Origin of the sequence: Massilia sp. GCM10023247 (genome assembly GCF_042653325.1) — a bacterium.
Classification (GTDB): Bacteria; Pseudomonadota; Gammaproteobacteria; order Burkholderiales; family Burkholderiaceae_D; genus Telluria.
Genome location: NZ_JBHSIB010000007.1, coordinates 229,208 through 456,937, shown reverse-complemented (window position 1 = coordinate 456,937; position 227,730 = coordinate 229,208). Strand labels below are relative to the sequence as shown.

The 227,730-nt window shown below is 64.7% G+C and carries 207 protein-coding genes and 1 tRNA gene (1 of these 208 running past the window's edge); 100 read left to right on the top strand and 108 right to left on the bottom strand.

The features are described from left to right. The 3 genes in view from ACFPAH_RS05730 to ACFPAH_RS05720 are tightly spaced (at most 13 nt apart) and all read left to right on the top strand, a layout consistent with a single transcriptional unit that may run on beyond the window. Positions 1-832, top strand: partial view of an ABC transporter permease subunit gene (locus ACFPAH_RS05730; RefSeq protein ID WP_379741979.1) — the 3' portion only. The gene continues 380 nt to the left of window position 1, outside the view; only the last 832 of its 1,212 coding nucleotides appear in the window; its start codon lies beyond the left edge, outside the window; the stop codon is at positions 830-832. 13 nt (positions 833-845) lie between these two features. Then, positions 846-1,616, top strand: coding sequence for an ABC transporter ATP-binding protein (locus tag ACFPAH_RS05725; RefSeq protein ID WP_379741977.1), 771 nt, complete (start codon positions 846-848; stop codon positions 1,614-1,616). After that, a complete protein-coding gene (locus ACFPAH_RS05720; RefSeq protein WP_379741974.1) occupies positions 1,616-2,338 on the top strand; it encodes an ABC transporter ATP-binding protein in 723 nt (240 codons plus the stop codon). The genes ACFPAH_RS05725 and ACFPAH_RS05720 overlap by 1 nt, the downstream gene beginning before the upstream one ends. A gap of 90 nt (positions 2,339-2,428) precedes the next feature. Here the strand turns inward: ACFPAH_RS05720 and phaP are convergent, their stop codons facing one another. Then, complete coding sequence (gene phaP, locus ACFPAH_RS05715) at positions 2,429-3,013, bottom strand: TIGR01841 family phasin (protein ID WP_379741971.1); 585 nt, start codon at positions 3,011-3,013, stop codon at positions 2,429-2,431. A 380-nt stretch (positions 3,014-3,393) separates the two neighbouring features. Here phaP and ACFPAH_RS05710 point away from each other — a divergent pair, with 380 nt between their 5' ends. From ACFPAH_RS05710 to ACFPAH_RS05700, 3 genes are all read left to right on the top strand, one after another. Continuing rightward, positions 3,394-4,251 carry a DMT family transporter gene (locus ACFPAH_RS05710; protein WP_379741968.1) on the top strand — a complete coding sequence of 286 codons (858 nt, stop codon included), beginning with the start codon at positions 3,394-3,396 and terminating at the stop codon, positions 4,249-4,251. Further along, positions 4,248-4,943: a nitroreductase gene (locus tag ACFPAH_RS05705; RefSeq protein ID WP_379741965.1), complete on the top strand. Its 696-nt coding sequence runs from the start codon at positions 4,248-4,250 to the stop codon at positions 4,941-4,943. The genes ACFPAH_RS05710 and ACFPAH_RS05705 overlap by 4 nt, the downstream gene beginning before the upstream one ends. 176 nt (positions 4,944-5,119) lie before the next feature. Then, positions 5,120-6,328 (top strand): serine hydrolase, encoded by a 1,209-nt coding sequence (locus tag ACFPAH_RS05700; protein ID WP_379741962.1) that lies wholly within the window; start codon positions 5,120-5,122, stop codon positions 6,326-6,328. A gap of 67 nt (positions 6,329-6,395) precedes the next feature. On the opposite strand, the gene ACFPAH_RS05695 is transcribed toward ACFPAH_RS05700, so the two are convergent. Then, positions 6,396-7,178 (bottom strand): IclR family transcriptional regulator, encoded by a 783-nt coding sequence (locus ACFPAH_RS05695; RefSeq protein WP_379741959.1) that lies wholly within the window; start codon positions 7,176-7,178, stop codon positions 6,396-6,398. A 154-nt stretch (positions 7,179-7,332) separates the two neighbouring features. On the opposite strand from ACFPAH_RS05695, the gene ACFPAH_RS05690 reads away from it, so the two are divergent. The 7 genes from ACFPAH_RS05690 (at position 7,333) to ACFPAH_RS05660 (ending at position 13,427) form a co-directional block, all read left to right on the top strand. Then, positions 7,333-7,719 (top strand): diacylglycerol kinase, encoded by a 387-nt coding sequence (locus ACFPAH_RS05690; protein WP_379741956.1) that lies wholly within the window; start codon positions 7,333-7,335, stop codon positions 7,717-7,719. A gap of 99 nt (positions 7,720-7,818) precedes the next feature. Continuing rightward, entirely contained in the window at positions 7,819-8,457 is a 639-nt protein-coding gene (locus ACFPAH_RS05685; protein WP_379741953.1) for a peroxiredoxin, read from the top strand. 329 nt (positions 8,458-8,786) lie between these two features. Continuing rightward, positions 8,787-9,560: a sulfite exporter TauE/SafE family protein gene (locus ACFPAH_RS05680; protein WP_379741949.1), complete on the top strand. Its 774-nt coding sequence runs from the start codon at positions 8,787-8,789 to the stop codon at positions 9,558-9,560. Positions 9,561-9,683: 123 nt separating this feature from the next. Continuing rightward, entirely contained in the window at positions 9,684-10,523 is an 840-nt protein-coding gene (cysT, locus tag ACFPAH_RS05675) for a sulfate ABC transporter permease subunit CysT (RefSeq protein ID WP_379741946.1), read from the top strand. After that, on the top strand, positions 10,520-11,428 hold the full coding sequence (gene cysW, locus ACFPAH_RS05670) for a sulfate ABC transporter permease subunit CysW (protein ID WP_379741943.1): 909 nt from the start codon (positions 10,520-10,522) through the stop codon (positions 11,426-11,428). Before cysT ends, cysW begins: the two co-directional genes overlap by 4 nt. After that, positions 11,425-12,498 carry a sulfate/molybdate ABC transporter ATP-binding protein gene (locus tag ACFPAH_RS05665; RefSeq protein ID WP_379741940.1) on the top strand — a complete coding sequence of 358 codons (1,074 nt, stop codon included), beginning with the start codon at positions 11,425-11,427 and terminating at the stop codon, positions 12,496-12,498. The genes cysW and ACFPAH_RS05665 overlap by 4 nt, the downstream gene beginning before the upstream one ends. After that, positions 12,495-13,427: a CysB family HTH-type transcriptional regulator gene (locus tag ACFPAH_RS05660; RefSeq protein WP_379741937.1), complete on the top strand. Its 933-nt coding sequence runs from the start codon at positions 12,495-12,497 to the stop codon at positions 13,425-13,427. The genes ACFPAH_RS05665 and ACFPAH_RS05660 overlap by 4 nt, the downstream gene beginning before the upstream one ends. A 146-nt stretch (positions 13,428-13,573) precedes the next feature. Here the strand turns inward: ACFPAH_RS05660 and ACFPAH_RS05655 are convergent, their stop codons facing one another. The 5 genes from ACFPAH_RS05655 to ACFPAH_RS05635 all read right to left on the bottom strand — a co-directional run bounded on the left by ACFPAH_RS05655 (position 13,574) and on the right by ACFPAH_RS05635 (position 17,888). Then, positions 13,574-14,620: an aldo/keto reductase gene (locus ACFPAH_RS05655; protein ID WP_379741934.1), complete on the bottom strand. Its 1,047-nt coding sequence runs from the start codon at positions 14,618-14,620 to the stop codon at positions 13,574-13,576. A 9-nt stretch (positions 14,621-14,629) separates the two neighbouring features. Then, positions 14,630-15,667 (bottom strand): quinone-dependent dihydroorotate dehydrogenase, encoded by a 1,038-nt coding sequence (locus tag ACFPAH_RS05650; protein WP_379741931.1) that lies wholly within the window; start codon positions 15,665-15,667, stop codon positions 14,630-14,632. 59 nt (positions 15,668-15,726) lie between these two features. Further along, positions 15,727-16,455, bottom strand: a complete 729-nt coding sequence (locus ACFPAH_RS05645) for an arginyltransferase (RefSeq protein WP_379741928.1) — start codon at positions 16,453-16,455, stop codon at positions 15,727-15,729. A gap of 92 nt (positions 16,456-16,547) precedes the next feature. Further along, positions 16,548-17,270 (bottom strand): leucyl/phenylalanyl-tRNA--protein transferase, encoded by a 723-nt coding sequence (gene aat, locus ACFPAH_RS05640; protein ID WP_379741925.1) that lies wholly within the window; start codon positions 17,268-17,270, stop codon positions 16,548-16,550. 15 nt (positions 17,271-17,285) lie between these two features. After that, positions 17,286-17,888: an NUDIX hydrolase gene (locus tag ACFPAH_RS05635; RefSeq protein WP_379741921.1), complete on the bottom strand. Its 603-nt coding sequence runs from the start codon at positions 17,886-17,888 to the stop codon at positions 17,286-17,288. A gap of 173 nt (positions 17,889-18,061) precedes the next feature. Between ACFPAH_RS05635 and ACFPAH_RS05630 the strand changes: the two genes are divergently transcribed. Continuing rightward, positions 18,062-18,138, top strand: a tRNA-Met gene (locus ACFPAH_RS05630). Between the two features lie 183 nt (positions 18,139-18,321). Further along, positions 18,322-18,735, top strand: a complete 414-nt coding sequence (locus ACFPAH_RS05625) for a T6SS immunity protein Tdi1 domain-containing protein (RefSeq protein WP_379741918.1) — start codon at positions 18,322-18,324, stop codon at positions 18,733-18,735. Positions 18,736-18,751: 16 nt separating this feature from the next. Here ACFPAH_RS05625 and ACFPAH_RS05620 read toward each other — a convergent pair whose 3' ends face one another. The 17 genes from ACFPAH_RS05620 to ACFPAH_RS05540 form a co-directional block, all read right to left on the bottom strand. Further along, positions 18,752-19,651 carry a DNA-3-methyladenine glycosylase family protein gene (locus ACFPAH_RS05620; RefSeq protein ID WP_379741915.1) on the bottom strand — a complete coding sequence of 300 codons (900 nt, stop codon included), beginning with the start codon at positions 19,649-19,651 and terminating at the stop codon, positions 18,752-18,754. A 7-nt stretch (positions 19,652-19,658) separates the two neighbouring features. Next, positions 19,659-20,552 (bottom strand): DMT family transporter, encoded by an 894-nt coding sequence (locus ACFPAH_RS05615; protein WP_379741912.1) that lies wholly within the window; start codon positions 20,550-20,552, stop codon positions 19,659-19,661. A gap of 109 nt (positions 20,553-20,661) precedes the next feature. Further along, positions 20,662-21,672 (bottom strand): XdhC family protein, encoded by a 1,011-nt coding sequence (locus ACFPAH_RS05610; RefSeq protein ID WP_379741909.1) that lies wholly within the window; start codon positions 21,670-21,672, stop codon positions 20,662-20,664. A gap of 264 nt (positions 21,673-21,936) precedes the next feature. Then, entirely contained in the window at positions 21,937-23,022 is a 1,086-nt protein-coding gene (locus tag ACFPAH_RS05605) for a M48 family metalloprotease (RefSeq protein ID WP_379741906.1), read from the bottom strand. Between the two features lie 12 nt (positions 23,023-23,034). Then, positions 23,035-23,484: a dUTP diphosphatase gene (gene dut, locus ACFPAH_RS05600; protein WP_379741903.1), complete on the bottom strand. Its 450-nt coding sequence runs from the start codon at positions 23,482-23,484 to the stop codon at positions 23,035-23,037. A 16-nt stretch (positions 23,485-23,500) separates the two neighbouring features. Continuing rightward, positions 23,501-24,721 (bottom strand): bifunctional phosphopantothenoylcysteine decarboxylase/phosphopantothenate--cysteine ligase CoaBC, encoded by a 1,221-nt coding sequence (coaBC, locus tag ACFPAH_RS05595; RefSeq protein WP_379742976.1) that lies wholly within the window; start codon positions 24,719-24,721, stop codon positions 23,501-23,503. Between the two features lie 25 nt (positions 24,722-24,746). Continuing rightward, positions 24,747-25,265, bottom strand: coding sequence for a signal peptidase II (gene lspA / locus ACFPAH_RS05590; RefSeq protein WP_379741899.1), 519 nt, complete (start codon positions 25,263-25,265; stop codon positions 24,747-24,749). An 86-nt stretch (positions 25,266-25,351) separates the two neighbouring features. Continuing rightward, positions 25,352-28,249, bottom strand: a complete 2,898-nt coding sequence (gene ileS, locus ACFPAH_RS05585) for an isoleucine--tRNA ligase (protein ID WP_379741896.1) — start codon at positions 28,247-28,249, stop codon at positions 25,352-25,354. A 79-nt stretch (positions 28,250-28,328) separates the two neighbouring features. Further along, a complete protein-coding gene (locus tag ACFPAH_RS05580; protein ID WP_379741893.1) occupies positions 28,329-29,324 on the bottom strand; it encodes a bifunctional riboflavin kinase/FAD synthetase in 996 nt (331 codons plus the stop codon). 203 nt (positions 29,325-29,527) lie between these two features. After that, on the bottom strand, positions 29,528-30,754 hold the full coding sequence (locus ACFPAH_RS05575; protein ID WP_379741891.1) for a tetratricopeptide repeat protein: 1,227 nt from the start codon (positions 30,752-30,754) through the stop codon (positions 29,528-29,530). Positions 30,755-30,822: 68 nt separating this feature from the next. Then, positions 30,823-31,248: an ExbD/TolR family protein gene (locus ACFPAH_RS05570; RefSeq protein WP_379742973.1), complete on the bottom strand. Its 426-nt coding sequence runs from the start codon at positions 31,246-31,248 to the stop codon at positions 30,823-30,825. Positions 31,249-31,316: 68 nt separating this feature from the next. Then, the gene (locus tag ACFPAH_RS05565) at positions 31,317-31,745 is read right to left on the bottom strand and encodes an ExbD/TolR family protein (RefSeq protein ID WP_379741888.1); all 429 of its coding nucleotides are present in this window, start codon (positions 31,743-31,745) and stop codon (positions 31,317-31,319) included. Positions 31,746-31,748: 3 nt separating this feature from the next. Further along, the gene (locus tag ACFPAH_RS05560; protein ID WP_379741885.1) at positions 31,749-32,678 is read right to left on the bottom strand and encodes a MotA/TolQ/ExbB proton channel family protein; all 930 of its coding nucleotides are present in this window, start codon (positions 32,676-32,678) and stop codon (positions 31,749-31,751) included. Positions 32,679-32,761: 83 nt separating this feature from the next. Continuing rightward, complete coding sequence (locus ACFPAH_RS05555; protein WP_379741882.1) at positions 32,762-33,424, bottom strand: energy transducer TonB; 663 nt, start codon at positions 33,422-33,424, stop codon at positions 32,762-32,764. Between the two features lie 732 nt (positions 33,425-34,156). Next, positions 34,157-35,683, bottom strand: coding sequence for a SpoVR family protein (locus ACFPAH_RS05550; RefSeq protein ID WP_379741879.1), 1,527 nt, complete (start codon positions 35,681-35,683; stop codon positions 34,157-34,159). A gap of 70 nt (positions 35,684-35,753) precedes the next feature. Continuing rightward, positions 35,754-37,025, bottom strand: a complete 1,272-nt coding sequence (locus ACFPAH_RS05545; RefSeq protein WP_379741876.1) for a YeaH/YhbH family protein — start codon at positions 37,023-37,025, stop codon at positions 35,754-35,756. A 188-nt stretch (positions 37,026-37,213) separates the two neighbouring features. After that, the gene (locus tag ACFPAH_RS05540; protein ID WP_379741873.1) at positions 37,214-39,136 is read right to left on the bottom strand and encodes a PrkA family serine protein kinase; all 1,923 of its coding nucleotides are present in this window, start codon (positions 39,134-39,136) and stop codon (positions 37,214-37,216) included. A 550-nt stretch (positions 39,137-39,686) separates the two neighbouring features. Between ACFPAH_RS05540 and ACFPAH_RS05535 the strand changes: the two genes are divergently transcribed. Genes ACFPAH_RS05535 through ACFPAH_RS05520 form a run of 4 tightly spaced genes read left to right on the top strand, consistent with a single transcriptional unit; the run spans position 39,687 to position 45,026 of the window. After that, a complete protein-coding gene (locus ACFPAH_RS05535) occupies positions 39,687-40,697 on the top strand; it encodes an adenosine deaminase (protein ID WP_379741870.1) in 1,011 nt (336 codons plus the stop codon). 16 nt (positions 40,698-40,713) lie between these two features. Then, positions 40,714-43,248: an ABC transporter permease gene (locus tag ACFPAH_RS05530; RefSeq protein WP_379741867.1), complete on the top strand. Its 2,535-nt coding sequence runs from the start codon at positions 40,714-40,716 to the stop codon at positions 43,246-43,248. 56 nt (positions 43,249-43,304) lie between these two features. Beyond that, entirely contained in the window at positions 43,305-43,694 is a 390-nt protein-coding gene (locus ACFPAH_RS05525; protein WP_379741864.1) for a group II truncated hemoglobin, read from the top strand. A 12-nt stretch (positions 43,695-43,706) separates the two neighbouring features. Next, a complete protein-coding gene (locus ACFPAH_RS05520; protein ID WP_379741861.1) occupies positions 43,707-45,026 on the top strand; it encodes a DNA recombination protein RmuC in 1,320 nt (439 codons plus the stop codon). A 78-nt stretch (positions 45,027-45,104) separates the two neighbouring features. On the opposite strand, the gene ACFPAH_RS05515 is transcribed toward ACFPAH_RS05520, so the two are convergent. From ACFPAH_RS05515 to ACFPAH_RS05495, 5 genes are all read right to left on the bottom strand, one after another. Then, positions 45,105-45,641, bottom strand: a complete 537-nt coding sequence (locus ACFPAH_RS05515) for an REP-associated tyrosine transposase (RefSeq protein WP_379741859.1) — start codon at positions 45,639-45,641, stop codon at positions 45,105-45,107. A gap of 130 nt (positions 45,642-45,771) precedes the next feature. Continuing rightward, positions 45,772-47,649: a gephyrin-like molybdotransferase Glp gene (gene glp, locus ACFPAH_RS05510; RefSeq protein WP_379741856.1), complete on the bottom strand. Its 1,878-nt coding sequence runs from the start codon at positions 47,647-47,649 to the stop codon at positions 45,772-45,774. 6 nt (positions 47,650-47,655) lie between these two features. Next, complete coding sequence (gene moaA / locus ACFPAH_RS05505) at positions 47,656-48,765, bottom strand: GTP 3',8-cyclase MoaA (RefSeq protein WP_379741853.1); 1,110 nt, start codon at positions 48,763-48,765, stop codon at positions 47,656-47,658. Continuing rightward, positions 48,758-50,098, bottom strand: a complete 1,341-nt coding sequence (gene chrA / locus ACFPAH_RS05500; protein WP_379741850.1) for a chromate efflux transporter — start codon at positions 50,096-50,098, stop codon at positions 48,758-48,760. Before chrA ends, moaA begins: the two co-directional genes overlap by 8 nt. A gap of 82 nt (positions 50,099-50,180) precedes the next feature. Next, positions 50,181-53,375: an Rne/Rng family ribonuclease gene (locus tag ACFPAH_RS05495; protein ID WP_379741847.1), complete on the bottom strand. Its 3,195-nt coding sequence runs from the start codon at positions 53,373-53,375 to the stop codon at positions 50,181-50,183. 680 nt (positions 53,376-54,055) lie between these two features. Here ACFPAH_RS05495 and ACFPAH_RS05490 point away from each other — a divergent pair. The 4 genes from ACFPAH_RS05490 to ACFPAH_RS05475 all read left to right on the top strand — a co-directional run bounded on the left by ACFPAH_RS05490 (position 54,056) and on the right by ACFPAH_RS05475 (position 57,292). After that, a complete protein-coding gene (locus tag ACFPAH_RS05490; RefSeq protein ID WP_379741844.1) occupies positions 54,056-55,036 on the top strand; it encodes an RluA family pseudouridine synthase in 981 nt (326 codons plus the stop codon). A 175-nt stretch (positions 55,037-55,211) separates the two neighbouring features. Next, a complete protein-coding gene (locus ACFPAH_RS05485) occupies positions 55,212-55,871 on the top strand; it encodes an HAD-IIIA family hydrolase (protein ID WP_379741840.1) in 660 nt (219 codons plus the stop codon). Between the two features lie 12 nt (positions 55,872-55,883). Continuing rightward, positions 55,884-56,249, top strand: coding sequence for a Rieske (2Fe-2S) protein (locus ACFPAH_RS05480; RefSeq protein WP_379741836.1), 366 nt, complete (start codon positions 55,884-55,886; stop codon positions 56,247-56,249). 50 nt (positions 56,250-56,299) lie between these two features. Next, on the top strand, positions 56,300-57,292 hold the full coding sequence (locus tag ACFPAH_RS05475; RefSeq protein WP_379741833.1) for a S49 family peptidase: 993 nt from the start codon (positions 56,300-56,302) through the stop codon (positions 57,290-57,292). Positions 57,293-57,725: 433 nt separating this feature from the next. Here ACFPAH_RS05475 and ACFPAH_RS05470 read toward each other — a convergent pair whose 3' ends face one another. Then, positions 57,726-58,025, bottom strand: a complete 300-nt coding sequence (locus ACFPAH_RS05470) for a hypothetical protein (RefSeq protein WP_379741830.1) — start codon at positions 58,023-58,025, stop codon at positions 57,726-57,728. A 203-nt stretch (positions 58,026-58,228) separates the two neighbouring features. Here ACFPAH_RS05470 and ACFPAH_RS05465 point away from each other — a divergent pair, with 203 nt between their 5' ends. The 3 genes from ACFPAH_RS05465 (at position 58,229) to ACFPAH_RS05455 (ending at position 61,346) form a co-directional block, all read left to right on the top strand. Beyond that, the gene (locus tag ACFPAH_RS05465) at positions 58,229-58,945 is read left to right on the top strand and encodes a pseudouridine synthase (RefSeq protein ID WP_379741827.1); all 717 of its coding nucleotides are present in this window, start codon (positions 58,229-58,231) and stop codon (positions 58,943-58,945) included. Between the two features lie 165 nt (positions 58,946-59,110). Next, positions 59,111-60,151 carry a phospholipase A gene (locus tag ACFPAH_RS05460; RefSeq protein WP_379741824.1) on the top strand — a complete coding sequence of 347 codons (1,041 nt, stop codon included), beginning with the start codon at positions 59,111-59,113 and terminating at the stop codon, positions 60,149-60,151. Between the two features lie 214 nt (positions 60,152-60,365). Beyond that, positions 60,366-61,346 carry a fumarylacetoacetate hydrolase family protein gene (locus ACFPAH_RS05455; RefSeq protein WP_379741821.1) on the top strand — a complete coding sequence of 327 codons (981 nt, stop codon included), beginning with the start codon at positions 60,366-60,368 and terminating at the stop codon, positions 61,344-61,346. On the opposite strand, the gene ACFPAH_RS05450 is transcribed toward ACFPAH_RS05455, so the two are convergent. Next, positions 61,343-62,557, bottom strand: coding sequence for a hypothetical protein (locus ACFPAH_RS05450; RefSeq protein WP_379741819.1), 1,215 nt, complete (start codon positions 62,555-62,557; stop codon positions 61,343-61,345). The genes ACFPAH_RS05455 and ACFPAH_RS05450 overlap by 4 nt on opposite strands. A 375-nt stretch (positions 62,558-62,932) precedes the next feature. Between ACFPAH_RS05450 and ACFPAH_RS05445 the strand changes: the two genes are divergently transcribed. The 15 genes from ACFPAH_RS05445 (at position 62,933) to ACFPAH_RS05375 (ending at position 81,555) form a co-directional block, all read left to right on the top strand. Continuing rightward, on the top strand, positions 62,933-65,416 hold the full coding sequence (locus ACFPAH_RS05445; RefSeq protein WP_379741816.1) for a polysaccharide biosynthesis/export family protein: 2,484 nt from the start codon (positions 62,933-62,935) through the stop codon (positions 65,414-65,416). A gap of 67 nt (positions 65,417-65,483) precedes the next feature. Beyond that, on the top strand, positions 65,484-66,713 hold the full coding sequence (locus ACFPAH_RS05440; RefSeq protein ID WP_379741813.1) for a GumC family protein: 1,230 nt from the start codon (positions 65,484-65,486) through the stop codon (positions 66,711-66,713). Between the two features lie 154 nt (positions 66,714-66,867). Beyond that, positions 66,868-68,022: a DegT/DnrJ/EryC1/StrS family aminotransferase gene (locus ACFPAH_RS05435; RefSeq protein WP_379741811.1), complete on the top strand. Its 1,155-nt coding sequence runs from the start codon at positions 66,868-66,870 to the stop codon at positions 68,020-68,022. Between the two features lie 4 nt (positions 68,023-68,026). Beyond that, positions 68,027-69,568, top strand: coding sequence for an oligosaccharide flippase family protein (locus ACFPAH_RS05430; protein WP_379741808.1), 1,542 nt, complete (start codon positions 68,027-68,029; stop codon positions 69,566-69,568). A 2-nt stretch (positions 69,569-69,570) separates the two neighbouring features. Further along, on the top strand, positions 69,571-70,452 hold the full coding sequence (locus tag ACFPAH_RS05425) for a glycosyltransferase (RefSeq protein ID WP_379741805.1): 882 nt from the start codon (positions 69,571-69,573) through the stop codon (positions 70,450-70,452). Between the two features lie 8 nt (positions 70,453-70,460). Beyond that, positions 70,461-71,708, top strand: coding sequence for a hypothetical protein (locus ACFPAH_RS05420; RefSeq protein WP_379741802.1), 1,248 nt, complete (start codon positions 70,461-70,463; stop codon positions 71,706-71,708). Further along, positions 71,705-72,910 carry a glycosyltransferase gene (locus ACFPAH_RS05415; RefSeq protein ID WP_379741799.1) on the top strand — a complete coding sequence of 402 codons (1,206 nt, stop codon included), beginning with the start codon at positions 71,705-71,707 and terminating at the stop codon, positions 72,908-72,910. Before ACFPAH_RS05420 ends, ACFPAH_RS05415 begins: the two co-directional genes overlap by 4 nt. Beyond that, entirely contained in the window at positions 72,903-73,943 is a 1,041-nt protein-coding gene (locus tag ACFPAH_RS05410; protein WP_379741796.1) for a polysaccharide biosynthesis protein, read from the top strand. Before ACFPAH_RS05415 ends, ACFPAH_RS05410 begins: the two co-directional genes overlap by 8 nt. 5 nt (positions 73,944-73,948) lie before the next feature. Then, positions 73,949-75,067: a UDP-2-acetamido-2,6-beta-L-arabino-hexul-4-ose reductase gene (gene wbjC / locus ACFPAH_RS05405; protein WP_379741793.1), complete on the top strand. Its 1,119-nt coding sequence runs from the start codon at positions 73,949-73,951 to the stop codon at positions 75,065-75,067. Beyond that, complete coding sequence (gene wecB, locus ACFPAH_RS05400; protein ID WP_379741790.1) at positions 75,064-76,200, top strand: non-hydrolyzing UDP-N-acetylglucosamine 2-epimerase; 1,137 nt, start codon at positions 75,064-75,066, stop codon at positions 76,198-76,200. Before wbjC ends, wecB begins: the two co-directional genes overlap by 4 nt. 72 nt (positions 76,201-76,272) lie before the next feature. Next, positions 76,273-77,331 (top strand): dTDP-glucose 4,6-dehydratase, encoded by a 1,059-nt coding sequence (rfbB, locus tag ACFPAH_RS05395; RefSeq protein ID WP_379741787.1) that lies wholly within the window; start codon positions 76,273-76,275, stop codon positions 77,329-77,331. A 111-nt stretch (positions 77,332-77,442) separates the two neighbouring features. Then, on the top strand, positions 77,443-78,345 hold the full coding sequence (gene rfbA, locus ACFPAH_RS05390) for a glucose-1-phosphate thymidylyltransferase RfbA (protein WP_379741784.1): 903 nt from the start codon (positions 77,443-77,445) through the stop codon (positions 78,343-78,345). A 77-nt stretch (positions 78,346-78,422) separates the two neighbouring features. After that, positions 78,423-79,628 carry a glycosyltransferase family 4 protein gene (locus ACFPAH_RS05385; protein ID WP_379741781.1) on the top strand — a complete coding sequence of 402 codons (1,206 nt, stop codon included), beginning with the start codon at positions 78,423-78,425 and terminating at the stop codon, positions 79,626-79,628. Between the two features lie 7 nt (positions 79,629-79,635). Beyond that, on the top strand, positions 79,636-80,232 hold the full coding sequence (locus tag ACFPAH_RS05380) for a sugar transferase (protein WP_379741777.1): 597 nt from the start codon (positions 79,636-79,638) through the stop codon (positions 80,230-80,232). A gap of 90 nt (positions 80,233-80,322) precedes the next feature. After that, positions 80,323-81,555, top strand: a complete 1,233-nt coding sequence (locus tag ACFPAH_RS05375) for a DegT/DnrJ/EryC1/StrS family aminotransferase (RefSeq protein WP_379741774.1) — start codon at positions 80,323-80,325, stop codon at positions 81,553-81,555. Positions 81,556-81,690: 135 nt separating this feature from the next. Here the strand turns inward: ACFPAH_RS05375 and ACFPAH_RS05370 are convergent, their stop codons facing one another. The 7 genes from ACFPAH_RS05370 to ACFPAH_RS05340 form a co-directional block, all read right to left on the bottom strand. After that, positions 81,691-82,449, bottom strand: coding sequence for an SDR family NAD(P)-dependent oxidoreductase (locus ACFPAH_RS05370; RefSeq protein WP_379741771.1), 759 nt, complete (start codon positions 82,447-82,449; stop codon positions 81,691-81,693). A gap of 15 nt (positions 82,450-82,464) precedes the next feature. Then, positions 82,465-83,127, bottom strand: a complete 663-nt coding sequence (locus tag ACFPAH_RS05365) for an acetyltransferase (protein WP_379741768.1) — start codon at positions 83,125-83,127, stop codon at positions 82,465-82,467. Positions 83,128-83,188: 61 nt separating this feature from the next. Then, the gene (locus ACFPAH_RS05360) at positions 83,189-84,427 is read right to left on the bottom strand and encodes an acyl-CoA reductase (RefSeq protein WP_379741765.1); all 1,239 of its coding nucleotides are present in this window, start codon (positions 84,425-84,427) and stop codon (positions 83,189-83,191) included. Continuing rightward, positions 84,424-85,548 carry an acyl-protein synthetase gene (locus ACFPAH_RS05355; protein ID WP_379741762.1) on the bottom strand — a complete coding sequence of 375 codons (1,125 nt, stop codon included), beginning with the start codon at positions 85,546-85,548 and terminating at the stop codon, positions 84,424-84,426. The genes ACFPAH_RS05360 and ACFPAH_RS05355 overlap by 4 nt, the downstream gene beginning before the upstream one ends. After that, entirely contained in the window at positions 85,545-86,918 is a 1,374-nt protein-coding gene (locus ACFPAH_RS05350) for an AMP-binding protein (RefSeq protein ID WP_379741759.1), read from the bottom strand. Before ACFPAH_RS05350 ends, ACFPAH_RS05355 begins: the two co-directional genes overlap by 4 nt. An 18-nt stretch (positions 86,919-86,936) precedes the next feature. After that, positions 86,937-87,161, bottom strand: coding sequence for an acyl carrier protein (locus ACFPAH_RS05345; RefSeq protein WP_379741757.1), 225 nt, complete (start codon positions 87,159-87,161; stop codon positions 86,937-86,939). A 499-nt stretch (positions 87,162-87,660) separates the two neighbouring features. Further along, positions 87,661-89,601 carry a polysaccharide biosynthesis protein gene (locus ACFPAH_RS05340; protein ID WP_379741754.1) on the bottom strand — a complete coding sequence of 647 codons (1,941 nt, stop codon included), beginning with the start codon at positions 89,599-89,601 and terminating at the stop codon, positions 87,661-87,663. Between the two features lie 453 nt (positions 89,602-90,054). Here ACFPAH_RS05340 and ACFPAH_RS05335 point away from each other — a divergent pair, with 453 nt between their 5' ends. Next, entirely contained in the window at positions 90,055-92,904 is a 2,850-nt protein-coding gene (locus ACFPAH_RS05335) for a YjbH domain-containing protein (RefSeq protein WP_379741751.1), read from the top strand. A gap of 311 nt (positions 92,905-93,215) precedes the next feature. On the opposite strand, the gene ACFPAH_RS05330 is transcribed toward ACFPAH_RS05335, so the two are convergent. Together ACFPAH_RS05330 and ACFPAH_RS05325 are read right to left on the bottom strand one after the other, a co-directional pair. After that, positions 93,216-93,491, bottom strand: a complete 276-nt coding sequence (locus tag ACFPAH_RS05330; RefSeq protein WP_379741748.1) for a hypothetical protein — start codon at positions 93,489-93,491, stop codon at positions 93,216-93,218. A 20-nt stretch (positions 93,492-93,511) separates the two neighbouring features. Further along, on the bottom strand, positions 93,512-93,718 hold the full coding sequence (locus tag ACFPAH_RS05325) for a hypothetical protein (RefSeq protein ID WP_379741746.1): 207 nt from the start codon (positions 93,716-93,718) through the stop codon (positions 93,512-93,514). A gap of 710 nt (positions 93,719-94,428) precedes the next feature. On the opposite strand from ACFPAH_RS05325, the gene ACFPAH_RS05320 reads away from it, so the two are divergent. The 15 genes from ACFPAH_RS05320 to ACFPAH_RS05250 all read left to right on the top strand — a co-directional run bounded on the left by ACFPAH_RS05320 (position 94,429) and on the right by ACFPAH_RS05250 (position 109,794). Beyond that, on the top strand, positions 94,429-95,565 hold the full coding sequence (locus ACFPAH_RS05320; RefSeq protein ID WP_379741743.1) for an MraY family glycosyltransferase: 1,137 nt from the start codon (positions 94,429-94,431) through the stop codon (positions 95,563-95,565). 236 nt (positions 95,566-95,801) lie between these two features. After that, positions 95,802-96,980 (top strand): flagellar biosynthesis protein FlhB, encoded by a 1,179-nt coding sequence (flhB, locus tag ACFPAH_RS05315; protein WP_379741740.1) that lies wholly within the window; start codon positions 95,802-95,804, stop codon positions 96,978-96,980. Next, positions 96,977-99,085 (top strand): flagellar biosynthesis protein FlhA, encoded by a 2,109-nt coding sequence (flhA, locus tag ACFPAH_RS05310; protein WP_379741737.1) that lies wholly within the window; start codon positions 96,977-96,979, stop codon positions 99,083-99,085. Before flhB ends, flhA begins: the two co-directional genes overlap by 4 nt. Before the next feature lie 100 nt (positions 99,086-99,185). Then, positions 99,186-100,244, top strand: a complete 1,059-nt coding sequence (gene rfbB, locus ACFPAH_RS05305; protein WP_379741734.1) for a dTDP-glucose 4,6-dehydratase — start codon at positions 99,186-99,188, stop codon at positions 100,242-100,244. Beyond that, positions 100,241-101,143: a dTDP-4-dehydrorhamnose reductase gene (gene rfbD, locus ACFPAH_RS05300; protein ID WP_379741731.1), complete on the top strand. Its 903-nt coding sequence runs from the start codon at positions 100,241-100,243 to the stop codon at positions 101,141-101,143. Before rfbB (ACFPAH_RS05305) ends, rfbD begins: the two co-directional genes overlap by 4 nt. After that, positions 101,131-102,009, top strand: a complete 879-nt coding sequence (gene rfbA, locus ACFPAH_RS05295) for a glucose-1-phosphate thymidylyltransferase RfbA (RefSeq protein WP_379741728.1) — start codon at positions 101,131-101,133, stop codon at positions 102,007-102,009. The genes rfbD and rfbA (ACFPAH_RS05295) overlap by 13 nt, the downstream gene beginning before the upstream one ends. 7 nt (positions 102,010-102,016) lie before the next feature. Continuing rightward, positions 102,017-102,568 carry a dTDP-4-dehydrorhamnose 3,5-epimerase gene (rfbC, locus tag ACFPAH_RS05290; protein ID WP_379741725.1) on the top strand — a complete coding sequence of 184 codons (552 nt, stop codon included), beginning with the start codon at positions 102,017-102,019 and terminating at the stop codon, positions 102,566-102,568. A gap of 176 nt (positions 102,569-102,744) precedes the next feature. Then, the gene (locus tag ACFPAH_RS05285) at positions 102,745-103,404 is read left to right on the top strand and encodes a SatD family protein (RefSeq protein WP_379741722.1); all 660 of its coding nucleotides are present in this window, start codon (positions 102,745-102,747) and stop codon (positions 103,402-103,404) included. Continuing rightward, the gene (locus ACFPAH_RS05280; RefSeq protein WP_379741719.1) at positions 103,405-103,752 is read left to right on the top strand and encodes a hypothetical protein; all 348 of its coding nucleotides are present in this window, start codon (positions 103,405-103,407) and stop codon (positions 103,750-103,752) included. A gap of 927 nt (positions 103,753-104,679) precedes the next feature. Then, complete coding sequence (gene flhF / locus ACFPAH_RS05275) at positions 104,680-106,092, top strand: flagellar biosynthesis protein FlhF (protein WP_379741715.1); 1,413 nt, start codon at positions 104,680-104,682, stop codon at positions 106,090-106,092. Then, positions 106,085-106,942: a MinD/ParA family ATP-binding protein gene (locus tag ACFPAH_RS05270; protein ID WP_379741712.1), complete on the top strand. Its 858-nt coding sequence runs from the start codon at positions 106,085-106,087 to the stop codon at positions 106,940-106,942. Before flhF ends, ACFPAH_RS05270 begins: the two co-directional genes overlap by 8 nt. Positions 106,943-106,957: 15 nt before the next feature. After that, a complete protein-coding gene (locus ACFPAH_RS05265; RefSeq protein WP_379741709.1) occupies positions 106,958-107,686 on the top strand; it encodes an RNA polymerase sigma factor FliA in 729 nt (242 codons plus the stop codon). Continuing rightward, on the top strand, positions 107,668-108,411 hold the full coding sequence (locus ACFPAH_RS05260; protein WP_379741706.1) for a flagellar motor protein: 744 nt from the start codon (positions 107,668-107,670) through the stop codon (positions 108,409-108,411). The genes ACFPAH_RS05265 and ACFPAH_RS05260 overlap by 19 nt, the downstream gene beginning before the upstream one ends. A 22-nt stretch (positions 108,412-108,433) precedes the next feature. Next, complete coding sequence (motD, locus tag ACFPAH_RS05255) at positions 108,434-109,171, top strand: flagellar motor protein MotD (RefSeq protein ID WP_379741702.1); 738 nt, start codon at positions 108,434-108,436, stop codon at positions 109,169-109,171. A gap of 179 nt (positions 109,172-109,350) precedes the next feature. After that, a complete protein-coding gene (locus ACFPAH_RS05250; protein WP_379741699.1) occupies positions 109,351-109,794 on the top strand; it encodes a hypothetical protein in 444 nt (147 codons plus the stop codon). A gap of 16 nt (positions 109,795-109,810) precedes the next feature. Here ACFPAH_RS05250 and ACFPAH_RS05245 read toward each other — a convergent pair whose 3' ends face one another. From ACFPAH_RS05245 to flgA, 5 genes are all read right to left on the bottom strand, one after another. Continuing rightward, the gene (locus tag ACFPAH_RS05245; protein WP_379741696.1) at positions 109,811-110,893 is read right to left on the bottom strand and encodes a M35 family metallo-endopeptidase; all 1,083 of its coding nucleotides are present in this window, start codon (positions 110,891-110,893) and stop codon (positions 109,811-109,813) included. Positions 110,894-111,128: 235 nt separating this feature from the next. Beyond that, positions 111,129-112,160 carry a M35 family metallo-endopeptidase gene (locus ACFPAH_RS05240; protein ID WP_379741693.1) on the bottom strand — a complete coding sequence of 344 codons (1,032 nt, stop codon included), beginning with the start codon at positions 112,158-112,160 and terminating at the stop codon, positions 111,129-111,131. Between the two features lie 150 nt (positions 112,161-112,310). Then, complete coding sequence (locus ACFPAH_RS05235) at positions 112,311-112,775, bottom strand: flagella synthesis protein FlgN (RefSeq protein WP_379741690.1); 465 nt, start codon at positions 112,773-112,775, stop codon at positions 112,311-112,313. A 6-nt stretch (positions 112,776-112,781) separates the two neighbouring features. Next, on the bottom strand, positions 112,782-113,081 hold the full coding sequence (gene flgM / locus ACFPAH_RS05230) for a flagellar biosynthesis anti-sigma factor FlgM (RefSeq protein ID WP_379741687.1): 300 nt from the start codon (positions 113,079-113,081) through the stop codon (positions 112,782-112,784). Between the two features lie 286 nt (positions 113,082-113,367). Further along, a complete protein-coding gene (gene flgA / locus ACFPAH_RS05225; RefSeq protein WP_379741684.1) occupies positions 113,368-114,060 on the bottom strand; it encodes a flagellar basal body P-ring formation chaperone FlgA in 693 nt (230 codons plus the stop codon). Between the two features lie 158 nt (positions 114,061-114,218). On the opposite strand from flgA, the gene flgB reads away from it, so the two are divergent. The 15 genes from flgB to ACFPAH_RS05150 all read left to right on the top strand — a co-directional run bounded on the left by flgB (position 114,219) and on the right by ACFPAH_RS05150 (position 129,035). Continuing rightward, positions 114,219-114,635, top strand: coding sequence for a flagellar basal body rod protein FlgB (gene flgB, locus ACFPAH_RS05220; protein WP_379741681.1), 417 nt, complete (start codon positions 114,219-114,221; stop codon positions 114,633-114,635). 17 nt (positions 114,636-114,652) lie between these two features. Further along, positions 114,653-115,054, top strand: a complete 402-nt coding sequence (gene flgC / locus ACFPAH_RS05215; RefSeq protein WP_379741678.1) for a flagellar basal body rod protein FlgC — start codon at positions 114,653-114,655, stop codon at positions 115,052-115,054. 19 nt (positions 115,055-115,073) lie between these two features. Beyond that, complete coding sequence (locus tag ACFPAH_RS05210; RefSeq protein ID WP_379741675.1) at positions 115,074-115,763, top strand: flagellar hook assembly protein FlgD; 690 nt, start codon at positions 115,074-115,076, stop codon at positions 115,761-115,763. A 31-nt stretch (positions 115,764-115,794) separates the two neighbouring features. Continuing rightward, a complete protein-coding gene (locus tag ACFPAH_RS05205; RefSeq protein ID WP_379741673.1) occupies positions 115,795-117,330 on the top strand; it encodes a flagellar hook protein FlgE in 1,536 nt (511 codons plus the stop codon). Between the two features lie 49 nt (positions 117,331-117,379). Continuing rightward, positions 117,380-118,120: a flagellar basal-body rod protein FlgF gene (gene flgF, locus ACFPAH_RS05200; RefSeq protein WP_379741670.1), complete on the top strand. Its 741-nt coding sequence runs from the start codon at positions 117,380-117,382 to the stop codon at positions 118,118-118,120. A gap of 64 nt (positions 118,121-118,184) precedes the next feature. Then, positions 118,185-118,967, top strand: a complete 783-nt coding sequence (gene flgG / locus ACFPAH_RS05195) for a flagellar basal-body rod protein FlgG (RefSeq protein WP_379741667.1) — start codon at positions 118,185-118,187, stop codon at positions 118,965-118,967. Between the two features lie 9 nt (positions 118,968-118,976). Further along, on the top strand, positions 118,977-119,627 hold the full coding sequence (locus ACFPAH_RS05190; protein WP_379741664.1) for a flagellar basal body L-ring protein FlgH: 651 nt from the start codon (positions 118,977-118,979) through the stop codon (positions 119,625-119,627). A 39-nt stretch (positions 119,628-119,666) separates the two neighbouring features. Beyond that, entirely contained in the window at positions 119,667-120,776 is a 1,110-nt protein-coding gene (locus tag ACFPAH_RS05185; RefSeq protein ID WP_379741661.1) for a flagellar basal body P-ring protein FlgI, read from the top strand. A 10-nt stretch (positions 120,777-120,786) separates the two neighbouring features. Beyond that, positions 120,787-121,707 (top strand): flagellar assembly peptidoglycan hydrolase FlgJ, encoded by a 921-nt coding sequence (flgJ, locus tag ACFPAH_RS05180; RefSeq protein WP_379741658.1) that lies wholly within the window; start codon positions 120,787-120,789, stop codon positions 121,705-121,707. A gap of 83 nt (positions 121,708-121,790) precedes the next feature. After that, entirely contained in the window at positions 121,791-123,749 is a 1,959-nt protein-coding gene (gene flgK / locus ACFPAH_RS05175; protein WP_379741655.1) for a flagellar hook-associated protein FlgK, read from the top strand. Between the two features lie 34 nt (positions 123,750-123,783). Continuing rightward, the gene (gene flgL, locus ACFPAH_RS05170; RefSeq protein WP_379741653.1) at positions 123,784-125,001 is read left to right on the top strand and encodes a flagellar hook-associated protein FlgL; all 1,218 of its coding nucleotides are present in this window, start codon (positions 123,784-123,786) and stop codon (positions 124,999-125,001) included. Between the two features lie 91 nt (positions 125,002-125,092). After that, entirely contained in the window at positions 125,093-126,145 is a 1,053-nt protein-coding gene (locus ACFPAH_RS05165; protein ID WP_379741650.1) for a type 1 glutamine amidotransferase domain-containing protein, read from the top strand. A gap of 14 nt (positions 126,146-126,159) precedes the next feature. Beyond that, the gene (locus ACFPAH_RS05160) at positions 126,160-126,834 is read left to right on the top strand and encodes a response regulator transcription factor (RefSeq protein ID WP_379742970.1); all 675 of its coding nucleotides are present in this window, start codon (positions 126,160-126,162) and stop codon (positions 126,832-126,834) included. Continuing rightward, complete coding sequence (locus ACFPAH_RS05155) at positions 126,831-128,111, top strand: sensor histidine kinase (protein ID WP_379741647.1); 1,281 nt, start codon at positions 126,831-126,833, stop codon at positions 128,109-128,111. The genes ACFPAH_RS05160 and ACFPAH_RS05155 overlap by 4 nt, the downstream gene beginning before the upstream one ends. 213 nt (positions 128,112-128,324) lie before the next feature. Then, positions 128,325-129,035 (top strand): hypothetical protein, encoded by a 711-nt coding sequence (locus tag ACFPAH_RS05150; RefSeq protein ID WP_379741644.1) that lies wholly within the window; start codon positions 128,325-128,327, stop codon positions 129,033-129,035. Between the two features lie 13 nt (positions 129,036-129,048). Here ACFPAH_RS05150 and ACFPAH_RS05145 read toward each other — a convergent pair whose 3' ends face one another. Then, the gene (locus ACFPAH_RS05145) at positions 129,049-129,420 is read right to left on the bottom strand and encodes a MerR family transcriptional regulator (protein ID WP_379741641.1); all 372 of its coding nucleotides are present in this window, start codon (positions 129,418-129,420) and stop codon (positions 129,049-129,051) included. Positions 129,421-129,497: 77 nt separating this feature from the next. Between ACFPAH_RS05145 and ACFPAH_RS05140 the strand changes: the two genes are divergently transcribed. Further along, positions 129,498-129,941: a hypothetical protein gene (locus ACFPAH_RS05140; RefSeq protein ID WP_379741638.1), complete on the top strand. Its 444-nt coding sequence runs from the start codon at positions 129,498-129,500 to the stop codon at positions 129,939-129,941. Between the two features lie 3 nt (positions 129,942-129,944). On the opposite strand, the gene ACFPAH_RS05135 is transcribed toward ACFPAH_RS05140, so the two are convergent. The 19 genes from ACFPAH_RS05135 to fliF form a co-directional block, all read right to left on the bottom strand. Beyond that, on the bottom strand, positions 129,945-130,205 hold the full coding sequence (locus tag ACFPAH_RS05135) for a DUF504 domain-containing protein (protein WP_379741635.1): 261 nt from the start codon (positions 130,203-130,205) through the stop codon (positions 129,945-129,947). Further along, positions 130,202-130,765: a hypothetical protein gene (locus ACFPAH_RS05130; protein ID WP_379741632.1), complete on the bottom strand. Its 564-nt coding sequence runs from the start codon at positions 130,763-130,765 to the stop codon at positions 130,202-130,204. The genes ACFPAH_RS05135 and ACFPAH_RS05130 overlap by 4 nt, the downstream gene beginning before the upstream one ends. A gap of 45 nt (positions 130,766-130,810) precedes the next feature. Beyond that, positions 130,811-134,632: an AMP-binding protein gene (locus ACFPAH_RS05125; RefSeq protein ID WP_379741629.1), complete on the bottom strand. Its 3,822-nt coding sequence runs from the start codon at positions 134,630-134,632 to the stop codon at positions 130,811-130,813. 49 nt (positions 134,633-134,681) lie between these two features. Further along, on the bottom strand, positions 134,682-136,085 hold the full coding sequence (locus ACFPAH_RS05120; RefSeq protein ID WP_379741626.1) for an aminotransferase class I/II-fold pyridoxal phosphate-dependent enzyme: 1,404 nt from the start codon (positions 136,083-136,085) through the stop codon (positions 134,682-134,684). 15 nt (positions 136,086-136,100) lie between these two features. After that, a complete protein-coding gene (locus ACFPAH_RS05115) occupies positions 136,101-138,614 on the bottom strand; it encodes an EAL domain-containing protein (protein WP_379741623.1) in 2,514 nt (837 codons plus the stop codon). Positions 138,615-138,877: 263 nt separating this feature from the next. Further along, positions 138,878-141,271, bottom strand: a complete 2,394-nt coding sequence (locus tag ACFPAH_RS05110; RefSeq protein ID WP_379741620.1) for an EAL and GGDEF domain-containing protein — start codon at positions 141,269-141,271, stop codon at positions 138,878-138,880. Between the two features lie 99 nt (positions 141,272-141,370). Continuing rightward, complete coding sequence (gene fliR / locus ACFPAH_RS05105) at positions 141,371-142,210, bottom strand: flagellar biosynthetic protein FliR (protein ID WP_379741617.1); 840 nt, start codon at positions 142,208-142,210, stop codon at positions 141,371-141,373. A 27-nt stretch (positions 142,211-142,237) separates the two neighbouring features. Beyond that, positions 142,238-142,507: a flagellar biosynthesis protein FliQ gene (gene fliQ / locus ACFPAH_RS05100; protein WP_379741614.1), complete on the bottom strand. Its 270-nt coding sequence runs from the start codon at positions 142,505-142,507 to the stop codon at positions 142,238-142,240. An 8-nt stretch (positions 142,508-142,515) separates the two neighbouring features. Then, positions 142,516-143,265, bottom strand: a complete 750-nt coding sequence (fliP, locus tag ACFPAH_RS05095) for a flagellar type III secretion system pore protein FliP (RefSeq protein WP_379741610.1) — start codon at positions 143,263-143,265, stop codon at positions 142,516-142,518. A 40-nt stretch (positions 143,266-143,305) separates the two neighbouring features. Next, positions 143,306-144,025, bottom strand: coding sequence for a flagellar biosynthetic protein FliO (gene fliO, locus ACFPAH_RS05090; RefSeq protein ID WP_379741607.1), 720 nt, complete (start codon positions 144,023-144,025; stop codon positions 143,306-143,308). Between the two features lie 68 nt (positions 144,026-144,093). Further along, positions 144,094-144,513 carry a flagellar motor switch protein FliN gene (gene fliN, locus ACFPAH_RS05085; RefSeq protein WP_379741604.1) on the bottom strand — a complete coding sequence of 140 codons (420 nt, stop codon included), beginning with the start codon at positions 144,511-144,513 and terminating at the stop codon, positions 144,094-144,096. Positions 144,514-144,528: 15 nt separating this feature from the next. Then, positions 144,529-145,509: a flagellar motor switch protein FliM gene (gene fliM / locus ACFPAH_RS05080; RefSeq protein WP_379741601.1), complete on the bottom strand. Its 981-nt coding sequence runs from the start codon at positions 145,507-145,509 to the stop codon at positions 144,529-144,531. Between the two features lie 20 nt (positions 145,510-145,529). Next, positions 145,530-146,039, bottom strand: a complete 510-nt coding sequence (gene fliL, locus ACFPAH_RS05075; RefSeq protein WP_379741598.1) for a flagellar basal body-associated protein FliL — start codon at positions 146,037-146,039, stop codon at positions 145,530-145,532. A gap of 266 nt (positions 146,040-146,305) precedes the next feature. Continuing rightward, positions 146,306-147,571 carry a flagellar hook-length control protein FliK gene (locus tag ACFPAH_RS05070; protein WP_379741595.1) on the bottom strand — a complete coding sequence of 422 codons (1,266 nt, stop codon included), beginning with the start codon at positions 147,569-147,571 and terminating at the stop codon, positions 146,306-146,308. Between the two features lie 37 nt (positions 147,572-147,608). Beyond that, complete coding sequence (fliJ, locus tag ACFPAH_RS05065; RefSeq protein WP_379741592.1) at positions 147,609-148,046, bottom strand: flagellar export protein FliJ; 438 nt, start codon at positions 148,044-148,046, stop codon at positions 147,609-147,611. Between the two features lie 36 nt (positions 148,047-148,082). Further along, positions 148,083-149,399 carry a flagellar protein export ATPase FliI gene (fliI, locus tag ACFPAH_RS05060; RefSeq protein WP_379742967.1) on the bottom strand — a complete coding sequence of 439 codons (1,317 nt, stop codon included), beginning with the start codon at positions 149,397-149,399 and terminating at the stop codon, positions 148,083-148,085. A 92-nt stretch (positions 149,400-149,491) separates the two neighbouring features. Next, positions 149,492-150,223 carry a flagellar assembly protein FliH gene (locus ACFPAH_RS05055; protein WP_379741589.1) on the bottom strand — a complete coding sequence of 244 codons (732 nt, stop codon included), beginning with the start codon at positions 150,221-150,223 and terminating at the stop codon, positions 149,492-149,494. Positions 150,224-150,233: 10 nt separating this feature from the next. Then, positions 150,234-151,238, bottom strand: a complete 1,005-nt coding sequence (gene fliG / locus ACFPAH_RS05050) for a flagellar motor switch protein FliG (RefSeq protein ID WP_379741586.1) — start codon at positions 151,236-151,238, stop codon at positions 150,234-150,236. Further along, positions 151,235-152,917, bottom strand: coding sequence for a flagellar basal-body MS-ring/collar protein FliF (gene fliF / locus ACFPAH_RS05045; protein WP_379741583.1), 1,683 nt, complete (start codon positions 152,915-152,917; stop codon positions 151,235-151,237). Before fliF ends, fliG begins: the two co-directional genes overlap by 4 nt. Before the next feature lie 346 nt (positions 152,918-153,263). Between fliF and fliE the strand changes: the two genes are divergently transcribed. Continuing rightward, the gene (fliE, locus tag ACFPAH_RS05040; protein WP_379741580.1) at positions 153,264-153,626 is read left to right on the top strand and encodes a flagellar hook-basal body complex protein FliE; all 363 of its coding nucleotides are present in this window, start codon (positions 153,264-153,266) and stop codon (positions 153,624-153,626) included. A 121-nt stretch (positions 153,627-153,747) separates the two neighbouring features. Here the strand turns inward: fliE and ACFPAH_RS05035 are convergent, their stop codons facing one another. From ACFPAH_RS05035 to ACFPAH_RS04965, 15 genes are all read right to left on the bottom strand, one after another. After that, positions 153,748-154,482, bottom strand: coding sequence for a flagellar brake protein (locus ACFPAH_RS05035; RefSeq protein WP_379741577.1), 735 nt, complete (start codon positions 154,480-154,482; stop codon positions 153,748-153,750). 7 nt (positions 154,483-154,489) lie between these two features. After that, positions 154,490-154,864, bottom strand: coding sequence for an EscU/YscU/HrcU family type III secretion system export apparatus switch protein (locus ACFPAH_RS05030; RefSeq protein WP_379741574.1), 375 nt, complete (start codon positions 154,862-154,864; stop codon positions 154,490-154,492). Further along, complete coding sequence (locus ACFPAH_RS05025; RefSeq protein WP_379741571.1) at positions 154,861-155,889, bottom strand: flagellar hook-length control protein FliK; 1,029 nt, start codon at positions 155,887-155,889, stop codon at positions 154,861-154,863. The genes ACFPAH_RS05030 and ACFPAH_RS05025 overlap by 4 nt, the downstream gene beginning before the upstream one ends. Before the next feature lie 47 nt (positions 155,890-155,936). Then, positions 155,937-156,266 carry a flagellar protein FliT gene (locus ACFPAH_RS05020; RefSeq protein ID WP_379741568.1) on the bottom strand — a complete coding sequence of 110 codons (330 nt, stop codon included), beginning with the start codon at positions 156,264-156,266 and terminating at the stop codon, positions 155,937-155,939. Further along, positions 156,266-156,706, bottom strand: a complete 441-nt coding sequence (gene fliS, locus ACFPAH_RS05015) for a flagellar export chaperone FliS (RefSeq protein ID WP_379741565.1) — start codon at positions 156,704-156,706, stop codon at positions 156,266-156,268. The genes ACFPAH_RS05020 and fliS overlap by 1 nt, the downstream gene beginning before the upstream one ends. 285 nt (positions 156,707-156,991) lie before the next feature. After that, positions 156,992-157,381: a hypothetical protein gene (locus ACFPAH_RS05010; RefSeq protein ID WP_379741562.1), complete on the bottom strand. Its 390-nt coding sequence runs from the start codon at positions 157,379-157,381 to the stop codon at positions 156,992-156,994. Next, entirely contained in the window at positions 157,360-159,291 is a 1,932-nt protein-coding gene (locus ACFPAH_RS05005) for a putative bifunctional diguanylate cyclase/phosphodiesterase (RefSeq protein WP_379741559.1), read from the bottom strand. Before ACFPAH_RS05005 ends, ACFPAH_RS05010 begins: the two co-directional genes overlap by 22 nt. Before the next feature lie 258 nt (positions 159,292-159,549). Next, a complete protein-coding gene (fliD, locus tag ACFPAH_RS05000; RefSeq protein ID WP_379741556.1) occupies positions 159,550-161,559 on the bottom strand; it encodes a flagellar filament capping protein FliD in 2,010 nt (669 codons plus the stop codon). A 91-nt stretch (positions 161,560-161,650) separates the two neighbouring features. After that, the gene (locus ACFPAH_RS04995) at positions 161,651-162,016 is read right to left on the bottom strand and encodes a flagellar protein FlaG (protein WP_379741553.1); all 366 of its coding nucleotides are present in this window, start codon (positions 162,014-162,016) and stop codon (positions 161,651-161,653) included. Between the two features lie 72 nt (positions 162,017-162,088). Next, positions 162,089-162,940, bottom strand: coding sequence for a flagellin domain-containing protein (locus ACFPAH_RS04990; protein ID WP_379741550.1), 852 nt, complete (start codon positions 162,938-162,940; stop codon positions 162,089-162,091). 333 nt (positions 162,941-163,273) lie between these two features. Further along, complete coding sequence (gene fliB / locus ACFPAH_RS04985; protein ID WP_379741547.1) at positions 163,274-164,512, bottom strand: flagellin lysine-N-methylase; 1,239 nt, start codon at positions 164,510-164,512, stop codon at positions 163,274-163,276. 172 nt (positions 164,513-164,684) lie between these two features. Continuing rightward, positions 164,685-166,253 carry a GGDEF domain-containing protein gene (locus ACFPAH_RS04980; protein ID WP_379741544.1) on the bottom strand — a complete coding sequence of 523 codons (1,569 nt, stop codon included), beginning with the start codon at positions 166,251-166,253 and terminating at the stop codon, positions 164,685-164,687. A 127-nt stretch (positions 166,254-166,380) separates the two neighbouring features. Beyond that, positions 166,381-167,028, bottom strand: coding sequence for a response regulator (locus ACFPAH_RS04975; RefSeq protein ID WP_379741541.1), 648 nt, complete (start codon positions 167,026-167,028; stop codon positions 166,381-166,383). 2 nt (positions 167,029-167,030) lie between these two features. Next, complete coding sequence (locus ACFPAH_RS04970; protein WP_379741538.1) at positions 167,031-168,506, bottom strand: sensor histidine kinase; 1,476 nt, start codon at positions 168,504-168,506, stop codon at positions 167,031-167,033. Beyond that, on the bottom strand, positions 168,503-169,117 hold the full coding sequence (locus tag ACFPAH_RS04965; RefSeq protein ID WP_379741536.1) for a hypothetical protein: 615 nt from the start codon (positions 169,115-169,117) through the stop codon (positions 168,503-168,505). Before ACFPAH_RS04965 ends, ACFPAH_RS04970 begins: the two co-directional genes overlap by 4 nt. Before the next feature lie 63 nt (positions 169,118-169,180). Between ACFPAH_RS04965 and greB the strand changes: the two genes are divergently transcribed. Next, on the top strand, positions 169,181-169,747 hold the full coding sequence (greB, locus tag ACFPAH_RS04960) for a transcription elongation factor GreB (protein ID WP_379741533.1): 567 nt from the start codon (positions 169,181-169,183) through the stop codon (positions 169,745-169,747). An 18-nt stretch (positions 169,748-169,765) separates the two neighbouring features. On the opposite strand, the gene ACFPAH_RS04955 is transcribed toward greB, so the two are convergent. Both ACFPAH_RS04955 and ACFPAH_RS04950 read right to left on the bottom strand, forming a co-directional pair. Then, positions 169,766-169,951 carry a hypothetical protein gene (locus ACFPAH_RS04955; protein WP_379741531.1) on the bottom strand — a complete coding sequence of 62 codons (186 nt, stop codon included), beginning with the start codon at positions 169,949-169,951 and terminating at the stop codon, positions 169,766-169,768. A gap of 40 nt (positions 169,952-169,991) precedes the next feature. Then, positions 169,992-170,504: a hypothetical protein gene (locus tag ACFPAH_RS04950; protein WP_379741528.1), complete on the bottom strand. Its 513-nt coding sequence runs from the start codon at positions 170,502-170,504 to the stop codon at positions 169,992-169,994. A 198-nt stretch (positions 170,505-170,702) separates the two neighbouring features. On the opposite strand from ACFPAH_RS04950, the gene ACFPAH_RS04945 reads away from it, so the two are divergent. The 5 genes from ACFPAH_RS04945 to ACFPAH_RS04925 all read left to right on the top strand — a co-directional run bounded on the left by ACFPAH_RS04945 (position 170,703) and on the right by ACFPAH_RS04925 (position 177,071). Next, on the top strand, positions 170,703-171,329 hold the full coding sequence (locus ACFPAH_RS04945) for a biliverdin-producing heme oxygenase (RefSeq protein ID WP_379741525.1): 627 nt from the start codon (positions 170,703-170,705) through the stop codon (positions 171,327-171,329). A gap of 167 nt (positions 171,330-171,496) precedes the next feature. Beyond that, entirely contained in the window at positions 171,497-174,295 is a 2,799-nt protein-coding gene (locus ACFPAH_RS04940; RefSeq protein ID WP_379741522.1) for a type VI secretion system Vgr family protein, read from the top strand. Between the two features lie 15 nt (positions 174,296-174,310). Beyond that, positions 174,311-175,795, top strand: coding sequence for a hypothetical protein (locus ACFPAH_RS04935; protein WP_379741519.1), 1,485 nt, complete (start codon positions 174,311-174,313; stop codon positions 175,793-175,795). Between the two features lie 140 nt (positions 175,796-175,935). Further along, positions 175,936-176,424 (top strand): hypothetical protein, encoded by a 489-nt coding sequence (locus ACFPAH_RS04930; protein ID WP_379741516.1) that lies wholly within the window; start codon positions 175,936-175,938, stop codon positions 176,422-176,424. Positions 176,425-176,576: 152 nt separating this feature from the next. After that, the gene (locus tag ACFPAH_RS04925) at positions 176,577-177,071 is read left to right on the top strand and encodes a hypothetical protein (protein WP_379741513.1); all 495 of its coding nucleotides are present in this window, start codon (positions 176,577-176,579) and stop codon (positions 177,069-177,071) included. A 53-nt stretch (positions 177,072-177,124) separates the two neighbouring features. On the opposite strand, the gene ACFPAH_RS04920 is transcribed toward ACFPAH_RS04925, so the two are convergent. Next, positions 177,125-177,277 (bottom strand): ACT domain-containing protein, encoded by a 153-nt coding sequence (locus tag ACFPAH_RS04920; RefSeq protein ID WP_379742964.1) that lies wholly within the window; start codon positions 177,275-177,277, stop codon positions 177,125-177,127. A gap of 144 nt (positions 177,278-177,421) precedes the next feature. On the opposite strand from ACFPAH_RS04920, the gene ACFPAH_RS04915 reads away from it, so the two are divergent. Continuing rightward, positions 177,422-177,874, top strand: a complete 453-nt coding sequence (locus ACFPAH_RS04915; RefSeq protein WP_379741510.1) for a hypothetical protein — start codon at positions 177,422-177,424, stop codon at positions 177,872-177,874. A 43-nt stretch (positions 177,875-177,917) separates the two neighbouring features. Here the strand turns inward: ACFPAH_RS04915 and ACFPAH_RS04910 are convergent, their stop codons facing one another. From ACFPAH_RS04910 to ACFPAH_RS04895, 4 genes are all read right to left on the bottom strand, one after another. Further along, positions 177,918-180,161, bottom strand: a complete 2,244-nt coding sequence (locus ACFPAH_RS04910; protein WP_379741507.1) for a RelA/SpoT family protein — start codon at positions 180,159-180,161, stop codon at positions 177,918-177,920. Positions 180,162-180,234: 73 nt separating this feature from the next. After that, positions 180,235-180,438 carry a DNA-directed RNA polymerase subunit omega gene (gene rpoZ, locus ACFPAH_RS04905; RefSeq protein ID WP_005665923.1) on the bottom strand — a complete coding sequence of 68 codons (204 nt, stop codon included), beginning with the start codon at positions 180,436-180,438 and terminating at the stop codon, positions 180,235-180,237. Positions 180,439-180,587: 149 nt separating this feature from the next. Continuing rightward, positions 180,588-181,232 carry a guanylate kinase gene (gmk, locus tag ACFPAH_RS04900; protein WP_379741504.1) on the bottom strand — a complete coding sequence of 215 codons (645 nt, stop codon included), beginning with the start codon at positions 181,230-181,232 and terminating at the stop codon, positions 180,588-180,590. Between the two features lie 188 nt (positions 181,233-181,420). Further along, on the bottom strand, positions 181,421-182,308 hold the full coding sequence (locus ACFPAH_RS04895; protein ID WP_379741501.1) for a YicC/YloC family endoribonuclease: 888 nt from the start codon (positions 182,306-182,308) through the stop codon (positions 181,421-181,423). 145 nt (positions 182,309-182,453) lie between these two features. On the opposite strand from ACFPAH_RS04895, the gene ACFPAH_RS04890 reads away from it, so the two are divergent. The 7 genes from ACFPAH_RS04890 to hemW all read left to right on the top strand — a co-directional run bounded on the left by ACFPAH_RS04890 (position 182,454) and on the right by hemW (position 190,180). Beyond that, a complete protein-coding gene (locus tag ACFPAH_RS04890; protein ID WP_379741498.1) occupies positions 182,454-183,464 on the top strand; it encodes a serine/threonine-protein kinase in 1,011 nt (336 codons plus the stop codon). A 9-nt stretch (positions 183,465-183,473) separates the two neighbouring features. Beyond that, complete coding sequence (locus tag ACFPAH_RS04885) at positions 183,474-184,400, top strand: PP2C family protein-serine/threonine phosphatase (RefSeq protein ID WP_379741495.1); 927 nt, start codon at positions 183,474-183,476, stop codon at positions 184,398-184,400. A 25-nt stretch (positions 184,401-184,425) separates the two neighbouring features. Then, positions 184,426-185,157, top strand: coding sequence for a ribonuclease PH (rph, locus tag ACFPAH_RS04880; RefSeq protein ID WP_379741492.1), 732 nt, complete (start codon positions 184,426-184,428; stop codon positions 185,155-185,157). A 185-nt stretch (positions 185,158-185,342) separates the two neighbouring features. After that, positions 185,343-186,257, top strand: coding sequence for a LysR family transcriptional regulator (locus ACFPAH_RS04875; protein ID WP_379741489.1), 915 nt, complete (start codon positions 185,343-185,345; stop codon positions 186,255-186,257). 269 nt (positions 186,258-186,526) lie between these two features. Then, positions 186,527-188,248: an amidohydrolase gene (locus tag ACFPAH_RS04870; protein ID WP_379741486.1), complete on the top strand. Its 1,722-nt coding sequence runs from the start codon at positions 186,527-186,529 to the stop codon at positions 188,246-188,248. A gap of 115 nt (positions 188,249-188,363) precedes the next feature. Beyond that, positions 188,364-188,948 (top strand): RdgB/HAM1 family non-canonical purine NTP pyrophosphatase, encoded by a 585-nt coding sequence (gene rdgB, locus ACFPAH_RS04865; protein ID WP_379741483.1) that lies wholly within the window; start codon positions 188,364-188,366, stop codon positions 188,946-188,948. Further along, the gene (hemW, locus tag ACFPAH_RS04860; protein ID WP_379741480.1) at positions 188,945-190,180 is read left to right on the top strand and encodes a radical SAM family heme chaperone HemW; all 1,236 of its coding nucleotides are present in this window, start codon (positions 188,945-188,947) and stop codon (positions 190,178-190,180) included. Before rdgB ends, hemW begins: the two co-directional genes overlap by 4 nt. 66 nt (positions 190,181-190,246) lie before the next feature. On the opposite strand, the gene ACFPAH_RS04855 is transcribed toward hemW, so the two are convergent. The 5 genes from ACFPAH_RS04855 to ACFPAH_RS04835 form a co-directional block, all read right to left on the bottom strand. Further along, positions 190,247-191,230, bottom strand: coding sequence for a M28 family peptidase (locus ACFPAH_RS04855; RefSeq protein WP_379741477.1), 984 nt, complete (start codon positions 191,228-191,230; stop codon positions 190,247-190,249). Between the two features lie 214 nt (positions 191,231-191,444). Further along, positions 191,445-193,067, bottom strand: a complete 1,623-nt coding sequence (locus tag ACFPAH_RS04850; RefSeq protein ID WP_379741474.1) for a S8 family serine peptidase — start codon at positions 193,065-193,067, stop codon at positions 191,445-191,447. 319 nt (positions 193,068-193,386) lie between these two features. Then, on the bottom strand, positions 193,387-194,823 hold the full coding sequence (locus tag ACFPAH_RS04845) for an efflux transporter outer membrane subunit (protein WP_379741471.1): 1,437 nt from the start codon (positions 194,821-194,823) through the stop codon (positions 193,387-193,389). Continuing rightward, on the bottom strand, positions 194,820-197,978 hold the full coding sequence (locus ACFPAH_RS04840; RefSeq protein WP_379741468.1) for an efflux RND transporter permease subunit: 3,159 nt from the start codon (positions 197,976-197,978) through the stop codon (positions 194,820-194,822). Before ACFPAH_RS04840 ends, ACFPAH_RS04845 begins: the two co-directional genes overlap by 4 nt. Positions 197,979-198,008: 30 nt before the next feature. Then, the gene (locus tag ACFPAH_RS04835; protein WP_379741465.1) at positions 198,009-199,340 is read right to left on the bottom strand and encodes an efflux RND transporter periplasmic adaptor subunit; all 1,332 of its coding nucleotides are present in this window, start codon (positions 199,338-199,340) and stop codon (positions 198,009-198,011) included. A gap of 152 nt (positions 199,341-199,492) precedes the next feature. On the opposite strand from ACFPAH_RS04835, the gene ACFPAH_RS04830 reads away from it, so the two are divergent. Next, on the top strand, positions 199,493-200,110 hold the full coding sequence (locus tag ACFPAH_RS04830; RefSeq protein WP_379741463.1) for a TetR family transcriptional regulator: 618 nt from the start codon (positions 199,493-199,495) through the stop codon (positions 200,108-200,110). 76 nt (positions 200,111-200,186) lie between these two features. Here ACFPAH_RS04830 and ACFPAH_RS04825 read toward each other — a convergent pair whose 3' ends face one another. The 4 genes from ACFPAH_RS04825 to ACFPAH_RS04810 all read right to left on the bottom strand — a co-directional run bounded on the left by ACFPAH_RS04825 (position 200,187) and on the right by ACFPAH_RS04810 (position 203,831). Then, complete coding sequence (locus ACFPAH_RS04825) at positions 200,187-200,336, bottom strand: hypothetical protein (protein WP_379741460.1); 150 nt, start codon at positions 200,334-200,336, stop codon at positions 200,187-200,189. 208 nt (positions 200,337-200,544) lie between these two features. Further along, entirely contained in the window at positions 200,545-201,981 is a 1,437-nt protein-coding gene (locus ACFPAH_RS04820) for a tyrosinase family protein (protein ID WP_379741457.1), read from the bottom strand. Between the two features lie 296 nt (positions 201,982-202,277). Next, on the bottom strand, positions 202,278-203,222 hold the full coding sequence (tal, locus tag ACFPAH_RS04815) for a transaldolase (protein ID WP_379741454.1): 945 nt from the start codon (positions 203,220-203,222) through the stop codon (positions 202,278-202,280). Positions 203,223-203,333: 111 nt separating this feature from the next. After that, complete coding sequence (locus ACFPAH_RS04810; RefSeq protein ID WP_379741451.1) at positions 203,334-203,831, bottom strand: GAF domain-containing protein; 498 nt, start codon at positions 203,829-203,831, stop codon at positions 203,334-203,336. A gap of 336 nt (positions 203,832-204,167) precedes the next feature. Here ACFPAH_RS04810 and ACFPAH_RS04805 point away from each other — a divergent pair, with 336 nt between their 5' ends. Then, a complete protein-coding gene (locus tag ACFPAH_RS04805; RefSeq protein WP_379741449.1) occupies positions 204,168-204,443 on the top strand; it encodes a hypothetical protein in 276 nt (91 codons plus the stop codon). A 183-nt stretch (positions 204,444-204,626) separates the two neighbouring features. Here the strand turns inward: ACFPAH_RS04805 and ACFPAH_RS04800 are convergent, their stop codons facing one another. The 6 genes from ACFPAH_RS04800 to pgi form a co-directional block, all read right to left on the bottom strand. Then, positions 204,627-205,016 (bottom strand): ASCH domain-containing protein, encoded by a 390-nt coding sequence (locus ACFPAH_RS04800; RefSeq protein ID WP_379741446.1) that lies wholly within the window; start codon positions 205,014-205,016, stop codon positions 204,627-204,629. Continuing rightward, the gene (locus ACFPAH_RS04795) at positions 205,013-207,205 is read right to left on the bottom strand and encodes a hybrid sensor histidine kinase/response regulator (RefSeq protein WP_379741443.1); all 2,193 of its coding nucleotides are present in this window, start codon (positions 207,203-207,205) and stop codon (positions 205,013-205,015) included. The genes ACFPAH_RS04800 and ACFPAH_RS04795 overlap by 4 nt, the downstream gene beginning before the upstream one ends. Before the next feature lie 90 nt (positions 207,206-207,295). Next, positions 207,296-208,150: an SIS domain-containing protein gene (locus ACFPAH_RS04790; RefSeq protein ID WP_379741440.1), complete on the bottom strand. Its 855-nt coding sequence runs from the start codon at positions 208,148-208,150 to the stop codon at positions 207,296-207,298. Between the two features lie 119 nt (positions 208,151-208,269). Further along, entirely contained in the window at positions 208,270-209,745 is a 1,476-nt protein-coding gene (gene zwf, locus ACFPAH_RS04785; protein WP_379741437.1) for a glucose-6-phosphate dehydrogenase, read from the bottom strand. Between the two features lie 305 nt (positions 209,746-210,050). Continuing rightward, the gene (locus ACFPAH_RS04780; protein WP_379741433.1) at positions 210,051-210,968 is read right to left on the bottom strand and encodes an SMP-30/gluconolactonase/LRE family protein; all 918 of its coding nucleotides are present in this window, start codon (positions 210,966-210,968) and stop codon (positions 210,051-210,053) included. A 14-nt stretch (positions 210,969-210,982) separates the two neighbouring features. Then, positions 210,983-212,638 carry a glucose-6-phosphate isomerase gene (gene pgi, locus ACFPAH_RS04775; RefSeq protein ID WP_379741431.1) on the bottom strand — a complete coding sequence of 552 codons (1,656 nt, stop codon included), beginning with the start codon at positions 212,636-212,638 and terminating at the stop codon, positions 210,983-210,985. Positions 212,639-212,940: 302 nt separating this feature from the next. Here pgi and edd point away from each other — a divergent pair, with 302 nt between their 5' ends. The 7 genes from edd (at position 212,941) to ACFPAH_RS04740 (ending at position 219,223) form a co-directional block, all read left to right on the top strand. After that, positions 212,941-214,860: a phosphogluconate dehydratase gene (gene edd / locus ACFPAH_RS04770; protein ID WP_379741428.1), complete on the top strand. Its 1,920-nt coding sequence runs from the start codon at positions 212,941-212,943 to the stop codon at positions 214,858-214,860. Positions 214,861-214,879: 19 nt separating this feature from the next. Then, positions 214,880-215,506: a bifunctional 4-hydroxy-2-oxoglutarate aldolase/2-dehydro-3-deoxy-phosphogluconate aldolase gene (eda, locus tag ACFPAH_RS04765; RefSeq protein ID WP_379742961.1), complete on the top strand. Its 627-nt coding sequence runs from the start codon at positions 214,880-214,882 to the stop codon at positions 215,504-215,506. A 269-nt stretch (positions 215,507-215,775) separates the two neighbouring features. Further along, entirely contained in the window at positions 215,776-216,375 is a 600-nt protein-coding gene (locus ACFPAH_RS04760) for a hypothetical protein (protein ID WP_379741425.1), read from the top strand. A 178-nt stretch (positions 216,376-216,553) separates the two neighbouring features. After that, positions 216,554-217,204, top strand: coding sequence for a YceI family protein (locus ACFPAH_RS04755; protein WP_379741422.1), 651 nt, complete (start codon positions 216,554-216,556; stop codon positions 217,202-217,204). A 72-nt stretch (positions 217,205-217,276) separates the two neighbouring features. Beyond that, positions 217,277-217,891 (top strand): SRPBCC family protein, encoded by a 615-nt coding sequence (locus ACFPAH_RS04750; RefSeq protein ID WP_379741419.1) that lies wholly within the window; start codon positions 217,277-217,279, stop codon positions 217,889-217,891. Positions 217,892-217,980: 89 nt separating this feature from the next. Further along, positions 217,981-218,547, top strand: coding sequence for a Rhs element Vgr protein (locus ACFPAH_RS04745; protein WP_379741416.1), 567 nt, complete (start codon positions 217,981-217,983; stop codon positions 218,545-218,547). Between the two features lie 157 nt (positions 218,548-218,704). Then, on the top strand, positions 218,705-219,223 hold the full coding sequence (locus tag ACFPAH_RS04740) for a hypothetical protein (protein ID WP_379741413.1): 519 nt from the start codon (positions 218,705-218,707) through the stop codon (positions 219,221-219,223). Between the two features lie 157 nt (positions 219,224-219,380). Here the strand turns inward: ACFPAH_RS04740 and ACFPAH_RS04735 are convergent, their stop codons facing one another. The 4 genes from ACFPAH_RS04735 to ACFPAH_RS04720 form a co-directional block, all read right to left on the bottom strand. Further along, positions 219,381-220,520 carry an acyltransferase family protein gene (locus tag ACFPAH_RS04735; RefSeq protein WP_379741410.1) on the bottom strand — a complete coding sequence of 380 codons (1,140 nt, stop codon included), beginning with the start codon at positions 220,518-220,520 and terminating at the stop codon, positions 219,381-219,383. Further along, on the bottom strand, positions 220,517-221,671 hold the full coding sequence (gene ampC, locus ACFPAH_RS04730; RefSeq protein ID WP_379741407.1) for a class C beta-lactamase: 1,155 nt from the start codon (positions 221,669-221,671) through the stop codon (positions 220,517-220,519). The genes ACFPAH_RS04735 and ampC overlap by 4 nt, the downstream gene beginning before the upstream one ends. A gap of 86 nt (positions 221,672-221,757) precedes the next feature. Continuing rightward, entirely contained in the window at positions 221,758-222,513 is a 756-nt protein-coding gene (locus ACFPAH_RS04725) for a LytR/AlgR family response regulator transcription factor (RefSeq protein WP_379741404.1), read from the bottom strand. A gap of 4 nt (positions 222,514-222,517) precedes the next feature. After that, complete coding sequence (locus tag ACFPAH_RS04720; RefSeq protein WP_379741401.1) at positions 222,518-223,648, bottom strand: sensor histidine kinase; 1,131 nt, start codon at positions 223,646-223,648, stop codon at positions 222,518-222,520. A gap of 148 nt (positions 223,649-223,796) precedes the next feature. On the opposite strand from ACFPAH_RS04720, the gene ACFPAH_RS04715 reads away from it, so the two are divergent. From ACFPAH_RS04715 to ACFPAH_RS04705, 3 genes are read left to right on the top strand one after another with little or no spacing between them, the layout of a single operon-like run. Next, on the top strand, positions 223,797-224,693 hold the full coding sequence (locus tag ACFPAH_RS04715) for an alpha/beta hydrolase (protein WP_379741398.1): 897 nt from the start codon (positions 223,797-223,799) through the stop codon (positions 224,691-224,693). Between the two features lie 59 nt (positions 224,694-224,752). After that, positions 224,753-225,430: a ribose-5-phosphate isomerase RpiA gene (gene rpiA, locus ACFPAH_RS04710; RefSeq protein WP_379741395.1), complete on the top strand. Its 678-nt coding sequence runs from the start codon at positions 224,753-224,755 to the stop codon at positions 225,428-225,430. 13 nt (positions 225,431-225,443) lie between these two features. Then, complete coding sequence (locus tag ACFPAH_RS04705) at positions 225,444-225,770, top strand: hypothetical protein (RefSeq protein WP_379741392.1); 327 nt, start codon at positions 225,444-225,446, stop codon at positions 225,768-225,770. 40 nt (positions 225,771-225,810) lie between these two features. Here ACFPAH_RS04705 and ACFPAH_RS04700 read toward each other — a convergent pair whose 3' ends face one another. Both ACFPAH_RS04700 and arfB read right to left on the bottom strand, forming a co-directional pair. Continuing rightward, positions 225,811-226,980 (bottom strand): DUF2325 domain-containing protein, encoded by a 1,170-nt coding sequence (locus ACFPAH_RS04700; RefSeq protein WP_379741389.1) that lies wholly within the window; start codon positions 226,978-226,980, stop codon positions 225,811-225,813. A 176-nt stretch (positions 226,981-227,156) separates the two neighbouring features. Beyond that, a complete protein-coding gene (gene arfB, locus ACFPAH_RS04695; RefSeq protein WP_379741386.1) occupies positions 227,157-227,555 on the bottom strand; it encodes an alternative ribosome rescue aminoacyl-tRNA hydrolase ArfB in 399 nt (132 codons plus the stop codon). Positions 227,556-227,730: the final 175 nt, after the last annotated feature.

The following is a 227,730-nucleotide window of genomic DNA, read 5'->3' as shown; positions in this document are numbered from 1 at the left end:
GATCGTGCCGCTGGCCGCGCTGGTGGCCGCCATGTTCGGGGCCCTGCTGGGCGCGCCGACGCTGAAACTGCGCGGCGACTATCTCGCCATCGTGACCCTCGGCTTCGGCGAGATCATCCGCATCTTCATGAATAACCTGAACGACCCGATCAACGTCACCAACGGGCCGCAGGGGATCAACATGATCGATCCGATCCGCATCTTCGGCGTCTCGCTGGCGGGCGAGGCCGGCACGCAATCGACGGTCTATATCGGCGGCTATGGCATGCCCTCGGTGAACGCGTACTACTTCCTGTTCCTGTTCCTGTGCATCGGCACCATCTTCATCACCAGCCGCCTCCAGCATTCGCGCCTGGGCCGGGCCTGGGTCGCGATCCGCGAAGACGAGATCGCGGCGAAAGCGATGGGCATCAACACCCGCAACGTCAAGCTGCTGGCGTTCTCGATGGGCGCGTCCTTCGGCGGCGTGGCCGGCGCCATGTTCGCCGCCTTCCAGGGTTTCGTGTCGCCCGAATCGTTCTCGCTGACCGAATCGATCGCCGTGCTGGCGATGGTCGTGCTGGGCGGTATCGGCCACATCCCGGGCGTGGTGCTGGGCGGCGTGCTGCTGGCGGCCCTGCCGGAAGTGCTGCGCCATGTGGTCGAGCCGACGCAGATGGCGCTGTTCGGCAAGGTCGTGATCGAAGCGGAAGTGCTGCGCCAGCTGCTGTACGGCCTGGCGCTGGTGCTGATCATGCTGGTGCGCCCGGCCGGTGTCTGGCCCTCGCCGAACCGCGAAGAGCGGCCGAACGCGGCCCTGGCGCGCGACGAAGAAAAGGAGGCGGCTGCCTGAGGCGCCGACATCCATGAGCGAACCATTATTGTTGAACGTTTCCGGCGTGAATAAACGCTTCGGCGGCCTGCAGGCGCTGACCGACGTCGGCCTCCAGATCCGGCGCGGCCAGGTGTATGGCCTGATCGGCCCGAACGGCGCCGGCAAGACCACTTTCTTTAACGTCATCACGGGCCTGTACCAGCCCGACAGCGGCGTGTTCGAGCTGGCCGGCAAGGCCTATTCGCCCTCGGCTCCGCATGCGGTGGCGAAAGCGGGGATTGCCCGCACCTTCCAGAACATCCGCCTGTTCGGCGAGATGACGGCGCTGGAAAACGTGATGGTCGGGCGCCACGTGCGCACGAAGCAAGGCGTGTTCGGCGCCATCTTCCGCCACAAGGCGGCGCGCGAGGAAGAAGCGGCGATCCGGCGCCGCGCCCACGAACTGCTGGACTTTGTCGGCATCGGCCAGTTCGCCAACCGCACCGCGAAATTCCTGTCCTATGGCGACCAGCGGCGCCTGGAAATCGCGCGGGCGCTGGCCACCGATCCGCAACTGCTGGCCCTGGACGAGCCGGCGGCCGGCATGAACGCCACCGAAAAACTGGCCCTGCGCGAGCTGCTGGTCAACATCAAGAACGAAGGCAAGACGGTGCTCCTGATCGAACACGACGTGAAACTGATGATGGGCCTGTGCGACCGCATCACCGTGCTCGAGTACGGCAAACGCATCGCCGAAGGGCAGCCGGCCGAGATCCAGAAAGACCCGGCGGTGATTGCCGCCTACCTCGGAGGCGCCCACTGATGAGCGACAGCATCCTCAACATCGCGGGGCTGAAGGTGTCCTACGGCGGCATCAAGGCCGTCAAGGGCCTCGACCTCGAAGTAAAGCGGGGCGAACTGGTCACCCTGATCGGCGCCAACGGCGCCGGCAAGACGACGACCCTGAAGGCGATCACGGGCACGCTGCCCGCCTGCAAGGTGGAAGGCACGATTTCCTACCTCGGCCAGCCCTTGCAGGGCCGCCAGTCGCACCAGCTGGTGCGCCAGAAACTGGCGATGGTGCCGGAAGGGCGGGGCGTGTTCACCCGCATGAGCATCCACGAGAACCTGTTGATGGGCGCCTACACGCGCACTGACAAGGCGGCCATCGAGCAAGATATCGACAAATGGTTCACCGTATTCCCGCGCCTGAAAGAGCGCTCGGCCCAGCTGGCCGGCACCCTGTCCGGCGGCGAGCAGCAGATGCTGGCCATGGCGCGCGCCCTGATGTGCCACCCGACCTTGCTGCTGCTCGATGAGCCTTCGATGGGCCTGGCGCCGATCATGGTGGAAAAAATCTTCGACGTGATCCGCGACGTATCGAAGCAGGGCATCACGATCCTGCTGGTCGAGCAGAACGCGCGCCTGGCGCTGCAGGCCGCGCACCGCGCGTATGTGATGGATTCCGGCGTGGTCACGATGACCGGCGACGCGCGCGCGATGCTCGACGACCCGCGGGTGCAGGCGGCGTATCTGGGCGAGTAAGCGTCCACGCATACGACAACGGGGCCGCCTGAAGATCAGGCGGCCCCGTTGTTCTACAGCCCGCCGAAGCGGGCGGTATCAAGATAAAACTTAAGCGGCAGCGGCCGAAGCGGCGTTGGCGGCAGCGGTCGGCGCCTTGGCGGCAGCCTGGGTGAACTGCGAGACGGCGGCGTTCACGTTGCTTTCGATTTGCTCGACAGCCTGCTTGGTGGTCTTGCTGAACTGCTCGTAGCCGGCGTTGGCGTTGCTGATCGCGGTCTTGACGGCGGCCACGAAGGTTTCCGAACCGGCAGGGGCGTTCTTGCTCACTTCGTCGACCAGGGCGATGACCTTGCGGTTCGCTTCGACGATCTGGCCTTCGGCTGCTTTCGAGAACTCGGCGCCGGTGCCGGTGGCAATCGCTGCCAGCTGGCGGTTGTAGGCGACGGCTTTCTCGGCGGCAGGCTGGGCTTGCGAAGCCGACACCTGGAAGAATTCTTGCGGGTCCTTGGCCGACAGCAGCTGGCGCGCGGTGGCCGAGCTGTTTTCCAGGGCGGCGCGTGCGGTGGCGATGTTCAGCTCGACCAGCTTTTCGACGCTTTCGAAGGTCTTCGCGGTCAGCGAGGACATCAGGGCGAACTGGCTTTCCAGGTTGGTTTTGGTGGCATTCGAGAACTGCTCTGGGATTGCAAACATGAGGATCTCCAAACAAACGTTATAGGAAGGTATGCTGCTTGAACCGGTGCTGCTGGCTCGCTTGGACCGGTGCCCTCGAAAAGCATTGTGCACCGCAACAGAGCGAAGTTTTGCCCATTTCGGCGAGCGAGTCAAGCGAATTTGGTGCATTGCACCATACCTGTCCCATCTGTTGTTTCGTTGCATCGGAAGAAATACTGAACGGCAACAAATGGCAGCCGGACCAACCGTCCGCCAGCGCCGGGCAGCGCACCCGGCAGGCGCGCCGGGTCGTGTTAAACTTGCTATTGCGCTTTTTGCCATACGCTATCCTGCACGGCGCGCGACCCCACACCATGGCCGACACGACCGTTATTACAGGAAGCACACCTCGCTGGCTGATGCCGGTTTTTTTCGTTTTCTTGTGGAGCACGGGCTTTGTCGTCGCCAAGTTCGGCCTGCCTTACGCGCCGCCGCTGACCTTCCTGCTGCTGCGCTGTACCTGCGTGCTGCTGGTGCTGCTGCCGCTGCTGCTGTTGTGGCGCGCGCCCTGGCCGCACGGGCGCGTGCTGCATATCGCGGTTGCCGGCCTGCTGCTGCAGGCGGGTTATCTCGGCGGCGTGTGGAGCGCGATCAAGATCGGCATGCCGGCCGGCCTGTCGGCGCTGATCGTCGGCATGCAGCCGATCCTGACGGCGGTGGCCGCGCCCCTGGTCGGCGAGCGCGTGCGCCCGCGCCAGTGGCTCGGCCTGGTATTGGGCCTGGGCGGGGTCGGGCTGGTGGTGGCGTCCAAGATGCAGCTGGACGGCCTGTCGCTGGCGGCGATCCTGTATTGCGTGCTGGCGCTGCTGTCGATCACGGCCGGCACGCTCTACCAGAAGCGGTATTGCCCCAGTTTCGACCTGCGCACCGGCACCGCGATCCAGTTTGCCGTCTCGGTGGCGGCCCTGCTGCCGTTCGCGATCCTGCTTGAACAGTTCGATTTGTCCTTGTCTAAAGTGGAGTGGAGCGCCAACTTCGTCGGCGCCTTGCTGTGGTCGGTATTTGCGCTGTCGATCGGCGCGATCTTCCTGCTGTTCCGGCTCATCAGCCGGGGCGCGGCCCTCGAGGTCACGAGCCTGCTCTACCTGACCCCGCCGACGACCGCCATCATGGCCTGGCTGCTGTTCGGCGAAACGCTCGGCCCGCTGGCTCTGCTCGGCATGGTCGTCGCCGTCGCCGGAGTTGCCTTTGTAGTCAAGAAACAGGAGAAGTCATGATTTCAAATCCCCAACAAGAAGCGGTCGATGCGGCCATCACTTCGCGCCGCTCGATCCGTGCCTTCCTCGACCAACCCGTCGAGCGCGCCGACATCGAACGCATCCTCGAGGTGGCGGCGCGCGCGCCGTCCGGCACCAATACCCAGCCCTGGAAGGTGTATGTGCTCACTGGCGCGGCCCGCAGCAGGCTGTCGGACGCGATCCTGGCCGTGCACCTCGATCCCGAGCAGTCGCGCCAGCACACCGAGGAATATCAATACTATCCGCGCGAATGGGTCTCGCCCTTCGTCGACCGCCGGCGCAAGGTCGGCTGGGACCTGTACAGCCTGCTCGGCCTGACGCGCGACAACAAGGAGGGGATGGCCGCCCAGCACGCCCGCAACTTCCGCTTTTTCGACGCCCCGGTTGGCCTCATCTTCACCATCGACCGTGTGATGGAGCAGGGCTCCTGGCTCGACTATGGCATGTTCTTGCAGAACATCATGGTGGCGGCGCGCGGACGCGGGCTCGACACCTGTCCGCAGGCCGCCTTTACCCAATACCACCGGATCATCGCGCAACAACTCGACTTGCCCGCCAGCGAAACCGTGGTCTGCGGCATGGCGTTGGGCTGGGCCGATCCGGAAAAAATCGAGAATACGCTCGTCACTGAGCGCGAACCGCTGGCCTCGTTTGTGCGCTTTGCGGAGTGAGTTGTTGTGCGACGAAGACAAGCGCGCAGGATGCGCACGCTTGATGCCCGCATGCGCGCCGCATATCGTTGTATTGGGGCAAACTAGCGAGGTGAATGCTCAATTCGCTTGCAGTTGAGTCAGGCTTGAATACACTGGGGCAGTGCCTCATCAGTTCCGTGTGAAGGGAAGTTGAAATGTTGAAGTTCCTGTTGGCCGCCCTGGTATCGCTGCTGCTTGTCGCCGAGCCCGTTTCGGCGGCGGGCGCCGGCGCCGGCGCAGGTGCGGGTGCGGGCGCCGAGAAGACCAGTGCCAAGCGTACGGCCGCCAAGAAAAAGGTCGTGAAGAAGAGTGGGGCCAAGCGCCAGGGCAAGCGCAGGGAGACGGCGCAGGCCGCCGACAAGCGCCAGCGCATGGTGCGCCGTGTCGAGACCGTGCGCGGCAAGCGCCGCGTCACCTACCACCCGGCACGCCGCGCCGCGCCGGCGCTCGCCGCCGTCCCGGCCATGCGCACCGTCGGCGACATCGCCGGCCTGCACAAGACCCAGGATCCGCTGTCGCTGCGTTCGAGCGTGGCGCTGGTGCTCGACCAGAACAGTTCCGAAGTGCTGTTCGAAAAAAATGCCAACGTCGCGCTGCCGATCGCTTCGATCACCAAGCTGATGACCGGGCTGATCGTGGTCGAAGCGAACCAGAACCTGAACGAAGTCCTCACCATCACCAACGACGACGTCGACCGCCAGAAATACAGCAGTTCGCGCCTGCCGGTCGGCGCGCGCATGACCCGCAACCACCTGCTGCACATTGCGCTGATGAGCTCGGAAAACCGGGCGGCCTCTGCCCTTGGACGCAACTACCCGGGCGGCATCAACGGTTTCGTCGCCGCGATGAATGCCAAGGCGCGCGAACTGGGCATGAACGACACCCATTACGTCGACTCCAGCGGCCTGTCGAGCGGTAACGTGTCGAGCGCGCGCGACCTGGCCAGGCTGGTCGCCTACGCGCACCGGCAACCGCTGCTGCGCCAGTACTCGACCGACCCGAACTGGGTGGTCGAGGACAGGGGCCGTCCGATGCGCTACAACAATACGAACTACCTGGTGGCGCTGCCTGACTGGAACATCGGCCTGCAAAAGACCGGTTTCATCAACGAAGCGGGGCGCTGCCTCGTGATGCAGGCGATGATCCAGGGACGCAACGTGATCATGGTCTTCCTCGATTCGAAGGGCAAGATGTCGCGTACCGCGGACGCCGGCCGCATGCGGCGCTGGCTCGAGGCGCTCACGCCGGACGCGATCACGCCGGCAGCCGCCGGCAGCACGGCAACGACTGCCGCGGCCGCCTCGGCCGCCGCGGATGCGGCGCATGCCGTGTTCCGGCCGGTGTCGACGCCCTCGGTACACTGAGCGGCGAACCACGAACGACAACGGCGCCCGCGGGCGCCGTTGTCGTTTTACCGATTACACGAGGTATTTATATCGCGACGGGACGAAACCCGAGCGTCGCCGAAATCTGTGCCGCGGTCTGCACCAGGTCGTCGAGCCACTCCTCCTGCAGGCGGTCGGCCGGCGCCGAGATCGACAAGCCGGCCACCAGTTTGCCGCTGTCGTCATGGATACCGGCGGCCATGCAGCGCACGCCCAGTTCCAGCTCCTCGTTGTCGCGCGCATAGCCGCGCGCGCGCACCAGGCTCAGCTCGCGTTCGAGCTTGACCAGGTCGGTGATCGAATTCTTGTTGTGGCCCGCCAGACCGGTGCGGGTGGCGTAGGCGCGGATCGCCTTGGGCTCGTCCACCGACAGGAACAGTTTGCCGGTCGAGGTCAGGTGCAGCGGGCCGCGCCCGCCGATCGCACGCACCACCTGCATGCCGGAGCGTTCGGAAAACGCCCGGTCGATGTAGACGATCTCGTCGCCCTGGCGCACGGACAGGTTGACGGTCTGCTGGGTTTTCTTGTGGAGGCTGCGCATGTAGTCGAGCGCCGCTTCGCGCACCGACAGCCGGCTCTTGACGACATTGCCCAGTTCAAGGAGGCGCATGCCGAGCCGGTAGGTGCCGGGCTCGACGCGGTCGACGAAGCGGGTTGCGACCATGTCGTTCAGGATGCGGTGGGCGGTCGAGGGATGCAGGCCTGAGACTTTCGACAATTCCTTCAGGCTGACCGGGTCGGGATAGGCGGCCAGCGCATCGAGCAGCGCGACCATACGCTCAATCACCTGGATCGATGTCTTGGGCGGTTCAAGTGTTTCGATTTTCATGATGTGGTTGGTGCAGTGCAGTATCGGTCCTACTTTATACCATAATGCGAAACACGACCAAGCATTCCGTGGCAGTGGGCTCAGCAAGAAACTGTTTTCTGGCGCTGCGGGGAACAGGCATAATGACCGTTCTGCATGTCTTCACGGAAATATAATGGAACAACCGACCAGCGAGTTCAAGAGTAAAGCGGGCTTCAAGCGCATCCTGAACGCCTCTAGCTACGCGATCCAGGGCCTGGCCACTGCGTGGCGCATCGAACATTCGTTCCGCCAGGAGTTGCTGGTCGTGGCGCTCGGCGTCATTTTTGCGTTCGTGCTGCCGGTGTCCGGCTTCGAGAAACTGGTGCTGGTCGGCGTCCTGTTCCTGGTGCTGATCGTTGAGCTCATCAATTCGGCGATCGAGGCAGTGGTCGACCGGATTTCGCTGGAACGCCATCCGCTCTCGAAGAACGCCAAGGACTTCGGCAGCGCCGCCGTCGGGCTGACGATCCTGCTGGCGGCCCTGACCTGGGGCACGGTGCTGTATAGCCGCTTTATGTGACAACACAGCAAGCTTGTCTAAAATGCCGCACAATGGCCGGATGGCCCGTGCGGCGTCATGGTGACGCCGTGTTTCCCGGCCAGCTTCCTGGAGATGACCATGACCTTACGCCTGGGCGACACCGCCCCTGATTTCGAGCAGGATTCCAGCATCGGCCGCATTCGTTTCCACGAGTGGGCAGGCGATTCCTGGGTAGTGCTGTTCTCGCATCCGGCCGACTTCACGCCGGTATGCACGACCGAACTGGGCCTGACGGCCAAACTGAAACCCGAGTTCGACAAGCGCAACGTGAAGGCGATCGCGCTTTCCGTCGACCCGGCCGAGCAGCACCGCGAATGGATCCGCGACATCGAGGAAACCCAGCAGACGGTGGTCGGCTTCCCGATCATCGCCGACGCCGATAAATCGGTCTCCACCATGTACGACATGATCCACCCGGAAATGTCGGCAACGGCAACGGTGCGTTCGCTGTTCGTGATCGACCCGAACAAGAAGATCCGCCTGATCATCACCTACCCGATGAGCACCGGCCGCAACTTCGACGAAGTGCTGCGCGTGATCGACGCGCTGCAACTGACCGACGGCTATACGGTTGCCACGCCCGGCAACTGGAAGGATGGCGACGACGTGATCATCCCGCTGACCGTGCAGGATCCGGCCGTGCTGGCCGAAAAATATCCGAAAGGATTTACGGCACCGAAGCCCTACCTGCGTTTGACGCCGCAGCCGAACAAGTAACAGGAATCGTTCCGGCGGGTGCTACCGGGCTCTGCCGGAGGGACGTAGGGTGGGCGGCTCCGCGGTGCAGTTTGCTCCGACTCACCGGGTGCGCCGCCCACGCGTTCAGCCAGCAGATGCGAAGCCGCACTGCGGTTTTCTACTGTTCGTTGAACGCGTGGGCGGCGTACACGCTGCCTGGTCGCGGTAACCCGGGTATAGCCGCCCACCCTACGGCCACGCATTGCCGCGCCGACACCGCATCACCATTGCACGCATAAGTAAATAAGAAACCCATCGTTTGTCCCACGGCTGACCCGGCTTACTCTTGGGATCACTGAGGGACAAGCATGCTAATGACATATATCACCGCCGGCTTCGGGGTCGGGCTTCTGGTCGGGATGACGGGCGTGGGCGGCGGCTCGCTGATGACGCCGCTGCTGACCCTGCTGTTCGGCGTGTCGCCGTCCGTCGCGGTCGGCACCGACCTGGCCTTCGCCTCGATCACCAAGGGCGCCGGCACCATCACCCACCGTTTCAACAACACCGTCGACTGGGCCATCGTGCGCCGCCTGTGCATCGGTGCGCTGCCGGCCGCGCTCGTGGCGACGCTGGCGCTCAAGCACTTCGGTGCGCTCGACGCCCAGATCGGCCAGGTCATCCGCTATTCGATCGCCGGTTCGGTCATGCTGACCGTCGTGGCCCTGCTGTTTCGCAAGCGCATGCTGGCCTGGATCCAGGCCAAGCCGGGCCGCCAGCTGCAGGGCAGGGCGCTCGCCAACGCCACCATTTTCTCGGGCGCCGTGCTCGGCGTGCTGGTCACCGTCTCCTCGATCGGCGCCGGCGCCATCGGCGCAACCTTGCTGGTGATGTTGTACCCGAAGCTGACGCCGGCGCAAGTGGCCGGCACCGACATCGCCTATGCCGTGCCGCTGACCGCGATTGCCGCGCTGGGCCACTGGTGGCTCGGCTCGATCGACTGGATGCTGCTCGCGACCCTGCTGCTCGGCTCGGTGCCCGGCATTACCCTCGGTTCAATGATGGCGCGCAAGGTGCCGGAACGCTTCCTGCGCGGCCTGCTCGCGGTGACGCTGACCAGCGTGGCTGCCAAACTGGTGCTGTGATGGAGGCGTTCTGGCCACGCTAATAGCGGAATTCATCTATGCAAATAAAGATAACTTCGTTTGGTTTATGAGAAGTAAGTGAGATTATTAGGCTCCATTAGAAGAATTTGTAATAAGGACGCCATGAAACTACAGAAGCGCGCACCAGGCCGGGTCATCCCCGGCTTCGGCCTGTCGCTCGGGTTCACGATCTTTTACCTGGCGCTGATCGTGCTCATCCCCCTGTCGGCCGTCTTCCTCAAGACCTTCACCATGAGCTGGGAAGCGTTCTGGGCGGCCGTCAGCTCCGAGCGTGTGGTCGCTTCCTACAAGCTCACCTTCGGCGCCTCGCTGATCGGCGCCAGCCTCAACGTCGTGTTCGGCGGCATCGTGGCCTGGGTGCTGGTGCGCTACCGCTTCCCGGGCAAGCGTTTCATCGACGCGCTGGTCGACCTGCCGTTCGCGCTGCCCACTGCCGTGGCCGGCATTACGCTCACCGCCCTGTACTCGCACAACGGCTGGATCGGCCAGTACCTCCAAAGCCTGGGCATCAAGGTCGCCTTCACGCCGCTGGGCATCGTGGTGGCGCTGACCTTCATCGGCCTGCCTTTCGTCGTGCGCACGGTGCAGCCGGTGCTCGAGGAAGCCGAGCGCGAGCTCGAGGAAGCCGCCGCCAGCCTTGGCGCCAGCCCCTTGCAGACGTTCTTCCGCGTGATCCTGCCGACCATCGTGCCGGCCCTGCTGACCGGCTTCGCGCTGGCCTTCGCCCGCGCCACCGGCGAGTACGGCTCGGTCATCTTCATCGCCGGCAACCTGCCGATGGTGTCCGAAATCACGCCGCTTCTCATCATCACGAAACTGGAGCAGTACGACTATGCCGGCGCCACCGCGATTGCCGTGGTGATGCTGATCTTCTCGTTCATCCTGCTGTTGGCGATTAATCTGTTGCAGGCCTGGGCCCGCAGAAGGGCAGGCAAGAAATGAGTGCAGTCTTGGATAAACCGTTGGTCGCCGCGCCGCGCGCGCTGCGCCCCATGAAAACCAATGCCTTCGAGCCGAACTGGGTGCGCTGGACCCTGGTCGCCGTCGCGCTGACCTTCCTGGCCCTGTTCCTGTTCGTGCCGCTGGTCGCGGTGTTCGCCGAAGCGCTCAAGCGCGGCTGGGACACCTATGTCGAATCGATCCTCGACCCGGATGCGCTGTCGGCCATCAAGCTGACCCTGATCGCGGCCGGCATCTCGGTGCCGCTCAACCTCGTGTTCGGGGTGGCCGCCGCCTGGGCCATCACCAAGTTCGATTTCCGGGGCAAAAGCGTGCTGCTGACCCTGATCGACCTGCCGTTCTCGGTGTCGCCCGTGATCGCCGGCCTGATCTACGTGCTGCTGTTCGGCGCCCAGGGCTGGTTCGGCGAGTGGCTGATGGCGCACGACATCAAGATCCTGTTCGCGGTGCCCGGCATCGTGCTGGCGACCGTCTTCATCACCTTCCCGTTCGTGGCGCGCGAACTGATCCCGCTCATGCAGCAGCAGGGCACGGAAGAGGAAGAGGCGGCGCTGGTGCTCGGCGCATCCGGCTGGCAGACCTTCTGGCGCGTCACGCTCCCGAACATCAAATGGGGCCTGCTGTACGGCGTCATCCTGTGCAATGCGCGGGCGATGGGCGAGTTCGGCGCGGTGTCGGTCGTCTCCGGCCACATCCGCGGCGAGACCAACACCATGCCGCTGCAGGTGGAAATCCTCTACAACGAATACAACTTCACGGCCGCGTTCGCGATCGCATCCCTGCTGGCGCTGCTGGCGCTGGTGACGCTGGCCATCAAGTCCTTTATCGAATGGCGCCTGCACCTATCCATGGCTGCGGACGCCGGCACCACGGAGCGCGCGCAATGACGATCGAAGTCCAACACATCCGCAAGCAGTTCGGCCAGTTCACGGCGCTCGACGACGTCTCGCTGCAGTTCCCCGACGGCCAGCTGACCGCGCTGCTCGGGCCTTCGGGCTGCGGCAAGACCACGCTGCTGCGCATCATCGCCGGCCTCGAACATCCGGATGCGGGCGCCGTGCTGCTCGACGGCCAGGACGCCTCGAACAGCCATGTGCGCGAGCGCCAGGTCGGCTTCGTGTTCCAGCACTACGCGCTGTTCAAGCACATGACCGTGTTCGAGAACGTCGCGTTCGGCCTGCGCGTGCGCCCGCGCCGCGAGCGTCCGAGCGAGCAGCAGATCCGCGACAAGGTCAAGCAACTGCTCGAACTGGTCCAGCTCGACTGGATCGCCGACCGCTATCCGCCCCAGCTCTCCGGCGGCCAGCGCCAGCGCATCGCGCTGGCGCGCGCCCTGGCGGTGGAGCCGCGGGTGCTGTTGTTGGATGAGCCGTTCGGCGCGCTCGATGCCAAGGTGCGCAAGGAATTGCGCCGCTGGCTGCGCCGCCTGCACGACGACCTGCACGTGACCTCGATTTTCGTGACCCACGACCAGGAAGAAGCGCTGGAAGTGGCCGACCAGGTGGTGGTCATGAACAAGGGCCGCGTCGAACAGCTCGGCACCCCGGAAAGCGTGTACAACGCGCCCGCTTCTCCCTTCGTCTACAGTTTTCTCGGCAACGTCAACCTGTTCCATGGCCGCGTGCATGACGGCGTGCTGGCCAGCGGCGACGCGCTGTTCGACGCGCCCGGCCACGGCAGCGTACAGAACGCCGACGGCATCGGCTACGTGCGCCCGCACGACCTCGATGTCGAACGCTACGCGGCCGGGCAGCAGGGCATCGCCGTCAAGCTGCGCCGCGCGCATGCGATCGGCCCGCTGGCCCAGCTCGACCTCGAGCGTCTCGACAACGCCCAGCTGATCGAGGCGGTGATCCCGAACGAGCGCTTCTCGCACCTCGGCCTGAAAGAGGGGGAGACCCTGCTGGTGCGCCCGCGCCAGATCCAGGTGTTCGTCGACGAGGGCGGCGGCATATGAACTTCCAGCAGCTGCGCTCGGTGCGCGAAGCGGCGCGCCGCAACTTCAACCTCACCGACGTGGCTGCGGCCCTGTTCACCTCGCAGCCGGGCGTGTCGCGCCAGATCCGCGAACTCGAGGACGAACTGGGCGTCATCATCTTCGAGCGCAACGGCAAGCGCCTGACCGGATTGACCCAGCCCGGCAAGGGCATCCTGAAAATCGTCGAACGGCTGCTGGTGGAAGCGGAAAACCTGGCGCAAGCGAGCCAGGAATACGCGGGCCAGGACCGCGGCATGCTCACGGTCGCCGTCACCCACACCCAGGCGCGCTATGCGCTGCCGCAGGTGGTGCAGTCGTTCCGCGCCGCCTTCCCGAGCGTGCGCATCGCCTTGCAGCAGAGCTCCCCGGAACACATCGCCGAATACGTGCTGTCGGGCCGCGCCGACATCGGCATCGCCACCGAAGGCCTGAGCGCCTTTCCCGACCTGGTCTCCTTTCCCTGCTACCGCTGGAGCCACGTGGTGGTGGCGCCGGAACGGCATCCGCTGTTGAACGGCGCGCCCCTGCGCCTGGAAGACCTGGCCGCCCATCCCCTGATCACCTACGACCTCGGCTTTACGGGCCGCAGCCATATCGACGACGCGTTCACGGCGGCGGGTCTCGCGCCCGACATCGTGCTGACCGCGATGGACTCGGACGTGATCAAGCAGTACGTATCGCTGGGAATGGGTGTCGGCATCATCGCCTCGATGGCCTTCGACCACGGGCGCGACAAGGGGCTGCGCGCGGTCGAGGCTTCGCACCTGTTCGCGCCCAACGTGACGCGCCTGGCCGTGCGGCGCGGCGCCTACCTGCGCGCCTACGCCTACCACTTCATCGAGCGCTTCGCGCCGGGGTTTACGCGCGCCGATATCGAACGCAGCCTGCAGGCGGAAGCGGGGCATTGATCGGGTGCCGGCGTGATCGCGAATGATCAGCCGTTAGCGATCAACGCGTGGACGGGAAACCCGTCCACCCTACGGTGATCGGAGCTCGTAGGGTGGGCGGCTTTGCCGTCCACGCGTTCAAATCACTCCCGAGCAACGGCGATGCTTTACTGGCCGGGATTGGTGATGCGCGCATGAATCCCATCAATCGCCGCAACGACCTCATCCGGCAACGCGATATCGAAGGCGTCGATGTTCTCCTTCAACTGCTCGAGCGTGGTCGCCCCGATGATGGTCGCGCCCACGAACCAGCGCGAATAACACCAGGCCAGCGCCATCTGCGCCGGCGTCAGCCCGTGCGAACGCGCCAGCGCCGCATACTCGCGCGTCGCCGCCAGCACTTCCGGGCGCACGTATCTCGGGCTCCAGCCGGCCGGGAAGATCGTCAGCCGGCCATGCGCCTTCGGGTTGTCGAGGTATTTGCTTGTGAGCTGCCCAAAGGCGAGCGGGCTGTAGGCCAGCAGGCTGACTTCGCTGCGGTAGCAGGTTTCGTCGAGCAGCGCCGTCTCGAAAGCGCGCGCCGTCAGGTTGTATAGATTCTGGATCGTCGCGATGCGCGGCAGGCCGCGCGTTTCGGCCAGCTTGACGTACTCGCACACGCCCCAGCTGCTTTCGTTCGACACGCCGATATGGCGGATCTTGCCCGCCTGGACCAGTTCGCCCAGCGCGCCCAGGGTTTCCTCGATCGGCACGCTGGCACGCTCGCGCGCCGGGTCGAAGGCGTTGGCGCCGAAGATCGGCAGGTTGCGGCTCGGCCAGTGGACCTGGTACAGGTCGATGTAGTCGGTCTGCAGGCGGCGCAGGCTGTCCTCGACCGCCGCGCGCACGTTGGCCGCGTCCAGGTCGTGCCCGGCGCCGCGGATCCAGTCCATGTTCGGGTTCGGGCCGGCAATCTTCGAGGCGATGACGAGCTCGTCGCGGCGCCCGCGCCCCTTCAGCCAGCTGCCGATGAAGCGCTCGGTCGAGCCCTGGGTCTCGGCGCGGCCCATCACCGGGTACATCTCGGCCGTGTCGATGAAATTGATGCCGCGCTCGACCGCGTAGTCGAGCTGGCGGTGGGCGTCGCCTTCGCTATTCTGCTCGCCGAAGGTCATCGTCCCCAGGCAGACCTTCGATACCTGCAGGTCGCTGCGTCCCAGCCGTGTGCGCTCCATGACCGCCCCTCAGTGCTTGAGCGCGGCGGCGCACTCGCGCACCAGCGACGGGCCGCGGTAGATCAGGCCGCTGTAGAGCTGCACCAGCTGGGCGCCGCAGGCGATCTTTTCGCGGGCGTCGGCGCCGGACAGGATGCCGCCCACGCCGATGATCGGCAGCGCATCGCCGAGCTCTTTTTTCAGCGCGCGGATCACGATGTTCGACAGGTCGAACACGGGCGCGCCGGACACGCCTCCGGTTTCCCTGCCGTGGCGGTGGCGTTCGACGTCGCGGCGGTTGAGGGTGGTGTTGGTGGCGATCACGCCGTCGATCTTGTGGCGCATCAGCGCGCCGGCGATGTCCTTGATCTGCTCGGCGTCGATGTCGGGTGCGATCTTCAGCGTGAGCGGCACATAACGGCCGTGCTCGTCCGCCAGGCGGGTCTGCTCGGCCTTCAGTTGCGACAGCAGGGCGTCGAGTTCCGAGGCGCCCTGCAGCTGGCGCAGGTTCTTGGTGTTCGGCGACGAGATGTTGACCGTCACGTAGCTGGCGTAGGGATAGACCCTGCGCAGGCAATGGAGGTAGTCGTCGGCGGCGCGCTCGATCGGGGTATCGGCGTTCTTGCCGATGTTCAGGCCAAGCACGCCCTGTTTTTCCTGGTAGAAGCGCGAGGCCTGGACATTCGCCACGAAGGCGTCGACGCCGCCGTTATTGAAACCCATGCGGTTGATGATGCCTTGCGCGGCGGGAATGCGGAACATGCGCGGCTTCGGGTTGCCTGCCTGGGCGCGCGGGGTGACGGTGCCGATCTCGATCGAACCGAAGCCGAGGGCGGCGAGGCCGTCGATGTAGGCGCCGTCCTTGTCGAGTCCGGCAGCCAGGCCGACCGGGTTCGGGAAGGTGATGCCCATCACCACGCGCGGATCGGGCGCAGGCTTCTGGAAGATGCTGGTCATGCCCTTCTCGGCGGCGCGGCGCAGGGCGGGCAGGGTCAGGTTATGGGCCGTTTCGGCAGGCAGCGTGAACAGCAGCGGACGGGCAAGGGTGTAGAGGAGTTTGTCGGACATGGAGCGCTCGTGAATAGGGTCGCGCCAATTGTACCGTGAGCCGGGTCCCCGAACCCCGCCTAACGGTTCAGGATGCCCCAGACGCCATTGATCCTCGCCTCGAGCGGCCGGAAATTGATTTTATAGGCCATCTTCGGACTCTGTTCGATCCAGTAGCCGAGGTAGACGAAGGACAGCCCCAGTTCGCGCGCCTGCTCGACCTGCCACATCACGTTGTAGGTGCCAAAGGAGGCACCGGCGACGTCGGGATCGAAGAAGGTGTACACCGACGACAGGCCGTCGGAGAGCACGTCGATGATCGACACCATGCGGAGCAGGCCGTCCGGCTCGCGGAACTCGACCAGGCGCGTGTTGACCCGGCTTTGCAGCAGGAACTGGGCGTACTGGTCGCGGCTGTCCTGGTCCATGCCGCCGCCGACGTGGCGCGTGGTCTGGTAGCGCAGGTAGAGCGCGTAGTGCTCGTCCGAGAACGACAGGTTGGCGACCATGGCGGAGAGGTCGCCGTGGCGCTTCCAGGCACGGCGCTGGGTGCGGTTCGGCGTGAATTCCGCACAGCGCACCCGTACCGGGATGCAGGCCTGGCAACCGTCGCAATACGGACGATACGTAAAGATGCCGCTGCGGCGGAAACCGTTCTTGACGAGCTCGGAATACACGTCGGCGTTGATCAGGTGCGAAGGCGTGGCGACCTGCGAGCGGGCCTGGCGTGCGTCGAGGTAGCTGCACGGATAGGGCGCGGTCGTGTAGAACTGCAGCGTGGAGAAGGGCAGGTCATTAAGGTGCGTCATGCAGGACTCTCGACTCTCGGACTGGACTCTCGGACAGGACTCTCGGGACGGCGTGATGGACCTATTCTAACGAAAGCGCGGCGCGCGCACCGTTAGCCAGCCAACGGTGCGACCACCTGCCAGGACGCGATCGCCGGTTCGCGGATGGCTGCGCGCAGGTGCTTCAGGAACAGGCTGCGCGGGATCGGCGCCGCGCCCAGCGAGGCCAGGTGGCCGGTCTCCTGCTGGCAGTCGACCATCTGCACGCCCTGCGCGCGCAGGAAAGCGACCAGGTAGGCCAGCGCCACCTTGGAAGCATCGGAAACCCGCGCGAACATCGACTCGCCATAGAACATGCGGCCGATGCACACCCCATAGGCGCCGCCGACCAGCTCGCCGTCGAGCCAGACTTCGGACGAGTGGGCGTAGCCCATCGCATGCAGGCTGGTGTAGCCGTCGATGATTTCCTCGGAAATCCAGGTGCCCGGCCCATCCCTGCGGGGCGCGGCGCAGGCGCGCATCACGGCCTCGAAGGCGCTGTCGAAACGCACTTGCCAGCGCCCGCCGCTGGTGCGGCTGCGTTCGACGCGGCGCAGGGTCTTGCGCAGGCTGTCGCTGATCTTGAACTCACTCGTGTAGAGCACCATGCGCGGGTCGGTGCTCCACCAGAGGATGGGCTGGCCCTCGGAAAACCAGGGAAAAATGCCGTTCTGGTAGGCCAGTAGCAGGCGCTGCGGCGACAGGTCGGCGCCGGCCGCGAGCAGGCCCGGGGCGTCGATCGTCAGCGCCTGGGATACGTCGGGGAACGGCGTATGGGCATCGAGCCAGGGAATCATGGGCGTGTCGCAGGATCAGTCGGGTTCGCGTGGGGCAATCATCGGCCGGACGATGTCGTGGCAGTGCACGCCGTAGCCTTGCCTGTTCTGGCTCTCGCGGATTTTGACGCGGTCGGCAAAGAACAGTTCCAGCGTGGTGCGGATCGTCGGGAAGGCGAGGTCGTCCCAGGGAATGTCCTGCTCGGAAAACAGCTGGACCTCGAGGCTTTCCTCGCCCGGCGCGAAATCGAGGTCGACCAGGCGCGCCAGGTAGAACATGTGCACCTGGTGGACGTGGGCGACATTGAGCAGCGAGAACAGGTTGCCGATCTCGATATTCGCGCCGGCTTCCTCTTCGGTCTCGCGGATCGCCGCTTCGCTGGTCGTTTCGCCGTTTTCCATGAAGCCGGCCGGCAGCGTCCAGTAGCCGTAACGCGGCTCGATGGCGCGCCGGCACAGCAGCACCTGCAGCGTGCCGTCGTGCTCGAGGTCGGGCTGCCATACGGGAATGGAACCAATCACCATCTTCGGATTCTGGTAATGAATCGTGCCGCATTGAATGCACACATGGCGCGGCCGGTTGTCGCCGTCGGGAATGGCCAACGCGACCGCATGGCCGCACTCGGAACAGAATTTCATAGGGAATGGCGAAAATGAACGTGTGCCTACTTTACACCTGATTCGTCCGGCTGTGATGCCGCGCCGCCCCGGCAGGCGTGTTGCGCGCGCGTGATTCGCTACTGCGATCGCGGCTTGCCGGAGCATTGGGTTTGCCTAAATGGCGCAAGGCGCGTATAATTCATTCCATCAGACGCGGGGTGGAGCAGTCTGGCAGCTCGTCGGGCTCATAACCCGAAGGTCACAGGTTCAAATCCTGTCCCCGCAACCAAATTCAGAAGCCGTTGATCCGAAAGGGTCAGCGGCTTTTTCGTTCGCGCCCGATTCTTATCGACGCAGGTCAAGCCGCGCGCGCTTTCACCGCACCTGCCGGGCTCGGCACTGTCCAACAAACGACAGGCGAGGCCGGGAAGCCTTCCCAGGCACGCCAACGGTGCAAAGACTTGGTGCGAACATGATTACTGTTGAAGAAATCAACGAAGCCTGGGGTTGGGTCGGCTTGGCGGCGGTCGAAATAGTGGGCGTCAACGCTTTCGGCAATGTGATCATCCGCGATGCGGACGGCAGTTTCTGGCGGCTGCGGCCGCAAGACCTCTGCTGCGAACCGGTTGCCGAAGACCGCGCCGCGCTCGACGCCCTCTCCTATAACCAGGACTTCCTCAACGACTGGTACATGCCTGAACTGGTCGACCTGGCCGAGTCCACGCTCGGCCCCCTTTCCGAGGGGCGCAGGTATTGCCTCAAGATTCCCAGCGCCCTCGGCGGGCATTACGGCCGCGAAAACCTGGCGACCGTGCCATTGTCCGAACTGATCCGGTTTTCGGGGGAGGGTGCGCAGCAGTTCCAGGGTTTGCCGCGCTGGTGTTGACGGGCGCTGGTCGTTCTTAACCAGGCGCTTGCGCCAAGCTGGCCCACAGGTAAGCCGCGGCCATCGTCCGGTGCGGGCGATACGCGGCGAGCCATTGCTCGGCGCCGGCGATGTCCGGCTTCTCCGTGCCGAGCAGCCGGCCGATGGCGGTGCGGACCGCGACGTCGCCATGCAGCGAGCAATCGGCGTAGCCATAGCCGCGCAGCAGGGTGTAGTTGACGGTCCACGGGCCGATGCCCTTGACCGCGAGCAGGGCGGCGCCGGCCTGCGCAGGATCGGCGTGGACGTCGAGCGGCAGCTCTCCGCCGGCGGCGAGATGGGCCACGCGCAGCAGGGTCTCGGCCTTGGCGCGCGAAAACTTGCGCGTCGTGAAGGCCTCGAGGTCGAGGCGGGCCACGTCCGCCGCTTCCGGATAGCAGCGCAGGCCGCTGGCGTGCACGCGTCCCGCCTGTTCGATGAAGGTGCGGCGCAGGCTGATCGCGAAGGGCAGGTTGATCTGCTGGCCGATGATGGCCCAGGTCAGGGCTTCGAAGACGCTGGCGGACTGCACGATGCGCAAGCCCGGCTGGCGCTCGATCAGCGGGCCCATCAGCGGATCGCCCTGCACGGCGCGGGCAAACGGCGCCGGGTCGATGCGCAGCGCCAGCGTGCTGCGCAGGGCTTCCAGCGCGAGCGCCCGTGCCGGTTCGTCCAGCGCGCCCTCGGCCTCGATGCGGCAGCGTGCCTCGTTCGGCGTCAGCGTGATGTCGAGCAGTGCCGGCACGCCGTGCAGCATGACGGCCTTGCGGATGCAGGGATATCCATCCTGTTCGCCTACCTGCTCGGCGACGCCTTCGACATCGCGTGCGTGGAAAGCGAGCACATCGGCCGTGCGGTAGCCCTCCGGCAGTGCCAGCGTCAGCGCATGCGTGCTCATTTCCTGCTCATTTTCCCGATGCGGCCGCCGCGGCGCGCCCGAAGCGCGGCACGAAGCCCGTCACGAGGGCGGTGCCGACGAGCACGATGCCGGAGCCTGCCAGCGTGTGCCATCCCACCGTTTCGCCGAGGAAGAGGGCGCCCCACAGGATGCCGAACACGGGATTGAGGAAGGTCACGGTCAGGGCCGAGGTCGGACCGACCTCGTCGATCAGGCGGAAATAGATCAGGTAGGCGATCCCGCTGCACAGCACCCCGAGCGCGAGCACGGCCGCCCACACGCCGGGCGTCGGGCTGGCCGGCGCCGGGAAGAAGGGCAAGGCAGGCAGCACGAACAGGGTGGCTGCCCACATCGTGCCGTGCGCATTGGCGAAGGGCTCGACGCTTTTCGCCGACTTGGCGTAGATGCTGGCGATGCCGTAGCACAGGGCAGCGGCGAGCGCGGCCGCAATCGCCAGGCCGGCGCCGGGCAGCGTCGACACATCGTCGAAACCGACCAGCAGTGCGACGCCCGCCGTTCCCAGCAGCAGGCCGAGGCCGGCGCGCGCCGTGATCGCCTGGCGCGCCCACAGGGCGCCCAGCAGCGCGCCCCACATCGGGGCGGTGGCGTTCAGCACCGACAGTACCGAAGCGGTCAGCGTGCGTGCGCCATACGCAAACAACAGGAAGGGTAGCGCCGAGTTGAAGAAGCCCAGCATCAGGTAATGCTTCCAGTTGGCGCGCAGGTCGAGGCGCTTTTTCAACACCAGCCCCACCGCGGCCAGGAACAGCGCGGCGAACAGCACGCGGTACTCGATGAGGACGGCAGGACCGAGCACGGGCGCACTGATGCGCATGAAGAGGAAGGAGCCGCCCCAGATGGCGGCAAGCAGCAGGAGGCGCAGGAAATTCGCTGTGTTCATGGATTAAGACAGTGGGTAAGGAGGCAGGGTGGCGGCAAGCGCCGTGCCGCGCATCCCGTTTTTTGCTCGGGAGCGCGTTTTCAGCTGGGTTGCCAGCCGAATTCGCAGCTTAACGCGCACAAATTTCGCCGCTGGCCGGCTGCGGCGCGGCGGCGTGCGGTACCAGCAGTGCGGGCGGCACGCCGTTCTTGGCCGCCGTCATCTGGGCCAGGATGGCGATACCGATTTCGGACGGGGTCTTGCTGCCGATATACAGGCCGATCGGCCCATGCAGGCGGTCGAGCTGGGCTTCGCTCAGGTCGAACAGTTTCAGGCGTTCGCGACGCTTTGCATTGTTCAGGCGCGAGCCGATCGCGCCGACATAGAAGGCCTCGGACTTGAGCGCTTCCATCAAGGCCAGGTCGTCGAGCTTGGGGTCGTGGGTCAGCGCGACGACGGCGCTGCGGGCGTCGAGCCTGGCCTCGATCACCAGGTCGTCGGGCATCGTGTGGACCAGCTCGACGCCGGGCAGGTTCCAGTCGGCACGGTATTCCTCGCGCGGATCGCACACCAGCACGCGGTAATCCATGGCGCTGGCGACCTGTGCCAGGAAGCGCGACAGCGGCCCGGCGCCGATGATGAACAGGCGCCAGCGCGGCCCGTGAACGGTGCGCAAGGTGCCGTTTTCCAGGCGCAGGACCGCGCCCGCTGCCGCCGGCGCCAGGCTGACGGCGCCGCTGGACAGGTCCAGGCGCCGCTCGACCAGTTCGCCCGCCTCCAGCCGCGCCAGCAGTTCGCGCAGGCCGCTGCCGGCGTGCAGCGGCTCGATGGCCAGCTCGATGGTGCCGCCGCAGGGCAGGCCGAAGCGATGGGCCTCGTCGGCGCTGATGCCGTAGCTGAGCACCCGTGGCCGCGCCTCGGCACCTATCCCTTTGGCGCGCGCGTTCTCGATCAGGTCGTCCTCGATGCAGCCGCCCGACACCGACCCCACCACGCGCCCGTCGCCGCGCACCGCGAGCGTGGCCCCGATCGGGCGCGGGCTCGAGCCCCAGGTCTTGACGACCGTGACAAGTTCACAGCGGTGGCCGGCATCGAGCCAGGCGGCGGCGGTTTTCAACACTTCGAGGTCGAGGCTGTCCATGGGGGAGCGTGGGGGGGGAGGGATGACAATGATACAAAAAAAGCGGGAGGGGCGTTGGCGGCGGGAATTTGCATACGCGGCACCCGTGGCGTATGCAGGATTCCGTTGGGTGGGCGGCTCGTCATTCAGGCCCCCGGCCTGAATGACCACACGCGTTCACCGAACAGGGCTGCACCCTCGTCGCTTTCCACGGTGCCGTGACGCACCCACTGTTGAACGCGTGGACGGCAGAGCCGTCCACCCTACGTCGGTTGCAAGGCAGCTTTACGGCACCAGCGGCTTTTTCGCGTCCTGCTTCGCCTTCACATCCGCCACCGCCAGCTCGATCGCCGTCAGGCGCGCCGCGATCGACGGGTGGTTGGCGGTATGGCCGTTGGCCACCGAGACCGGCGTGGCCGCCGTGAAGCGCTTCCAGAACCGGGCGACGCCGTCGATGTCGTAGTCGGCGCGCGCCAGCAGGAACACGGCGAGGCGGTCGGCCGCGGCATCCAGGTTGGATGGCATGGCCTTGATGCCGGCGCTGCCGTTGAGCATCGACAGGTCCGGGTTGACACGCAGCAGCAGGCTTTCGATCACGCTGTCGAGCGTGGCCGAATTGCGCTGGGCCTTCGGATGCTCGAGGATGTTGTGCGCCATCGTGCGCGCGATGACATAGGCCAGCTCGGTGTCGCTGTGGGTGGCGCCGATCATGCCGCGCGTGACCATGATGCGCGAACCGTCGGCGTAGGCGTTCAGGTTGTCGGCATTGCCCAGTTCGATGGCGAAAGCGCAGGCGCGCGTGACCGGGATGGACAGGTCGCGCGCGCGGCCCTCGCGCTCGATCGTGAGCGGCAGCGTCGGCGAGGCGGCCATCAGGGGACCGAACACGCCGCCCAGCTTGCTGGTGGCGCCGGGACCGGTCGGCAGCGGCTTGCCGCCGGCCGCGACCAGGTCGTCGCCCAGGCGCAGCCCGGCTTTCGCCGCACCGCTGCCGGCCAGCACGCTCGTGACCTGCAGCCGCTCGTCCATGCCGAAGGCGACCTGCGCCGCCTCGCTGTAGACGCCCGGGTAGGAGTAACGGTTCTTTGCCGTGAAGCCGAGCAGGTTGCGCGCCTGCTTCTTGCACAGTTCGGCGTTGTCGATCAGCAGCGGCGAGGCGACGCGGTACAGGCGGTCTTGCAGCCTGGCCATTGTGGTGAGTGTCTCGGCCGCCGCGGCAACCTGCGGCGTCACTTGCACGCCTTGCGGCGTCTGGGGCGCGGCGCCCGGCATGCCGGGCTGGCGGATGGGGCCCTGCGTACCGCAGGCGGACAGGAATACTGCAATGGCGACGCCCAGCGCGGCTGGGCGTAGGCGGGCAAAACGGGTCATGTTCTTCCTCTGTTATTGTTTTCCGGTGCTGCCGAACCCTCCGATTCCGCGTTCGCTCGACGCGAATTCCTCGACGATATTGAAGCCAACCTGCAGCACGGGCACGATCACCAGCTGCGCCAGCCGGTCGAGCGGCTGCAGGGTGAAGGCGGCGTGGCCGCGGTTCCAGGTCGATACCATCAGTTGGCCCTGGTAATCGGAGTCGATCAAGCCTACCAGATTGCCGAGAACGATGCCGTTCTTATGGCCGAGTCCACTGCGCGGCAGGATCATGGCCGCGTAGCCGGGATCGGCCACATGGATGGCCAGGCCGGTCGGCACCAGCACGGTCTGTCCCGGTTCCAGGGTGAGCGGCGCTTCGATGCAGGCGCGCAGGTCGAGTCCGGCGCTGCCGGGTGTGGCATAGGCCGGCAGCAACTCCTTCATGCGCGGGTCGAGGATTTTGAGGTCGATTACTTTCATATGCTTTCTTGATGAATCAGGTGAGTAGCGAACGCTGCTCGAGGCGCTTGCCGATTTCGGACACCAGCTGGCGCGCCAGCGTCAGTTTGTCGGCCTGCGGCAGCACGGTGTGGCCGTGTTCGTCGAACAGGACGATGGAGTTCGTATCCTGCCCGAAAGTGTGGTGGCCGATATTGCCAACGAGCAACGGAATGCCCTTGCGCTCGCGCTTGGCCGCGCCGTACTCGACCAGGTTTTCCGACTCGGCGGCAAAGCCGACGCAGTAGGGCCAGCCCGACAGCGAAACGGTGCCGGCGACGCTGGCGAGGATGTCGGGGTTCTGCACGAATTCGAGCTGGGGCGCGCCGCCGCCGTCCTGCTTTTTCAGCTTCTGGTCGCTGGCATTCGCCACGCGCCAGTCGGCCACCGCCGCCACCCCGATAAACACGTGCTGGCCCTCGACCCCGGCCATGACCGCGTCATGCATTTGCGCGGCCGACAGCACGTCGATGCGGCGCACGCCGTGCGGGGTCGGCAGGGCGGTCGGGCCGGACACCAGCGTGACCTCGGCGCCGGCTTCGCGCGCGGCGCGCGCGATCGCATAGCCCATCTTGCCCGAGGACAGGTTCGTGATGCCGCGCACCGGGTCGATCGCTTCGAAGGTCGGGCCGGCCGTGATCAGCACGCGTTTCCCAAGCAGCACCTTGTGCTGGAAGGAGGCGACCAGTTCCTCGAGCAGTTGCTCGGGCTCGAGCATGCGCCCGAGGCCGGTTTCTCCGCAGGCCTGTTCGCCGGCGGCCGGGCCGAAGATGGCGATGCCGTCCGCGCGCAGGGTCGCCACGTTGCGCTGGGTCGCCGGGTTCTGCCACATCTCGACGTTCATCGCCGGCGCGACCAGCAGCGGCACGCCGTGCGGGCGCGCCAGGCACAGGGTCGAGAGCAGGTCGTCGCAGGCGCCGTGCGCGAGCTTACGGATGAAGTCGGCCGAACAGGGCGCCACCAGCACGGCGTCGGCGCCGCGCGTGAGGTCGATGTGGGCCATGTTGTTGGGCATGCGCGGGTCCCATTGATCCAGCCAGACGGTGTTGCCGGACAGCGCCTGCATGGTCACCGGGCCGATGAAATGGGTGGCGGCCTCGGTCATCACCACGTGTACCTTGGCGCCCTGCTTGACCAGGGCGCGGCACAGTTCGGCCGCCTTGTAGCAGGCCACGCCGCCGGACAGGCCGAGGACGATCTTTTTACCCTTCAGGTCCATGCTCATGTGCGCCTCCCGTGCGGGCTCAGGTTTTGTTCACGCGACGCAGTTCGTCCCAGATGAACAGGACGGCGCCGATCGAAATGCCGATGTCGGCCACGTTAAAGGCCGGGAAATGGCCCCAGCCGCGCCAGTAGAAATCGAGGAAGTCGATCACGTGGCCGTAGGCGACGCGGTCGATCACGTTGCCGATGGCGCCGCCCAGGATCAGCGCGAGCGCCCAGCAGAACAGGCGCTGGCCGGCGTGGCGCTTGAGCAGATACAGGATGAAGCCGATGGCGACCACGGCGATGGCGGTGAAGAACCAGCGCTGCCAGCCGCCCTGGTTGCCGAGGAAGGAAAAGGCCGCGCCCGGGTTATACACCAGCACCAGGTTGAAGAACTCCGTCACCGGCCGGGTTTCGCCGTAGGTAAACAGTTTTTCGACCGTGATCTTGGTCAGCTGGTCGATCAGCACGATGATGAAGGCGATGCCCAGCCAGGGGCCCATGCCGGCGCCGGATTTGCTCATGGTGGAAATGCTCGATTTTTTCTTGGTTGCCATTGGATTCGGTCGTAGATAAGGAAAACCGCCATGCCGCATCGAAGCGGCATGGCGGCTGGCTGCTCAGTCGTGCTGCACGCGGCGCGTCAGGCGAAGCGGCGGGCTTCGCCGGCGCCGAACAGGTTGCTCACGCAGCGGCCGCACAGGCCGGGATGCTCGTGCTTGTGGCCGACGTCGCGCCGGTAGTGCCAGCAGCGCTCGCACTTCGGCGCTTCCGATGGCGTGACTTGCACCGCCTCGTCCGCCTCGTTGGCGGCCTGCTCGACGCTCGCCTGCGAGGTGATGAAGACGAACTTCAGGTCGTCGTCGAGGCTGGCCAGCAGCGCGTGCTTGTCGCCCGCGGCGCGGATGGTCAGCTCGGCCTGCAGCGAGGAACCGATCGCGCCCGAGGCACGCACTTCTTCGAGCTGCTTGGTGACATCGGCGCGCACTTCGCGCAGCGCGGCGTACTTGGCCAGCAGGGCTGGCGCATCCGGCAGTTCCGGGAAGGTCCACAGGGTCTGCGTGAAGATCGTTTCGTCGCTTTGCGCATAGGCTTCCTGGCCGGCGAACACGGCCCAGGCTTCCTCGGCGGTGAAGGAGAGCACCGGCGCCATCACGCGCAGCAGGGAATGGGCGATATGCCACAGCGCGGTCTGCGCCGAGCGGCGTGCGACGGAATCGACGCCGCAGGTGTACAGGCGGTCCTTCAGGATGTCGAGGTAGAAGCCGCCCAGGTCTTCCGAGCAATAGTTCTGCAGGCGCGCGACCACCGGGTGGAATTCGTAGCGCTCGAAGTGCGCGGCCACGTCCTTTTGCAGCTCGGCCATCGCGGCGATCGCATAGCGGTCGATCTCGAACAGCTCGGCCACCGGGACGGCGTGCCTGGACGGGTCGAAGTCGGAGGTGTTCGCCAGCAGGAAGCGCAGCGTGTTGCGGATCCGGCGATACGATTCGGTCACGCGTTTCAGGATCTCTTCGCCGATCGACAGCTCGCCCGTGTAGTCGGTCGAGGCCACCCACAGGCGCAGGATGTCGGCGCCGAGGGTATCCGAGATCTTCTGCGGCGCCATCGTGTTGCCGAGCGACTTGCTCATCTTCTTGCCGTTCTCGTCGACCGTGAAGCCGTGGGTCAGCAGCGCCTTGTAGGGCGGCACGCCGTTCAGCATCGACGAGGTCAGCAGCGAAGAGTGGAACCAGCCGCGGTGCTGGTCCGAGCCTTCCAGGTAGAGGTCGGCAGGGAACTGCAATTGCTGGGCGTGCGAGCCGCGCAGCACGGTCTGGTGCGTGGCTCCGGAATCGAACCAGACGTCGAGCGTGTCCTTGTTCTTCTCGTACACATCGGCGTCGTCGCCGAGCAGGGTGCGCGGGTCGAGCGCCTGCCAGGCGTCGATGCCGCCTTGCTCGATCAGTTTCGCTACCTGCTCCAGCAGTTCCGGGGTACGCGGGTGCAGCTCGCCCGTTTCCTTGTGGATGAAGAAGGCCATCGGCACGCCCCACTGGCGCTGGCGCGACAGGGTCCAGTCCGGACGGTTCTCGATCATGCCGTGCAGGCGCGCCTGGCCCCAGTCCGGGAAGAATTCGGTCTGGTCGATGCCGGCCAGCGCGGTTTCGCGCAGGGTCGGGCCGCCGTCCTTGGGCGTGAGGTCCATGCCGGCGAACCACTGGGAAGTCGCGCGGTAGACGATCGGGGTCTTGTGGCGCCAGCAGTGCATGTAGCTGTGGTCGAACATCTTGAGTTCGAACAGGGCGCCGGCTTCGGTCAGGGCCGAGCAGATCGGCTTCGAGGCTTCCCAGATCGTCATGCCGCCGAACAGCGGCAGGGTGCTGGCGAAGCGGCCATCGCCCATCACGGGTTTCAGGATCTCGTCATCCTTCATGCCATGCGCCTTGCATGACTGGAAGTCTTCCTGGCCGTAGGCCGGGGCCGAGTGGACCACGCCGGTACCGCTCTCGGTCGTCACGTAGTCCGCCAGGTAGACCGGAGAAGTGCGGTCGTAGAACGAGTCGGCGGCAAACAACGGGTGCTTGAAGCGCAGGCCTTCGAGCTTGGCACCAACGGTGGTGGCGATCGTTTTACCCTCGAGCTTGTAGCGGGCCAGTACCGATTCCGCCAGGTCCTGGGCCAGGATCAGCAGCAATGGCTGGCCGTCGCGTTCGGTTTGCACCAGCGAATAGACCACTTCCGGATGGACGTTCAGCGCCTGGTTCGACGGGATGGTCCACGGGGTCGTGGTCCAGATCACGATGAAACCATTCATGGTCGGCAGCGATGGCAGGCCAAAGGCGGCGGCGAGCTTCTCGCCTTCCGCGAACGGGAAGCCGACGTCGATCGCCGGGTCGCGCTTGTCCTGGTACTCGACTTCCGCTTCGGCCAGGGCCGAGCCGCAATCGAAGCACCAGTTGACCGGTTTCAGGCCCCGGTAGACATAGCCCTTCTCGAGCAGCTTGCCCAGCGCCCGCAGTTCGTCGGCCTCGTTACCGTAGGCCATCGTCATGTAGGGGTTGTCCCATTCGCCGAGCACGCCCAGGCGGATGAAGCCGGCGCGCTGGCGGTCGATCTGCTCGAGCGCGTAGGCACGGGCTTTTTGCAGCACTTCCGCGGTGGGCAGGTTCTTGCCGTACAGTTTTTCGATCTGGATTTCGATCGGCATGCCGTGGCAGTCCCAGCCCGGCACGTAGGGCGCGTCGAAGCCGGCCATGGTGCGCGACTTGACGACCATGTCCTTCAGGATCTTGTTAACGGCGTGGCCGAGGTGGATGTCACCGTTCGCATACGGAGGACCGTCGTGCAGGATGAATTTCGGGCGGCCGGCGGCAGCCTTGCGGATGCGCTCGTAGACCTTCTTGTCCTGCCATTGCTTGACCCAGCCCGGCTCGCGCTTGGCGAGGTCGCCGCGCATCGGGAAGGGGGTATCGGTCATGTTGACCGGGTATTTGCTCTCAGGCTTCTTGCCGCCCTTGGGGGCCGGCGCGTTCTGGACAGGTTTGCTGTTTTCGGACATAAGTTTGATCGATGAGGGATATTCGGGAGGCGGCTCGATGGCGTATCGAGGCCGCCGCGCAGGAACGGCAGGTCCTGCGTCAAATTCGGTCGGTGGCGGTCAGGGCCCCGGCGCGCGTGGCAGGCACTACCCGGTCGCGCTGCGCGAACCAGGCGCGCGCCTGGCTGGCATCGCGCTCGATCGCCACGGTGAGGGTCTCGAGGTCGACGTATTTTTCTTCGTCGCGCAGCTTTTCCAGGAACTCGACGCGGACCAGCTTGCCGTAGCAGGGACGGTCGTAGTCGAAAATATGCACTTCCAGCAGCATGCGGCCGGCGTCTTCCACGGTCGGGCGCACCCCGAGGCTGGCAACGGCCGGCAGCGGGATCTCGGACAAGCCATGCACCTGGACCACGAAGATCCCCTGCAGCGCCGGGCGGTGCACGACGCGCAGGTTGAGGGTCGGGAAACCGAGCGTGCGGCCAAGCTTCTGGCCGTGGATCACGTGGCCCGAGATCGCATATGGGTGGCCGAGCAGGGCGCCGGTGGCCTGCAGGTCGCCGGCGGCCAGCGCGGCGCGCACGGCCGACGAGGAAATGCGCTGGTCGCCCTGGCGCACGGTGGGCAGGGTCTCGACCTGGAAGCCGTGACGGCGGCCCGCTTCTTCCAGCATCGCGACGTTGCCGGCGCGCTTGGCGCCGAAGCAGAAATCGTCGCCGACCATCAGCCATTTGACGTGCAGGCCGTCGACCAGCACGCGCTCGATGAAGTCCTGCGGCGTGATCGAGGCGAAGTGCTCGTTGAAGTGTTCGACGATGACGCGGTCGATGCCGGCTTCAAGCAGGTCGCCGAGCTTGTCGCGCAGGTTGGCGATGCGTGCCGGTGCGCGGCTCAGGTCGCCGCTACGCTGGGCAAAGTACTCGCGCGGATGCGGTTCGAAGGTCATCACCGCCGCTTCCAGGCCCAGTTCGTCGCTTGCCGCCCGCACGCGCGCCAGCAACGCCTGATGTCCGCGATGGACACCGTCGAAGTTGCCGATCGTAAGCGCGCACGGTGCCCGCGCCGCGTCGTTGGGAAGTCCGCGAAATACCTTCATTGGTGGTTCCAGAATGCCCGGCGGGTGGATCGCGCAGCGCGCGGCCCTGCCATGCCTCGGGGCGAAACCCTGATTATACGGTAAAGGCTTGTTGCAATGCGGAGAGAGAAGGGCAGCGCCCTCGGTGACGCAGGGTTCGTGGCCGTAAAAAAAACGCCACCTGCGAACAGGTGGCGTTTCGATGGCCGTGCCAGTGCGAAGAATCAGGCCAGTGGCTTGTTGATCGCCATGATCCAGTAGCGAGCCAGCTCGGCGGTGCCTTCCTTGCCGGCGACGCCCTTCAGGGTGCTGATCGCCTGCTGCTTCTTGCCGGCTGCGGCATAGGCTTCGCCCAGGCGCAGCTTGGCTTCGTCAGGGTAGCGCAGGCCGCCGGCCTTGATGGCCGATTCCATCATCTTCAGGCCCTTGTCGGTCTGTCCTGCCTGAACCAGGCTGTAGCCCAGGGCGACCAGGCCGTCGTTGTCCTTGGCGGCCGTGTATTCGGCTTCCGTGGCAGCGGCGTCCTTCTGGCGGTCGGCCAGGCTCTTTTCAGCCAGGTCCTTCAGGCGCTGGTGACGCGCGGCGTCGGGGCCGGTGCCGAGGGCGCCGGCCTTGTAGCCCTTGTCGATGATCCTCAGGGCTTCCGCAGGCGCGCGTGCCTGCAGCACCAGCTGCGCCATTTCCATGTATTCGCTCGGCTTCTTCAGCAAGCCATTGGCGAGCTTGAGGCGGTAGACGTCGACCGACAGGCGGCTCGAGAAGCCAGGCTTGGCCTGGACGCGGTTCAGCAGGTCGTTCCAGTACTGGGCTTTCGGATAGTTCGCCGCCAGCTTTTCGATGGTGTTGACATAGCCGACCTTGTCGCCCTTCTTGAGCTGGATGTTGGCCAGCATGCCGAGCATGTCTTCGTTCATGCGGCCCGCCTTCTCGGCGTTGCGCAGCTCGGCTTCCAGGGCAGTGATGTTGCCCTGCTTGTAATAGTTCTGCAGCAGGTAGGCGCGCAGCTTCGGATCGTCGCCGTTCTTGAGCTGGCGCTGGATGGCTTCGTTCGCCTTGTTCAGTTCGCCGGCACGCATGTAGATGCCGATCAGGCCTTCCGAAAACTGGTTGCGCTCGCTGGCCGACAGCTTGCCCGAGGCAATCAGGGCCTCGAAGGCGTTCGCGGCCGTGCCGTAGTCGCCGGCCGACGAGGCTGCCGAGGCGCGCACGCGCTCGATCAGGTAGCTCTCCTGTGCGGTCTTGCCGGGGACTTTGTCCGCTTCGCGCAGTTTTGCCAGGGCGTCCTTGTGCTTGCCCTGTTTCATCAATGCCTGGGCTGCCTGCAGTGGCTTGCCGATCTCGGCGCGTACCGCTTGCGCATGGGCAGGGGCCAGGCCGACGATCGGCGCAGCTGCGGTGAAGCCGAGGGCGGCCATTGCGAGGCCGAGGTGTGCGAGTCGGAATTTGATCATCGTGGAAAATCCTCTTTGAAAATGGACACGGCAGGGAAACCCTGCCGTGTTGGTCAAACTTGGTGCGATTACTGGAACTGCTCGTTACCGACCATGCCAATCTTCGTGACGCCGAGACGCTGTGCGGTTGCCATGACACCGGCAACGACTTTGTACTCGACCAGCTTGTTCGGACGCAGGTGCACTTCCGGCTGGTTTGGCTGGGAAGCCACTTCATTCATCTTCGCTTCCAGCGTCGCGCGATCCGGAACCGCCATGCCATCCCAGAGGATGGTACCGTCGAAGTCGACGTCGACGGTGACGACGCGCGGCTCTTCGGTTTTTGGTGGTGGGGTACCGACCGGCATGTTCAGATTGACCGAGTGGTCTTGCTTCGGAATCGTGATAATCAACATGATGATCAAGACCAACAGAACGTCGATCAGGGGCGTCATGTTCATTTCCATCATCGGTTCCGGTTCAGCGGACTTGGCCGAACCTACATTCATACCCATGGTGTTTCCTTTCAAATGACTGGGTGCAAGGTGCGGCGCCGGATCTGCATCCGGCACCGCGACCGACATTACATCTTGTCAGGTGGTTCGATAATGAAACCGACCTTTTGCACACCAGCACGTTGTGCCGTGTAGATCACCCGACCGATCGACTCGTAACGGGTGGCCTGGTCGCCACGCACTTTCACTGCAGGTTGCGGCACCTTTACCGACTGCTCCGCGAAGAACTTGAACAGCTCGTCCGTGTTCGCGATGCGTCGCTGGTTCCAGAACATCTCGCCGTCTTTGTTGACGGTGATGTTGATGTCTTCCGGCGAAGGCTTGGTAACCTGGTTCGTTTCCGCTGGCAGATTCACCTTTTGCAGTTGCAGAACCACTGGGCTGGTGATCAGAAAGATGATCAGGAGAACCAACATGATGTCGACGAGCGGCGTCGTGTTGATCTCTGACATCACGGCATCATCATCTCCGCTTTCGGAGCCGACACTCATTGACATGATTTATCCAATCTTTTTAGCCGACGATGCAGCGCGTGCAGCTTCCGAGGTGTTCATTGCGCCCGAGATCAGGACCGAGTGAACGTCGGCGCTGAACGAACGGATGTCTTCCATGGCCGACTTGTTGCGGCGAACCAGCCAGTTGTAACCCAGAACTGCAGGAACTGCAACGAACAGACCGAAGGCGGTCATGATCAGTGCTTCACCCACTGGGCCTGCGACTTTGTCGATCGACGCGTTACCCGACATGCCGATGGCGGTCAGTGCGTTGTAGATGCCCCAGACGGTACCGAACAGACCGATGAACGGCGAGGTCGAACCAACGGTTGCCAGGAACGACAGGCCATCTTGCAGGCGCGACTGAACCTTTTCCACCGAACGCTGGATCTGCATGGTGACCCAGGTCGACAGGTCGATCTGCTCGAGCAGGGCGCCGTCGTGGTGCTGGGTTGCCTTGGTGCCGGTTTCAGCGATGAAGCGGAATGGCGAACCTTCTTTCAGCGTTGCCGAGCCGGCAGCGATCGAGTTGGCTTTCCAGAACTTGGCCTGGGTTTCCTTCGACTGGCGCATGATCTTGGCCTGGTCGATCAGTTTGGTGATGATGATGTACCACGAGCCCATCGACATCAGCGACAGGATGATGATGGTGCCCTTGTTGACGAAGTCGCCTTCTTCCCACATTGCCTGGAAGCCGTACGGGTTGTGCACTTCTTCGGTTTGCTCGGCAGCGGCGGCCGGAGCGGCTGCGCCTTCTGCTGCAGGTGCTGCTGCGTCAGCGGCCGGAGCTGCTGCTGCGTCTGCCGGTGCGCCAGCGGCCGGAGCGGTTGCTGCCGGTGCGTCGGCGAAGGCCGGTGCCGAAACCAGGGCCGATGCCGCCGTAACCGAGAACAGGACTGCCGCCAGTACAGCGGACAAACGGGTATTCTTAAACATGCTTCCTCCAAAAATATAAAAATAGACTGTTCGCTGATCTAAAGACAACGAAAATCAGTTTGTGAGACGATCTTCTGTCTCGGTTATTGGTCCAGCGACCAGACGTACTGTACTGACACCCAAGCCTGTTCAGGCTGACCATTGTTCATCGCCGGTTTGAAGCGGCACTTGCCGATTGCAGACTGCGCTGCGCGGTCCAGGTCACGCGATCCACTCGATTTCGCGATCTTGGAGTCGACCATGCGGCCATCGACACCGATCAGGAAGGAAATGGTGCTGGTACCTTCTTCTTCGTTACGCTGCGAGGACTTCGGATATTCCGGTTTCGCACAGGTGCTGAAGTCTGCTACTGCCGCGGTACGCGTCGGACCTGCTGGCGCCGGGGCGGCGGCCGGTGGTGCCGGCGGTGCCGGAGGAGCCAGGTTGGTGGTCGGCGGCGGCGTATTCGTCGCTGCCGAGATCACGTTCTGCGGCGGCGGAGGCTGCTGCACCTGCACCTCGACCGGCGGGATGAACGGAGGCGGCGGGGCCTTCATTTCCGGCGGCGGGGGCGGAGGAGGAGTCTCCGGTGGTGGCGGCGGCTTCACCTCTTCGATCAACTTCGTTTCCACTGCTTCCTGCACCTTCGTGATCACTTTTGTGCCGAGCCCGTTCAACACTGCCCAGCCGACCAAGACGTGCAACAGGACCACAATGGTGATACCAGTGAGATTCTTCCCCGGTTCCTTCTCATGTGAAAAATTCATGCCTGCTTTCTCCAATACCAACTCTTTTTGTTGCTACTAAACCCACAAAACACGACGAAATGACAAGGCCGCATCCGGGACATCGGCGAATTATACCTACGAATTCTTTTTTGCACAGGTATTTTTGAGGGCCTAAAAGGGGCGTAAATGCCTGTAAAAACAGGCCTTGTTGCTCATCCGGGCGCACTCCCGTTGTGCAAAAAAGCGCAGCACATCGGTGACTAAAATTACAACATTTCCGCTTGTTACTTACGTACTGTAGAAGATCAGGAAACAATGGCGGTTTCGCCGAATATTGCATGCCCGATTTGCCGCGAAGCAAATATCATATAGTGCAATGTCCGGCTTTTTGCAAACTATAGCCAGTTTCGCTAAAGATGAGCGTTCGGCAGCTAACAGATGCAGAGGGAGAGTAGTGTGTCGGGTATGCCTGAAAGTCATATCAAGACAAAGACTTGATATGGCTCAGTCAAAAGTTGTCAATACGAAAGGAAATGGGAGCGGATGGGGGTATTTAGTGGCGCCGTCTCGCGTCCCGCGGCGGCCGCCCGTGTCCGTCTCTGGCGCAGGGCGTCCGCAGCGCCCGGTGGAGCCGGCGGCTCCCCGTCCTCAGGGCGCCGCGCGGCTGCCACCGGCTCAGCCGGGGAGGGGGGAGTCCTGGCTCCACGCGGGCCTGGACGAAGGGCGAGCGCACGGTCCGATTTCGCCGCGCCGGTCGCCGCGGCCCTCGCGCTATCGGTGGTGCCGCTTCTCGCGCCGGCAGTCGAGGAAGCTGACCACATGGCCGGCGCTGTCGACCGTCTCGAGCCGCACGTCGAAACCCCATAGCCGGGCGACGTGCTTGAGCACTTCGTGGGCCTGGGCGTTGAGCGGGCGGCGCTGGAACTGGGTGTGGCGCAGCGTGAGGGCACGGTCGTCGCGGGTGTTGACCTGCCAGACCTGGATGTTCGGCTCGCGGTTGCCGATGTTGTACTGCTCGGCGAGCTGCTGGCGCACGTAGCGGTAGCCTGCCTCGTCGTGAATGGCCGAGATCGTCAGCTTGTCGCTGCGGTCGTCGTCGAGCACGGCAAAGAAGTGGAAGTCGCGGATCAGCTTGGGCGACAGGTACTGGGCAATGAAGCTTTCGTCCTTGAAGTTACGCATCGCAAAATCGAGCGTCTTGATCCAGTCGCTGCCGGCGATGTCGGGGAACCAGGCGCGGTCTTCCTCGGTAGGGTCTTCGCAAATGCGGCGGATGTCGCTCATCATCGCAAACCCGAGTGCGTAGGGATTGATGCCGCTGTAATACGGGCTGGTGGCGGCCGGCTGGTGGACGACGTTCGTATGGCTCTGCAGGAATTCGAGCATGAAGCCGTCGCCGACGATCTCCTCTTTATATAGTTCCTGCAAGATCGTGTAGTGCCAGAAGGTGGCCCAGCCTTCGTTCATCACCTGGGTCTGGCGTTGCGGATAGAAGTACTGCGAGATCTTGCGCGTAATGCGCACCAGTTCGCGCTGCCAGGGTTCGAGCAGCGGCGCGTACTTCTCGATGAAGTACAGCAGGTTTTCCTCGGGCTCGAGCGGGAAGCGCGGCGGCGGCGTGTCGCGCTCTTCTTCCTCGCGCCGCGGCACGGTGCGCCACAAGGCATTGACCTGGGATTGCGCATACTCCTCGCGCTCCTTCTGGCGCGCCGCTTCCTGCGCCACCGACAGCTTGGCCGGGCGCTTGTAGCGGTCGACCCCGTAATTCTGGATCGCATGGCAGGAGTCGAGCAGGTCTTCGACGGCGTCGATGCCGTAGCGCTGCTCGCATTCGGCAATATAGTTCTTGGCAAACACCATGTAATCGACGATGGCCTCGGCGTCGGTCCAGGTGCGGAACAGGTAATTGCCTTTGAAGAAGGAATTATGGCCGTAGGCGGCGTGGGCGATGACCAGCGCCTGCATCGTCAAGCTGTTTTCCTCCATCAGGTAGGCGATGCAGGGATTGGAGTTGATGACGATTTCGTAGGCCAGGCCCATCTGCCCACGCTTGTAGCTTTTTTCGGTCGACAGGAAATGCTTGCCGAAAGACCAGTGGTTATAGGACACCGGCATGCCGACCGAGGTATACGCGTCCATCATTTGCTCGGCGGTGATGATCTCGAGCTGGTTGGGGTAGGTGTCGAGGCCGAACTTCCTGGCCACGCGGCGGATTTCCTCGTGCGCCTGCTCGATCAGGTCGAAAGTCCATTCCGACTGTTCGGGCAATGCGCGCGGATTGGTGTGGTCGTCTGGCATATGCGTGCCTATCGGGTGAGGAACCTCGCAAACCTGCTGCGCGACGGTTTTCGAGGCTCCATTGTTGTCCTCATTTCGGCTGCTTCTTGAACAGCTCTCTGAAAACCGGATAAATGTCGGCCGGCGTCACGATTTTTTGCATCGCAAAGTTGCTGTGGTGTGCCGCGACTTCGGTGTACTGCTCCCACAGGTTTTGCGGCGGGCCGTCGGTGATTTCGACATAGGTGTAGTACTGCACCTTCGGCATGATGCCGTTATTCAATAGCTGCTTGCACAGCAGCGAATCGTTGTCCCAGTTGTCGCCGTCGGACGCCTGGGCAACGTAGGCGTTCCAGTCCGCGTTCGAATACCGCTCGCCGATAATTTTCTGCAGCAGGTGCAGGGCCGAGGACACGACGGTGCCGCCCGACTCGCGCGAGTGGAAGAATTCGTCCTCGTCGACTTCGGCCGCGGCCGTGTGGTGGCGGATGAAGACGACGTCGATCCGCTCGTACACGCGCTTGAGGAACAGGTAGAGCAGGATGAAGAAGCGCTTCGCGGTGTCCTTGCGCGTTTCGTCCATCGAGCCGGAAACGTCCATGATGCAGAACATCACGGCCTGGGTACTCGGCTTCGGCACCTTGATGCGGTTGCTGTAGCGCAGGTCGAACGGGTCGATGAAGGGAATGGCGTTGATGCGGGTGTGCAGGTGGTGGCCCAGCTTCCTGAGCTCGACCACGCGCACGTCGTCCTCGGGCACTTCGGCGTCGAGCAGGTCTTGCAGTTCCTGCTGGACTTCGTGCAGTTTGCGCCGGTTCGGCCCGCCCACGGCGATGCGCCGCCCGAGCGCGCCGCGCAGCGAGCGCAGCACGTGGATGTTGGAGGGCGTGCCCGAGACGTTGTAGCCGGCGCGCTGGGTCTTGAAGTCGACCGTCTGCGACAGCTGGGTCTTGATCATGTTCGGCAGTTCGAGGTCTTCGAAGAAATAATTCATGAATTCTTCGCGCGACAGCTCGAAAATGAAGTCGTCTTCGCTCGTCTGCTCGCTGTTGCCGGCGCGCCCGCGCCCGGACCCGCCACCGCCGCTGCGCGGCCGGTTGAACTGGTCGCCCTTCTGGTACTCGGTATTGCCCGGGTTGACCGTCTCCCACACGCCGCCATGGGCGTGGCCGAAATGGGGTTCGCTGACGTCCTTGACAGGGATCGACACTTTTTCGCCGTTCTCGACGTCGGTGATCGAGCGGCCCTTGATGGCGCGGCCAACTGCATCCTTGATTTGCGCCTTGTAGCGGCGCAGGAAGCGTTCGCGGTTGACGGCGGACTTGTTCTTGCCCTGCAAGCGGCGGTCGATGAGGTAAGTCAAAACATGCCTCCTGTAAAACCAGTGGCGAACCGGCGGCTGCTCCGGTGCCCCTATCTTAATACGCAGCGTGCATATGCGGGGTGCGCACGGCAGGCAGGGTGGTCAAAAATACGCGGAACGCAAAGGGGAGTGGCAAACCATGCCAGCGCCACCACCCCTTCTTGTCCGGCGTACACCTTCCACCCGCCTTAGGACGACTTCCTCACACGCAGGTACCATTCGCACAGGAGCCGCACCTGCTTGGCGGTATACCCCTTTTCCACCATGCGCGCGACGAAGTCGGCATGCTTCGTTGCATCCTCGGCGCTGGCCTTGGCATTGAACGAAATCACCGGCAACAGTTCCTCGGTGTTCGAGAACATTTTCTTCTCGATGACGGTGCGGAACTTTTCGTAGCTGGTCCAGGCCGGATTCTTGCCGCCATTGGTGGCGCGGGCACGCAGGCCGAAGTTGACGATCTCGTTGCGGAAATCCTTCGGGTTCGAAATCCCGGCCGGCTTCTCGATCTTTTCCAGTTCGGCGTTGAGCGATTCGCGGTCGAAACTCTCGCCGGTATCCGGATCGCGGAATTCCTGGTCCTGGATCCAGAAGTCGGCAAAGGTCACGTACCGGTCGAAAATGTTCTGGCCATATTCCGAATAGCTTTCCAGGTAGGCGGTCTGGATTTCCTTGCCGATGAAATCGACATAGCGCTGCGCCAGGTGCTCCTTGATATACGAGTGGTAGCGCTGTTCGAGTTCGGGCGGGAACTGCTCGCGCTCGATCTGCTGCTCCAGCACGTACAACAGGTGCACCGGATTGGCCGCCACTTCCGTGTTGTCGAAGTTGAAGACTTTCGACAGGATCTTGAAGGCGAAGCGCGTCGACAGTCCGTTCATGCCTTCGTCGACGCCGGCGTAATCGACGTACTCGTGCAGCGACTTGGCCTTCGGATCGGTATCCTTCAGGTTCTCGCCATCGTAGACCAGCATCTTCGAATAGATGCTCGAGTTTTCCGGATCCTTCAGGCGCGACAGGATCGCGAACTGCGCCATCATGCGCAGCGTTCCCGGCGCGCACGGCGCCTTTTCCAGCGACGAGTTGTGGATCAGCTTGTCGTAGATCTTGATCTCGTCGGAGATGCGCAGGCAATACGGCACCTTCACGATATAGATGCGGTCGAGGAAAGCTTCGTTGTTGCGGTTGTTGCGGAAGGTCTTCCACTCCGATTCGTTCGAGTGCGCCAGGATGATGCCTTCGAAAGGAATCGCGCCGAAGCCCTCGGTGCCCTTGTAGTTGCCTTCCTGGGTCGCGGTGAGCAGAGGGTGCAGCACCTTGATCGGCGCCTTGAACATCTCGACGAATTCCATCAGGCCCTGGTTTGCCAGGCACAGGCCGCCCGAATAGCTGTAGGCGTCCGGATCGTCCTGCGAATAATCCTCGAGCTTGCGGATGTCGACCTTGCCGACCAGCGAGGAGATGTCCTGGTTGTTTTCGTCGCCCGGTTCGGTTTTCGAGATGGCGACCTGCTTCAGGATCGAGGGGTAGCGCTTGACGACACGGAACTTGTTGATGTCGCCGCCGAACTCGTGCAGGCGCTTGACGGCCCACGGGCTCGGGATCGAGCGCAGGTAGCGGCGCGGGATGCCGTAATCCTCTTCGAGGATGACGCCGTCCTCTTCCTCGTTGAACAGGCCCAGCGGCGACTCGTTCACGGGCGAGCCCTTGATCGCATAGAAGGGCACCTGTTCCATCAGGTGCTTGAGCTTTTCCGCGATCGAGGACTTGCCGCCGCCGACCGGCCCGAGCAGGTACAGGATCTGCTTGCGCTCTTCCAGGCCCTGGGCCGCGTGGCGGAAGTACGAGACCACTTGCTCGATGACTTCCTCCATCCCGTAGAACTCGCGGAAGGCGGGATAAATCTTGATGACCTTGTTGGCGAAGATGCGCGACATGCGCGGGTCGAGCCGGGTATCGACGAGCTTGGGTTCGCCGATCGCCGCGAGCATCCGTTCCGGCGCGCTGGCATAGGTCAGCGGGTCCTTCTTGCACAGGGCAAGGTATTCGGACAGGGAATATTCTTCTTCACGGGTGCGCTCGTAGCGGGCTGCGTAGTTGTCAAAAATGGTCATGTGCATGTCCTTTAGTGTGCGAACAACGATCACTGTCACGACAGCCGGACGCAGCCGACTGCCCAAGCCCGATTTTTTCTTGGCGTCAGTCCCATTTTTGACGGGTCACCCTGGTAGCGCCGCGAATGCGCGTCGGCTAGGGCGATGTTTCTTGTTCTGTCCGGTTCGTGGCCGGATTCCCATTGGCTGGAGGGTCTTCTAATGTTTCTGAAATTTATTATGTGCCTATTAGTTCTCGAAGTCAAAGCAGTAACGCGAGTGTTGTAAGGTCAGCAGTAAGTGCCTGATTCTGCTATCAAAACACATTTTCGCGGATGCTGCTGACGGCCGCCCAAAAGCGGCCGGCCGATCATTCTGTAGAGCCATATCCCGGCGGATTTACTGCCGGGTTGTCGAAACCTGTGCATCGATAGTGCATGATCCGGCGCGTCCGCGGCGCACGCATACCGCATGGATTTTTGCCCGGCGGCTCCAATGGAAACGGGGAGGATCGGCATGCGGTACACTTGCGATCCTTGTCCTGCCAAACCGCCTTCAGACGGAGAAAATCATGCTCAACGAGCAGCTGCGCCACACCATCGAACAGATGCCGAAAGCGGAATTGCACATCCATATCGAGGGCTCGCTCGAGCCGGAACTGATCTTTGCGTTAGCGCAAAGGAACGGCGTCACGCTGGCCTATTCCTCAGTCGAAACGTTGCGTGAGGCCTACGCTTTCAGCGATTTGCAGTCCTTCCTCGATATTTATTACGCCGGCGCCAGCGTGCTGCTGACCGAGCAGGACTTCTACGACATGACCATGGCCTATCTCGTGCGCGCAGCCGCCGACAACGTGCGCCATGCCGAGATCTTCTTCGACCCGCAAACCCATACCGCGCGCGGCGTGCCCTTCGCCACGGTGATCGACGGCATCTGGCGCGCCTGCCAGGACGGGCCGATCAGCGCCAAGCTGATCATGTGCTTCCTGCGCCACCTGTCCGAGGAAGAAGCGATCGTCACGCTGGAGGAATCGCTGCCCCATCGCGACAAGTTCATCGGCGTCGGCCTCGACTCGTCGGAAGTCGGGCATCCGCCCGAAAAATTCGCGCGCGTCTTCGAGCGCGCCCGCCAGCTCGGCCTGCGCCTGGTCGCCCACGCGGGCGAGGAGGGACCGCCCGCCTATATCGAAAGCGCGCTCGACGTCCTCAAGGTCGAGCGCATCGACCACGGCGTGCGCTGCCTCGAGAGCCCGGCCCTGGTCGAGCGCCTGGTGCGCGAGCGGATGGCGCTGACGGTCTGCCCGCTGTCGAACATCAAGCTGCGCGTGTTCGATGTGATGGGCTCGCACAACCTGCGCACCCTGCTCGACAAGGGCCTGGTTGCCACCGTCAACTCGGACGACCCGGCGTATTTCGGCGGCTACATGAACGCAAATTTCGTGGCTGCCTTCGAGGCCTTGCCGCTCGACGCCTCGCATGCGCGCCAGCTCGCGCGCAACAGCTTCGAAGCGGCCTTCCTCGACCCGGAACAGAAGCGCGGCTTCCTCGCCGAAGTCGACGCCTTCTTCGCCACTACCCAATAACGCCAAAGGCGCCGCCATGCTCCTCCAGTCCCTCCGCATGACCGCCCGCGACTGGCGCGCCGGCGAACTGCGCTTCCTGCTGGTCGCGCTGATCGTGGCCGTGTCGGCCCTGTCGTCGAGCGGCTTCTTCATCGACCGCATGCGGGCCGGCCTGGCGCGCGACGCCAACCAGCTGCTTGGCGCCGACCTGCTGGTCAATGCCGACAATCCGGTGCCGGCCGCGTGGCGCCTGGAAGCGCAGCGGCGCGGCCTGCTGCTGGCCGACACCGTCACCTTCCCCAGCATGGCGCAGGGCGGAGAAGGCGAGAATTCGCAGGCCCAGCTGGCCTCGATCAAGGCCGTCTCGCAGGGCTACCCGCTGCGCGGCGTACTGCGCATCACGACCGACCCGGCCCAGGCGAGCGAGGCGCGCGGCACCCCGGCGCGCGCCGTGCCGAGCCCGGGCACGGTCTGGGTCGACGCCAACCTGCTGACGGCGCTCGGCGTGAAAGTCGGCGACGCGCTGCAACTGGGCGAGCGCCGCTTCACCATTGCGCAGCTGATCGCGGCCGAACCGGACCGCGGCGCCTCGTTCGCCAACTTCGCGCCGCGCGTGATGCTGGCGCTCGAGGATTTGCCGTCGACCGGGCTGGTCGACAATTTCGCCCGCGTCACCTACCGCATGATGGTGGCGGCGCCCAACCAGAACGACATGGCGCGCGCCTTCGAGTACGGGCGCTGGGTGCGCGAGCGCATCGCGCAGGACAACGTCAAGGGCGTGCGCATCGAGTCGCTCGAGAACGGCCGCCCCGAAATGCAGGCCACGCTCGAGCGCGCCGACCAGTTCCTCTCGCTGGTCGGGCTGCTGTCGGCGATGCTGGCCGCGGTGGCGGTGGCCATGGCGGCGCGCCGCTTCATGCAGCGCCACCTCGACGCCTGCGCCATGCTGCGCTGCCTAGGCATGACGCAAAACGGGGTCGGCGCCATGTACCTGATCGAATTCGCGCTGGTCGGGCTGGCGGGCAGCGTCATCGGCGTGGCTGTTGGATTTGCAGCGCATTTTGTGCTGCTCGAACTGATCGGGAGCCTGCTGCCGGCGGACCTGCCGCCGGTCTCGCCGCTGCCGGCCTTGCAGGGCATCGCCACCGGCATGCTGCTGCTGGTCGGCTTTGCGCTGCCGCCGGTCCTGCAGTTGCGCAATGTGCCGCACAACCGCGTGATCCGGCGCGAACAGGCCGCGCCGCAGCCGATGGCGCTGGCCACGTATGGCCTGGGCATCGGCGTGTTCGTGCTGCTCCTGCTGTGGCAGGCGGGCGACCCGAAACTGGCGCTGACCACGGCCGGCGGCTTCCTCGGCGGTTTTGCCGTGTTCGCGCTGGTGGCCTGGCTCGGGCTGCGCCTGCTGCGGCGCCTGCGCGGGGTCTCCAGCCGCCAAAGCTGGCGCTTCGCGGTCACCTCGCTCCAGCGCCGGCCCGGCGCCACCATCGTGCAGGTGGTCTCGCTGGCGCTGGGCCTGATGGCCTTGCTGCTGCTGACCGTGGTGCGCGGCGACCTGGTCGCGGCATGGCAGCGCGCCACGCCCGAGAACGCGCCGAACCGGTTCGTCATCAACGTGCTGCCCGAGCAGAAGGATCAGGTCGTGCAGCGCATGGCGGCCGCCGGCGTCGAGCAACCCGTGCTGTACCCGATGATCCGCGGCCGGCTGACCGCGGTGAACGGCAAGCCGGTCACTGCCGACACCTACACCGAAGACCGTGCGCGCGGCCTGGCCAATCGCGAATTCAATTTGTCGACGATGACGCAGGCGCCGGAAGGCAACGAGATCGTCGGCGGCGCCTGGTACCGCGACGCGGCGGGCGTGTCGGAGGCCTCGGTGGAGGAGGGCATCGCGAAGACGCTGGGCCTCAAACTCGGCGACGTGATCCGCTTCGACATGGCCGGCCTGGTCGTCGACGCCAAGATCACGAGCCTGCGCAAGGTCGAATGGGGCTCGATGCGCGCCAATTTCTTCGTCATCATCAATCCGCAGGCGATGGCGAATGCGCCGGCCACCTACATGACGGCCTTCCACCTGCCGCCGCAGGGCGCGAGCCTGACCAGCGCGCTGGCACGGGCCTTCCCGAACCTGACCGTGATCGACGTCAGCGGCATCATCCGCCAGGTCCAGGAGGTCGTCGACCAGGTGGTGACGGCGGTCGAATTCCTGTTCCTGTTCACCCTCGCTTCCGGGGTGCTGGTGCTGTATGCGGCCCTGATGGGATCGACCTCCGAGCGCACGCGCGAAGCGGGCCTCCTGCGGGCGCTCGGCGCCACCAGGAAGCAGCTGGCGCAAGCCCAGCGCATCGAGTTCGTGCTGGTGGGCGGGCTGGCCGGCGTGCTGGCCGCCAGCGGCGCGGCCCTGCTGGGCTGGGCACTGGCGACTTACCAGTTCAAGTTCCCGTGGACCTTCGAGCCGGGCGTGTGGCTGGCCGGGATCGTGGTCGGCGCCGTCTGCGCCTTGATCGGCGGCTGGCTGGGGCTGCGCAGCGTGCTGCGCCAGCCGCCGCTGCAGACGCTGCGCGAGGCGGGCTAACGATATTCATCGTTCGGCGTGGGCACGGAGTGCCCACCCTACGCTATCATGGCGGGATGTCCGAGAACCAAACCCTGTACGAAATCATCGGCGGCGAAGTCCGCCTGCGCGAACTGGTCGACCGCTTCTACGACCTGATGGAACTGGAGCCGGAATTTGCCGGCATCCACGCCATGCACCCGAAACCCAACGACAGCTCGCGTGAAAAACTGTTCATGTTCCTGTCCGGCTGGATGGGCGGGCCGGATCTCTTCATCGAACGCTACGGCCACCCGCGCCTGCGCGCGCGCCACCTGCCGTTCGCGATCGGCACCGCGGAGCGCGACCAGTGGCTGCGCGCGATGGCCTGGGCGATGGAAGACATCGGCATGGACGACGCCTTGCGCTTGCGCCTGATGCAGTCGTTCTACCAGACCGCCGACTGGATGCGTAATACGCCGAACTGAGAAAGCCGCTTGATGACCACCTTCGAACTGGTACTGATCGCGGCCCTGCTGCTCGTGATCGCGCTGCTGGTCCTGCTCCTGCTGCGCCCGCGCGGCGGCGACGGCCAGGCGCTGGCCTTCGAGCGCGTCGAGCGCGAGCTGCGCCTGGAACTGCAGCACAGCGCCCAAGCCACCCGCCAGGAACTCGCCAGCCACATGGCGCAGCACCAGGGCGCGACCCTGCAGCAGCTCGAAAGCATGCGCCAGCAGATGCAGCTGCATGCGGCCGGCGGCCGTGAAGAGCAGGCGCGTTCGCTCAAGCGCTTCGCCGACACGCTCCAGCAAACGCTCGCCAACCTCACCGAATCGAACGCCCAGCGCATGCTGGAAGTGCGCGCCACGCTCGAGCACAAGATCCGCGACCTGCAGATCGATAACGCCAAACGCCTGGAAGAGATGCGCCAGACGGTCGACGAAAAGCTGCACACGACGCTCGAAACCCGCCTGACCGAATCGTTTCGCCACGTCTCCGAGCGCCTGGAGAAGGTGCACCAGGGACTCGGGGAAATGCAGCAGCTGGCGATCGGCGTGGGCGACCTGAAGCGGGTGCTTACCAACGTCAAGACCCGCGGCACCTGGGGCGAAGTCCAGCTCGAAATGCTGCTCGAGCAGGTGCTGACCGTGGACCAGTACGCCAAGAACGTCGAGACCGTGCTGGGGACCAACGCCCGGGTCGAGTTCGCGATCAAGCTGCCCGGCACGACCGAAGGCGGCCCGCCGCTGTGGCTGCCGATCGACGCCAAGTTCCCGAAGGAGCAGTACGAACGCCTGGTCGAGGCGCAGGACCGGGCCGACGCCGAGGGCGTGGCCAAATACGGCGCCGAGCTGGAACGCGCGGTGCGCACCGAGGCGAAAACGATCTGCGAAAAATACGTCTCGCCGCCGCAGACGACCGATTTCGCGATCCTGTTCCTGCCGACCGAGGGTTTATATGCCGAAGTGATGCGGCGCCCGGGACTGGCCGACGACTTGCAGCGCACGATGCGCGTGACCATCGCCGGGCCGTCGACGCTGTCGGCCCTGCTCAACAGCCTGCAGATGGGCTTCCGCACGCTGGCGCTGGAGAAGCGCTCGTCCGAAGTGTGGCAGGTGCTGGGCGCCGTGAAGACCGAGTTCGGCAAGTTCGGCGACGTCCTCGCCGCCACCAAGGCCACCCTCGAAAAAGCAGCCAAGAACATCGAAAGCGCCGAAGTGCGCAGCCGGCAAATGGCGCGCAAGCTGAAATCGGTGGAGGCGCTGCCGAGCGAGGCGGCGCAGCTGATGCTGGGTCCGGAGGCGGAGCGCGAAGACTGATTTCCCGTAGGGTGGACGGGTCCCCCGTCCACGCGTTCAACCGGCACCTGATCATCTTCAACCGCGACGGTTTTACGCTCATTCCCACCTCAATTCTTGCATATCCACCGGCCCGCACCAATCTGCGGGATACATCCCATCACGCACGAAACGGCCAAAACTCGAATACGGCCACAATGATGCGTGCGATACATACCCATGCCGCACGGGATTGATATGGATGTAATCGGCATGCCGTTCAAAATCGTGCTGATTGCGAATCTGGTGCTCCCAGAAACGCCGCTGCCAGATCAAGGATTCGCCACGCTGCTTCATGCATGATGACGCCGGTCCGATGTTGTATCGATCACGGCAAACATACGAGACGTGGTGCTTGATCTCGCGCCAGCGTTGCGAAAAATCGGTATCGTCCTGCGGCAGCGTCCAGACGCAATGTAAATGATCAGGCAGCTGTACCCATGCATCGATTGTGAATGGGCGGCGTTGGCGCACTGTATGGATGGCATTGCGGAGTGCGTCGCGAATGATATCGTCACACAGGATAGGACGACGGCGCCACGCGACAAGCGTGAAGAAAAAGGTAGAGCCGGTCAAGGCGCGGCGAAAGCGTGACATCGCGCCATCGTAATGCGGACGACGGTGCGCGCGGGACGAAGGAAGTGACAACAATGACGCCGATCAACGGTCCATTGCGGCAGCGCATCCGTTAGTTGAACGCGTGGACGGGGGACCCGTCCACCCTACGTTAAACGAGGCCTTCGAACATCAGCACATCGACCATGTCCCCGGCATTCACGCCCCCCTGCTCGTCATGCAGCACCACCATGCAGTTCGCCTCCGACATCGAGCGCAGGATGCCCGAGCCTTGCGAGCCGGTGATGCGCACCTGCGGCGTGCCGTCGGCGTCGTGCGTCAGGATGCCGCGCTGGTATTCGGTGCGGCCCGGCTTCTTGCGGATGGCGGCGGTCGAGCGGGCGCGCAGCAGCGGCAGGGGCGCCTGGGCACCCATCATGCGCAGCAGCGCTTCGCGCGCGAAAAAGTAGAACGAGACCATCACCGCGACCGGATTGCCCGGCAGCCCGAACAGGAAGGCGCTGTGACCGTTCGATGCAATGCGCCCGAAGGCCAGCGGCCGGCCCGGGCGCATGCCGATCTTCCAGAAGGTGACGTCGCCCAGGCGCGCCATGATCTGCTTCGTGTAGTCGGCGGCGCCGACCGAGACCCCGCCCGAGGTGACGATGGCGTCCGCGTTCTCGCAGGCGCTGCGCAAGGCTTCCTCGAGCGCTGCCGGGTCGTCGCGCACGATGCCCATGTCGATGATGTCGCAGCCCAGGCGCTGCAGCATGCCGTAGATCGTGTAGCGGTTGCTGTCGTAGACGCTGCCCTCGTCGAGGGGCTGGCCGATCGAGCGCAGTTCGTCGCCGGTCGAGAAGAAGGCCACGCGCAGGCGGCGCCGCACCGGCACCTCGGCGATGCCGAGCGAGGCGATCAGGCCGAGGTCGGCCGGCCGGATCAGCTTGCCGGCCGGGAGCGCGGCGCTGCCGGCTTTCAGGTCTTCGCCGGCGAAGCGGCGGTTGTCGCCCGGGCGGATGGTGCCGGCGCGCAGGACGACTGCGTGTTCGCCGTCTGCCGCCAGCAATTCCTGCGGCACCACGCTGTCGCAGCCGGCGGGCATCACGCCGCCGGTCATGATGCGCACGCATTCGCCCGGCCCCGGCACCACGTCCGACGGCTGGCCCGCATACACGGTGGCGACCACGGCAAAGCGCGCCTCGCCCTCGCCCGGCAGGTCGGCGCCGCGCAAGGCGTAGCCGTCCATTGCCGAATTGTCGTGGGCCGGGACGTCGATCGGCGAGACGATGTCGCGCGCCAGCACGCGGCCGAGCGCGGCGCGCAGCGCCACCTGTTCGACGGCGCCGACCGGCTGCACGAATGCGCGGATGATGTGCTGGGCCTGCTTGACGGGCAGCGCGTCCGGATCGTAATCCGACAGGCAGCTCGTCACGTCCGCCAGGCGCGGCGCGCGTCCGGTGTCGAGGCCGCGCAGTTCGTCGAGCGTGTTGATGTTGCGGAAGGCGTCGGCGTCCTCGAACGGCACCTCGATCGCCTTCAGGTCCTTGTACCAGCCGTCCATGCGGCGCCCGCCCTCGAGCAGGTAAGCGGACAGGATCGGCAGCAGGCTGGCCTTGACCAGGCAGAATACCGGATGGGGCTGGGGCCGCTGGCCCGGTTCCCGGGTCACGGCGAATGCCAGGTCGGCGTCCTGCTCGACCAGCGCCGCCAGCAGGCGCGCGGCCAGGTCAGGCGGCAGGAAGGGCGAATCGCAGGGGGCGGTGAGCAGATACGGTGTTTGGCAGCGCCGCATGCCCGCTTCCATGCCGGCCAGCGGCCCGGCGAAACCGGGCAGGTCGTCCGGCCACACCGGCACGCCCATGGCCGCGTAGGCGTCCAGGTTCTGGTTGGCATTGATCGCCACCGAGGCAACCTGGGGCGCGAGGCGCTCGAGCACGTGCGCGGCCATGGTCTTGCCGCGGAAGGCTTGCAGGCCCTTGTCCACCTGGCCCATGCGCGTGCCGCGGCCGCCGGCGAGGATCAAGCCGCTGATCGATTCGTGTTTGTTCATGTTGTTCTAACCGCCGATATAGGACATTTCGACTTTGCGTGCGCCGCGTTCGATGCCCGCCGTGTTGATGGTGCGTGTTTCGGAATAGCGGTCGCTGCGCCCCCGCCACAGCTGCGCGATGGCCGCGCCGATGGCGAGGTCGTCGTGCCCGCCGCGCAGCAGGCTGCGCAGGTCGTGGCCGCGGGTGGCGAACAGGCAAGTGTAGAGCTTGCCTTCGGTCGAGAGACGCATGCGGCTGCAGTCCTTGCAGAAGGCGCCGGTGACGCTGGAAATGACGCCGACTTCGCCGCCGCCGTCGAGGTAACGCCAGCGCGCCGCCGTCTCGCCCGTGTAGTTGGCGGACACCGCAACGAGCGGCAGCTCGGCCGAGATGCGGCGCACGACCTCGTCGGAAGGCACCACTTCGTCCATGTTCCAGCCGTTCGAGGCGCCCACGTCCATGTATTCGATGAAGCGCAGGATGGTCGGCGAGCCTTTGAAATGGCGCGCCATCGGCACGATCTGGTCGTCGTTGCTGCCGCGCTTGACCACCATGTTGACCTTCACCGGCCCCAGGCCCGCCGCATGCGCCGCGTCGATTCCGGCCAGCACGTCGCCGACCGCGAAGTCGACGTCGTTCATGCGCTTGAAGACGGCGTCGTCGAGCGCGTCGAGCGAGACCGTGACGCGGTCCAGGCCTGCATCCTTCAGGGCGCGCGCCTTGCGCGCCAGCAGCGAACCGTTGGTCGTCAGGGTCAGGTCGAGCGGACGGCCGGATGGCGTCGGCAGGGCGCGCAGCATCGCCACCAGGTGCTCGAGGTTCTTGCGCAGCAGCGGCTCGCCGCCGGTCAGGCGGATCTTCTGGACCCCGTGCGCGACGAACAGCCGCGCCACCCGGGTGATCTCCTCGAAGCTCAGCAGCTCGCCGTGCGGCAGGTAGGGATAATCCTTGCCGAACACTTCCTTCGGCATGCAATACACGCAGCGGAAGTTGCAGCGGTCGGTCACGGAAATGCGCAGGTCGTGCAGCGGACGCGCGAGGGCATCGGCCACATGACCGACGGGCGCCTCGGGTGCTGCCGGCACCGCCAGCGCAGGCGCGCGCAGGTCGTGCAGCGTAATGATGTTTTCAGCCATGCCAATAAGATAGCACGAGGCCGGCGACTGCACAGGCCCCGAGCAAGCTGATTGTCCCGACCTTGTAGCGCAGCAGGGCGATGGCGGCAAGCAGTCCGAGCACGATGGATGCCGGCTGGACCGTGCCGCCCGCGAAAAACACTTCGCGCCCGAAGTACAGCGCCAGGCTGGCGATGACGCCGACCACCGCCGCCGAGATCGCGGTGAGCGGGGCCGTCAAGCGCAGGTTGCCGCGCGTCGATTCGACCAGCGGGCCGCCTGCGAGGATGAAGATGAACGAGGGCACGAAGGTGAACAGCGCCGCGACCACGGCACCGGCGATGCCGGCCAGCGGCAGTGCATCGGGGCCGAACAGGGCATGGGTCCAGCCGCCGACGAAGCCGACGAAGGCGACGATCATGATCAAAGGGCCCGGCGTGGTTTCGCCGAGCGCCAGGCCGTCGATCATCTGCGGCGCGCTCAGCCAGCCGTAATGCTCGACGGCGCCCTGCACGACATAGGGCAGGACGGCATACGCGCCGCCAAAAGTCAGCAGGGCCGCCTTGGTGAAGAACCAGCCCATCTGCGCCAGCGTGGCTTGCGTTCCGCCCGCTGCGGCGAGCAGCAGCCAGGCGGCCGCCATGATGCCCAGCCCGGCGCAGACGACCAGCACGAGGCGGCGCATCGAAAAGCGGGCATGGGCCGGCGTCGGGGTATCGTCGTCGATCAGGGCGCGCTGCCGGGCGGCGGCCGGCGCGCCGTGTCCGCCGGCACGGGCGGAGGCGGGCTGGAACGCCTGCGGTCGCAAGCGGCTGCCCACGATGCCGGCGAGCGCCGCTCCCAGCACGACGAGCGGGAAGGGAAGGCCGAGGAAGGCGATGGCAATAAAGGCCGCCAGCGCGATTCCGGCCAACAGCCGGTTGCGCAGCGTGCGGCTGCCGATGCGCCAGGCCGCCGCCAGCACGATCGCGACCACCGCCGGCTTGATCCCGTTCATGACGCCGGTCACCAGCGGCAGGTGCCCGTAGGCCAGATAAATCCAGCCCAGCCCGATCAGGATCGCCAGCGAGGGCAGGATGAACAGCACGCCGGCGACGATGCCGCCCCAGGTGCGGTGCAGCAGCCAGCCGATGTAGACGGCAAGCTGGGTCGCCTCCGGGCCGGGCAGCAGCATGCAGTAATTCAGGGCGTGCAGGAAGCGGTTTTCCGAAATCCAGCGCCGCCGCTCCACCAGTTCGGTGTGCATCAGCGCGATCTGGCCGGCCGGTCCGCCGAAGCTGATGAAGCCGAGCTTGAGCCAGTAGAGGAAGGCTTCGCGGCGGGTGACTGCGGGGAGCGCTCGTTCGTCGTTCATGGGCGGCTTCGGGCAAAGGAAGGTGAGGGCGAAAAAAAGGGAAGCACGCAGGCTTCCCTTTTTGGATCAGATCAAGACACGCTTACTGGCGCGTATCGACCTGGATCAGCGGCTCGTCGACCAGCTTCGGTGCCGGCTTGCGGGCGCGGCCGACGCGGATCGGGGCGGCTGCCTGGGCGGCCGCTTCCTGGGCTGCGCGCAGCTTTTCCGGATCGGTCGCGGCCAGCGTCAGCCCGGCAGCGCCGAGCACCTCGTTCAGATCCGACGGGGCGGCCGCTGCCGGAGCAGGGGCTGGAGCAGGGGCTGGAACTGCGGCGGGCGCCTGCACTGCCGGCGCCTGGACCGGTGCCGCAGGCGCAGGTGCCGGGGCAGCCTCGACCGGTGCAGCCTGGACTGGTGCAGCCTGGACTGGTGCCGGCGCCGGAGCTGCCTGCACTGGAGCTGCCTGCACTGGAGCTGCCTGCACTGGAGCTGCCTGCACTGGAGCTGCCTGCACTGGAGCTGCCTGCACCGGAGCCGATTCCGCCTTTTCAGGAGCGGCCGCCGGCTGGCTGGCGCCGGACGAAGCGGCCACCGAGGCGGCGGTCGGGAAGAACCATGCCTGTGCGGTCGGCGCCTGGACCAGTGCGGCCTGGGCCGGCTGGGCGGCCGGAGCCGGCGCCTGGACCGGAGCCGGGGCGGCTTTCGCTGCCGCCTTGGCTTGCGCGGCGGCCACCGAAGCGGCGGTCGGGAACGGCCATGGCGCCTGCTTGGCAGCCTGCTGCCTGCCTTCGCCGCGTGGCTTGCGCGCCGGCTTGTCGGCCGCTGCAGCCTGCACCTTGGCGGCTTCCTCGTCGGCAACCGGCATGAAGGCCGGCGTACCTTCGTGTTCGCCATGCTCGGCGGACTCGACGCCATCGACCTGGTCGCGGTCGCGGCGGTTACGGTTGCGGCCACCGCGGCGGCGGCGGCGGCGTGGCTCGTCGCCTTCGGCTTCCAGCTCTTCGCCCTGCGGACCTTGCGTGGTCACGGCTTTCACCGCGTGCTCCAGCTGGTCGCCGTGCGGGGTGGCGGTGGACAGTTCGGTTTCCGGCATCGGGACCGCGTGGATGCCGGCCAGCTCGTCGGCCTTGGCTTCGACCGGCTGGTTGCGTTCGCTGCGTTCGCGCGGGGCACGCGGTGCGCGCTCGGCGCGCTCTGCACGTTCAGGACGCTCGGCGCGTTCCGGACGCTCGGCGCGCTCGCCGCGCGGCGCGGCCTGGGTCGCCTCGGCGGTCTCGCGTGCCTCGCGTGGCGCACGCGGCTCGCGCGGCGGACGCGGCGCGCGGGCCGGCTTGGCTTCCAGCTCGCCCGCCTTCACGGCGTCGTCCTGGCCGGTCTTGGCGGTCGCATCGCGCTCGTCGCGGGTGCGCTCGGACTTGCCGGTGCGCCCCTCGTTGCGGCCCTCATTGCGTCCATTCCTGCCACGCGGGCCACGGCCGTTGCGCTCGCCGCGTTCGGCTGCGGCAGGGGCGGCCGGCTTGGCCGGCTCGGCCACCACCGGGGCTGGCGCCACCGGAGCCGGTGCGCCGAAGAAGAAGCTCTTCAGCTTGGCCATGAACCCGACCGCGGCCGGGGCAACCGGCGTGACCGGGGCGGCCTCGACGGCCTTGGCAGGCTTGACCGCTTCGCTGCGGTCGACCACCGGCGCCGGCTGGGCCGGGGTGATGGTCTTGACCACGGCTTCCTGGCGCGGCTTGGCTTCTTCCTTCTGGCGCTTGCTGTAGGCCATGTCGGTTTCGGCGGACTCGGCCAGCGTGTAGCTCGACGGCGCTTCTTCCAGGCGCGGGTCGTCGTGCTTGATGCGCTCGAGCTTGTAGTGCGGGGTGTCGAGGTGCTTGTTCGGCACCAGGATCACGGTGATGCGGTGGCGGTTCTCGATTTTCAGGACTTCGCCACGCTTCTCGTTCAACAGGAAGGCGGCGACGTCGACCGGTACCTGGACGTGGATCGTGGCCGAATTTTCCTTCATCGCCTCTTCCTGGATGATGCGCAGGACTTGCAGGGCCGACGATTCGGTATCGCGGATGTGGCCGGTACCCGAGCAGCGCGGGCAGGTCACGTGCGAGCCTTCCGACAGCGAAGGACGCAGGCGCTGGCGCGACAGCTCCATCAGGCCAAACCGGGAAATCTTGCCCATTTGAACGCGGGCGCGGTCATGGTGCAGGGCGTCCTTCAGGCGGGTTTCGACCTCGCGCTGGTTCTTCGCCACTTCCATGTCGATGAAGTCGATGACGATCAGGCCGCCCAGGTCGCGCAGGCGCAGCTGGCGGGCCACTTCGTCGGCCGCTTCGCAGTTGGTGTTGAACGCGGTCGTTTCGATGTCCGAGCCGCGCGTGGCGCGTGCCGAGTTGACGTCGATCGAGACCAGGGCTTCGGTGTGGTCGATGACGATGGCGCCGCCCGATGGCAGCGGCACGGTGCGCGCGTAGGCGGTTTCGATCTGGTGTTCGATCTGGAAACGCGAGAACAGGGGCACGTCGTCGCTGTAGCGTTTTACGCGGTGCGCCATGTCGGGCATCACGTGGCTCATGAACTGCTGCGCCTGGTCGTAGATCTCGTCGGTATCGATGAGGACTTCGCCGATGTCCGGCTGGAAATAATCACGAATCGCGCGGATGACCAGCGAGCTTTCCTGGTAGATCAGGAAGGCACCCGATGCCGACTTGCCGGCGCCTTCGATCGCACGCCAGAGTTGCATCAGGTAATTCAGGTCCCACTGCAGTTCTTCGACGTTGCGGCCGATGCCGGCGGTGCGGGCAATCACCGACATGCCTTGCGGCAAGTCCAGCTTGTCCATCGTCTCGCGCAGTTCCTGGCGCTCCTCGCCTTCGACACGGCGCGACACGCCGCCGCCGCGCGGGTTGTTCGGCATCAGCACCAGGTAGCGGCCGGCCAGCGAAATGAACGAGGTCAGGGCCGCGCCCTTGTTGCCGCGCTCTTCCTTCTCGACCTGGACCATGATCTCCTGGCCTTCGCGCAGCGCTTCCTTGATGGAGGCATTGCGGACGTCCACGCCATCACGGAAATAAGTACGGGCAACTTCTTTGAAGGGGAGGAAACCGTGGCGGTCTTCGCCGTAGCTGACGAAGCAAGCTTCGAGGGAGGGTTCGATGCGGGTGATGACACCCTTGTAGATATTCGACTTGCGCTGTTCGCGTCCAGCCGTTTCGATATCGATGTCGATCAGTTTTTGACCGTCGACGATTGCTACGCGCAGCTCTTCTTGCTGCGTAGCATTAAACAACATGCGTTTCATTTTTATCACTCCGCGACCCGTGGGCCGATCCGGGCCGCCTTGCCAGGGCGGCCAAAGTACAGGGACATACGCGGGAGGGGAGAGCTGGAGGGGGGTATGCCCGCACGTACGGCACGGCGACGCATGGCATCGCGGCCGCAACAGGGCGCAAATGGGGTCGATCGACATGCCGAGGGCGCGCCGCACTGGGCCGCTCATCCCGAGCGGCACGACATGGGCCGCTCATCCCGAGCGGCGCAACATGATCAAGACGGTGCGCGCAACTACCAGCCAAACCGTTACAGCGAACAAACCAGGACTCGATATCAGGCGAACAATCAGCCTTGATTCAAGCCTTCAGAGTGAGGCTTGCAATGGGTCAGGCGAAACGACAAGCGTTATCGACGCCATCAACCGGCGAGCTTCCAGGGAAGCTTTCCGGTACTTATCCTTACAGTTCCAAACAATCCAATCCGGCACTCCTGCACGCGATCCGATTACAACTGCGGTGCAACCCTGATCGACGCAGGAATGTGCGTACACGTTTTTTCCATCGAATTTGCATGCCTGCGGGGCCGATGGAGCGCGCCCCTGTGTAAAATATCGTTTTAATTCTTACACCTGCAGAGGTTTCACCGCCGCCTGTCGATTATATATTCAAAATGAAGGACTTAGAGAGAATTTCTGGGAAGACAGTCCATATGAAGATGCAAAACGATGTTGTTCCCCCTTCATCACAGGCGTTAGCAGCACAGTTCGTCACGATCACCGAAGAAGAAGCCGGACAGCGCATCGATAACTACCTGCTGCGGGTGTGTAAAGGCGTTCCAAAAAGCCACATTTACCGGATCCTGCGCTCCGGCGAAGTGCGGGTCAACAAGGGCCGGATCGACCAGTTGTACCGGCTCGAGGCCGGCGACCTGGTGCGCATCCCGCCGATCCGCATCGCCGAAAAAACGCATACCGCGCCGGTGCCGGGTGCCGAATTCCGGATCGTCCACGAAGACACGCACCTGCTCGTCATCGACAAGCCGGCCGGCGTGGCCGTGCACGGCGGCTCGGGCGTGTCGTATGGCGTGATCGAGCAGTTGCGCGCCGCGCGCCCGGACGCCAAGTTCCTCGAACTCGTGCACCGGCTCGACCGCGAGACCTCGGGCCTGCTCCTGCTGGCCAAAAAACGTTCGGCCCTGACCAACCTGCACGAGCAGATGCGCGACGGCCATACCGACAAGCGCTACCTGGCCGCCGTGGCCGGTGACTGGGTCAACAAGCGCCAGCATGTCAAATTGCCACTGCACAAATATTCGACCCCGGACGGCGAGCGGCGCGTGGTGGTGCAGGCGGGCGGCATGGAGTCGCACACGATCTTCAACCTGCTGCGCAAGTGGGAGCGCTTCGCCTTGCTCGAGGCCGAGCTCAAGACCGGCCGGACCCACCAGATCCGCGTCCACCTGGCGTCCTCGGGTTTTCCTATCCTTGGCGACGAGAAATACGGCGATTTCGCGCTGAACAAGGCACTACAGAAAGCCGACCCGACGCGCGGCGCGCTGCGCCGCATGTTCCTGCATGCTTATAAGATCACCTTTACGCACCCCGAGTCGGGCAAGCCCATGACGCTGCAGGCGCCTTTGCCAGCAGAGTGCGACCGTTTCTTGTTAAGCTTGGGGCAGGCGAGCAATTAAATTCGCGGACGCACGTAGGGTGGACGGGTTCCCCGTCCACGCGTTCAACCGCCGGATGAACATTCGCGATTGCGCAACATATAACGATCGACGCGTGGACGGCGAAGCCGTCCACCCTACAGAAACATGACCGGTTATTCCGGAAACCACAGGAGCCGGCAGTTTGCCGGGAGACATGCCAAGAAAGCAATTTGATCTGATCGTCTTCGACTGGGACGGCACGCTGATGGACAGTACCGTCGCCATCGTGCGTTGCATCCAGGCGGCCGCGCGCGACATCGGCCTGCCCGTTCCCAGCGACGAGGCTGCCTCACACGTGATCGGGCTCGCCTTGCCGGAAGCCATGCAGGCCGCCGTGCCCGAGGCGACGCCCGCCTTGTACCCGCGCCTGGTCGAGCGTTACCGCTACCATTTCCTGACGAAGGACCACGAACTGGTGCTGTTCAAGGGCGTTCGCGAGATGTTGACCGAACTTTCCCAGCAGGGTTATTTCCTGGCGGTGGCCACCGGCAAGAGCCGCGTCGGCCTGAACCGGGCCCTGAACGCCGCCGGCCTGTTGTCCGTATTCGATGCCACGCGCTGCGCGGACGAAACATTTTCCAAGCCGCACCCGGCCATGTTGCAGGAACTGACCCGCGAGCTCGGCCAGGACATGCGGCGCACGGTCATGATCGGCGACACCACGCACGACCTATTAATGGCGAGGAATGCCGGCGCTGCAGGCATTGCAGTGGAGTATGGCGCCCATCCGGTCGACCAGTTGCAGGCCTGCCGTCCCCTGTATTCGGCCAAGACCGCAGTCGAGTTGCACGCCTGGCTGGCCGAATACGCGTAATATGGCTCAGGTATGAATCAGGTGCTGATCTGCGATTCCGAGGCGCTGGTCGATGGCGGCGCCGGCGTGCGTTTTCCCGTGTCGGTGTACGGCGAGGCTGCAACGGGCTTCGTCGTGCGCTTTCACGGCACCGCCTATGCCTACCTGAACCGCTGCGCCCATGTCCCGATCGAACTCGACTGGGTCGAGGGGCAGTTCTTCGAATCGGGCGGCGAGTTCCTGATGTGCGCGACGCATGGCGCAATCTACCGGCCGGAAAGCGGCGTGTGCGCGGGCGGCCCCTGCCGCGGCGCGCGCTTGCGCACGATCGCCGTGCGCGAGGCGGACGGCAAGGTGTACTGGCAACCCGACGAACGGATCGGCGCGCCGGCAGCCTGAGCACGACCCGTGTGAAGGCAGTGCCGGTTTTTTACTAACTTCGAATATCTATGAGCGATAACATCAGGAATGACGGGGAAAGCCGGTTCGTGGCCAACCCCACCGCAGGCAACTGGGAGCGCGACACGCTCGAAAAGCTCGTCTTCGCCACCATCAAGGAGCGGCGCGCGGCGCGGCGCTGGAGCATTTTTTTCCGGCTGGCCTTCCTCACCGTCCTCGTGGTCGCCCTCTGGACCTACCTCGACCTGAGCTTCGGCGGGGGCGACGAAAACCTTGGCCGCCACACCGCGCTGATCGAAATTAACGGCGAGATCGAAGCAAAAGGCAACGGCGGCGCCGACAATGTCATCCCCTCGCTGAACAAGGCCTTTTCCGACGCCGGCTCGGCAGCGGTGGTGCTGCGCATCGACAGCCCCGGCGGCAGCCCGGTGCAGGCAGGCATCATCGTCGACGAAATCCAGCGTCTCAAGCGCGGCTACCCGGACAAGCCCCTGTATGTCGTGGTCGACGAAATCTGCGCTTCGGGCGGTTATTACATCGCCGCCGCCGCCGACAAGATCTACGTGAACAAGGCCAGCATCGTCGGCTCGGTCGGCGTGCTGATGGACAGTTTCGGTTTCACCGGCGCGATGGACAAGCTGGGCGTCGAACGGCGCCTGCTGACCGCGGGCGCCAACAAGGGTTTCCTCGATCCCTTCAGCCCGCAATCCGACAAGCACCGCGCCCACGCCCAGGAAATGCTCAACGAGATCCACCAGCAATTCATTTCGGTGGTGCGCGCCGGACGCGGCACACGCCTGAAGGAAACGCCGGAAACCTTTTCCGGGCTCTACTGGACCGGCGCCAAGGCGGTCGACATGGGCCTGGCCGACGGCTTCGGCACCGTCGACACGGTCGCGCGCGACATCGTGAAAGCCGAAGATATTGTCGATTACACGGCGCACGAGGGCTTGCCGGAGCGGGTGCTCAAGAAGTTCGGCGCGTCGGTAGGGCAGGGAGCAGTGAAGGCGGTGGCCGGTCCTGTGCTGCCAAAATTGAACTGATAAAGTTCAATAAGTTCCTTGAAAGTTCCGCAAAATGTCCTATAGTGAGGTTTGTAGTTCTTCCAGGAAGAGCGATCGATAACCGGTGTCATCCTGTTCATGATCGACCTATCTGGCGACACTACCCACCCGCATGCGTGCGGTTTCGAGAGAATTCCATTCCTCGCAGTAGCAGCTCTTCCTGGGAGCGAAAACGACGGCGCAAGCCGTCGTTTTCATTTGGGTACAAGGTTCCGCGAGCGTAGGGGGGGCGGGTCTTTCCGCTCACGCGTTCAACGGACGGTTGAAATACCACTGCATCCGAGCATCGGCCGCTTGAACCCGTGGCCTGGGCGGCCCCCGCCTAACTTGCCCACCCTACGGATACCTCTGCCGCTAGGGTGCGCACTCGTGCGCACGCGGTAGAGCGGTCGATCAGCCGATCGGCGGGAAGTCACAAGCCGGCATCGTCCAGTTGCGCGGCCTCGTCTTCATGCTGCACGAACCCGCCGCTATCGAGCCAGGCCTGGAAATCGCGCTGGGCGCGCGCGAACCAGGCGGCGCGCAGCGGGGCGTTGAGATTGGGGTGCAGATGCGGCACATCACCACCGGCCGTCCATCGTGCCAGCGCCAGCCGGGTCGGAAACAGGGTCGACTGGGAACGCGCAGCCGATAGGCGCGCCGCCTTGACCGATGCGGACGCTGCGGGTAGCAGGGTGGCATGGGACACGAGCTTGACAGGTTGCATGGACATTTCCTCTTCTTGTTCAGTAATTAATCCTACGGACCTACCTAGTAAATTCCGGAGCCCGTTAGGCCGATTCCTAATGGCATTGAAGTCTATCAATGGATTACCCGCTACGATTGATTTAAGTCAAATGCGCGCGTGATCTCTATCCCACCGGTAACGTCCTGCGCCCTATGCCGCGGCTGGGGCCATCTGTTAAAGTCTCGCCCATGAGTAAATTATCCCTGGACCGTATCCTGCAATCCCAAGGCTTCGGCACCCGCAAGTATTGCCGCGCCCTGATCGAAGACGGTGACGTCGCCGTGAATGGCGTCATCGAAGACAACTACAAACTCGCCGTCGAAACGAACGGCCTGGTGCTGACCGTGTTCGACGAGGAGTGGGTGTACCGCGAGCGCGTCTACATTGCGCTGTACAAGCCGGCCAATTTCGAATGCTCGCGCAAACCGAGCCACCATCCCGGCGTGCTGACGCTGTTGCCCGAACAGTTCGGCTGGCGTGAGGTGCAGCCGGTCGGCCGGCTCGACCACGACACCACGGGCCTGCTCCTGATGTCGGACGACGGCCCCTTCATCCACGCCCAGTCCTCGCCCAAGCGCCATGTGCCGAAGGTGTACCAGGCGACGACGGCGGAAGCGGTCACGCCGGAACTGGTCGCGCAGTTGCTGGCAGGCGTGCAATTGCACGACGAACCGGCGCCGCTGCGCGCCGTCTCCTGCGTGCAGCGCGGCGAACACCAGCTCGAGATCGTGCTGGAGCAGGGCAAGTACCACCAGGTCAAGCGCATGCTGGCCGCAGCCGGCAACCATTGCGACGCGCTGCACCGCTCCGCCATCGGCGGCCTGACGCTCGATGCGCTCGGGCTGAAGGAAGGCGAGTGGTGCTTCCTGGAACAGGCGCAACTGGATCTGCTGACCGCAGGCTGACCCCAAACGGCTTGCAGTAGCAGCGCTATAAACAGGCGTGCGCCGAAAGCGTCTGTTTTCACGCACACTGCATGCCGACTCGCGTCGAACCGTGGTCGACGTTCTGCAATTCAAGTGCGGCAGTCGGGCGCGGCGGCGTATTTTTGCAACCGTTCCCTGTTCACGATGCCGCATCCACACCGCACCCTCCTGCTTTCGCTTCCACTGCTGTACGCCGCCAACGCCTTTGCCCAGGACGCGCCGATGCTCTTGCGCGATTGCGCCACGATTACGGACGACGCCGCGCGCCTGGCCTGTTTCGACAAGCTCGCCGCGACGCCCGCCCCGCGCACCGAGGCGGCCGTCGTCGTCAATCCGGCGGACGGCGGCCCTGCCGCTACCGTGGCAGTGGTCACGGCACAGCCTTCGGCCGAGAGCAGCGCCAGGTTCAGCCAGCTCGACCACTGGGAGCTGGACGAGCCCTACCAGCGTGGCGTCTTCAAATTCCGCCCGCACCATTCTAGCTACCTGATCGGCACCCGCACCTATCGCCCGAACGAACAGCCCTACCGCCCCTTCCTCGACCAGGCCGACGATGCCCGCCTGTCGAAGGCCGAGCTGGCCTTCCAGCTCAGTTTTAAAATGAAGATGCTGCAGGGCGCCTTCGGCAAGCCGGTCGATGTCTGGTTCGGCTATACCCAGAACAGCTTCTGGCAAGCGGCCAACAGCAAGGCCTCGAGCCCATTCCGCGAGACCAATTACCAGCCGGAAGTGATGGCGATCACCCCGATCGGCGTCGAGCTCGGCGGCGTGCAGCTGCGCTACGTCGGCCTCGGCCTGAACCACCAGTCGAACGGCCAGTCGGGCACGCTCTCGCGCAGCTGGAACCGGCTCTATGCCCAGGTCGGCGTGGAGAAGGGCGGCCTCTCGGCCACCGCGCGCGTCTGGAAGCGCCTGAACGAAAGCGACGACGACAATCCCGATATCGTCGACTACATGGGCCGCGGCGACCTGGCGCTGGCCTACCGCCGCGACGGCCACATCTATTCGTCCACGCTGCGCTACAACTTCCACACCAACCGCGGCGCCATCCTCGCCGGCTGGGCTTTCCCGCTGGCGGGCAACCTGAAGGGCTATGCGCAGGGCTTCGCCGGCTACGGCCAGAGCCTGATAGACTACAACTATTTCCAGCGCTCGATCGGCCTGGGCGTGCTCGGCCTGTTTTAAGCTGCAGCTTATCGAAGGGACGTAGGGTGGACGGCTCTGCCGCCCACGCGTCCAACCAGCGTACGATCAAATCGCGTGGCTGATGAGCGATCGGATGTGTCAATGCCGGTTGAACGCGTGGGCAAGGAACTTGCCCACCCTACGGCTACTCCGGAAACCTTGCGGGAAGTGTGGGGCGCAATACAATAGCGGTCCCAACATTTCCCGACCGCACATGAAACTTGCCACGATCAAGGACGGCAGCCGCGACGGCCAGCTCGCCGTCGTGTCGCGCGACCTCAAAAGCGCCCACATGGCCGACGCCATCTGCCCGACCATGCAGGCCGCGCTCGACGACTGGGCCTTCATCGCGCCCCAGCTGGACGACCTGTATGTCCAGCTCAACGCCGGGCAGGCGCGCCGCGCCTTCGAGTTCGACCCGGCGCGCTGCATGGCGCCGCTGCCGCGGGCCTTCCAGTGGGCCGACGGCTCGGCCTATGTCAACCACGTCGAACTGGTGCGGCGCGCGCGCGGGGCCGACATGCCGGCCTCGTTCTGGGAAGATCCCCTGATGTACCAGGGCGGCAGCGACGACCTGCTCGGCCCGATGGACGACATCGTGCTCGCGCATGAAGAGTGGGGTATCGACTTCGAAGCCGAAGTCGCCGTGATCGTGGACGACGTGCCGATGGGCGCCACGCCCGACGAGGCCCACGGCCGCATCCGGCTCTTGATGCTGGCCAACGATGTCTCGCTGCGTAACCTGATTCCGGCCGAGCTGGCCAAGGGTTTCGGTTTCCTGCAATCGAAGCCGGCCACGAGCTTTTCTCCGCTGGCGGTGACGCCGGACGAACTGGGCGACGCGTGGAAAGGCGGCAAGCTGCACCTGCCGCTGCGTTCCACCTGGAACGGCCACCTGGTCGGGCAGCCCGACGCAGGCGTCGACATGGTGTTCAATTTCCCGCAACTGATCGCCCACCTGAGCAAGAGCCGCAACGTGCGCGCCGGCAGCATCGTCGGCTCGGGGACGGTGTCGAACAAGGACGCGAGCCGTGGCTACTCCTGCATCGCCGAGCAGCGCTGCCTGGAGACGATCGCCGATGGCGCGCCAAGTACTCCGTTCATGCGCTTCGGCGACACGATCCGGATCGAGATGCTCGACGAGAAAGGGAAGTCGATCTTCGGGGCGATCGAGCAGGCGGTACGCAAGGCCTAACGCGGACGCGCCGGCGTTGCTTCACCGCCACTCCAGAACGTGCCTTCCGCTTCGGCGCCGCGCAGGTCCACCTCGATCGGCCGCAACATCCTGCGTGCCGTCCTGGCCAGGCGCAGGCTGCCGTCCGGCGCATGGACGCGATACCAGAGCAACGCGACCGCCGACAACCGCAGCTTCTGCCCGCTGAACAGGCCATCCTTGACGATGCTCATCCCCTCCAGGCGCAGGTCGAAGTCCAGCACCTGCGCGCCATCTATGCGCGCCGCATAGGCCAGGTAGCGCGCTGCATTGTAGAGCGGGCTGCGCTCGCCGGTTTCTCCGGCCCTGAGCGACTCGATGAAGGCGTCCACCGCCTTGAGGGCCGCCCCGGCCGCACCGGCGACCGCCGCCAGTTCCCTTTTTTCATCCCCTCTGGCGTTATCGGCCAACTTCTGGAGCAAGGCGATCCGGTTTGCATACTCGGCCCGGTGATTCGCCAGCGCCCGTAATTTGCCGAGCAGGCGCTCGTGCTGCCTGGTGTCGAGCTCGCCTAGATATCCGCCGCCCAGCCCGGCGATGCGGTCGGGGCAGGATGCGGCCAGGCTGGTCGCGAACAGGCCACGCGCGCCGTCCCCGTAGGCCAGTCCGGCAACCGTCACATCGCTCTTGAACAGCGATGCCGTATCGGCCGCCGCGCGCAAGATCGCGGGCACGACCGTGAGCGCCGTCGACAGCGTCGTCAACGCCGCGCCCGGTGGTGTGTGCTTGTCGATATAGGCTTGCAGTTCCCTGTTACGCCGCGCCATCTCGTCGCCCAGCCCATCCAGCGCCCCGGCGACCGTGCGCGCGGCAACCACGCCCTGGGTGGCCGCCGGATCGTAGACAACATGCGCCGGCCCGGCGGGGAGAGCGGCGCACACCTCCCGCGCGAGTTCACCGGCGAGGTCAAACGCGCGGACCAGGCCCGCGGCGCCGAACTGGCGGGTTTCGACAGCGCCGGGCAGCGGCTTGGCTGATGCCGGAGGCAGGCGGTCGAGCAGGGCGGCGCGCTCGGCTTCGGCGATGGCGGCGCGCAAACGGGCGTCCTCCAGCGCCTGGACCATTTCTGTAGTGTCAGTCGCTAAGGCTCGCGTGTCGTCGGGTGTTGCCGTTGCGCCAAGACTGAGCAAGAGTCCGGTAGTTAGCATTAAAGCACGAATAATTAAGATCGGATAATCGGCGTTTATTAACATATGGTTTTTCTAATAAAAACAACTGGTTAAATTCTCACAATTTGTCACACCCCGAATTAATGCATATGCGGCAGCCCAAGTTATCCAACACATTATTTGAACAAGGGGCGCCGGCCGTCCCTGTTCCAGCGCACGCCGCGCATGCTTCGTGGGGCGCGGCGTGTCGTTCGCCCCACAGGGGGGGGTAACTGGCGACCACGGCCGTTGTTATTGAGATAACTCAACACCGTCTTGTGGTAAATGTGCTGAACGGGCGCCTCCAAAAAGCAGATTTATGTGACGTTGGGTTTATTAACCCATTTCCCAGGGCCAACTGATCGGTTAGAATCGCTGATTGTTCATATTCGCCCTCGCGTCACCCGCGCTCAATCACCCATGTTCAAACTCAGCACCGGTTTTTTGGCCGTCACCCTGGCCGTTTCCAGTATTGGCGCGTCGGCTCAAAGCATGACCAACCGGGACGACATGTTCGGACAGGATGCGCCGGCCACGGAGACTTCGTTCAGCGCACCGGCTGCGCCGCAGAAGGTCCGGATCACCAATACGGATCGATCGGACCGACTGCAGAGCGACACTGCTGCGCTGCAGCAGGGTCACGGAATCCAGCGTAATCAAATGGGCGCGCAGCGCAACCAGACTGGCTTGCAGCGCAATCAAAACGGAGTCCAGCGGCAAGGTGTGAACGGCGACAGCGCATACCCTCGTGAGCCGGAGGTCATCAGCGAATTCCAGAAGTTTCTGTCGGATAGTACCGGCGAGATCCTGCCTATCTTCGGCGCCGGGTTTTTCGAATCCGCACAGTCCGCATTTACGCCAATCGGCAGTGGGCCGCTGCCGGCCGACCAGCCGCTCGGTCCAGGCGACGAGTTGCTCATCCGCGGCACTGGCACCATCGATATCGATTACCGGGCGACCATCGATCGCAGCGGCACCATTTCGATCCCGACCGTCGGCACCGTTGTGCTGGCCGGTGTAAAAGCGGGCTCGGCTGAAGGCGTGATCCGCGCCGCCATTGCGCGCCTGTACAAGGGCGTGAACGTGAACGTCACCTTCGGCCAGTTGCGCTCGACGACCGTGTACGTTGTGGGCCAGGCCAAGCGGCCGGGCACCTATACCGTGTCGAGCCTGTCGACCCTCGTGACCGCCCTGTTCGCCAGCGGCGGCCCGAATGCCAACGGCAGCATGCGCCAGGTCCAGGTCAAGCGCGCCGGCAAGGTGGTTGCCGAGCTGGATCTGTATGCTTTCATCGCCAAGGGCGACAAGTCCGGCGACATCAGGCTGCAGGACGGCGACACCATCGTGATCCCCCCGGCAGGCGGCTTCGTCGCACTCGTCGGCAAGGTCAACGAACCAGCGATCTACGAGATCAAGGGCAGTGGCGACACGGTCGAGTCGCTGCTCGACCTCTCCGGCGGCCTGCCGGTGGTGGCGGATCCGCGCCGCGCCTTCCTCGAGCGTATCGACCCGAGCCGCAGCCAGCCACGCAGCGTCGAGCAGTTTCCTCTCGACGGCGCGGGCCTCAAGCGCAGCCTGAAGGACGGCGACGTCCTGAACATCACCTCGATCACCCCCGATTTCTCGAACGCGGTCGTCTTGCGCGGCAATGTCGACCAGGCCGTGCGCGTGCCGTTCAAATCGAACATGCGCGTGAGCGACCTGATCCCGAGCCGCGAGTACCTGATCACCCGCAGCTCGATCAAGCGCCAGAACAATGCCGTGACGACGAGCGAGGAAGTACGCGAGCTGCGTAAGGACAAGCGATTGACCGATCGCGATCGCCAAGAGCTCGGGATCGGACGCAGTGAAGTGCTGGGCGAAGGCGAACATACCGCCGACGGCGAGGAGCGTTCGATCGCGTCGCGTATCGGCGGCCTGATCGACGAGATCAACTGGGACTACGCGGTCGTCGAGCGCATCAATCGCATCGACCTGAGCGTCAAGCTGATTCCTTTCAATCTCGGCAATGTGTTCACCAACCCGCATGGGCCGGACAACATCCAGCTCCAGCCGGGCGATACCGTGACCGTGTTTTCGCATGAAGACGTAGCGGTGCCCATGGACAAGCGCCGCGTGTTCGTGCGCGTCGAAGGCGAAGTCCAGGTGCCTGGTGTTTACCAGATGAGCGCCGGCGAAACCTTGCAGTCGCTGCTGGCCAGGGCGGGCGGTCCGACCGGGAATGCCTACCTGTTTGGTACGGCCTTCTATCGCGAGCAGGTGCGCAAGGAGCAGCAAATTAACCTGGAAAAGGCAGCCGTGCGTCTGGAAGCGCAACTGCGTTCGCAGCAAGCGAAAGGGATCGCTAACGTCAGCGCGCTTAGTGCCGCCGATGCGGCTGCCGCCGCCTCGCAGCGCCAGGTGGAGTTGCAGATTGCTGAAGAGACTATTCGCCGTTTCCGACAGCTCAAGCCAACTGGGCGGATCGCCTTCGGTCTCGAGCCGCATGAGAAATCGTTCGCAGTCCTGCCACGCATCAAGCTGGCCAATGGCGACCGCCTGGTCGTGCCGGCCCGTCCCGATTTCGTGCATGTATTTGGCGCAGTCAACGCCGAAGCTTCGCCGTTGTGGCGTGCGAACAGCCGCGTGAAGGACTACCTCCGCGTGGCTGGGGTGACCGCGGATGCGGACGTCGACAACGTCTTCGTGATTCGCGTCGATGGCACGGTCGTGACTAAGGGGGCCAGCGGCTGGCTATCGATGGGCATGGACGGTATCGAAGTCATGCCTGGCGATAGCATCGTGATTCCGGAGAAATTTGACAAGGAAACTGCTTGGACGAAATTCACCAGGGGAACCCGTGAGTGGGCGCAGATTTTTGCGAACTTTGGCTTAGGTGCTGCGGCCATTAAGACCTTGCGATAGTCCAATCCAACGCATGCATGGCCGGACACGCCCGGCACGTTAAGCCCATACACAAAGTTCTTCTCACATGATCGAAACAAACAGCAACTTACCCCATACGCCCGATGCAATGCGTTTCGGGAACGCCGTGGACGACGATGGCATTGATCTGATCGACCTGATGATCGTCATGGCCAAGCATAAAAAGCTGATCATCGGTTTACCGCTTGCCGCAGTGCTGACCGCTGCTGCGATCAGCTTAGCGATTCCGAACGTTTACACTGGCGAGACTAAGCTGTTGCCGCCCCAGCAGGCGCAATCTGGCGCTGCAGCCTTGCTCTCTCAATTGGGCGGGGCGGCTGGGATGGTCGCTGGTGTTGCTGGAATTAAGAGTGCGGGCGACCTGTACGTTGGCATGCTCAAAAGCCGGACCGTCACCGATATGTTGATCGCGGAGCACCAGTTGGTCAAAGTTTACGAAGTCCCATCGGTCGACCGTGCTCGGGTGCGATTGCAAGCAAATACCGATATCAGTGCAGGAAAGGATGGACTGATCACCATCAAGGTGGAAGATCGTGACCAGAAATTGGTCGCACCTCTGGCTAATTCATATGCTGCTGCTTTGACGAAGCTGACGCGCACGCTAGCGTTGACCGAAGCCTCGCAGCGCCGGCTGTTCTTCGAACAGCAGCTTGAAACGTCAAAGAACAACCTTGCAAAGGCCGAAGTCGCTCTGAAGCGCGCAATTGATACAAGCGGCGTCATCAGTGTCGACGTCGACAGTCGCTCGGTACTCGGAACGATCGGCCAGCTCCGCGCCCACATCTCGGCAAAAGAAATCCAGATCAATTCGATGCGGTCTTTCGTTACCACCAGTAATCCGGACTTCCAGCGTGTCCAGGAAGAGCTTAACAGTTTGCGCGCCGAGTTATCAAAACTCGAGAACGGCCGGCCGCAAGCCGTAGGTGCTGGGGCATTGCCGCAAAAGCAGGCGGGGCTTGAAAACATCAAGATCCTGCGTGAAGTGAAATACCATCAGATGCTATACGAATTGCTGGCCAAACAGTATGAATTTGCCCGCCTAGAGGAGGCCAAGCAGCCTTCTTTGATTCAGGTGCTAGATACCGCGATAGAGCCGGAGCGTAAGTCGAAGCCGAAACGCGCCGTGATCGTGCTGTTCACCGGTGTGCTGTCCTTGCTGGCTGCACTCGGCATCGCGTTCGCCATCGAAGCTCGTCAACAGGCCTTGCTTTCGCCCCACATGGCGTCGAAGTGGGATGAGTTGAGGGCGCATCTGCGTCTGCGAAAGAAGAAGTAATTTGCCAGAGCCGTGCACCAGCGCCATGCGTCTGGACCAGCGGTGCGCCGTAGACAAGCGGACGTAGAAATTTGCCTGCACTTTTACGCGTCCAGTAGAGCGCGATGGCTGGAGGGGTTCTGGCGCAACATCTAAAGAATGTAACAAGGAAAATATGAACAAGACCGCCGTCCTCCACGCCATCCACGATGTAGACCGTAAGCCCATCTACGTGACGCGGCCGGATCTTCCCGAACTCGCTGAGTTCATTCCGTATCTTGAACAGATTTGGGAGAACAAGATCCTGACCAACGGCGGGCCCTACCACTGCGAGCTGGAGAAGGCTCTCTGCGAGTATCTCGGCGTCGAGCATATCGCCTTGTTCTCGAACGGTACGGTGGCCCTGATGACCGCGCTACAGGCTGCAGGCATCACTGGTGAAGTAATCACGACGCCGTACTCCTTTGTCGCCACCTCGCATGCCCTCCTGTGGAACGGGCAGACTCCTGTCTTCGTCGACGTCGATCCCGACACGCTGAACCTCGATCCGGCCAAAATCGAAGCGGCGATTACCGAGCGTACCTCGGCCATCCTGCCCGTGCACTGCTATGGCCATCCTTGCGACACGGAGGCGATCCAGAAGATTGCGGACAAGTACAAGCTGAAAGTAATCTACGACGCCGCCCACGCGTTCGGCGTCGAGGATACGGGCGGTAGCGTACTGCGTCATGGCGACCTGTCCATCCTGAGTTTTCACGCCACCAAAGTGTTCCACACCTTCGAAGGCGGGGCGATCGTTTGCCCCGATGCCGCCACCAAGAAGCGGATCGACCAACTGAAAAACTTTGGATTCGTCGATGAATTGACCGTGACGGTCGCCGGCATGAACGGCAAGATGAGCGAAATCAATGCCGCCTTTGGCATGCTGCAACTCAAGCACGTCGACCAGTTACTGGCCAAGCGGCGTGAGCTTGCCGCGGTCTACCGCGAGGCCCTGAAAACAACCAAGGGTATTCGTTGCCTCGAGAACAGCGGCGAGCTGGTCGAAAACGGTGCCTATTTTCCGATCCTGGTCGGGGACGCCTACCCAATCACGCGCGATGCCTTGAACGAAAAACTGAAACAGCACGGCATCAATGCGCGCCGCTATTTCTACCCGCTGATTTCGGACTTCCCGATGTACAGCGCGCTGCCGTCTGCTGCAAAGGAAAATTTGCCCGTGGCTTCGCGTGCGGCCGAGCAGGTGTTGTGCCTGCCGCTTTACCCGAGCCTGGGCGCGGCCCAGGTCATGCGCATTGCTGCCCTGATCCATGAGGGAAGCGCCGGTTAAGCGAATGCCAAGTCCGTCCTCAATCAAACGCAATATCGCGGTCAATTACGCCAGCCAGATCTACGTCACGCTGGTCGGTATCGCGATGGTCCCCGTGTACCTGCAGTATATGGGGGCGGAAGCCTATGGACTGGTCGGTTTCTTCGTGATGCTGCAGGCCTGGTTCCAGTTGCTCGATTTCGGCCTGACGCCAACCATGGCGCGAGAAATCGCCCGCTTCAGGGGCGGTGCCGGCAGCGCCGCGTCGCTGCGCGAACTGCTGCGCGCCCTGGAAGCGGTGTTTTTCGGAATAGCGCTGCTGGGCGGGATTGCGTTGGTTTTTGGTTCCGGCACGATCGCAAACAGCTGGCTCAAGGTCGACCGGCTGCCACTCGCCGAAGTAGCCCACGCGGTCTCGTTGATGGGGATCGCAGCGGCGTTGCGCCTGGTTAGCGGACTGTATCGCGGAGCAGTGAGCGGTTTTGAATGCATGAGCTGGCTCGGCGGTGTGAACGCGTTTTTTGCCACTGCCCGTTTCGTGGTCGTCATCCCTGTCTTCATTTTTATCGGTAACGGGCCTGCAGAGTTTTTCTGGTACCAGCTTTGCGTAGCGCTGGCCGAACTGGCCATAGTTGCCTGGAAATCCTACAGTCTCCTGCCGGCAATGGCGCCTGACGAGCGGACCCGCTTGCACTTTTCGCCGTTGCGCAATGTATTGAAGTTCTCACTCGGGATCGCGTTCAGCGGGCTCGTATGGATCGCCGTGACCCAGGTCGACAAGCTTCTGTTGTCGAAGATGCTCGCGCTCGAGGAATACGCCTATTTCACCCTGTCGGTTTTGGTGGCAGGGGGCGTCCTGGTCATCAGTGGCCCTATCAGCACAGCCTTGCTGCCGCGCCTGACGGTGCTTGCGACCCAAGCCAGGGAGGTCGAGTTTTTCGGCATGTATCGGAAAGCCACGAACCTGCTTTGCGTGCTGGCCATTCCAGTTTCCCTGGTCATTACATTGTTTGCTGAACAGGTGCTGTGGATATGGACCGGTGACACCTGGCTGGCGGCACGCGCTGCGCCGGTGCTGCAACTGTACGCAGTCGGGAACTGCATCCTTGCCATCGGCGCCTTTCCCTATTACCTGCAGATTGCTAAAGGCGACCTGAAGCTTCACCTGGTGGGCAATATTTTATTCCTGGTGGTCCTGATCCCGGCGCTGATCGCCGCCACGCTGCACTTCGGCGCGCGTGGTGCCGGTTGGGCCTGGGCGGGGGCGAATCTAGTCTATTTCCTGCTGTGGGTTCCCCGCATTCATCGCCGGTTCTCCAAGGGGCTGCACCATGTCTGGTTACTCAGGGACGTCGGTGGGATCCTGTTGCCAGCCGCTGCCGCCGGGGCACTATTGCATCAGCTTATCCAGTGGCCAATGCAGCGTGGACCGGCGGCGATCGTCCTGGCCGCCGCAAGCCTCGCGACGCTGGCTGCTGCGGCAGCAGGGTCACCAAGCGCACGCGCGCTGTCAGGGGCACTGTGGCTCCGGCTCGCCGGCACTCAGAAAGTTGCAAATAGGAAATGAACATGAACCTGTCAGGACCACTCCGCGCCGAGAGTGCCATTCGCAGCAGCTGGGCTGCGCCGGATGTTCCGATGATTACCATTCTCTGCACGACCTATAACCACGAGGCGTACATCGAAGACGCCATCCTGAGTTTCCTGGCCCAGGATGTCGCTGTTCCGTTCGAAATCATTATTCGCGACGACTGCTCTACTGACGCCACTCAGGCCATCATCAGGAAATATCACGCACTGTACCCGAACATTATCCAGCCGATCATCGAAGAGAAGAACACGTTCAGATTGGGAGTGTCGCCCTGGGTGGTCTCGTTTCCGATGGCACGAGGCCAATACCTGGCGATTTGCGAGGGCGACGATTACTGGACCGACCCGAATAAACTGCAGCGCCAGTACGAGATCATGGAGGCAAACCCGGCCTGGTCGTTTTGCTGCCATAACGCCGAGATTCTGTACGTCGAAAGCGGTCGGTTCACCAGCTTTAACCAGCACCGTGAGTCGGGAACCTGCTCGACCAAGGCTTTATTGCTGGACGATTGGTTCGTTCCGACCGCTTCGATCTTTTTCCGCAAGGAGGCATTGCCGCCAGTATTGCCGGCCTGGTTCAGCCAAGTGAGGAGCCAGGACCTGGCGCTGGAGGTGATATTGTCGAAGCGCGGCCCGTTCTGGTATGACAGCGCCAATGCATCGGTATATAGGAAGAACGCTATCGGCAGCATGAGCGCCACGCAATCGACGCCCTGGGACTACTTCTACAAGCGTATTTTCCTGTTCAGGAAGCTGTTTTCCTGGCTGCCCTATTCGATGTCGCACCTGGTCGTTTTCGATATCGCCAGGTCGGCCTTGAAGATCGTTTATGCAAAAGCATTAAGGTATAGGCGGCAGTAGCGATGCGAGTGGAACGTTTCAGCCGCGCCAGCTATTTCATGGTGGCGCTTGCGCTGTTTTTCTTCGTCTATGGGCCCCCGTTGCGGCTATTGCCCGTCAACGTGTCAACCCTGGTTGGGGTAATAGCTTGGGGTTTTATCCTGCGCGATCCGCAGTTGCTGGCGCATATCAGGACGATCAAGCTCGAGTTGATGCTGCTGTGCCTGATCATCATGTATTCGGTCGTCCTGTCGATGCGGGGAGGTGACGTCGGATTGATGTTCGCCCCGGTGACAATCCTATTGTTCAATATCCCTTTTTGTGTCTGGATATCGACGATCATCGTGCGGATGGGCCATGCCGAGGGCGTCGTGCCGTCGCGCAAGCTGTTTGGGATGCTGATCTCGATTGGCATCATTTCAGCGGTATTGTCGGTATTGCTGGCCCTGTCTCCGGAGGCGGGGGAGTTCGTCAAATTCCAGGTAATGAAGTACGACGACGTCCTAATGGAATTCCAGTCGCATCGTGCTTTTGGTCTTGCTGACGAGTTGTTGTTTTCGTTCTCGCTGGTGCAAGGCGTCATCGCGATCTATCTGCTTCGGGTTTATGGAATCCATGTGTGGTCGCTGGTCGCCGTCCTGTTGCTGCTTGCGTCGTGTGCGCTCAATGCCAGGATTGGCTTGTTGATGATCGTGGTAATTCCGTTTGCGGTACGTTGGAGCGCCGCCCGGTTGCTGGTGGTCGCCGTATTGCTGGCCGGACTAGGCACCTTTTTCAGCGTTTCCGAGCATCCCACCGTGGTCCTGATCGCCGAGCAGTCTTCTTATTTGGTCAGGGAACTGGGCGAAGCGCTCAGTGGCGACATCGGCGGCACCGTGTTCGAGGCACTGCTCAACGACATGTTTTTCCTGCCTTCGGAAGGTTGGGAGTTGTTATTTGGAAGCGGTGAGAACTTATTTTTGGATAATTCCAAGAATAGCGATTCCGGTTATGTAATCATGCTGGGTTACGGTGGCCTGATATACCTTACGCTGGTGCTGCTCTTTGTATTCGCCTGCGTGGTACGAAAAACCTCCAGGCGGCAGAATTCGTTTTATATGTGGGTCCTAGCCGGTACGTTTTTGGTGGCAAATGTGAAAGGCCTATTTTTCGCGGCAAAGCCGGGAATGCACCTTTTCCTCCTGGTGCATATCTTCTTCGTCATCGAAGCCCGGTTGACCTGGTTGAAAGCACATCAGCCGCCGGCCGTTGCAGGAACTTTTAGCAGAGTTTTATGAAATTTCATTTTGTTGGCGGAATTTTTCCGCCGAGCCAGCAAGCGTTGATCCAGGAATCCTCGATTGGCGTGATCCAGAACGCCGCCAATGCGTTCCAGCTCAATCTGCTGGCCGGATTCGACGAGGTATGCGGGGGCATCGAGGTACTGAACCTGCCGTTCATCGGTTCATATCCAAAACGGTTCACCAGGGCGGCAATGCCGGCATGTACGGATCGCGTGTTCAAGAATACGCGCGTCAGCGGTATCGGCTTTTCGAACTGGCCAGTGTGGAAACAGGTATCGCGCTTTCTCTCCTTGCGTGCCGCACTGCGGCGCAAGGAGTGGAGGGAAGGAGATTGCTGCGTCATTTATTCGATGCACCTGCCGTTCGTGGCCGCCGTCAGCATGGCCAAACGCCGCAACCCCGGCATGAAGATCTGCCTGATCGTGCCGGATATGCCGGAATTCATGTCCGAAAACCCGGGGTTCCTGTACCGCTCGTACAAGGCGATCGAGGGCGGGTTACTGGACTATTTCCGGCGCCGCGTCGATTGCTACGTGCTGCTCACGGCTGCCATGGCGTCGAAACTGGGCGCCAGGCCCGAACAGTATGTGGTGGTCGAAGGCATCGCTTCGGTGGCGCATGGCGCGGCGCAGGCGCGCGCCGCAGGAGAGCCGCTATCGGTCTGCTATACCGGGACCCTTGCCGGTCGCTACGGCATCCGTGACCTGGTCGATGCGTTCCGCGCGATTGAGCGCAGCGATATCCGGCTCTGGATTTGTGGCGACGGTGACGCGCGCGATTACGTGCTCAAGGCGGCGGCGAGCGACAACCGGATCACCTACTTCGGACAGATGGGACATGCGGAGGTGCTGGCGCTGCAGCAGAGTTCCACCGTGCTGATCAATCCACGGGGCGCCGAGGGCGAATACACCAAGTATTCGTTTCCTTCGAAGGTGCTGGAATACATGTCGTCCGGGCGTCCAACCATCATCCACAGGCTGGAAGGGATACCGGAAGAATATTACGAATACTGTTTCTGTACCGGCCAGCCCGGTGCCGCAGGCTTGAAGTCAAGTCTGGAGCAGGTTATCGCGGCGGATCCGGCAGTGCTGGATTCAGTCGGGTTGAAAGCGCAGGAGTTCGTGCGCAACAAAAAATCGTCCGCACTTCAGGTGCGGAAAATCGTTGAATTAGTTAGCGGAGGCTTGAGTGCTTAAAGGTGTTTTGTTGATTACTGGCGGTACCGGCTCGTTCGGTAATGCCGTGCTGGACAGATTTCTCAACACGGGTATCGAAGAGATTCGTATCTTCAGCCGCGATGAGAAAAAGCAGGATGACATGCGCAAGCGTTATAACCATCCGAAGGTCAAGTTCTATATCGGCGACGTGCGCGATTCCCGTAGCGTGGCGGCCGCCATGCGCGGCGTCGACTATGTCTTCCATGCTGCGGCGCTCAAGCAGGTACCTTCGTGCGAGTTCCACCCGATGCAGGCGGTGCGCACCAACGTCATGGGCACCGAAAACGTGCTGGACGCGGCGATCGCGGCCGGCGTCAAGCGGGTCGTGTGCCTGAGCACCGACAAGGCCGTGTATCCAATCAATGCCATGGGTATCAGTAAGGCGATGATGGAAAAGGTCATGGTCGCGGCGAGCCGCAACCTGGAAGGCACCGGCACCGTCATCTGTGGCACCCGTTACGGCAATGTCATGGCGTCCCGTGGTTCGGTGATCCCGCTATTCGTCGACCAGGTGCTGAAGGGCAAGCCGATCACGGTGACGGACCCGACCATGACTCGCTTCATGATGACGCTCGAAGATGCAGTAGAGCTGGTGCTGTACGCGTTCCAGCACGGCGATAATGGCGACATTTTCGTCCAGAAGGCGCCTGCGGCCACGGTGGCGATCCTGACCCGCGCCATCCTCGAACTGATGGACAAGCCGAATCACGAAGTACGTGAAATCGGCACCCGCCATGGCGAGAAGCTGTACGAAGCGCTGCTGAGCCGTGAAGAAATGGCCTGCGCCGAAGACCTGGGCGACTACTACCGTGTCCCGCCGGACGGCCGCGACCTGAACTACGCGAAATTCGTCGATCAGGGCGAGCAGCGCCTGACCGAAAGCACGCATCGCGAGGAATACCATTCCCACAACACGCAACAGCTCGACGTCGAAGGCATGAAAGCCTTGCTGCTCAAGCTGGACTTCATGCAACGCGTCGTTAGCGGCGAGCGTCGCGGGCTGCAGGACTGATCGGCATGCGTATCGTTATCACCGGCGCCGACGGCTTCATCGGCAAGAACCTGGGCGTGCGCCTGGCTGAGTTGGGCCACAAGGATGTGGTCGGCATTACCCGTGCAACGCCGGAAACGGCATTACAGGACGCACTGCGGACGGCCGACTTCGTATTCCACGTAGCAGGCGTGAACCGTCCGCTCGATCCGAGCGAATTTGCGGACGGCAACGCTGGCCTGACCGCGACCGTATGCACCGCGCTGGCTGCCGCCGGACGCAAGGCGACGGTCGTGCTGACCTCGTCCACCCAGGCCACGTCCGACAACCCGTACGGCGCGAGCAAACTCGGCGCCGAGGACGCAGTGCGTACCTACGCAACCGCGACCGGCGCTGTGGCGCATGTGTTCAGGTTACCGAACGTGTTTGGCAAGTGGGCGCGCCCGAACTACAACTCGGCGGTAGCGACTTTCTGCCATAACATCGCGCGCGGACTCGACATCAGCGTACGCGATCCGGCCGCCCCCCTGCACCTGGTCTACATCGACGATGTGCTCAAGGCGTTTGTCGCGTGCCTGCCGACCGAGTCCGCTCCGGCGCCCGCCGCCACGCCCCAGCTCGAACCGGTGTACAACACCACGGTCGGCGAGGTTGCCGAGGCACTGCGCGGGTTTGCCTCCAGCCGCACCAGCCTCGTTTCGCCGCGGGTCGGTACCGGTTTGACTCGGGCGCTGTACAGCACCTACATCAGCTATCTACCGCCCGAGCTGTTCGCGTATGAGGTGCCGATGTACACGGACCCGCGCGGCACTTTTGTGGAAATGCTGAAGACGCCCGATTGCGGGCAGTTTTCCTTCTTCACGGCCGCCCCCGGCGTGACCCGTGGCGAGCATTATCACCACACCAAGACCGAGAAGTTCCTCGTCATCCGCGGCACTGCGCATTTTGGCTTCCGCCAGATTGCCACCGGCGAATACTACGAGCTGACCAGCTCGGGCGCTAAGGCCGAGATCGTGGAAACCGTTCCGGGATGGACCCACAACATTACCAATGTTGGCGAGGACGAATTGATCGTGATGCTGTGGGCGAACGAGATTTTCGATCGTCAGAATCCCGATACAATCGCAATGAAAGTCAAGCAATGAAGAAGCTGAAAGTTATGACGGTCGTCGGCACGCGGCCGGAGATCATCCGCCTGTCGCGCGTTCTTGCGCGGCTCGACGAATACTGCGACCACGTACTGGTGCATACCGGCCAGAACTACGATTACGAGCTGAACCAGGTCTTCTTCGACGACCTCGGTATCCGCAAGCCTGACCATTTCCTCAACAGCGCAGCCGATGCCACTAGTGCCGCGCAGACCATCGGCAACCTGATCATCGGTGTCGATCGCGTGCTGACCGAGGTGCAACCGGAAGCGCTGCTGGTGCTGGGCGACACGAACAGCTGCCTGGCGGTGATCCCCGCCAAGCGCCGCAAAATCCCGATCTTCCACATGGAAGCTGGTAATCGCTGCTTCGACCAGCGCGTTCCGGAGGAAACCAACCGCCGCATCGTCGACCATACGGCGGATGTCAACTTGACCTACAGCACGATCGCCCGCGATTACCTGCTGCGTGAAGGCTTGCCGCCGGATCTGGTGATCAAGACCGGCAGTCCGATGCTGGAGGTGCTGACCCATTACCGCAGCCAGATCGACCGTTCCGACGTGCTGTCGAAGCTCGAGCTCACGGCCGACGAGTATTTCGTCGTCAGCGCCCACCGCGAAGAGAACATCGAGTCGGCCCAGTCGTTCGGCAAGCTGGTCAAGGTGCTCAACGCGGTAGCCGAAGACCACGGCCTGCCGGTGATCGTCTCGACCCATCCGCGCACCCAGAATCGCATCAATGCCACCGGCGCCACGTTCCATCCGCTGGTGCGGCTGCTCAAGCCCCTGGGTTTCCACGATTATGTGAAGCTCCAGATGAGCGCACGTGCGGTCCTCTCCGACAGCGGCACCATCAATGAGGAGTCGTCGGTCCTGAACTTCCCTGCGCTGAACCTGCGCGAGGCGCACGAACGGCCCGAGGGAATGGAAGAAGCCGCGGTGATGATGGTGGGTGTCGAAGTCGACCGGGTACGCCAGGGCCTGGCCCTGCTCGCAGGCCAGCCGCGCGGCGACCAGCGCCTGTTGCGCCAGGTTGCCGACTACAGCATGCCCAACGTGTCGGACAAGGTCGTGCGCATCATCCACAGCTATACCGACTATGTGAACCGCGTGGTCTGGAAAAAATACTGACCGGTGGACAGCCCGGCCGCCGGGCTGCCTGCGGCAGGCGAGTAAAAGTTTTTATAATTGCAAGGAGACGCTTTGATTTTAGTGACTGGTGGCGCGGGGTTCATCGGCGGAAATTTTGTCCTGGACTGGCTGGCGCATTCGGATGAGCCGATCGTCAACCTGGACAAACTTACCTATGCGGGCAACCTCGGTACGCTGGGTTCGCTTGCAAAGGATCCGCGGCATATCTTCGTCGAAGGCGATATCGGCGACAGGCAGCTGGTGGGCGACCTGCTCGTACGCTATCGTCCACGCGCGGTGCTCAATTTCGCCGCGGAATCGCACGTCGACCGTTCGATCAACGGGCCGGGCGAGTTCATCCAGACGAATGTGGTCGGCACCTTCAATCTGCTCGAGTCCGTGCGCCAGTACTGGACGGCGCTCGGGGAATCCGAGCGCGCCGGCTTCCGTTTCCTGCATGTGTCGACCGACGAGGTCTATGGCTCGCTGGAGCGGGACGACCCGCCCTTCAGGGAGACCAATGCATACCAGCCGAACAGTCCCTACAGCGCGAGCAAGGCGGCAAGCGACCACCTGGTGCGTGCCTGGCACCATACCTATGGCCTGCCGGTGCTCACGACGAATTGCAGCAATAACTATGGCCCGTATCACTTCCCCGAAAAACTGATACCGCTGTGCATCCTGAACGCATTGGCCGGCAAGCCGCTGCCGATCTACGGCGACGGCAAGCAGGTGCGCGACTGGCTGTACGTCACGGACCATTGCCGCGCTATCGCGCGGGTGCTGGCGCAAGGACAGGTCGGCCAGACGTACAACGTCGGCGGCTGGAACGAGAAAACCAATCTCGAGGTGGTGACGACGATCTGCGAAGTGCTCGACGGGCTCGCTCCGCGCGCTGACGGTGAACCGTATGCAAACCAGATCACGTTCGTGCAGGACCGGCCCGGCCACGATCGGCGCTATGCCATCGACGCCACTAAGGTCGCCGCGGAACTTGAGTGGCAGCCTGCCGAGACCTTCGACACGGGCATCAGGAAGACCATTGCCTGGTACCTGGCCAACCAGGACTGGGTCGAGAACGTCGTCAGCGGCACCTATCGCGCCTGGATCGCCGACCAGTACGGGCATTGACCGGCAAAGGCCGCTAACCGCAGGCGGCGGGCGCAGGCCTGGCCTGCACCCGTCCCCCTTTTGGGCGACGGCACATGAATTGACATTTAGGCTCAGCAGGATCGAATCAACATGAACAAGCTCCAACGCAAAGGAATCATCCTGGCAGGAGGGTCGGGCACTAGGCTGTATCCGGTTACGCAAGTGGTATCGAAGCAGTTGATGCCGGTGTACGACAAGCCGATGATCTATTATCCGCTCAGCACCCTGATGCTGTCCGGCATACGCGACATCCTGATTATTTCGACGCCGCAGGACGCGCCGCGCTTCGCCGAGTTGCTGGGTGATGGACAGCAGTGGGGCCTGAATATCGAATACGCGGTCCAGCCCAGTCCGGATGGACTGGCGCAGGCGTTTACGATCGGTAAACAATTCCTCGGCAACCATCCTAGTGCCTTGATCCTGGGCGATAACATTTTCTACGGTGGCGAACTCGTAAAGCAGCTCCAGAATGCGAACGCCGAGCCCGAGGGAGCTACGATTTTCGCCTACCACGTGCACGACCCGGAGCGCTACGGCGTCGTAGAATTCGACCAGCACCAGAAGGTGCTGTCGATCGAGGAAAAGCCGGCGGTACCGCGCTCCCATTTTGCCGTGACTGGACTGTATTTCTACGATAACCAGGTGGTCGACGTCGCTGCCCAAGTGCGGCCGTCGGCGCGTGGTGAAGTGGAAATCACCGATGTAAACCGTCACTATCTCGAGCGTAGCGAGCTCAACGTGCAAATCATGGGGCGTGGCATCGCCTGGCTCGATACGGGCACTCACGAATCGTTGCTGGAAGCGGCTCAGTTCATCGGTACCTTGCAAAAGCGCCAGGGCCTGATGGTTGCCTGTCCCGAAGAGATTGCCTACCGCATGAAGTGGATATCCGCCGAGCACCTGGAACGCCTGGCTGACCCGTTGCGGAAAAACGGCTACGGACGTTATCTGCTCAACATTCTTGCCGAGATCAGGATGTTGCCTGGGCGGTAAATGCTCCTTCAGCTAAGACTGTCAGTCCAGTATGGGGTACATGAGTAGAAAAGAGGCGGATGTTGCGAATATTGTTATTGACCCAGTGGTTTGATCCCGAACCCACTTTCAAAGGCCTGCTGTTTGCGCGCAGGCTACAGGATCTTGGCCACGAGGTTGAGGTGATCACAGGCTTCCCCAACTACCCGGGCGGGAAGCTGTATCCGGGATTCCGCCAGAAATGGCTGAGCAAGAGCGTCGTCGATGGAGTCAAGCTGACGCGTGTACCGCTCTACACCAGCCACAGCAGCTCGGCAATCGGCCGGGTTTTCAATTATGTCAGCTTCCTGTTGACGTCATGCGCCTACGGCGTCTTTGGCGCAGCACGAGCCGACATGATTTATGTGTATCACCCGCCCATCACGACAGGGGTTTCGGCGGCGATAATCGGTTTTTTCCGCGGCACCCCGTTCGTGCTCGATATCCAGGATTTGTGGCCGGACACGCTGAAATCCACCGGCATGCTGAATAACGAGAAACTGCTGGCCGTTGCCGGAAAAATTTGCAGCTGGACCTACAAACGTGCGGCGCACCTGGTCGTGCTGTCCTCAGGATTTCGCCGGGCCTTGCTGGAGCGTGGCGTGCCGGGTAACCAGGTCTCGGTAATTCCGAATTGGTGTGACGAAGGGGCCCTGAACGAGCAGTCGCCGGCGTCGCCGGATACGGCGTATATGGATGGGTTCTTCAATATCGTCTTCGCAGGTAATATGGGCAAGGCTCAGGCGCTCGAACCGGTGCTTCGGGCGGCACAACAGGCGTGGGAGATGGATCGCTCGATCCAGTTGGTATTGGTCGGTGGCGGGGTCGAGGTCGATGCATTGAAAACAACGGCCCGACAACTCGGCATGCGGAATGTGAAATTCGTGCCGCGGGTGCCGATGAACCAGGTGGGGGCGATCCTCAAGCGCGCCGATGCGCTGCTGGTGCACCTGAAGGACGACCCCCTGTTCGCTATTACGATCCCATCCAAGACGCAGGCGTATATGGCGGTCGGCAAGCCTTTGCTGATGGCCGTGCGGGGCGATGCGGCCGATATGGTGGTCGAGGCCAGGGCAGGGATCACGGCCACGCCGGAAAATGTCGAATCGCTCGCCACCGCGATGCTACATCTCGCACGGTTGCCGCCCGCGGAGCGCGAGGAAATGGGACGCAATGGCGCCCACTATTATGCGAGCACATTATCGCTCGAAGCGGGGACAAGGAAGTTTTCAGACCTGTTTATTGCACTAAACAAGAAAAAGTGATTGATCGATGCTTAAGCGTATGTTTGATTTCGCGGTTGCCTTTACCCTGCTCATGGTCCTGCTGCCAGTGGTACTTGTCGTTGCAGTACTGGTGCGAATATTTTTGGGCTCACCTGTGTTGTTCGTGCAGCAGCGGCCGGGCCTGAATGGTCGCGGTTTTCACATCTACAAATTCCGCACCATGCTCGATGCGCGCTGCGCAAACGGCGAACTGCTCGACGATGCCGCACGGCTGACGTCCTTCGGCCGCTTGCTGCGCACGACCAGTCTCGACGAACTACCGCAGCTGTTGAATGTCTTGAAAGGCGATATCAGCCTGGTCGGGCCGCGGCCCCTGCTGACCGAATATCTTCCGCTCTACACGACCGAGCAGGCGCGCAGGCACGAGGTTCGGCCTGGCATTACCGGCTGGGCCCAGGTCAACGGACGCAATGCCATCAGCTGGGACGAAAAGCTTGACCTCGACGTATGGTACGTCGAACATCGCTCGTTCTGGCTCGACCTGAAAATACTTGCGCTCACCGCGAAGAAGGTTTTTCTCAGGGCCGACATCAACGCGGTCGGCGACGCCACCGTCAGCAAATTCGAAGGATCGAAAAGATGAACGCCCAAAGGCCGCTGATTATCGCCGGTACGAAAATACTGCCCTGGCCACCTGAAACCGTGTGACCACTCACCCTAAATCACCTCATTTATGCTCAATACCGAATTTGCTCCCTGGCCCAGTTTCACGAACGAGGAGGCCGAGGCCGTCAAGCACGTCCTGCTGTCTAACCGGGTCAATTATTGGACCGGCACTCAGTGCCGGGAATTTGAACAGGAATTTGCGCTGTGGGCGGGCGCTGCCCACGCCGTCGCGCTCTCCAACGGCACCCTGGCGCTGGATGTTGCCCTGAAGGCACTCGGCGTCGGTGCCGGCGATGAAGTGATCGTCACCTCGCGCACCTTCATGGCCTCGGCCAGCTGCATCGTCAACGCGGGCGCGATTCCGGTGTTTGCGGACGTCGATCGGGAAACCCAGAACATTACCGCCGACACCATCGCGGCAGTGCTGAGCAAGCGTACCAAGGCGGTCATCTGCGTCCACCTGGCAGGCTTGCCATGCGACATGGATCCGATCATGGCATTGGCTGCCAAGCATGGCTTTTTCGTCATCGAGGACTGCGCCCAGGCGCACGGCGCTCGCTATAAAGACCGCATGGTCGGCAGCATCGGCCACGTCGGCGCCTGGTCGTTCTGCCAGGACAAGATCATGACGACCGGTGGGGAAGGGGGCATGGTGACGACAAACGACCGCGCCCTGTGGGCGGCCATGTGGTCGTACAAGGACCACGGCAAGTCATGGGAGGCGGTGTACGAACGCAAGCATGCCCCGGGATTCCGGTGGGTGCACGAATCGATCGGTACCAACTGGCGCATGCTGGAAATGCAGGCGGTATTGGGCCGGATCCAGCTCGTTAGGATGCCTGGTTGGATCGCGCAGCGCCAGGCGAACGCCGCGCGCATCGCGGCCGCCTGCGAACGCTACGCCGCCGTGCGCGTACCCGGCGTGCCAGAGGGAGTCACCCACGCTTTCTACAAATTCTATGTATTCGTCGAGCCAGCCAGGTTGGCTGCAGGGTGGTCGCGCGACCGCATCATCGACGAAATCAACAAGCGTGGGGTACCGTGCCAGCAGGGCACCTGCTCCGAGGTGTATCTGGAAAAGGCCTTCGACCGAGTGCCGGGCCGTCCCGCCCATCGGCTTCCGGTTGCGAAGGAACTCGGCGAAACGAGCATCATGTTCCTGGTGCATCCGACACTCACGACCGAGGATCTGGATCGTACGTGCGCCGCGATCGAGGCGGTGCTGGCCGCGGCATCGGACAGGCCGAAGCAGCCTGCTGCAGGCCAGTCCGCACCGGGAGCGGCGAACTACGCCAGCTGATCCAGCCCGTGCGCCGCTACCGCGGGGTCCGGCATAAAAAAGGCTCTCGGCGTCGAACCTGGTTCGACACCGTGAGCCTTTTCTTTTATTCGCAGTAACGCCGGCGTATGCCCGGCGCACGCTGCTGGCCGCGGCTTAAATCAGCATTCCGCCGTCGACGCCGATAACCTGGCCGGTGACATAGGACGAGAGGTCGCTTGCCAGGAACAGCGCGACATTGGCGACATCGGTCGGCTGCCCTGCGTATCCCATCTTGACCGAGTCTACACGCTCTTTGTACTTTTCGGGGCCGATCGAGCGTGCCATGTCTGTTTCGATAAACCCCGGCGCGATCGCGTTCACGCGAATCGCCTTGCCCGCCAGTTCCTTGGAGAGCGACTTGGTGATGCCGATGACCGCAGCCTTGCTGCCTGCATAGACCGCCTGCCCGACATTGCCGGTCGTACCGATGATCGAGCTGATGTTTATGATCGATCCCCCACCCGATCTTGCGATCAGCCGGCTGGCATACTGCGAGCAGTAAAGCACGCCGAACGTATTGACGCCGAAAGTGCGTTCGATCTGGTCACGGGTCACCATGTCGATCAACGCGTCGTCCAGGACGCCTGCGTTCGAAACGAGAATATTCAGGGACCGGTATTTTTTGAACACGAACTGGAATGCATCGCGAACGCTTTTTGGATCGGCCACATCGCAAGCCTGGGCGTCGATCTGCGCGTCGGGTACGCTGGTGCGCACTTGCTCGCATGCCGCCAGTAGTGCTTCGATATTGCGGCCCATCATCACGACCTTGGCTCCGGCACGGGCAAACTCAGTTGCTGTTGCCAGGCCAATGCCGCGGCCGGCGCCTGTAATGACAGCCACCTTGTCTTGCAGCATTCGAGAAATAGTCATTGTTTACTCCTGTTGTTATGAGCGATCCATCCGGTTATCGACCACGATGTACTGGCCTCGGACTGAAACGATTTTTTTATCGCCTACCGATTGTTTGACTGCGCTGTGCGCGTCCACTACGCATCCGCTACCCATTGCGACTTTCGGGAAAAGCGTTGCGCGCGTCCCGAGGAAGCATCGCTCGCCGAGAGACGCGTCGCCGCTCAAGGCGCTGAAAGGCGAAAGAACGGAGTGGGCCCCGACGGAGGCGCCGTGGCCGATGCTGCAAAACACGTTGATCGCGACATTGTCGCCCACGGTCGCGCCGGCATTGACGACGCAGCTCGGGCCGACGATGGTGCCCTTGCCCAAGGTGGCGGTGGGCGACACCCACGCGCTTGGGTGGGTATAGGTCCATGGCTGCAAGCCGCGCTCCGCCATTACATTGGCCAGTTTCATGCGGTTTGTGGCGTTACCCAGCGCAATTACGACGACTTCATCGCCTGCCGGTTGGTAGTCCCGAATCGGACCAAGATATTGTGCGCCGGGCGTTTTGCGCATCAGTTCACAATGCGCGCTGTCGTCCAATACCCCCCCGAGAAGATATCCAGGAAGCCGGCCCGCCGAGATGTCGGCCTGAATATATCCGTAAAGTTCAAGACCAAAGCCACCGCCGCCCACGATCAGGACACGTTTCATTTTGCCCCCTGCGCGCAGAGCGAAAACAGTGTGGGAATTAATATTGCAGCCATCTGGCACCTCAGGGAAACGAAATACGACGAGTGAAGAAAACGATCAGATCGGTGCCATCCCAGACCGGATCAAAGGCCAGGGCCTGGCCGATCGGTGCCACGCGGTCCAGCGCGCGCGCCGGCAGGGCATCGAGCAGTGCGGAAATCTCGATGTGGGAGAAACCGTACACGGCGAGCGTTTGTTCCTTGTCGCTTAACTGGGATCCCAGCTCATCCAGGGAGTGGAAGCGCTGTTCGAGGAACAGGCCATTGCCGCAATGCAGTTCTTTGATCGTGCCGGAAATCGGCGCCTCTAGGTTCAGCAGCGCGGGAAATCCCATGTGTGCCGCATCCACCTGGGGACGAGCCAGCTCGGCCGCGGCCAGTTCGAAAGCCGCACCCAGCCGGGCCATCTCCATCGCCGGCGTGTTTTCCGGGTTCCGCCTCATCACCTCCTGACGGACGGCCTGCCAGAACCGCTGGTGGGCAGCGTCGGTGGCGTCGGCGCCACCGATCCACGTCAGCAACCTTGGGGAAGAGCACGCCTGCTGGGCGAACCAGAACGTATCGTTATAGAAGTCGGCGGCCAGCCTGGCGATCTCGGCGTCGGATGCGTCGAGAATGCTTTGGCTCTTGATGGCCGCGACCGAAAAGCGGTCGGGGAAGCAGATCTCGGTGGCAGTCGGGCGCAGCGGGATTGCGCGGATGGTGGCGACGGTAGCGTCGCCGCCCCACACCACGCGGACCATGCACCGAAGCGATATTGCACGTGTGATCGCGTCGTCGTGCGGGTAGGTCAACAGAACAAAGCGGCCGGCCACGGCCGCGCCGACTTCTTCCTGCAGGACCGAACCCAGGATCTCGATCAGGAAACCCAGCTGGGGGCTCAGCTTTTGTGAAACCCGGACGAAATTAGTGTTGCCCGCCAAAAGCGACAGCAGCCACGAGTACATGAAGACCGAATCCACATTGGCGGGAGCCAAATGGAACACCAGTCCTCGTCCGACGACGCGCGCGTTCGACAGGTCGGCCGGATACTTCCGTGCCAGGTCGCGCAGGCGTGCCGCACGGAACCAGTGTCCGAGTGCTGCCAATTCGGGGAACTGGCGAACCTGCGGATGGGTCAACAAGTGCTGCGAGAAACGCGCGACAAAGTCGACCGCACGTGGATCGAACGGCTTCCAGGGTAGAAGGGCGGAGCTGCGCTCCAGGACAAGGTCCAGTGGCTCGGAAGAGTCAGCCCCTAAAAAAAAAGTAATCTGGTTCATGGCATTACTCGCGTATCGCTGCAGCCGCGCATTTCAACCTGGGGCAGGCGGCCGGTGACGGTGAAGTGGCGTCCGGGACGTCCGCAGGCACAGTCGTCTTCGCCGTGCAGGGTGCCCATGTCTTCGGTGAGCAGCGAGTGCCCGGGGTAGCTGGTCGGTAAGGCACTCAACACCTGCACCACTCCTGGTTGGTTGACCGGCAAGGGAGCTAGGGTGATCGGGTCGCGAATGATGACGTCGGCGAACACCGGGGCATGCAAATGACCGTGCTCGCACTCCATGAAGATGGAGCCAACTTGCTCCACCATGCCGTAATAGTTGAATACCCGGTCGATACCCAGCTGTTCGCGCAGTCCGCTCTTGAAGGTCTCGTTATCGACTTTCTGGTCGAGCAGGCGCTTCCAGCCTCCGCCATGGATCAAGGTACTGCCCGGGCCGAAGTTGAACCGCCGGCCAGCCTGTCTGGCTTGCTGGTACAGCTCTTTCCATATGACGAAAGTGAAACCGAATGCGAGCACCGGTGTTCCCCGGTGCTGTTCCAGGAACTGCTCCAGCCCCTCCGCGTCGAGTGCCAGTTCGCCGTTCAGGCAATAGTGGTGATTTCGCCCGAAGACAGAAAAGCCGAGGATGCCTGCCGCACGGGCATTGAAGCGGCTACGGTCCTTCATCAGGTCGGGACTGTCAATGATGAGCATCGGCAGCCGCTTCTTCCCGAGAAAGGAGGCCATGATGGCGGCGAGCACGCGCGTTTGCCGCATCGACGTTTCGCGATCCAGGTAAATGCGCGACACCGCCTGGCCGGTAGTCCCGCTCGAGGTCAGCGTCTTGACGACCTGGCTTTTGGGCACACTGGCCAATTCAAGGGTCTTGAACAAGCGCACCGGCAGGAAGGGCACGTCTTCACGCGCCGTGGCCGGACCGGCGCCAAACATGCGCTCTCGCATGTGACGGTACGGGGCACAATGCTCGGTGTGCCAGGACGTCAGTTCGTTGAGTGAAGCGAGAAGCAGGGCCTGCTTATCTGCGGCAGTCAGGCCGAACGGTTGAGCCAGGTCGAAAGGCAGGGCCGGCGCGGCGTCTAGTGCGGAGGCGGGCGACTCTCCTTGTATAGTTGGATTCATGCGTCTGCCATTAAAGCGGTATAGTCTTTTTTTCCGGTCGGTAGCAGTGGAAGGCGCTCCACCGTGCGGAGACGGCACAGGGAATGATGGATGCCGTAGCGGGTAGCCACGAGCTGTTTTGCCGTGTCCGGCAATGCCGGATCTTCTGTTTCGAGACAGATGATCAGTCGTTCGTCACGTCCGCCGACGGAAACCGGTATCTGCAGTTCCTTTTGCAACAGCGCCTCGACCTCGTCGAGACCGATGCGGTTGCCTGCCAGCTTGACGAAGCGTTTGAGACGTCCGGTGACGTAGAAAAAGCCTTCGTCATCCTGGCGCCCCAGGTCCCCGGTCCGAAGGATGCCGCCGAGCTCGTCAGCCAGGGCCAGGTCGGCGCGCTCCAGCGCGTAGCCCATCATGACGTTAGGGCCGTGGTAGACAATCTCGCCACTGCCGGGATCGAGCATCAGCTGCCCGTTCGGGATCGCGACGCCGATCGACCCCACTTTTTCCAACAGGCGTTCCGGCGGGACGTAGCTGATGCGGGCGGTGGCTTCAGTTTGTCCATACATGACAAAGAACTTCCAGCTACGCTCCAGCGCGATTTTTCCGAATGCCTGGGTAAGGCGATCGTCGAGACGGCCTCCGGCTTGCGTCAGCGTCCGAAGCGAGGGCAGGTCCTGGTTGTGGAAGCCTGTGCGGTACAGCATCTGATACACATAAGGAACGCCTGCGATGGACGACACCTCGTGCCGGCGTATCACGCTGACAAAATCAGGGCTCATGACGCTGACATCGCGCAACACCAAGACCGCACGGCAGGTAAGGTGACTGTTGATCACCGACAGGCCGTAAGAGTAATAGGGGGGCAGGACGGTGAGGGCGCGGTCGGAGGCGCCGATGCCGAGGTATCCGGCGATCGAACTTGCATTTTCCTGCAGTGCCTCGTACGACAGGCGTACAAGTTTCGGGCTCCCCGTGCTGCCGGAGGTACTGAGCAGCAGCGCCAATCCAGGCGCCAGTTCTGTCGCCCGCCCGGATGTGCGGCAGCTGATCAGCAGGCCGCTCCCCGGCAACGGCTCGCCGCCCACCGATGCGCCCATGACCCAGTTGGGTTGATAGCGCGAGATCAGCGAATCGGTCAGGTCGGTCGCTAGGTTGTCGGGTAAAAGCAGGGGGACGTGGCCAGCACGAAGGCAGGCCAGGTAGGCCACCAGACTGGATAGCGTATTGGTCATGAACAGCACGCCCAACTGGCGCGATCCGCGGGCCATCAGGCCTTCTGCGGCTGCATCGACCCGGCGATTCAAAACCCCGTAGCTGATGTGCTGGTCGTTCTCGTCAATGACCGCAAGCGAAGAGTCGCCTGGGCAGTTATTCCAGAAATTCATTTAGGAAGGGGGAAACAACTACAAGTATTTAGCGACGATGCTCTTCGCTTTTTCGAAACTGCTCATGTCGATCACATCTTCCGCATCGATCATGATGTCAAAACCTTCCTCGATTGCGGCGATCAGCGCCATGTGGGCAATCGAATCCCATTGCGGCGTTTCACCATAGCGCAACGAATCGACGACGTCCGTGATTTTGATATCGAGGCTTTGGGAGAAGATCTCGCGAAGTTTTTGTTCCATTGTGTTCTTTCTGTTCGGGTAGGTTCCGAATTGTCGATATGGGTTGAAAGGGGAAATGAGGTTCCGATGGTAAGCACTTACGCAATTCTCGTTCGACGGTCGCTTCATCGGGGAAGCTCTTTGCTTACTGACACAACCCGTCTAGGCGCAAGGTTAGGAGGGTGAATAACAATTCTGACGCACCAAGAGATGTGCTTCCCTGTTCGGGCTGTCGGCCATCCAAGCGGTGTCTTATTCAAAACCGCTAATTTTACGCGCTGTGCTCGGCTGGCGTACACACCAAGCCGAAAATATTTCTTGCCGGACTCAGCATGCGGCGGACAAGCTGTCTGATCTTGCGTTGTATTTTCCAGACAGCCGAGCCATTCGTCGGGTCATCCGCCGAGCAGTACTGGCAAGGTATGCTCGGGCGTGTCGACAGCGGTGCAAGCGTTGGCGCCTCTGGCGGCTTCGCGACGGTCGCTGCCTTCAGGTACCGATGGCATCGCACGCGTAAAAATCAGGCGAGTGCCCCAAGCACGGGTTCGTCGTCGAACTGCTGGGCACTAACCGGGCCGGAGCGCTTCCACAGATGGTCATCGATTGCCGACGACGGCGTGAATTCGGGCACCATCTTGCGGAGCTGATTCCGAATTGCGTGGTGGTCACCCCGTTGGCATGCCTCGTCCAGCTGCTTGAGCATCAGCTCAAGGAACGGCCAAGCGATTTCAGCTTCCTGGGCGCGCATGATCAATGGGTGCTCCGTACCGGTGACGTTGTCCCCAATCAGGAGCTCTTCATATAATTTTTCTCCGGGGCGCAAACCGATGAACCGCAACTCAATACCTTCCGGCGCACTGGCCGAGCGCACCGCATGACCGCTGAGGTTGATCATCTTCTTGGCCAGATCGGCAATCTTGACCGGGTTACCCATGTCGAGGACGAAGACATCTCCACCTTGACCCATCGACCCGGCTTGCAACACCAATTGCGCCGCCTCCGGAATTGTCATGAAATAGCGGGTAATTTCCGGGTGGGTCAAGGTGACGGGGCCGCCGCTGGCAATCTGGCGACGGAACAGCGGCACCACCGAACCAGACGACCCCAGTACGTTACCGAATCGCACCATGCAGAAACGGGTAGACCCATGCTGGCGCGCGAATGCCTGCAGGATCAGTTCGGCCAGGCGCTTGGTGGAGCCCATGACGTTGGTTGGGCGCACCGCTTTATCGGTCGATACCAGCACGAAGCAGTTTACTTTGGCGGCCACTGCTGCGCGTGCGAAATTGAGCGTGCCGAACACGTTGTTTCTGATGCCTTCGATCGGGTTTTGTTCAACCAGAGGCACGTGCTTGTAAGCGGCTGCATGGTAGACGGTCTCGACCTTGAATTTCTCGAAAATGTTGCGCGACTTATCATAGTCCATGACCGATCCCATGAAGGGAACGAGTTCGATGTCGGTTCCGCTCGCTGCGACGATAGAACGCAACTCCTCGTCGATCGCGTAGAGCGCATATTCAGACAGCTCGAGCATGATCAGCCGGCGCGGCGCGAGTTTGACGATTTGCCGACACAGCTCCGAGCCGATCGACCCGCCAGCACCGCTGACGACGATAGATTTCCCCGTAATGCACACCGATAACAGCGCATCGTTAGGGGATACGGGGTCACGGCTCAACAGATCCTCAATTTCGATCTCGCGAACGTCGTCGACGCGGGACAGGCCGCGGACGAGATGACCCATCGGCGGGATCACCTTTACCTTGACCTTCAATTGCGTCAGCCGGTCGACGATTTCACGCTGTTCCGCACGCGACAACGAAGGCATCGCCAGCAGGACGGCCGTCACCTCATGTGAGCTGATCAAAGGCGCGAGCTTGCTCGATGGATAAACCTTGATGCCTGCAATGGTCGTTCCCTGCAGTTGGCGATTGTCATCGATAAAAATCACGGGCGCGTATTCGTCGCCTGCAGCCAGTGCATTGGCAAGTTGAACGCCGGCGTCGCCTGCACCGTAGATTGCAACCACCCTACGGCTGACGCCGCGACGCTCGACCATGAAAAAGCCGCGTGCAATGAAACGGCTGGCCAACAAATACAGAATCAAGTTGGCGCAATAGATGATGAATGGGGTCGCGGATAACCGGGGCACCCCAACGGCATAAGCAATTGCGGCTAGCATCGATACCGACACCAGGGCAGCGAAAACGGCGGTGAGCACGATTCGATGATCAATGTAGCGAATGATGGCTCGATACAGGCCGACGCGTATAAACACGGGCACCGAAACAATCGGTGCCGCCATCACGAGCATGAGATAGTGCTGCAGTCCGATAGTGGTGTCGGCGCCAAAATGCAGGGCGAGCGCAGCGACGAAGAGCGCGGGAGCGCAGACCAAGTCGGCTAACGCTGCAATTGCTTGCTTTTGAATACGAGAAAGACCCAGAAACTTATTTTTCATTTTTTTGCGAAGAAGACGCCAGTGTTTCCGCGACTGTCGGCGTTTATAACTGATCGATCCAAATGAGATCGAACCAAAAAACGTATTGTGCCAGATCAATATGATGAACTTTCTCACCAACTGTAACGCTTGCGTACGAATAGCAGCAGAACGCTATGACGATCCGGTCCGAGGCCTCATTCGGGCAAGAAAAGTCGTTTAACGGAGCAGGGCAGGTGCTGCGCTAATGGCCATCGGTGCAGCGGGACGCTATCTTACACCGTCGAGATCGTCCGATCATCTACATGTTGTTATATGGCATCATTTCATAGCAAAAATAATTGAACAGCCTGCAGTCGGATCGCAATGAGGCAGAAAGGCGGTACCTTGGTGTGCTAAACTTCCCGTTTTTTTAATTGTCGGGTTGGCAAAAAGCAACACTCGGCGCTGTTTCGCTTCTTTAGGCATTCTTACGTGTTGACGGTCTTTCGAAATTCAATTAAGTACTCATGGTGCGGCGCTGTCGCGCTGAGTGCGGCGAGCGTATTTGCAGCAACGCCGTCTGGGCAAGGCCAATCGGGTTATGTAAACATGCCTAGTGCATCGGTGGAATCCGAAGGCACTATCTCGTTTGGTTACGGCTACGACCAGCCGTACGGGAATGTCTGGGTCAGCGCCACGGTACTACCGTTCCTGCAAATGACGGGCCGGTACGTATCGATTACCGGAATTCCCGGGTTCACTAATGTCAGCGGGGAATACGGGAGCAATTACGGACGCTACAAGGACAAGGTGGTCGACCTGAAACTGCGCCTGTGGCAAGAGAAGGAGTGGTTGCCGTCGGTTGCAGTCGGGAAGACGGACCTGCTGGGAACGGAACTCTTCAGCGGCAATTATGTGGTGGTGACTAAGACGTTTGGGCAGGCGCGTAATCTCGAGGCGAGCGTTGGCTTGGGGCGGAGGCGGGCAAAAGGTGTGTTCGCCGGCGTGCGCTGGGCGCCTGTTTCGGTGCCGGGCTTGGCTCTGGTAGCCGAATACGACGCAAATGATTACAAGAATGATTATCGTGCAAGCGAGACTGCGGCAGGCAGACGGTCGCCAGGGCCGGCGGTCGCCGTGGAATATCGCTGGGGCTGGCTCGGCGCGCAGATCGCCCGTCACCGCGATCACTTCAGTGCGAATACCTACGTGAGCATTCCGTTCTCGGAGCGCGAGTTTCTCCCGAAACTGCTGGAGCCGGCACCGTTCCAGCCCAAGAATCCGCCAGCCCGTGTCAGCGCCGCAGAATGGCAGGCGGACGCGCGCCATGGCGCCCAGCTGGTGCAGGCCCTGGCCAAGCAGAATTTCCGGAACGTCCGGGTCGAGCTCGACAGCGGCACGCTGAAGCTGACGCTGACGAACAACCGTATTTCCAATCTCGGCCGTGCGGTGGGGCGTGCCACGCGCACGGCGCTGGCGTTCGCACCGCAGGGGACGCACTCGATCCACGTTACCTATACGCGGCTCGAGCAGCCTGTCGCGACCTACGAATTCTTCGACCTGAAGCGGCTGACCGATTACCTGACCGGCATCGTCAGCCGCGACGCCTTCCTGCAGACGGTGCTGGTACGGTACGCGACGCCGGCCGACAAGCTGGCCGATAACCAGCCGGGCCTGGCCTCCGCGATCCGGGACGACGATGCAAAGCTGAACGTGCGCGTCAATCACGAAGGCGAAATGGTCCAGCTGCGCTCGGAAGACCGCGAAGCGACCCGCTTCCGCCTTGCGCCTCGGGCATCGTTCTTCTTCAATGATCCGAGCGGCGCCCTGCGTTATGAGCTCGCCGCCGTGTCCAACTATGACAAGCGCCTCGGTGAGGGCTTTTACTTCAATAGCGCATTCAAGCTGAACCTGTTCGAAAACGTGTCGGGCGTAACGCAGCCGTCGAACAGCGTCCTGCCGCACGTGCGCACCGACATCGCGGAATACAAACGCAGCAGCCGTTTCAAGCTCAACCGTGCGCTGCTGAACAAATACATGACCCTCGACGAGCGCCTCTATGCACGCGTCTCCGGCGGTCTCTACGAAGAAATGTACCGCGGTGTCGGAGGCCAGGTGTTATACCTGCCGAAAGATACCCGCTGGGCGGCGGACCTCTCCGTCGATGCACTCGAGCAGCGCGGCTTCAAGGGGTGGTTCGACAAGCGCGATTACCGCACCGTCACCGCACTCGGCGCCTTGCACTACCGTTTACCGTATGACACGACCGTTACGGCCAGGGCAGGACGTTTTCTTGCCAAGGACGAAGGGGTGCGCCTTGAGTTCAAGCGCCGCTTCCGTTCGGGTGTCGAAATCGGCGCGTGGTACACCAAAACCAACGGCAAGGACATCACGAATCCCGGTTCGCCAACCGACCCCTACAACGACAAAGGGGTGTTCCTCTCTGTCCCGCTCAACATCATGCTGCTGTCGGACACGCAGTCGAGCGCTGGTTTCGCCCTTTCGCCGTGGACGCGCGACGTCGGCCAGATGGTTAGCGGTCCGGGCGACTTGTACGAAATCATGGAAGACGCGCGGCGCGACCTCAGTACCGTCGACGGCCTGGGTAACTTCGCAGAGCGCAAGGACGAACAGAACCACCCGGCGGTCAACCCGCCGGTGCGCACGATGCCGATTCCCTGGGCGGAATTCCGCTGGCGCCTGGAGCAGTCGGCGTCGACTTCCCCGACCCTGCCGCAATGGGCGAAAGGGTCGATTCTTGCCGGTGGCGCCGTGCTGGCGGGCGCAGCGCTCGACAGGCCGGTCGATCGGTTCGTCAGCAAGCACCAGGATAGCCGGGCCATGGATGCCTGGGGCAATGTCGGGAAGGCCACGCCCGTCGCACTGGCCGGTGCAGCCGGCGCCGCGGTGGCCTTCGGCGACGCGCGCATGCAAAACATCGGCATCATTTCGCTGCAGTCGATTGCCGCTTCGGCCGGTGTGTCGATGGTCACCAAGCGCCTCGTGCAGCGTGCACGTCCGCTCGAAGAGCAGGGGACCTGGAGCCGGACCGCGAACCGAGGGGACGCCTCGTTCCCGTCCAATCACGCGGCGGTCGCGTTTGCCGCCGTCACCCCGTTCGCCCAGGAATACGACGCGCCATGGTTGTACGGGCTGGCCGCGGTAAGCTCGATGGGCCGCGTTGCAGATCGACAGCACTGGGTATCGGACGTCGTCGCCGGCGGCGTCGTGGGGTATGCGATCGGCAGCTGGTTGTGGCAAGCGCAGCGCGACGATTCCAGGTCGCAGTTTGCGGTGATGCCAGGCGCAAAATCACTCAGCGTGAGCTGGAGCACCGCTTACTGATCGAGGCATGCAGTCAAGGCCGCACGGGTGCTCCGTGCGGACCTCTGCAAGAGCGCAATCGCAGCCGTCAAACGCCAGGAAACCGGCGCGTTCGAATTGCCGGATGCGCGCATCGGGACCGACGCCGGCTGCGCGGCCGCGTCCGCCATCACCTTCACTACCTTCTCTCGTCCAAACAAAAAGGCCTGGTTCCTGTTTAGTACAGGAACCAGGCCTTGAGCGCTTGGCAAAACCCGCGTGTCGAACTTGACCGGCTCGGGTTTCGTCGCCGCTCCATCCATCACCATCCACGGGCACCAGGCCCGCAGGGATTAGTGGTGGGTGGTGGCTGCGTGGTGCGTGGTGGTCGAGTCGTCGTCGTTGCCGGCAACGATAGCGGCGGTTGCAGCGATAGCGACGCCGACAGCAACCAGGGCACCGGTCGACAGGCCGGTAGCGGCCGACAGGCTAGCCATAGGACCGGTAGCTGCTGGAGCGGCAGCTGCAGGTGCAGTGGTTGCCGGTGCGGCTGGGGTTTCGGTGGTTTGTGCAAAGGCTTGTGCCGAGACCAGGCTCAGGGCAGCGCTCAGGGCGAGAATCTTTTTCATGTGTTTGTCCTTATCTACGATTAAACAAAATCTGACGAGTGCAATAGTTGCTTCATGATTATATCAACTAAAAGTCGACTTTCTTGGAAAAAAGAAATCTTCGTTGTTTCCGGCGCATAGAGCGGCGGAAAGCGGCGGGGGCGGGACAGATGATTTGCAGCCTGCACCACCGCATAAGAAGATAAATTGAATCTGGAGGCGCGGCAGCCAGCGATGCCGATAATCATTCGGCAGATTAACTGCGTATCATCCGGTTGGAGGTTGCGCGATCGGCCGCCGCAAAACGGTAGTGGCGAATCCGGACCAGCGGCCCTCGCTCCTGCGCTGTTAGGCTTGATGTCAGCGCTAACGCCATTACATCATTCGACAGGTCCTAGCGACCAGGCGCCCCCAGTCCATGACGAGGGCCGCAGGCAAACTCCGGTCCACCAGGCGCGACCGACGACCCGATGGTTCGGAGCGCAATGCTGGTATAGGACCCAAATTCGAACCCCGGTATCGGCGAGGACTCGGTCCGATAGTGCAATACCGTCGGCCACGGATATCAACAATTAATATGACTAATGGGTAGCGGTAGCTAGAAACCACCTATAAATAATGCAGGGAAACCAGTCTGGATAAGGGGAAATTAAATTAAGACGCGTTTAGCATCGAAAGTGTAACGGGATGTAAAAGTGTAAGCATAAAGCGTCGTGGAAATACGTCAAAAACTGTAACAAAGTGTCCCGAAAGCTTAGGTAAACTGCCAGAAATTTTCCTCCAAAGATCATGGCGGTCCCGATGGGATAGAAAAATACCTTTCAATATCAAGCAGTTACGCTGTAAATATACGAGATATGCGCAATGTTGCACTGCAGCGCGCACGGCTGGGCAGATTGCTGCTTTCTCAACAGAAATGCTATAGAATCTGGCGCTCATTGTAGTCATCTTGGATCTCGTGGAAACCCAATTCATTGCCTTCGAAATCGGCTTGACGGTATCGCTGGTGTGTTCCTTGCTGCTGGTCGCGACAACGCGCTGGCACGGCCGGTTCACGCTGGATGCGACGCGTGGTATTCAGAAATTCCATAGCGTACCCACGCCCCGCATCGGCGGCCTGGCCATCATGCTCGGATTGATCTTTGCCTGCGCCTTCACCAGTCCGGCGCAGCAGGATCTGCTTGCGCCTTTATTGGCCGCGGCGGCTCCCGCGTTCCTGTTCGGTATTGCCGAGGACATGACGCGCCGCGTCTCCGTCGGCGCGCGTTTGATTGCCACCATGGCCAGCGGCGTCGCTTGCTGGGCCCTGACCGGTGTGAGCATTAAGTCCACTGGTGTCCCATTGCTCGATCCGGCACTGGCCTGGCTGCCCTTCTCGGTCCTGTTCACGGCGTTCGCTGTCGGCGGCCTCGCCAATGCGGTTAACATCATCGACGGTTTCAACGGCCTTGCCAGCGGCACGGTCGTCATCGGTCTGCTGGCGCTCGGTTTTATCGCCCTCAATTCGAACGACCCCCAACTGGCCACGCTGTGCTTCACGGTGTGCGCCGTCACAGTCGGCTTCTTCCTCGTGAACTTCCCCTTCGGTAAGCTCTTCTTGGGCGATGGCGGCGCCTACCTGCTCGGCTTCCTGCTGGCATGGCTGGCAGTAACCCTGGTCAACCGCAATCCGGACGTGTCGCCCTGGGCGCCTCTGCTGGCCTGTGCCTATCCGATTTACGAAACCGTGTTCACCATCGTGCGCCGCCTCTGGTGCCGCCGCCATCCGGGCCGCCCGGACAGCTGTCACTTGCACAGCCTGGTGAAAATCGCGATCGCCGGCCGTTACTTCCGCAGGTTCAGCGCGCCAATGCGCAATGCGCTGGTTTCGCCTTTTTCCTGGTTCCTGGCCGCCGTACCGGCCTTGCTGGCGGTACGCTTCCCAGCGGATTCCAGCGCATTGGTGCAGGCAACCCTGGCCAGCTTCGGCCTCTACCTGGCCTTTTACTGGTACGTAGCGTCTGCTTCCCGCGCGCGCCGCCGCCGTGCCACGCGGCCGGCGCCGCGCAGCGCCGCCCTCGACGAGGTCGTCGACACCGCATCGTTGCAGGCCTGAGCCGCGCGTTCAGTCGGCAATGCACGCTCGAGGTGCTTTCGAGGATCAGCCTCGGGTACCTTGAGACGTGGACCCGGGGCCACCCGGCGTTCAGCCCACCCAAGGTTCTCCACTCCGCGCAGGCCGAATTGGCGGCTCTTTCCCTCCCTGTTTCGCTTATAGCCGTACGGCAATAGCGGCGATAATTCTATTGCGCAAGAATTTGCGCAAAAATTGACGCAGACACGGAGCAGGGCATGGCGGAAGACAGCGGCGCGGAAAAGACAGAAGACGCGTCACCCAGAAGACTGGAGAAAGCGCGCGAGGAGGGCGATGTTCCCCGCTCGCGCGAACTTGCCACGTTTGCCGTCCTGATCACCGCCGGCGCCGGCCTGTGGATCACGGGCGGCAGCCTGGTCGGCCGCTTGTCGAGCGCACTCGCCTCCGGCCTGTCGCTCAACCGCGAGCAAATCTACAACCCTACCGTCCTGCTCGAGCGCATCGCCAGTGATGTCGGCGGCGTGATCCTGGCCTGCCTGCCGCTGGCGTTCGCCATCATGCTCGTGGCGCTGGCCGCGCCCTTGCTGATCGGCGGCTTCAATTTCAGCTCCAAGGCCTTCACGCCGAACTTCATGAAGCTCAATCCGATCACTGGCCTCGGCAACATGTTTTCCCCCAACGCGATGGTCGAATTCCTGAAGGCGATCGCCAAGACCCTGCTGGTGGGCAGCGTCGCCTGGCTGGTCATCATGAGCCAGAAGGAAGCCGTGCTCGGTCTCGCCGTCGAGCCGCTCGGCGCCGGCACTGGCCACGTGGCCGACCTGATGGCGCACGCTTTCCTGTTCATCGTTGGCGCGCTCGGCCTGATTGCCCTGATCGACGCTCCCTACCAGGTCTGGCATTACAACAACAAGCTCAAAATGACGCGCCAGGAGATGATCCAGGAATCGAAGGAGTCCGACGGCAATCCCCAGATCAAGGGCAAGATTCGCCAGATGCAACTGCAAATGGCGCGCAACCGCATGATGCAGAATGTGCCCACTGCCGACGTCGTAGTGACCAACCCGACCCACTACGCCGTCGCCCTGAAGTACAGCGACGGCCAGAAGGGCGCGCCGCGCGTGGTCGCCAAGGGCGCCGACGAGGTCGCGGCCAAGATCCGCGAACTGGCCAAGGAGCACAAGGTTGCGCTGCTGGAGGCGCCGGCGCTGGCCCGTGCGCTCTACAAGCATACCGAGATCGACGACGAAATCCCGGAAAAGCTGTATTCGGCGGTTGCCGAAGTGCTGGCCTATGTATTCCAGTTGCGCAATTACAGCAAGGCAGGCGGCCAGTATCCGGATCGTCCGACCAAGCTTCCGGTGCCGCCGGAGATGGACCCGCTGAACCCCGCATCACAAACGAATAACGATACGCATAACGGAGCACCTCGATGAACAGCCTCAGAATGCCGGCCTGGCTGAACGGCATCGGCGCCAGGGGCAATGCCCTGGCGGCGCCGATCCTCATCATCCTGCTGCTGGCGATGATGATCCTGCCGCTGCCGGCCTTTGTCCTCGACCTGTTCTTCAGCTTTAACATCGCGCTGTCGGTCATCGTGTTGCTGACCGCGCTGTACACGGTCAAGCCGCTCGACTTCATGGCCTTCCCGGCGATCCTGCTGGTGTCGACCATGCTGCGCCTCTCGCTCAACGTGGCGTCCACGCGCGTGGTGCTGACCGAAGGCCACACCGGCGGCGCGGCGGCCGGCAAGGTGATCGAAGCTTTCGGTCACTTCCTGATCGGCGGCAACTACACGGTCGGTATCGTCGTCTTCGTGATTCTGACCATCATCAACTTCACCGTCGTCACCAAGGGCGCGGGCCGTATCGCCGAAGTCGGCGCGCGCTTCGCCCTGGACGCGATGCCGGGCAAGCAGATGGCGATCGACGCCGACCTCAATGCCGGCATGATCACCGAGCCGGAAGCGCGCAAGCGCCGCACCGAAGTGGCGCAGGAAGCCGAGTTCTATGGCGCCATGGACGGTGCCTCGAAGTACGTCAAGGGCGACGCCGTGGCCGGCATCATGGTCACCCTGATCAACATCATCGGCGGCCTGATCGTCGGCGTGGTGCAGCACGACATGTCGGCAGGGGATGCCGCCAAGACCTACACCTTGCTCGCCATCGGTGACGGCCTGGTGGCGCAGATTCCTTCCCTGATCATCTCGATCGCGGCCGGTATGGTGGTCTCGCGCGTAGCCAACGACCAGGACATCGGCGGCCAGATGATGGGCCAATTGTTCGCGAAACCGGAAGTGCTCTACATCACGGGCGCCATCATTGCCGGCATGGGCATGATCCCTGGCATGCCGAACCTGGTGTTCCTGCTGCTGGGCGCCGTGCTGGGCGGCAGCGGCTACCTGCTGGCCAGGCGCGCCAAGTCCGCGCCGGAACGCGAGGCCGAGGCTGCTGCGCAGGAGGCGGCGGGGAGTGCCGGTGCCGCTGCCACCGCCGAGACGGAGGAAGCGACCTGGCAGGACATCATGCCGGTCGATACGCTCGGCCTGGAAGTGGGCTACCGCCTGATCCCGCTGGTCGACAAGACCCAGGGCGGCGAACTGCTCAAGCGCATCAAGGGCATCCGCAAGAAGTTCGCGCAGGAAGTGGGCTTCCTGGCCCCGCCGGTGCACATCCGCGACAACCTCGAACTCAAGCCGTCCGCCTACCGCATCACGCTCAAGGGCGTGGAAGTGGGCAGCGGCGAGGCGATCAACGGCCAGTTCCTGGCGATCGACCCGGGCATGGCCAGCGGCACGCTGCCGGGCCAGCCGACCACCGACCCGGCCTTCGGCCTGCCCGCGGTGTGGATCGAGGCCGGCCTGCGCGACGAGGCGCAGAACCTGGGCTACACGGTGGTCGACGCCGGCACCGTGGTGGCGACCCACCTGAACCACCTGATCACGACCCATGCCTCTGAGCTGCTGGGCCGCCTGGAAGTGCAGGCCTTGCTCGATCACCTGGGGAAGGAAACGCCGAAACTGGTGGAAGACCTGGTGCCGAAGGTGGTATCGCTGGCGACGCTGCAGAAGGTGCTGCAGAACCTGCTGCTCGAAGGCGTGCACATCCGCGACATGCGGACCATCATCGAGACCCTGTCCGAGCATTCGAACGGCACGCAGGATCCGGGCGAGCTCACCGCACAGGTGCGCATCGCGCTGGGCCGGGCGATCGTCCAGCAGCTGTTCCCGGGCACCAACGAACTCAGCGTGATGACGCTCGACAACCGCCTCGAGCGGCTGCTGATGCAGGCGCTCGGCGCCGGCGGCGACGGCTCCGGCATCGAGCCCGGCCTGGCCGACACCATCGCCCAGCAGGCCCATAACGCGGCCCAGCAGCAGGAGGCGATGGGCCACACCCCGGTGCTGCTGGTGCCGGCGCCTTTGCGGGTGCTGCTGTCGCGCTTCCTGCGCCGCGCGCTGCCGCAACTGAAGGTGTTGTCGCATTCGGAAATTCCGGAATCGAAGACGATTCGGGTGACCAGCCTGGTCGGGACCGGCTGACACAGGCCCTCCTGCACGGGGCAAGCTCCTTTATACTGCGGGTTTGCTGCCGGGCCGCGGCAGTTGCGCTGCCTTGCGGGCGGGTACTGAGGAGTCGTGGATGATTTTGGTAACGGGCGGGGCAGGATTCATCGGTGCGAATTTCGTGCTCGACTGGCTCGCACAATCGGATGAGCCGGTCCTGACCCTCGACAAGCTGACCTATGCGGGCAACCTCGACAACCTTTCCGGGTTGCGTGGCAAGCCCGAGCATGTTTTCGTGCGTGGCGACATCGGCGACCGTGCACTGGTCGCAGGCCTCCTGCAGCGCCACCGGCCGCGCGCCATCGTTCATTTCGCTGCCGAAAGCCATGTCGACCGGAGTATCGACGGCCCGGAAGATTTCATCCGGACGAACGTGCTCGGCACCTTTCAGTTGCTCGAGGCTGCGCGCGCGTATCACGGCAGCCTGCCCGCAGCGGAGGGGCGCCGGTTCCGCTTCCTCCACATTTCCACGGACGAGGTCTACGGTGCCTTGTCCGCCACCGATCCGGCGTTCACGGAAACCAACCGCTATCAGCCGAACAGCCCGTACTCGGCCAGCAAGGCGGCGAGCGACCACCTGGTGCGGGCCTATCACGCCACCTATGGCCTGCCGGTCCTGACCACGAATTGCTCCAACAATTACGGACCTTTCCAGTTTCCGGAAAAATTGATCCCGCTGTGTATCGAGCGCGCGCTGGCAGGGGAGAGCTTGCCGATCTACGGCGACGGCCGGCAGGTGCGCGACTGGTTGTACGTGAAGGACCACTGCACGGCCCTGCGCGGCGTCCTCGATGCCGGCATAGTGGGTGAGGTCTACAATATCGGCGGCGCCAGCGAGCGCACCAACCTCGACGTGGCCGAGGCCCTGTGCGCCATGCTCGACGAACTCCGTCCGCGTGCGGATGGCGCGCCCTACCGCAGTCAAATCCGTTTCGTCGAAGACCGCCCCGGGCACGACCGCCGCTATGCCGTCGATGCCGCCAAACTGCAGGGCGCCACCGGTTGGCGGCCGAGCGAGACCTTCGAGACCGGCCTGCGCAAGACGGTGCAGTGGTACCTGGAGAACCGCAGATGGGTCGCCAGGGTAGCCGACGGCAGTTATCGGCACCAGGCGCAGGAGTCGGGCAGCGCATGAAGATCCTTCTGACGGGCAAGGACGGACAAGTCGGTTTCGAGCTCCAGCGCGCGCTGGCGCCGCTCGGCACCGTGGTGGCCAGCGGCCGCGCCACCTGCGACCTGGCTGACGAGGCCGCCCTGCGCGCCATGGTGCGCGAGATCGGTCCCGACGTGATCGTCAACGCCGCGGCGTACACGGCCGTCGACCAGGCCGAGTCCGACCAGGCGACGGCGTTCGCCGTCAACGCCGCGGCGCCGCGCATCCTCGGCGAGGAAGCGGCGCGTTCGGGCGCACTGGTGCTGCATTTTTCGACCGATTATGTCTTCAGCGGCGAGCAGGATCGGCCCTATACCGAGCACGACACGCCGGACCCCCGCAATGTTTACGGGCTCAGCAAATACCAGGGCGAATTGGCCCTGGCCGCTGCCTGCCCTCGGCACCTGATCCTGCGGACCAGCTGGGTATTGGGGGCGCATGGCAGCAATTTTGCCAGGACCGTGTTGCGCCTGGCGACCGAACGCGACACCCTCGGGATCGTGGCCGACCAATACGGCGCCCCGACCTCGGCGGCCCTGCTGGCCGACCTGTGTGCCGACCTGCTGCGCCGGCAGGCACAAGCGTCGGCGCTCCCCCCCGGCACCTACCACGTGGCCGCGGCCGGTACCACGACCTGGTACGACTATGCGCGTTTCGTCCTGCGCCAGGCCGAACTTGCCGGCATGCAGTTGCGGGCCGGCGCCGATGCCGTGCAACCCTTGGAAACCCGGGCCTATCCGACCCCCGCAACGCGTCCGCGCAGCGCGCGTCTCGATACGCAGCGCTTTCGCTCGACCTTCGGCTTGCGCCTGCCGCCGTGGGAGGAGGGTGTTCGCCATGTACTGCAACAGATTCTCGAAAGCGGACCATGCACCAGGTAAAACGCAAGGGTCTCATCCTGGCTGGCGGAAGCGGTACACGCCTGTACCCCGTCACCCAGGCGATCAGCAAGCAGCTGATGCCCGTGTACGACAAACCGATGATTTATTATCCGCTCAGCGTGCTGATGTTGAGCGGGATTCGCGAGGTGCTGGTCATCAGCACCCCGCACGACCTGCCGCTGTTTGCACAGCTACTGGGCGACGGCAGCCGCTGGGGCATGGATATCCGGTATGCCGAACAGCCCACGCCCGATGGGTTGGCGCAAGCCTTCATCCTCGGCCGGGATTTCATCGGCGGCGCGCCCAGCGCGCTGGTTTTGGGCGACAACATTTTTTACGGGCACGACCTCGTCAAGCCGCTTGCTGCGGCGAACGCACGGATCGATACCGCCACCATCTTTGCCTATCACGTGAGCAATCCGGAGCGCTACGGCGTGGTCGAGTTCGACAAGGACCAGCGCCCGGTCAGCATCGAGGAAAAGCCCACGCTGCCGAAATCGAATTATGCGGTGACCGGCCTGTATTTCTACGATCAGCAAGCGTGCGACCTGGCGGCGGAGCTGCGTCCCTCGGCGCGGGGCGAGCTCGAGATTACCGACCTGAACCGGCGCTACCTCGAGCTCGGGCGCCTGGACGTCGAAATCATGGGCCGCGGCTATGCCTGGCTGGACACGGGCACCCACGACAGCCTGCTGGAAGCGGCCAGTTTCATCGCGACCTTGCAAAAGCGGCAGGGCCTGCAGGTCGCCTGTCCGGAAGAGATCGCCTATCGCCAGGGTTGGATCGACGCCGCGGCGCTCGAGTCGCTTGCCATGCCCCTGGCCATGAATGGCTATGGCCGTTACCTGCTGAGTATCCTGAAATGAGGCGCCCATGCCGCTGACCGTCATCCCGACCGCCATTGCCGACGTACTGGTCCTGGTGCCCCAGGTCTTCAAGGATGAGCGGGGCTCCTTCGTCGAAAGCTTCAACGCCCGAGCCTTCGCCGCCGCGACCGGCGTCGACACGCCCTTCGTGCAGGACAACCACAGCCTGTCGGGCCGCGGGGTCTTGCGCGGCCTGCATTACCAGATCTCACATCCCCAGGGAAAGCTGATCCGGGTAACCGAAGGCAGCGTGTTCGACGTTGCCGTCGACCTGCGCCGCTCGTCCCCGAGCTTCGGGCGCTGGGTGGGCGAGGTGTTAAGTGCCGAGAACGGGCGCCAGATGTGGATCCCGCCCGGCTTTGCGCACGGCTTCGTGGTCCTGGGCGAGCGCGCCCAATGCCAGTACAAGACCACCGACTACTGGCATCCCGAGCACGAGCGCACCCTGCTGTGGAACGATCCGGCGATCGGCATCGATTGGCCGATCGGATTCGCGCCGCAACTGGCGGCCAGGGATGCGGATGCGCCGCCGCTCGCCGAGGTCGAGACTTACCCGTGAGGGTCTAGGCAGTCGGGCAAACGCTCACTGTCAACCGCATTACCATCAAGCGCGCATGCAGTGGGTGAACATTCTCGACAGTCCACAGGCCCGCCTGACGGTGACGGGAGCGGCCATCCGGTAAAGGTGAGGGAATACTTCATTTTTTCTGAACTTTAGGATAAAATTCAGAAAAAATGAAATTTGGCTGGTTTATGACTCAACACTATATTGTCATGGCGGATGTTGTTCGTAGCACGTCTTATGACGGAAACGAACTGATGGGGGAATTCAAGCGGATTGTTGAGGAGTGCAATTACGCCCATAGGGATACTTTATTGTCTCCATTCACCATAACATTGGGCGATGAGTTCCAGGGGGTTGCTGCATCACTTAGTGCCGCGGTCGATTCGATACTTTTCCTAGAAGATCGTACCCTGACAGTCCAACCAGTTTTCTCGCTCCGTTACGTCCTTGTATATGGTGCAATTGACACACCAATAAATCCTACTATTGCCCATGGAATGGTTGGATCTGGACTTACAAGTGCAAGAGAAATGTTGACGAAGAAGCGACGAGGAAGACCGCGTTTCCAATTAGATTTGGGAGGGGGGGCATATACCGAAGAATTGAGGATGGTTTTTCGGCTATTAGAATTGCTCTCAACTCACTGGAAAGAGAAAGACTATATTCTGATTCGAGAACTTTTATGGGGCAGCGATGATAAGGAAGTTGCCTTGCGGTTTGGAAAGACTGCATCACAGATATGGAAGCGGAAAAAAACATTGCAGATTGAGGAATACTTAATTGCAAAAGAACTTCTAAGGCAAACCGTTAATCGTTGTGAAGGGAAATAAATGAGCGCAATTAACCCCATTGTTGGGTATTTTATAATTTTTTGTGTGGGTGAGATTTTCGCGTTTGTAGTCTTTCCGATTCTTCGTAAAACAATTATTGGCGCGCCGGTTGTGAAGAAGCCCGATATTGAGACCTTTAAAGGAATCCTGGAGCGGCTTGTGATTTTTATCGGCCTTGCTAGCGATTACTCCACTGTTCTCGTGATGTTTGGTGCCTTGAAGCTTGGGACGCGCTTGAGTGAAGAAGGAAATAAAAATATTTCGAACAACTATTTCTTGATAGGAAACTTTGTTTCAGTGTTGATTGCCATAGCCGCTACAGTTGTAGCTAAGCATTTGGTTACCTGAAGACTGTAACTGTCAATAATATTCGGCTGCCCAGTGCTCTCATCGCCCCAGCACCCTTGCATTAATAAATTTCTTGGCGAACAGATGTCGTCATAAAGAGATATGTGGTGGGGCACTGGAATGATCAAAAGACTATTTCCAAGGACATCGTTGGACGTTTGCTTTGTTCGTACGACTGGCTGGAAGTAGCCGTGGTTTCAGTTGGATACTGGAACACTCCAAGCTTTACAGAGGAGTGTTCACATAAAGCAACTACCTCGAATCCAGGACGCCGGCGGTCAAAAAGCGCTCATGTGCGAGCGATGGCCCCAGGGCGAGTCACTTCAACAGATTGCCCAGTTGTTCGAACGTGATCACTCGTGCAGGATCAATGAGACGGTCGCGGGAGAATCCGGACGAGGTAGACATTTACTGGACGAGCGCGCACGGAAAACGCTCAATTAACAAAAATCCCCGCAGCGATTCCATGAATTGTGTTGCTTGACTAGGTGAATGCACAGCCAGACAGGGGACGTATACGGGGCGCAGTCCAGGCGCAAGGATGACGGCTGTGTTCGCAGCGCCGAAGTGCGGGTGGCCGCGCATCAACGGTCGTGCGTTGAGAGGGGATCCGGTTTGCCCTCGGAGCCGGGATGCCACGGGCGTACCTGCCGCCTGGGCCTGGCTCCGGCAAGGCATGAGGCGCTGGCGCCTGCGCAGACGCAGCATCCGTCGCAAGCGGCAGGCCGACATCGACCAGGCCTTCCTCTCACCAGCCTGCTCTCCCACCTGTTGAGGGGGCTTGAACGGTGTTGTCAGGCGCTCTAAATCGAATTAGCCCACTTTCCCCATCCTTTTCGCCGGATGGTTGCTTCACGGCATCGTCAATAATCTCCACTGTAAACCGGCAATATCGTCCGGCATGAACTGAGCAGTGCGGAGAATAAGATGAATGTGAAGAAATTTACAGCGGCAACATCCCGGGAAGCCTTGCGCAAGGTGCGCGACGCGCTCGGGCCGGATGCCGTCATCCTCTCGAATCGCCCGGTCGACGGCGTGGTCGAGATCCTCGCGCTGGACAACGACGACGTCGCTTCGCTGGCGGCCCCGGCGCCCGGTTCCGAGATGGCCCAGCCGCAGCCGCGCCTCGAGCACCTGCACGCCATCGAGCCCGAGGCGCCGGCCTTCCTGAACCGCCGCAGCGCTCCCGCAGTAGCGCCCGAGCAGGTCTACGCCACGCGCCGCGCGCCGCAGCCGCAGCCGCAGCCAGAAGCGGAACCGATCGCCGAACACGGCTATGCCAACCGCCGCGCTCCTCAGCCGGAGCCGGGCTTCGACATGGCCGCGATGACCTCGATGATGTCGGCCGCGATCGCCCAGGCCAAGGAATCGGCCGCCGCCGAGATGAGCGGCATGATGAACGAACTGCGCGCCATGCGCGGCCTGATGGAAACCCAGCTGGCCGAGATGTCCTGGGGCGGCGCCCAGCAGCGCGAGCCGCAAAAGGCGGCCGTGCTGCGCGAGATGCTCGCTGCCGGCTTCTCCGCGTCGCTGGCGCGCTACCTGGTCGAGAAGATGCCGGCGAATAAGGATGCCGCCGAGGCGATGCGCTGGATTAAGACCGTGCTGGCGCGGAACCTGACCACGATGGCCGACGAAGACAACCTGCTGGACAAGGGCGGCGTGTTCGCCCTGGTCGGCCCGACCGGCGTCGGCAAGACCACCACCACCGCCAAACTGGCCGCGCGCTGCGTGATGCGCCACGGCCCGGAAAAGCTGGCCCTGATCACCACCGACGCCTACCGTATCGGCGGCCATGAGCAGCTGCGCATCTACGGCAAGATCCTCGGCGTGATGGTGCACTCGGTGAAGGACGAAGCCGACCTGCGCATCGCATTGAAAGAACTCAAGAACAAGCACACCGTCCTCATCGACACCATCGGCATGTCGCAGCGCGACCAGATGGTCACCGAACAGGTGGCGATGCTGCAGGGCTCGGGCGCCGACGTCAAACGCCTGCTGTGCCTGAACGCGACCTCGACCAACGAAACCCTGGCCGAAGTCGTGCGCGCCTACCAGGGCAGCGGACTGCACGGCTGCATCATGACCAAGCTCGACGAAGCGGCCTCGATCGGCAACGTGCTCGACGTCGTGATCCGCCAAAAACTGAATTTGCACTACATCTCGAATGGCCAGCGCGTGCCGGAAGACCTGCACCTGGCCGACCGCGCGATGCTGGTCGACCGCGCCTTCCGCAGCCGCCGCGAGGCCGCCGCCGCGTTCGACGACGCCGACCTGCCGCTGATGATGGCCGGCGCCGGCCAGCGCGACGACAGCCTGCGCGAGGTGCGCCTTGGCTAGTTTCGATTTCGACCAGGCCGAAGGCCTGCGCCGGATGCTGGCCGGTCCCAAGCCGCGCGTGGTTACTTTCCTGTCGAGCACCCCGAGCGACGACAAGGGCGCCATGCTGGTCAACCTCGGCGCCTCGCTGGCGCAGGCCGGCAACGAAGTGCTGATCGTCGACGCCACCGTGCGCGACTACGGCGTCGCGCGCCGCCTCGAGATGGAACGCCATGCCGGCCTGCTGCAGGTGGCGCGCCAGGAATGCGCCCTGAACCAGGTGGTGCAAAGCGCGCCCCAGGGCTTTTCGGTGGCGCTGCTGTCGCGCGACGGCAGCCTGCCCGGAGCCGGCAGCGACGAAGCGCGGCGCCTGGCGAAAACCTTTGATGTGCTGGTGCAAGGGCAGGGCGGCATCGTCATCGTCGACGGCGAACTCGCGCGCGACGGCAGCCTTGCGCTGCCGGCACTGGCCGATTCCGAGATCGTCGTGCAAGTCTCGACCAGCGCCACCTCGATCACCAACGCCTATGCGCTGATCAAGCGCCTGGCCCAGGAATTCGGACGGCGTCCGTTCGGCATCCTCGTCACCGGGGCCAGCGAGGCAGAGGCCAAGGTGGTTTACGCTAATATGTCGGCGGCAGCAAGTCGTTACCTTGCGGTAACGTTGAATTCGATGGGCTCGGTACCGGCCGACGAATACCTGCACCGCGCCGCGCGCCTCGGGCGTGCGGTGGTGGATGCCTTCCCGCTGGCAGGCGCCTCGGTGGCCTTCCGCGCACTGGCGGGCCGCGTTGCGATGGCGCGCATGGGCAAGCTGGAGCGCAACAGCGGATTCGAGCGTCAGAGCGGTGGCGCGCATTTTGGTTCCTGAGAAAAAAGAACAAGCATGTATACCGTCAAAGGGAAAGCGGACAAGAACCACCTGCTCACCGAGCATGCCCCGCTCGTGAAGCGCCTGGCGCACCAGATGAAGGCCAAGCTGCCGCCGTCGGTCGAGGTGGATGACCTGATCCAGGCCGGGATGATGGGTCTGCTCGACGCCATCAACCGCTACGAAGACAACCACGGTGCCCAGTTCGAGACCTATGCCGTGCTGCGCATCCGCGGCGCCATGATCGACGAGCTGCGCAGCAACGACTGGATGCCGCGCAGCACCCGCTCGACCATGAAGAAGGTCGAGTCGGCCATGACGACGCTGCAGCAGAAGCTGGGCCGTCCGCCGACCGAGACCGAGGTCGCCAAGTCGCTCGACGTCTCGCTGGCCGACTACCAGGAGATGCTGTTCGAGGGCGGCGGCCACCAGCTCGTGTATTACGAGGATTTCCACGATGACGACGGCAACGACAGTTTCCTCGACCGCTATGCGGTGGACGAGGACGACCCGCTGCGCGCCTTGCTCGACACCGACTTCCGCCAGGCCGTGATTGCCGCCATCGATGGCTTGCCGCCGCGCGAAAAGATCCTGATGGGCCTGTACTACGAGGAAGAACTGAACCTCAAGGAAATCGGCGCCGTGCTCGGCGTGTCCGAATCGCGCGTGTCGCAACTGCATACCCAGGCCGTGGCCCGCCTGCGTGCTTCGCTCAAGGAAAAGCTGTGGACTTCGCCAGCCTGATCGGCCTGGCGCTGGCGCTGGCCGGCCTGTTCGTCGGGCACACGCTCGACGGCGGGCGCTTCGCCTCGCTGTTCCAGCCGGCGGCCTTCGCCATCGTCGTGGTCGGCACCTTCGGCGCCGTGCTGCTGCAGTCGGAAGCGCGTACCTTCAAGCGCGGCATGCGCATGCTGCGCTGGGTCTTCTTCCCGCCGAAAGACACGCGCCAGCCGCGCTCGCGCGAGATCGCCCTGTGGAGCCTGTCGGTGCGGCGCGACGGCCTGCTCTCGCTCGAGCAATTCATGCGCGGCCAGGATCCGATCGTGGCAAAAGGCTTGCGCCTGGTGGTCGACGGGGTCCATCCCGACAAGATCCGCGGCCTGCTCGAAGCCGAGATCACCGCCTACGAATTCGCCGAACGCCAGGCCGCGCGCATCTGGGAAGCGGCGGCCGGCTATGCGCCGACCATCGGCATCCTGGGCGCCGTGCTGGGCCTGATCCACGTGATGGAAAACCTGTCCGATCCGGCCCGTCTCGGTTCCGGCATCGCGGTCGCGTTCGTCTCGACCGTGTACGGCGTCGGACTGGCGAACCTGTTCTTCCTGCCGGTCGGTAATAAACTGAAAGCGATTGTTTCGGACCAGGTGGTGCAGTACGACATCCTGCTCGAAGTCTTCCACGACCTGGCCAGCGGCAACCACACGCGCGTGGTCGAGGAGCGCGTGGCCAGCCTGCTGGCGCGGCGCTGATCCGCATGGGGCCGCACTGAGCATGGCGCGCAAGAAATACGACGAAGGCGGCGCCGAACAGCATGACCGCTGGCTGATCTCCTACGCCGACTTCATCACGCTCCTGTTCGCCTTCTTCGTCGTGATGTATGCGATCTCCGTCGTCAACACCGGCAAGTACCGGGTCTTGTCCGATGCCCTCGGCGAGGCCTTCGGCGCCAAGCCGGCACGTCCGCAGGCCAGCGCCACCATCGACGCGCTGCCGCTCGACAGCCTGATCGCGCGCAAGCGTGCCGAGGCGGCCAAGCGCGAGCGCGAGCGGCTCGATGCGCTGGCGCGCCGGCTGAACGCCTCGCTGACGCCGCTGGTCAAGGACGGCAAGGTACGCGTCACCCAGACCGGGCAGGGCGTCACGGTCGACATCAATGCCAGCGTGCTGTTCGAGGAAGGGCAGGCGGCGCTGGGCGGCGACGCCCGCGCCACGCTGGGGACGGTGGCGGGCCTGCTGAAGGACGAGGCACATGCGATCCAGGTCGAGGGCCATACCGACAACCTGCCGATCGCCAATTCGGCGTATCCGTCGAACTGGGAATTGTCGAGCGTGCGCGCAAGCAGCGTGGTGCGCCTGTTCATTGAGGGCGGGATCGCCGAAGGGCGCCTGACCGCGGTCGGACATGGGGCCAACCTGCCGCTGGCGCCGAATACGGACGAAGCGGGCCGCGCACGCAACCGGCGGGTGGCGGTGACGATCCTGGCGTCCGAGGGCTTGCCGCGGCAGTGAAACATTATTTCATTTTGTATGTATAAATGAAATAATATTTCTGAGTCGCAGGCGCCCATCCGCGTCGCGTCCTTGGCTTTTCCGGCTTCTGCCCGCACAATGCGGGGCACAACCATACGGAGTCGAACATGCATCGCAGACCCTTCCTTCTCGCCGCCTTCTGCAGCGCGGCGAGCCTTATGCCCGCGTTCGCGGGCGCTGCCGGAGAACCGACCGTGGACGTCAAGCACCGCATGGAGATCGACACGCCGAACGGCAAGGTCCTGGTCCAGCTGACCTTCATCAACCAGGGGCGCAGCACGGTCTGGATTCCGCGCGAGATGCTGGCGAAACAGGAATTGACGGGACGCCGTTTCGACCTGCGCGGCTTCGATAACCGGCCGGTCGACTACACGGGCAAGATGGTCAAGCGCGCGGCGCCCACCGCGGCGGACTACATGGCGCTCGAGCCTGGCAAGATGGTGATGAACACGATCGACATCACCCGGGACTACGCGTTCATGAAGGGCCGGCACACCTATAACATCGGTTATGCCGGCCCGGTCGTGGCCGATATCAGGAAGCCCGAGATCCTGGAGGAGTTTCCCGCCAGGCCGGTCTCGTTCGTCTATACCGGCCGCTAGCCACTGGCGCGGGGAATCAGTTCAGTGCCGGGGTGTTCTCGGCAAAGTACTCGTGGTTGTCGGCATTCGCCACCGCTGCGTTCGGGTCGCTGATCGCCAGGCTGGCCGCGCCGCTCTGGCCATAGACGTTGTCGTCGGTGTTGGCGACCACGTCGAAGTGGCTCATTTCATGCACCAGGGTGCCGCCCTTCGAGTCGGTGCCGGTCATCGGCGCATTCCAGAACGCCCGGCAGACGTAGATCTTGTACGGCTGGGTGGGATAGACATACGCGTAGTAGCTCTGCTTGCAGCCGCAATCGACCACGACATTCTTGTTGTCGAAGCCGTCCTTGATCGCCGTGAAGTTCGCTTTCACCTTGGCCTGGCGGGTCGAGGTGACGGTGCCGAACCACTTGGTGTAGCGCGGACCCATCGTTGTCTTGCTCATGTAGCTGACCGAGCCGTTGCTCATGGTCTGGGCCGCCGAGATCGCCGACGCCACCGTGCTCTGCTGCGAGGCGGTGCAGTTGGTGTAGCTCAGGCCTGCCGGCGAGGGCGTGGTGCCGCCGCCGCGTTTCAGTGCCTCCATGATCGGCGAGTCCGATCCACGCGGCAGGCGCCCTTCGATGTACAGCGAGGCCGAGTCGGACTCGAGCTGGCCGACCTCGGCACTGGCGGGCCCTTTATTCCCCAGGAACAGGTCGGGCGAGGCGGCGCGGTAGCGGATCGCGTAGTCGCCCGTCACGCTCAGGTCGTACAGTGCCGACAACTCGACCTTGACCGTGTGCGAGGCGCCCGGCTTCAACAGGTAATAGTCGGCCTGGGTCGGCCTGGCGCGCTTGATCAGGGCGCCGAGGTAGGGCACCTTTTCGCCGTCGCGGGTGATGTCGAACAGCGGCGCCGACATGCCCTCGAAAGGCGTGCGCCACTTCAGCACATACTGCGGAGAAGACGAGGTGTTGGTCAGGGTGACGTTGACGTGCACGTCCTCGCTGGCGCCGAGCGCCGCCTTCTCGGGCGTCACCGTCACCCGCACACCGTTCGACCCTGCCTGGGCGCCGACGGCGACGCTCAGGGCTGCAATACCGAATACCGACTTCAGGATGCTGTTCCAGCTCATGTGTCTTCTCCGTATGTGGTTGTGGCCATGTCGGCCATTCTTTTATCAACAAGTTTTCGCCTGACACTTTTAGTACGATCCAACGAAAACTTGAGTACATACTGCGCAATTCATGAGCTGGTAGCAATGCATACCGGATAGTGTCTTGCACGATTTGCAGAAATGTCACAATCGTGCAATTTTTTTAAGCGTGCGCTGGATTTCGGCAACTAAGCGTGCTAGGTGCCGTTTCCGGTTAATTCAGCGGCGGCGAGTTCTCCCCAAAATACTCGTGCGAATCGGCGTTGTTGACGGCGCGCTCGGGCGCCGTCCGCGCCATCTCGGCCGCGCCCGACTGTCCGTAGACGTGGTCGTCGGTGCCGGCGACGATGTCGAAGTGGCTCAGCTCGTGCAGCAGGGTGCCGCCCATCGAATCGGTGCCCGTCATCGCCGCCGTCCAGAAGGCCTTGCAGACGTAGATCGTGTAGGGCTGGGCCGGGTAGACATAGGCGAAATAGTCCTCGTCGCAAGCGCAGTCGACCTTGACCGGCTTGGTCTCGAAGGCGTCCTTGATCTGCGTGAAATTCTTCGTCACCCTGGCCTGGCGCGCGCCGTCGAGTGCGCCGAACCAGTTGGTGTAGCGCTGGGCCTGCTCCTTGCCGCTGGTGAGGTAGGCCAGGCCGCCACCCGCCATGGCGCTGCCGGCGGCCATGGCGCCGGCGATGGTTTCCTGCTGGGCATTCGAGCATTGGGAGTAGCTCAGGCCGCTGCCCGTAGGCGCCGCCAGGGCAGGGCTGGCCGCGCCGCGCGCCAGGCGGCCTTCGATCCAGAGGGAGGCGCTGTTCGAGCGCACCGCGCCGCCGGCCTTGGCGCTGCTGGCCAGGGCGGGGACGCGGTAGCGCACCGAATAGGCGCCGGTGACGGCCATGTCCCAGTTCGCCGACAGCTCGACGCGGGCGCTGCGGCTCTCGCCGGGTGCCAGTTCGATATGGTCGGCGTCGACGGGCGCGGCGCGCTTGACCTTGCGGCCGAGGTAGCGCACCGGCTGGCCGTCGCGGGTGATCTCGAACAGGGGCGCTTCCGGCGCCACGAAGGGCGTGCGCCATTTCAGCAGGCGCTCGGGGGTGCTGCCGGTATTGGTCAGGGTAACGGTGACCAGCACCTCGTCGCGCTTGCCATAGGCGCCGCGCTCGGGGGTGATGGTGACGGCGATATCGCCGGCAGCATGGCTGGCGACGCTGGTGGCCAGCAGCAGGGTGCAGGCGGCGATCTGGATGGGGCGTTGCATGGATTCCTCCGTCGGGTGATGACTGAGGAATACTGTGGGCGTGTTATTGTCGGCAGGACTTGCGTTGTGGCAAGAGTAGGGTGGGCACAAGTGCCCACCCTACAACAACGGCCGCATCAGCGGCCGACATCGGAGAGAGCAGCGTGCGCCTCAACCAGCCACGAAGCGCCGCGACGGGCCGTTGCCGAAGGTCTGGCCCTTGGCGCCGTACAGGCCCGGCTCGGCGCCCGCGGCCGGGGTGCGCAGCGCGCCGAGGACGGTCTGGTTGTGCGCCATCTGGCGGTTGATCAGCATGCCGTTCACGCGGTTCAGTTCTTTCGCCTCGGCGGTCTGCGCCAGCAGGCGATCCCAGGCAGAACGCGCGGCGGCGTCGGCTTGCGCCAGCCAGGGTTCCATGCCCGCTTCCGAAGCGGCGAAGCCGGCGCCGGCAAGCGCCGCATGGCGCTCGCGCGACAGTTGTGCCAGTTCCTGTACCAGCGCTGCCTTGCGAGGGGTCAGTTGTGCCAGTCCGTCCGCATCGGCCGCTACCAGGAACTGCTGTTCCTGTTTCATCAGTTCCACCAGCGCGTCGATGCGCTCGTGTTCAAGGCTGAGGGTCGTAGCGGGACTGGTCATGGGTCGTTATCGGTTGCGTGAGTGGAGCAGGTCGCGCACGGTGTCGAGCAGGCCGTCCGCGATCTTTTCGGAATTCACCTGGAACTGCCCATCGGCAATTGCAAGCTTGATACGTTCAACTTTTTTGGCATCGAACACCTGGCTGCTGCTCGCAGTGGCGCCGGCCGACGACAGGCGTACGCTGTCGGTCTGCGTCTGGCTCGGCGCAGCCGTTGCCGCGGCCTTCTCGGCCTGCTTGGCATTGGCTGCCGTGGTGTTCGGCTGCTGGAGGGCTTGCGCGCCTTTGAGGGTATCGTTGATTTTCACAGCACTATCCTTCTCTGTTCGGAGCAGGAACTCCGGGATCTGCAGGGTGTAACGGCTGTTCGCCGCCAAACTTTAGCGCAGATCGTCATTTCGAGAAGTTTTTTGAGTATTTATTAGAAACTATCTCAGCAGGTGGTGGAAGCTGGTGGCGACGTGCGCGTAGGCGATGCATGGCAAGCGCGGGCAAGGCGCGAGGAGGACGCATGGCGGGCCATGCTACGACGAGCAACGCCGCCCCCGCTTGTCAGGCGCGCCAGCAGCGACGCCCTCCTGCTGAGATAGTTTCTCATAACGTCACTTCGACGATGCCGCCGGCCCGTGCCGTGCCGCTGACGATGGCCCCGCGCGGCGTGCGCACCTGCACCACCTGGCCTTCGCCCGCCTGCGTGAGCGCTTTTCCCTCGCCCGAGACCGAGAAATTTTCGCCGCGCGACACGATGCGCACGGCCTGGTTCTGCTGCACCACGGGGCGGCTTTTCAGGGAATCGAGGCGCAGCGGGGTGCCGGCCGGCAGCGAGACCGTCGGCGTGCGGCCGATGGCCTGGGCCATGTCAGTGATGATGCCGTTCGGCATGGCGGCGATGTCGCCCTGCATCGTGGCCAGCTGGCCTGCCTCGATCGGCTGGCCCTGGGCCAGCGGCACGCTGGCCGTAACGTAATCGGCCAGCACGCTCACCTGGGCCTGCAGGAACACCGTCCAGCTTGGGGCCGTGCAGCGCACGCCGACCGTGGTCTTGCCCCAGGGGCGGGCGCCCGGCTGCTGGAAAGCTTCCGGGGCAGGGCAGGCGGCCAGCGACAGGCGCGGATCGACCGCGCCGATCTTGACGCCGACCTTGCCCGGCAGCCCGGCGCTCTGGGTGCGCAGGAACTGCTCGGCGACCTTGCGCAGCGCGGCGCCGTCCTGGCGCGCCGGCGCAGCAGCCTGCGCCAGGGGGGCGCTCAGCAACAGCAGTGCAAACAACTTCAAATACGTGGACATGACGGAAGGCCCTTCTGTGATGGCTGCCATCTTAGGCCTCTTGATGCCGTAGTGAAACTTTGAATAGCCGGGCTTTGGGGGGCTTAATCCAGCGATGGGCGAGTGTTGCTCAAACGTATGATTCACGCTGTCCCAACAAAAATCAGCCCGGAGGCGGCATGATCGGCAAACTCGACAACTATTTACGGTTCAACGAAACGGCCCTGTCCCTGCGCGCCCAGCGCCAGGAACTGATCGCGTCCAACATCGCCAACGCCGACACGCCCAACTTCAAGGCACGCGACATCGATTTCGCCAGCGCCATGCAAGGGGCGCTGGCGAAAGCCGCAAACCCCGGCCAGCTCGCCGCCACCAATAAAGCCCACGTCCAGCCTGCCGCCGACGGCAAGGCGCTGCCGGACGGCACCCCGGTGCTGTACCGCGGCCTGGTCCAGGGGGCGGTCGACGGCAACACGGTCGACATGGATGTCGAGCGCAACCAGTTCGCCGACAACGCGCTGCGCTACGAGGCGGGCATCACGATGATCAACAGCCAGATCCGCGGCCTGATGGCGGCGATCCAGAGCGGACAATAAGAAAGGTCGCTCGCATTATGTCCCTATTCAATATCTTCAACGTCTCCGGCTCGGCCATGAGCGCCCAGGCCCAGCGCCTGAACACCGTCGCCAGCAACCTCGCCAACGTCGACAGCGCCACCTCCAGCACCGGCGAAGCCTACCGCGCCAAGCAGGTCGTGTTCGAGGCGGTGCCGATGACCACCGGCGGCACCGGCGTCAAGGTGCGCGAAGTGGTCGAGGACGCGTCCCCGATGAAGCAGGTCTACGACCCCAAGCACCCGCTGGCCGACGAGAAGGGCTATGTGACGATGCCCAACGTGAACCCGGTCGACGAGATGGTCAACATGCTGTCGGCCTCGCGCTCCTACCAGAACAACGTCGAAACGATGAATGCGGCGAAGAGCATGCTGCTGAAAACGCTCACGCTCGGCCAATAAAAACTAAACAAGGCATCCCATGTCCACCGTAACTTCCGCCGGCACCTCGATCAACGACCTGATGTCGACCATGAACACCAAGAAGAAGGCGTCGACCGACAGCGTCCAGGCCGACACCGACAAGTTCATGACCCTGCTGGTCACCCAGCTCAAGAACCAGGACCCGCTGAACCCGCTCGACAACGCCCAGGTGACGAGCCAGCTGGCCCAGCTGCAGACCGTGACCGGCGTGAATAAACTCAACGAAACGCTGGAGACGCTGAAGTCGAGCTACCAGTCGACCGAGGCGATGCAGGCCACCAACCTGATCGGGCATGGCGTGCTGGTCGAAGGCAACAACCTGAACCTCATCGGCGGCAAGTCGGTGTTCGGCGTCGAGCTGGCCACCGCGGCCGATAACGTGCAGGTGATCGTCACCGATCCGCGCACCGGCAAGGACGTGGCCTCGATCGAGCTCGGCGCGAACGAGGCGGGCGCGCTGCCGCTGGTCTGGGACGGCAGCAGCGACGGCGTCGACGCCGCCCAGCTGGGCGACGGCAACTACAGCTTCCGCGTCGTCGCCACCCGCGGCGGCCAGCCGCTGACCGACGTGAAAGCCTTGAGCCTCGACACGGTCGCCAGCGTCAGCACCAATTCGAAGGACGGCGTCAAGCTGAACCTCGCGGGCAAGGGGGCGATCACCCTGGCCGACATCAAACAAGTGCTGTAGGCGCTTACTTAATACTAGTCAGGAGAATCACATGTCCTTCCAACAAGGCCTCAGCGGCTTGAACGGCGCCGCGAAATCGCTCGACGTCATCGGTAACAACATCGCCAACGCCAGCACCGTCGGCTTCAAGGGTTCGCAGGCGCAGTTCGCCGACGTCTACGCCAGCTCGCTCAACGGCGCCGGCGGCATGACGGCCGGTATCGGTACCAAGGTCGCCGCCATCGCCCAGCAGTTCACGCAAGGCAATATCGAGTCCTCGAACAATTCGCTCGACGTGGCCATCAACGGCCAGGGTTTCTTCCGCACCGTGTCCTCGGGCATGACGCAGTACACCCGCAACGGTCAGTTTTCGCTCGACAAGGACGGCTTCATGGTCAACGCGCAGGGCGCCAAGCTGACCGGCTATGGCGTGGGCGTCACCGGCCAGGTGCTGGCGGGCGCGCCGGTTCCCGTGCAGATCAGCACCACCGACCTGAAACCGGTCTCGACCACCAAGGTCGGCATCGAGATGAACCTCGATTCGCGCGTGGGCGCGCCGGCCGTGAACCCCTTCGACGCGGGCGACCCGAACACCTATAACAAGCAGTCGCCGGTCGACGTGTACGACACGCTGGGCAACCCGCACGTGCTGTCGACCTTCTACGTGAAGAACGGCTCGGGCACCTGGGACGTGTACGCGGCCAATGACGGCACCGAGATCACCAACCTGAAAGTGGCACAGGCGGCGCAGGGCGAGACCGCCGAATTCGCGGCCGTGAACGCGGCGCGCGCCGACTGGGATGCGGCGACCAAGGCGGTCCCGCCGGACGCGACGACGATCTCGGCGGCGCTGGCGCGCTATGCCGATGCGGCCTCGAGCATGGTCGCCGCGGCCGCGGCCAAGGCCGGAGCCAATCCGGCTGCCCAAGCGGCCATCGTAACCGCCGGCGCCGACGCGGCGCGCATCGCCGGTTACTCGGCCGACCAGGTCGACAAGGCGATTGCCGCGTCGGTCAAGGTGACGGCGGTGCCGATCGGTACCCTGAAGTTCGACGAAAACGGCGCCCTGAACGCGGTGCTGACCAAAAACGGCGGCAAGTTCAATATCGACCTGCCGATCTTCCCGTCGACCGGTTCCGATCCGATCCAGAAGATGGAAATCGCGTTTACCGGCACCACCCAGTACGGCACCTCGACCAGCGACAAGAAGCTGGGCCAGAACGGCTACACCGCCGGCAACCTGCAGCGCTTCTCGATCGGCGAGGAAGGCATCATCCTCGGCCAGTACAGCAACGGGCAATCGAAACCGCTGGGACAGATCGTGCTGGCGAACTTCGCCAATGCCAACGGCCTGGAACCGCTCGGCAACAACGCCTGGGCCGAATCGGCCGACTCGGGCACGCCGCTGATCGGCGTGCCGGATTCGGGCAGCTTCGGCGTGCTGCAGTCGTCGGCGGTCGAAACCTCGAACATCGACCTGACGGCCGAGCTGGTGAACATGATCACGGCGCAGCGCGTGTACCAGGCGAATGCGCAGACCATCAAGACCCAGGATTCGGTGTTGCAGACGCTGGTGAACCTGCGTTAATCGCGTTCAACGCACCGATGCACATCCGGCACGAATACGAAGGAAAAAAATGGACCGCCTGATCTACACCGCCGCCTCCGGCGCCAAGCACATCCTCGAGCAGCAGGCCACGACCTCGAACAACCTGGCGAACCTGAACACGACCGGTTTTCGCGCCCAGCTCGACACCTTCCGCGCCGTGCCGGTGCAAAGCGAGGGCCTGCCGACGCGCACCTTCGTGGTCAACAACACGGTCGGCGCGAATTTCGCATCCGGCCCGCTGCAGCTGACCGGGCGCGACCTCGACGTCGCCGTCAAGGGGCCGGGCTGGATCGCCGTGCAGAATCCCGATGGCAGCGAAGCCTATACCCGCAACGGCGCCTTGCAGATGAGCCCGAACGGCGTGCTGACGACCACCAGCGGCGCGACCATCGCGGGCGAGGGCGGGCCGATCACGATTCCGCCGGACGTCACGGTGACGGTGGGCGGCGACGGCACCATCTCGACGGTCTCGAATGCCGAGCGTCCTGCGGCGCCCGTGATCCTCGGCCGCATCAAGCTGGTGAATCCTCCCGAGCAGGAGCTGGTGCGCGGCGACGACGGCCTGTTCAGGCTGAAGGACGGCGCGCCGGCCCAGGCTGACCCCACCGTGCGCGTCGCGGGCGGCGCCCTCGAGGGCAGCAACGTGAATGCGGTCGATGCCATGGTGGCCATGATTGGCCTCGCGCGCTCCTTCGAAACCCAAATGAGCCTGATGAAGAACGCCGAGAATAACGCCGCGAAAGCCGGTCAGATCCTTGCTTTGAATTAAGTGTTTCTCCAGCATAATTCTATTGTGCATGGCGGCCCTTCATGGCTGCCAATAGGAGAAACCCATGATTCGTTCGCTGTACATCGCCAAGACCGGCCTCGAGGCGCAGCAAACCAACCTCGACGTCATCACCAACAACCTCGCCAACGTCAGCACCAACGGCTTCAAGCGTTCGCGTGCCGTCTTCGAGGATTTGTTGTACCAGACCGTGCGCCAGCCGGGCGCGCAATCCTCGCAGCAAACCAATCTGCCGTCGGGCCTGCAGCTCGGCACTGGTGTGCGCGCCGTCTCGACCGAACGCATCTTCACCCAGGGTAATCCCCAGCAGACCGGCAACTCGAAGGACGTGATGGTCAACGGCTCGGGTTTCTTCCCCGTTCTCCTGCCTGACGGTACCCAGGCCTACACCCGCGACGGTTCCTTCCAGACCGATGCCAACGGCCAGCTCGTCACCTCGAGCGGCTACGTCGTGCAGCCGCCGATCACGATCCCGGCCAACGCCGAGTCGATCACGGTCGGCCGCGACGGCACCGTGTCGATCAAGGTCGCCGGCACCACGGCCACCACCCAGGTCGGCAACCTGCAATTGATGACCTTCGTGAACCCGGCCGGGCTGGAGTCGCGCGGCGAAAACCTGTACCTGGAAACGACCGCCTCGGGCAACCCGAACGCGAATACGCCCGGCACCAATGGCGCCGGCGTGCTGATGCAGGGTTTCGTGGAAACCTCGAACGTCAACGTGGTCGAGGAGATGGTCAACATGATCCAGACCCAGCGCGCCTACGAGATCAACAGCAAGGCGATCACGACCTCCGACCAGATGCTGGCGAAGCTGGCCCAGCTGTAAGGCATCGTCATGAAGAATTTCGCTTTCGCCGGCCTCGCTGCGCTGCTCTTGTCCGCTTGCGGTACCACCCCGAGCACGATCGTGCAGGAAACGCGCAGCGCGCGCCCGGCCCTGGCCGAACTGGCGCCGCCCACCGATGGCGCGATCTACAACGCGGCGCGCTACCGCCCGATGTTCGAAGACCGCCGCGCGCGCCAGGTGGGCGACCTGCTGACGATCAATATCGTCGAGAAGACTTCGGCCAACAAGGCCGGCGCGAGCTCGGGCAACAAGTCCGGCAGCGCCAGTTTCGGCCTGCCGGGCCCGCTGCAATCGCGCCTCGGCGCGAACGTCGAAACCGAAGGCGCAATCAAATTCGCCGACGGCGACAACCAGAGCGCCAGCAATGCCTTTACCGGCACCATCGGCGTGACGGTCACCGAAGTGCTGTCCAACGGCAACCTGGTGGTGGCCGGCGAGAAGCAGGTGGCGATGAACAAGGGCGTCGAGTTCATCCGCTTCTCGGGACTGGTCAGCCCGGACACCATCCAGAACGGCAATGTCGTCTCCTCGACCGTCGTCGCCGATGCCCGTGTCGAATACCGTACCAACAGCCGCATCGACCGCGCCGAAGTCAATTCGATGATGTCGCGCTTCTTCATGTCGCTGCTGCCGTTCTGAAGGCGCACTTGACGCTTCAAAGTGAACTAAGGATTGACCATGCGTTTCACCCTCCCGCTGCTGGCGCTCTGCGCTGCCTTGTCCGCCACCCCGGCCGCCCACGCCGAGCGCCTGAAAGACATGGCCAGCATCGCCGGCGTGCGCCAGAACCAGTTGTCGGGCTACGGTCTCGTCGTGGGCCTGGACGGCACCGGCGACCAGACCAGCCAGACCCCGTTCACGGTGCAGTCGATCATCGCCATGCTCCAGCAAAAAGGCGTGAACCTGCCGCCGACCGGGCAGCTCCAGCTGAAAAACGTCGCCGCCGTGATGGTCACGACCTCGCTGCCGGCCTTTGCCCAGCCGGGCCAGACCATCGACATCACGGTCTCCTCGATCGGCAATGCGAAAAGCCTGCGCGGCGGCACGCTCCTGATGACGCCGTTGCACGGCGCCGATAACCAGGTGTACGCGATCGCCCAGGGCAATGTGCTGGTCGGCGGCGTCGGCGCGTCCAGCCCTGGCGGCGGCGCCCAGGTCCAGGTCAACCACCTCGCGGTCGGCAAGATCTCGAGCGGGGCCACGGTCGAGCGCGCGGTGCCGTCCAACCTCGGCGAGAACAACCAGATCCGCCTCGAACTGAACCAGACCGATTTCGCCACCGCCAGCCGCGTGGTGTCCGCCGTGAACGACCAGTTCGGCGCCGGCACCGCGACGGCCCTCGACGGCCGCGTGATCCGGGTGCGCACCCCGTCCTCGTCGGACGCGCGCGTGAGCTTCATCGGCCTGCTGGAAAACATCGACGTCAAGCCGGCCGCGGCCGCCGCCAAGGTCATCCTCAACGCCCGCACCGGTTCGGTCGTGATGAACCAGGCGGTCACGCTCGACACCTGCGCCATCTCGCACGGCAACCTGTCGGTGACGATCGGCGCCGACACCCAGGTCAGCCAGCCGGCGCCGGGGACGCGCGGCCAGACGGTGGCCGTCACCACCCCGACCGTGGAGGTGAAGAAGGACCCGGGCAAGGTGCTGCTGGTCAAGGGCGGCGCCTCGCTGGCCGAAGTGGTGAAGGCGATGAACTCGATCGGCGCCAGCCCGCAGGACCTGCTGGCGATCCTGCAGGCGCTCAAGGCGGCAGGTTCGCTGCGCGCCGAACTCGAAATCATCTAAGGAGGCGAACGTGATTCCCTCCAAAAACAACCTGAATACCGGCTTCGCGCTCGATACCCAGGGCCTCGGCGACCTGAAGCGTTCGGCCAAGGCCGGCGCGCCCGATGCCACCCGCGGCGCGGCCACCCAGTTCGAGGCGCTGTTCATCAACCAGATGATGAAGAGCATGCGCGAGGCGACCCCGCAGGACGGGCTGACCGATAACCAGCAGACCAAGATGTTCACGTCGATGCTGGACCAGCAACTGAGCCAGAACATGGCCAAGCGCGGCATGGGCCTGGCCGACGTGCTGGTGCGCCAGTTGTCGGCCCAGACCGATGCGAAAGCCCTGGCAATTGGCACTGCGGGGGGCGATGGCGCGAACGCGCCCGCCAGCATGCTCGACATTCCGGCCTTGCCCGGCAAGCCAGCCTCGTTGAAGGGTCTGGAAGGCGTGCAGACCAACGGCGTGAGCGCCAGCGGCCGCTCGCAGGCTCCGCACGTGCGCGCTTTCCAGGAAAAGCTCGGCGCCCACGCCGAGCAGGCCGAAGCGATTACCGGCGTGCCGGCCAAGTTCATGCTCGGCCAGGCGGCGCTGGAAACCGGCTGGGGCAAGCGCATGATCCGCAACGCCGACGGCAGCAATGCCAACAACCTGTTCGGCATCAAGGCCGGTCCGGGCTGGAAAGGCAAGGTCGCCACCGCCGTCACCACCGAATACGTGAACGGCCAGCCGCGCCAGAAGGTCGAGCGCTTCCGCGCCTACGACACCCCGGCCGACTCGTTCAAGGACTATGCGCGCATGCTGGCGAATAACCCGCGCTACGAAAAGGTGCTCGACCACGCCGGCGACGCGTCGGCCTTCGCGCACGGCCTGCAGCGCGCCGGCTATGCCACCGATCCGCAGTACGGCGCCAAGCTGGCGAAGATCATCAAGCACTCGCTGGCATGACGCCTTGACAAGCAGGGAAGGGTGGGCGGATTCAAGTTCCTGGCCACGCTGCCGTAGAAGAAGATAACGAATAGAGAGCGCACATGTCGGGAAACCTCCTCAGTATCGGTAAAAGCGGGCTGTACGCGGCACAAACCGCGCTGACCACGACCGGCCACAACATCACCAATGCCAACGTGGCGGGCTACAGCCGCCAGGGCGTGGTGCAGGGCACGGCGACGATGATGGAGCGCGGCTATGGCTTTGTCGGCAGCGGCACCAAGATCGCGGAGATCAAGCGCTACAGCGACGAATTCCTGAACCAGCAGGTGCGCTCGGCCACGGCCTCGACGGCCTCGCTCGACGCTTATTACGCCCAGATCAGCCAGATCGACAACCTGCTGGCCGACACCACCTCCGGCCTGTCGCCGGCGCTGCAGGGCTTCTTCGCCGCAGTGCAGGACGTGACCGGCAACGGCGCCTCGACGCCCTCGCGCCAGGCCCTGCTGTCGGCTTCCGAGACGCTGGCCGGCAGCTTCCAGCAGATCGACGCGCGCTTGCAGGAGATCGGTGCCGGCGTCAACACCCAGATCGAAACCAGCGTCAACCTGATCAACACCTACGCCAAGCAGATCGCCGAACTGAATAACAAGATCGCCTCCTACGGCTCGATCGAAGGCAGGAAGCCGAACGACCTGCTCGACCAGCGCGACCAGCTCGTCATGGAGCTGAACAAGCACGTCAAGGCGAACGTCACCGCCGGCAGCAACAATGCGCTCAACGTATCGATCGGTAACGGCCAGCCGCTGGTCGTGGGGCAGCAGGCCTTCCAGCTGGCGACGATGAAATCGCCGACCGACCTGACGCGCCTGACGGTCGGCTACCAGACCGGCGACAGGGCCACCCCGCTGCCGGAAAGCGCGCTGGCGGGCGGCGAACTGGGCGGCATCCTGGAGTTCCGCAGCGGCACGCTCGACCGCGTGCAGAACGCGATCGGCCGCCTCGCCGTCGGCATGGCCTTCACCTTCAATGCCCAGCACAAGCTCGGCATCGACGCCGCCGGCCAGCAGGGCAAGGATTTCTTCGTGCAGGCCCCGGTCTCGGTCAAGGCCGCGGTCGACAACGACCGCACCAGCGACGCCGAAGTGGGCGCCGTGATCCTCGACCCGACCCAGCTCACCGACAGCGACTACAAGGTCGAGTCGGACGGCAGCAACTTCTTCGTCACGCGCCTGTCCGACAAGACCCGCACCAAGATCGAACCCTACGACCCGGCCGGCACCACGCGCACGATCGACGGCGTCGCCTTTACCATCAAGGGCACGGCCGCCTCGGGCGACAACTACCTGGTGCGCCCGACCGCCAACGGCGCCGCCAACTTCCAGCTGGCATTGTCGGACGTGAAGGACATCGCCGCCGCCACCCCGATCGCCACCAGCGCGCCGCTCGCCAACACGGGTACCGGCCAGATCAGCGCCGGCAGCGTCAGCGCGGCGTATTTCGCGGCGCCGCCAAGCCTGCCGCTCACGCTCGGCTACACCGCGGCGGGCGGCGGCCAGCTGACCGGCTTCCCGGCCGGCGCCACGGTGACGATGACCTTCAATGGCAAGGAAACGACCCATACCGCCGGCTCGGCGCCGTTCCAGTCCGGCGCCAGCTACAGCGTTTCCGGCGTCAACGTGACGATGTCGGGCATTCCGAAGGAAGGCGACAGCTTCCGCATCGAGGCCAACGTCTCCGGCACCGCCGACACGCGCAACATCCAGGCCCTCGGCGCCCTGCAGACGAAAGCCATCTTCAACGGCGCCAGCGCCACCTTCCAGTCGGCCTTCGCGCAGACGGTGAGCGCGGTCGGCAACAAGACGCGCGAAGTGCAGGTCAACGCCAGCGCCGGCGACGCCCTGCTCAAGCAGGTCGAGAGCGCGGCCATGAACGTGTCGGGCGTGAACCTGGACGAGGAAGCGACCAACCTGCTGAAGTACCAGCAAGCCTACCAGGCGGCAGGCAAGGTCATGCAGATCGCCACCACCATTTTCGACACGCTGCTGTCGATCGGCCGCTAAGCGGGCAGCGAACGCGAACGAGAGAGAATAAACCATGCGCATCAGTACCCGGAGCATCTACGAGAACGCGACGACCCAGCTCAACACGCTGCAGTCGAACATGGCGCGTACCCAGAACCAACTGGCGACCAACAAGCGCATGCTGACCGCGGCCGACGACCCGATCGCCTCGGCGCGCGCACTGGAAGTGACCCAGTCGAAATCGCTCAACACCCAGTATGCGACCAACCGCTCGAACGCGACCAGCTCGCTGGCCCTGGTCGAAGGCGCGTTGCGCGACAGCGGCGACCTGGTGATGGACGTGCAGACGCTGGTGGTGCAAGCGGGCGGCGGCGCGCTGTCGAAAGCGGACCGGCTGATGATCGCCACCGAGATCGAAGGGCGCATGCAGGACTTGCTTGGCGTGGCAAACACCACGGACGGCAGCGGCGGCTACCTGTTCTCGGGCTACCGCGGCACCACGATCCCCTTCGTGCAGACCGACGCCGGCGCCGTCTACCAGGGCGACCAGGGCCAGCGCAAGCTGCAGGTCGGACCGTCGCGTTCGATCGCGATCAGCGATTCGGGCAGCGCGATTTTCGAAAACAACCGCACCGGCAACGGCAGCTTCCAGACGGCCATGGTGGACAGCAACCAGGGCAGCGCGGTGATCAGTACCGGTTCGGTGGCCGATTCCACCAAGCTGACCGGCCACAACTACACGCTGGAATTCAAGGTCAGCGGCACGCCGGCCGTGACCACCTACAGCGTCACCGACACCACGAGCAACAGCATCGTGCTGGCAGACCAGCCCTACGAAAGCGGCAAGCAGATCAGCTTCGACGGCACTTCGTTCTCGATCAAGGGCGAGCCGGCTGCCGGCGACAAGTTCGAACTCAAGCCGAGCCGGAAGGAGTCGATCTTCACCACCATGACCAGCCTGGTGGCGGCCCTGCGCGCATCGGGCGACGATCCCAAGGCCATGGCCACGCTGTCGAACCAGCTGAAGAGCGCCGGCGAGGGCCTCAAGTCCTCGCTCGACAACATCCTGACGGTGCGCGCCTCGGTCGGCTCGCGCATGAAGGAGCTCGACTACCTGGAAAGCTCGGGCTCGGACCTCGACATCCAGTACGCGACCACGCTCTCCAAGCTGCAGGACCTCGACCTCGTGAAGGCGATCTCGGATTACGCCAGCCAGCAGGGCACGCTGGAAGCGGCGCAGAAATCGTTCAAGACGATGTCGTCGCTGTCGCTGTTTAACTACATCGGCTGATGCAGGCGGGCGCTGCGCCCGCCCATCCTTTCACGCCTGCTTCACATCGCCTGCGCCATCCTGACCGCCATTCGACAACGATGGAGGTGGCATGCGCAAGACACTGTTACGAACCGCGGCCTGGCTGGCCGCGATCCTGGCCCTGCTGGCCGCCGCGGGCTACGGCTACTACCGCAGCCTGGGCCTGGACAGCCTGCCCAGGGCCAACCCCGAATCCCGCGCGGCCGACCTGGCCTGGCTGAAAAACCCGGTGACGCAGCAGCGCGGACGCATCCTGGCCGTGGTGAGCAGCACCGAGCGTGGCGGGCCCGGCATGAAGCGCGCCGGCTACGAACTGACCGAGCTGGCGCGCGCCTACTATGTGTTCCAGGCCAACGGCTACGAGGTCGAGATCGCCTCGCCGAAGGGCGGCAAACCGCCGGAGCGGATCGACCCGGACGACATGGGCGACACCGACTACGCCTTCCTCAACGACCCCGCCGCGCAGGCGAAGGTGGCGGCGTCGATCCCGCTGGCCAGCGTCGACGCCGGGCGGTACGCGGCCGTGTTTTTCGTCGGCGGCAAGGGCGCCATGCACGACTTTCCCGACAATCCCGACGTGGCCCGCATCGTCACCGACATCGCCGGACGCGGCGTCGTCGGAGCGGTCTGCCATGGGCCCGCAGCCTTGCTGGGCGTGAAGCTGGCCGACGGCAAGGCGCTGGTCGCCGGCCGCCGCATGACCGGCTTCACCAACGACGAGGAGCTGTTCCTGATCAAGGACGCGCGCACGCGCTTCGGCTTCCTGCTCGAAGAACGCGCGCTGGCGGAAGGGGCGCGCTTCGTCGCCGGGCCCAAGTATGTCGACAACACCGTGGTCGACGGCCGCCTGGTCACCGGGCAGAACCCCTGGTCGACCTGGTCGACGGCGGAAGCGATGATCGCCGCGCTCGGACACCGGCCGCTGGCGCGCGAACGCACCGCCGAAGAGGCCAGCGTCGAGCTGCTGGCCGCCTATTATCGGGACGGGCTCGAGGCGGCGCGCGCCCGGCAGGCGGCGCTGCCGCGCTTTGATAAGATGCTGGTGCTGATGCATTCGGTGGTGGCCGCCATGCAGTGGCGCGCGGCCGATGCCGTCAACCTCCAGCGCCTCGCCAACGGATAAGGACCGGCATGCCCCTGCACATTCTCGTCGTCGAAGACCACGCGCCGCTCGCGCGCAATCTCGCGGACGGACTCGAGCTGCACGGCCACACGGCCGATTTCGCGGGCGACGGCGAGCTGGGGCTGAAGCTGGCCCTGGACCATTATTACGACCTGATGATCCTCGACCTGGGCCTGCCCGGCATCGACGGGCTGGAAGTCTGCAGGCGCCTGCGCGAGCGGATGACGCGGCGCATGCCGGTCCTGATGCTGACCGCGCGCGATGCCCTGCACGACAAGCTGCGGGGCTTCGACAGCGGGGCCGACGATTACCTGCTCAAGCCCTTCGCATTCGAGGAACTGCTCGCGCGCTGCCAGGTGCTGGCGCGCAGGCATACGCTGCACCAGGAGCACGAGCTGGCCATCGGCGCCCTGCGCATCGACCGGCGCGCGCAGGCCGTCACGCGCGAGGGGCGGGCGGTGCGGGTCCATCCGGCCGGCTACCAGATCCTGCTGGCGCTGGCGGAGGCGCATCCGCGCGTGCTGACCCGCTCGGAGCTCACGCAAAAGCTGTGGCAGGACGCGCCGCCCGATTCGGACGCCCTGCGCACCCATCTCTACCAGCTGCGCCAGAGCCTCGACAAACCCTTCGGCAGGGCGATGCTGCTGACCGTGCACGGGGTCGGCTTCAGGCTCGACGCGGGCGCATGAAGGCCGGTCATGCGCTGCGCAGCCGGCTGGTGGCGGCCTTCGCGCTGTTCGCGCTGGCCACGGCCCTGTGTTTCAGCGTGCTGGGCGTGCTGTTCGTGTATTCGGTCGAGGACAGCTTTTTCGACAACCTGCTGCGCGAGGAAACGGCGCACCAGCAGCGCAGCTGGCAGACTTCCGGCCGCCTGGCCGCCCCGCTGCGCGAGAACGTGCGCCTGCACCGCAATGCCGCCACGTTCCCGCCGGACCTGGCGCGCCAGCTCGCCGGCGGCGCGCGCGACGGCGAATTCTTCGGCGAGCAGGGGCGGCACTATCACGTGCGCGCGCTGATCCTGGGCGGCCAGCCGGCCTACCTGGTCGCGGAAGTCAGCCGCGACCTCGTCGTGCGGCCGCGCATGCCCGCCATTCTCGGCGTGCTCGCCGCGGCGACCCTGGCGATCCTGGCCGTCACGCTGGCCATAGGCTGGTGGCTGGCGCGGCGCGCCACGGCGCCGCTGACGCGGCTCGCGCTGCTGGTCGCCGATGCGCAGCCGGGACAGCTGCCGCAGGGCTTTGCCCAGGGCTTTCCCGACAACGAGATCGGCGCGCTGGCGCGCAAGCTGGACGACACCATGGCGCGTATCGCCGCTTTCATCGAACGCGAGCAGCATTTCACGCGCGATGCGAGCCACGAACTGCGCACGCCGCTGGCGGTGATCGAAGGCGCGGCCCAACTGCTGGCGCAGCAGCCGCTGACGCCCCAAGCGGCCGCCCAGTTGCAGCGCCTGCGCAGCGCCGCGTCGCACATGGCGCAGACGGTGGCGACCCTGCTGGCGCTGGCGCGCGAGGAACTCGATGCCTCGGTGCCCGAGCCGGTGGCCTTGCTGCCGCTGGTGGAAGACGCAGTGGTGCAGTGCGCGCACCTGCTGGACGGGAAGCCGGTCGAGGTCAGCGTCGAAGTGGCGCAAGGCACGGTCGCCGACAGCCATCGTGCCGCGCTGGCGATCCTGCTCGCGAACCTGGTCGGCAATGCGTTCGGCCATACGGAGCGAGGCGCAATACGGATCTACATGGAGGACGGCAGCCTGGTCGTGGCCGACAGCGGGCCGGGCATCGCGCCTGGCCTGCGCCAGCGCCTGTTCGAGCCGGGCGCGAAAGGCGAAACCAGTGCCGGTTTCGGCCTGGGCCTGTCGATTGCGCGCCGGCTCGGCGAACGGGTCGGTATCCGGATCGGCATCGACACGGAAGAGGGCGGCGGCACCCGCGCCCGGCTTTCGTGGGCAACGCCCGGCATCGGATAAGCCGGATTCATGCACCGTGCATGCGGCTGCGCGATGACTGGGACGAATCGTTGCCGGCCTGTAAGCCGGCAGCGCGAGCCGCCGCGTGGCGGCTCGCCATCGGGTTCCCGGCCGGGAGGCAGAGCGGTTAAAATGCCGGCTAGCAACATTTTGCCGGAAGTCCCAGACTTTGTTCTCCGGACTTGCCTTACCGCGCTTCTCACCAGGAACACCATGAAAACCATCCGTACCCTCGCGCTGGCCGCCGCCTGCGCGCTCAGCCTGCCGGCCGCCGCCGGCGATTTCGACCGCCTGCAATCGCTCTCGCAAGCCGAGCTGGCGGGCTTCGCCAAGGACTTCACGGCCGTTGCCAGCTACCGCAGCCTGGCACCGGCCGAGCCGCTCGGCCTGATCGGCTTCGACATCGGCGCGGCCGTCAGCGCCACCCGCCTCGACAATGCCGCGGTCTGGGAAAAGGCCGGCTTCGATCACGCCACCGTCTACATGCCGACCCTGCGCCTCCAGAAGGGCCTGCCGCTGAATATCGACATCGGCGCCAGCCTGACGGCCGTGCCGGACTCGGATATCAAACTGGCCGGCGTCGAAATCAAGTACGCGCTGGTCCCGGGCAGCGTCGCGCTGCCGGCGCTGGCGCTGCGCGCCGCGGCCACCAGACTGTCCGGCGTCGACCAGCTCGACCTCGATACCCGCAGCGTCGAACTGACGCTGTCGAAAGGCTTCCTGCTGCTTACCCCCTATGCCGGCGTCGGCAGGGTCTGGGGTTCGCTCACGCCGAACGTGGGCAGCCTGCGCAAGGAGACCCCGGAGGGCAACAAGGTCTTCGCCGGCTTCAACCTGAACCTGGGCGTCGGCGACCTGGCCGTCGAAGCCGACCGCATCGCCGGCAACCAGACCGTCAGCGTGAAGCTGGGCTTCCGCCTGTAATCGAGCCTGTCATTCAGTCTGTGATTCCCGGCCGCAGCGGGCAGCCGGCCCCGAGGTCGTCCAGCCTCGCGGCCAGCGAGGCGCGCAATTCGGCCAGGCCGGCGATCCGGGCATCGATATCGTCCAGCTTGCGGGCCAAGGCGGCGCGCAGTTCAGGGCCCGCCTGGCCGGGATCGGCCAGCTGCGGCATGTCCGCTTCGATCTCGGCCAGCGTGAAGCCCAGCGACTGGGCGGTACGCAGGTAGCACAGCCATTCGACGGCTTCCGGCGGATAATCGCGGTAGCCGTTCGGGCGCCGCCGCGCGGCCAGCAGGCCGCGCTCCTCATAGAAGCGCAAGGCGTCCCGGCTCAGTCCGGTCGCGGCCGCCAACTCTCCAATGCGCATGCTTCCTCCAGAAATCGCTTGACCCTCGAGTGTACTCCAGGGTTGATGATGGCGGTTCTGACTTCCCGGAGACTGCCATGCGATTATCGACCTACCGCCATGTCGTGCGCGCCAGTGCGCTTTACGACATCCTGTTCACCGCCGCACTCGCCATGCCATGGAGCCAGGTGCTGGCGCACGGCCTGGTGTCGGGCCTGAACCAGCAATTGGGCGGGGCGCCCCTGCCGCCGTTCGCGCCTTTCCACATGTTCATCGCCGGCCTGCTCGGTAGCGTCGTGCTCGTGTGGTCGGTCCTGCGCCTGCGTCACCCGAGCCTGCGCCTGGGACGTTACGACGGCATGGCGCGCTTCCTGTTTGCGGCCTGGATGGCCTGGATGCTGGCGCAGGGTGCGGCCCCGGTGCTGTGGCTGCTGCTGGTGCCTGAGGCGAGCTGGGGCGTGGTGCAGTTGTGGCCGGTCGCGGCGCAGCCAGGCGCGCCGCGCGAGCGAGGTGGCGCAGGCCGGGCCGCGGCGCCGGTCTAAGGCTCAGGGCGGCGCGGGACGCCGCCAGACGACTTCGCCGTTGCGCATCACTTCGCGCACCCGGTGGAAGGGGACCATGCGCGCGACCCCGTCCTTGCCGATCACCTCGAACGAAAAATGCTGGCCGCGCTCGATCCGGATGCGCTCGAACGAGACCCGCACGACGCGGCCCAACACCCGGTCGTAGTAGCCGATGACGAAGTGGGCGTTGCCGAAGCCGGGGTCCCAGACGATCCGGTTGAGCAGCTCGTGGATGGGTGTCATGGGTGTCCGGCGCCGTCGTTGTTTGCCGCCAGCATGACGACGACCGGGGCCAGCACCGCCAGGCCGGCATTGCTGGCCAGGGCCAGCAGGCGCGGATCGGCAACCGGATAGGCTGTCATGACCATGCCGCCGTGTTCGGCGGCGAACAGCGCGAACAGGGTGGCGGCGACGATTCCGGCCCACGCCAGGCCGGCGCGCCGGCCGCCCAGCAGCAGGGCGATCATCGGGCACAGGATGAACCAGGGCACGGTCGGCGCGCCGATGCCGCCCAGGTGCAGCGCGAGCCATACCTTCAGCGCGAACAGGGCCGTGACGAACAGGTTGCGCGCCGGCGCCAGGCCGAGGCCGGCCTTGAGCGTGAAGGGCGCAGCGACCATCACGGCGGCCCCGGCCAGCACCACCGTGCCGGCCCGCCCGAAGCCGAGCACGTGGTAGAGCATGGCCAGCAGGGGGGCGCTGGCCGCGGTCAGCGCAGCCAGCAGCGCCAGGTGGCGCGCCGCTTGCCGTTGGCGGGGAAGGGCGCGCAGCCCGACGGGAACAAGGCGGTCGATGCGATGCATGAGGCCTGCGGCGGAACGATCGAAAGCATGCATGGTAGCGCTTTCTCAGGATGCATGGTGGACGGCGCGCGCCGGCCGCGGCGGGGCTGCCCGGCTGTCGATGAAGGCCGCCAGCCTGGCGACGCTGCCGTGGTCGAACAACAGTTCGGGCAGGATCGGCATGCCGACCCGTTCCTCGAGCTCGGCGGCGATGGCGGCGCTTGCCAGCGAATCCATGCCGAGTTCGGCGAAGGGCGTGTCGGCGTCGACCGCGACACCCTGGCGCAGCGGCTCGGCGCGCAGCCAGTTCAGGATGCAATCGTGGACGATGGCGCGCGTTGCCGTTGAACCTGCGGCCGCAGTGCCGGCAACCGGCACCGGCGCCTGCCGCCGTGGCGCCGGGTCTGCGCCGGCGCCGTCGCGCCGCAACAGGGCGTCGGCCTGCTGCCATTCTCCCGGCAGCTGCTGGTCGATGTCGCCGATGTCGAGCGCGTAGCCGCCGATGAGGGCGGCCAGCTCCTCGCTGCTGCCGCGCGGCCGGTTCGCGGCCATCTCCGCAACGATCTCCTGTCCCAGCGCGCCGAAGCGGCGGCGCGCCCAGGCGACGGCCGCGCTGGACAGTTGCGGGTCGCCGCGCCCGTCCCGCTGGCGCTGCTCCGCGGCCGCGGCCAGGACCGCGCGCGCCGCCAGCTCGCCGATGCGGTAGTCGAGCCACTGGTTCAGCGCCGCCTGGGTGCCGAACAGGCGCGATCCGCCCCTGGCGCTGCGCAGGCGCGCCACCAGGGTGTCCAGTTGCGCGGCCAGGGCCGGAGCGCCGAGGGTTTCGGCGAGGAAGGCGCGGACCGCGCCTTCCGGCTGGGCCATCGATGCGCCCAGGTGGGCGTACAGGGTTTCGGTCGGGCCTTCGAGAATGCGCAGGACGCGGGCGTCGCGCAGGATCTGGGGGGCGCCGTTCGACTCGATATAGCCGCGCCCGCCCAGCATCTGCACCAGCGCGTCGGCGGCCTCGCCCATGGACTCGGTGGCGCTGGTCTTGCAAGCGAGGTAGGCTTCGGCCGGCACCCCGGCGCCGCTGTCGAGACGCCCGGCGATCGCCTGCACCAGCGCCTCGACGGCGAAGATGCTGCAGGCCAGTTCCTGCAAGCGCACGATGCTGACGGCATTGTCGGCCAGCAGGCCGCTGGCGATCTCGCGCCGCGAGGCATAGCGCGCCATCAGCTGGGCGCAGCGCTTCATGCCGCCGACGCAGATCGCGCCGATGCCCAGCCGGGAAAACAGCATGGCGTCGCGCGCAATGTCCATGCCCGCCATGCCCTGGCCGGGCGCCAGCAGCATCGCCTCGTCGGCGACGAAGGCATCCTCGAGATAGAGCGTGTTCTGGACCATGCCGCGCATGCCCATCGTCGGCGATTCCGGGCCTTGCACCAGGCCGGGATTGGCGGCCTCGATGGTGAACGCGGCGATGCCCAGCGGCGTGCCGGATTCGTCGATCGCCTTGGCGAATACCGTGGTCAGGCCGGCCCAGGAGGCCAGCCCGATCCACTGCTTTTCGCCGCGCAGGCGCCAGCCGCCGGCAGTGCGCGTCGCGCTGGCGCGCAGCGCGAGCGGATTCGATCCGGCGCCGGGTTCGGTCAGGGCGAACGAGGCTAGCTGGCGACCGGCCGCCAGGGCCGGAAGCAGGCGCCGGCGCATGGCCGCGGGCGCGAAGCCGAGCAGGGGACGCACGCCCAGGCCGTTGTGTACGCCGACCAGGGTGGCGATCGTCAGGTCGGCCGCGGCCACCTGCTCCATGACGCGCAGCAGGTCGCTCGTGGCGAGCGCCATGCCGCCGAATTCGCGCGGCACCTGGAGGCCGAAGAAGCCCTGGTTGCCCAGGTCGAGCACGATGTAGGGAGGGATCGTGCGGCGCTCGTCGATCAGGCGCGAATTGATGCGCCGCTGCGCATACGCGCGGAACCAGGCGATCATGGCGTCGGCACGGGCACGGCTGGCGCCGGCGTCCTGCGGCGCGGCCGGCGCGGCGGCCGGTGCAGGGGCGGGGGCTCCAGGTGCCGCCTGCGCCGCCTCCGCTTCCTGCGCCGGCGTGCCCGCCATGCTGCGGCGGTCGAACAGGCTGCCCGGCATCACGTACACGAGTTCGAGCCGGCCCTGCAGGGCCAGTTCCTTGCAGCGCGAACGCTGGACCTTGCCGCTGGTCGTGCGCGGGAAGCTGCCGGGGTGGACGAACACGATCGAGGACACCGTCACATCGAACTGCTGGGCGATCACGCGGACGATGTCGCGCGCGCTGGCGCCGATCTGTGCCAGGCAGGCGTCGTGCTCCTGCGGCCGGTTCGCTTGCCTGGCCTGGCGGGCGGCGCGCACCAGGCTGCGGTTGGCCTCGGCGACGATGGCCAGCCGCTCCTGGCCTTCGACCTCGACCGAAAACGCGGCGCACATGTTCGGTTCGATGAAATCGATGGCGCGTTCGATGACTTCCTCGACGTCCTGCGGATAGACGTTGCGGCCGTTGATGATGACCAGGTCCTTCAGGCGCCCCGTGATGAACAGCTCGCCGTCGCGCATGAAGCCGAGGTCGCCGGTGCGCAGGAAGGGGCCGTCGCCGCCGGCCAGCAGCGCGCCGAAGGCCGCTTCGGTCTCGCCCGGCCGCATCCAGTAGCCGCGCGCCACGCCCGGGCCGCGCACCCAGACTTCGCCGACCCGCCGGTTCCATACTTCCAGCCGGGTTTCCGGGTCGACGATGGCGACCTGCGTGCCGCTGCCGATGCGGCCCGCACTGACGATCTCGCGCGCATCGGCGTCGCCGGGCGCGAGCTCGCGGACCTGGTTCCCCTCCAGCAGCGACTTGCTGACGGTGCGCACCACGGGCGCGGTGCCGGCCGGCCCGCCGCTCACGAACAGCGTGGCCTCGGCCATGCCGTAGCAGGGGAACAGGGCCGTGTCGCGCATGCCGCAGCCGGCAAAGGCGGCAACGAAGTTGCGCAGGGTGGCCGCGCGCACCGGTTCCGCGCCGTTGTAGGCCACCGTCAGGCTCGAGAGGTCGAGGCCGGCCCTGGCCTGGGGTCCGATCCGTTTCGCGCAGGTGTCCCAGCCGAAGTTCGGGGCGCCGGCGCAGGTGCCGCGGTAGCGCGTGATCGCCTCGAGCCAGGTGCGCGGCGTCTTCAGGAAGTGGGCCGGCGCCATCAGCACGCAGTGGAAGCCGACGTGGAGCGGCGCGACCACGCTGCCGATCAGGCCCATGTCATGGAACAGCGGCAGCCAGCTGACCATCACCGTATCGGGCGTAAAACCGAAGGCGCTGCGGATCGAGGCGACGTTGCCGGCGATGTTGCGGTGGGTGATCTCGACGCCCTTCGGCAGGGCGGTCGAGCCCGAGGTGTACTGCAGGAAGGCCAGGTCATCTGGCGTGAGTTGCGGCAGCGGCGGCCCCGGATCCGCCGCTTCCAGGGTATCGCTGGCCAGGCAGGCGCGCTGGCCGGCGTCGACCAGCGACAGGCTGGCCTTGACCGCGGTCGCGCAGTCGAGGCGGGTGAGGATCAGGGCCGGGTCGGCGTCGTCGAGCAAGGCCTTCAGGCGGCGCGAGGCGCGGCTTTGATGGGGAATCGTCGCCGGCACCGCGATGACCCCGGCCAGCAGGCAGGCCAGGTAGACGACGATGAACTCCAGGCCGGCAGGGTAGAGCAGCAGCGCGCGCGACCCGATCGGGGCGCGTCCGGCGAGGGCACGCGCCAGCTGCGCGGCGCGGCGCTCGAGCTGGCCGAACGTGATCTCGTCGACCCTGCCGTCGTCGCGCAGGAAGGTATACGCGAGGCGGTCGGGTGTCGCGCGCGCGTGCAGGCGCAGGCGGTCGGTCAGCAGTTCGATAGGTTCGCCGGGCAAATTGCTCATCTCCACCTTGGCCTCACATGGTGTCTGGTTACCGTGCCGGTTGCGGTGCTTACCGGTGTGCGACGCGTGCTTCCCCTGCTGCGAGCGCCTGGCGCGCGCGCGCCACGGCGCTGCCGATGACGGGCGCGGCGCGCTTGAGCTGTTGCAGGTTATGGTTCGCCATCAGCTGCAGGCGCAGGCGCGAGGCGCCGAGCGGCACGCCCGGGAACTCGACCTGGTTGACGAACACCGCCTGGTCGAACAGCAGCTTGCCGGCCAGGCGCGACACCGGTTCGCTGCCGACCAGCACCGGGACGATGGCCGAGGGCATGCCCATGCAGGCCAGGCCGAGTTCGCCCAGCAGGGCGCGCAGGTGCTGCGCATTGCGCAGCAGGTCCGCGCGCAGGGCCTTGCCTTCGTTCGAGCGCACGATGCCGATGCACTCGTGGATCACGGCCGCCTGCACCGGGGACAGCGCGTTGGAGAACATGTGCGGGCCGGCGTAGAGCTGGATGTGGCGCTTGACCGAACGCCGCGCGGTAGCGACGAAGCCGCCGTTCGAGGCGAAGGTCTTGGAGAACGCGCCCATCACCAGGTCGATCTTGCCGAGCATGCCCTGGGCTTCGATGCAGCCGCCGCCGTTGGGCCCCAGGGCGCCGAGGTCGTGGGCGACGTCGACCAGCAGCGTGGCGCCGAACGCGTGGCAGGCGGCCTGCAGCGCGGCCAGGTCGGGCGTATCCGAATCCATGCTGAACAGGCCTTCGGTGACCACCAGGATGCCGTGCTCCGTGTCGCGCGCGCGAATGGCGGCCAGCAGCTCGCGCACATGGGCCACGTCGAGGTGGCGGTTGACGGCGACGTTCGGCGTGGCGCTGCTTGCACCCTGGCGCAGCGAGGCGTGGGCGAACTGGTCGATCACGATATGGTCGGCGGCCTGCACCAGCGCCGTGATGGCGCCGAAGGCGGCGCCCCAGCCGGTCGGGAACAGGGCCACGTGCTCGGCCTGCACCAGGCCGGCCACGGCTTGTTCCAGCGCCAGCGAGAGACTGGTATTGCCGAGCAGGACGGCGGAACCGGCGCTGTGCGGGCCGGCCTGGTGCAAGGCGCGCGTGGCGGCCTCGCTAACTGCCGGATGAAATGCCAGCGACAGGTAGTCCTGGGAAGCGAAATTGATCCCGCGCGCGCTGCGGCCGGCCTCGTCGCGGATGCTGGCGATCGGGCAGGGCGCGCCGTCGAGCGAGCGGCTGTATTGCCACAGCTGGTGGGCGGCGCGCCGGTCGTGCCAGCGCTCGAGGGCGGCGGTTCGGGCCAGCATGTCGGCGCCGCGCGGTTGCGCGAACTGGGCCGCGGTGCCCGAGAGCGCACCGCCGGCGAGCATGGCGTCGACCTCGCGCTCGAATGGCTGCCTGGGGCCGCAGGCCCCCGGCTCGGCTGCGCCGGCGCACAGGGCCGGGTCCGCGTACGGCTGGTTCATGGTTGCTTCTCCCGTTCATGCCGGACGCGCCTCCAGGGACGCGGCGGGCGATGGCCTTGTGAGTTGCTGCCTGATCAGTTCTGTCATCCTGCCCGCGTCGAGCGGGCGATGGAAGTAAAAGCCCTGGGCGGCATCGCAGCCCAGTGCGCGCAGCTCGGCCAGTTGCGCTTCGGTCTCGACCGCTTCCGCAATGACGCTCAATTGCAGGCGGTGCGCCATGTCGACGATCGCTCCGGCCAGGGCATGGCCAGCTTCGCTGCGCACCGCTTGCCCGAGCCGCGCGACGAAGCCGGGCGCCATTTTGAGGGTGTCGACCGGAAGCGCGGCGAGGCGGCTCAGGCTCGCGTGGCCGGTGCCGAAGTCGTCGACGGCGATGTGGACGCCGGCCCGGCGCAACGCGCCCAAACCTTCCAGGTTCGGCGCCATCTCGTCGACCAGGACGCCCTCCGCGATGTCCAGCGCCAGGCAGCCCGGATCGATGCCGCTTGCCTTGATGGTCGCCAGGATCTGCGCGGCCATGCCCGGATGCCCGAGCTGGCGCGCCGACAGGTTGACGGCGGTCCTGACCGGCGGCAGTCCGGCCTGGCGCCAGGCGGCGTTCTGCAGGCAGGCGGTGCGCAATACCCATTCGCCGAGCGGCACGATCAGGCCGGTCTCCTCGGCGAGCGCAATGAAGCGCGCCGGTTCGATCCGGCCGTACTGCGGATGGGCCCAGCGGACCAGCGCTTCGACGCCGCAGATCCGTCCGCTGGCGAGGTCGACTTGCGGCTGGTATTCGAGCAGGAACTGGTTCGACGCCAGTGCCTCGCGCAGGTGGTTCTTCAGGATCAGCCGCTCGGGCGGCGGGGCGGCAGCATCCGCGCCGTACAGGTGGAGATTGTTCCCGCCCGAGTTGCGGGCACGCGTCATGGCCACGCCGGCGCGCGTGAGCAGCGCATCCATGTCGCACGAGGGCGCAGGGAAGAGGGCAATGCCGATGCTCAGGCTGGCCGGGCACTGGCACTCGTCGACGAGCAGCGGGAAGGAGAACTGGTCGAGGATCCTTTCCGCCGCCTGCAGCGCATAATCGGCGCCGTGCAGGTCTTCCAGGACGACGATGAATTCGTGCCCGCTCCAGCGCACCACGGTGTCCGCCTCGTGCAGGATGAAGCGCACCAGGCGGGCCGTCTGGGCCAGGACCGCGTCGCCGCCGGCAATGCCGAATGCCTTGTTGATGTCATCGAAATCGTTCACGCTCAACAGCATCAGCGCGACCATGCGTTCGTTGCGCACGGCGCGCGCCATGGCGTGGCCGAGGCGGTCGCGCAGGACACGCCGGCCGAGCAGGCCGGTCAAGGGGTCGAGCAGGGTACTGTCGGCCAGGTCGAGGACCGCGGGCGGCTCGGCCGGCAGCGCCGCCTCGGGCGCCTGGCCGTAGCCGACAACCCGGTTGCGCCCGTTCGAGGTGGCCTGATACAGGGCTTCGTCGGCCCTGGCGATGGCCTGGCCGATCGATTCGCCCTGGCGGAACTGCGCCACCCCGATCGACACCGTGAGCGCCAGTTCGGGCGCAACGCCGGCCAGGCGCAGTTCCTGCACGCGTACGCGTACCCGTTCGGCAAGCGCAAGTGCTTCTTCCTGCGCGGTACCGGGCAGCAGGCACAGGAATTCGCTGGCGCCGTAGCGCCCGAACGAGTCGGCGTCGCGCAGCTGCTGCTGGACGGCCTGCGCGCAGTCGCGCAGCACCAGGTCGCCGACGGCCTCGCCCCGGCTGTCGTTGATGCGCTTGAAACCGTCGATGCCGACCAGGCACAAGGTGAAGTTCGCGTTGTCGCCGGCGGCGGCTTCCCGCTCCGCTTCGGCCAGCTTGAGCACATGGCCGCGCTTGTGGCTGCCGGTCAGCGCGTCGCGGGTCGCCAGTTCGCTGATGAAGTCGAGCGCGTGCTGGAGCTTGACGAAGCCTTGTGTCTTGGTCAGGTCGAACAGGATCATGAAGAACACGATGACGATGTACAGGCCGAAGTCGCACAACACGTACAGCAGTTCCATGTCCTTGATCGGGTGCGTGGGCAGCGGAATGCCCAGCAGCGGCAAGGCGTAGATGAACACGATGGCGACGCAGGTCAGGCCGAGCCAGAACATGGCGGTGGCAAAGCCGCCAAGGAATACGGCGACCATCGGCGGCACGACCATCCAGCCGGCCGTCGGCGCCGACACCCCACCCATCGCGTAGGTCAGCCAGCTGAAATTGAAGAACACCGCGCACAGGAACGCTTCGCGCGCCACCACGATGCTTTTCGTCAGGCGCAGCAGGAAGGGCGCGACGAACATGCCGACACAGCAGGTCAGGATGACCCTGGCCGCCGCGCTGTAACCCAGCGCATGGTAGGTGAAGGCGTACAGAGGACCCGACAGGGCCGCCATGACGACGGCGTTGAGCACGCTGCGCGCGCGCGTCAGGGTGGCGGCATCTTCCCGTAGCACCTGGGGAATGAACCACTCGATTGCAGTAATGTAGGAATGGATGAAACGGGTGCCAAAACTTGTCATGATGCCTTTGGATGCTGAGGTGTCCTCCACCTGGTGCCGAACGCTGGATGCTGCATGCCAACCGTAATATTGTCACTCGGAACCGGTCCGGGATCGTAGCATGACGGTCATTGCCCTTACGTAAGGTCAACAAAAAGACTGCTCGGCACGGCAAAAGGTTGTATTTCGATGACATTCGATTGCCATAAATGTAACGAAAACTATCGGCGCCCGCGACGGATGCGCATGGGCGCGCGCCGATCGACGCGACAGGTGGCGTCGCCTTAGTCGGCCAGGCGCGTGTCGCGCCGGACCATGTCCAGGAACGCCGCCTGGGTCAGGGCGGGGCTGAAGTAGAAGCCCTGCATCTGGTCGCAGTCGTGCGCGCGCAGGAAAGCGAGCTGCTCGCGTGTTTCCACGCCTTCGGCGATCACCTTCATCTGCAGGTTGTGGCCGAGCGCGATGATCGCGCGCGCGATGACGGCGTGGCCGTCGAGGGCCAGGTTGCCGAGGAAGGAACGGTCGATCTTGATGAAGTCGACCGGGAATTTTTGCAGGTAGGAGAGGCTCGAGTAGCCGGTGCCGAAGTCGTCGATCGACAGGCGCAGCCCGAGCGCCTTGAGCTCGGCCAGGGCTTCCATCGCCTCGTCCGGGCGGTCCATGAGCTGGCTTTCGGTGACTTCGAGTTCGAGCATGCGCGGGTCGACGCCGGCACGCGCCAGGGTGCGCGCCAGCTGGCCGGCGAACTGACGTTGGCGCAATTGCCGGGCTGACAGATTGACCGAGATGACCAGTTCGCTGGTGCCGGGCGCGTCGAAGGCCTTCAGGGCGCGGCAGGCCTCGAGCAGTACCCATTCCCCGAGCGGCACGATCAGGCCGGTTTCCTCGGCCACCGGAATGAACTGGCTCGGCGGCACCATGCCGCTGTCGGGATGCTTCCAGCGCACCAGTGCTTCCGCGCCGACGACCTTGCCTGTGCGCAGGTCCACCTTGGGCTGGTAGCCGACCACCATTTCGTGGTTGCCGATCGCGCGGCTCAGGCTTGCTTCGAGCATCAGGTGCTGGTGCACGACCTGGTTCAGTTCGCTCGAATAGAACTGGCAATTGTTCTTGCCCAGGGACTTGGCGTGGTACATGGCCGCGTCGGCGGCGCGCATCACGCGGTCGACCGTGTCGCCATCATGCGGAAAGCGGCTCACGCCGATGCTGGTGGCGGCCAGGATGTCGCGCCCGGCGACATTGATCGGTGCGCTCACGCGTACCCGGATGCGCTCGATCAGGTCGGCCAGCTGCTCGTTGCTGGCCTGGTTATTGATCACCAGGACGAATTCGTCGCCGCCGACGCGGGCCACCGTGTCGTTCTCGCGCACGCTGGCGCGCAGGCGGTTGGCGATCTCGCGCAGCACCAGGTCGCCGGCATCGTGGCCGAAGTTGTCGTTGATGTGCTTGAAGTTGTCGAGGTCGAGGAAGGCGAGGGCGCCCAGCGCATCGTTGCGCACGGCAAAGTCGATGGCGTACTTGAGTTCTTCCTGCAGCAGGGTGCGGTTGGCCAGGCCGGTCAGCGGGTCGTGGTGGGCCAGGTGGTGCAGGCGCCGTTCGTAATGCCGTGCTTCGGTGATGTCGCTGCTCACGCCCACGAAATGGGTGACCTTGCCGTCGGCGCCGATGACCGGATCGATGCGCAGGTCGTTCCAGAACACCTCGCCGTTCTTGCGCGCGTTGCGCAGGATGGCGTGCACGCTTTCCCGGTTCAGCAGGGCGTCGTGGATGCGCTTCTGTTCATGCACGTCGCAGCCCTCGATGCGCATGAAGCGCGGGTCGCGCCCCTTGATTTCGGCCAGGGTGTAGCCAGTCATCTCCTCGAAGGCCGGGTTCACGTACTCGATCGGGTTGTTGCCGTTCTCGCAGCAGGTGATCACGATCGCATTCACGCTCGAAAAGATCGCGCGCTCGCGGACCAGCAGACCTTGTTCGGTGCGCTTGCGGGCGCTGATGTCGAGGCCGGTGCCGAAGACGCAGGGCAGGTCGCCGAGGTTGGTGCGGGCACAATGGAACAGCAGGGTGGTGCGCTTTCCGAGCTTGCCGACCAGGTCCGCTTCGTGCGAGGAGCTGCCCTGTTCGAAGGCCTCGAGGATCTTGCGTACGATCTCGGCGCGGTCCTGCTCGTCGAAGAAGAACTGGACGTTGGTGGTCGGCAGTTCCTCGCTCGTCATCTCCAGCGCTTCTTCGAGCTGGTGGTTCCACAGCAGCAGGTGGCCGCTCTGGTCGATGACGTAGAACACGCAGGGCAGGCCTTCGATCAGGTCGGCCGTCGGCAGGTCCTGGATCAGCGCGTAGCGCGACGGCGCCTGGCCGGCGCGCGGAATGACGATGACGCTGTAGGTGCCCGGTTGGTCGGGGTCGAGCGCTTGCGGCGCGATCGTCACCCGCACCGGCAGCCGGCGCCCGTCGGCGCAGCGCAGATAGCCGGTCGAGTCGCGTTCCGCGCGGGCGGCGATGGACGGCGGCGCAGCGGCGGGATCGGCGCCTTCGTCGAATTCGATGATGTGCCCGAGCGAACGGCCGCGGATGTCCGCCGCCGTATAGCCGGCGAGCTTTTCGCAAGCTTTGTTCCAGCTGGCAATCGTGCCGCCGGCATCGACCACGAAGACGGCCAGCGGCAAGGGCAACAGGTTCAATGCACTCTCCTGGCGAGACGCGCACAGGCGCGCCGGGTGCATGATCCATCATAGTCCGGCGACCGGACATGGGCGAGCAATTTCGCGCTTATTTCGGGCTTATTGCGCCGCCGGCAGGGGTGATGGCGGGCGCGGCGCCAGCGTGGCGGGCACGCGCTCGGCCGCCGCGCGCGGAATCCGGCGCCCGGCCTCGATCCCCTCGTTGAACAGGTTCTGGATCGGCGTGTTCAGGTAGGGCAGGACCACGCTGATGGTCAGCATGCCGACCCCGAGCGTGATCGGGAAACCGATGCCGAAGATGTTCAATTGGGGCGCGGCGCGGGTCAGGATGCCGAGCGCGACGTTCACGATCAGGAGTGCGGCCAGGATCGGCAGCGCGATCTGCAGGCCGGCCGAGAAGATGCGGCTGCTCAGGCGGGCCAGTTCGAGCGGGGCGACGCTCGACAGCGGGGTCGCCGAGATGGGCAGGCTGATGAAGCTTTCGGTGAGCGCCGCCAGCAGCACCAGGTGCGCGTTGACGGCCAGGAAAGCCATGGTCGCCACCATCGACATGAACTGGCTGATCGCGTTCGAGCGGCCCTGGGTAGCCGGGTCGAAGAAGGAGGCGAAGCCGAAGCCCATCGTCGAGCTGGCCAGTTCGCCGGCGTACTCGATGGCGGCGAACACGAGGCGCATCGAAAAGCCCATCGCCAGGCCGACCAGCAGTTCCTGGACCAGGATCAGGAGGCCGGCCCAGGAGGTCGGCTCGACGCTTGGGACGGGCGGCAGGTTCGGCGCGACGATCATCGCCACCAGCACGCCGAGGATCACCTTGACCCGGGTCGGGACGCTGGCGTGGCCGAACAGCGGGGCGGACGCGATCATCCCGAGGATGCGCGTCAGCGGCCACAGCAGGCTGGCGATCCAGAGGTTGATCTCGGCGCTGGTAAGCGTCAGCATGCGCGGGGAACGGCCATCACTCAGTACTTAGCCGACCATGCCGGGGATACCGGTCAGCACCTGGCGCATGTAGTCGAGCATGACCGACAGCATCCACGGCCCGGCAATGGCGAGCGCCAGGAACACGCCGACCAGCTTCGGGATGAAGGACAGGGTCGCTTCGTTGATCTGGGTCGCGGCCTGGAAGATGCTGACCACCAAGCCGATGATCAGGGCGATCAGCAGCAGCGGGCTTGAGACCATCAAGGTGATTTCCATGGCCGTGCGGCCCATCGTCATAACGGTTTCCGGAGTCATGGGCGTCCCTAGTTAAAACTCTGGGAGAGCGACCCCAGCAGCAATTGCCAGCCATCGACCAGCACGAACAGCATCATCTTGAACGGCAGCGAAATGACGGCCGGCGACATCATCATCATACCCATCGCCATCAGCACCGACGCCACCACCATGTCGATGATCAGGAAGGGGATGAAGATCGCAAAGCCGATCTGGAAGGCGGTTTTCAGCTCGCTGGTCACGAAGGCGGGAATCAGGACCCGCAGCGGGATGTCTTCCGGTCCCTGCAGGGCGGGCGTGCGCGAGATCTTCGCGAACATCGCGAGGTCGGCCTGGCGCGTCTGCTTGACCATGAATTCCTTGAGCGGCTGGGCGCCGCGCTGCATCGCCTCGGTCATCTGGATGCGGTTTTCCTGCAGCGGCACGTAGGCGTCGGTATAGATCTTGTCGAAGGTCGGGCCCATCACGAACAGGGTCAGGAACAGGGCCAGGCCGACCATCACCTGGTTCGGCGGCGCGGTCTGGGTGCCGATCGCCTGGCGCAGCAGCGACAGCACGATGATGATGCGGGTAAAACTGGTCATCATCAGCAGCGCGGCCGGCAGGAAGGAAAACGCCGTCATCAGGAGCAGCGTCTGCACCGGCAGCGAGTACTGGGTGCCGCCGCCCGGGGCGGGGCTGGTGGTGAGAGCAGGGATGCCCGGCTGCGCGAGCGCAACGAGCGGGAGCAGCAGCGGCAGCAGGCCCGCTCCCAGCAGGAGTTTGGTCTTGATTCGCATTACCAGGATTTACCTTGTTGCGCTGATGCGCCTAGTTCGTTTATTTCGCGTTGCGCTTGTCGATCGTCTGTTTCAGCCAGTCGCCGAAGCTTGCCGCCGACGGGGTGTGGCCGGCCAGGGTGGCCGCGCCCTGGGCCGCTTCGCCCCTGGGCATGGTCGCCAGCGCGTTCACGCGGCCCGGCGAGGCGCCGACCACGATCCACTGGTCGCCCACTTCCACCACCAGGATGCGTTCGCGCCCACCGATGTTGAGCGCGCCCACCATGCGCAGGTTGGCCGAGCTGCCGGTCATCTTCGGGCCGTAGCGTTTCGCCGCCCAGGCCAGTGCGCCCAGCAGCGCCAGCACCAGCACCAGGGCCAGGATGGTTTGCAGCAGGGTGCCGGTGGAGGGCGCCGCGCTTGCCTGTCCCACCTGGATCGGCGCCGGGCTGGCCGGCGTGCCGGGAACGGCGGCCGGGGTGCTCGGGGCTGCCGGAGCGGCGGCGGCCGGAGCCGGCGTGGCGACGGGCGCCGGGACATCGCCCACGGTCGTGGCGCGCTCGGCGGCAGGCGGCTTCGCGGCGGTCGCAGCCGTTCCCGCAGCCGTGGCAGCGCTGGTTGCCGGAGCCGGAGCCGGAGCCGGACGCGCCGGCGCGGTGGCCTCGGCCGCCGGCGCTGCGGCCTGGTCCCGGACCGCAGGGGCGCTCGCGGCGCTGCTGTCCTGCTGGGCCGGCTGGGCCGCGCAGGCGGCGAGCGGCATCAGGAACGCGAGGGCAAGCAAGGTCTTCGCCCGGCAGGCGAGCTTCCCCGGAGTGCTGGCGCGAGAAAGGGCTGGGGCGAAGGGCAAGCTCATTTATTCAGTTTTCTGATCCGTTCCGAAGGCGTGATGATATCAGTGAGACGGATACCGAACTTGTCGTTCACGACCACGACTTCGCCCTGGGCGATCAGGCAACCGTTGACCAGCACGTCCATCGGCTCGCCGGCCAGGCCGTCGAGCTCCACGACCGAGCCCTGCGCCAGCTGCAGCAGGTTCTTGATCGCGATCTTGGTGCGGCCCAGTTCCACGGTCAGCTGCACCGGGATGTCGAGGATGAAGTCGATGTCGTTCGGGGTGTCCGGACGCACGTTCTTGGTGCCGAAGTCCTGGAACACGGCGGCGCTGGCCTGCTGCTGCTTTTGCAGGGCCGCGGCTTCGGCTGCGGCCTGTTCCGCGATCGCGGCGCCCCAATCGTCGTCGAGGATTTGGTCGTCCTGGTTATCAGACATGGTGTTTCTCCTGAATTACTTGAAGCTGTCGCTGTTGGCCAGCAGTTTCTCGACCTTCAGCGCGTACTGGCCGTTGAAGACGCCGTAAGAGCATTCCATCACGGGCACGCCGTCGACAGTGGCCTGGATGGCTTCGGGGACGGTGATCGGAATCACGTCGCCCACTTTCATGTTGAGGATGTCGTCGAAGTTCGCCCGGCCGTGGCCCAGTTCGGCCACCAGCTCGACTTCGGCCACCTGGATCTGCTGCGTCATCAGGCGGATCCAGCGCTTGTCGACTTCGAGCGCCTCGCCCTGGATGCTCGAGGTCAGCGCGTCGCGGATCGGCTCGATCATCGAGTACGGCATGCAGAAGTGGATCTGGCCCGACACGGGCCCCAGCTCGATCGTGAAGGTGGACGATACCACGACCTCGTTGGGCGTCGCGATGTTGGCGAACTGCGTGTTCATTTCCGAGCGCACGTACTCGAACTCGATCGGGTAGACCGGCTCCCACGACTTGGTATAGGCCTCGAACACGACGTCGAGGATGCGCATGATGATGCGCTGCTCGGTCTGGGTGAAGTCGCGGCCCTCGACCCGGGTGTGGAAGCGGCCGTCGCCGCCGAACAGGTTGTCCACCAGCAGGAACACCAGGCCCGGATCGAACACCATCAGCGCGGTGCCGCGCAGCGGTTTCATGTGGATCAGGTTCAGGTTGGTGGGGACCACCAGGTTGCGGATGAATTCGCTGTACTTCGATACCCGCACCGAACCGACCGAGACCTCGGCGCTGCGGCGCAGGAAGTTGAACAGGCCGATGCGCAGCAAGCGCGCGAAGCGCTCGTTGATGATCTCGAGCGTCGGCATGCGGCCGCGCACGATCCGCTCCTGGGTCGCCAGGTTGTAGGTGCGCACTCCCGAGGTGTCTTCAGGCGCGATCGACTCGTCCTGATCGCCGTTGACCCCGCGGAGGAGGGCATCGACTTCTTCCTGTGAGAGGAAATTATCGGCCATGTTGTTTCTTTAATAGATGCTTACTGGATAATGAACGAAGTAAACAGCACGTCGGCGATGTCCTGTTCGTCGCCGCCTTCGTCGAAGGGCTGCTGGACGACGGCCTTGATCTCGGCCGCGAGCTGCTGCTTGCCCTCAACCGTACTGATTTCCGACGCTTTCTTGCCCGACAGCAGCAGCAAGACACGGCTGCGCACCTTGGCCATGTTGTCCTTGACCAGGATCACCTGTTCCGGGCCGACGACCTGGAGTGTAAACTGGACTTGCAGGTACTGGTCGCCGGCTTCGGGCTGGAGGTTGACCGTAAACGCGTCCACCGGCACATACTCGGCTTTCTCGCCGGCCTTTTTCTTCTTCTCTTTCTTCGGGGGACCGTCTTCGTGCGCGCTGGCATCACTGCCCTGCAGGAAGAACCAGCCCGCGCCGGCCCCGCCGCCGAGCACCAGCACGGCGGCGACCAGCATGATGACCAGCTTCTTCTTCGAGCCTGCTGCCGGTGCTGCCGCGTCTGCCTTCGGATCAGCCTTCATTTTCGGATTCGCTTTCAAGATGCCTCAGTGCCTAGGGGTTGCGTAATGATGCCATTATGGGGAAAAAGTGCACCGAGGCAAGCTTTGAAAAGAGGGGGGAAGGCGCATTAGCTTGGGGTTTGTGGAAATACGCGCACAAAGTCGTAGCGTGGACGGCTCTGCCGTCCACGCGTTCGAACTACGTATGCAATGCCTGTCGGGCTGATCTCGCATCGGTTGAACGCGTGGACGGAGGATCCGTCCACCCTACAAAAAACGGCTATCCGTCAAGCAAACGTATCGACCGCCCCCGCGCCACCGATAACGCCCGTCCTCTGGCGCGGCATCACCTCCGCCACGGCGCTGTCGCCACCCTTGTCATGATTGCCACGTCCGCCGCCCGGCCGTCCGGAGCCATTCCCGTCCTGCCCCTGGCGCCCCTCGGCACCCGCATTCACCTGGGCATTGCCGAGGGCGATACCGCTTTCGCTCATCATCTCACGCAGGCGCGGCAAGGCGTTTTCCAGGGCTTGGCGCACTTCCAGCTGCTGCGAGGAGAAGGTCACGCTGGCCATGTCGTTCGACACGTTCAAGACCACCTGGACCGGACCGAGGTCCGGCGGGTTCAGCTCCAGCGTGGCGCTCTGGTCCGCACCGCCGACCATCCAGATCACTTTCTGGCCGACTTGCGTGTCCCAGGCCGGGGTGCCGACGCGCGCGCTCAGGCGATCGGTCGGCACGCTGCCGGTGGCCTGGGCGCTTTGCAGCGCGGCCGCTTGCGCCGCCACGCCGCGCAGCGCTTCGGCAGCCGGGGCCGGCTCCTTCGCCGCAGCCTGCGCCACGGTGTCGCGCAAGGTGGCGCTGAAGTCGCGGGCCTCGACGCCCGGCTGCGCCGTGTCGGCCGCCTTGCCCTGCTCGAGCGGGCGCAGGTCGATGCCGGGCTCGGCCTTGGCCTGGGGCTGGCTGCCCACGGCGGCCAGGGTCTCGCCCTCGAGTTGCATGGCGGGCTCGGCGCCGGCTGCCGGCTTGCCCTTGGCCGCGTCGAACAGCGTGTCCGCGTGCGCGGCCGCAGCTTCGGCCGGAACCGGGCTGGCCGGCGCCGGCTGCACCTGGTTGAAGCTGGCAACCAGGGCCAGCATGTCGACCACGGAATCGGCAACCCGGGCGTCGGCGGCGTTTGCCGCCTCGTCGCGCGGCTCGCCCTGGGTCGTGGCAGCCGTTTCCCCGGCCGCCGCTTCCTGCGCGCCCTCGGCCTTGCCGGCGGCCGGTGCCGACTCCTTGGCCGGCTCCCTGGCCGCCTCGCGTGCCGGCGCCCGGGTCTCGTTGGCGGCCGGTTTGGCGGCGGCTTGCGGCCTGGGGGCGGCGGCCGGCGGCGGCGCCATGGCCGGCTGCGGCTGGGCCAGCGCCTGGCGCTGTTCCAGCTGGCGCTGCTCGACCTGGCGCTGCAGCGTGGCGCCGAAATTCACGCCATCGTTCGGCAGGGCCGCGTGGGCGCGCAGGTTCTGGGTTTGCCCGCTACTGGCAGCCTGGATCGGAAGGGAAGTCGTTTGCATGGCCATGTCGGGCTCAAAGGTGATCGTTCAAAACGGTTCAGGCACGGCGCACGGTACGCGCCGCGTGATCGTCCATCATTTTTTGGTCGCGCTTGTTTTCAAGCTTGAGCGCCTCGGCCGCCGCGCGTTCGGTCAGGGTGCGGTAGGACAGGCGCTTGCGTTCGCTTTCCTGCCAGCGCGTTTTCTCGAGGTCGCGCTTGTAGTTCGCGTGTTTCAGTACTTCCTGCTGGCCATTGATTGCGTTGTCGAGCTTGCCGACAAAGGCCACGAAATTGGCGTAGGCGAAGGGCGTGATGCCCGCCATCTGCGCCTGGTCGAGGCGGTTCGCGTAGTCGTCGCGGTAGCCCAGCAGCATCTGCAGTTTTTGTTCCGCTTCCTCGACGGCCTTCAAAGCCGCGCCGAGCCGCTTGGCGGCGGCGTCGGAATCGCGCTGGGCCAGCTCGATCAATGTTTCTAGAGCGGAAGTATTTGCCATAATGAATCAAGTATAGCGAGCCAGCCGCCGGCCCGATCAGCTGAACAGAGAGGTCAATTGCCCCAAGCTCTGGCCCATATTCGTGTTCTCGTGGATCTCCTGGCACAGGAATTCCTCGATCTGCCCGTTCAGGGCGATCGCCTGGTCGAGCACCGGGTCGCTGCCGGCCGCATACGCGCCGACGCTGATCAGGTCGCGCGAACGCTGGTAGCGCGAATACAGCTGCTTGAGCTTCCTCGCGGCCAGCTGGTGCTCGTGCGAGGTGATGCCGTGCATGGCGCGGCTGATCGACTGCTCGATGTCGATCGCAGGGTAGTGGCCGGCCTCGGCCAGGTGGCGGTCGAGGACGATGTGGCCGTCCAGGATGCCCCGCGCGGCGTCGGCGATCGGGTCCTGCTGGTCGTCGCCTTCGGACAGCACCGTATAAAAGGCGGTGATCGAGCCGCCGCCCTCGATGCCGTTGCCGGCGCGCTCGACCAGCACCGGGAGCTTGGCGAACACCGATGGCGGGTAGCCTTTGGTGGCCGGCGGTTCGCCGATCGCCAGCGCGATTTCGCGCTGCGCCATCGCGTAGCGGGTCAGCGAGTCCATGATCAGGAGGACGTTCTTGCCCTGGTCGCGGAAGTGTTCGGCGATCGCCGTGGCGTAGGCCGCGCCCTGCAGGCGCATCAGCGGCGGGCTGTCGGCGGGCGCGGCGACGACCGCCGAGCGCGCCATGCCTTCTTCGCCGAGGATCTGTTCGATGAATTCCTTCACTTCGCGTCCGCGCTCGCCGATCAGGCCGACGACGATCACGTCGGCCGTCGTGTAGCGCGCAATCATGCCCAGCAGGACCGACTTGCCGACACCGGTGCCGGCGAACAGGCCGAGACGCTGGCCGCGGCCGACGGTGAGCATGGCGTTGATCGCGCGCACGCCGACATCCAGGGTTTCCTTGATCGGCGCGCGGTCGAGCGGGTTGACCGGGCGCGCATTGATCGGGGCGACCTCGCTGGTCTCGAGCGGACCCTTGCCGTCGAGCGGGCGGCCGGCGCCGTCGACCACGCGCCCCAGCAGTTTCATGCCGACCGGCAGGTGGCGCGCGCGGTCGCTCGGGCGGCGGCGCGGATGGTTCACGGTGCCGGGGCCGGGCACCGGCATTTCGACCGGGAACACGCGCGAGCCGGGAACCACGCCTTCCACATCGCTTTGCGGCATCAGGAACAGGCGCTCGCCTTCGAATCCGACCACTTCGGCCTCGATCCTGGCCCCGTTCGGCAGCGGGACGGTGCAGGCGCTGCCGACGGCCAGGCGCAGCCCGACGCATTCCATTACCAGCCCGGCCACGCGGGTGACGCGTCCCGAGACCTGCATCGGCTCGACGAAACCGAGCAGCGAATTGCAGTCGGCCAGGTAGGATTTCCAGCGCGCGGTGTGCGGGTCCGCTGCGCGGTTGGTTGCCTGAGTCAAGCGAGCCACTCCACGTTCTTGCCGAGTGCGTGCGAGAGGCGCGCCCAGCGCGCCGCTGCCTGGGCGTCGATCTGGTTGCTGGCGGTATCGACCTTGCAGCCGCCGCGGCCGATCTGCGGATCGGCCACCACGCGCCAGCCGCCCTTGTCGAGTTCGTCCGACAAGGCGGCGCGCACGATCTCGACGTCCTCCGGATTCAGCGCCAGCACGGCCGGGGCCTGCAGCACCGGCAGGTAGTCGATCGCCTCGCGCACGATGGGGATGATCAGTTCCGGACGCACCTCGAAGGCGCTGCGCACCATCGACCGGGCCAGGTGCAGGGCCAGGTCGAGCACGTCGGAGGCGATGGTTTCGTCGGCCGCGGCGACGGCCTGGCTGAAGGTGGTGGCGACCGCGCGCAGCGCGGCCATCTCGTCGGCGGTTTCCTGCTGGCCGGCCGCGAACGCTTCGCTGTGGCCGGTCGTGCGGCCTTCGAGCAGGCCCTCGGCATAGCCTTCGGCGTGTCCCTCGGCGCGCGCCGCCTCGCGGATCGCTTCGAGTTCGGCGGCGGTCGGCAACTGGATGGCCGGTTGACGAGAAGACCCTGCCGCTGCTGCTGCCGCTGCCGCGGAAGCAGCAGCGGCAGCCCGTTCCTCGGCCTGGATGCGCGCCGCCAGCGAACTGGGGCGCTCGTCGCCGAAGGAGGTCATTTCCCAGCGCTTGAAGGCGCCTTGCATGTCTTTGCTCATGGTCTACCGATCACACGAAGGAATCGTCGCCCTTGCCGCCCAGGACGATCTGGCCTTCGTCGGCCAGGCGCCGCACGATCTGCAGGATCTGTTTTTGCTGCGCTTCGACTTCGGACAGGCGCACCGGCCCCTTCGATTCAAGGTCTTCGCGCATCATTTCGCTGGCACGCTGGCTCATGTTCTTGAAGATCTTCTCGCGCAGGTCTTGCGAGGCGCCTTTCAGGGCGATGATCAGCATGTCGGACTGGACTTCGCGCAGCAGCAGCTGGATGCCGCGGTCGTCGATGTCGATGATGTTGTCGAACACGAACATCTCGTCCATGATCTTCTGCGCCATGTCGTTGTCGTAGTTCTTGATGTTCTCCATGACCGCGCTTTCCTGCTCGCCCGCCATGAAGTTCAGGATCTCGGCCGCGGTGCGCACGCCGCCCAGCGACGATTTTTTAATATGCTCGTTGCCCGACAGGAGCTTGGTCAGCACGTCGTTCAGTTCGCGCAGTGCCGCCGGCTGCACGCCGTCGAGGGTGGCGATGCGCAGCACGACGTCGTTGCGCAGGCGGTCGGTGAAGTGGCTCAGGATTTCGCAGGCCTGGTCGCGCTCGAGGTGGACCAGGATGGTGGCGATGATCTGCGGATGCTCGTTGCGGATCAGTTCCGACACCGACTGCGCGTCCATCCACTTCAGGCTCTCGATGCCCGAGGCGTCCTTGCCGCCCAGGATGCGGTTGAGCAGCACGGCGGCCTTGTCGTCGCCCAGCGCCTTGGTCAGCACTTCGCGGATGTATTCGTCCGAATCGAGCCCGACGTCCGAATGGGCGTCGGCTTCGTCGCGGAAGGCTTCCAGTACGTTGACCACCTGCTCGTGCTGCACCGATTTCATGGCCGCCATCGCCGCGCCGAGCTTGAGCACCTCGCGCGGGCCGAGGAATTTCATCACCTCGGCCGCTTCCGATTCGCCCAGCGCCAGCATCAGGATGGCTGCCTTGGTGATGCCGTCTTTGTCCTTGTCGCTCATTCCGAACCCACCCATGCCTTGATTACGTTAGCCACGATGCGCGGATCGTCGCGCGCCATTTCCTTTGCCAGCGCCAGGTTGGCGCGGTAGCTGCGCTCGCGCGGCGCTTCCTCGCCCTCCGGCTCGGCCGGCAGGCCGTCGGCGCCGAGCGTCACGACGGCATCCTCGTCCTCTTCCTCTTCCTTCTTGTCCTCTTCCGGGACCGCGGTCGCTTCGTCGAACTTGCGCACCACCGGGCGCAGCAGCGGGCGCAGGATGCGGAAGTAGAGGAAGGCGATGATCGCCGCGATCAACAGGTACTTGCCCGCTTCCATGGCCAGCGGCAGGTTGGCCGGGTCCTTGTACCAGTCCGGTGCGTTCTCGTCGGGGCGGTCGACGCCGTCGAAGGGGGCGTTGGCGACGTTCATGGTGTCGCCGCGCGCCTGCGAGTAACCCATCGCCTGCTTGACCAGTTCGTTGATCTGGGCGACTTCGGCGGCGGCCAGCGGTTTCACGGTCACCTTGCCCGTGTTGGGATCGACCGAACGCCGGTAGTTCACCACCACGCCCACCGTCAGGCGCTTGATGCCACCCATCGGACGCTGCTCGTAGCGGACAGTCTTGTCCACTTCGTAATTGGTGGTGGCGTCCTTGCGGCTCGGGCCGGTGGTCGTTTGTGCTGCGCCGGCGGGAGCGGTGCCGTCGAGCGGGGCGGTCGCCACGCCCGGCGGCTGGTTCGACAGCGCGCCGGGGATGCCGTTGGCCGGGCCGGTCGTCGGCCCCAGCTGCTCGGAGGTCTGCTGGCTGCGGATCGCCTGCGGCTCCGGCGGCGAGTTCGGCTTGTACATCTCGGCGGCGGTATCGACCTGCGCGAAATCGATCTCGGCGGTCGCCTCGGCGCGCACATTGCCCTTGCCGACGATCGGCGTGATCAGCGACTCGACCTGCTTGATGATGTTCTGCTGGACCTGCTCGACATATTTCAACTGGGTCGCATCGAGCTGCTTGCCCAGGCCGCTGTTTTTCGGCTGCTCGGACAGCAGGTTGCCGTTCTGGTCGACGACGGTGACGTTGCCGGTCGTGAGTTCGGGGATGCTCGAGGCTACCAGGTGGACGATGGCGCTGACCTGGCCCGGGTCGAGCGCGCGGCCCGCTTGCAGGTTCAACAGGACCGAGGCGGTCGGCTTTTGCTGGTCGCGCACGAACACCGACGGTTTCGGCAGCGCCAGGTGCACGCGCGCGCCGGCCACCGAGCCGAGCGACTGGATCGAGCGCGCCAGCTCGCCTTCGAGCGAGCGCTGGTAGTTCACCTGCTCGAGGAACTGGGACACGCCCAGCTTCTGGTTTTCCATCAGTTCGAAGCCGACGTTGCCGCCTTTCGGCAATCCTTGCGCGGCCAGTTTCAGGCGCAGGTCGGGGACCTGCGCGGCCGGCACCAGGATCGCGCTGCCGCCTTCGGAAAATTTGTAGGGCACGCCCATCTGGTCGAGCGAGGCGGTGATCGCGCCGCCGTCCTTGTCGCTGTAGTTGGCATACAGGACGCGGTAGTCCGGTCCCTGGCTCCACATCCAGATCGCGACGATGACCGCCAGCGCGGCCGCCACCCCACCACCGATGAGCACGTTTCGACCCATGGGGGTCTTCAGGAGCGGTTGCGGCTGGGCAGGGGTGTCGAGCAGATCGTCGGCGGTCGCGGCCATGTTGTTGTCCAAGGGAAAAAGGAGATCAGGCCGCATTATGAAGCCTTGCGGCAACATTTAAAGGGGAGAATAGGGGCCGGTTTCCCTTCCTGCTCGGGGCAGCCGCTTGCACGGAGCTTGGTAAGCTGTGAACCTGACATTGCTCCCTTAGAGCCTATCCCAGCAGCCACGAGTCGCTGCTGACGCGCCTGACAAACGGGGGCGGCGTTGCTCGTCGTTGCATGGCTGGCCATGCGGCCTCCTCGCGCCTTGCCCGCGTTTGCCATGCTGACGCCATCCGCTTCCCCGTGGCTACTGGGATAGGCTCTTAGCGTTTGGGAGCACACAAGCGACAACAGGAGAACCCATGAACGTAGGCGGAATCGACAGCAGCCGGATCGAAGCGATGATGGCCCAGCTCAAGGCCGCGGCCACCAGGCCGGCGGCACCGGCATTGGCGCCCGGCGGTGCGGGTGCCGCGCTCGGCGTCAACGAAGGCGCCTCGAAGGTCAGTTTTTCCGACGCGCTGAAGAACTCGCTGCAGCAGGTCAGCGATACCCAGAAGCACTCGCAGGAGCTCAGCCAGCGTTTTACGATGGGCGACGAGAGCGTCAGCCTGTCGGACGCGATGATCGCGATGCAGAAGTCGAGCATCTCCTTCCAGGCGACGGTGCAGGTGCGCAACAAGCTGGTGTCGGCGTATCACGAGATCATGAATATGCAGGTGTGACGTTCGACGAGGGGACATAAAAACGGCCGCGCTTCCGGAAGGAAGGCGGCCGTTTTGCTTTGTACGGTGGACTTGGGAGCGCACGCGTTTCAGCGGTGGGCTCGGGAGTCCACCCTACGCCTTAACCTAATCCTGCCAGCCTGGCGTTGCGCTCGCGCTCGAGCCGGGTGATATAGCGCTGCACGGCCGCCATGTTGCCGCGGGAAATGTCGACAAACATGCAGCCGATCCGGCGGCTGGTTTTATTGTTCAGCATGGTCACGTCGAGCGCGTTGCGCACCTGGAGCGAGGTCGTGACCGTGCCGATGTCGGGCAGGTCGATGCGGCAGCCGGTGAAGGTCTGGCCGATCGTCGAGTTGAGCATCATCTTGTTGTCGAGCAGGGCGACGCCGCCGCAGCTGATGTCGGCCAGCGGGAAGCTGGCATTGCCGCCGCCCAGTTCGAAAGGCAGCGGCACCAGGGCCAGCACCGGGTTGGTCACCGGCGTGGGCATGCGGTAGAACTCGCGGCGCTGCAGGCGGATGAGGGAGGCGGGAATCTCGGCTGCCAGCGCGGCCGAGCCTTCGAAATCGGTGTCGTGCAGGCCGCCCAGGCTGAACAGGATGCGGATCTTGTCGAGGTAGGTCTCGCAGCTCACGCCTAGGGCATTGACGATGCGCTCGTTCTGCTCGCGGTTGATCGAACGGTCGAGGACGAACTGGCCGCCATCGGCGTCGACATCGAGGATCGAGGTCACGCACACGTCCGCCTCGCCCTTGATCTTCATGCGGATCAGTTGTTTCTTTTCCTGGATCTGGCGCAGCAGCGCGACGATTTCCCGGCGCGAGCTCACCTCGTAGTCGTGCCAGTTTTCCATTTCTGCGTCATACGTTGCTTGCATCTTGTTCCGCCGCTGTTCCAGGTAATAGTGCAGGTGAGTCGATCAGGAGCGCGCTGTCGGGAGGGGCCGGAAGAGGCTGGCCGGATTGTTGCGCTGACTCAATATGATATAGCCATGCTAACAGTTCCGCAATCGCGCGGTAAAGCGCCGGCGGGATCTGACCATCGAGGTCGACGTCCATCAGCAGCGACACCAGTTCCTTCGATTCGTGGACGAATACGCCGGCTTCCCTGGCGCGCTCGATGATCTGCTCGGCCACCAGTCCGTGGCCCTTGGCGACGACGGTCGGCGCGTTCGACCCGGCCGCATAGGCGAGGGCGACGGCGTGCCGGCGGCGCGGCGGGGCGGGGCTGGTCATGCGTCCTCCCGGCCATGGATGCGCAGCGCCGCCAGCTCGCTGCCGGCGGCGCCCAGGGCTTCCTGCAGGCGCGGTGCGCCCTCGCGCAGCAGTCCGGCGGCGCCGTTCCCCGCCTCCAGGTCGACGTGCAAGCGATTGCCGCGCAGGCTGACGCGCGCCTCGACCTCGCCCAGCAGCGCGAAGCGCAGGCGCAGGCGGCTTTCCCAGCGCGGCGCGTCAGCCTGCCCGGTGCCGGCGTCGGCGCCGTCCTCGCGCGCGATGTGCCATTCCAGGGGTTGGCCCGGCGCCAGCTGGCCCTGCCAGGCAAGCTGGCCGCTCTCGTGGGCGGCCAGTTGCTGGTTGATGAGCTGGGCGGTGGCGGGTTCGGTCGGAGGCGTGCCGGGCGCCTTGTGCGCCTGCGGCTCGGCCATCAGCTCGGCCAGCGGCCGCTTGCCCTCGGCCCATTGGGCCAGGTGGGATTCGTAGAACAGGCCGCTTTTCGCGATCGCTTGCCGCAACTGGCCGGCCAGCTGCGCCGGGTCCGGCGCGCCGTGCGGCAGCAGGGGCGCCGTGCCGGCGACGGGACTGGCGCCGCCCTGCAGTACCTGGGACAGCAGGCGCGCGGCCGGGCTCAGGTCGGCCGCGTCCTGGGGGCCGGCCGGCTGCATCAGGGAAGAGCTTGCCGCGGCGACGCTGGCGGCCAGCGCGGCCGCAGGCGCGCCGAGCGGCACCAGCTTGCCCTGCAGGGTCGCGTCGCCCAGGCCGAAGGTCGGCTGCGGCGACGCGGCCAGCACGGTCATCGTCAGCTGTGCACCCGGCTGGGTGCCTGGCGGGAGCATCATACGGACCGGTGTTTCGGCTACCCGGACCATGAAGCTGCCATCCTGCATGCGGGCCAGCACCGAGACCGGCACTTTGCTGCCGAGCATGGTTGCCAGGGTGCGCTGGAACGCTTCCAGGCGCGGGTCGCCGCTGCGCTCGAGCGGCAGCGCCGGCCGGACCGGCAGCGGGGCGCTGACGCCCGGGCTGGAAATGCGCTCGGCCATGAGGCGGGGGAACTAGGACATCGCAGGACTGCGCGCGGGCACCGCGGTCAGACGCTGCCGTAGGCGTTGGCGAGGCGGCGCTGGGTACCGGAGTTGCTGATCAGCGCAGACAGCTGCGCCATCCATGGCATCGTCAGGTCACGGATGCGGCGGTCGTCGGCCAGGATGCGGCGGATGCATTCGATCTTGGCCTGGCGCCCGGTCGAATTGAGTTCGACCGCCGCCTCGCAGCGCTGGAGCGTGTCGACATGCTGGGTGCAGCGCTGCTCGAGCACCACCAACTGGTCCCAGTCGCCGGCCTCGGCGGCTGCAAGCATCTGCCCGGTGAGTTCGGCCACCGCGGCGTATTCCGACAAGACTTCCTGGTTGGTCATCATCAGGCGCTCGCCAGGATAGGAGCTTGGGCCATCGTATCCTGCTGCGCCGGCTTTTCGCCGATTTGCATCCAGGCGTCGCGCAGGTCGGCCAACAGGACTTGCACCTCGTCGAGCATGGCGCTCTGGTTCTGCAGGCTGGCCGTGAGCAGGCGCTGGGTCATGTAGACGTACAGGGCGTCCAGGTTGGCGGCGATCTCGCCGCCGCCTTTCTTGTCGAGGCTGGCACGCAGGCCACTATCGATGATGTCGAGTGCCTTGCCGATCGCGACGCCCTTCTCGGCGATCTCGCCGGCCGCCATGTGGCGCGCGGCGTTCTTGACGGCCGCCAGCGCCCCGTCGTAGAGCAGGACGATCAGTTTATGGGGGGAGGCGGAAATCACCGAGGTTTCCAGTCCCACTTTGGCGTAAGCGTTAACGCCGCGCTGCATCGATCCAAACATCGTGAACCTCCAATACTTCCATGGCTGGGAGCGCGCCGGGCGCGCTCCCTGATAAATTTTCGTGCCGCTTCCGGCGGGCAGGCGTCAAAGCCCGCTGCCATTGTCCAGCGAAGCTAGTTTACTGGCTTAACGGCAGCTTCTAACCGGACTTGAGAGCAGGGAATACCCGGCTTTTTGCGGCTTTGTCATCCGCATAACGGTTCGGGCTGGCGTGGAAGTGGCGCTGGACGGGAGAATTGTGGTTTGCGTGCCAACAAATAAGCCGGGCGCGCAGGATGCGGGAGATCAGTCGTTGCGCGGCATTTTGCGGCGCTCGTGGTGGCGTCGCAGTTCGGGCGATTGCAGCGCCCGGGTCAGGATGGAGCGTGAGACATTGCAGGTGTCGAGATAGCTCAGCGCGAACTCGACCCCGCGGATATCCACCAGGTACAGAGCATATTCGGCAGTCAGCGCCGTCTGCTCGTCGGTTCTTCGTTGGGTCATCATTGCTTTCACCATTGACAAGGAGCGAGCGGTGGCAGCGTGTTGCCGCACCAGGCCAGCCCGCGTTCGCGCATGTTCATTGCGCTGATCTCGCGTTGTTACAATGATATCCAGCTTGCGGGTGCGCACCGGAGCCAATTGTGAGAAATTGTTTCCGTTGCAAAGCTGCATCAAGTCGGGGTGCGGCGCCATGCGCGCCCCTGGTCCGGGCGTACGGCCAGGTAGCGCCCGGCATCGCGGGCGTCGAGCGGACGGGCGTACAGGAAACCCTGCGCCTGGTCGCAGCCGCTGTCGCGCAGGGCCCCGGCCTGGGCCGCCAGTTCGACCCCTTCCGCCACGACGCGCAGGTTGAGGCGGTGCGCCATGGCCACGATCGCGCTCACGATCGCGCGCGAATCGGCGCTGTGCACCATGTCGTGGATGAAGGACTTGTCGATCTTGAGCTTGTCGATGGGCAGGCGCTTGAGGTAGCTGAAGCTCGAATAGCCGGTGCCGAAGTCGTCGATGCTGAGCGTGACGCCGAGTTTTTTCAGGCGGTGCATGATGGCCAGGCTGCGTTCCGGGTCGGCCATCGACACGCTCTCGGTCAGCTCCAGCTCGAGGGCGTCGGCGCCGACGCCGGCGCCCTGCAGCAGGTGCTCGATGAGCCCCGCCACGTCGCCCTGCAGGAACTGGCGCGCCGACAGGTTGACCGCCACCGGCACCGGCGGCAGGCCTTCTTCGCGCCAGTCGGCCATCTGGCGGATCGCGCTGCCGACGATCCATTCCCCGATCGGGACGATCAGCCCCGTTTCCTCGGCAATCGGGATGAATTCGTCGGGCGGCACGATGCCGTAGACGGGGTGCTGCCAGCGCAGCAAGGCCTCGAAGCCGGCCAGGGTGCCGCCGCGCAGATCGATCTTCGGCTGGTATTGCAGGTAGAGCTCGCCGCGTTCGAGGGCGCGCCGCAACTGGCTCTCCAGCGCCATCCGGCGCCCGAGCTCACGCCGCTGGTGCAGCGCGAAGTGCTCGATACGGGCGCCGCCCAGGGCCTTGGCGTGACGCATCGCCGCGGCCGCGTTGTTGAGCAGCGCCTCGGCATCCTCGCCATCCTGCGGGAAGCAGGCAAAACCGACGCTGCAGGTGAGGGTGATCTCGTTGCCGGACCAGAAAATGCTGTGCTGGACCGTGTTCATCAGCCGCCCTTGCTGCGCCGCCGGGCCCTTCCCGGTGCCGGATTCGTTCAGCACCAGGAAAAATTCGTCGTTGCCGGTGCGCGCCAGCATCTCGCCCGGCGCCAGCTTCGCCTCCAGGCTGCGCGTGACGGCCACCAGCGCCTCGTCGCCGGCGGCGTGGCCGAGCGCCTCGTTGATGCGCTTGAAGCGGTCGATGTTGAGGCAGGCCACCGCGACCGACGCACCGCGGGCGCGCCAGTCGTCGACGCCGGCGCAGATATTGCGCAGCAGCGCGTGGCGGTTCGCCAGGCCCGTCAGCGTATCGTGGGTCAGCAGGAATTCGACCTGGCCGGCGGCGCTGGCCAGCTGCGCGCCGGACGCATCCTGCGCGCTCTGGCCGTGCAGCTGGGCTTGCAGTTGTTCGCGCAATTGTTCGTGCAGCTGCTGGGCGGCGAGCGCCAGCTGGCGGTGATAGATCAGCTCCTCGACCATGCGCGCCAGCTCGTGCAGCTCGGCCAGCTCGGCTTCGCCGATGTCGCGCGGTTCGGTGTCGATGACGCACAGGGTGCCGAGCTTGGCGCGTTCGACCGAGTAGAGCTGGACCCCGGCATAGAAACGGATGTAGGGCGCCCCGGCCACGATCGGGTTGTCGGCGAAGCGCGGATCGTTGGCGGCGTCGGGGATGACGAGCGGGGCGTCGGTGAGAATGGCGTGGCCGCAGAAGGAGACGTCGCGCGAGGTGTATTCGGAGGCGAAGCCGCAGCGCGACTTGAACCACTGGACGTCGCTGCCGACCAGGGAAATCAGGGCGGTAGGCACGTCCAGCAGCTTGGCCGCCATGCGCGTGATCCGGTCGAATGCCTCTTCGGGACCCGTGCCGAACAGATTCGTCGCGTACAGCGCGGCGAGGCGCTTGGCCTCGTCGACCGGAATCTCTGGTTTCTGCATATTTCACAATTTGCCGGCTCGTCTTCCGGCACCTGTATATAGGAGCGTGACGCCAGATTCCGCCGTTTTTGCTACGGCGGGCCCGACAGGAATTGTGTCATGCTTTTATAGAAAGAAATGTGAAACAAGGTCGTCCGGTGCGAGTGACCAAGAGGGTGCGGGCGCTCGGCCTGCCCTGAACATGGCAGGCCGAGCGCCGGTTGTGCGGCGTGCCCGGCGCGGCGTGCCCGGCCGGGACAAAGAAGGCCGGCGTATGCCTTAGCGCAGGTTCGCCAATGCCGCCAGTTGCTGGCTCAGGTAAGCGCTGGTCGAGTTCATGCTGCTGATCATCGAGTCGAGCGCCGTATATTGCCTGCGCAGCCGCTTTTCGGTCTCTACCAAGCGTTGTTCGATGCGGTCGCGATTGCTGGAAACCGTCTTGATCGAAGCATTGATGCCGTCGCTGCGCAGCGCGAGGGCGCCCTCCGCATCGAGCAGCTTGCGCGCGAATTGATCGAACTGGGCGGCGTAGCCCTGCGAATAGCTGACGCTGCCACGGCTGCCGCTGCCTTCGATGATCAGTGCCATGCCTTCGCTGGGGCTGCCCGCGGCGCCGGTGAGGGTGCGGCCGGAGCCGACCGCGGGAACGCCGCCGATCGTGCCGATGATGTCCTTGCCGGCGACCGCTGTGCCGGCGCCGCCCAGCAGGCTGGTCCCGGCCGCATCGGCGGCGATGGAGACGTTCGAGCCGGCGCCCCAGCGGTTGGAGGTGATCGACAGCGTCCCGTTGGTGTGGCTGACCGATACCGACGACCCGGCACCGGAAAAGGCGGGGGTGCCGTTGATTTTCGTTTGCAACTCGGCCACCAGCGCGTCGAAGCTGGCGTAGGTGCCGTTCGCCAGCGTGACACTGGCTCGCACGCCGTCGAGCGTGATATCGAGTGTATTGTTGCCGTCGCCGATGGTCAGCGGCGTCGCATTTGCGCCAGTGAGGGCGCCGCGTGCGGCGGCCTGGCTGACCTCGATTGCATAGTTGCCCGGCACGGTCTTGGCGCCGGCGCTCTTGAAGCTGACCTGGCTATCCGTCGGCTTCCCGACCGATGCGAAGAGTCCGGCGATATCGTCGAAGTTCGTCGCGGCCGCCTTCTTCAGCTTGGCGTCGTCCAGGGTCATCACGCCCCCCTTGAGGGTGACGCCGATCTCGGAGAGCACGCTGAAGGCGCCGCTGTTGCTGACCGGGCTTCCCAGCATCGCGCGCAGTTCGTTGCGGATCGAGCGCACCGTCGAATCACTGTTGAGTACGGCTGCGGTCTTGGTCGTCTCGTTATACGCCGTCAGGTCGGTGAGTTTCTTGCTGATGTCGTTGAATGCGCTGACAAACTTCGCCACCGAGGCCGAGACGGTGTCGGTGTCGCGTGCCAAATCGAGGGTGGTCGGGCTGCCGACATTGGTTTTTGCCAGCGTCAGCGTGACACCGTCGAGCACGTCGCTCGGGGTATTCGTGGCGGTGCTGATCGCGATGCCGTCGAGCTTGAACTCGGCATTTTTCGCAGTGACCGATTCGCTCAGGGCCTGGGCGCCTTGCGGGTCGTGGCCAAGCAGGGCTTGCAGGGCGGGATCGCCGGCCACGCTGATCTTCATGCTGTTTGCTTGGCCGCTGGCCGTTTGAGTCAGCACCAGGCGGTAGGGGGAAGCACCGCCGTCGTTCACGATCGACGCCGTCACTCCGGCGTCGGCCTTGTTGATCGCGTCGCGGATGCCGCTCAGCGAGGTATTGGCGGGATCGATGGTGATGGTCTTGGCGCCGCTGCCATTCGGCGTGAAGCTGGCGCCCGCGTACTTGCCGGAGGCGGCATCGAAACTGCCACCGGTTCCCAGCGCAATCGTGCCGAGATCGATTGTGATCGTGCTGCTGCTCGTGCCTTGGCCGAGCGCCGCCGTGGCGCTGGCCTGGCCGCTGGTCACCAGTTTCTGCGACTGTGCCAGCTGGCTCACTTCGAGCGAATACTTGCCGGGGGTGGCTTTCGGGCCGGCGCTCGCGCTGGCAACGGCCGAGTCGGCGATCTTGGCGCTGATCGCCTGGAACTTGCCGATATCGGACAGCCCGGCGGCGGCGCTCTGGAAGCTCGCCATCGCACTCTTGAGCGAGCCGATCGCCGAGAGCTGCGACTGGAAGCTGGCTACGCGCTTGTCGAGCAGGTCGATGGGCCGCCGTTCGACAGCCATCAACTGGCTGATGATGCTGTCGATCGGCAGGTTGGAACCGATACCGGCTGAAGAAAGACCCACAATTGCCTCCTGGGAAAACTAGAATATACGGCAGATACGCGACACGGTAATTCAACTGCAGAGGGGGAATAACACCTCTGCTCGACGTCTGTCAGGCGCTCTGGCGCGCCAGCAGGCTTTGCAGCTTGTCGAGCGCCTTGGCGATCTCGAGTGCCTCGCGCGAAGGCATCTGCCGTATCACTTCGTTGGTGTCGCGGTCGACGACCTTGACTACCAGGCGGGCATCGTCCTTGTCGAACGTGAACTCCAGGCCGGGCGCGCGATTCTTCAGGACGTCGTTGATGCTGCCCAGCGCCTGTTCCAGGCTTTCCTTGTCCGGGACACCGCTCCCCGCCACCGCATCCTGGTTCGGCAGCGCGGCAACAGCGCGGGTCTGGGGAACCGTCGAGGGTTCGAGCTTGATACCGGAAAATCCGGTTCCCGCTGCGGCAATTTTGTCGTTCGGTCGAATATCCAAGACAGCTCCTCAAACGAAAACAACCCGGCGCCAGGATGGGGCCGGGTTTGAATCAAGCGCGACGGCCCTCGATTAGCCGCGCAGCAGGGACAGCACGCCGTTCGGCAGCGAGTTGGCCTGGGCCAGCATCGCGGTGCCTGCCTGTTGCAGGATCTGGCCGCGGGTCAGGCTGGCGGTTTCCGAGGCGAAGTCGGCGTCCGTGATACGGCCGCGTGCTGCGCTCTGCGATTCGACCGAAACTTGCAGGTTCGAGACGACCGACTCGAAGCGGTTCTGGACCGCGCCCAGGTTCGCGCGTTCCTTGTTGACCGTGGTCAGGGCCTTGTCCAGGTTGTCGATCACGACCTTGATGGCGGCACCGTCGGCGGTGTTGTCGATCTTGGCAGTAGCCGGGGTGGTGACCGCCGCGATATCCGTATCGGTCTTCATGTTCTTGGTGGTCAGGGTGATGGTGTCGTCAGCCGTCGTCCCTGCACCGACCTGGAAGTCCATCGCGCCCGCCTTGTCGCCCAGGATGGCCTTGCCGTTGAAGGTGGTGCCGCCTGCAACGCGCAGCACTTCTTCTGCCAGCTGCTGGAATTCGCCGTTCAGCGCATCCTTGTCGTCGTTGCTGTTGGTCGAGTTACGGGCCTGGACCGACAGTTCGCGCATACGCTGCAGGTTGTCGCCGATCTTGCTCAGTGCGCCTTCTGCGGTTTGCGCCAGCGAGATGCCGTCGTTCGCGTTACGCATGGCGACGGTGTTGCCGCGGATCTGGGAGGTCATGCGGTCGGCGATCGCCAGGCCGGCGGCGTCGTCCTTGGCGCCGTTGATGCGCAGGCCCGACGACAGGCGCTGGAGCGAGGTCGCCAGCGACGACGACGAGGTGCTCAGGTTACGTTGCGCGTTCAGCGATGCGGTGTTGGTATTGATGTAAGCAGCCATTTTCAATCTCCTAGCAAGTATTCTGGGGCGGGCGACGTGCCCATGGGTTACCTTGGTCTGCCCTCTGTTCCGGGCCAATCACACCGCAGTTGAATCAGGTAACGGAGCCCTACGAAAAAAGTTGATAGCGAGAACGAAAAATTTTCAGGTTTTTTTGTATCGGGGCGGCGGGCGGGCTGCGCTGTTCGACAAGGAATCGCCGAACTTTAGGGTAAAAAAAATTTTATTTTTCCGTGCTGGCGGCGTTGGCTGGGCGCCTGCACGGCCGCCAGGAGCGGCGGCAGGCACTGCGGACAGGCGCTTAGGACGGCCGGGCGCGGCCGTGCCGAGGGATCAGTAGCGCAGGAAGCTGTAGATTTTTTCCAGGCGATCCCAACCGCTGTTGTGCAAGGCTTCGCTGGTCTGCTGCGCGAACTGCTGGTCGTGCTGGAAGCGGCGGCAGAATACCTGGACCGTCTGGGCCAGCGCTGTCGCCGTCGGCAGGGCTTCGCTGGCATTGCATTGGGCCGCGAGCATGAACCTGACCATGCCGAAACGCGACACCAGTCGCAGGTAGTCCTGGTAGGGGGTGGTGTCGCCGAACGGGAACAAGGTCCTGAACATCTCGTTCAACAAATAGTGTTCCAGCAAGAATGGGGCCTCTTGCAAGGCCTGCGGCAGGCGTTCGATGCCGCGGCGGTAACTGTCGACGATGTGCTGCTGGCTGGACTGCCCACTCACTTCGTCCGCCCCCATTCCCTTGGCAATCATGTCCAGGACCGCCCGCTGCGAAGCGGAATGCGAGCGCGAACTCCGCACCGACCACATGGTGGCGAACACGACTGCCTGGTTCGCGTAATTCGGCGGCAAATCCTGCAGTGCAAGCGTAATCGATCCGCTCTCCACCGCTTGCACGATTTCCTCGATCAGCGCAGGTATGGCCAGCTGCCGGCCTGCCTCGATCGCCTTGGTGAGGCTCTCGCAGAAGACGCCGAACAAGGCGAGTTTTTCCCACAGCGCAAGCCCTTCGGTGCGCATCAGCTGGAAACAGAAGATGCGGATGTCGTTCATGGTCTCGACGGGCAATCCATGCACGGACTTGGTCTTCTGCGCGGTATTGTCGCGCACCATGATCTTGTTCTCGACGAAATCGAACGCATCCGGGTTCAGCAGCGCCTGGCGCGCCGCCTCGGGGCAGGACAGCGTCAGGCTTTGTTCGATGCTGCCGGCAAACTGGCGCGTCGTACGCGGGTAGCTGAAGCAGGTATCGGACAGGTAGGTTTCGTTCAGGTGCGTTTGCACCGAGCAGAGGCTGTCCTGTATCAGCGGGCAGGCCGACGTTTCCTCGTGCAGTTCGATCCGCGCATAGGTGGACTCGCTTTCCTGGCTGCGCGTGCGCTTCAGGCTGCTCTCGAACAGCGGCTTGAGTTCGGGATGGGCCGACTGGCGGTAAGCCGTGAACGTTTTTTTGTCGATCGTAACTCTCCAGCCTGCACAGCAGCTGTCCTCGCAGCTGGGGCCGATGCAACTGAAACGGCTGACATAGCGGGGAACGAGGGCAGTAAGGGAGCGGGAGGGATGAAGGATGGCCATGATAGTCCGGTGATAGGCTGGAGGGCAGGCCTAATAGTACTTCGTGGAAACAACGCTCTCAAGCAATTAGAGCGACATGCACCGATCTTCGGCGAGGCGGAGCCCTTTTTGTCTGCTTCGACCGACAGAATGTCGAAGCATCAATACGACACGGCGTGCATCAATGACAAGCTCAGTCCGCGACGACGACGCGGTTCTTGCCGTTTTGCTTGGCCTGGTACATGGCCCGGTCGACGCGCGCCAGCAGCGCCGCCTGCTCCTCGTTCGGCAGCCGCAGGGCGACGCCGGCCGAGAAGGTGATCAGCAGTTTTTCGTTATCGTTCAGGAAGAAGTGTTTGGTCAGCTCGCGCTGCAGGCGCACCATCGTCTGCACCGCCGCCTCGAGCGGGGTTTCCGGCAGCATAATCAGGAATTCCTCGCCGCCGAAGCGGGCGATCACGTCCATCGTGCGCAAGGTCGCCTTGACCACCTTGGCCAGGTGGCGCAGGGCATTGTCGCCGGCCAGGTGGCCGTAGGTGTCGTTCAGGCGCTTGAAATTGTCGAGGTCGAGCAGGGCCACGCACAGCGGCGCGTTGCGGCGGTCGGCACGCGCGCTTTCGCGCGCATAGACTTCGTCCAGGCCGCGCCGGTTGAGGGTGCCCGTGAGCTGGTCTTCGCGCACCAGTTCGCTCATGTGGCGCAGCTGCGCTTCCAGCGCCTTGATGCGGCTTTCCGCTTCCTGCACCTCGCGGTGGGCTTCCAGCATGCGGTCGCGCGAGGCGAGCGCCTCGGCCTGGGCCTGGCGCGTTTCGCGCAGCACTTCGTCCATGACTTCGTTGAGTTCGCCGATGTCGCCCGCGCCACGGATGCGCTCGGAAAAGCCGCCCATCTTGTCGTGGAAGTCGCCGGTCGCCGCCGCCACCGTTCCCAGGCGGTCGATGAAGGTCATCATCATGTTCTTGACGGTCGACTTCATGTCCGACAGGTTGTGCTTGAGCTGGCCCTGTTTGTAGATCACGTCCTTCAGGCTGCGCGTGGCGTCTTCCAGCGCGCGGTGGTCGATCGGGCCGGCGATCAGTTCCTGCACGGCATCGATCTGGCCGCGCATCCAGCTGTCCTCGTCGAGCAGTTCGCCGACGTTTTCCAGCAGCAGTTTGAACAAGCGCAGCAGCAGTTCCTGCTGCTCGGCGCTGTCGCCGCTGTGCAGCTCGATCTGGAAGCACAATTCCTTGAGGCGGGTGGCGATTTCCTGCAGTGCCGCGTCGCTGTGCGCGATTTTTACCGCCGCGCCGAGCGACTCCGCTTCTTTCGCCAGCGTCGGGCTGGCCGGCAGCAGCGAGGCCAGCGCAAAGGCCAGCGTGCGGCTGAGCAGCTCGCGCAGCAGGCGGGTATCGCGGCTTTCCATGCCGTAGGTGACGCCCGGCGGTATCCCGCGTTTCAAGTGTTTTTCGACCAGTTGCGACAAGGCGCGCGCATAGGCATCCCAGTCGCGCAGCTGGACGGCGCGGTTCAGGCGGCGCCCATAGTCGGCCAGCTCGCCCGGCGTGTCGGTCAGTTGCGTCGCGAAGCCGCCCAGCACTTCCTCCGGGGCGGGACCGGCAGCCGGCGCCGGCGTATCCGGGACCGGAATGCCGGCGATCTCGTTGTAGATATCGCGGTAGGCGTCGGGCGTGGGGGCAACCCGGCGCGTTGCCAGGCGCCTGAAGGCTTCCCGCGCAATGTCGACGGGATGTTGGGCGGATGGCGGATGCTGGTTGGACATGATAGAGCGCAAGACATTGACTGATTATCGTGATGATAAGCAGTTTTTCTTTTCGTCATTGTCCGAAAAGAGGGCGGAAAGGGTTTTACTTATGGGCAATGAGGCGCCATGCCCGGTGGCGGCGCGCCTAATCGACCAGCTGGTTGCGGATCGCGTAGTGGGTCAGTTCGGCGCTGGTTTTCAGGTTCATCTTCACCAGCAGGCGGGCGCGGTATTCGCTCACCGTTTTCACCGAGAGCGACAGTTCGCGCGCGATTTCGCTGACCGTCTTGCCCGAAGCGATCATGGTCAGGGTCTGGAATTCGCGGTCCGACAGGTTGTCGTGCGCCGCCGCCTCGTGGTCGGAGCCGACCTGGCTGGCCAGGGCCTGTGCCAGCGTGGCGCTGACGTATTTCTGCCCGCTCGCCACCTGGCGGATCGCCGTGACCAGTTCGCGCGGGGCGCTCTGCTTGGTGAGGTAGCCGGCGGCGCCGGCGCGCAAGGCGCGGATGGCGTACTGGTCTTCGCGGTGCATCGACAGCATCAGCACCGCCAGTTCGGGACGCTCCTGCTTGATCTGCTTGAGGACTTCGATACCGTTGCGGTCGGGCATGGAGATGTCGAGCAGGACCACGTGGCAGCGCGATTTGCGGAACAGCTTGACGGCATCGAGGCCATTTTCGGCTTCGCCGGCGACGACGATGTCGCCTTGCTCGGCCAGGATTTGCTTCAGGCCTTCGCGCACGATGGCGTGGTCGTCGGCAATGAAAACACGGATGGTGGATTTGTCGGTCATTGTTACCTGGGTTCGCTGGCCGCCCGGCGTGGAGCGGAGGGGAGGGCCAGCCTGATCTTGATGGTTACCATCGTGCCACCTCCAGGCGCCGCCGACAAGGTCAAGGTGCCGCCCAGCGCACGCGCCCGCTCGCTCATGCCGCGCAGGCCGAAGGAATGGGGCTTCAGGCGGTCGGCCGGAGCGATGCCGCGGCCGTTGTCGCAGATCGCCAGCACCAGGTGCTGGCGCACGCGGCGCAGGGTCGCCGTGACGCGGGTCGCGCCGGCATGCTTGGCGACATTCGTCAGCGCTTCCTGGAAGATACGGAACAACGCCGCCGCATGGTCCGGGTCGAGTTCGATGTCGCGTTCAGCGCTGCGGAACAGGCAGGCGATGCCCGCCTGCTTTTCGAATTCGCGCGCCTGCCACTCGAGGGCGGCGACGATGCCCAGGTCCAGGGTCGAGGGCCGCAGGTCGAGCGAAATGCGGTGCACGGCCTCGATCGTGCGGTCGACCAGGTCGTCGAGGTAGGCGGCCTTTTCCAGCAACTGCGGCTGCTCGGCCGGCAGCCGGCTGCTCAGCATCGACAGCGCCATTTTGATGGCCGACAGGTTGCCGCCCAGGTCGTCATGGATTTCGCGCGCGATGCGCGCCCGTTCCTGCTCCTTCACCTGTTCGATGTGCTCGGTCAGTTCGGCCAGCCGCGCGCGCGAGCGCAGCACGTCCTGCTGTTCGTTCTTGCTGGCGGTGATGTTGGTCATGATCCCGTCCCATTCGACGGCGCCCTCCAGTGCCGTGGCATGCGGGGTGGCCCGCAGGTTGATCCACTTGACGTCTTTCCAGGCGTCGATCCAGATCCGGCCTTCCCAGTTCCAGGCCGACAGGTTCACTTTCGACACCGCCATCGCTTCCAGGTAGCCCTTGCGGTCCTCGGGCAGGATCAGGCGCAGGAACAGGTCCGGGTCCGCCTGCAATTCGGCCGGCTGCACGCCGAGCAGGGGCGCGCAGCCCTCGCTCAGGTAGGGGAAGGCGTGGGTGCCGTCGGGGCGCAGCAGGAACTGGTAGACCAGTCCCGGCGTGTGGTTGACGATGGCGTTGAAGCGCGCCTGGTAGTGGGCGAGCGCGGCGGCGGCGGCCTGTTCCGGCGACAGGTCGTCGCCGATGGCCACCAGCAGCGAGCGGCCGTCGCGCTGGGCGCGCAGGAAGGTCAGGCGGGCAGGGTAGGTGCTGCCGTCGGCGCGGCGCAGGCAGGTGCGCAGGCAGTGCTGCTCGCCGATGTCGTCGCCCAGGGTGGCGGCCAGCACGCCCAGCGCGCCCTCGGCCAGGTCGGGGAAAATGGTGCTCGCGGGCATGCCCTTGAGCGGCGTGCCGTCGTAGCCGAGGTTGGTGCGCGCGGTGCCGTTGACGTCGACCAGGGTGAGGGTGCCGGGGTCGATCAGGTAGAGTTCGGCCGGCGCAGCCTGCATCGGCGCGCTCAAGGCCGGCGACACCGTCGTCATGGCTCGCTCCCGTCCGCCTTGCGGCGGCGCCGCCAGAGCGACACGAAGCGGCGCAGGGCGCGCGCGCTGCGCGTGGCGTGGCGGCTGCCGAAGGGCACCGACGGCCGCAACTGGTAGCGCAGGCGGCGCAGCACGCGGCGGGCGGCGGCGATCGAACGGCGCACGCGGCTGAAGGCAGGGCTGGTACGCAGGCGGGCGATGAGATTGTCCTTGAACATGATGAAGCGATTGTGCCATCGCGCAAACCAGAGCAGCGCCAGCAAGGACGGCAAGGTCAGCACATAAATGCGGGCGACGACCACCGCGCCGCCGAGCTTGGCCAGGACGAACACGGCCACGCCCCAGGCCGCATGGCCGTGTGCGATCGCCAGCAGCGCCAGCAACTTGATCGGCAGCAGCATCAGGCCGGGCAGGGCAAAGACCAGCAGCGCCCAGTAGGGCGGCAGGCGGCGCACGCCGTTTTCCAGCGCGCGCAGCGGCGGCCAGGTGGCCAGGCCGGCCGCGACGGCGCTGCCGAGGCGCCACAGCCATTCTTCGAGCAGCAGGAGCAGCGCCGCCGTGTACACGAGCGGCGCGAGCATCCGGCTGCGCGAGGAAGAAGGGTTCGTCATCGTTTGCATGATACTACGCCATGAAAGCGCAGCCTTCTGCGCCGGGGAGCTACAATAAGGCTTATGAACAAGGCATTTGTAAAAGAGTCCGACAACGACGACGATGACGAAGCCGTCGCGCTGGCGCAGGCGATTCCCGCCGGTGCCAAGAATTACATCACCCCTGCCGGCTACAAGGCCATCAAGGACGAACTGCTGCAGCTGATCGACGTCGACCGGCCGGAAGTGGTGCGCGTGGTGCATTGGGCCGCGTCGAACGGCGACCGCTCGGAAAACGGCGACTACATCTATGGCAAGCGCCGGCTGCGCGAGATCGACCGCCGCATCCGTTTCCTCACCAAGCGCATGGACTCGGCCTTCGTGGTCGACCCGAGCGTGCATTACGGGAACGACCAGGTCTTTTTCGGTGCAACCGTCACCTATGTCAACAAGGCCGGCGAGGAGCACACGGTCACCATCGTCGGCATCGACGAGCTCGACCCGCTGCGCGGGCGCATCAGCTGGGTGTCGCCGGTGGCGCGCGCGCTGACCAAGGGGCGCGAAGGTGACGTCATCACCCTGCAGACCCCGCAGGGCGACGAAGAACTCGAGATCGTGTCGGTCGAGTATCCGGAGCCGATCACCGACTGACAGACGGACTGGGTTGGCTCAGTCCGCTTCGACGCGCTCCTCCGGCGCGACGATGACCCCGGTTTCCTCGTCGATCAGCAGCAGGCGCGGCGGCGCCGGCAAGCCCAGGCGCGCCGCCATCTCCTGTTCCGCATCGCCCAGTTCCTGGAAGGCGGGCGCCAGGCGGCGCCGCACGCGCGGTCCCAGGGCGTCGAAGCGCGGCATGCCACGCCGCCTGGTCAACAGTTTTTCCAGGAGCCCCACGTTACCATCCCGCCCGGTGAAACGGCAGGATCACGAACGCCAGGGCCTGGAGCAGCAGCGACAGCAGGATCAGCCGCAAGGCCCAGGTGCGGCGCCGCGCACTGATCGCATTGCCCTTCAGGTACTGCTCGTAGGCGACCGCATAGCTGGCGGCGAGCAGGGCGCGCACGTGCTCTTCCTCCTCCAGGGCGCTGCGGCCGTCCACCTCGTCGAGCAGGTCGACCAGGCGCGGCGGTTCGTGGTGGACGAACAGCCATTCCGCCATCAGCACCTGCCAGGCCGAGGCGAACAGCGCGAGCGCCGCCACGGCCCCGAGCAGGAAAATCAAGAGGGTGGGCGTCTGCTGCCAGCGATCCGGATTGACCTCGACCGAGAGGCTGCTGAACGCGAACACCGCAAAGGAGATCGCCGCGACCGGCGTGCTGAGGCTGCCGCGGATGCCTTCGCGGCGGGAGCGTTCGTTGAGGAACAGCGCCTGCAGATGATCGAGATGCAGTTGCGTGATGCGATGCATGATGGTCCTGGCGTTCGGAGGTTCGGCGTGCGTCGCGCAAGCAGGCCCGGTTGGCAGGCCGCCTGGGCGCTCGCGAAAGCTTACCACCCCGACCGCAGGATAACGGACACGATTGGATGCGCGCCTGGCGCGCTACGGACGGGCGGGCGCAGCGCTACCCGGGCTGGTAAGATGGCGGTTTGCCGCTTTTCTGGCCCCATGAATCCTCCCCTCGATACCGCACGCGAGTCCGATGTCCTGGCCGCGCTGCGGCAGGCGACGGGCACGCGCCATGAGCGCCTCGACAGCGGCTTGCCGCTCTCCCGGCCGGACGCCACGCTCGCCGACTACGCCCACCACCTGTGCCTGCTGCGCGACTGGCTCGCGCCCCTCGAAGCCTGGCTCGACACCTATCGTGACGGCCCGCAAGGCCCGGACGGGATTGACGCCGCGCCCCACCTGTCCCTGATCGAAGCCGACCTGGCCGAGCCATCGCTGCCGGCCCAGGCCTGCAGCGCCGGCCCGCCCGTGTCCTGGCCGCCGGACGCCAGCCCCGCCTACCGCTGGGGCGTGGCCTATGTCGTCGAAGGCTCGCAGCTGGGCGGCGCTGTGCTCTACAAACGCTTGAGTGCGCAGCTGGCGCCGCATCCGCTGCGCTACCTGCGCGGTACTGGCGAGGCCGGCCCCGGCCCGCGCTGGCGCGCCTTCATGGCGGCGCTGCGCGCCCAGGTGCAGGGCGAGGAGCGGGTGGCCGAGGCCTGTGCGGGTGCGTGCGATGCCTTCGACCGGATCCTGGCGCTGGCGTTCAGGGATCACTCACCGCGGTCCCCACTTTCCTGTCCATGAGGCAAGCCCAGGCTAGCGCCGCCGTGCTGTCACGGCACCCTGCCTGGACTGAGCTTCTCAAAGAAAGATTGATTCGTGTCAAATGTAGCTAGTTAATCCGCGCGCTCGAGTTCGCTAAGATCGATATTTCTTAGCGCAAATTTCTCGATCACGAAGGAGTCGTGCAGATGGCTAACGCCAATGGGCCAGCCGGTCCGATGAACGCCTTCTCCGAGTTTGCCTCCGCGCGGCGGTATGGTACTGGGCTGAGTCAGGCTGGCAGGCTCATCACCTTGGTAACGGCCCAGAAACGCGGACTTCCGGAGTCGCTGGTGGCGGAACAGTTTGTCGGGCGTGAGGCCGTCAACGAGCTGTTCAGTTTCGAAATCGACGCCCTGAGTGTGTCGACGGACCTGGATCTGTCCATCTTCATTGGTGAAGACCTCACGGTCACCCTGTTGCAGCCTACTGGCCGCCGGCGTGCGTGGCACGGCATCTGTACACATGCATCCTGGTCCGGCGCAGACGGTGGCGTAGTCCGTTACCGGTTACGGATGGAGCCGGCTTTATCGCTGCTGGCCCTTCGCCGCGATTGCTATATATTCCAGGGCAAGAACGCACGCGAAATCGTCACCGAGCTTCTGGCCGATTACCCGCACGTCCGTTTCGATTTCGACATTACGCAAGAGTTGCTCAACCGTCCGATCTGTACGCAGTACCGCGAGACTGATTTTGAGTTCTTCGAACGCTTGCTGGCGTCGGAAGGGCTGAGCTGGCGTTTCGAGCACGACCAGATCGATGATGACGATCGCGACGATCCTGGGCATTCAACGCATCGGCTGGTCATTTTCGACAGCAGGGCAAGGGCGCCCGCGATGCCTAACGGACAGGCCATCCGTTTCCACGGCGTGCGCGCAACAGATACCGATGACGCGATTGATGCGTTCTCTGCCCACAGACGCGTGTCGGCCAACGCAGTAGCCATCAGCAGCTGGAATCCGGCGCAACTGATCGCCCCGAGCGCTGAACTGGAATCCATTCTGGATGCGGGCGACCTGCCTCTGCTCCAGATGTACGACGGTAGCGGCGAAGGCATCACGGGAAGAGCCGCGGCTGCCCGACAGGGCGAGCTCATGCTGCAGGCGCTGGAGTTGAAGAATAAGATGTTCCAGGGTGCCGGCGCGGTGCGGCGACTGAGCCCTGGCCACGCATTTCTGCTTACCCAGCACGACAGGTATCCAGAGGGCCGGAATCGCTTCAACGTGCTTTGGGTACGTCATGAAGCGCGCAATAACTTCGATACCGGGATCGCCATCGCCGCGGCGAAAATAGTCGAGAGCGGCACATACCGGAACACGTTCGGGTGCATACGCGATGAGGTCGCCATTGTCCCGGCCAGAACTGCGCTCCCGGATCCCTGTACAGCCCCAGGGCCACAGACAGCGCTCGTAGTCGGTGTGCGCGGCTCCGTGGCGACAACGACGCGCGATCACCAGGTGAAGGTCCAGTTTGCATGGCAGCGTGGTTCCGCACCCAACGCATGCGGGCTTGCACATGATACTGACCAGCAGGGCAACGCACCAGGTGACGAAAGGTCTGGAACGTGGGTCCGTGTCGCGGAGGCGTTGGCCGGCCCCAATTGGGGAACCCAGTTCACGCCGCGCGTCGGGACTGAAGTGCTGGTTGACTTTATTGAAGGCGACATCGACCGGCCTGTGATCGTCGCCCAGCTCTACACGGGTGCCGACGTGCCGCCGTTTGCGGCAGGCGTCGATTCCGAAGTCAACCATGCGGGCGTGCTATCAGGCATCCACACGAATAATTTCGACGGAAGCGGCTACAACCAGTGGCAACTCGACGATACGAACGGCCAGGTGCGCACGCGTCTTGCGAGCAGCAGCGCGGCAACCGAGTTGAGCCTCGGGTACCTGATTCAACAGGCTGCGTCATCGGCGCACCGCGGCTGCTATCGCGGCAGCGGCTTCGAACTGCGCACGGATGCGTGGGCCGTGCTGCGGGGAGGAGAAGGGGTGCTGTTGTCGACCACTGCGCGGGTGCGACAGGGCAGCGGCGTCGCGTCGACACAGATGGATGCGGCTGAGGCGGTATCGCTGTTCAAGGGCGCGCAGGCACTGAGCAACACGCTGAACGAGGCCGCGAGCCAGCAGCAGGCGCTGGTCAGCAAGGACGCTGCGAAAGCGCAGGCCGACTTCATCGAACAGCTCGATCCGAAGGCCAGGGGCAAGTATTCGGGTGCGATCAACGGACAGCAGGCCCTCAAGGCGAAGAATGGATCGCGTGACCTCGATGCCGGGCAGGCTGTCGAGAAGTTCGGATCGGCGATCGTGCTGATGGATTCCGCAGCCAGCATCAATTGGGCGGCCCCCGCATCGACGATTATCTTCGCCGGGCAGCAGTTGCACTGGACCACGCAGTCGGATCTGCACATGACGGCAGCGCATACCGCGTCGTCAGTTGCCGGCAGCGCCGCGAGCTTCTTCACGCATTCGGGTGGTATCCAGGCAATCGCCGCGAATGGCCCGGTATCTTTGCAGGCCCATACCGATCAGCTGGAAATCCTGGCGGACCAGGCCGTCACGGTCATGTCGGTCAACGATAGCATCGAGATCACCGCCAGGAACAAAATCGTGCTGCAGGCGGGGCAATGCGCGGTAACGCTCGATGGAAAAAATACCACTTTCGCCTGCCCCGGGAAATTCTCAGTTAAGGGCGGGAAGCATTTGTTCGACGCCGGTGCTTTTAGGGAGGCATCGGTTACACCTCTGCCGGACAGCCGACCGAAGCTGTTTGACGAAGGTTTCGTTTTGCGGGACGAGGATACAGGTTCGCCCTTACCGAACTATCCGTACCGAATTGTCCGAGCGGACGGCTCAATTGAAGCTGGAATAACGGACGCGGAAGGCCGGACACACGTGGTTTCCTCGGCTGAAATCGAGGAAATAAACATCGAGATTCCTCGCATGTAAAGGTTTGCTTCTCCCATGGCCACCACAAAATTCAAGAATGCGGGCAACGCCAATACCAACCCTGTTGAGAACAAGGTTCGAAAGGAGATCACGGTCAAAGTCGGACCGGCGGGAATTGCCCGGATTGTCTTCCTCAATAGTGACGGCAGCGAGGCAAACAGCGTCAAGCAATTTGTCAACTTGAGCGGCTCGGATAACTTTGTGGACGGAAAAATCGTTCCGAATGTCTATCGCGCCGGAAACAAAATACGCCTCAAGGTGGTCTTCAACAAGCCCGGCACTTACTCCTTCACCGTCAAGTGCGAGCCTCTTGATGGCAATGCTCAGTACACGCCCGGGGAGCTGGCGCGAAATGCTCGCTTCGCCTATCAGAACGAACCAAAGTCTTACACAACTGGAAGCGATGGAAGCCTGGCCTTGCCGCTCGAAGATTTCTACGTAGGCGCTGCGGGCAAGGATAAATACGTATTTCGCGCTACCGACGCGAGCGGGGTCACAGTATCGACCGGGAGTCTGGAAGTGCACCGGCTGATCCACTATGTGGAGCTAAAGATGCGTTCGCTGACTTCGTGTGCTGCCAATCTGATGCGAGTGGAGGAGGAATACGCAAAGCACTACATCAAACTGCTGAAGTTGCCTGCGGTCGAGATGGCTTACATGCCCAACATTGGAGAGAACGAGACCGAAACATTTCAGGCCAATGCAAGGAGTGCCTATTCCAAGTCCTTGGCTGTTGGGAAGCAGCCTCACGTGATAGCGATTGCGTACACCGGGCATTTGGCCGTAAAGCAAAAAAATTTCCGAGTTCTACAGTCGGTTGCGGTTGGACCAGCAAGTCCACCGGCCTTGATTACGATTGCCGCCCAGCCCGATCCGTTAACTCTCATCTCCGAACCATATTTTCTCTGGCAGGGTCTCGGACTCGGCGAGAGTTGGTTCGTATCCGCAAGGTTTATCAAAGCAGGAGGGTCTGCTGCCGATGTGATCAGTATCCCGGGGGAGAAATGCACACCGTTGCCTAGCAGTTCTGCCCTCCCTCAGCAATCCAATGTCGTGCGAATCGATGTAAGCGCGTTGCCGCACGCGACTGGCACTATCGAGCTCGTCGTGAATATTGTTGACAGGATGCGAGGTGGGATTTCGTTCTTTGACGGGAACCTGGTCTGCGTTTGCACGAAGGCATGGTGGTCAACCGTTGTCACTAAAATGCAAAACGAAGTGATCATTCACGAATTAGGGCACAAGATGGGCATGGTGTCGGACGGTAGGGGAAAGCTGCCCGACAGATCTATCAGCTTGTACAACGATGCGAAAGGACACCGCGGAAACCACTGCTTTTACGGCCTTTCTGTGAACCAGGCTCGTTATGATTCGGATGCCGACCTGAACGGCTCCAAATGCGTGATGTATGGTGCAACCAATGACCGTAGCGACTTCTGTGTCAATTGTGCACCGGCTGTTCGGAAAGTCGATCTTGGCGACGGATGGGACCCATTCTGATGCGTTCCTGGTCCCCGTTACCCCCGTCCGCCGTTTGCGTTTTGTGCCTGTCCCTGATTGCAAGCTGCCGCGTTCCGTCCCAACAACCCGCTTCGCCGGTCGACCACCCGGCCATGCCATCCAGCTCGACGCTGAACGAAATGATGAACGACGACAAATTGTTCGAGAACGTGCCATTTAACACCAATAAGCAGACGGCTTGCTCCCCGACGGACCCAGGTATCGACTGGCTCGGGGTGAAAGTGCGCGCTCCTTCCCAAGTGTTCATGCCTGACAAAGACGCTCCCCACTCAGCGCTCGTCATGCCTTTGTGCGGGGTCTATTTTATGAATGTCGCGAAGGCAATTCGGCATCCCGGACCGCTCATGTTGATCGTTACCGACATTGCCAGCGGAAAAACATACCGTGGCCCGATCATCGATCGAGACCCGCTCCCGAGAGTACCCCCGCCACCGTCGCCCCCGCTCAATCCCGATGACTTTGAAGATCAAGATTTTGGCAACTACTTCAACTTCGATGTCGCGTCCTACGTGGCGCTGCCGCTGCAGACCGCTCGTTATCGCGTGAAGGTCGAGTGGCATGGCTATGAGTCGGACGAGGTAAGCATTGCTGTCGTTCAGCGCCCGTAGCGATCATTCTGATGCGCCCCTGGACTCCGTTACTCGCAGCTGCCGTTTGCGTTTTGTGTTTGCCGGCAATCGCAAGCCATGACGCTCCCTTCCAACAACCCAATTCGGCGATCGCTCACCCAGCGACCGCGCCTACCCTAACTGCAGACAAGATGACCGATGACGACAAATTATTCGAACAGGTTCCATTCGGCAAAAATGAGCGGACTGTTTGCTCGCCGGAAGACCCAGGTCCGGGTTTCGACTGGCGTGGGGTGTTAGTGCGAGCACCTTCAAAAGTGGTTTTGCCCGACGAAGATGCGCCAAGCTCAACGCTCATTATCCCATTATGCGGGATATACACGATCAACCTGGCCAAGGCGATCAGGCATCCCGGACGCCAAGTGTTAATTGTCACCGACGAATCCACTGGACAAACGTACCGGGGTCAGATCGTAGATCGAGATCCAAACCCGCTAATTCCTCCGCCACCGACGCGTCGGCTTAGGGCCGAGGACTATGAGCATCAAGCTTTCGGCGGCTACTTGAACGTTGATGTGGCGTCCTATGTGACGCTGCCGTTGCAGCCTGCACGCTATCGCGTCAAGGTCGAATGGTCCGGCTATGAGTCGAACGAGGTAAGCGTTGCAGTTGTCCGGCGTCGCTAGTTGCACATCACAGAGTTGGCAACGTGCTCTGTCCGTACCGCCGGCCGTAAGCGTCACGCCCGCACGCGCTCGACCCGGTTCACGCCCGTCACGCGGCGCAGGTTGCGGATCAGGTGCGCCAGATACACGCGGTCCTTGACCTGGATCGTGAAGCGCAGTTGGGGCATCCTGTTCTCGTCGTCCTCGTCCATGCCGACACGGGTGATGTCCGACCGTATCCTGGCGCTGGTTTTCCAGAGGCGATGAGCTTGTCCTCGTCATGCGCCGTGCGTTGACGCTGCGCCCGCGTGAAACGATACTCCCGGCTGTTCGTTTCTCATGGATGATAGCGGCTGATGACAACACGGCGATTGACGTTTGAATCCCATCTGGCGGCCTCGCCCGGGGAGCTGTGGGACTGGGCGACCTCGCCGCACGGTATTTCCGGTGAAATGTGGCCGCTGGCGAAGATGACCTTCCCGGCCGGCCATGCCACGCTTGCGGATGCCGGGATGGTGCTGGGGCGGCCGCTGTGCCGCAGCTGGCTGCTGCTGTTCGGCCTGATTCCCGTGGATCGCCTGGACCTGACGCTGCTGGAAGTGGACACCGGCCGGCGCTTCCTGGAGCAGTCGCCCATGCTGAGCATGAGGTGCTGGCGTCACGAACGGATCATCGAGCCCTGTGACACCGGCGCACGGGTCACCGACAAGCTCGAGTTCGCACCGCGCCTGGCGGGGCCGGTGCTTGCCATGTTCGTGAAGCTCTTGTTCCGTCACCGGCACCGCGTGCTGCGCCAGCGATTCGGGGACGGCGCAAAAAAATAGCCCACCGCGGTGGGCCATGCATGTCTTTTCAACGGCAAGGGCCTCAGGCCCGTTCGCGCTCGACCCGGTTGACGCCCGCCACGCGCCGCAAATTGCGGATCAGGTGGGCCAGGTGCACGCGGTCCTTGACCTGGATCGTGAAGCGCAGTTGCGTCATCATGTTTTCGTCGTCCTCGTCCATGCCGACATAGGTGATGTTGCCGTCGGACTCGCCGATTTCGGCGGCCACGCGCGCCAGGATGCCTTTTTCGTTGTTGATCAACAGGCGGATGCGGCAGTCGAAGCGGCGGTTCAGCTCCTCGCCCCATTGCACGGCGATCCAGCGGTCCGGTTCCTTGGCGCGCAGGCGCTTGGCCGGCAGGCAGTCGCAGGTGTGCACGACCAGGCCCTGGTCGCGCCGCAGCTGGCCCGTGATCTGGTCGCCGGGGATCGGCAGGCAGCAGGGCGCCAGCTGCACCGACACGCCTTCGCTGCCGTAGATCGTGACCGGGTCGATGTCACCGGCCTGCGGCTGGTTCGAGGGCAGCGTGCTGTCCGGCTCGCCGCCGTCCATCATGCCGAAGATATGGCGGGCGACGAGCGCCGGCATGCGCTTGCCGATGCCGATGTCGGCGTACAGCTCGTCCATCGACTTGGCCGAGGATTCGGCCAGCAGCCGGTCGACGGTCGCGGGCGGCAGTTCGGGGTCGATGTTGCGCGCCACGAGCGCCTGGGCCAGCAACTCCTGGCCAAGCTCGACCGATTCGTTGACGTTGACGGTGCGCAGGTAATGGCGGATCGCCGAGCGCGCCTTGCCGGTGCGCACATAGTTGAGCCAGGTCGGGCTCGGGCGCGAATCCGGGTCGGTGACGATTTCGACGATGTCGCCGTTGTGCAGCTCGGTGCGCAGCGGCTGGGACTCGTTGTTGATCTTGACCGCCACCGTATGGTCGCCGATGCCGGTGTGGATCGAATAGGCGAAGTCGAGCCCCGTGGCACCACGGGGCAGGGCGATGATCTTCGACTTCGGCGTAAACACGTAGACGGAATCGGGGAACAGGTCGACCTTCACGTGTTCCAGGAATTCGGCCGAGTCGCCGGTCTGCTGCTGGATGTCGAGCAGCGACTGCAGCCACGCATGGGTGCGCTGCTGCAGGTCCGACATGTTCTGGTCGCCCGTCTTGTAGAGCCAGTGCGCCGCCACGCCGGACTCCGCGGTACGGTGCATGTCCTGGGTGCGGATTTGGAATTCGACCGGGGTGCCGTAGGGGCCGATCAGGGTCGTGTGCAGGGACTGGTAGCCGTTGATCTTGCGGATCGCGATGTAATCCTTGAACTTGCCGGGCATCGGCTTGTACAGGCCGTGCAGCGAGCCCAGCGCCACGTAACAGTTCGGGATGGTGTCGACCACGACGCGGAAACCGTAGACGTCGAGCACCTGCGAGAACGACAGGTGCTTGTTGCGCATCTTTTTATAGATGCCGTACAGGGTTTTCTCGCGGCCGTAGACTTCGGCCTGGATGCCCGCCATCGCCAGCGTGTGCTTGACCGATTCGAGGATCTTCTTGACGACTTCGCGGCGGTTGCCGCGCGCCGCCTTGACGGCCTTGGCCAGGGTCCGGTAGCGCAGCGGATACAGGTGCGAAAACGCCAGGTCCTGGAGTTCGCGATAGATGTTGTTCAGGCCGAGGCGGTGCGCGATCGGCACATACACTTCCATCGTCTCGCCGGCGATGCGCCGCTTCTTGGCGGGCACCATCACGCCCAGCGTGCGCATGTTGTGCAGGCGGTCGGCCAGCTTGATCAGGATCACGCGCACGTCCGAGGCCATCGCCAGCAGCATCTTGCGGAAGTTTTCCGCCTGCGCCTCGACCAGGCTCTGGAACTCGATTTTTTCGAGCTTGGACAGGCCGTCGACCAGGTTCGCCACTTGCGGGCCGAAGCGCTCGAGCAGCTCTTCCTTCTTGACGTCCTGGTCCTCGATCACGTCGTGCAGCAGGGCGGCCATGATGGCCTGGGCGTCGAGTTTCCACTCGGCGCAGATCTCGGCGACGGCGATCGGGTGCGAAATATAGGGTTCGCCCGACTTGCGCACCTGGCCGAGGTGCATCTCGTCGGAGAAGCGGTAGGCTTCCCTGACCTTTTTCAGTTCAGCGGGAGTGAGGTATTCCGACAGCTGGTTGACCAGCTGGGTGACCGAGGCGACGCCGGGAGCCGGCATTTCCGGGACTTCTTGCGGCTTGCCCGGGCGCTTGGCCCGGGCGGGGGTGTTGCCTGAATGTGTAGAGTCCGGGGGGAACAGGTTCATGTTATGTCGATCAGCCGCAGTGTGATGACAGAATAACAGAATTGAGGACGGACACTTCAGGCAAACGGACCGATTACATCGGCACTTTTTTCAGCATTTCCAGGCCGACCTTACCGGCGGCGATTTCACGCAGGGCGACGACGGTCGGCTTGTCCTTGGCTTCGACCTTCGGGGTATGGCCCTGCAGCAGCTGGCGTGCGCGATAGGTCGCGGCCAGGGTCAGCTGGAAGCGGTTCGGGACGTTTTTCAGGCAATCTTCGATCGTGATACGGGCCATGGTGGACTCCTTGTGGTTGAAGCTCGACAAACCTACTGCGCGTCGAATTTTTGGCCTGCGATGCTCGCTGTACGCTTGTACAGCTGTGCTTCTCGGCCAAAACTTCTTCCGCTCGCTACGGTTTCTCGAGCTTCCGTTGTGTTAGTGGATTACGCTGGTTGTTGCGCGTGGATACCCAATTGGGCGAATAGCGAGGCGTTGCGGGCGGCCTGTTGGGCGAAGCGGCAACGTGTCGCTTGGACAATCGCCCGCAGCTCGGCCAGGGCGACATTGAACTCTTCGTTGATGATAGCATATTCGAACTCGGGAGCGTGAGCGATCTCGCCCCCTGCGGCCAGCAAACGACGCGTGATGATGTGCGGCTCGTCGGTGCCGCGCTTGTGCAGGCGCTGCTCGAGTGCTTCGATCGACGGCGGCAGGATGAAGATGCCGGCTGCGTCCGGGAACTGCTTCTTGACCTGGCGCGCACCCTGCCAGTCGATTTCCAGCAGGATATCGGTGCCGGTCTTCATTTTGTCTTCCACGGTCAGGCGGCTGGTGCCGTAGTAATTGCCGTGCACCTCGGCCCATTCCAGGAACTCGCCGGCATCGGCGCGTGCCACGAAATCCTCGGCGGTCGTGAAATGGTATTCGCGGCCGTCCTGCTCGCCCGGACGCGGCGGGCGCGTCGTCGTCGAGATCGACAGCTGGATACCCGGCTCCTGCGCCAGCAGCGCGTTGACCAGGGTCGATTTGCCGGCGCCGGATGGGGCGGCGACGACGAACAGGCTGCCGGAGAAAGCGGTGGTGAGCATGGTTGTATTCCTTTTAATTCGTGTCTTCATGCGGCTTTACTTGCGCCGCGATTGTTCATCATATAGCTGAACGCGTGGACGGGAAACCCGTCCACCCTACAGTTTGGAGATACCCGTAGGGTGGACGGGTCCCCCGTCCACGCGTTCAAGCAGCGTCGGAAAGCCGCGCTGCGAGATTCAAATTGTGTTTACTCCAGGTTCTGCACCTGCTCGCGCATCTGCTCGATCAGCAGTTTCAACTCCATCGACGCGTCCGCCAGTTCCTTGACCGATGCCTTGGCGCCCAGCGTATTCGCCTCGCGATTAAGTTCCTGCATCATGAAGTCGAGGCGCTTGCCGACCTGGCCGCCCTTTTTGAGGATGTGGCGGGTTTCGTTCAGGTGGGCCGACAGGCGCGACAATTCTTCCGACACGTCGATGCGGATGCCGTACAAGGTCACTTCCTGGCGAATCCGCTCGAACACTTCCTGGCGCGTCAAGGTCGACGGATTGCCGTGGCCGGCCAGGCCCAATGCGTCCTGCATGCGCTCGACCGCCTTTTGCTGGAACTGGGCGATAACCTGCGGGATCAGCGGGGTGATGCGCTTGACGATGGCTTCCATCGCATCGATGCGCGCCAGCAGCATCGCCTCCAGGGCCGCGCCTTCGCGCTTGCGGCTGTCGACGAACGCGGCAATGGTCTTGGCGGTGAGGGCGGCGACGTCGGCCTGCAGCGACTCCTGGCCGATGTGCGACTCCTCGACCACGCCAGGCCAGCGCAGCAGTTCTGCCACCGACATCAGCGGCGCCGAGACGAAATGGCGCGTGACTTCGCCCTGGAGTCGGGCCAGGTCGGCCAGCAGGGCATGATTGAGCGCCTGGGCGCCGCCGGCGACCTTGCGGCCGAACGACAGGCGCGCTTCGACCTTGCCGCGGGTGATGGCCGCCATGATGGCGGCGCGCAGGTCCGGTTCCAACGCGCGCAGCTCGTCGTTGATGCGGAATTGGAGATCGAGGAAGCGCGAATTGACGCTCTTGATTTCGATCGTAAGGGTGCCCGCAGCGCCTTCGCTGGTAGCCACCGCATAACCTGTCATGCTTGAAATGCTCAATGGAGTCCCCGATTTTTTTGAACGCCTGACGAAAAACCCGTGTCAGCCCGGCTTTTCTGGACGCTCTTTATTCTTTACAAAGCCGACATTTATCCACACAATCGCCGTGTTATGCAAGGGACTCATCAGTATGGCCGCACAAAATAACGCACCCTTGCCGGAAGGGCTGGAGATTGCCGGATATCGCATTGTAAAGAAAATCGCGTCCGGCGGGTTCAGTATTGTCTACCTGGCATATGACCCCGAGGGCAATGCCGTCGCCATCAAGGAATACCTGCCGAGCGCGCTCGCGCTGCGCCAGCCGGGCGAACTTTCGCCGGTCATCGCCAGGCCCAACGTGCCCCTGTTTCGCATCGGGCTCAAGTGCTTTTTCGAGGAGGGTCGGGCGCTCGCGCGCATCATCCACCCGAACGTGGTGCGCATCCTGAACTTCTTTCGCGCCAACGAGACCGTCTACATGGTGATGGCCTACGAGTCCGGCCATTCGCTGCAGGAACACATCGCCCGCAGTCATCACAAGGCGGCCGGCAAGGCCAGCCGCCTGGGCGAAGCCTTCATCCGGCGCGTGTTCGACGGGGTCTGCCGCGGCCTGCGCGAGACCCATGCCAACAAGCTGCTGCACCTCGACCTGAAACCTGCCAACATCTACCTGCGCACCGACGGCGCGCCGATCCTGCTCGACTTCGGCGCCGCGCGCCAGGCGGCCGGCGTCGATGCGCCGATGCTCGCGCCGATGTACACGCCGGGCTTCGCGCCGCCCGACCTGTATGCCAAGGGGCTGCCGCTGGGGCCGTGGTCCGACATCTACAGCCTGGGCGCATCGATGTTCGCCTGCATGGCGGGTTCGCCGCCGCCGGCAGCCGATGCGCGCAAGCAGGACGACACCCTGCCGGCGCAGTTCGACAAGCTCGCGGGCAGCTATTCGCCGGAGTTGCTGGCCATGGTGCGCGCCTGCCTGGCGCTCGATCCGATGGCGCGCCCGCAAAGCGTGTTCGCCGTGCAGAAGGCCTTGCAGGCGGCGCCGGCCGCGCCGATCGCGGCCGAGCCCGCAACTACGGCCGCTGCCGCGCCCGGCGGCCTGCGCGGCCTGCTCGGACGGCTCGGCAGCTTTGGCCGCGCTCCCGGCGCTCAACAGGATTAAGGAGGCAGCATGCAGTTTTCCGTCTACCAGCAAAGCCATATCGGCGGGCGCCGCGTCAACCAGGACCGCATGGGCTACTGCTTCACGCGCGACGCCTTGCTGCTGGTGCTGGCCGACGGCATGGGCGGCCACCAGCATGGCGAGATCGCGGCCACCATCGCCATGCAGACCCTGTCGATGATGTTCCAGATGCAGGCCAAGCCGTATATCAAGAAGCCCGAGCGCTTTCTCGAAGAGGCGCTGGTGCAGGCGCACCGCGACATCCTCGCCTACACCGCGCGCCACAAGCTGTCCGAGAGCCCGCGTACGACCGTGGTCGCCTGCCTGGTGCAGCACAACTGCGCCGTCTGGGCCCATTGCGGCGACTCGCGCCTGTACTGGGTGCGCGACAACCAGGTGCTGGCGCAGACGCGCGACCACTCGCATCTCGAATACCTGATCGCCAAGGGCCTGGCCAGTCCGCACGAGCGCGCCACCCACCCCGACCGCAACAAGCTGTATAACTGCCTGGGCGCGGGCACGCCGCCACGGATCGAGCTGTCGTCCCAGGCCGTGCTTGCGGCGGGCGACGTGCTGCTACTGTGCTCGGACGGACTGTGGTCCATGGTGCCGGACGCCGAGATCGTGCAAAAGCTCGCTACCCGGAGCGTGGTCCAGGCCGTGCCCGAGCTGGTCGCGATGGCCACCGCCATCGGCGGCCCGCGCGCCGACAACACGACCGTGCTGGCAATCGGCTGGCAGGGCGGCGACCAGGCCGGCGCCGCCGGCCCGAACGTGATCTCGACCCAGCTGCTGCCGGAAGACCAGGTCAGCAGCACGATCAGCAATGCGGCGGCGGGCGCGCTCGACGCCGACCCGTTCGACGAAGACGAAATCGAGCGGGCGATTGCCGAGATCAACCAGGCGATCGAGAAATCGTCCCAATTACTCAAATAACGACTCACACAGATAAAGGTTCACCATGACGTTTGCATCCCGCCCGAGCGGCCGCGCAGTCGACCAGCTGCGCCCAATGCGCATCACGCGCCAGTACACCAAGCACGCCGAAGGCTCGGTGCTGATCGAATGCGGCGACACCAAGGTGATCTGCACCGCCAGCATCGAAGACAAGGTACCCGGCTTCCTGAAGGGCAAAGGGCAGGGCTGGCTGACGGCCGAATACGGCATGCTGCCGCGCTCGACGCATACGCGTATGGACCGCGAAGCCGCGCGCGGCAAGCAGTCCGGCCGCACCCAGGAAATCCAGCGCCTGATCGGCCGCTCGCTGCGCGCCGCCTTCGACCTCGAGGCCTTCGGCGAGCGCACGCTGCACCTCGACTGCGACGTGATCCAGGCCGATGGCGGCACCCGCACCGCCTCGATCACCGGGGCCATGGTCGCCGCCTACGACGCCTTCAGCGCGCTGGTCGCGCGCGGCGTGCTGCCGGCCGTCCCGGTGAACCATTTTGTCGCAGCGATCTCGGTCGGGGTCTACCAGGGCATGCCCGTGCTCGACCTCGACTACGTCGAGGATTCGGGCTGCGACACCGACATGAACGTGGTCATGACCGAGGCCGGCCATTTCGTCGAAGTCCAGGGCACGGCCGAGGGCGTGGCCTTCGACCGCGCCGGCATGAACCGCCTGCTCGACCTGGCCGAAGGCGGGATTGCGGAGTTGGTACGCCTGCAAAAAGGCGCGCTCGGCATCGCGTGACCGGCAGGCTGGACCCGGGCCGGGCTGCGCTGCAAGCGCGGCCCGGCCGCTATCCGGCCTGTTCAACCTGTTCGACCCCAGAGGTGCAACAAGCTGCGCGCGCAGATGCATTATTTTGCATATCAATGCTAGTATTCTTCGAATCATTCTTGATATGCGCATAAAAATGCATGTGACCCCGATCCATGAGCCTGAACATCCGCCGCCTCCAGCATTACATCGTCCTTGCCGAAGAAAAGTCATTCCTGAAGGCTGCCGACAAGGTTCACCTGAGCCAGCCGGCAATGAGCCGCAGCATCCAGTCTCTCGAGGCCGAACTCGGCACCGTGCTGATCGATCGCAGCGCGCGCAGCTTCGTGCTGACCTCTGCCGGCAAGCTGATCCTGGAACGGGCACGCAAGATCGTCGAGGAGTCGCGCCGGCTCGAGCGCGACGTGGCGATGCTCAAGGACCACGGTCTGGGGGAGGTGGCCTTCGGGATGGGGACGGTCACTGCCGCGATTTGCCTGGAACAGGTGTGCGCGCGGCTGGCCAGTCTCAGGCCGGGGCTGCACATCCGCGCGGACGTCAACAGTTGGTCGGTGTTGTGGGAGCGCCTGCACGAAGAAAGCCTGGACTTCTTCGTACTCGACCGCACGACCGTCCCGTCCAGCGACAGCGTGTCCCTGCGCCGGCTTTCCCGGCACAAGGCCGGCTGGCATGTCGGGGCCAGCCATCCCTTGCTGGACAAAGAACACCTGACTTCGGCCGACCTGCTCGCCTTCTCCTTTGCGTTTTCCCCGCTGCCCGAAGCGGTCCGGCAATTTGTCCGGAAGTGGCTGCGTGTGGCGCCGGCGCGCGACTTCACCTGTTCCATCGAATGCAATGATTTCGCCGCACTGAAGGCCGCGACGGCCAACAGCCGCGAGCTGGTCCTGTTCGCCCCCGACTCCTCGGTACGCGAGGAGGTGCGCAGCGGCGCGCTCCGCAAGCTCAGCGTCGCCGACGCGCCGGATATCGACTTCGACATGACCGTGGTCCACCTCGCCCACCGCAGCCTGTCGCCGCAGGCGGAGACGGCGATTGGCGTGATCGCCGGACTGCTCGACCAGGCCAGCTAAGAGCGCCTAACAAAACCGCCATAGCTGCGTTGCAGCTCCTCGCCGTACCCTCGTACTGTCTTCGTCGCTGCGCCTTGCCCTGGCAGTTTTGTTAGGCGCTCTAAGCCGGTCCCGCCGGGTTTGCCCATGCAGGCGACGCATAGGGCGCTTGCCAATTTCGCATTGGCATTTTTTGTCTCCTCCACGTTAAATATCCATGCACTGATCATTTAACAATGACGCGTGTCGAGCGGGCGCCTGCCCGGACAAAACGACGACAGGAGACGTACATGCACCACACAGCACCAACAACGAAATCGCCGGGCCGGACGGGGAAAACCTTCTGGCGCACAGCCATCTGCAGCCTGTTGGCAACCGGAGGGCTGACGGCCATGCTCGTTGCCTGCAGCGACAACGATGCCGACAGTCCGGACCAGGCGCCGCCGCCGGCAGCGGCGGTGCAAGCCGATGTGATCTTCCGGAACGGGGTCGTCCATACCGTGGAAGCGGCGGCGCCCCGGGCGGAAGCGGTGGCCATCAAGGACGGCAAGATCATCTATGTCGGCACCAGCGCCGGCAGTGCTGAGCTGCAAGGAAGCAAGACCGAAGTCATCGACCTGGCGGGCAAGATGCTGCTCCCGGGGTTCATCGATACCCATAACCACGCCTACCTGCGGGCGGAATCCATGTTCTGGGTGCCGCTGGCCACGGCCAGCCTGGATGCCTACAAAACGGCGACCCAGGCCTTTCTGGCGGCCCATCCCGGCGTGAACCAGGTGCGCGGGGTCGGCTGGAACCTGAACTTCGTCCTCCAGCAAGCCAGGGACACGGGCAAGTCGCCCATGCAGCTGCTCGACGAGATCGTCGGCCAGGACATCCCCGCCGTCTACATCACCCATGGCCACCATGAGGTGTGGGCCAACACCCGGGCCATGCGCAACGCGGGCATCACCCGGGACACGCCGAACCCGCCCGGCGCCTTCATCGACCGCGACCCGGTAACGGGCGAGCCGACCGGCATCGTGCGCGAGTTCGGCGCGCAAAACATGGTGATCAGCAAGCTGCCGCAGCCGGACTTCAGCGTCGAGGAATTTACGCAGGCAACGCTGTCGTTCCAGCAAGACCTGGCGCCGCAGCGCGGTGTGACCTCCGTGTTCGTGCCGGTTCACTACCCGACCGATAACTACCTGAAAGCCATCGACGCACTCGACAAATCCGGGCGGCTGACAGTGCGCTACGACCTGGCGCTGTGGGCCGACGAAACCCGCGGCACGGCACAGATCCCGGAATTCGTCGAACGCCGCAAGCTGTACCAGGGCAGGTTCTACAAGACCAATTCGGTCAAGATCTTCGGCACCGGCGCCGGCAGCACCTTCGGCTCGGTGGTCTGGAACCAGGAGGTCCTGAAGCAGACGGTGGCCGCCCTGGACAAGGAAAAATTCAAGGTCTATATCCACGACATCGGGCCTACCAGTACCTATGGCCTGATGCTCGACGCCTACGACTATGCGCAGCAGCAGAACGGCAAGCGCGACGCCCGCCACACCATCACCCACGTCAACGACGACGCGTCGCCGCTTGCCGCCCGCTTCGCCAGCCTCGGCATCCGGGCCGACGGCCACCCGGTCCCGAAAGCCTTTTTCGATGCGGGCGTGCCCACGACATCGTCGAGCGACTATCCGGTGCGCGACTTCTACCCGCTGGTGCGCATCGCCGCCGGCGTGAAGAACGGGGTGCCGCTCGACACCATGATCGCCAGCCATACGATCCGGGGCGCGGAGATGATGTTTGCCGAAGCGGAGACCGGTTCGATCGCCGTCGGCAAGGCGGCGGACCTCGTCGTCCTCGACAAGAACATCGCCACCGTCCCGGTCGACGAGATCGACAAGGCCAGGGCCGTCATGACCATGTTTAACGGGAAGACCGTGTATCGGGAGGCCTCGATGGGTGGCGTCGCGGTGCTGGGCCGGAAGGTCGTCGTGGAGCCGCGCGACGACGGACACGGCCACTGATCGGGGAGAGGGCGGGGCGGTCCGCCGGCCGCCCTCGTCCCAAGGCAGGGGCCGGCCTACGTCCATCCCCCGAACGGGTAAAATACCGGCTTCCGTTCCCGTGCCCGACTCCGCCATGACCCAACGCCTCATCCTCGCCTCGAACAACGCCGGCAAGCTCAAGGAATTCCAGCAAATCCTCGGCCCGATCGGTTTTACCCTGCACCCGCAGGGCGAATTCAACGTGCCCGAAGCCGAGGAGCCGCACGCCACCTTCGTCGAAAACGCCCTGGAAAAGGCGCGCCATGCCGCGCGCCTGACCGGCCTGCCGGCGCTGGCGGACGACTCCGGCGTGTGCGTGAATGCGCTCGGCGGTGCGCCGGGCGTGTATTCGGCGCGCTTCGCCGGCGAGCCGAAATCGGACGCCCGCAATAATCAAAAACTGGTGGCCGACCTGGCGGACAAGACCGACAAATCCGCCTATTACTATTGCGTGCTGGTCTACGTGCGCCATGCCGACGATCCGCAGCCGATCATCGCCGACGGCCGCTGGGACGGCGAGATCATCGCTACGGCGCGCGGCGACAACGGCTTCGGCTACGATCCGCACTTCCTGATCCCGGCGCTGGGCAAGACTACGGCCGAACTCACGCCCGCCGAAAAAAACGCGCGCTCGCACCGCGGCCAGGCCCTGCGTGCATTGGTGGAAAAACTGCGATGATCCCGATCAAACCAGCAAGCGCACCGGTGGGCGAGCCGCGTTCGCCGGCGCAAGCCGCGCTCCAGTATCTGCAGCCCGGCGCCCTGAACCTGAGCGCCTTGCCGCCGCTGTCGCTGTACGTCCACTTCCCCTGGTGCGTGCGCAAGTGCCCTTACTGCGACTTCAATTCGCATGAGGCCAAGGGCGAGCTGCCGGAGAAGGAATACCTCGATGCGTTGCGGCTCGACCTCGAGCAGTCGCTGCCGCTGATCTGGGGCCGCAAGATCCATACGGTGTTCATCGGCGGCGGCACGCCCAGCCTGATGTCGGCCGCCGGCCTCGAGCGCCTGCTGTCGGATTTGCGTACGCTGCTGCCGCTGGAGATCGACGCCGAGATCACGATGGAGGCGAACCCCGGCACCTTCGAGGCCGAAAAGTTCCGCCAGTACCGCGAGAGCGGCGTGAACCGCCTGTCGATTGGCATCCAGAGTTTCAACGGGAGCCACCTGCAATCCCTCGGCCGCATCCACGACGAGCGCGAAGCGCTGCGCGCGGTGGAGATCGCCCGCTCTACCTTCGAGAATTTCAACCTCGACCTGATGTACGCGCTGCCTTCGCAAACGCTGGCCGAAGCCAGGGCCGACCTGGAGACGGCGCTGTCCTTCGCGCCGCCGCACCTGTCGCTGTACCACCTGACGATGGAACCGAACACGGTCTTCGCCAAGTATCCGCCGGCGCTGCCCGACGACGACACGAGTGCCGACATGCAGGACATGATCGCGGAGACGATGCGCGCCGCCGGTTACGACCACTACGAAGTGTCGGCCTATGCGCAGCCGGGCCGGCACGCGCGCCACAACCTGAATTACTGGCAGTTCGGCGACTACCTCGGCATCGGCGCCGGCGCGCATTCGAAACTCTCTTTCCCGCACCGCATCCTGCGCCAGGCCCGCTTCAAGCAGCCGGCCTCCTTCATGGAAGCGGCGAAACGGGGCAACCCGGTGCAGGAAGAACACGAAATCGCCCGCGCCGACATGGGCTTCGAATTCATGCTCAACACCCTGCGCCTGACCGGCGGCTTCGACCCCAACCTGTTCGGCGAGCGCACCGGCATGAGCATCACGGCGATTTCCAAGGCGCTCGACGCCGCCGAAGCCAAGGGCCTGCTGACCCGCGACTTCAAGCTGATCCGCCCGACCGAACTCGGCCAGCGTTTCCTCAACGACCTCCAGGAAATGTTCTTAGGGACGTAGGGTGGACTCCGTCCACGCGTAAGGCCCGCATGGCGCATACGCAATTTGTAGGGATAACCGCGCCGCCTACCCCTGCGCCGCCCCCGCCAAGGCGACAATCGTCTTCGCCAGGCCCGTCACCACCCGCGCCATGCTCGCATAGTCGAGTTTATCGGGCGTGTCCTGCGCGGTGTGGTAATAGGGATAGCGCATGAAGGCCGTATCGGTGATCATCAGCGCCGGATAGCCGTACCGGTTATACGACGAATGGTCAGACAGCGTGACGCCGGTCGTATGCGCCGGCGCCGCCAGCCCCTGCGCCGGAAAATCGGACGAGGCCCGGAAGGCCGCCAGGGCCTCGCGCACGAGGTTCGATGATTCGAGCGTGCCGACAAAGGCGATGAAATTGCCGGTGCTCGGGTAGCGGCCCTCCAGCCCCGGCGGCAGCTGTTGCGTGTTCGGCGCGTCCGTGTAATAGCCCATCGTTTCGAGCACCAGCGCGCCGGCCACCTTCTGGCCCTGGCGCTTCATCTCGGCGGCGTGGCGCATGCTGCCCATGTCGGCGCCCATGAACCAGGGCGGCTCCTCGTTCACGAAAAACACGAAGCGCACTTCGGTGCCGGCGCGCGGCTGCATGGTTTTCAGGAGGCGCGCCAGTTCCAGCACGGCCGCGGTGCCGCTGCCGTTGTCGTTGGCGCCCGGCGCGCCGGGCGCCGAATCGTAATGGGCGCCGACGATGAAGATGCGTTCGGGCCGCTTGCCCGCGGCGACATTCGCGACCGCCACCTCGATATTGCGCACCCGTTGCCCGCCGGCCGTGTATTCCTGGCGCGAGGGGTGGTAGCCCGCACGCTTGAGCTCGGTTTCGATGTAAACGGCGGCGCGCTCGAGCTGGGCGGGCGTGCCCGTGTTGTGCTCGTCGGACGCGACCGCGCGCACGTGCTGGCGCATGCGCTCGGCGAGATCGGGCGCGGCATTGGCGCTAGTGGGGCGGACCGTCAAGAGCGCCACCGCGATGAGCAGGACCAGCGCAAGGATGGCCTTCCAGTGTGAGTGAAAAAAGTTCCGCATGGCAGTCTCTTCTCGCATGAACGCGCATCAACCGGTCAACCCTGGCAGTCTAGCCAGGTTCACATCCGTAGCGCCACACGAATCCGACCGTCAATTTCTTCCAGCCGCGAGGGGAATGCCGGCATCGGTCCTCATGCACCGCGCATGAAAAAACGGCCCGGTCGCCGATGCGAGCGGGCCGTCGAGGCTGCCGAAGCAGCCATCGGATGGCCGTTTAGTTACCGCAACCCATCGCAGCGATACGGTCGTAGGCAGCCTTCGCCTTGACCAGGCCGTAGCCGTACTTGTCGTCGCGGCCGGCCGTGCCCAGGTCTTCCGCCGACTTGGCCAGCGTGCTGCGGATCTGTGCGGCGTTGCAGTTCGGGAAGTAGCTCCACACCAAAGCGGCGACGGCGGCGGCGTGCGGGGTCGCCATCGAGGTGCCGTTGAAGTAAGCGTAGTTGCCCATCTTGACCGAGACCGTCGCCTGCTGGCCCAGCTGGCCGAGCATGGCCTGGCCCTGGGCCAGCGATGCCGCCACGGTAGGGATATTCGTGACGGTATCGCCCAGGGTCGGGCTGAGGCTGCCTGCGACGTTGTTGTACAGGACTGCGCCGACCCCGCCGCTGGCCTGGCAGTTGGCCACCTTCACGCCGAAGGCCAGGCCCGCGCCGCGCGAAATCAGGCAGACCTTGCCGGCCATTGCCGGATTGATCGTGCCGCCGAAGCCGAAGTCGGCCAACGGCGCGGTGACGGTGCCGCGCGCGGCATTGGTGACCGCGCCGACTTCGTAGCTGCTGGCGCCGACGATCAGCGAGGACACCAATGCGGTGCCCATCGGTACGGTCGACAGGACGTTCACGCCCGGCGCCGACAGCTCGACCTTCGGGTTGTAGTTCGAGAAGGTCGCCCATTTCTTGTCGCTGTCGAGCGCGCCGACCGAAACGACGCTCTGGTAGCCGGCGGGCCAGCGCGGCGCCGTGGTGCCGGCGTTGCTGGAAGCGGCGAACGAGAGAATGCCTTTGGCGGCCAGCGCGTCGAACGCGGCCTGCTCGGTGGCGCTCGGTGCGGGCCCGCTCAGCGACATGCTGATGATGTTGGCGCCGGCGTCACCGCAGCGGTTGGCGGCGTCGGCCAGCTCGGACGAATAGGCCCAGCCGTCGGCGCCGAAGACCTTCACGATGTGCAGCCTCAGCTGGCGGTTCGGGATGACGCCGACCACGCCGGTGCCGTTGTTGTTGAGTGCCGCGATGGTGCCGGCGACGTGGGTGCCGTGGCTGTTCTCGTCGGTATACCACCAGCCGGTGCCCGGGTCGTATTCGCCGGTCACGGTGCCGTTGTCGTTCAGGTCTTCGTGGCTGCGGTCGTAGCCCGAATCGATGATGCAGATCTTGCGGTTGCCGGCCTTCGAGCCGCCATTCGGCAGCTGGTCGGCCTGGGTCATGCGGATGCCGTAGGGAATAGTCTGGCCCAGGTAGTAACTTTTGCCCGATGCCGGATTCGCCGCGGCGTCGAGTTCGGTACTGCTCGCGTAGTCGGCGTCCATCTCCATCGACGGCAGGTAGCGCGGTACGTCGACTTCGACATACTCCACGTTCTGGTCCTTGCGCAGCGCTTCGGCCTGCTCTGGTGCGATGGCAACCGACATCGCGTTCATGCCGCGGATCTTGCGCTTGACCTGGCCGCGCGCGCGGATGACGGCGGCGCTGGCGTTGTTGTCGGCGCCGGCCTTGTAGCCGACGATGTAGCGGGTTTCCGGCGCGGCGGCGCTGGCGGCGCTGGAGGCCAGTGCGAGCAGGGCGGCCGAGCACAGCATGGCGACGGTGCCGAGGCGGGGAGCGGTAACGTTGTGGTTCATGTCTCTCATTCCAATCTTGTTGTGGTGTAAGAAGCAACGCGATGCGCACTGGCCGATGGACGTTCGATAAACGTAGCGAGCTCAGCGCAATAGGATGCTAAGTAAGGTCGCGTGGCATCGTCAACAACAGAATGGGAAAAGATTGATGAATTTTTTGAAACTTGATACACCTTCCAAAAAGATTGACAGCTGGCTCGAAACCGGGCCTTTTTGATACCGTGTGCTGCCATTGGGCAAGATTTGGCGCTTTCCTTGCCCGAATGAAAAACGGCCCGGTCGAATCCCGACCGGGCCGTCACAGGCTTGCCGTGCGCTGCCGTCAGCGCGAAGCTTGCGCCTCCGGAGCCGGCTCGCTCCAGCCGCCGCCGAGCACGCGGTACAGCGTGACCTGGTTCTGCAGGCGCTGCAGGTTGGCCTGGACTGCCAGCTGCTGGGCCTGGAACAGCGAGCGCTGGGCGTCGAGCAGGTCGAGGTAGCTGGCCGCGCCGCTCTTGTAGCGCAGCTCGGACAGGTTGTAGCGGTCCTGTTCGGCCGCCGCCACCGCGCGCTGGGCGCGCAGCTGTTCGCTGAAGGTCGCCTGGCCGGCCAGCGCGTCCGCCACTTCGCGGAACGCGGTCTGGATCGAACGCTCGTACTGGGCCACCGCGATGTCGCGGCCGGCACGGGCGGCGTCGACGCCCGCTTTGACGCGTCCCAGGTCGAAGATCGGCAGGATCGCCTGCGGGGCGAAGGTCCAGCCGAAGGAACCGCTCTTGAACAGGCCCGAGAGTTCCGTGCTCGCGCTGCCCAGGCTGCCGGTCAGCGAGATGCGCGGGAAGTAGTTCGCGCGCGCCGCGCCGATGTTGGCGTTGGCGCCGATCAGCTGCTGTTCGGCCGCGCGGATGTCCGGGCGGGCGGCCAGCAAATCGGAGGGCAGGCCGGCCGGCAGGTCCGGCAGCTCGGTCGTCGCCAGGGTCGCGCCCTGCGGCAGGTTTTCCGGGATCGGCTGGCCCACCAGCAGGGTCAGCAGGTTGGCGTCCTGGGCACGCTGGCGCTGCAGCTGGGCCAGGGTGGCGCGCGCCGTCTCGACCAGCGAGGTCGATTGCTGCAGCTCGAGTTTCGACACGACGCCGTTCTCGAAGCGCAGGCGGGTCAGGCGGTCCGACTCTTCACGCGTTTTCAGGGTCTGGCGCGTGATGTCGAGCAGCTCGTCGTCGGCCAGCAGCGTCAGGTACGTGTTGGCGACCGACGCGACCAGGCTGATCTGCGTGGTGCGGCGCGCTTCCTCGGTGGCGAGGAATTGCGACAGCGCCGCCTGCGACAGGTTGCGCACCCGGCCGAACAGGTCGAGCTCGAACGCGGAGACGCCCAGCCCGGCCTGGTAGATGCTCTGGATCGGCGCATCCTCGCCGGTGGTCTGGCGGCTGCCGCTGACGATCGCCGAGACCGTCGGCAGCTGGTCGGCGCGGGTGATGCGGTACTGGGCGCGCGCCTGCTCGATGTTGAGGATGGCGACGCGCAGGTCGCGGTTGTTCGCCAGCGACATCTCGATCAGCTGGCGCAGGCGCGCGTCGGCAAAGAAGCGCTGCCAGGCGAGGTTGACGGGGGCTTCCGACGTCGCCGTCGGCAGCGTGGTGCCGCCTACCTGCGGCAGCTCGGGGAAGCTCGGCGCGACCGGCGCGGCCGGACGCTCGTACTTCGGCGCCAGCGACATGCAGCCGGCCAGCGTCAGCGCGAGCGCCAGTGGGCTCAGTTTTTGTAGTTTTTTAGCGATCATATTTTTTCCTGGACTACAGTAGCAGTATCTTCTTCGTGCGCATACTTCTTGCGCTGGCGGTCGCTGCCCTTGAACAGCTTGCGCACGACGACGAAGAACATCGGGACGAACAGCACGCCCAGCGTCGAGGCCGTGATCATGCCGCCCATCACGCCGGTACCGATGGCGCGCTGCGATGCCGAACCGGCGCCGCCTGCGATCACCAGCGGCAGCACGCCGAGGATGAAGGCCATCGAGGTCATGATGATCGGGCGGAAACGCAGGTGCGCCGCTTCGATCGCCGCATCCATCGGCGACTTGCCCTGCGCCTGCAGGTCTTTCGCGAACTCGATGATCAGCACCGCGTTCTTCGCCGCCAGGCCGATGATGGTCACCAGGCCGATCTTGAAGTACACGTCGTTCGGGTAGCCGCGCAGCATGGCCGCCAGGATCGCGCCCAGGATACCGAAGGGCACCACCAGCAGCACCGAGACCGGGATCGACCAGCTTTCGTACAGGGCCGCCAGGGCCAGGAAGATCGCCAGCATCGAGAAGGCCATCAGGATGCCCATCGTCGAGCCGGACTGCGCTTCCTCGCGCGACTGGCCGGTCCATTCGAAGGCGAAGCCTTGCGGCAGCTGGCCCGCCAGCTTTTCCATCTCGGCCATCGCGTCGCCGGTCGAATAGCCCGGCTTGGCGTCGCCGGCGATGCTCATCGCCGGATAGCCGTTGTAGCGCACGGTCTGCATCGGGCCGGTCACCCAGCGCGTCGTCGCGAACGAGGACAGCGGCACCGGCTGGCCCTGCGCATTCATGGCGTTGAGCTGCAGCAGGTCGGCCGGCTGCATGCGGGCCGAAGCCTCGGCCTGGACCACGACGCGCTGCAGGCGGCCGGCGTTCGGGAAGTCGTTCACGTAGCTTGATCCGAGCGCGGTCGAGATCGCGCTGTTGATCGAGTCGAACGAGACGCCGAGTGCCTGCGCCTTGTCGCGGTCGATGTCGAGCATGACCTGCGGCGCGTCTTCCAGGCCTTCCGGACGCACGCCGGCCAGGACCGGGCTTTGCGCGGCCATGCCGAGCAGCTGGTTACGGGCGGCCAGCAGCGCCTGGTGGCCGGCGCCGCCGCGGTCCTGCAGGCGGAAGGTGAAGCCGGTGCCGCGGCCCAGTTCGGGAATCGGCGGCGGCGACAGGGCGAAGATGAAGGCATCGCGCACACCCGACAGGCCGCCCATGATGCGGCCGGCCAGGCCCTGGGCGCTCGAACCCTCGCCCTTGCGTTCGCTCCAGTCCTTGAGCGGGATGAAGGCCAGCGCCATGTTCTGGCCGGCGCCCGAGAACGAGAAGCCCAGCACGCTGACCATGTTCGCCACTTCCGGCTGTTTCAGGATGAAGTTCTCGGCGGTGCGCATCACCTCGTTCGTGCGCTCGAGCGTCGCGCCCGGCGGCAGCTGGACGTTGACCACGACATAGCCCTGGTCTTCGTTCGGCAGGAAGGAGTTCGGCATGCGCGAGAACAGCAGGGCGACCAGGCCGATCACGAGCACGAACACCACCAGCGCGCGGCCGGAACCACGGATCAGCTTGCCGACCCAGCCTTCGTAGCCCTTGGCGGTGCGCGCGAAGCGGCGGTTGAACCAGCCGAAGAAGCCCTTCTTTTCGTGGTGGTGGCCGGCTTCGACGGGTTTCAGCAGGTGCGCGCACAGCGCCGGGGTCAGGGTCAGCGCCAGGAAGGCCGAGAAGGCGATCGAGGAGACCATGACGACGGCGAACTGGCGGTAGATGTTGCCGACCGCGCCGCCGAAGAAGGCCAGCGGCAGGAACACCGACACCAGGACCACGGTCACGCCGATGATGGCGCCCGAGATCTGGCCCATCGCCTTGCGCGTGGCCTGCAGCGGCGGCAGGCCCTCTTCGCTCATGATGCGCTCGACGTTCTCGACCACCACGATCGCATCGTCGACCACGATACCGATCACCAGCACCATGCCGAACATGGTCAGCACGTTGATCGAATAACCGAGGGCCAGCAGCGTGCCCAGGGAACCGAGCAGGGCGACCGGGACGACGATGGTCGGGATGACGGTATAGCGGAAATTCTGCAGGAACAGGTACATCACCAGGAACACCAGCACGATGGCCTCGAGCAGGGTCTGCACCACCTGCGTGATCGAAATCTCGACGAACTTCGAGCTGTCGAACGGGATCGTGGCCTTGACGCCCGCCGGGAAGAACTTCGACAGTTCCTCGACGCGCTCGCGCACCAGGCGCGCCGTTTCCAGCGCGTTACCCGACGGCGACAGCTGGACGCCGATACCGGTCGACGGCTTGCCGTTCAGGCGCGCCGAGGTGCCGTACGCCTGGGCGCCGATTTCGATGCGCGCGACGTCCTTCAGGCGCACGGTCGAACCGTCCGGGTTCGCGCGCAGCACGATGTTGCCGAACTGTTCGACGGTCGAGAGCTGGCCGGTCACGACCACGGTCGCGCTGATTTCCTGGCCTTTGGCCAGCGGCAGTTCGCCGATGGTGCCCGACGCCACCTGGGCGTTCTGGCTGCGGATCGCGTTGTTGACGTCGGCCGGCGAGAGGCGCAAGCCGACCAGCTTGGCCGGGTCGATCCAGACGCGCATCGCGCGCTCGGTACCGAACAGCTGGGCGGTACCGACGCCCTTGATGCGCTGGATTTCCGGCAGCACCGTGCGCGAGGCGTAGTCGCCCAGCGCGATCGGGTCCCATTTCGGATCGTCCGACGACAGGATGGTGAACAGCAGGAAGTTCGCGCGCACCTTGTCGACGCGCACACCCTGCTGGTTCACCGCTGCCGGCAGGCGCGGGGCCGCGCGCGACAGGCGGTTCTGGACGTCGACCTGCGCCAGGTCCGGGTTGGTGCCGGTCTCGAAGGTCAGCGTGATCGAACCGCTGCCGTTGGCCGAGCTGGACGATTCCATGTAGATCAGGCCCGGGGAGCCGTTCATCTCGCGTTCGATGACGGAGATGACGGAGTCTTCCAGGGTCTGGGCCGATGCGCCCGGATAGGCGGCATTGATCACGATCGAGGGCGGAGCCACGTTCGGATACTGGGCGATCGGCAGCTGGGTGATCGAGACCGCGCCGATCACCATGATGAACAGCGCGATCACCCAGGCGAAAATAGGGCGGTCAATAAAAAAACGTGCCATTGCAATAGTCCTGTTCTGTTCCTGCGGCGCTTAGCGGCTGGTCGAGGCAGCTGCCGGGGCGGCGCCGGCGGTGGAGCCCGACGGGGCCGAAGCAGGCATCTGGCGCGCCGTCGCGGCGGCGTTCTGGGCCGCCGCCGGGGCGTCGGCAGCGGTCGCCGCGGCGGGCGCCGCGGCCGGTGCAGCAGCGGCGGCCTGCGCGCTCGCTTGCCATGGCACTGCCTTGACCGGGGTGCCCGGCGGCAGCATCTGCAGCTTCTGGAAGCCGTCGACCATCACGCGTTCGCCTTCCTTCAGGCCGTCGGTGATGACCCAGTTCGAACCTTGCTGCGAGGCGATCTTGACGGTGCGCGGGGCCGGCTTGTTGTCGGGGCCGACCACCATCAGCGTGTCGCCGTTGGCGCCGCCGCGGGTGACGGCCTGCTGCGGCACGACGATGCCGTTCGGCAGCTGGGCCTGCGCCATGCGCACGCGCACGTACTGGCCCGGCAGCAGGGCGTTGTCCGGATTCGGCACCTGGGCACGCATGGTGACCTGGCCGGTGCTCGGGTCGACCGTGACGTCCGAGAACAGCAGGCGGCCCTTGGTCGCCATCTCGGTGCCGTCGTCGAGGATCACGGTGACCGGCGCGTCCTTGGCGCCGCCGCCGGCCTGCTTGCGCAGGCGCTGGACGTCGGTGGCGGACTGGGTGATGTTCAGGTACATCGGGTCGTTCTGCTGGATCGTGGCCAGCTGGGTGCCTTCGGCCGCCGACACCAGCGCGCCTTCGGTCACCAGGGCGCGCCCGATGCGGCCCGAGATCGGCGCATAGACGTTGGCGTAGCCGGAGTTGATCTGGGCAATGCGCACCTGGGCGCGCGAGGCGGCGACCGCGGCTTCGGCCTGCTTCTGCGCGGCCACGGCATTGGTATACTCCTGCTTGCTGATGGCGTTGGCCTCGACCAGCGGCTTGTAGCGCTCGGCCTGGGCGGCAGCCTGGGTCAGCGTTGCCTGGGCGCGGCCGAGGTCGGCCTGGGCGGCGGCGAGCTGGGCCTGGTAGGGGGCAGGGTCGATCTTGAACAGCGACTGCCCTTCCTTGACCAGGCTGCCCTCGGTGAACAGGCGCTTGAGCACCACCCCGTTGACGCGGGCGCGCACCTCGGCGACACGCACCGGCTCGGCGCGGGCCGGCAGTTCGGTCAGCAGGGCGACCGGTTCGAATTTGGTGGTGATGACGCCGACTTCGGGCGCCGGCATCTTGGCGCCGGCGCCAGGACCGGCCTGGGCGGCGTCTTTCTTGCCGCAGGCCGAGAGCAGGGCAACCGCGATCAGCGTGCTGGCGGCGATCCGGGTGAGGGACAATGTAGAGGAGTTGGCAGAGCGCATTACGTGCTTCCTTCGAGTTTTTGGGAAAACAAAACCGCCCCAAGAACCCTCAGGTTCCTGCACGCGGTCTCGTCACTGGCATTTACGGAATTTTATATATACTATCACGGGTGTATGTTTAACGTGCAGGACCACTCAAAAACGGAGAAGACATGGCCCGCAGGACAAAAGAAGAAGCAGCGGCCACGCGCGACAGCATCTTGGATGCTGCTGAGAAGTTGTTCGTGGAACAAGGTGTGTCGCGAACGACTTTGCAGCATATCGCAACCGAAGCGGGGGTGACGCGCGGTGCGATTTATTGGCATTTTGACGACAAAAGCGCGCTCTTCAATGCGATGATGGAGCGCGCAACCCTGCCGTTCGAGTGTGCCCTTGGGGTGCTGGAACAGGCGGGCGAAACCGATCCGCTGCGCGACTTGCGCAATTTCATCAACGAAATCTTCCGGGTTACCGAGCAGAACCCGCAGGCGCGCCGGGTGTTCGAGATCGCAACCCTGAAAGTGGAATTCGTCAGCGAGCTCGACGCGGTGCGCGTGCGCCGCCGCCAGAGCCAGCAGGACTGGATGACCTATGTGGAAGGGCGGCTGCAGCAGGCCATCGAGGGCGGACTGATCCGGACAAGCGTCGATCCGGGCGTGCTGGCGCTGGGCCTGTGGTCGACCATGGACGGGCTGATCCGCAACTGGATGTTCGATCCCGACTCGTTCTCGCTGATCGAGTGCGGCGCCCTGATCATCGAGACCATGATCGAGGGCATACGGGTGAAATGAACAAGGGGCGGACATGCCGTGCCCTTTCCTGAACACGCTACGCCCAAGGCTTGGTGCGTTTCTTCGATCATCTTCTTCAGCCTGATCGAGTCGGCCACGAAGGCGCGGGTACTTCGGCCAGCTTCTCGGCGCCCATCGTGTCTTCATCGGGCATGAGGCGGAACGATTTTTCGGCCACGGCGATCTTGTCGATGTCGGCATCGATGTCGGCATCGCTGTCGGCCACGGGCTCGCGCTCGACCGGCGTATCGCTGCCGGCCAGCTTTTGCAGCAGGTCCGGCGAGATGGAGCTGTCCGGCGGGACTGCGGAAGGCCCGAGGTGCTGCCGCTCATGTGGAGCGCCTGCCTGAGGGCGAATGCCGGGCTGGCGAGCTGACTGGCATTTTCCTTGAAGCCGGAGCCTGGCGCCTTCCCGCGCTCCGTCCGCCCTGTCCTCACTCTTCGTCGTCGGTCGAGACTTCCAGCCGCACCTCCCCGATGCCGATGACGCCGCCGCGGGGACTGTTGTCGCCGTTGATGCGGACAAACGAGAGCGACAGCGCGCTGAGCTGGTCGGCCATGGCGCCGGCCAGGTGGCGCCGGATCGGGTAGCGCAGCTGCACGGCCGCGCCCGCATGATGGGCGGCGCTGTTGATCCTGAAGGCGCCCAGGTTGCCGATGTACAGGCTCACCGGCCGTTTCATTGCCGTACCGCGTGAGGGAATGTTCACGTACAGCTCGTAGTAGAAACCGCCCTGCCGGGCAAGCTCGGCCAGCTCTACGCCGTCGAGGGTGAGGTGCACGGAACGGTAGGTCTCGGCGCGGCCCGGGATGCGGCCTGACTTGCTGTTGCCGATCATGGACAGCGTACGCGCATGTTCGGCACTGGTCGGCAACTGCACGCTGAGGGAGGTCTCGTCGAGGCCGACGTTCTCGGCGCCGCTCAGCGCGAACCGGCCCTTGCCCGTCTCGCGCGGCAACAGGATGCGGAACGAACCGGTTCGTGGTAATGACGAGGCCAGCTCCTGCGCCCCCGCCTGGGTCCGCCGGATGTGCGGATCGGCAAGGCGCGCCAGGGGCAGGCGGGCCGGCAGTGCTTCGTTCGCGTAGCGGTAGCCCAGGCTGCTACGGTTGCTGTAGGTCGACAGGCGCGACAGCGTCAAGGTGCTGTTGTAGACGTGGGTGCCGGACCAGTAGGCGTTCGTCGTGGCAGGCATGCGGCGTCCGCCGCCCGCGCTCACCCACGCCGCCCACAGCCGGTCGATATTTGCATGGTGGAGCCAGAAGACGGGATCGGTTGGCGATTGCATCGTGGCCATTACTCCGCCGATCAGATCGTGGACCGGATTGTGCGGCGCGTCTTCACACAAGGTCTCGAAGGCATTGCTGGTGCCGCGCTGGAAGTTGACGACGGTCGATGCAAACGGCGCCATGGTGAGCGCGGCCCGCACGTTGGTGTTCACGCGCGGCACGTACAGCGGATTGGACCCGTTCGGGTTGGTGAACTCGGCGGGCAAGCTCGGGTAGGTGTAGTAGTCCCAGTAAGGCAGGACCAGCTGGCTGTCGCCGGACACCGTGCGCAGCCGGCGCTCGAAGTGGTACAGGTAGCCGCGGTGCCAGGCCAGGAAGTAGGGGACGCTGTGCGGGCACGTGTTCAGGTGGATACTGGTCCAGTAAGCCCAGCTGTTCGGGTCGGCTGCATTGGTATTGGCCTTCATCAGCCGGATCGCCCTGAGCAGCGAGTCGTAGCGCGACGTGGTCTTGAAGGCCTGCCATTCCGGGCGGACCCGCAGGGTGGTTTGGGCCAGCAGTTCGAGCGGCAGGCTCGCTGCGCCAAATGCGAGCGCGGAACGCTCCAGGAATGTTCGCCTGCCTGATTTTGCCTGTGTCATCGTCAGCCTCGTCCAGGTTGATAAACGGATCGCGTATGCGCGCTTGCCGGCTCGACGATACCGGCACGGCCCTGGCCGGGCTTGACATGCCGCGAACCGGCATCGGCCCAGGCGGCTGAAGGCGTCCCTGGCTGTGCTAGATCAAGCTTTTCTCACAGTTTTAGTGGTAGGAAATTGCCAATTCACAGGTTTGCAAGCGCAAGTCTCGAATAAACGCATCCCGGCGCTGAGCATGGAAATGAAAAATGCCAGTCAGCATCGCTGACTGGCATTCTTTCGACCCTGCGTTGTTGTTTTTACTTCTTTAATTCTTCGATCATCTTCTTCAGCTTGGCCGAATCGGCCACGAAGGCGCGGATGCCTTCGGCCAGCTTCTCGGTGCCCATCGCGTCTTCGTTGAGCATGAAGCGGAACGATTTTTCGTCGACCGCGATCTTTTCAATCGCCGCATCGGCGTCCTGGGCGCCGTCCTGCATCAATTTGCGCTCGACCGGCGCATCGCTGTCGGCCAGCTTTTGCAGCAGGTCCGGCGAGATGGTCAGCAGGTCGCAGCCGGCCAGCTCGAGGATCTGCGAGGTGTTGCGGAAGCTCGCGCCCATGACTTCGGTCGTGTAACCGAACTTGCGGTAGTACTGGTAAATGCGCTTGACCGACTGCACGCCCGGATCGTCCGCGCCCTGGTAGTCGGTACCGGTCGACTTCTTGTACCAGTCATAGATGCGGCCGACGAAAGGCGAGATCAGCTTGACACCCGCTTCGGCGCAGGCCACGGCCTGGCACAGCGAGAACAGCAGCGTCAGGTTGCAGTGGATGCCGTCCTTTTCCAGGATCTCGGCGGCGCGGATGCCTTCCCAGGTCGACGCGATCTTGATCAGCACGCGCTCGCGCGACACGCCGGCCGCCTCGTACAGCGCGATCAGCTCGCGGCCCTTGGCCACCGTCGCTTCGGTGTCGAAGGAGAGGGCGGCATCGATCTCGGTCGACACGCGGCCCGGCACATATTTCAGGATCTCGACGCCGAAGGCGATCAGCAGGCGGTCGACGATCTCGTCAGTCGAACCGCCCTTCGATTCCGCCACGGCCTTTTCCAGCAGCGGCAGGTATTCCGGCTTCTGCACGGCTTTGAGGATCAGCGATGGATTGGTGGTCGCATCCTGCGGCGCGTAGGCCTTGATCGACTGGAAATCGCCGGTATCGGCAACGACGGTGGTGTACTGCTTGAGTTGGTCGAGTTGATTCATAATTTGCCTAAAAGTAATAAATTGCAAATATTATTTGCATCGTAGGGTGGACTCCCGAGTCCACGCGTAAACGATGAACATTGTTTGCCGCTCAAAGAAAGCCACAATGGCTCAGCAATCCGTCGCCTCGACAAACGCCGCCACCATCTTCTCGAGGCCGACGCGATCCTCTTCCGAAAACCGGTCCAGCTTCGGACTGTCGATATCGAACACACCGACCAATTTGCCATCCTTGATCACCGGCAGCACGATCTCCGAATTCGAGGCCGAGTCGCAGGCGATATGTCCCGGGAACGCATGCACGTCCGGCACCACGATGGTCTTGCGTTCCACGGCAGTCGTGCCGCAGACGCCGCGTCCGAACGGGATGCGCGCGCAGGCCGGCTTGCCCTGGAAGGGACCGACCAGCAAATCCTGGCCTTCTCCCTTTTTCGACGGCACGGTGAGGTAGAAGCCGGCCCAGTTCAGGTCGGCAAGGGTGTCGTACACGAGCGCGGAGAACTGCGACGCGTTCGCGGTGAGGTCGCGCTCGCCCTCCAACACGCTGGCGACCTGGCGTACCAGCAGGTCATAGTCGGGACGGGTGCTGCGTTCTGGATTGATGTGCATGGCGCTGGCCGTAGAGCATGGAGAAAGGCGTTATTCTACAGCCAGCGCGGACGAAGCTGTTCGACCTCGTCCAAGTCGCATTTTGTTTATCACTTCTTTTCGCCACCCGGTTTCTTGGGCATTCGACCTTGTTTCCGGGTGCACCATATGCGCTAGGTAGTCGAAAGCTGCTCTACCAATCTCGCTTTTCCTTAGAACTCAGCGGCCACTTTCCGAAAAGGCCATTAGCGTGCGCGAGCGAACCGAGCAGCATCAGGCTTTAACGCATGCTTGTACCTATCTACACATCTGAGAGCGGCATGGCTGACGACAAACGGCAACTATAAAGGAGCTCCAATGATTTTTACTTTCAAGACCCCTGACGAACACCAAGTGTCGTTGAATGTTCGTGCTGTGGAAGGAACTCGACCAGACGATCTCGCTCCGGTCTACGAAATCCTGGATGAGAGTGGCAAGCCGACTGCCCTCAGTTTCGATATAACGGAAAATGGAAGCCGGGCTGCTGGTATGTACGATTGTATACAGGTCGAGAATAGCGAAGTGTTCGCTTATCGCTCGCTCACCAAAGAGCGCGGCGTAAAGCTTGGCTGGCTCCTCATGGGAGGCTTTTAACTGAACAGCATCGGGCTTTGGCTTCGATTGTCGTACTCTTCATGGTGACGCCCCCCTCGACTCAAGTGGTTGGCTGACACTTCCACTTGGCACATCTGATGCCGTTGCGGGTGGAGGCGTCCTCCCATTGATGATGTAACCGGCAAGCGATGCAGCGGCCCGGCGCGGTTGCCGATCAGTTGATCAAGCCGCCACCTCCACCAGCTCGAAATGCAGCGTCACGAACTCGAACTCGTCATGCAGGTCGAGGTGCGGCAGGCAGCGGATGTGCACCTCGCGAAATTCCTGCGCACTGCCAAACGTCTCGCCGCGCCAGACGTCTTCCGGGATGTCGCCGAAGCGGATCACGCGCACCTCCTTCGCGCGGATCGTGCAGCGCAGGCGCCCCTTGAGGTCGTGGACGTCGATGATGTCGCCCGCCGCATAGCCGCCGTCGCCGAGTGCGCCGTAGCCCTTGTAGTAATCCTCGACCGTGTCGGCGGTCACGGTCTTGCGCCCGGCTATCACCTCGCGAACGAGGCTGTCGTCGTTCTCGTCGGCGCCCCAGAAGGTCAGCTTCTTGTGCCTGTTCATGTCGATCCTTGTTCAATGGCGGTCGCGAGTACGGCGCGCTCCAGGTCCTCGAGCGAAGCCGGCTTGGTGATGTGCAGGTCGAAGCCGGCGGCCAGCGCGCGCTGGACGTCGGCCTGCTGGCCGTAGCCGGTCAGCGCCACCAGGCGCGGCGCGGCACCGCTGGCGGCCGTGCTGGCAGTGCGGATCGCGGCGGCCAGGGCGTAGCCGTCCATGTCGGGCAGGCCGATATCGAGGATCGCCACCTCCGGCCGCCAGCGCTCGATGCACGCCAGTGCCGCCGCGGCGCTGTGCGCGACCTCGACCTGGTGGCCGAACTGTTCCAGCACCAGCGCCGTCGTCGCGGCCGCGTCGACGTTGTCGTCGACCAGCAGGACGCGGACGCCCGCCGAACGGGGCAGGGCGGCGGCCAGCGCGGCCGGCGGCGGCGCCTCGATCAGCGGCAGCTCGACCACGAAGCGGCTCCCCATGCCGGGGCCGTCGCTGTGGGCGCGCACATGACCCTCGTGCAGTTCGACGATCTTGCGCACGATCGCCAGGCCCAGGCCAAGCCCGCCCGTGCCGCGCGCCAGCTGTTGCGGCGCCTGGTAGAAGGGCTCGAAGACGCGGGCCAGCAGCTCCGGGTCCATGCCGGCGCCACGGTCGCTGACTTCGAGCCTGGCCAGTGTGCCGTCCAGCGCCAGCCCGACCCGGATCTTGCCGTCGCCGAAGCGCTCGGCGTTCGAGAGCAGGTTGCCCAGCACCTGGGCCAGGCGGCTTTCGTCGCCCAGCACCCAGGCGGCGTCCGGCAGGTCCAGTTCGACGGCCAGGCCGGGACGCGCTCCCACGGTGTGGCGCACCACCTCGGCGAGATCGATCGGGCGACGCTCGAGCTGCATCTTGCCGGTGGCGATGCGCGACACGTCGAGCAGGTCGTCGACCAGGCGTTTCAAATGGCTGACCTGGCGCCGCATGATGGCGCGCTCGCGCCGGCTGGCGCTGTCGTCGCGCAGGTCCATCAGGTCGAGGGCCGCCACGATCGGACTGAGCGGGTTGCGCAGCTCGTGGCCGAGCATGGCGAGGAATTCGTCCTTCACGCGGCCGGCGGCGCGGCTGGCCGCCAGCGCTTCCTCGAGCGAGGCGAGCAGGCGCGAGCGCTCCTGCTCGTGCGCGGCGCGCTGCGCGGCGGCCGCTTCCAGCGCGCCGGCCATGACGTCGATTTCGCGGATGCGCGAGCCGGGGACGCTGACCGGGCGGCCGGCGCCGAGCGCCATGGCCGCCTGCTGCAAGCGGCCGACGGTGCCGGCGATGCGGTTCGACAGCAGGCTGGCAATGCCGATGCAGGCCAGCAGCGAGGCCGCCAGGCCGGCGCCATACAGCGCGATGCCGCTGCCGGGGCCTTGCTCGGGCATGCCGACAGCGACCGTCCAGCCGTAGCGCGAGACCCGGGTGAAGGCGCTTGCGAACCCCTCGCCCTCGAGGCTGACGGTGTGGCCGATGCCTTCCGGCGCCGCGCCGCGGATCAGCCGCGCAAAGGACGGGGAGGGCGGCCCGGCCACCCTGCGCTCGTGGTCGCGGGAACGCGCCACGAAGGAGCCGGCGGCATCGACGATGGACATGATGGAATCGGCGGGCACGCGCTGGCGCTTGAGCACGCTGAGTATGCGGTCGGGCTTGACCACGGCGGTCAGCACGTACAGGCGGCCGGCGTCGTCGCGCACCGGTACCCGCACCGGAAACGCCGGCTGGCCGCGCGGTCCGAAGGCCACGCGCCCGACCAGCGGGCGTTGCACCGCGAGCAGGCGCTGCAAGCTGTCCGGGTCGGCGATGCGGCCGCCCGGATCGCCGAAGGGGCTGGAGGTGCGGAACAGGACCTTGCCGGCGGCATCGGTCAGCATGATCGTCTGCCATTCGGGCTGGGCTGCGACCTGTTCGCGCGCGCTGTCGTAGAAGGCCCGCAGGTCGCCGCTGGCCATGCTTGGCGCACGCGCGAGGCTGGCCAGGGTGGCGACTGTGCCGTCGAGTTCGGCGTCCACTGCGCTCGACAGGGCGCGCGCCAGGTCGAGCATCGCGCGCTCCTGCTCGCGCTGCTGGTAGCCGCTGGCCGTATGCAGCGACCACAGCCCGAGCGCGGCCAGCGGCAGCAGGCCGATGGCGCTCAGCACGATCAGCAGTCGACGCAGGGAAAAAGTGAATCCGGATGGCGGACGCATGGCTCGGCTTGATGGGAAAAAAGCATTATAGGTGGAAACAGTGTCAAATTGTCTCCGCCGCCGCCGCCGCCGCCGAGGGGACCGAAAGTCTCAGCCGATGAACGAATCGAATTGCATATCGAATTCTTCCAGCGCCTTCTGCGCGTTCTGCATCTTCCTGCGGAACTCCGGCCCGCGCTGCAAGGCCAGGCCGACGGCCAGGATGTCGATCACGACCAGGTAGGCCAGGCGCGCCGAGATCGGCGTGTAGGGGTCGATGTTGAAGACCAGGTCGATCGGGATCAGCACGCTGGCCATGTCGGCCAGCGGCGTGCCCGAGGGCGCCAGCACGATGACGTCGGCGCCGCCGCGGCGCGCCAGCTTGGCCGAGCGCACCAGCGTCGGGTTGGTGCCGCGCTGGGAGATCGCCACCACGGCGTCGCCTTCGCGCAGCAGGGCGGCCGCGATCGAGTGGATCGCCGGGTCGGCATAGGCCACGGTCGGCACGCCCGAGCGGAAGAATTTGTGCTGGGCGTCGGCCGCCACGATACCGGACGTTCCCTGGCCGTAGAACTCGATCTTGTTGGCGCGCGAGAGGATGTCGAGCGCCTTCTGCACCGATTCCGCGTTCAGGTTGTTGCGCAGGTCGAGCAGGGTATTGATCGAGCGGCTGCAGATCTTGTTGACCAGGTCGGCCGCCAGGTCGTCCTGGGCCGGCTGCTCGTTGGCGGCGGGCAGGGCCAGCGCCAGGCCTTGCGCCAGCTTGAGCTTGAATTCGTGCCAGCCGTCGTAGCCGAGCGTGCGGCAGAAGCGCACCACGGTCGGCTCGGACACCTGCGCGCTTTTGGCGAGCGCCGTGATGTTCTGGCTGACCGTGGCGGACGGCGCTTCGAGCACGGCGAGGGCGACCTTGCGCTCGGATTTCGAGAGCGAGTCGAGCTGGGTGCGGATCGAATCGAGCAGCATAAATTGGCCTGTGATGAGTCAGTCCACTGGGAGCGGTGAAGCAGGGGTTTCGCGTTGCATCGCAACGCGCCTGCGGAACGGTCCGGCCATGCTTGGCCGGATTCCTTGCGCTCTCATATTTAGTCTTCCGGGAGCGCTTCTTCGCGCCACTGCAGGCCGTCGCGGCCGATCAGGGCCGACGATGCCGCCGGGCCCCAGGTGCCGGAGGCATAGGGCACCGGCGCCGTGTCGTCCTGCTCCCAATGGTCGAGGATGGGCTCGACCCATTCCCAGGCCGCTTCCAGTTCGTCGCCGCGCATGAACAGGGTCAGCTGGCCGCGCAGCACGTCCAGCAGCAGCCGCTCGTAGGCTTCCATGCGCGGCGCCTTGAACTGCTCGCGGAAGTCGAGCTCGAGCTCGGCCTGCTTCAGGCGCATGGAATCCCCGGGCGTTTTCGCCATCAGGTTCAGCGACAGGCCTTCGTCCGGCTGCAGGCGGATCACCAGGCTGTTCGGCTGGAAGCTGGAGGTCGGCTGGTTGAAGATCGAATGCGGGATCTGCTTGAAGCGCACCACGATCTCGGCCAGGCGGTCGGCCATGCGCTTGCCGGTGCGCAGGTAGAAGGGCACGCCGGCCCAGCGCCAGGTGTCGATCTCGGCCTTCATGGCGACGAAAGTCTCGGTCTTCGACTGTTTCGGCGCTTCCGGCTCGTCGCGGTAGCTCGGCACGGCCTGGCCGTCGACGAAACCGGCGCGGTACTGGCCGCGCACGATGTTCTGCGACAGCGTGGTCGGCGTAAAACGCTTCAGCGAGCGCAGCACCTGCAGCTTGGCGTCGCGCACCGCGTCGGGGGAAATCGAGGTCGGCGGCTCCATCGCCACGATGCACAGCAGTTGCAGCAGGTGGTTCTGCAGCATGTCGCGCAGGGCGCCCGAGTTGTCGTAGTAGCCGAGGCGGTTGCCGACGCCGATCTTCTCGGCGATGGTGATCTGCACGTCCGAAATCCACTCGCGGCGCCAGAGCGGCTCGAACAGCACGTTACCGAAGCGCAGCGCCAGCAGGTTCTGCACGGTCTCCTTGCCGAGGTAGTGGTCGATCCGGTAGATCTGCGATTCGGCGAACACCTTGCCGACGTCGGCATTGATCTGCTTGGCCGAATCGAGGTCGCGCCCCAGCGGCTTTTCCAGCACGACGCGCGAATTCGGCGTGGCGAGGCCGGTGGCGGCGAGGTTGTCGCAGATCTGGGCGAACAGCTGCGGCGGCGTGGCCAGGTAGTACACGCGGGTGATCGCTTCGTCCTTGCGCAGCACCTCGACCAGCGGGCCGTAGGTGCCGACCCGGGTGGCGTCGAGAGCGACATAGGTGATCCGCTCGAGGAAGCGCTTCCATTTGGCCTCGTCGACGCTGTCCTGGTCCTTGATGTGCTGCTTCGAATGGCTGTCGACGAAGCCCAGGAATTCCTGTTGCGAGCTGTCGTCGCGGCCGACGCAGATGATGCGCGCGGTCGGCGGCAGGTCGCTGCACACGTCGCGCGCATACATCGCCGGCAGCAGCTTGCGCATTGCAAGGTCGCCGCTGCCGCCAAAGAGAACGAGGTCGAAATCGGGAATGGCCATGGTGTGTTCGGGTCGTGAAGGAAGGTTTGTGTAAATTTACTACACGATTATGCGCTTAGCAAGAAATTCTACTACGTAATTTCGGCAGAGGCGTAGGGTGGTCGGCTCCACCCGACGGGCTGCACTGACGCGGCCTGTGCGCCGCCCACGCGTTCAACGATCATGCGCATGACCGTGGTGCCTCATGTGTGCGCTGGACGCGTGGGGTGACGCGGGCTAAATGCCCGCGGAACGCGAAGCAGGCGCACAGGTCGCGTCGGTGCAGCCCGCCGGGTGGAGCCGACCACCCTACGCCGAGCCCAGCATCAGCGCCGGTACTCCGGCTGCAGCAGCCCCGGCACATCCACGCGCAGGCACAGCACCATGCCGGTCAGCGGATACTGTTCGATCTCGGCCGCGGAGCGGCCATGGCTGGCGCTGGTGACGTACAGGGTGCGCAGGTCGCTGCCGCCGAACACCACGGCCGTCGGGCAGCGCACGGGCAGGCGGACCTCGCCCAGCAGTTCGCCCCCGGGCGAGATTTTCAGCAGCCGGCCGCCTTCGAACATCGCGATCCAGTAATTGCCCTCGCTGTCGACCGCCGCGCCGTCCGGACGGCCGCCATAGTCGGCCGCGCTCTTGTCGAGCGAGAAGCTGGCGAGCGTGCGCCCGTTCGCTGCCTGGCCGGTGGCGACGTCGAAATCGTAACGGTCGATGCGGTGGCTGGTGGTGTCGGCGTGGTACATCGTGCGCCCGTCCGGCGACCAGGCCAGCCCGTTCGAGTTGGTCATGCCGCCCGACCAGGCGTGGCGCAGCACGTCGCGCTCGAGCACGTACATCTCGGCAAGCGGCTGGTCGCGCGGCTCGTACATGGTGCCGACCCAGAAGCGGCCGGCCGGGTCGACGCGGCCGTCGTTGAAGCGGACGATCGCCGTGTCGTAGGGCGCCGGGCAGATGTCGTCGATCGCGCCGCTGGTGGTGTTCAGGCGCAGGAAGCCGGTGCGCGTGGCGACCACCAGGTTGTTGTCGGCGTCGATGGCCAGCGCCGACGGCTCGGCGCCCATCTTCCAGGACGAGAACTTGCCGCTCGCCGGGTGCACGCGGTTGACGGTCAGGCCATTGATGTCGACCCAGTACAGGGCCGACTCCACGTCGTGCCAGAGCGGGCATTCGCCGACTTGCATCGGCTGGTCGTGGACGACGTCGATCTTCAGGTCGGGCTTCTGTTCGAATAGCTGTTTCATGATGCCGAGCTCCATCATACGGCCGCCTTGGCGCGGGCGATCAGGCCATTGGTCGAGCTGTCGTGCGTGCCCGGCTGCGCCGCGCCAGCCAGTTCGGCCTCGATCTTCTTGGCCAGCACCTTGCCCAGTTCCACGCCCCATTGGTCGAAGCTGTTCAGGTCCCACAGCACGCCCTGGACGAAGGTCTTGTGCTCGTAGAGCGCGATCAGGGCGCCCAGCGTCGCCGGCGTCAGGTATTCCATCAGGATCGTGTTGCTCGGACGGTTGCCGGGGAAGGTCTTGTGCGGCGCCAGTCGTTCGACTTCAGCCTCGTCCAGGCCTTGCTGGCGCAGGTCGGCGCGCACCTCGTCGATCGTCTTGCCCTTCATGAAGGCTTCGGACTGGGCGAAGCAGTTCGCCAGCAGGGCGGTATGGTGGTTGTGCAGCTCGTGCGCCGGGCGCAGCGCGGCGATGAAATCGATCGGCGTCACGTCCGTGCCCTGGTGCAGCAGCTGGAAATAGGCGTGCTGGCCATTGGTGCCCGGCTCGCCCCAGATCGCCGGGCAGGTCGGGGTGTCGACGGCTTGGCCGTCGCGCGTGACGCGCTTGCCGTTGCTTTCCATGTCGAGCTGCTGCAAATACGCCGGGAAGCGGTTCAGGTCCTGGTGGTAGGGCGCGATCGTCACCGAGGTGCAGCCGAGGAACTGGCGGTTCCAGAAGCCGACCAGGGCCAGCAGCATCGGCATGTTCTGCTCGACCGGCGCGTTGCGGAAGTGCTGGTCCATGGCGTGGGCGCCGGCCAGGAAGTCGGAAAAATAGCCGAAGCCGACGGCGAGCGCCACCGGCAGGCCGATCGCCGACCACACCGAATAACGGCCGCCGACCCAGTCCCAGAACGGGAACATGTTGGCCGGGTCGATGCCGAAGGTCTTGATGGCCTCGACGTTGGTCGACACCGCGACAAAATGCTTCGCCAACGCCTCTTCTGGGGCATCGTGCAGGAACCACATGCGCGCGGTCTGCGCGTTCATCATGGTCTCGGCCGTCGTAAACGTCTTCGAGGCGATGATGAACAGGGTGGTTTCGGGATCGACCTGCTCCAGCGCGGCGTCCATGTCGTGGCCGTCGACGTTGGAGACGAAGTGCATCCGCAGGCGCGGGTGGCTGTACTGGCGCAGGGCCAGGCAGACCATCTTCGGGCCGAGGTCGGAGCCGCCGATGCCGATGTTGACGATGTCGGTGATCGGCTTGCCCGTGTAGCCCAGCCACTGGCCGCTGCGCACGGCATCGCTGAAGGTCTTGATGCGGTCGAGGACGGCGTGCACGTCGGCGCCGACGTCCTGGCCGTCGACGCTCAGTTTCGGACCTGACTGCGGATCGCGTGGCGCGCGCAAGGCGGTGTGCAGGACGGCGCGCTGCTCGGTGTTGTTGATCTTTTCGCCGGCGAACATCGCATCGCGCCTGGCCTCGACGCCGCGCTCGCGGGCCAGGCTTGCAAGCAGTTCAAGCGTGCGCCCGTCAAGACGGTTTTTTGAATAGTCTAGAAACAGGCCGGCGGCCTCGATCGACATGCGCTCGAAGCGCTGCGGGTCGGCCGCGAACAGGCTGCGCATCTGCCAGTCTTTTGCTTCGGCGGCATGGGTTTCGAGGGCTTGGAAAGGGGCAGTGCTGGTCAGGGGAGTCTGTGGCATGGCTGTGTAATAAACGGGCGCGATGTTGTTTTGGACAGGTTAGCGAATAATACAGGAGTCGTCCGTAAATTCACTACGAAATGCTGATGTTCGTGCTGCTCAGGTCTGCGCGGATGCCGGCTTTGCAGCGGTGGAGTCGGGACTCCACTCTACATGCATCGGCGCCCTGAGCAGCGGCGTACGTAGGGTGGAGTCCCGACTCCACGCGTGTCAAGCGCCACGGCAACCGCAAAACCAGCCCGCCACATCCCCAACAGCATTCTGTAGTAAAATTTCAGAAAACACTTTCCAAAGGAACGATCATGGCGCTCCACCCCGTAGTCGAACAGGTAACGAAGCGGATCATCGACCGCAGCCGCGTCTCGCGCGCGGCCTATCTCGCGCACCTCGAAGCCGCGCGCATCCACGGCGTGCAGCGCGGGGCCCTGTCGTGCACCAACCTGGCCCACGGCTTCGCCGCTTTCCCCGAGAACGACAAGCTGAAGCTGCGCGAGCAGAAAAAACCGTCGGTGGCGATCGTTTCGTCGTACAACGACATGCTGTCGGCGCACCAGCCCTTCGAGTACTTCCCGAAAGTGATCAAGGAAGCCGTGCGCGAGGTCGGCGCCGTGGCCCAGTTCGCGGGCGGCGTGCCGGCCATGTGCGACGGCGTCACCCAAGGCCAGCCGGGCATGGAATTGTCCCTGTTCTCGCGCGACACGATCGCCATGTCGACCGCGGTGGCGCTGTCGCATAACATGTTCGACGCTGCCCTCTACCTCGGCATCTGCGACAAGATCGTGCCGGGCCTCCTGATCGGCGCGCTCCACTTCGGCCACATCCCGGCCGTGTTCGTGCCGGGCGGCCCGATGACCTCGGGCCTGTCGAACAAGGAAAAGGCGCGCGTGCGCCAGCTCTACGCGCAGGGCAAGGCCACCCGCGAAGAACTGCTCGAGTGCGAATCGGCCTCCTACCACGGTGCCGGCACCTGCACCTTCTACGGCACCGCCAACAGCAACCAGATGCTGATGGAGATGATGGGCCTGCACCTGCCGGGCGCCGCCTTCATCACCCCGGGCACGCCGCTGCGCGACGCGTTGACAAGCGCCGCCTCGCACCAGGCGGTGGCGATCTCCCAACAGGGCGGCAACTACATGCCGGTCGGGGAAATCGTCGACGAAAAGTGCATCGTCAACGCCATCGTCGCGCTGCACGCGACCGGCGGCTCGACCAACCACACGCTGCACCTGGTCGCGATTGCGCGCGCGGCCGGCATCGTGATCGACTGGAACGACTTCGATGAATTGTCCAAGGTCGTGCCTTCCATCACCCGCATCTACCCGAACGGCGAAGCCGACGTGAACCACTTCCAGGCCGCAGGCGGCCCCGGCTTCGTGATCCGCGAGCTGCTCGACGCCGGCCTGGCGCACGAGGACGTCAACACCATCCTCGGCCGCGGCCTGCGCAAGCACTGCCAGGAGCCTTTCCTGGGCGAGGACGGCAAGGTGTTCTGGCGCGAGGTGCCGCAGCAATCGGGCGACGAGTCGGTGCTGCGCCCGGCCTCGAACCCGTTCAGCGACAACGGCGGCATGGTGCTGGTCAAGGGCAACCTGGGCCGCGCCGTGATGAAGATCTCGGCGGTCAAGAAGGAGCACCATGTGGTCGAAGCGCCGGCGCTGACCTTCAATTCGCAGGAAGACTTCATGCATGCCTACAAGGCCGGCCACCTGAACCGCGATTTCGTCGCCGTGATCCGCTTCCAGGGTCCGCGCGCGAACGGCATGCCGGAACTGCATGCGCTCACCCCGGCGCTGTCGAACCTGCAGGACGCCGGCTACCACGTGGCGATGGTCACCGACGGCCGCATGTCGGGCGCCTCGGGCAAGGTGCCCGCCGCGATCCACGTGTCGCCCGAGATCCTGGCCGGCGGCCCGCTCGGCCTGGTGCGCGACGGCGACATCATCCGCGTCGATGCGCGAGCCGGCACGCTCGAGGCACTGGTCCCGGCCGAGGTATGGGCGGCGCGCCAGCACATCACGGCCGATATCTCGTCCTCCCACATCGGCATGGGACGCGAGCTGTTCGCCATGTTCCGCAAGGCGAGCAGCGCGGCGGAAGAGGGCGCGGCCACCTTCCCGCTGCCGTCGCCGAGGCACACCACCACGCCCCTGCATGAAGGCGCCGACAGCGGCGAGATCATGCCGGGATCCGACGAAGACTTCCTGTTCAGGACACAGAAATAAGATGACTATCACCCAGATTATGAACATGAGCGTACTTGACATCATGCGCACGGCGAGCGTGATTCCCGTCATCGCCATCGACGATCCGAGCCACGCCGTACCGCTGGCGAAGGCCCTGGTAGCCGGCGGTATCCGCGTGCTGGAAGTGACGCTGCGTACCGCGCACGGCCTGCAGGCGATCCGCGACATGGCCCAGGTCGAAGGCGCCATCGTCGGCGTCGGCACCCTGACGCAAGGCGAGGAGTTCGCCGCCGCCCGCGATGCCGGCGCCGTCTTCGGCGTCTCGCCGGGCCTGACCCCTGCCCTGATCGAAGCGGCGAAAAAGAGCGGCCTGCCGCTGCTGCCGGGCGTGATGACGCCGTCGGAAGTGATGGCGGCGCGCGAAGCCGGTTTCAAGCAGCTGAAACTGTTCCCGGCGGTGCCCGCGGGTGGCGTCGGCATGCTCAACGCGATCGCCGGCCCGCTGCCGGACGTGACCTTCTGCCCGACCGGCGGCATCTCGATCGACACGGCGCCCGCCTTCCTCGCGTGCAAGAACGTCGCCTGCGTCGGCGGTTCCTGGCTGACCCCGAAGGACGCCATCGCCGCCGGCGACTGGGGCCGCATCACCGAGCTGGCCAAGGCCGCGGCCGCGCTGCGCGCTTAATCCCCGTACTAGCGCTCCCGTTCGCTCAGCGCGGGCGGGAGCGCCACGGCATCGCTGCCATGCCGCCGGCGACGCGCCCATGCGCGTGTTCAGCCGTCGCGATCCTCCTTGCCTACAGCCGCAGTGCTACGCCATGCCGCCCCATCGCGGCAGCTACTGGCGCCGCTCCTTCCTTGGCGTGACTTCTTGTTTACCTTCTTGCTTGTCTTGTGAGTAACATCGCCATACACTGAGGCGTTCCGACAGTACGACTGCCATGGATGAGCACAATGACCAAAATCAATGTATACGTGAGAGCGCACGACAAGCTGTCAGCGGTGATTGAAACCGGGTTTTTTCGAAATTGCTTATTGGCCCTATCGCTCCTGGCAAGCGTTTTGCCGGCCAAGGCGATTCCCGCGCCTCCGCCCCTGGCGCCCCAACTGCGCGAAGCCACGATGACGGTGACGGTTCAGTTAATCGAAGCAACCAATGGAGAGGTAAGCAAGATAACCCAGCTCTGCAAGGTTAGCGGAAAAATCCCTGTCTATTCCGATAACGGGCGCCCCGCGTCGTTTAATGCCTGGCGAATTACCGGTTGCACGATGCCCATGAACGGAGAGAATCTGACTGTGTCCGTGTGGGGTGCAAAGGCAATCTCGGAAGACCGTGGTGCCTTTGCGACTGCAGGCGTTACCGTCGTGTCCCCCGGCGCTGCCCCAAGCTGCGAAGGCTTGTGTGGTCGACGACCGCTAGCCGATTCGCGCGCTGAAATTCGGGTGAGTGGTAGCCCGAAGTTGATGAATTTCGGCTTGAACGTGAGTCCCGCGTCCGTGTTGAACGCCAAGCCAAGCATGTGGCTTGAGGGTGACGTAGAAATTGTTGACTGATTTAACTGGGCCCAATTGCCTAAGCTTGCGGGCAACAGTTCGACGGACAACGCGGGGCGGGAAGCGTCATCAAGATCTGCGATCCGTGACGGATGGATGCGATTTTTTAACATGATGGGCGCCGATGAGTGCAACGAGAAGAACGCCGGCTGGGCCGAAGCGATCCGCGCCAGCCGCCATGATGCGCCTCCTGCCCTTGCTGCTGCTCGCCGCCTGCACGCGGCAGCTGGCGCCGCCAGCGCCGGGCCCGGGAGTCCACGCTGATGCGTACCGCGCACTGGCCGCTTCCGGCGCCGCCGTCTACGCGGTCGATCCGCGTGCCTCCCTGGTCGCCGTCACGGTACGCCGCGCGGGGCCGATGGCGCGGCTCGGACACGACCACGTGGTGGCCAGCCGCACGCTGGCGGGCCATGTCGCGCCGGGCGCGGGCAGGGCCGACGTTTCCTTTCGTGTCGACCAGATGAGCGTCGACGAGCCGCAACTGCTGCGCGACGCGGGCATCGAGAAACAACCCTCGCCGCAAGCGGTCGAGGGCACGCGCACCAACATGCTGGGTCCGGTGCTCGACGCGCAGCGCTTCCCAGTGGTGACCCTGCATGGGGAGCGGCAGGCCGACGGCCTGCTGCGTGTCGCCGTCACCCTGCACGGCGTCACGCGCTCGCTGGCGCTGCCGGCCACGGTCCGGGTCGACGCGGCACAGGTGACGGCAAGCGGAACGGCGCGCCTGAAGCAAACGGATTTCGGTATCACGCCGTTTTCGGTCGGGGGCGGACTGCTCTCGGTGCAGGACGAGCTCGAGGTGCGCTACCACATCGTCGCGCGGCGCTGAACGACGCTGCCACGGCCGATCAGGTGCGTGCAATCGTGTGACGCGAGCCCATCGGCATGTTACGCTCGGCCGATGCGACCTCGCCTCTCACACCTGCTGTTGCTCGGGTGCGCCTTGTCGGCCTGGGGCACCGCCCCGGCGGCAGCGCAGCCCGGCGCGCCCCGGTTCGAACTGAACGTGGAGCGTGTGGTTGGCGCCGAAGGGGACAAGGTCTACCGGATCGCGTCGAGCGGCACGGTGGCGGCCGCGCCGGCCCTGGTCTGGCGCATACTCACCGATTACGAGCATCTGGCCGATTACCTGCCGAACCTGACCAGCACGCGCGTCGTCTCGCGCGATGGCGACACGGTCATCCTCGAACAGCTGGGCACCGCCCGTTTTCTCTTTTTCAGCCAGCCAATCCGCATCGTGGTGCAGGTGCGCGAACGGGCGCCGGACCGGATCGACGTCAGCCTGGTCGAGGGCGACATGAAAGTCTACCGCGCCCGCTGGGAGCTCATTCCCGTGACCGGCACCAGCGGCACCAGGCTGGTGTACAACGCGACCATCGTGCCGAAGTTCGGTGTGCCGGGGATCGTCGGCACCAACGCGGTCAGGAAGGATATTGCCAGGATGATGGCGGCAGTGTTGTTGCGATTGGACCGGCAGGACCAGCAACCCGATTCCGGCCTTGGCCCCGGGCTGTGAGGCGGTGTGCGCTTGAGAAGCTGTCCAAGACAGGATTCTGGCAATCTACATTAAGATTGCCAGGCTTCTCACACTCGCCCAAGTAACCGATGAATGCCTTGTCTGTTCGCCGCCCGCGTTCGCAGCGCTGGCGCCCCCTGACCGCAGGCGAAATCGCCATGGCCTCGCTGCTGTTTCGCGACGCCATCGATTACGCGCGTGTGCGCATCCATGCCCGCCGCTACATGCCTTTCCAGCCGAAGAACTGCGCGATGACGCCCAACGGCAGCATGTACTTTCACGCTTCCTGCTTCCTCGACGATTATGCTGAGGCCAACCTCACCGGCCAGCACTGGTTCATGCACGAAATGGCACACGTCTGGCAGCACCAGCTCGGCTATCCGGTGCGCCTGCGCGGGGCCGTACGGCTCGGCTTGCCCTACCACTACGAGCTGCGGGAAGGGGCGGCGCTGTCCGACTACAACATGGAAGCGCAGGGCGACCTGCTGGCCGATTATTTTGTGCTGAAATTCCTCGGCCGTCCCGAAGCGATGCGCCAGCAGCGCTACCGGAACGACCTGGCACTGTACGAACAAGTGCTGGCAGAGTTTCTCGCCGATCCGGCCAGCCGGAACAACCTGCACCGCTGCCTCGCGCGGCGGCTGGCGCGCGCCTGATCCGACCCATCGTACACCGTCGCCTGCATGCAACGGGCATGCCGGCGCGCGCCACGTCCGTCTCGATATTGAGAATGCTCAATGCTGCCGTGCGGCAAGATCGTAGCCTTACTCTCTACCGTTATTCCTAATCTCTTTCCCGTTTTCTGACCCCGCCATGAAGTCGCCCCTCGCACCATGCAGCGCAATCTGCCTCGTACTCTGCCTCGCCTTGCCGATGGTGCTGCCCGCGCAGGCGGCGCGCCGCGTCGGCGAGGCCGAGGTGCGCACGGGCGCGAACGGCGTGCCGTGCTTTACCATCTCGCAGCGCGAGGAGGAGCGCGGCGGCGCGCCCGACTTCGGATCGATCACGGTCACGGCGGCCGGGGACCTGCCTCCCCTGTGGCGGATGGTCATGCCCGCGACGCGCACCTTCCCGGTCGCCTTTGCCATGTGCGTACCCTACGGCGGCCGGATCCCGGCCCTGCCGCAGACGCCGGCGGCGCCCTTGAAGGAGGGCGAGCCGTACACCGTCGTGATCGATACCCGCGCCGGCAAGAACGACACCAGGCCGCTGCGCTACCAGGCCCGTTTCTGCCTGGCGCGCCAGGGCGCAGGTTTTGTGGCACAACAGCTTGGTTCGGGCGGCCAGCCTCCCGGGCGCAAGGCCATGGCCTGCCCGCCGCGCCGCGGCTGATCCGGCGCCGTCATCCCCCAACGAGCGGACTGCCCGCCCGGGCATTGCCGCAAGGCCGCCTCGCGATCGCCGTGCAAACGATACCTCTTTCGTATTGTCAGGACACAAATACGGTATAAGACGCATCAAGCGGCGAACCATACAATTCGATGGCGGATCAGGCAGGCTTCGCGGGCCGTGACCTGATGCCCAAGCGGGCCGGCAGGCGCTCCAGCAGGCCAGCCAGCCCAAGGCACGCCACCAGCGCCGGCGGGTAGACCAGGAAAGTCCAGGCCTGGTCCTCGCCCAGCAGCGCGCGGTAGGCCGCCGCCAGGCCCAGCACCACGAACATGTGCGACAGGTAGAGTTCATAGCTCAGCGCGCCCATGCGCGCCAGCAGGCGCAGGCCACGGCGTGGCGGATAGGCCTGGAAGGCGAGCAGCAGCAGGCAGGTGCCGATGCAGATGCCGTACAGGGTCGCCTTGAACAGGTGGCGGTAGACGAGGTCGCCCCAGGCGAACACCAGCAGCAGGCACAGGCCGCCGCCGATCGCCATCAGGCGCGCCTCGCGACGGGTCGGGGTCCAGCGGCGCGCCAGCAGCGCCGCCAGCACGCCCCAGGCGATGGCGGACATCCCCGGTAAATAGGCTTTTTCGCGCCAGACCTCGGCGCTGACGGGCACCAGGTTGCGCAGGGGCGTCAAGGCAAGCGCCCACACGGCCAGTGCGGCGACCAGCAGGCGCGGCGGCAGCCACAGGCACAGCAAGGGAAAACCGAGATAGAAGGCTTCCTCGATCGACAGCGACCACAGCACGTCCCATCCGGCCGGCGCCCAGCCGGTACGTCCCTCATACCAGTTGAAGGTGAAGCTCAGCGCCGAGCCCAGCAGGCCAACGGTGGTGTGCTCGCCATTCTCGGGCGCGAAGCCGGGGATGCCGAGCCAGGCCAGCACGGTCAACAGCGCCAGCACCACCAGCAGCAGCGGCAGGATGCGCCGGCTCCTGCGAACATAGAAGCGGCGCAAGTCGACCTTCCCGAGGCTGCCGTCGCGTTCGATGATGCGGGTAGCGATCAGGAAGCCGGAGATGGCGAAGAACATGAAGACCGCCTCGTAGCCGTTGAAGCTGATGGCGTCGACCAGGCGCTTCGGCCACCACCCGCCGAGCAGGCTCGGGCCCAGCGGCAGGCGAAAGGGCAGGGCCAGGTGGTGCACGATCACGAGCAGGATGGCCAGGCCGCGCAGGCAGTCGATGCCGGCATTGCGCACGGGCGCGGACACGGTGCCTGCCCCTGGTCCTGCCGCAGGCGGCAGGCTCATGGCCGCGCGCCCGGGGCCAGGCCCTCGAGGATGGCGTAGGCCGCCGCGACCCGCGCCGGTATCGGATAATTTTTATTTGCCAGCATCACGATGCCGATCCTGCGCGCGGGCACGAACAAGGCATAGGCGCCGAAGCCGCCGGTCGAACCGGTCTTGTTGAACAGCGTGCCGCGCGGTGCCGGGCCTGGCGCGAGCCGGGTCGCGGGATTGGCCTCGCGAATGATCTTCTCCGCGTTCCCCGCCAGCAGGTCGGGGAGGCCGAAAGGCGGGCGATACTGCTCCCAGCCCAGCCCCTGCACCATCGGGCCGACCTTGAAATAGCCGACCTGGGTGGCCTCCACCGCAGGCCGCAGCGGGGCTGCCAGCCGCGCAGGGTCAATATTGGCCTGGACGAAGCGGATCATGTCGGCGGCGCTCGACTTGACGCCATAGCTCTCCTCGTCGAACACGCCGGGCCCGACGCGCACGGCGTCGCCGGCGCCCTTGTAACCCCAGGCGTAGTCCGGCATGGCCGCGGCAGGCACGCGCACCCAAGTGTGCGCCAGGCGGAGCGCGGGAAAGATGCGGCCTTCCAGGGCCGTCCTGAAATCCGTTTCCAGCGCGAGCGCGGCGGCGCGTCCGAGCAGGCCGATGCTGGGGTTCGAATAGCGGCGCTGGGTCCCCGGCGCGGCATCGGGCTGCCAGGCGCGGAACCAGGCCGGCATCTGCGCATCGGATTTGACGTCGTCGGGGAACTGGAGCGGCAGGCCGCCCGCCGTGTAGGTGCCCAGTTCGAGCAGGGTGGCGCGGTCGATCGGGCTGCCCTTCAACTGGGGAAGATGGCGGCCCGGATGGTCGCCCAGCGCCAGCCTGCCCTGGGCCGCGGCGTAGCCCGCCAGGGTGGCCGTGAAGGTCTTGCTGATCGATCCCAGTTCGAACAGCGTGTGCTCGCTCACCGGCGTGGCGTCGGACTTCGAGGCCACGCCGTAGTTGAAGAACATCGCCTTGCCGTCGATGGTCACCGCGACCGCCATGCCGGGCACCTGGTGTTCGGCCATCAAGGGGCGCACCGCCTGCCCGACGACGGCTTCGATGTCCTGCGCGGCGGCCGGGACGGCGTGGATGCAGGCCAGGGTCAGGGCCAGGAGTCGGAAGGAGCGGCGGCGCATCATGGGTTTCTCCGGTGTTGGGTGCGACGAGTATAGGGATGCCGGCTTTGCCGCGGCCAGCGCGGCCGTCCCGCCAACGCCGGGTTTCGTCACATGGCGGCCTTCAGTGCGGCCAGGTAGCGCTCGCTGACGGCGACCACGGCGCCGCAGCGCAGCAGCAGGCGGTGGCCGCCGTCGCCGCTGCTCTCGAGGCGCGCGATCTGGTCGCGCCGGACGATGGCACCGCGGTGCACGCGCAGGAACTGGCCGGGGCCGAGCAGGGCCTCCAGGCGGTTGAGCGTGATGCGGTGCAGGACCGTGCGCGCCGCCAGGTGCAGCTCGGCGTAATTGCCGGCCGAGCCGACCCAGACGATGTCGTCGATGCCGATGCGCTCGATGCGCCCGACCGAGCGCACGTGGAGGTGGTCCACGCAGCCGGCGGCGTCGCCGGCATCGACATAGTCGCGCAGCGCGGCGCCATAGGCTTCGCGCTGGCGCAGCCCCAGCATGGCCGCGGCGCGCTCGACGGCCCGCGCCAGCCGGGCATCGCCGAGCGGCTTGAGCAGGTAGTCCAGCGCGTGCACCTCGAAGGCGTCGATCGCATGCTCGCCATGGGCCGTCACGAACACGACCAGCGGCGGCTCGCGCAGGCGGCTGATCTCGCGCGCGAGCACCAGGCCCGATTCGGCCGGCATCTGGATGTCGAGGAAGACGAGGTCGATGTCGGCCTGGGCCAGGGCCGTGCGCGCCTCGGCCGCGCTGGCGCATTCGGCCGCCAGTTCCCAGTCGGGCCAGGCGGCCAGCGCCAGGCGCAGGTTGCGCCGGCCCGGCGCTTCGTCGTCGACGATGGCGTAGCGGATGGCCATAGGGTCAATCCAGCAGCGGTAGCCGCACTTCGGCGACGAAGCGTCCGTCGCGCAGGCCGGCGTCGAGCGTCGCGCCCGGGTACATCAGGCGCAGGCGGTCGCGCGTGTTGGCCAGGCCAAGCCCGGCGCCCGGGTTCGGCGAGGCGTGCGGACTGGCCGGGTTCGAGACCCGGATGCAGAGCGTCCCGCCGCGCTCCTCGAAGCCGAGCTGGATGTCTCCGGGCCCGCCGTGGCAGTCGAGGTCGTGGCGCAGGGCGTTCTCGATCAGCGGCTGCAGCAGCAGGGGCGGGCAGTCGACTTCGTGCAGGAGCGCGCCCTCGCCGTCGATGCGCACGCGCAGCCGCTCGCCGTAGCGCAGGCGCTGCAGGTCGAGGTAGTCGCGCACGAAGGCCAGTTCGGCGGCGACCGTGACGTTGGCATGGCTGCTGGCGCGGCTGCTGGCGGCCAGCGCGTAGCGCAGCAGGTCGCTCAGGCGGCCGATCGCCCCGAGCGCGAGCGCCTGGTCGCCCTCGCGCACCAGGGCGCTGATCGCGTTCAGGGCGTTGAACAGGAAGTGCGGTTCGAGCTGGGCGCGCAGGGCGAGCAGGCGTTGTTCCTCGAGCGCCAGGCGCAGTTGCAGCATGTCGTTCTGCGAGCGCTGCCAGGCCAGCTCGCGTTCGCGGGCGCGGCGCCAGTAGTGCAGGGCCAGCATGGCCGCAAAGGTGCCGCTGGCCGAGAACCAGCCGACCAGCAGCATCTTCTGCAGCAGCTGCCAGGCGTCCCCGATGCCGACAATGTCGAGGTAGCCGCGCAGCCAGGCCATGTAGATCCACTGGGCCGGCTGGAACACCAGCACCAGGCCGGCGAACAGCGCCAGCACGTGGCGCGGACGCTCGATCAGCGCCGGCCAGCGCGCCAGCGCCAGCGCCAGGCCCGCGCTCAGCACCATCAAGGGCAGGGCGTATTCGACGAACCAGGTGGCCAGCAGGGCCGGATAGTGGCTGGCGACGCCGCTGCGCAGGTTGTCGCTATAGGTCTGCAGCGCACCGAGCGCGCTGATGGCCATCCACACGAGCACGATCAGGGCGGCCGTCCTGGGCGTGAAGGCGGTCGCGGCGGGGCCGGCGGGGCAGGGGATGGCGGGGCCTGGTTTCATCGCCAAAAGTATAGCAGCGGCAATTATTGCCCGAGACTGGGCGCCGGGACGGCCGTCACACGGACACCGGGTTTCGTCACCTTGCTGCTGCCTGCCCGGCAGGAGCGCCGCAGAATCGGGCATCCCTACCATCGATCAGGAGCCCGACTTGAAACCACGGTTTTTCCTCCCCGCCCTGGCCCTGTGCCTGGCCGCCGGTGCCTTTGCCGCGCCGGCGCCCTATGTGCTGGACAACACCGAGGTGCGCGAGCTGCGCTCGCTGTCCTTGCGCCGCGATTACCAGGTCCTGGTCGCGCTGCCCGAGTCGTATGCGCGTTCGCAGCGGCGCTACCCGGTGCTGTTCGTCACCGACGCCAACTACGCCTTCCCGCTCGTGCGCAGCATCGCCCAGCGGCTGGCCAAGCATGCCGGCATGGAGGAAGTCATCGTCGTCGGCCTCTCGTACGCCAGGGGCGACAGCGGCGCCTACAGCCGGCGCCGCGACTATACGCCGAGCGTGCCGCGCCGCGGCGCCTACACCTCCGACATGCCGGGGCGAGAGCCGGCCTTCGGCGAAGCCGCCGCCTATGGCCGCTTCGTCGCCGCCGAGGTCTTCCCGGTGATCGCCGCCGGCTACCGCGCCGACATGCGGCGCAAGGCCTTCGTCGGCCATTCCTACGGCAGCCTGCTGGGACTGGAACTGCTGCTGAGCCGGCCGGGCACCTTCGAGCATTACATCCTCGGCAGCCCCTCGCTGTGGTTCGACGGCGGCGTGATGTTCGAGCGCGAGCAGGCGTATGCGGCCCGCCACCGCGACATGGCGGCCTCGGTCTACTTCGGCATCGGCGGACGCGAGACGCTGGCGCCGGGCAAACGGCGTTCGCGCGCGGAAGAGGATGCCGACATGGTCGCGGACCTGAAGGAATTCGACGCCGCGCTCCGGGCGCGCCGCTATCCCGGCCTGCGCACCCGGCTCGAGGTGTTTGCCGGCGAGGATCATGCGAGCGTGTTTCCTTTCCTGCTCACGCACGGGCTGCGTTCCTGGCTCGCCAGCCGCGCACCCTAGCCGCGCCTGCGATCCGCTAGAATGTCGGCATTTCCCTTCTTTATGGCATTGCAGACATCATGACTCAGGACGAACTCAAGCAAGCCGTGGCACGCGCGGCCATCGATTATGTGGTCGACGGTGAAATCATCGGCGTGGGCACCGGTTCGACGGCCAACTTCTTCATCGACGAGCTGGCGAAGATCAAGGACCGCATCAAGGGCACCGTCGCTTCCTCCGAAGCCACCGCGGCACGCCTGCGCGGGCACGGCATTCCCGTGTTCGACCTGAACGAGGTCGAATCGATCGCCGTCTACATCGACGGCGCCGACGAGATCAACGATGCCGGCGCCATGATCAAGGGCGGCGGCGCCGCGCTCACGCGCGAAAAGATCGTCGCCTCGGTATCGAAGCAATTCGTCTGCATCGCCGACGGCTCGAAACTGGTGCCGACCCTGGGCAAGTTCCCGCTGCCGGTGGAAGTCATCCCGATGGCGCGCGCGGCCGTGATGCGCAAGCTCGCAGCCCTCGGCGGACAGCCGCGCCTGCGCACCAAGGCCGGCAGCATTGATGCCTTCATCACCGACAACGGCGGCGAGATCATCGACGTGGCGGGCATGGAGATCGCCGACCCGAGCGGCGTCGAGACCCAGGTCAACGGCATCGTCGGCGTGATCGCCGTCGGCCTGTTCGCGCAGCGCGGCGCCGACGTCTGCCTGCTGGGCACGGCGGACGGCGTGAAAACCCTCACCTTCTGATCCCGGAGGCGCGATGAAACGGCTGCCGGTACTGCTGATGGTGGCCGCCCTGGGCGGCTGCGCGCTGCCTGGATCGAAGCAGGCGCCGCCGGCCGCCAGTGCCGCGGCGCCTGTGTCGTCCCAGGCCATCGATAGCGGCGCCGCGCCGGTCGAGCGCGTTCCTTATCGCGTCGGCGTGTCCTCGGTCACGGTCGAGCAGCTGGCGCGCCGGCATGCCTGTGCCGGGCAGGGCGCCGGGCTGGTGACCGAGCCGGGGCCGGTCGAGGTCTACCGCCTGCAGTGCGCAGACGGCAAGGTGTTCATGGCGCGCTGCGAGCTGCGCCAGTGCAGGAAGATGTAGCCTGGGCTTGTAGATTCCCGATGCAGACGGACGGCGCTGATCAAGGCGCCGTTTCCACTTCCTGCAGCGTGCGCGCCAGGCTCGAGACGCTCGGGTTGTCGACGAACAGGCAGCGCGTGCCCGTGCGCTTGCAATAATCCTTGACCCGCCAATAGGCGCCATGGCTGATGCAGCCGGTCTGGCAAATGACCAGGTCGGCGGCCGCCAGGTTGGCGTCGAGCAGGCCGCTGTTGTCTTCCAGGCCGCCATCGTGGTGGGCGAAGCGGGCGCCGCTGCGTTCGACGATGCTGCGGTAAATCGGCACATTGCCGCTGCGCCCGCCCACGCACAGGATGCTCTGCCTGTCCAGGCGCGGCAGCGGCGCGGCCTGAACCGCCGGGGCGGACGGGGGCGGCGATGGCGGTGGCGGAGCCGCCGGGGCCTCCTGCCGGCCGGCCGGGAGTTGCGCGCGCAGGGCGCGTTCGCGCGCTTCCATGTGCGCCAGCCGGTTCGCGAGCCGCCTGCGCGTTTCCAGTTCCGGGACCGATGCGCGCAGGGCCGCCAGCTCGGCACGCGCCTGACCGATCTCGGTCTCCTTGCCGATCACGATCGCACGCAGGCCCATCAGCGCGGCTTCGTGCTCGCGCGCGGCATCGGCCTTCTCCTGGATCAGCCCGTTGCAGCGTTCCTGCAGTTTCAACAGCTCGCGTCCCAATCTGGCATGCTCGTCCAGCAAGGCCTGGTGCTTTTGCATGTCCACCCGGGCACAGGCGCCGGCCTGGTGCTGCACCATGTGGATGTCGCGGGTCATGCGTTCTTCCAGTTCGGGCGTGCAGCGCGGGTGGGTGAGGCCGGCCCAGAAGGCGCCGGCGACGTTTCCCGCAGCGACGGCCGCATCCCACAATGCCTTGACCTCGGCCGTGCTCCTGGCCTTGTGGAAGCGGGCAAGGTCGGCGGCGTAGCGGCGGTCGAGCTCCTTTTGCAAGGCCTCGGACAGGGTCTTGCGCGTCATGCATTCGGTAACGACGCCGACGTGCAGTTCGTAATCGTCGTGTTCGAGGGTCTGCCCGACCACTTTTTCGGTGAGCCTGCGCAGCCCCTGCATGGACAATCCGACGCCGATCAGCGGGCAATGACAGGTGTGGGGCAATTCCCAGAGACGCCGGCGGCGCGAGCCCCGGGGACCGGCCGCCTCGGGGCCGGAGGCCGGGCGCTGATGCTTGTCGCACATGGTGTTCCTTCGCGGTTGGACTGGCCGGCGGCACGCGAAACGAACGCCGGCAAACACGCATTCTTCTTTCAAATGAGAATGCTTCTCATTCCTATTTTATCGCGGATGAGGCGGGAGGCAAGCGAATCGTGCGCAGGGAGAGGGCGAAGGGAGGGGAAGACGGCCGGCCCCGCCGGCTATTCGTTGACCTTGCCGCGCAGGGCCTTGATGTTGCCGCTGCGCGTTTTCGCGTCGAGCCGGCGCCGCTGCGAGCTGCGCGTCGGCCTGGTCGGGCGCCGCACCAGCTGCACCTCGGCGGCCGCATCGACCAGCGCCTGCAGGCGCTGCAGCGCTTCTTCCTTGTTCTGCTCCAGGCTGCGCGACTGCTGGGCCTTGAGGACCACCACGCCATCGCGGGTGATGCGCGAATCGCGCATGGCAAGCATGCGCTCCTTGACGTAGTCGGGCAGCGAGGACGCGCCCACGTCGAAGCGCGCGTGCACCGCGCACGAGACCTTGTTGACGTTCTGCCCGCCCGGCCCCTGGGCGCGGATGGCGATGAACTCGACTTCGGCCGGATCGAGGCTTATTTGCATTTGCTTACCTTTTTGCGTCAGCCTGTGCTCAAGCTTGTGCGTTAGTCATTGTAGAGCGGGAAAAATCGCGTCTGCGATGGCTATCCTGCCCATTGTGGAACCCAGCGCAGCCATGCAGTTCAGATGAGTGCGCACGTTACAAGTGTATCGTGTGGCATGGTTTTTCCGTAAAGGG

Excerpts from the sequence above, each read along its gene's own strand:
- ACFPAH_RS05725 (WP_379741977.1), top strand. The coding sequence starts at position 846 with ATGAGCGAACCATTATTGTTGAACGTTTCCGGCGTGAATAAACGCTTC.
- ACFPAH_RS05720 (WP_379741974.1), top strand. The coding sequence starts at position 1,616 with ATGAGCGACAGCATCCTCAACATCGCGGGGCTGAAGGTGTCCTACGGC.
- phaP (WP_379741971.1), bottom strand. The coding sequence starts at position 3,013 with ATGTTTGCAATCCCAGAGCAGTTCTCGAATGCCACCAAAACCAACCTG.
- ACFPAH_RS05710 (WP_379741968.1), top strand. The coding sequence starts at position 3,394 with ATGCCGGTTTTTTTCGTTTTCTTGTGGAGCACGGGCTTTGTCGTCGCC.
- ACFPAH_RS05705 (WP_379741965.1), top strand. The coding sequence starts at position 4,248 with ATGATTTCAAATCCCCAACAAGAAGCGGTCGATGCGGCCATCACTTCG.
- ACFPAH_RS05700 (WP_379741962.1), top strand. The coding sequence starts at position 5,120 with ATGTTGAAGTTCCTGTTGGCCGCCCTGGTATCGCTGCTGCTTGTCGCC.
- ACFPAH_RS05695 (WP_379741959.1), bottom strand. The coding sequence starts at position 7,178 with ATGAAAATCGAAACACTTGAACCGCCCAAGACATCGATCCAGGTGATT.
- ACFPAH_RS05690 (WP_379741956.1), top strand. The coding sequence starts at position 7,333 with ATGGAACAACCGACCAGCGAGTTCAAGAGTAAAGCGGGCTTCAAGCGC.
- ACFPAH_RS05685 (WP_379741953.1), top strand. The coding sequence starts at position 7,819 with ATGACCTTACGCCTGGGCGACACCGCCCCTGATTTCGAGCAGGATTCC.
- ACFPAH_RS05680 (WP_379741949.1), top strand. The coding sequence starts at position 8,787 with ATGCTAATGACATATATCACCGCCGGCTTCGGGGTCGGGCTTCTGGTC.
- cysT (WP_379741946.1), top strand. The coding sequence starts at position 9,684 with ATGAAACTACAGAAGCGCGCACCAGGCCGGGTCATCCCCGGCTTCGGC.
- cysW (WP_379741943.1), top strand. The coding sequence starts at position 10,520 with ATGAGTGCAGTCTTGGATAAACCGTTGGTCGCCGCGCCGCGCGCGCTG.
- ACFPAH_RS05665 (WP_379741940.1), top strand. The coding sequence starts at position 11,425 with ATGACGATCGAAGTCCAACACATCCGCAAGCAGTTCGGCCAGTTCACG.
- ACFPAH_RS05660 (WP_379741937.1), top strand. The coding sequence starts at position 12,495 with ATGAACTTCCAGCAGCTGCGCTCGGTGCGCGAAGCGGCGCGCCGCAAC.
- ACFPAH_RS05655 (WP_379741934.1), bottom strand. The coding sequence starts at position 14,620 with ATGGAGCGCACACGGCTGGGACGCAGCGACCTGCAGGTATCGAAGGTC.
- ACFPAH_RS05650 (WP_379741931.1), bottom strand. The coding sequence starts at position 15,667 with ATGTCCGACAAACTCCTCTACACCCTTGCCCGTCCGCTGCTGTTCACG.
- ACFPAH_RS05645 (WP_379741928.1), bottom strand. The coding sequence starts at position 16,455 with ATGACGCACCTTAATGACCTGCCCTTCTCCACGCTGCAGTTCTACACG.
- aat (WP_379741925.1), bottom strand. The coding sequence starts at position 17,270 with ATGATTCCCTGGCTCGATGCCCATACGCCGTTCCCCGACGTATCCCAG.
- ACFPAH_RS05635 (WP_379741921.1), bottom strand. The coding sequence starts at position 17,888 with ATGAAATTCTGTTCCGAGTGCGGCCATGCGGTCGCGTTGGCCATTCCC.
- ACFPAH_RS05625 (WP_379741918.1), top strand. The coding sequence starts at position 18,322 with ATGATTACTGTTGAAGAAATCAACGAAGCCTGGGGTTGGGTCGGCTTG.
- ACFPAH_RS05620 (WP_379741915.1), bottom strand. The coding sequence starts at position 19,651 with ATGAGCACGCATGCGCTGACGCTGGCACTGCCGGAGGGCTACCGCACG.
- ACFPAH_RS05615 (WP_379741912.1), bottom strand. The coding sequence starts at position 20,552 with ATGAACACAGCGAATTTCCTGCGCCTCCTGCTGCTTGCCGCCATCTGG.
- ACFPAH_RS05610 (WP_379741909.1), bottom strand. The coding sequence starts at position 21,672 with ATGGACAGCCTCGACCTCGAAGTGTTGAAAACCGCCGCCGCCTGGCTC.
- ACFPAH_RS05605 (WP_379741906.1), bottom strand. The coding sequence starts at position 23,022 with ATGACCCGTTTTGCCCGCCTACGCCCAGCCGCGCTGGGCGTCGCCATT.
- dut (WP_379741903.1), bottom strand. The coding sequence starts at position 23,484 with ATGAAAGTAATCGACCTCAAAATCCTCGACCCGCGCATGAAGGAGTTG.
- coaBC (WP_379742976.1), bottom strand. The coding sequence starts at position 24,721 with ATGGACCTGAAGGGTAAAAAGATCGTCCTCGGCCTGTCCGGCGGCGTG.
- lspA (WP_379741899.1), bottom strand. The coding sequence starts at position 25,265 with ATGGCAACCAAGAAAAAATCGAGCATTTCCACCATGAGCAAATCCGGC.
- ileS (WP_379741896.1), bottom strand. The coding sequence starts at position 28,249 with ATGTCCGAAAACAGCAAACCTGTCCAGAACGCGCCGGCCCCCAAGGGC.
- ACFPAH_RS05580 (WP_379741893.1), bottom strand. The coding sequence starts at position 29,324 with ATGAAGGTATTTCGCGGACTTCCCAACGACGCGGCGCGGGCACCGTGC.
- ACFPAH_RS05575 (WP_379741891.1), bottom strand. The coding sequence starts at position 30,754 with ATGATCAAATTCCGACTCGCACACCTCGGCCTCGCAATGGCCGCCCTC.
- ACFPAH_RS05570 (WP_379742973.1), bottom strand. The coding sequence starts at position 31,248 with ATGGGTATGAATGTAGGTTCGGCCAAGTCCGCTGAACCGGAACCGATG.
- ACFPAH_RS05565 (WP_379741888.1), bottom strand. The coding sequence starts at position 31,745 with ATGTCAATGAGTGTCGGCTCCGAAAGCGGAGATGATGATGCCGTGATG.
- ACFPAH_RS05560 (WP_379741885.1), bottom strand. The coding sequence starts at position 32,678 with ATGTTTAAGAATACCCGTTTGTCCGCTGTACTGGCGGCAGTCCTGTTC.
- ACFPAH_RS05555 (WP_379741882.1), bottom strand. The coding sequence starts at position 33,424 with ATGAATTTTTCACATGAGAAGGAACCGGGGAAGAATCTCACTGGTATC.
- ACFPAH_RS05550 (WP_379741879.1), bottom strand. The coding sequence starts at position 35,683 with ATGCCAGACGACCACACCAATCCGCGCGCATTGCCCGAACAGTCGGAA.
- ACFPAH_RS05540 (WP_379741873.1), bottom strand. The coding sequence starts at position 39,136 with ATGACCATTTTTGACAACTACGCAGCCCGCTACGAGCGCACCCGTGAA.
- ACFPAH_RS05535 (WP_379741870.1), top strand. The coding sequence starts at position 39,687 with ATGCTCAACGAGCAGCTGCGCCACACCATCGAACAGATGCCGAAAGCG.
- ACFPAH_RS05530 (WP_379741867.1), top strand. The coding sequence starts at position 40,714 with ATGCTCCTCCAGTCCCTCCGCATGACCGCCCGCGACTGGCGCGCCGGC.
- ACFPAH_RS05525 (WP_379741864.1), top strand. The coding sequence starts at position 43,305 with ATGTCCGAGAACCAAACCCTGTACGAAATCATCGGCGGCGAAGTCCGC.
- ACFPAH_RS05520 (WP_379741861.1), top strand. The coding sequence starts at position 43,707 with ATGACCACCTTCGAACTGGTACTGATCGCGGCCCTGCTGCTCGTGATC.
- ACFPAH_RS05515 (WP_379741859.1), bottom strand. The coding sequence starts at position 45,641 with ATGTCACGCTTTCGCCGCGCCTTGACCGGCTCTACCTTTTTCTTCACG.
- glp (WP_379741856.1), bottom strand. The coding sequence starts at position 47,649 with ATGAACAAACACGAATCGATCAGCGGCTTGATCCTCGCCGGCGGCCGC.
- moaA (WP_379741853.1), bottom strand. The coding sequence starts at position 48,765 with ATGGCTGAAAACATCATTACGCTGCACGACCTGCGCGCGCCTGCGCTG.
- chrA (WP_379741850.1), bottom strand. The coding sequence starts at position 50,098 with ATGAACGACGAACGAGCGCTCCCCGCAGTCACCCGCCGCGAAGCCTTC.
- ACFPAH_RS05495 (WP_379741847.1), bottom strand. The coding sequence starts at position 53,375 with ATGAAACGCATGTTGTTTAATGCTACGCAGCAAGAAGAGCTGCGCGTA.
- ACFPAH_RS05490 (WP_379741844.1), top strand. The coding sequence starts at position 54,056 with ATGAAGATGCAAAACGATGTTGTTCCCCCTTCATCACAGGCGTTAGCA.
- ACFPAH_RS05485 (WP_379741840.1), top strand. The coding sequence starts at position 55,212 with ATGCCAAGAAAGCAATTTGATCTGATCGTCTTCGACTGGGACGGCACG.
- ACFPAH_RS05480 (WP_379741836.1), top strand. The coding sequence starts at position 55,884 with ATGAATCAGGTGCTGATCTGCGATTCCGAGGCGCTGGTCGATGGCGGC.
- ACFPAH_RS05475 (WP_379741833.1), top strand. The coding sequence starts at position 56,300 with ATGAGCGATAACATCAGGAATGACGGGGAAAGCCGGTTCGTGGCCAAC.
- ACFPAH_RS05470 (WP_379741830.1), bottom strand. The coding sequence starts at position 58,025 with ATGTCCATGCAACCTGTCAAGCTCGTGTCCCATGCCACCCTGCTACCC.
- ACFPAH_RS05465 (WP_379741827.1), top strand. The coding sequence starts at position 58,229 with ATGAGTAAATTATCCCTGGACCGTATCCTGCAATCCCAAGGCTTCGGC.
- ACFPAH_RS05460 (WP_379741824.1), top strand. The coding sequence starts at position 59,111 with ATGCCGCATCCACACCGCACCCTCCTGCTTTCGCTTCCACTGCTGTAC.
- ACFPAH_RS05455 (WP_379741821.1), top strand. The coding sequence starts at position 60,366 with ATGAAACTTGCCACGATCAAGGACGGCAGCCGCGACGGCCAGCTCGCC.
- ACFPAH_RS05450 (WP_379741819.1), bottom strand. The coding sequence starts at position 62,557 with ATGTTAATAAACGCCGATTATCCGATCTTAATTATTCGTGCTTTAATG.
- ACFPAH_RS05445 (WP_379741816.1), top strand. The coding sequence starts at position 62,933 with ATGTTCAAACTCAGCACCGGTTTTTTGGCCGTCACCCTGGCCGTTTCC.
- ACFPAH_RS05440 (WP_379741813.1), top strand. The coding sequence starts at position 65,484 with ATGATCGAAACAAACAGCAACTTACCCCATACGCCCGATGCAATGCGT.
- ACFPAH_RS05435 (WP_379741811.1), top strand. The coding sequence starts at position 66,868 with ATGAACAAGACCGCCGTCCTCCACGCCATCCACGATGTAGACCGTAAG.
- ACFPAH_RS05430 (WP_379741808.1), top strand. The coding sequence starts at position 68,027 with ATGCCAAGTCCGTCCTCAATCAAACGCAATATCGCGGTCAATTACGCC.
- ACFPAH_RS05425 (WP_379741805.1), top strand. The coding sequence starts at position 69,571 with ATGAACCTGTCAGGACCACTCCGCGCCGAGAGTGCCATTCGCAGCAGC.
- ACFPAH_RS05415 (WP_379741799.1), top strand. The coding sequence starts at position 71,705 with ATGAAATTTCATTTTGTTGGCGGAATTTTTCCGCCGAGCCAGCAAGCG.
- wbjC (WP_379741793.1), top strand. The coding sequence starts at position 73,949 with ATGCGTATCGTTATCACCGGCGCCGACGGCTTCATCGGCAAGAACCTG.
- wecB (WP_379741790.1), top strand. The coding sequence starts at position 75,064 with ATGAAGAAGCTGAAAGTTATGACGGTCGTCGGCACGCGGCCGGAGATC.
- rfbA (WP_379741784.1), top strand. The coding sequence starts at position 77,443 with ATGAACAAGCTCCAACGCAAAGGAATCATCCTGGCAGGAGGGTCGGGC.
- ACFPAH_RS05380 (WP_379741777.1), top strand. The coding sequence starts at position 79,636 with ATGCTTAAGCGTATGTTTGATTTCGCGGTTGCCTTTACCCTGCTCATG.
- ACFPAH_RS05375 (WP_379741774.1), top strand. The coding sequence starts at position 80,323 with ATGCTCAATACCGAATTTGCTCCCTGGCCCAGTTTCACGAACGAGGAG.
- ACFPAH_RS05370 (WP_379741771.1), bottom strand. The coding sequence starts at position 82,449 with ATGACTATTTCTCGAATGCTGCAAGACAAGGTGGCTGTCATTACAGGC.
- ACFPAH_RS05365 (WP_379741768.1), bottom strand. The coding sequence starts at position 83,127 with ATGAAACGTGTCCTGATCGTGGGCGGCGGTGGCTTTGGTCTTGAACTT.
- ACFPAH_RS05360 (WP_379741765.1), bottom strand. The coding sequence starts at position 84,427 with ATGAACCAGATTACTTTTTTTTTAGGGGCTGACTCTTCCGAGCCACTG.
- ACFPAH_RS05355 (WP_379741762.1), bottom strand. The coding sequence starts at position 85,548 with ATGAATCCAACTATACAAGGAGAGTCGCCCGCCTCCGCACTAGACGCC.
- ACFPAH_RS05350 (WP_379741759.1), bottom strand. The coding sequence starts at position 86,918 with ATGAATTTCTGGAATAACTGCCCAGGCGACTCTTCGCTTGCGGTCATT.
- ACFPAH_RS05345 (WP_379741757.1), bottom strand. The coding sequence starts at position 87,161 with ATGGAACAAAAACTTCGCGAGATCTTCTCCCAAAGCCTCGATATCAAA.
- ACFPAH_RS05340 (WP_379741754.1), bottom strand. The coding sequence starts at position 89,601 with ATGAAAAATAAGTTTCTGGGTCTTTCTCGTATTCAAAAGCAAGCAATT.
- ACFPAH_RS05330 (WP_379741748.1), bottom strand. The coding sequence starts at position 93,491 with ATGAAAAAGATTCTCGCCCTGAGCGCTGCCCTGAGCCTGGTCTCGGCA.
- ACFPAH_RS05325 (WP_379741746.1), bottom strand. The coding sequence starts at position 93,718 with ATGATTATCGGCATCGCTGGCTGCCGCGCCTCCAGATTCAATTTATCT.
- flhB (WP_379741740.1), top strand. The coding sequence starts at position 95,802 with ATGGCGGAAGACAGCGGCGCGGAAAAGACAGAAGACGCGTCACCCAGA.
- flhA (WP_379741737.1), top strand. The coding sequence starts at position 96,977 with ATGAACAGCCTCAGAATGCCGGCCTGGCTGAACGGCATCGGCGCCAGG.
- rfbB (WP_379741734.1), top strand. The coding sequence starts at position 99,186 with ATGATTTTGGTAACGGGCGGGGCAGGATTCATCGGTGCGAATTTCGTG.
- rfbD (WP_379741731.1), top strand. The coding sequence starts at position 100,241 with ATGAAGATCCTTCTGACGGGCAAGGACGGACAAGTCGGTTTCGAGCTC.
- rfbA (WP_379741728.1), top strand. The coding sequence starts at position 101,131 with ATGCACCAGGTAAAACGCAAGGGTCTCATCCTGGCTGGCGGAAGCGGT.
- rfbC (WP_379741725.1), top strand. The coding sequence starts at position 102,017 with ATGCCGCTGACCGTCATCCCGACCGCCATTGCCGACGTACTGGTCCTG.
- ACFPAH_RS05285 (WP_379741722.1), top strand. The coding sequence starts at position 102,745 with ATGAAATTTGGCTGGTTTATGACTCAACACTATATTGTCATGGCGGAT.
- ACFPAH_RS05280 (WP_379741719.1), top strand. The coding sequence starts at position 103,405 with ATGAGCGCAATTAACCCCATTGTTGGGTATTTTATAATTTTTTGTGTG.
- flhF (WP_379741715.1), top strand. The coding sequence starts at position 104,680 with ATGAATGTGAAGAAATTTACAGCGGCAACATCCCGGGAAGCCTTGCGC.
- ACFPAH_RS05265 (WP_379741709.1), top strand. The coding sequence starts at position 106,958 with ATGTATACCGTCAAAGGGAAAGCGGACAAGAACCACCTGCTCACCGAG.
- motD (WP_379741702.1), top strand. The coding sequence starts at position 108,434 with ATGGCGCGCAAGAAATACGACGAAGGCGGCGCCGAACAGCATGACCGC.
- ACFPAH_RS05250 (WP_379741699.1), top strand. The coding sequence starts at position 109,351 with ATGCCCGCGTTCGCGGGCGCTGCCGGAGAACCGACCGTGGACGTCAAG.
- ACFPAH_RS05245 (WP_379741696.1), bottom strand. The coding sequence starts at position 110,893 with ATGAGCTGGAACAGCATCCTGAAGTCGGTATTCGGTATTGCAGCCCTG.
- ACFPAH_RS05240 (WP_379741693.1), bottom strand. The coding sequence starts at position 112,160 with ATGCAACGCCCCATCCAGATCGCCGCCTGCACCCTGCTGCTGGCCACC.
- ACFPAH_RS05235 (WP_379741690.1), bottom strand. The coding sequence starts at position 112,775 with ATGACCAGTCCCGCTACGACCCTCAGCCTTGAACACGAGCGCATCGAC.
- flgA (WP_379741684.1), bottom strand. The coding sequence starts at position 114,060 with ATGTCCACGTATTTGAAGTTGTTTGCACTGCTGTTGCTGAGCGCCCCC.
- flgB (WP_379741681.1), top strand. The coding sequence starts at position 114,219 with ATGATCGGCAAACTCGACAACTATTTACGGTTCAACGAAACGGCCCTG.
- flgC (WP_379741678.1), top strand. The coding sequence starts at position 114,653 with ATGTCCCTATTCAATATCTTCAACGTCTCCGGCTCGGCCATGAGCGCC.
- ACFPAH_RS05210 (WP_379741675.1), top strand. The coding sequence starts at position 115,074 with ATGTCCACCGTAACTTCCGCCGGCACCTCGATCAACGACCTGATGTCG.
- ACFPAH_RS05205 (WP_379741673.1), top strand. The coding sequence starts at position 115,795 with ATGTCCTTCCAACAAGGCCTCAGCGGCTTGAACGGCGCCGCGAAATCG.
- flgF (WP_379741670.1), top strand. The coding sequence starts at position 117,380 with ATGGACCGCCTGATCTACACCGCCGCCTCCGGCGCCAAGCACATCCTC.
- flgG (WP_379741667.1), top strand. The coding sequence starts at position 118,185 with ATGATTCGTTCGCTGTACATCGCCAAGACCGGCCTCGAGGCGCAGCAA.
- ACFPAH_RS05190 (WP_379741664.1), top strand. The coding sequence starts at position 118,977 with ATGAAGAATTTCGCTTTCGCCGGCCTCGCTGCGCTGCTCTTGTCCGCT.
- ACFPAH_RS05185 (WP_379741661.1), top strand. The coding sequence starts at position 119,667 with ATGCGTTTCACCCTCCCGCTGCTGGCGCTCTGCGCTGCCTTGTCCGCC.
- flgK (WP_379741655.1), top strand. The coding sequence starts at position 121,791 with ATGTCGGGAAACCTCCTCAGTATCGGTAAAAGCGGGCTGTACGCGGCA.
- flgL (WP_379741653.1), top strand. The coding sequence starts at position 123,784 with ATGCGCATCAGTACCCGGAGCATCTACGAGAACGCGACGACCCAGCTC.
- ACFPAH_RS05165 (WP_379741650.1), top strand. The coding sequence starts at position 125,093 with ATGCGCAAGACACTGTTACGAACCGCGGCCTGGCTGGCCGCGATCCTG.
- ACFPAH_RS05155 (WP_379741647.1), top strand. The coding sequence starts at position 126,831 with ATGAAGGCCGGTCATGCGCTGCGCAGCCGGCTGGTGGCGGCCTTCGCG.
- ACFPAH_RS05150 (WP_379741644.1), top strand. The coding sequence starts at position 128,325 with ATGAAAACCATCCGTACCCTCGCGCTGGCCGCCGCCTGCGCGCTCAGC.
- ACFPAH_RS05145 (WP_379741641.1), bottom strand. The coding sequence starts at position 129,420 with ATGCGCATTGGAGAGTTGGCGGCCGCGACCGGACTGAGCCGGGACGCC.
- ACFPAH_RS05140 (WP_379741638.1), top strand. The coding sequence starts at position 129,498 with ATGCGATTATCGACCTACCGCCATGTCGTGCGCGCCAGTGCGCTTTAC.
- ACFPAH_RS05135 (WP_379741635.1), bottom strand. The coding sequence starts at position 130,205 with ATGACACCCATCCACGAGCTGCTCAACCGGATCGTCTGGGACCCCGGC.
- ACFPAH_RS05130 (WP_379741632.1), bottom strand. The coding sequence starts at position 130,765 with ATGCATCGCATCGACCGCCTTGTTCCCGTCGGGCTGCGCGCCCTTCCC.
- ACFPAH_RS05125 (WP_379741629.1), bottom strand. The coding sequence starts at position 134,632 with ATGAGCAATTTGCCCGGCGAACCTATCGAACTGCTGACCGACCGCCTG.
- ACFPAH_RS05120 (WP_379741626.1), bottom strand. The coding sequence starts at position 136,085 with ATGAACCAGCCGTACGCGGACCCGGCCCTGTGCGCCGGCGCAGCCGAG.
- ACFPAH_RS05115 (WP_379741623.1), bottom strand. The coding sequence starts at position 138,614 with ATGACAAGTTTTGGCACCCGTTTCATCCATTCCTACATTACTGCAATC.
- fliR (WP_379741617.1), bottom strand. The coding sequence starts at position 142,210 with ATGCTGACGCTTACCAGCGCCGAGATCAACCTCTGGATCGCCAGCCTG.
- fliQ (WP_379741614.1), bottom strand. The coding sequence starts at position 142,507 with ATGACTCCGGAAACCGTTATGACGATGGGCCGCACGGCCATGGAAATC.
- fliP (WP_379741610.1), bottom strand. The coding sequence starts at position 143,265 with ATGCGAATCAAGACCAAACTCCTGCTGGGAGCGGGCCTGCTGCCGCTG.
- fliN (WP_379741604.1), bottom strand. The coding sequence starts at position 144,513 with ATGTCTGATAACCAGGACGACCAAATCCTCGACGACGATTGGGGCGCC.
- fliM (WP_379741601.1), bottom strand. The coding sequence starts at position 145,509 with ATGGCCGATAATTTCCTCTCACAGGAAGAAGTCGATGCCCTCCTCCGC.
- fliL (WP_379741598.1), bottom strand. The coding sequence starts at position 146,039 with ATGAAGGCTGATCCGAAGGCAGACGCGGCAGCACCGGCAGCAGGCTCG.
- ACFPAH_RS05070 (WP_379741595.1), bottom strand. The coding sequence starts at position 147,571 with ATGCAAACGACTTCCCTTCCGATCCAGGCTGCCAGTAGCGGGCAAACC.
- fliJ (WP_379741592.1), bottom strand. The coding sequence starts at position 148,046 with ATGGCAAATACTTCCGCTCTAGAAACATTGATCGAGCTGGCCCAGCGC.
- fliI (WP_379742967.1), bottom strand. The coding sequence starts at position 149,399 with ATGCAGGTCTCGGGACGCGTCACCCGCGTGGCCGGGCTGGTAATGGAA.
- ACFPAH_RS05055 (WP_379741589.1), bottom strand. The coding sequence starts at position 150,223 with ATGAGCAAAGACATGCAAGGCGCCTTCAAGCGCTGGGAAATGACCTCC.
- fliG (WP_379741586.1), bottom strand. The coding sequence starts at position 151,238 with ATGAGCGACAAGGACAAAGACGGCATCACCAAGGCAGCCATCCTGATG.
- fliF (WP_379741583.1), bottom strand. The coding sequence starts at position 152,917 with ATGGCCGCGACCGCCGACGATCTGCTCGACACCCCTGCCCAGCCGCAA.
- fliE (WP_379741580.1), top strand. The coding sequence starts at position 153,264 with ATGAACGTAGGCGGAATCGACAGCAGCCGGATCGAAGCGATGATGGCC.
- ACFPAH_RS05035 (WP_379741577.1), bottom strand. The coding sequence starts at position 154,482 with ATGGAAAACTGGCACGACTACGAGGTGAGCTCGCGCCGGGAAATCGTC.
- ACFPAH_RS05030 (WP_379741574.1), bottom strand. The coding sequence starts at position 154,864 with ATGACCAGCCCCGCCCCGCCGCGCCGCCGGCACGCCGTCGCCCTCGCC.
- ACFPAH_RS05025 (WP_379741571.1), bottom strand. The coding sequence starts at position 155,889 with ATGGCCGAGCGCATTTCCAGCCCGGGCGTCAGCGCCCCGCTGCCGGTC.
- ACFPAH_RS05020 (WP_379741568.1), bottom strand. The coding sequence starts at position 156,266 with ATGATGACCAACCAGGAAGTCTTGTCGGAATACGCCGCGGTGGCCGAA.
- fliS (WP_379741565.1), bottom strand. The coding sequence starts at position 156,706 with ATGTTTGGATCGATGCAGCGCGGCGTTAACGCTTACGCCAAAGTGGGA.
- ACFPAH_RS05010 (WP_379741562.1), bottom strand. The coding sequence starts at position 157,381 with ATGGCGCCGCACCCCGACTTGATGCAGCTTTGCAACGGAAACAATTTC.
- ACFPAH_RS05005 (WP_379741559.1), bottom strand. The coding sequence starts at position 159,291 with ATGCAGAAACCAGAGATTCCGGTCGACGAGGCCAAGCGCCTCGCCGCG.
- ACFPAH_RS04990 (WP_379741550.1), bottom strand. The coding sequence starts at position 162,940 with ATGGCTGCTTACATCAATACCAACACCGCATCGCTGAACGCGCAACGT.
- fliB (WP_379741547.1), bottom strand. The coding sequence starts at position 164,512 with ATGGCCATCCTTCATCCCTCCCGCTCCCTTACTGCCCTCGTTCCCCGC.
- ACFPAH_RS04980 (WP_379741544.1), bottom strand. The coding sequence starts at position 166,253 with ATGTCCAACCAGCATCCGCCATCCGCCCAACATCCCGTCGACATTGCG.
- ACFPAH_RS04975 (WP_379741541.1), bottom strand. The coding sequence starts at position 167,028 with ATGACCGACAAATCCACCATCCGTGTTTTCATTGCCGACGACCACGCC.
- ACFPAH_RS04970 (WP_379741538.1), bottom strand. The coding sequence starts at position 168,506 with ATGACGACGGTGTCGCCGGCCTTGAGCGCGCCGATGCAGGCTGCGCCG.
- ACFPAH_RS04965 (WP_379741536.1), bottom strand. The coding sequence starts at position 169,117 with ATGACGAACCCTTCTTCCTCGCGCAGCCGGATGCTCGCGCCGCTCGTG.
- greB (WP_379741533.1), top strand. The coding sequence starts at position 169,181 with ATGAACAAGGCATTTGTAAAAGAGTCCGACAACGACGACGATGACGAA.
- ACFPAH_RS04955 (WP_379741531.1), bottom strand. The coding sequence starts at position 169,951 with ATGCCGCGCTTCGACGCCCTGGGACCGCGCGTGCGGCGCCGCCTGGCG.
- ACFPAH_RS04950 (WP_379741528.1), bottom strand. The coding sequence starts at position 170,504 with ATGCATCGCATCACGCAACTGCATCTCGATCATCTGCAGGCGCTGTTC.
- ACFPAH_RS04945 (WP_379741525.1), top strand. The coding sequence starts at position 170,703 with ATGAATCCTCCCCTCGATACCGCACGCGAGTCCGATGTCCTGGCCGCG.
- ACFPAH_RS04940 (WP_379741522.1), top strand. The coding sequence starts at position 171,497 with ATGGCTAACGCCAATGGGCCAGCCGGTCCGATGAACGCCTTCTCCGAG.
- ACFPAH_RS04935 (WP_379741519.1), top strand. The coding sequence starts at position 174,311 with ATGGCCACCACAAAATTCAAGAATGCGGGCAACGCCAATACCAACCCT.
- ACFPAH_RS04930 (WP_379741516.1), top strand. The coding sequence starts at position 175,936 with ATGATGAACGACGACAAATTGTTCGAGAACGTGCCATTTAACACCAAT.
- ACFPAH_RS04925 (WP_379741513.1), top strand. The coding sequence starts at position 176,577 with ATGACCGATGACGACAAATTATTCGAACAGGTTCCATTCGGCAAAAAT.
- ACFPAH_RS04910 (WP_379741507.1), bottom strand. The coding sequence starts at position 180,161 with ATGAACCTGTTCCCCCCGGACTCTACACATTCAGGCAACACCCCCGCC.
- rpoZ (WP_005665923.1), bottom strand. The coding sequence starts at position 180,438 with ATGGCCCGTATCACGATCGAAGATTGCCTGAAAAACGTCCCGAACCGC.
- gmk (WP_379741504.1), bottom strand. The coding sequence starts at position 181,232 with ATGCTCACCACCGCTTTCTCCGGCAGCCTGTTCGTCGTCGCCGCCCCA.
- ACFPAH_RS04895 (WP_379741501.1), bottom strand. The coding sequence starts at position 182,308 with ATGACAGGTTATGCGGTGGCTACCAGCGAAGGCGCTGCGGGCACCCTT.
- ACFPAH_RS04890 (WP_379741498.1), top strand. The coding sequence starts at position 182,454 with ATGGCCGCACAAAATAACGCACCCTTGCCGGAAGGGCTGGAGATTGCC.
- ACFPAH_RS04885 (WP_379741495.1), top strand. The coding sequence starts at position 183,474 with ATGCAGTTTTCCGTCTACCAGCAAAGCCATATCGGCGGGCGCCGCGTC.
- rph (WP_379741492.1), top strand. The coding sequence starts at position 184,426 with ATGACGTTTGCATCCCGCCCGAGCGGCCGCGCAGTCGACCAGCTGCGC.
- ACFPAH_RS04875 (WP_379741489.1), top strand. The coding sequence starts at position 185,343 with ATGAGCCTGAACATCCGCCGCCTCCAGCATTACATCGTCCTTGCCGAA.
- ACFPAH_RS04870 (WP_379741486.1), top strand. The coding sequence starts at position 186,527 with ATGCACCACACAGCACCAACAACGAAATCGCCGGGCCGGACGGGGAAA.
- rdgB (WP_379741483.1), top strand. The coding sequence starts at position 188,364 with ATGACCCAACGCCTCATCCTCGCCTCGAACAACGCCGGCAAGCTCAAG.
- hemW (WP_379741480.1), top strand. The coding sequence starts at position 188,945 with ATGATCCCGATCAAACCAGCAAGCGCACCGGTGGGCGAGCCGCGTTCG.
- ACFPAH_RS04855 (WP_379741477.1), bottom strand. The coding sequence starts at position 191,230 with ATGCGGAACTTTTTTCACTCACACTGGAAGGCCATCCTTGCGCTGGTC.
- ACFPAH_RS04850 (WP_379741474.1), bottom strand. The coding sequence starts at position 193,067 with ATGAACCACAACGTTACCGCTCCCCGCCTCGGCACCGTCGCCATGCTG.
- ACFPAH_RS04845 (WP_379741471.1), bottom strand. The coding sequence starts at position 194,823 with ATGATCGCTAAAAAACTACAAAAACTGAGCCCACTGGCGCTCGCGCTG.
- ACFPAH_RS04840 (WP_379741468.1), bottom strand. The coding sequence starts at position 197,978 with ATGGCACGTTTTTTTATTGACCGCCCTATTTTCGCCTGGGTGATCGCG.
- ACFPAH_RS04835 (WP_379741465.1), bottom strand. The coding sequence starts at position 199,340 with ATGCGCTCTGCCAACTCCTCTACATTGTCCCTCACCCGGATCGCCGCC.
- ACFPAH_RS04830 (WP_379741463.1), top strand. The coding sequence starts at position 199,493 with ATGGCCCGCAGGACAAAAGAAGAAGCAGCGGCCACGCGCGACAGCATC.
- ACFPAH_RS04820 (WP_379741457.1), bottom strand. The coding sequence starts at position 201,981 with ATGACACAGGCAAAATCAGGCAGGCGAACATTCCTGGAGCGTTCCGCG.
- tal (WP_379741454.1), bottom strand. The coding sequence starts at position 203,222 with ATGAATCAACTCGACCAACTCAAGCAGTACACCACCGTCGTTGCCGAT.
- ACFPAH_RS04810 (WP_379741451.1), bottom strand. The coding sequence starts at position 203,831 with ATGCACATCAATCCAGAACGCAGCACCCGTCCCGACTATGACCTGCTG.
- ACFPAH_RS04805 (WP_379741449.1), top strand. The coding sequence starts at position 204,168 with ATGATTTTTACTTTCAAGACCCCTGACGAACACCAAGTGTCGTTGAAT.
- ACFPAH_RS04800 (WP_379741446.1), bottom strand. The coding sequence starts at position 205,016 with ATGAACAGGCACAAGAAGCTGACCTTCTGGGGCGCCGACGAGAACGAC.
- ACFPAH_RS04795 (WP_379741443.1), bottom strand. The coding sequence starts at position 207,205 with ATGCGTCCGCCATCCGGATTCACTTTTTCCCTGCGTCGACTGCTGATC.
- ACFPAH_RS04790 (WP_379741440.1), bottom strand. The coding sequence starts at position 208,150 with ATGCTGCTCGATTCGATCCGCACCCAGCTCGACTCGCTCTCGAAATCC.
- zwf (WP_379741437.1), bottom strand. The coding sequence starts at position 209,745 with ATGGCCATTCCCGATTTCGACCTCGTTCTCTTTGGCGGCAGCGGCGAC.
- ACFPAH_RS04780 (WP_379741433.1), bottom strand. The coding sequence starts at position 210,968 with ATGAAACAGCTATTCGAACAGAAGCCCGACCTGAAGATCGACGTCGTC.
- pgi (WP_379741431.1), bottom strand. The coding sequence starts at position 212,638 with ATGCCACAGACTCCCCTGACCAGCACTGCCCCTTTCCAAGCCCTCGAA.
- edd (WP_379741428.1), top strand. The coding sequence starts at position 212,941 with ATGGCGCTCCACCCCGTAGTCGAACAGGTAACGAAGCGGATCATCGAC.
- eda (WP_379742961.1), top strand. The coding sequence starts at position 214,880 with ATGAACATGAGCGTACTTGACATCATGCGCACGGCGAGCGTGATTCCC.
- ACFPAH_RS04760 (WP_379741425.1), top strand. The coding sequence starts at position 215,776 with ATGACCAAAATCAATGTATACGTGAGAGCGCACGACAAGCTGTCAGCG.
- ACFPAH_RS04755 (WP_379741422.1), top strand. The coding sequence starts at position 216,554 with ATGATGCGCCTCCTGCCCTTGCTGCTGCTCGCCGCCTGCACGCGGCAG.
- ACFPAH_RS04750 (WP_379741419.1), top strand. The coding sequence starts at position 217,277 with ATGCGACCTCGCCTCTCACACCTGCTGTTGCTCGGGTGCGCCTTGTCG.
- ACFPAH_RS04745 (WP_379741416.1), top strand. The coding sequence starts at position 217,981 with ATGAATGCCTTGTCTGTTCGCCGCCCGCGTTCGCAGCGCTGGCGCCCC.
- ACFPAH_RS04740 (WP_379741413.1), top strand. The coding sequence starts at position 218,705 with ATGAAGTCGCCCCTCGCACCATGCAGCGCAATCTGCCTCGTACTCTGC.
- ACFPAH_RS04735 (WP_379741410.1), bottom strand. The coding sequence starts at position 220,520 with ATGAGCCTGCCGCCTGCGGCAGGACCAGGGGCAGGCACCGTGTCCGCG.
- ampC (WP_379741407.1), bottom strand. The coding sequence starts at position 221,671 with ATGATGCGCCGCCGCTCCTTCCGACTCCTGGCCCTGACCCTGGCCTGC.
- ACFPAH_RS04725 (WP_379741404.1), bottom strand. The coding sequence starts at position 222,513 with ATGGCCATCCGCTACGCCATCGTCGACGACGAAGCGCCGGGCCGGCGC.
- ACFPAH_RS04720 (WP_379741401.1), bottom strand. The coding sequence starts at position 223,648 with ATGAAACCAGGCCCCGCCATCCCCTGCCCCGCCGGCCCCGCCGCGACC.
- rpiA (WP_379741395.1), top strand. The coding sequence starts at position 224,753 with ATGACTCAGGACGAACTCAAGCAAGCCGTGGCACGCGCGGCCATCGAT.
- ACFPAH_RS04705 (WP_379741392.1), top strand. The coding sequence starts at position 225,444 with ATGAAACGGCTGCCGGTACTGCTGATGGTGGCCGCCCTGGGCGGCTGC.
- ACFPAH_RS04700 (WP_379741389.1), bottom strand. The coding sequence starts at position 226,980 with ATGTGCGACAAGCATCAGCGCCCGGCCTCCGGCCCCGAGGCGGCCGGT.
- arfB (WP_379741386.1), bottom strand. The coding sequence starts at position 227,555 with ATGCAAATAAGCCTCGATCCGGCCGAAGTCGAGTTCATCGCCATCCGC.